The organism is Chitinophaga silvisoli (assembly GCF_003412465.1).
GTDB lineage: Bacteria > Bacteroidota > Bacteroidia > Chitinophagales > Chitinophagaceae > Chitinophaga > Chitinophaga silvisoli.
In genome coordinates this window covers 1,095,757-1,326,442 of record NZ_QTJV01000001.1, presented here as the reverse complement: position 1 = coordinate 1,326,442, position 230,686 = coordinate 1,095,757, and the positions used below count along the sequence as shown (strand labels likewise).

Here is a 230,686-nt window from a genome sequence, read left to right as displayed (position 1 = left end):
AATACCTCGTAACGGGATTGCAGGTTAGCGAATTTTAATTGTTCGTTTTCGATGTCCAGTTTCTTTTTGGTCCTGTTCAATAAGATCACCACAGAAATGATAAATATCATGGAATTGACCGCAATGATATTAACGATCCTGAATAAATAGAAAGCAGTACCGGGGAGTATAAAATGATTCATCCTGCCAAAGAAATAAGTAATAGTTGTCAGGAAGATCATTGTAAAGGTGGAGACAAAAAACCGGTTTTTATTAAGTGCAACCCGCCCGATCAGGAAGATATGGAACATCCATGCTATGAATATACCAACGGTAGCGAAGGGAAAACCGATCCAAATGTGCGTAGTACTCACATTCCGGACCAGGAATACGGGGGTAACCAGCAGCATCGCGATGAGCGGTGATGTGATGAGAGCCGCGCGAAATAAGGCCCAGCGTTCTTCTTTGGTAAGATTGGTGTTAATAATCCGGATTTTAGATGTGAAGATATAAGATTTTTCAGAATAGGTATTTGGTGAGTAAAATTTTAAACAGAGTGGATTACCTTGCTATCGCAGGCCTTTTAAAAAATAGAAACTATTTATGCACACATGTGTTTAACTTTCTGAAGGGCCTTTTCCCCAAACCAATACATTTGTAGCGTTATCACATCGCCAACTTCGCTGTTTATTCCTAGCCATACCCTTGTTAGGCATTATAAATCAAGACTTTTAGAGCATGCAGAACTTTCTATCAGAATTTAAGCTACAGACCGGCTATTTAAAGTACCGTCCTGAACTAAGCAGGAAGGAAACCTGGGAAGAAGCCATCCGGGAGCGGGTCATGAAAATGCACCGTGACAAATACGCACACCTGCTTGATAACAAGGTGTTGTCGGAATACATGGATTTTGCAGAAGATGCTTATGTTGATAAACTGGTATTAGGTTCACAGCGGGCGCTTCAATTTGGTGGACAACCCATCCTGCGCCATAACTCCAAGATGTACAACTGTCTGACCTCTTATTGCGACAGACCGGAGTTCTTCCGGGAATCTATGTGGTGGCTGCTGAGCGGGTGTGGAGTTGGTTTTTCAGTACAACATCATCACATTGCAAAACTGCCTGAATTACAGGTACGTGACAAAGGAACAAGAACCTTCATAATTGAAGACAGTATAGAAGGCTGGGCAGATGCGATCGGCGTACTGCTGGCTTCCTATTTCAGAGCTGACAATAAGTTCCAGACTTATTGGGGATATGAGGTAAGGCTTGATTATTCCCTGATCAGACCTAAAGGAGCTTACATCTCATCCGGCTTCAAGGCACCTGGCTCCGATCCACTGAAGATAGCGATTCAGAAGATCGAAGAAATCATCGAACAATGGCTGAAATCACAAGGTGGTACCATGAGAAGCATCCTGGCATACGATATCGTAATGCATGCTTCAAATGCAGTACTGGCTGGTGGTGTAAGAAGAAGCGCCACCATCTGTATTTTCAGCAAAGATGATGAGGAGATGCTGAATGCCAAGACCGGTAACTGGTATATTACACAACCCCAACGTGCACGCTCTAATAATTCTGTTGCCCTGCTGAAATCAGAAACTACTTACGAAGAGTTTCAATCAATCATGGAATCAGTAAAGGAATTTGGTGAACCCGGCTTCGTATGGCTGGATGATCTGGAAATTCTGTACAATCCATGTGTAGAAGTAGGGATGGTGCCTAAACTGAAAACGGAAGATGGATGGGTATCCGGCTGGCAGGGATGTAACCTGACGACTGGTAATGGTGCGATGTGCCGGGATAAAAAGACTTTCCTGCGCATGTGTAAGGCACTGGCCATCTTAGGTACGCTGCAGGCAGGCTATACAACCTTCGATTATGTAGGAGGTGTTACCGAAGAAATCTTTAAAAAAGAAGCATTATTAGGTTGTGCTATTTCAGGATGGTTAGATAATCCTGATGTACTGCTAAACAAAGAAATACTGGCAGAAGGTGTACAACTCATCAAAGATATTAACAAGGAACTGGCAGCAGTATTAGGTATCAATTATGCAGCCCGTACCACGCTGAGCAAACCTGATGGTAATGGTGCAATTATCCTGGGTTCTTCATCAGGTGTAAAACCTGTGGAAGGTAAACGCTGGATCCGTTATGTACAGGTCAATCCGGATGAATATGGCGTAGAGTTCTTCAAGTCACAGAATCCGGAACTGGTAGAGAAAAGTGTATGGGATTTCAATGGTCGCGACTATGCCATTGGCTTTGCCATGGAAGCGGAACCCAAGGCAATGAGCAAACACGATGTATATGGTGTGAAACACCTGGAAATTGTGAAGTTCATCATGGAGAACTGGGTGTATCCGGGTACCAATATTGAAAGATGCGTGATTCCATCGGTAAGACATAATGTATCCAACACGATCTCAGTGGATAACTGGGAAGATGTAACCGATTATATCTATGCTAACCGTAAATACTTTGCAGGTATTTCTCTGCTGGGTATGTCCGGTTCTCTGGAATACAACCAGGCTCCTTATTCAGAAGTATTCACCCCCGATGAACTGATTAAGATGTATGGAGACGGCGTAATCATGGCATCTGGTCTGATTGTGGATGGTCTGCATGCATTTGACCAGGACTTATGGAAAGCATGTATGTATGTGCTGGACAGAAATCTGTCCCTGGAAGGAAGTCGTGAAAAAATCTTCTATCAGAAAGACTGGATCAGGCGTGCGAAGAAGTTTGCCAGGAACTACTTTAAGAAAGATCTGAAGAAAATGACTTATGCATTGAAAGATGTGCATCGTTATTATCGCTACATGACGATCGTGAAGAATGCAAAGATGATCGACTGGAGCAAATACAAAGAGGAATTACCTGATTATGTGGATGTGAACACCCTGGGTGCTATCGCCTGTGCAGGCGGAGCGTGCGAGTTGCCACAGGCACAGTTGACAGTATAGAACAGCAGCCTGCATATAGGCTACAACAAAAAGGCCTGAGCATTGCTCAGGCCTTTTATCGGAAAAAGGGTGTATCAGTTTACCATAATGTTGATCCTTAAAGCTATGCGATGATTCCCATGATACAACCACCAGTTTGTGACTTGATCCACTCTATTGCGGCTTAGATTCAAATATATTACTTGATCCATTCGGCGTACGAATCACTGGTTTCATACAAAACCAGTTTAACTAACTCTACATCTTCCGGAAATCCACCCTGCAACTCCTGCTTGATATACAGGATGATATTCTCTGCGGATGGTTCCATGTCCCAGATTTCGAGATTTTCCAGCTCTCCCAGATTCGGGTTAGCAGCCAGGTAAGCTTTGGACAGAATAAGGCGGTGATCAAATTTATCAACCACTTTCTCATTTACCAGTTTCTTCAGGTCTTTAAAGTCCATCAAAATTCCTGTGCCCCCCAAATATCCTTCTTCGGGTGTTTTGCTGCTGACAGTTACATGCAGTTTATAGGAATGTCCATGTAAGTTCCTGCATTTGCCGGCGTATCCATGCAGGGCATGGGCCGTTTCAAAGTTGAATATTTTAGTGATTTGCAACACTGATCGTTCTCAAATTTTTGCAAAGCTACTGCAAATAACAATCGACATTCATGATTTATGTCATTTTAACAAACCGGTTGATTTAAATTCTCCTTTTCTGATGGTATATTCACAATTTTGAGTAATTGTAAAATTGATATCCAGAAAGGTCCAGACGGTCGCATTGATATTCTTATTCAGAAGCAGGGATGGCAGATTTTGTCCAAACCCATTTATGGTCAACAAAAAGAAAAATATGGTTCTCATATATGAGAGTGATCGTTTCAGCTAAAAGGTTGCATCCTGACCGCACTTTTATTTTCCCTTAGAGACACTTCTTCAGTCCGCCGTCAACATGCCCACACCCACAGTTCTACAAATCATTTATTTTATAATTTATATTTCATTTGCCCATGAAGCTACCGGCAGTCATTTTCCTCTTGCACATTCAGTTTCTTTCCTCACATTTGATCCAACAAGTAATGCGTAATAATTCCCTATCAGCCTAATGCTCAACTTTCATGCGTCAGATTATTAAAAAAATCCTGAAAAGGACAGCGCTACCGCTGTACCTGCAATTCCGCGGTCTTTACTATAGTGGAAACACTGTAAACTGCCCTTGCTGTAATCATTCTTTTACGCACTTTCTGCCCCTCGGCGTTGACAGACGACCGGGACAATGTCCGCGCTGCCGCTCCAACGAACGCGATCGCGCACTATGGCTCTACCTTCAGCGACATCCTGCATTTATCGCTCCCGGCAAGAAGCTGCTCCACATCGGCCCTGAAGCTATTTTCTACAATTATTTCAGGAAGATCAAAGGGCTGCAATACACGCCTGCAGATAAATTCGCACAGATGTTTGAAAGTACTTACCCTGCAGATACGATCTATCTTGACATCACAGACATGCCCGAAATTCCGGACAACACCTATGATGTGATCCTCTGCAGCCATGTGCTGGAATACATTCATGACGATGCACAGGCTATGCGCGAACTACGCAGAGTGCTCAAACCCGATGGTATTGCCCTGATCCAGGTGCCCATCAAACATGGCATGAAAAAGACGTATCAGGATTATTCCATTACCTCTCCGGCCCAGCGGGCTATTGCATTCGGAGATCCGGGACATGTTCGTTTTTATGGGGAAGATTATGCTGATAAACTGGCATCCCAGGGCTTGGCTCCTGATTTCATTCCCTTTACAACATTGTTTTCCGAAGAGGAAATCCGCCGCTACGGCCTGGTGAAGTATGATGATTTCCAGCTAACCAGCAAAGTCGAATTGTACCAGCAACTCGCCGGTATGCCCTTATTGCTGCTTTCAATGCTCGCCTGACTTTTATTCTAGCCGATCGCTGATGCCTGCGGCATCAGCGATCGAAGGCAGGAAAGGAAGGCCTGTGGCCGGCTGTAGAATCTAAATGAGTCAATCTTCATGTTACCTTCCCCCATCATCCGCAACTAGTCATATTTCACCTTCTATAACTGCGGATATACTTCCCCCTGGCTGCTATATTCGTCAGCTACTTAAACACCATGTACTTTATAATGAAACGTTTTGTTAAACAACTTGCCATTTTCCTCACCTTTTCCTGTGCAGCTCCTGTATTACACGCGCAGACCAACTGGGAGATCCAACCAGCCGCACTGCAAACCCGCTGGTCCCAGCTCGTTTCTCCTGCAAATGCACTACCCGAATATCCACGTCCGCAGATGATCCGTGACAACTGGGAAAACCTGAACGGGTTATGGGAATATGCCATTACTGATAAAGACGCTACAAAGCCTGTAATTTTCGCTGGCGAGATCCTGGTGCCTTATCCTATAGAATCGGCATTATCAGGCGTTAAAAAGGCTGTATTGCCCTCTCAACGCCTTTGGTATAAACGTCGCCTGCCAGCGGTGACCAGACCTGAAGGCAAACGGATCCTGCTCCATTTTGGCGCAGTTGACTGGCAAACCACCGTGTATGTGAATGGAAAACAGGCAGGCACTCATACCGGCGGCTATCAAAACTTTTCTTTTGACATCACCCGCCTGCTGAAAGAACGCGACAACGAAATACTGGTTAGCGTCTGGGATCCCTCCGACCAGGGCATCAATCCCCACGGCAAGCAGGTACTGGCTCCCAAAGGCATCCGCTACACCGCCACTACCGGCATCTGGCAAACTGTCTGGCTCGAAACCGTACCTGACACCTACATCTCCTCCCTCGTTATCACCCCGGATGTTGACGGCGGCTTCGTATCGCTCACTGTCAAAACCACTGGTATGACAGGTAATGTAAAAGTAGCTGCCTTTGCCGGCAGCAAGGGGCAGACCATCAGCCGCGTAAAAGGTAAAGCCAATGAAACCATCAAAATACCTGTGCCCAAAGCACACCTCTGGAGCCCGGAAGATCCTTTTCTCTATGACCTCTCCGTAAAACTCATTCAAAACGGAGATACCGCCGATGCCGTCAGTTCTTATTTCGGCATGCGGAAAATTGCCATCAAAAAAGATCCGAAAGGACAGGAAAGAATTTACCTGAACGACCAGTATACCTACAACCTGGGCGTACTGGACCAGGGTTTCTGGCCGGATGGCCTCTATACCGCCCCTACTGACGAAGCACTGAAGTTCGACATAGAAGCCATCAAAAGCATGGGCTTCAATACCATCCGTAAGCACATCAAAATAGAGCCTGCCCGCTGGTACTACTATGCAGATAAATTAGGCATGCTGGTATGGCAGGATATGGTGACCTGCGCCAGCCTGAAACCAGAGGCAAAAGAAGCTTTTGAAAAAGAAAGTGCCGCAAACGTGGCCCAATTGTATAACCATCCCTCCATCATCTCCTGGGTACTTTTCAATGAAGGCTGGTTTACCTACGACCAGCTCCGCCTTACAAAATGGCTGAAGAGCACAGATCCTACCCGCTTGGTGAATGGCCATACCGGCGAAAACTACGAGATGGACGGACAACAGGTTTCTGAAAAGTGGGCCAACGCCGACTTTGCAGATGTTCATGATTATCCCGGCCCCGGTATTGCCCCCGCTCTCCCCGGCAAAGCAAGAGTACTGGGTGAATGGGGTGGCATCGGCGTACCCGTAAAAGGCCATGAATGGGATGCTGCCGCCGGATGGGGATATGTAAAAATTACTCCTGCCGAATTCAGCACCCGCTATGCTTCTATGGTCAGAAAGCTCAAGGATTACGAAACACAAGGTCAATCAGGCTCTATCTATACAGAACCCTTCGATGTGGAGATTGAAGAAAATGGACTGATCACGTATGATCGCAGGATCATAAAAATACCGCTGGATACCCTGCGTAAAATTCACGCTGCCTTCATTCCACAAACATTCAAGGCGGATCTGGCCCTTCAGAATGCAGATACCACTTCCATTCCGGATCCATTCCGCCCGCAATTCCTCGCTATCCTGGAAATGGAAGCAGACGCAAAAAAGACGCATGACTGGCAGCCATTGACTGAAAGTGTTACTGACTACCTCGGCAAAGGCGGCACCAGCTTCTCCCCTACCAAAATCAGCAGCATGGCGCAAAAGGTCTTCAATGGCACCAACGATACCACCTTGCTGACCCAGGCATTGAAATGGATGGAAAGAGTAGTGGAAATTGAAAAGAATACTTTTACTATGGGGACTTATGCAAACCTCCTGTATAAACTGGGCGATAAGGAAAACGCCCTGAAATGGATGGTAAAATCAGTGGAACTGGCCCATGAAGAAGAGATCCCGGAATACCAGGCCATTTATGACAAAATGAAGAAAGGCGAAAAAACATGGTAATAAAAAAGACCCGGCTTGTAAAGCCGGGTCTTTTTTTATTTCTTTTTCTTCTTGGCACCTCTTGTTTTAGGCTTACCGTACTTCAGCTGCATCTTCTCTTTGTGGGAGATCTTTACATTCACTTTCTTATTCTTCGCCTTCTTCTCATGGAAAGCGGGTCCATAAGTTTCCAGCTTGGGTAATGCCACCAGGAAATTCTTCATCTTCACTTCGGGTTTCTCATCATCTGTCAGTACATCGGAAATTTCCAGGTCATCGGGTAAGGGTACCAGCGGAATCTCATAGTTCATTAATGCCTGGATCCTTTCCAATCCATCTTTTTCACGGCCTGTATAGAAGATGATGGACTTACCATGTTTATCTGCACGACCGGTACGACCTATTCTATGCAGGTAGCTCTCCGGTACTTCAGGCACGTCGAAGTTGAGTACATGGCTTACATCCTCAATATCGATACCTCTCGCGATGATATCAGTGGCAATAAGGAAGCGGTATTCGCCTGACTTAAATTTCTTTACTGTATTAAAACGATGGTTCTGCTCTTTGTTGGAATGAATCACTCCTACGCGCTCAGGGAACTTTGTCTCTACCTGCTCAAACAGCTGGTTCGCCAGTTCCTTTGTAGCTGCAAAGATCAGCACCTTGCTCATTTCCTCATGCGTCTTCAGCAACAGTTCCAGCAGGTTCACCTTCGTATTGAAGTTAGGTACTGCGTAGGCAGTCTGACTGATATTTTCACGGGGAGTACCCGCAGGTGCAGCTTCGATTGTGACCGGTGCATTGAAGTACACCTCCATCAGATCCTCTACTTCCGGGGTAATTGTTGCTGAGAAAAGGAGGTTTTGCCTTTTTGCCGGCAGTAAATCCAGGATATGTTTCAATTGTGGGCGGAATCCCAGGTTGAGCATTTCATCCACCTCATCTATCACCAGTCGTTTAATAGCTTTCAGTTTCAATGCACCACTCAGCACCAGGTCTACCAGGCGGCCCGGGGTAGCTACCACCACATCCAGTTTGCCATTGGCAGTCACCATCTGTGGGTTCATGTTCACCCCGCCAAAAAATCCGGCTACCTCCACATTCATGTAGGGAGTCAGCTTTTTTACTGCCTCTACGACCTGTGTTACCAGTTCGCGGGTAGGCACTACTACCAGAATCTGGGCATAGCGCTCTTTGGAAAACTTCCACTGCCGCAGGCAGGGCAACAGGTAAGCAAAGGTTTTACCAGTACCGGTCTGTGCTATGCCACATACGTCCTGACCGGACATGACCACAGAAAAGGCCTTCGCCTGAATGGTGGTGGGCGTTGTATAGCCCAGATCACTCAGGGCATTCAATAAAGGCTTGCTGAGGTTTAGTTCATCAAAAGTCATAATACGATTCAAAATGAACCGCAAAGGTACTGAATCTATTTCTTCTGATAAGAGCCGGCCAATTTCACCAGGGTTTCCGGGTCATCGGTAATGATTCCGTCTACCCCCCAGATCCATCATTTTCTGCATCTCCTGCGGGTCATTGACTGTCCATGGCAGTACCTGTACCTTCTTATTGTGGGTGGTATTAATTAATTCCTTCGTTACCAGGGAGGAGTAAGGACTATAATTGTCAGGAATAAGGTTTATAATTGTCATACACCTGCCTGAACACCGTTAATACTTCCTGTCGGTCGTATAGCGAACTATTTCTTCCAGTGCATCTTTTACAGCGGTATTTCCAAAGGTATCAAGAATGGCTAATGCCTCATCCCTGAAGGCATACATGCGTTCAGTTGCATACTCTAAGCCACCGCATTCCTTTACTACTGAAATAAGGTAAGCGATTCTTTCTTTGTTGGTATTCTGATGCCTGATAATGTATAATAATTCTTTACGTTGTGCCGGAGAACAATTGGCAATCGTATAAATCAATGGCAGGGTTACTTTCTTTTCCTGGATGTCATTGCCCACTGGTTTGCCGACATCCTCAGTGCCATAATCAAACAGGTCGTCTCTGATTTGAAAGGCCATTCCGACCTTTTCTCCAAACAATGCAATTTTTTCAATTACGCTTTCATCATTGGTGGTGGAAGCCGCTCCCGCCCTGCATGCTGCCTTTAACAGCGCTGCCGTCTTTTGACGGATGATGGTATAATAGACGTCTTCATTTAAGTTTAACTTTTTCGAGCGAGTGAGCTGTTCCAGCTCTCCGATGATCGTCTCTTCAATGGCATCCGAGAAAATCTTCAGGATCTTATGGTCGCCTATCGAGAGAGATTGAAGCATTCCGTTCGAAAACATCACGTCGCCCACTAACACAGCCGTTCGGCTTTTCCAGAGGGCGTTTACCGAGGCTTGTCCCCTTCGCTCCGCCGCGTCATCTACGATATCATCATGCACCAGCGAGGCATTGTGCAACAGCTCTACCAATACTGCGGCCCTGTAACTCTGTTCTGTGATCTCTCCCGCCAGGTGCGCACTCAGCAAGACGAATACAGGTCTTACCTGCTTGCCGGAATGCCGCAGAATATAATCAGTGATCTTATTAAAAAGCGCACTGTCTCCCTGCATCCATTCGCGCAAGTATTGGCCAAAACGTGTAAGGTCCCCTGTTAGTATCTTTTTCGCTAATTGCATAAAGTGCACCAAAGATAATAAATTCTGTCAGCCAGTAAGCCAATCCTGGTCAGCTTACCGGCTGACAGCCATACGTATTATTTGGCACCATCGATGGTACTCTGCCGGTAGCTTGTAACTACAGGCTTGAATTTTACATGTTCAATCTTCAGTACTACAGGGTTTGGCCACTTGCGGTCTGTGTAAAACCGTTGCCCGTTTACCGCACTGATGAAGAGCCCTACCGGGGTATTCTGGGAGTAAATTCCTGCATCAAAATTTTCCTTATACTCTACCAGCTGGCTGGCATAACCAAGAATGGAGACCTTCGTCCGGGCATTTCCTTCCAGGGTATGAAACACCATATCTTTTCTTTCTCCATATTTCCAATCTTTACCACCCTGTACAAAGGCGTAGACGGTGGTAGTATCTGCCCCGCGGGTAAACCATACATTGCCTTCTTTAGCAATATGCCAGGGACGTACCCCTGTCACCGCCTCATTATTGGCAAACTGCCACAGCGCCAGTTCTCTCAGCAAGGCCTCCTGTTCAATCTGGATCTCACCATCCGGTTTAGGGCCTACATTCAATAAGAGATTGCCACCCTTGGCCCTGGTTTCAATGAGCATATTGATCATTTCTGTACCCGATTTCTGAGGGTCATTGGTAGGCTTATACTGCCAGTCAGTGCCCATGGTGAAGCAGGCCTCCCAGGGTCCGGGTAATACAGAATCAGGCAATTCCTGCTCAGGAGTATTCATCTGCCCGCGGGTAACTACTATATTAGGTTGCAGTTCCCAGGCGTATTCTTTCAGACCTTCGGCAGGACCGTCAAAAAAGATGAAGTCTATCTTGCCATAGTTACTGAGAAGTTCTTTCAGCTGTGCCTTGTCCAGCGCCATCAGGCCCGGATTCTTCTCAGGAAAGTGCTGTGGCAGCTGCATTCTGCCAACAGGTACATGCTGCTGGTATAAAAAGTTAAAATCTTCAGGGGAGAAATAAATACCGATCGCAATACCCTGTTTGCGAAAGGCATCAAAGATGGCTTTGGTTGCATCTTTTTTGAACGGCGTATTCATGATGTTGAAAGGAGTCGTCTTCGTATCCCACATACAAAAACCGGAGTGGTGCTTAGTGGTGAATACCACGTATTTCATACCGGCCAACTTAGCGAGCACAGCCCAGTCGTCAGGATTGAATTTATGTGGGTTGAAGGTTTTGGGCAGTTCTTTGGTAAACCGCTCCAGGTATTCGTCGGAGGCTCCTGCCATGCTATGGCTGATGACGGCACCCAGTTGTGCATCTACACTCCAGTGAATAAACATACCGAGACCAAGGTCCATGAACCATTTCTCTTTTGCAGGGTCGTTACTGGTTTTTTGAGCGGAAACGCTAAAGGACATGACAATACAGGCTAAAGCCAGGCATAATTTTCTCTGCATAATAGATCCAGTTGATAAGCAATGGTTAATAATACAAAGAAAATCCCCTAAATGCAAGGGATTATATACCGCTGGCAAGGATTGTGATCGCCTCCGTCATTTCCTGTTCATTCAGCGAAGCAAAACCAATTCTACAGGCATTTCCGACCATGTAATTTGAGCCATCACTGATATACAATCCCTGTTTGGCAGCATGGGCTGACAAGGATTTTAACGGGATTTTGAATTGGGTCCAGATGGCCATTCCTCCCATAGGTATATTGTATTCAACAGCATGCTGCAAACGTGTATCCAGTAGCGTGGTCAGATGCTGTAACCTGGCATGATAGATCTTATTTGCCTTTTTCAGATGCCGGGACATGTCCCCGTTTTTGATCAATATAGCCAGCGCATCTTCCATGAGATGGTTGCCTTTCAGGTCCAGTAATTTGCGCAGGTATATGCCCTGCTGGATGAAGTCTTCAGCACCTACCAGGAAGCCAATGCGTACAGAAGCCGCCAGGGACTTGGAGAAGGAGCCAATATAGATGACCCTCCCATCATGATGGCCGCTGGCCAGCGGCAGGTAGGGAGAAGAATTATAGTGAAAGCCATAATCATAATCGTCTTCGATAATGGCAAAATTGTACTGGGCAGACAGTTCCAGCAGGTGCATTCTCCTGGCTGGGCTCAGGGTCACAGTAGTCGGATGATGATGATGCGGAATCACATAGAGCATGCTGATAGGATGCTTTTTGCAGATGGCTGCTACAGCATCGGTATCTATGCCCTGATCATCTACAGGCACGGTGATCAGGTTGGCACCCAGGTGTTCGAATACCTGGCTGGCAGTATAATAGCCCGGAGTACCGGCAATCACATTGGCTCCGGGTGTGATGGTAAGTCTGGCTGCTATATAAATGGCCATCTGGGCACCATGGGTGATGAGGAGATGGGGAACATCTGCCTTGATGCCTCTGGTTTCAGAGAGGTAGTCTACCATCACCTCGCGCAGGTGGAGGGCTCCGGCAGTGACGGTACCGGTTACGGGGTTCTTATATTTAAATTTCAGCAGACTTCTGTATTCACGCATAAGTAAGTCCAGGGGGGCTAAGCGGGTATCCGGCCAACCGTCGTCAATTGTAAGGCGAAAGGGGGTATTGGGAGGATAGATGCTTCCCTGACGGTCTTTTGTCAGGACATTGAATGGGGCAGACATTTGTTTGCCATAGCCGCTGGTAACTTCCTGTTTCCATTCCCGGGGTTTCAGTTCAGGGAGATTACCCGCTACAAAAAATCCCTTCCTGGGGGTAACCAGGATCCAGCCCTGGATCTGTAATTCACTATAGGCCGCAACGACCGTTTTGCGGTGTACATCCAGGATCCCGGCCATTTCACGGGTCCCGGGCAGGGCAGTTTCAGGCTTTAGAATTCCGTTCTTGATGTGCTGGGAAATGGCGTTGGCGATCTGCCTGTAGACAGGCAGGGCTAAGGTTTTATTCAGTGGAATGAGAGTTTGGAACGGCAGCATCTGGACTACTTTGTATTTTAGAACTGGGACACAAAGATAGTCCTGCCAAACAGTAGTTTTGACAGGTAAACCAGAAAAAATATGCACATCCATTACAAGAAAGACAGGGTTCCCGCTACACAGGATATTATTGAATTATATGACAATGCGGTGCTGAAAAGGCCGACAGAAGATCCGGGTAGGATTGCTAAGATGTATGAAAACTCAAATCTGGTAATTTCAGCCTGGGATGGTGATAAGCTGGTGGGGGTAGCCCGGTCTGTGACTGATTATTGTTATTGCTGTTATTTGTCTGATCTGGCGGTGAGCAAGGATTATCAAACGGCGGGAATCGGGAGGCAGCTGGTGGCATTGACACAGGAGGCAATTGGCCCCCAGACGATGTTGTTGTTACTGTCGGCACCATCAGCGATGGAGTATTATCCCAGGATTGGGATGACGAAGCTGGATAATGCCTTTTATTTTCCGAGAAAGGAATAGGCTTGGGCTAAGCGTGATTACTTAGTAAAGATTATCAGGAGGCTTAAAATGATTACATATTTAAAACTTAAAGGATCACTTCCCTGCTGCCGCAAGTCATTGCAAGCTGGCCCTGGCATGCTGACCATTCTACGTACCATCCAGTTTCCGTAGAACTACGTTCCTTTTTCCGTACTTCCCCTCTACCCACTCTCTTTCCACCATTCTATCTTTGCGTCAGTTTAGTTCTCATCAAGTTGATGCACCTGCTGACAGCACCAACAAAGACCGACGGCTAGTAACCGTCGGTCTCTTTTTTAGGTCAATATTGTCCACTGGCACCGCCACCACTAGCAGAACCACCACCAAAATCAAAGCGGTCTTTGGCGGGCGCACCAGTTTTAAATGTCTGGGAGATCACGATAGATTCAATCTGCAATGCTTCCAGTGTTCCTTTTTCATCATCTTCTTCAGAAGTAAATCCATGTTTAGGTTCTTTCAGGTACCTGATGATGCCGTAAGCCAATAAGATCATAATTAAACCGCCAATAGTCATGGCGACTTCCAGTGGGGCTACGCTATGGTAATACCTGATTGTAAAAACAATAGCCGCTACTAAAACCAGGCCTACACGAAGCAGGATCTGGTCTTTATTTTTAAGACCAAAAAATAAATAAGCAAGGGGTACTACAACTGTCAGCATCCAGAAGAGCCATCCCATAGGTAATCCTTTTACTTCTCCTTCAGGAGTATAATGCCAGGATTCATAAGTAACTCTCACTAAAAAATAGTTACCTCCTGCATAGAGAGCCAGCAAAGCAAGGGCCTGCATTCCTTTCATCACCCCTTTATAATGCCTGAATGCTTCCTGATTCACCAGGTTGCGCAACAACCAGTACATGCCAAATGAAACACCCATTATTACAAACGGCAGTATCAAAAGTAATGAGGTCAGATTAATCAGCAGTATATACAACAATGCCAACTGTGCAACCCAGCCCATAACCTGATCTGCAAAACGGAGAAAAAACCACATGCTGACGATGAGAACAATTATCCCCATCGCTGTTGGACTCATATGTATATCAAATAATACCAGGCCTCCAATAAACGAGCCTCCGCTCATCCACATCATCGCAGCATCTGCCCCGGACTTATAGTGTTTCTTCTCTTTCACCAGCAACTCCAATACAATGTAGGAACCTATTGCAAAGAAGATATTAATCCCACCAAACACATGTTCTGTAGCACCGCTCAACATGATTAAACAGAGGAACCCATAAGAAAAGATCCCAATGATCAGGCTCAGGATAAATAATCCTATGCGCAGGTACATATTAGGTGTATACAAATCCACCGGGTAGGCGGCTTTAATGCCATTCAGTTCTTCCTGGGTGATTAATTGCCTCCTGAAAGCCTTTTCTGCTTCAATGATGATTTCCCTGTTATCCAGCTGTTGTTTATTGTAGGCTATCATGTTTGATCTTTTTATTTGAGTTAACAAGGAATAAAATCAGTCCAATGGCAGAGGCAATGAAATACAGGATCCCTGCGTAGATGCCACCTTCGCTTTCAGTGAGGAGGAGCAGTCGTACGACTACGTAAGACAATCCAACGTATCCATATAAAGCGATCATCAACAGGAAGTAAAATGAATGATGCTTCAGTGCTTCCCTGTATAGATAGAAACTTGTGCCCGCCTGAATTGCGAACCATAAGAGATAGATGGCATCACCTTCCATCCGGTAACTTTCACTGGATATAAACATGGCAGTCACACAGGCCAGCAGCATAAGGTGCATACCGAAGTTGCGATAGGTGAAACCGAAATGAGGCTTTTTTCGCAGGTAATGTGTCAGAAAATCTACCAGCAATAGGGCAGCACCCAGCAACAATCCCGTTATAATCAGGTGCATGCTGATGAACATGGAGCCTGCGATAAAGGTCATGGGCGATACATTTACGCCCAGCCACGCAGCCAGGTTGGTAATTGCCAGACTTAGTACACCTAAATGATCGAAGTAATAAGCGCTGAAAAACAATACGATCAGCGGGATAAACGTAGCTGTCCCATAATGAAATTTAAATACACCATAGGCGGCCTGCAGGTAGGTGATGAATGTGATAAACAACAAACAGCCTAACAGTAGCACATAATCGAAAAACGGGTTGGGGGCGGGTACCTTTCCCCAGGAGAAAGGTAGTTTTTTCCGGAAGCTGTAGTAGAAACAACCGGCACAACCTAGTGCAATGGCTAGTAGAATGACCTGATGGCCAATGGTATCGATATTTTTGTAAACAAGAACACCTAGTCCCCCGCTTAATAACAGTACTCCTAAATAAAGAATGGTTTTCAATTCCCAATGGAGGCTAAACAATTTTTTTCCGGCGGCTGCATGGATGTTGGACATTGACCCGGGGGAGATCAAACCATCCTGCTCCAGTTTCCCGAACATGCGAATATTCATTTGGGAAAAATATAACATTAAGTTCACATAAAAAAAGATTACATCCTATTCGGAATCAAACGCTTTAAGATTAGATATGACTGATTCATTTCCAGGAAGCTATTTTGGATAAAAGAATTATTTAATACATCTGTGAATATGAATTAGCTTTGCAACCGCAAAATCAGCGACCACCCCGGATAAATCTCATTTCTCTGAGTAAATGCGCACTCAGATTAACCTCAAAAAACCAGATTATCTTGGAACCTGATAATTGTATTAAACTTCTGTCTGAACTGGTCTGTAATATCAGCATTAAAGATGCTCCGCTGGTTACGCAGGAAGAGTTTGAAGAACAGAAAGCTAAACTTAACGAGTATGAAAAAGAAATTCAAGTCGCCATTTTTAAACAGGCAGTATTATTATCGTCTCCTCAATATTACAATGACATCATATCGTCATATTCAAGAGTATTATCTCATCTTGAAAACTGCCTGATAGAGGCCCTTCCCCATGCAAGCGGCGAAGGTTCCTTCACCGTGTCTTTATTACAATACACATTATCAGCGGTCCAGAGATTAAAGCTCTTTATCGACAACCGCTTCTTCCATACTACAGGAACACCGGATCCCGATAAACCCCTTACCAGAGAAAAACTCAAATTGAATATTGCTGTATCAGTTATAGCTACGCTAATGGCTGCATTTGTGCGGTCGGGCGAGTATGTGTCTGTAAAACAGGAGACTGCCATCATGCGTTTTGTGATCCAGCTTTTTAGCTCAAAGCAGGCGGATGAAATAGCGTTCAAGAGTTTTCAGAATCATTATCGTACGCCTGAGCGGGCAGCGATTGCTAAGGCTACTGAGATTTTGAAAGGGATGACACAGTGGCTAAAGCAAATTTGAGGTAGTGATTATTTACAAAGCCGTTGAAGGTGGTTTGAGCCAGGAAATAAAAATCAAAAAGCCTCACTAAGTGAGGCTTTTTTAAATTCCATTAAAAATTTATTTTCAATCACTTACACGCAACTACACACCCCTCCGCAACTACTCTCCCCTCTCCCAACGCCTTTATTTTGTAAAAAACCCAATCAATATGAACAAACAAAAACTATTCACCCTCACCCTACAACACCAGGAAAACAACTGGTTCAAAACCCTACATGTCAGAATCGTCACCAAAGGCAGTAAACCATCCACCATCCGTTTCATCCTGTTACTCATGTTCCACTACCGCCATATCCCTAAATATTCCAACTTCAACATCACCATCAACTGCTCGAACTATAACAACTATCCTTTCCCCTCATTCGATAAATCGTCTTTAAACTAATTACACCTATTTATCTTTTAGCCACATATCCATTCAAAAATACAAGCCGGGTATTCTTACCTGGCTTCTTTTTTTAAAAGAACAATCCCCTGATTATCAAATCAATTACTGGGGTTGCACACCCACCCGCAACTATTCTTACAATCAACATTTCCATTTCTTTGCCATGAAGTTAACAAGCATTAAAGCAAATCCTTTCATCCAACCCATTTAATTTTCATTAGGGGTTATAAATTTAACAGACATGTTAGGTATTCCTGCCAGACATCCATGTTTTTTCACAAATCTATAATAGTTTAAGAATAAGCCCGGCACTCTTGCCGGGCTCAAAAACAATAATTGATTTGCAAAATGTATTTTTATTATTACTTTTAAATTACCAGCCTAAAACATTCCTTAACTATATTATGCATAGAGTTCCACATAGTGAAACCGATTTGTTGATTCTGATCGCCCAGGGAGACGAACATGCATACCAGCTTATATTTCAAAAATACTGGCACCCCATTTATAATACAGCACTGATCCTTACCCGCTCACCTGACCTGGCTGAAGACATTGCCCAGGATGTATTTACTATGCTCTGGGAAAAACGAAGCACTCTCACCGCTGTCGAAAAGCTGGAAGGTTTTCTCTTTATAGCCGCCCGGAACCTCATTTACACCCGTATGCGCAAGCTAGCCAGCGATAAAGCATACAGACAATATATCATGGATTGCTTCCAGGAACAGCAAGCCCCTAATGTTCATGAACAGGTTGAATACAGGGAACTGGAACAGACTATTCAGCGTACAATTCACAGCCTGTCTCCCCAACAGCAGAAAGCGTTCAGATTAAGCCGTTACCAGGGAATGCAGCATAAGGAAATTGCCCATAAAATGGGGGTCTCCCCTGTTACGATAAAAAGTTATATCGTGCAGGCGATTGCGATCTTACGCAGAGCTTTGAACAGTCAGCATGCACGGTCTGTTATTATTTTGTGGGGGCTATTATTCCTTCAGTAATTCTTATGGGTGCTGATACTTACCTTGCTCCACAGCGAAGTGTTTCGTATTTAATATCCCCACCCACGCCACTTTTCCCCATCTTCCCATGCCACTTTTCAGCCTTCCAATATTTTTTTTCAAATGACCACCTCCCTCTCTCCCGCTTGTGCGTCTTTACATTGTTATGGATCAGAAAACCTTTTCAATCCTTTTAGAAAAATACCTGGGTGGAAACATCTCCCAGGAGGAAGTCAACAACCTGTTAGACTCCCTGGAAGACGACAGCATGCGCCAGCAATGGGAAACAGCCATAGGCGGCATACTTGCCGACCAGGCACAACCACGCAGACAAAAACGGCCTTTAATGCCTTATGCTGCAGCTGCCGCCATCCTGACCCTCCTCGTGAGCGGCATCCTCTATTTTACCCAAAGGCATGAGCCAGCACCAAAGCCCTTAGCTACCCAACAAGCACACACAATAACTCCTGGTGGTAATAAAGCCATCCTCACGCTCGCTGATGGCAGCCAGATTACACTCGACAGCGCCACCAATGGCGCTATTGCCCACCAGGGAAACGTCCAGGTCATCAAACTCAACAATGGTCAACTCGCCTATAAAACAGACAAAAACAGCAGCAGTGAATCACATTATAATAGCCTGATTACTCCCAGGGGGGGACAATTCATGATCATCCTGCCAGACGGTTCCAAAGTCTGGCTCAACGCTGCTACCTCACTCCGGTATCCCACCACTTTCACCGGCAACACCCGGGAAGTGCAACTGGCCGGCGAAGCATATTTTGAAATAGCACAAAACGCTCAACAGCCTTTTGTTGTGAAAGTTAACAACCTGGAGGTTAAGGTTTTAGGTACCCATTTCAATATCATGGGTTACCCGGATGAAAAAAGCATCCAGACCACCCTGCTGCAAGGTGCCGTGCAGGTACAACACAATACCGCCGCCGTACGCCTCAGCCCGGGCCAACAAGCCCGCCTGCAGGATGGAAATATGACCATAAAGAAAGATGTCGATGTAGAAGAGATCATCGCCTGGAAAAATGGCTACTTCCATTTCAACCATGAAACACTGCAGGGCGTAATGCGACAGATAAGCCGCTGGTATGATGTGGAAGTCATTTATGAAGGTGCTGTACCGGAAAGGGAGTTTGGAGGCAAAATTGAGCGGAATAACAGCTTAAATGATGTATTGAAAATACTGGAACTGAGTAATGTGCATTATAAAATTAAAGAAAGGAAAATAATTATTACATCTTAACAGGCGAATGCTTTGTATTCGTTGTAAAATCCAAAAGGGGGGACAATTATTACACCTTATCAACAACACGCATTACAAATCAAAAAAGCAAAGCGCTGCCACGCGTAAAAAAAACAAACAACATCCTATTACTATCAAAATTCAATATCTACCGTTATGAAAAAATAAAAAGACAACCACGCGCCCGATAAAAAATAACCGGAGCTGATTGCACTCTGCTCCGGCCAAACGAAAGGGCAAACCTGATGAATTGCTTTCTCAAATTCCACAATCCTGGCTAATAACCAGGAGGGGACATTATTTACCCTAACAAACCAAATGTATGCATTTTAATTCTAACCGGCGACTGTACCTCAAAACATTCCTTGTTATGAAGTTATCCATTATCATTTTGCTCTCAGCCTGTATGCAGATCTACGCGAAAGGATATGCCCAATATGTATCGCTCTCTGAAAAGAACGTGCCATTGGAAAAGGTATTCCGCAATATCGAAAAGCAAACAGGCTTCGTATTTTTCTATGACCACAAACTCATCGATCATGCACCAAAAGTGTCAATTGATCTCAAAAATGCCCCGCTGGAAAAAGCCCTGGACCAATGCCTGAAAGACCAGTCATTGTCCTGGTCCATCGTCAACAAAAACATTGTCATCAAACAAAGGGAACCAGCGCCTGCTCAACAATTTAACCCTGGGCTCCCCCAGGATACCCTGCTGAATATAAAAGGCAGGGTCCTCACGGATAAAGGCCAACCACTGCCCGGGGCTACCATCATGGTCAAAGGCAGCAGCAATGGTGTAGTCACTGACCCGGACGGCAATTTCAAAATAAAAGTAAAACGTAATACCGTCATCGTGGTTTCCTATATCGGCTACAAAAGCCAGGAAATAGAGATCACAAATGACCAGCCACAAAACTTTACCCTCGCCGAATCAGCTACCCTCACTGACGAAATTGTAGTAGTGGGTTACGGCACCGTAAAGAAAAGTGACCTTACCGGCTCTCTCAGCCAGGTGAAATCCAAAGATATTACTGCTTATCCTTCTACTAATGTCATGCAGGCACTCACCGGCAGGGCTGCCGGCGTACGCGTCATGCAAAACAACGGCGCGCCCGGGGCCAGCGTAAGTCTGCGCATCAGGGGTACCAATTCCATCCTGGGTGGCAACGAGCCGCTTTATGTGATTGACGGATTTCCCTACAATGGCAATCCCACCTTCCTCCAGAACTCAGACATCTCCAGTATCGAAGTACTGAAAGATGCCTCCTCTACCGCCATCTATGGCTCCCGGGGTGCGAACGGGGTAGTTATGATCACCACCAAGGGCGGCAAGAAAACCGATGCCACCTCCGTTGAAGTGGATGCGGGCTATACCATCCAGAGCGTATCAAAAAAGATGCGCCTTATGAATGCACAGCAATATGCTTTATTGTACAATGAGCAGGCAGCCAACGATGGTTTATCCCCCTATTTCACCCAGGCAAAGATCGACAGCCTGGGACAAAATGCCGGTACAGACTGGCAGGATCTTGTACTCCGCAAAGCACCCCTCTACAACATCAGCGCCACTGTAAACGGAGGCACCAATAGAACACGGTTCTCCCTTTCCAGTTCGGCCTACCTCCAGGACGGCATCGTCAAAGGAAGTGATTATAAACGTTACAATGTACGTGGCAATATTGAGCATGATATCAGTAAGGTAGTCAGCGTATCCCTGAACACCATCCTGACCAGACTTAACAGCTCCCGTAAGAACTCATCTCTCGGCAACAGGGGAAGTGACCTGATTTCCGGGATGCTGATGGCACCTCCATCCCTCACGCCCTACCTGCCGGATGGATCGTACAGAAGACTGAATACTGCCTATTCCTTTATCTCAAACGTGATCGTCAATCCCCTCGTTCACATTTACGAGGAGTCAGACAATATCAAAGGGGACCGCATCTTATCAAACGCAGCTTTGACGATTAAACCCATCAAAGGACTCACCATCAAAATATCCGGTGGGATAGATAACCTGAATGACCGTGTAGACCAATATAACAACATTGAGCCCACTGTCAACTCAGTAGGCTATGCCAATATTGAAACCACGCAACAAACAGGTCTGCTGAATGAAAACGTCGTCACCTACCAGCATGAGATCAACAAACATTCTTTCAGCATCATGGGTGGCTTTACCTACCAGGATAATACCAATACGACCCTGAATGCCTCCGGTACCGGTTTTCTCAGTGATGTACCAGGCACCGGCGATATCGGTGGCGCTTCTACCCCGGGCATTCCTGCTAGCAGTTACTCCAAATGGGTACTGCTCTCTTATCTTGGCAGGATTAATTACAGCTATAATGATAAATATCTCTTTACTGCCAGCATTCGCCGGGATGGTTCTTCCCGTTATTCAAAGAATAACCAGTGGGCCAATTTTCCATCCGCAGCCTTTGCCTGGAAGGTAGCCAATGAAGATTTCCTGAAAGGTTCCAATGTCATCTCAGATATGAAAGTTAGAGCCAGTTATGGTCTCTCCGGCAACACTTCCATCAATCCATACCAAACACTCAACCAGCTTTCTGTAGGCAATACCATTTTTGGCGATGCAGCCTATGTAGCATACGCACCCGGTACTACACTTCCCGGAGACCTGAAATGGGAAATTACCCACCAGCTGGATGTTGGCGCAGATGTTGGTTTCCTGCACAATGACCTGTTCATCACCCTCGACTATTACAAAAAGAAAACAGTCAACCTGCTGAATACCGTTCGACTCCCGGCATCCATGGGTTATACTACCACCCTGCAAAATGTAGGAGAAATAGAAAACAAAGGTGTTGAACTGGGGATCGATGCTGCTATCCTGAAAGGTGCACTGGGCTGGAATGTAAATGCCAATATTGCCGTCAATCGCAACAAAGTTTTAAAGCTGTATAACGGGCAGGATATTTTCGGGGATGCAATATATACAGGTTCTCTGAATGACTATGTCAACATTCTCAGGCAAGGCCAGCCACTGGGTATTTTCTATGGTTACAAAGAAAATGGCTATACCTCTACCGGCAATATCCAATATGTAGATGTCAACAAGGATGGTGCCATCTCCGCTGCTGACAAGACTTACATCGGGGATCCCAATCCGGATTTCATATATGGTCTGAACTCTGTTTTAAGCTTTAAAGGTTTTGAGCTGACGGTCTTTATACAAGGCTCCCAGGGCAATAAGATCTTTAACCTGAACAAAGCAGTTTCTCTTGATCTGGGTATGGGGCTCAACCTGCCTGCAGAAGTCTACGAAAGCCACTGGACTGCTGAGAATCCGAATGCTAAATATCCTAAGATCAGCAGATCGATCTCCGCAAATATGTCTGACAGGTTTGTAGAAGACGGCTCTTACCTGCGTTTCAAAAACATTCAACTCGCTTATAGCGTACCTGCAAAAAAACTCGGCTGGAACTGGTTGAAATCAGCCCAGATCTATGCCAGTGGTCAAAACCTGATCACCTTTACTAAATATTCATGGTATGATCCTGAAGTAAATGCCTACGGGGGTACCAACTCCATCCGCCAGGGCATTGACTATTCTGTATACCCGACGTACAAGTCTGTAACATTCGGTATCAGGTGTGGCTTCTAAAAATCATTTAAAATATCAACCAATGAAACAATCCATACTTTTCCTATTCATTATATGCATGATGACTTCCTGCTCAAAAAAACTGGAAGAACATCCAAAATCCATTGCGGCAGAAGTATTTTATAACACGCCCAGCGAAGTTGAAGCCGGGCTGAATGCTATTTACATCCCGATCAGGCGGGTTAGCACTATAGGGGCACTGTACCTTTGCCAACAGGAAATTTATACTGAATACCTTTATGGCCGGGGTAGTCACGCGCCGCTGAATGACTATAACGGCCTGGACAACACGAATATCACTCGTATCAATAGTATGTGGACAGATTTCTATGAGTCCATCCGCGATGCGAATATCGTGATTGAAAAAGCGCCCCTTGGTAAATCCCTTACTGAAGATGATCTGAAAAAGTACCTGGGAGAAGCCCGTTTTATGCGAGGCCTTTGCTATTTCTACCTGGTGCGTAACTGGGGCGGCGTTCCATTACGCAATGAAAATAACATGGACTCAATTAACCTGCCGAGAGCCAATGCATCAGATGTGTATAACTTCATCCTGGCAGACCTGGAATGGGCAGAGCAAAACTTACCGGACAATCCCCGCCAGGTGGGAGCTCCCTCCAAATGGTCTGCTAAAACTGTGCTGACGGATGTATACATGACCCTTCATCAATATGACAAAGCCAGGGATAAGGCACTGGAAGTGATCAATTCAGCAAAGTACTCGCTGGTAAAAGTCGCTGTAGCAAATGATTTTGATAAGTTATTTGGTCCGGACATTGCCAGTTCCACAGAGGAAATCTTTTACCTGAAATTTGCCCGTACGCCATCCGGGCAGGGTTTCCCTTATCCTATCTATGCACATTATCCTAACTCAGGTTATTATCCTCCTGGTGGTTATTATACATTCTACAGCGATTCCGAACAAAACAGCTTTGTAAAGAACTGGGATAAGAATGATCTCCGCTATTCTTTTTGCTGGTATGCACAAACATTCGGTTTAGGCAACACGACCATCCTGTTGAAGAAATTCAGTGATAAAAGTGCGGTGACTGCAGGAGGCAATGATTATCCTATGTATCGCTATGCAGACCTCCTCTTGTTCTATGCAGAAGCAGTGGCACAGGCAGGAGGTAGTCCTACAGCAGATGCAATGGAGAAATTGAACATGGTGCATCGCAGGGCTTATGGTAAAGATCCCCTCATTGCGGATGCCAGTGTGGATTTTAAACTGTCTGATTACGCCAGCCAGCAGGCATTCATCGACAAGGTCGTACAGGAAAGAGGGTATGAGAATGTCGGAGAAGGAAAGCGATGGTTCGACCTGAAACGCCTCGGTATTGCGCAGCAGGTGATTGCTGCTGTAAAAGGAAAGACGATTGCAGAACGGCACATGCTATGGCCTATTCCAACTGTTGAATACAACTATAATACTGCCATTAACCCAACTACTGATCAAAATCCTGGTTACTGATGAGACAACTCACCTTATTTCTAGCCCTGTTCATAACAGGAAAACTCGCAGCACAAAACATACGGGAAGTAGACATCTGCATTTACGGCGGTACCTCTGCCGGCGTAATAGCAGGTTATACTGCGAAGAAAATGAACAAATCTGTATTGGTGATCGAACCCGGCAAAAGGTTGGGAGGACTCACTTCCGGTGGCCTGGGTTATACTGATATCGGGAATAAATATGCCATTACCGGCCTTTCCCGGGATTTCTACAGGCGTATCGGGAAGCATTATGGCCGGTTTGAGACATGGATCTTTGAACCAGGTGTAGCCGAGCGCACCTTCCAGCAATATATCAAAGAAGGTGGGGTGGAAGTATTATACCAACAACCTATCCTTGCTGCCAAAAAGGATGGTAAGCGGATCACTGAAATACAAACTGCTTCTGCCATCATCCGTGCAAAGATGTTTATTGACTGCTCTTACGAAGGGGATCTCATGGCAAAAGCAGGTATCTCCTACACCGTGGGCCGTGAAGACAATTCACAATATGGAGAAACCTACAATGGCGTACAACTGCGGGAGAAACACCAATTCCCGGATGGCATAGATCCTTACAAAGAACCCGGCAAACCAGCCAGTGGACTGGTCTGGGGAATCAGTCCGGATCAGTTGGAAAAGCCGGGAACGGGGAATAAAAAAATCCAGGCATACAATTTCAGGATCTGCCTCACCAATGAGCCGGGCAATAGGATTCCTATTACAGAACCGGCAGATTATGATCCGGCAAGATATGAACTCCTGCTCCGCGTAGTGCAAAAACTGCAGCCGAAGAACCTGAGCGGCATGTTGAAAATAGACCTTATGCCCAATCACAAAACAGATATTAACAATAATGGGCCTATCTCCACTGACATGATCGGTATGAACTATAACTACCCGGAAGCGGATTATGCAACCAGGGAAAAGATCACCAGGGACCACGAATTGTACAACAAAGGTCTGCTCTATTTCATTGGTCACGATCCCCGCATGCCGGAACATCTTCGCAAAGAAATGCTGCAATGGGGCTATCCGAAGGATGAATACCCGGAATCAGGCAACTGGTCACCGCAAATGTATGTAAGGGAGGCCAGGAGGATGGTAGGTGCTTATGTCATGACCCAGGCTAATTGCGAAAGCAAGGAGATTGTGAACGATGGGATAGGCATGGCGGCCTACACCATGGACTCTCACAATTGCCAGCGCATAGTGGTCAATGGCATGGTAAAAAATGAAGGGGATGTGCAGATCGGAGGTTTCGGTCCCTACCCGATTGCCTATCGTTCCATTATTCCTAAAGCAGATGATTGCAATAATGTATTTGTACCGGTTTGTATGTCAGCCTCTCACATAGCCTATGGTTCTATCAGGATGGAGCCGGTATTTATGGTACTGGCACAATCAGCAGCAGTAGCTGCGGCGATGGCGATAGACAATCACCAGTCTGTACAGGAGGTGAATGTTTCGAAATTACAGGCCTTCCTGCGTCAAAAACCGCTGGCTACTGATGCCAGGGCTGAAATCCTGGTAGACAACGATGATTCTGCTCATGTAAGTAAGAAAGGTGAGTGGCAAAGGGAAACGAAAGGAGCCTATGGGCCCTCCATGTTTATTTCTAAAAGTACAGGCAGCATTCGCTATACACCTGAAGTGACCCGCAGCGGGACCTACAGGATTTACACTTACGTACCCAAACGTAGCGACCTGCCTTCCAGTACCCAAATCCGGCTGTCGGCGGACGGCAGGAGTGCCAGACAGGTATCTTATACCCCGGCCTCTGTAAAGGTAGAAGGGCAGACTTCCGGGGAATGGGTAGACCTGGGCACTATCAACCTGACCAAAGGGAAAAAAGCATATGTAGAAATAAGCAGTGAGGGCAAGGATGGTGAGGTCGTGGCGGATGCGGTGCTTTTCTATCCGCAATAATACCCAAAACTGCCTTTTTGGCCATTAAAGTATCGTCAGAGATTCGTCGCTAATAGGTCACTATAAGGTCACCAAAAGGTCACTTGTATATCGGTTGGATATTGAGGTGCCCTTTTGGTGCCCTTATAGTGACCTTATAATGACCTTAAAATGTAGTATTGGCTACGAATCCGGGATATCGTTACACATGTGTCAACCTGGCATGTTTAAGGGAGTCTGGTAGAAATATTAGTCTCTTTTGCCATATGGATCTTTAGAAATCTTTTATCTTAAATTTCTTTATTTAAGAAAAGCCCGGCAGGAATACCAGGCTTTATTTTTTGTTGTGAATTCGTGACAAAAATGAATTCTCATGCAATTTTATTCAAGTAGTCCGGCAAGAATACCAGACTGTCGGATAACTGCGAAATCTAAATGATGTCTGATAGGAATACCAAACATTGGATTTGTTATCACATAACCCTCGTGAGATATTGTTCTTGTAAATAACAAAAATCAAATACACCAGAACAGTTGCAAAAGGAGGCACATCTAGATCTAATCAATTCATTATGAAACAGATAAATCTGTAAAAAATCAGGCAATGTATTAATTGGGGGTTCCTTATACAATAGCAGCCAAAGGCATCATTTCCGTATAAAGGGACGTATAGTATAATCCCCTAAAATGGCTAACTTGATGCCTCAAATTAAACAGCTGCATGCTTTTCCATTTTCGCCACAAATTCCCCCAGTTAAACGCCTATTGGGACAAGTACCTTCCCTTCCAGCAACGCCTCGAAATACCGCCTAAAACCATCCTTCTCGAAGAAGGTAAAAGGTCGCAGTACTACATCTATATCGAAAAGGGGCTTATCCGCACCTTTTTCAACAAAAACGGGGAAGATATCACCGTGCAGTTCTTTTTCGAAAACGAAGGACTTTCCTCCTTCGATAGCTTTATCAACAATGTACCCAGTCCGATAACCATAGAAACCATCGAACCTTCTGTCGTTTACCTGCTGGCAAAAGAACATGTGAACCAGCTCCTGGACGATCTCAGTCACGAGCCGGGCTTTGTGCACATGATTCTCCAGATGACCGTTCAGCGGCAAACGCATTATATCAATGAGTTTGTTTCCTTTATCAGGGATACCCCTGAACAGCGCTACCAAAACCTGGTCAATGAGCGCCCTCACATCATCCAGCGGGTGCCCCAGCATTATATCGCCTCTTACCTGGGCGTGAGCAAGGTGCACCTGAGCCGTATCAAAGCCAAACTGGCCAAAGGGAAATCTCACTTTTGACACTTGATAACATATGTTATCGTTCCGAGGCATGCGCCTGCCCTAATTTTGTGTTAACAAAAACGAAATAACATGAAAGCAGCAGTATTATATCAGGCAGGAGAATTACCTCAATATGTAGATTTCCCGGAACCCTACCCTCAGAACGAAAACGAAATTGCTGTAGCTGTCAAAGCAGTCGCGATAAAACATATCGATAAATCTGTCGCCTCCGGCAAGCACTATTCCAGTGATGCACCCAAAGAAAACGGTCATGTAATAGGAGGAGATGGGATCTGTATTTTACCTGACGGAAAAAGAGTTTATGCAATAGGTGCCAGCGGCATGCTGGCTGAAAAGGCCACCATTGAGAAAAATATGGTTGTGCCGGTACCGGATTCACTGGACGATGTCACCGCAGCCGCCCTGCCCAATGCAGTCATTGGAGCGGCCATGGCCCTTCGGTTTAAAGCAAATATTCAACAGGGAGATACAGTTCTTATTAACGGAGCTACCGGCTTCACCGGCCGGGTAGCCGTACAGATCGCTAAGCATTATGGTGCAAAAAGGGTGGTAGCTACAGGCAGGAACCTGGGTTCTTTACAGGAATTATTAACACTTGGCGCAGATGAAATCATTCCTCTCAGCGATGATTTCCACACTCAATTAAACGGGCCATTCGACATTGTCATCGATTACCTCTGGGGCCATACTGCCGAAAAGATCCTCTCTACGCTCAAAGGCAGGGGCAGGTTCACCCATCCCACCCGCTATGTATCTGTCGGCAGCATGGCAGGCGATACCATCACACTGTCAGCCGCCATTCTCCGCAGCGTAGACCTGCAACTCTCCGGCTCCGGATTGGGGTCATGGCCTAAACAACAGGTAGGCTTACTCTTCACAGAGATCCTTCCTGAAATGTTTCAGCTCGCGGCCAACGGCAAGTTAGTCGTGTCAACAAGTGCTGTAAAATTAAAAGACATCTCTACCCTCTGGGATAAAGAGGTTCCCAATGGGGAACGCCTGGTGGTAACCATATAATTATCCGGAAGGAGCCTGGAATTATTCCATTCTCAGGCTCCTTACCGGGTTCATTAAAGCAGCCTTCACACTCTGGAAACTTACCGTCAATCCGGCTACGACTACCGTCAGGATAATAGCGCCTGCGAACATCCAGGGACCTAATTCCACATGGAATTTGAAATCCTCCAGCCACTTATTCATCATCCACCAGGCCATTGGTGCTGCCAGGCAAAATGCCAGCAGGATTAACACGGCGAATTCCTTTCCAAAGATCCAAAGGATCTCCCCGACACTACTTCCCAGTACTTTCCTGATACCGATTTCTTTTGTCTTCTGCATCACCATAAAGGAGATCAATCCATACAGGCCCAGGCAACCGATAAAGATGGCGATGATTGAAAATATCCGTACCATCTGCAGACTAGCTTCTTCTCCTTCGTAAAAATCGGCTATCTGTTTATCAAAAAACTGGTAGGTATATAACTTGTCCGGAAACCTTGCTGTCCACAATTTTTCTATCGCAGGAATGGTGGTATTCATCTGACCCATATTTAACTTAATCGCAAGGTTCTGGTAGAATTTAGGAAAGGGCGTAATCAGGACGGGGCCAATATCATCATGCAGGGAGTGCATATGGAAGTTCTTTACCACACCTACAATAGTGGCCTGGTTTTCTCCATTAAATCTCACCTGCTTTCCTAAAAGCTCCTGCGGCGATTGCATGTTTAGCTTATGCATCATGATTTCATTCACAATACATTCTCTCCCCAGCGAATCCGGGAAGATATTGCGGCCTGCGATCAGCTGCAATCCGAAAGTCGGGATATACTGCTCATCTGCAGAACGGACATCTACAGTAAATGGCTCATCTTCCGCATCTCCCAGTAAACGGAAATTTGTATTCCAGTTACTATAAGAAGAGGGTGCTTCAAAGCAGAAAGACACACTCCTCACACCGGCCTGTCGCATCAACTCATTTTTCAGGCTCGTTACATTGGCATCTAAAGAGTCTGCACCCATAGGTACCATCAGAACGGCATCTTTATTAAAACCCAGGTCCTTCTGCCGGGTATATTGCATTTGCCTGGTGATGACGAACATCCCAATGATCAGGATGAATGTGATCATGAACTGGGTGACTATAAGGGAACGGCGGATATTGAAATTCCCTACCTGCTGCATGGATACTTTTCCTTTCAGTGCCATTACCGGGCGGAATCCTGACAGGATTAAACCGGGATAGCTACCTGCAAAAAACGTAACGATCAGGATCATTCCTATTGTAAAAGCCAGCAACTTCAGGTCAAAGGCATCTTTTAAATTTAGCTTCACACTGGCCAATGCATTTACATTGGGGAGTAGTAATGCACTGAGAGCAATGGCTATGAGGGTGGCCATTACTACAATGATACCTGTCTCAATGATGAATTGCCAGAAGAGTTGTACCCGGAAACTACCAAGGGCTTTCCTGATACCAACTTCTTTGGACCTTCTCAATGCCTGTGCGGTAGAGAGGTTGATAAAGTTCAGACAGGCGGCTACAATCAGGAACAGTCCGGTAAATGCCAGGATCCAGAGACTGGATTTTTCCATTACGCCGGTATATCTTTCATCAAAGTGTCTTTCTTTCAAAGGAAGCAGGTGGTACTCATGCACATTCTTACTGCCTTTTCTTTTCTCACGGTATTTAGGAAATTGCTTTTCCAGGTTCTCAGGTGATACTCCGGGTTGGAGACGTACGTATGTTTTCAGGACAGTCGTAATACCATTCCAGTTATCATCTTTACCCAGGAACATGTCGAAACCTTTTATACTTTTCCAGGATACAAAAATCCCTGCTGGCTGGTCGGTGTTAGCTGGGAGGTCTTTTAATATACCGGTCACCCTGGCATCCAGCTTATTTTCTATTTTGATTACTTTATTGATGGGGTCTTCATTGCCAAAATATTTCTTTGCCAGGGAGGTGGTGATCAGGGCGGTGTTGGGCTCTGCCAGCATATTTGTTCCGCTGAGCAAAGGGAAATTAAAAATATCGAAGTAAGCGGGTTCTGTGAATACAGTACCTTCTTCTTCGATAAATTTCTTTTGATCATAGGTGACAAGGACATCGGTGTAAGTGGCAGCCTGGGCAACCGTGCCACTTGCACCAAAGTCTTCTCTGAAGGCGTTGGCGAATCCGGGAGGAACACTGCTGGTATATGAGATATTTTCTCTGTGTTGTTCTGTGACGAACTGGTAGATGCGGTCAGGGTTATGGTGAAAGTTGTCGAAGCTGAGGTGGTACTTAATCAGGATAAAGATCAATAGGCCGCAGGTCATGCTGAGGGCAAGGCCGAGGATATTGAGGAGACCGTATACTTTATTCGTGAAGAGGGTTCGAAATGCGATACGGAGGTTGTTTTTGAACATCGGATGGGTTTTGCAGTGCTGCCTCAATAAGAGTGCCTTTTGTGAATGGATTGAAAATCAATAAACGAATATGCAGAAAACGTCCATTTTCAAAACTAATATTGTTCACAAACGGACAACATATAAATAAATAAAAATAAATAATTATATTACTATTAATAATTAACCCAAGCCTCAGGATAACCTATACGCTATGCTAATCAGATTAGTTATCTCAAATTTTTCGTCTTTTGATAAAGAAGTCGAATTCAACATGCTCACCGCCTCTCCACAAAATCTCAGGCACCATGTTTACCATGCAGATGAGGCAAAAGTATTAAAAGCGGCTGCCATCTACGGAGCCAATGGTGCAGGCAAGTCCAACCTTATAGATGCTTTCCGGCATCTTCAACAGTGGGTAACAGCAGGCGTTATCCAAAATTCGGTAGACAAGCTCAAATTCAGGTTGAACAGTAGTAATGCACAATTACCTATCTTTTTTGAAATTGAGTTCTTTGCAGCAGGTATGTTTTTTGTCTATGGCATACACCTGGATGATCAACATGTGATCAAGGAATACCTGTGTGAATCTGGAATGAAACAAACAGACAAACTGATTTTTAAGCGCTCTATCGATGAAATGCAAAAGATCAGCGTAGCTTTCCCTGATAAAAACGATACCTTAAAAGAGAAGTTGGAAAGTGGACTATTGAAAAACAATGAATTACTTCTTTGTCATTCTATCGTAGCAATTCCAAAAGTACAAGCGGCCAGGGACTGGCTGGTAAACGACCTGATCCTGATGAGGCCAACAACAGGACAAAAAGAATTATTACTAAAACTCTGTACTTCGGATAAGTTTTTACAATTCAGTAATCAACTCACCAAAACCCTGGATACAGGTCTATCCTATATTGCTGTTGATAAATTTGATTACAATCAATTACTATCCCAAAATGAAACCTTATTATTTCCTGTACATCAGATTGAAGAACATCGTATCGTTCCCACTGACCAGGGGAAATATTTTACTACAAAAGAAAACGGTAAAATTATATTTAACCGGATTCTTGCCTTTCATCACCGCATGGAAAATAACCCTATCGCCTTTGACCTGGCGGAAGAATCCGATGGTACACAACGCTTACTTGAATTCTTTCCCATTTTCGCTACTATGTTGGAACGCGATGTAACTATTATAATAGATGAAATTGACCAGAGCATTCATCCTGTTCTTTTAAAATCCCTGATTAAAAAAATCATGGCCCACAAGGAAACACTTGGTCAGTTGATTTTCACGACCCATGAATCTAATCTCCTGGATCTGAAAATTTTTCGTGAGGATGAAATCTGGTTTGCCGAAAAGGACAAGAAAACCGGTGCAACAGAATATTATCCACTTTCTGACTTTAACTATTCCGACGAACTGGATTTGAAAACCGGGTATTTAAATGGTCGCTTTGGTGCAATCCCTTTTCTTGCTAACCTGAAATATTTAAACTGGTGAATTATGGCAATCCGTGCATATAAAAAAGGTGCAAAACATAAAAGCTGTACGCTATTTTTCATATCAACAGAAGGTGGTAAACGTGAACCGGGTTACTTTAGCCCGTTTGATCTGGCATCTCCCAAAGTAAAAGTAGAAATTGTTGGGGACTATGTTTGGAACGCTGCTATGAAAAAGAAATTTGAAACGAAATCATCCCCGGAATGGGTATTGAGCAGGACTAAAAAATTCATAAAGGAAAATAATATCCTTTCTACTGATCATTTGCATTTCATTATAGATGTTGACCAATGGTCACCCAGACAAATAAAAACTATTGTCAACTTTTGCCGGAAAAACAGGAACTGGGACATTGCACTTAGTAATCCTTGTTTTGAAGTGTTTTTGATTTTGGGAATACTGAAAGAAATTCCCTTCCCTTTTGATGAAACAGATAGAAAAAGCAAAAAGCTAAAAAGCAAATTAGCTGAATTAGACCCCGGCGGATATTATCGTTACGACTATATCCGCCGGGTAAGGACCTGTATTGAAAATGCAAAAAGATTAGATCAGCATCACAAAGGGATTATTCCTGCACCACATACTACACAGGTGTATAAGACATTAGAAAAATTAATTTCCTTTATCGGTATTAATCACTTCACCCATTTCATTGACACTATTATACCTAAACTAATAGCAGATGATAAAAAAAGGGCGAGGGAAAAGTATAAAAAAGAGGGGATAAGCAGTTAAGCTTATCCCCCCAGGGCCGGGACATAATATGATAGCCAGCCAGTCTGAATGTCGTTGTATCCAAACGATAACATTCAGCTTTCCTGCCAACTGGCCTAAGCCAGTATGACGACTTTGCCGTTCACATGAATGAACAGCTCAACATGTTTAGTCATGTGAGTAATTTTAGGGGCCCGTCGTAGATTTACATAAGCTTGTGTGATAAAATTGTCTCGTCAAACTTATAATAGGCACAAAACTCCCTTAGGGTAATTGGTACCCGTGTAGGTTTGTCAAGACTCTCATGTAAAAAATCAATCCATCTTTGAGAAATACGAAGGGTTACATTGAACAATAAAGAAATAGTGATGGGGTCTATTTCCCTGTGGGCTACGGCCAGTGCAGGCCTCTTGGCCATCATTTTTACAGTTTTAAAAACATGATTTGATGAATGATTACGGCCTTATTTCAAATATAATATTTTCCTTTCAATTAACAAAAATTATCAATACCACACCTGATGATTTTTCTTTGAAAAAAGAGCGCACCCGGCTTCCAGCGCATTGTTATCGTCAGCGCTTAACCCAACAGCCATGGAAATGTATAAAATAAAAACAGGGGGCACGAAACCGTACCCCCTGCCTTATCAATATCTTTACTATTAATTTCCCCAGTTCACCTTAATATCATGCGCCGCTGCATACTTCTTACCCTCTGCAGTCAGCACATCGAACAAGGAATCAAAACGCTGGCCATACTTCTCATCTATCTCCTTTCCCAGGGATAACACATCTTCCTGTGTACCACCCTCATCACTCAACTTCGCCAGCGCCTTATATTCATTCTTATATACCGGCAGCACATACTCAAATAATGCCGCTGAAGTTTTCAGCATTGTCCGCGTCTCGTCCGTCTCCTTCAGATCCTTTACTTTTACCAGCGTTTTCTCTATATACTGCACCTTAGTATCTATCATTTTAGTTGCAGCATCCGGACCATTTGGCAATGTACCATTGTATTTCACATTCTGGGCAATCAGCATTTTCGTCAATGCATCACTCCCAAAATCATTGATCATATTTGTATTCAAAACAGCTGTATCAAAATAATTTTCCGGGGTTGGATTTGAACAAGCTGGCAACACCGCCATCGCGGCCAGTATTAAAAATTTTTTCATGTTGGTGATCACTTTATAAACTGAACGCCCTTTACATCAATTTTCATTCCATTTATCCATGCAACCATCTCTTTTAATACTTCCGGGGCAAAATCTTCCTTCAATTTAGCTGGTTCCTGCATTGTACAGGTAACACAATGCTGGAACAAATGGTTCAATCCAGGCATCTTTACTACAGTTACTTTCTTCACATACTTCCTGTAGTTCCCCAGGTTCTCGTCCGCATCTACCATAATATCCTTATCCCCATTGATAGCCAACACAGGCACTTTTACCCGCTTCAGCCAGGGTACCGGGTCAAAACGTACATTGTACCTGTACCAGGGGCCCGTAGCCAGCCTTACATATGATTCGAGGGGGAAAAAGAAATGGTCCCGGCTCTTCCGGTACACCGAATCCTGTTCTCCCTTTGCCAGGTCCTGCTCATTCCACACGGTAAAAGCATTGCGCAAATGCTGCGCCATATCCGGCGATGCTGCATAAGCATAGGCGGTATCAAACATAATATCGTTGACCTGGTTAAATCGCTGCTGCATCAGCACAGGAATACCCGCACTGGCCACAATTGCCCTGTTCTGGGTTTGCAATGCCTTCAGTCCCGTCGTAGCCAGGCCTGCCAGACTAATCATAAAACGTACATCTTTGCTATTTACAGCCGCCATATAGGCCGCGGCACCACCTTCGCTATGACCAACAAGCCCGACACCTTTTACGCCCGGATATGCCTTTAAAAACGCTACTGCCGTCACCGCATCTGCAGCAAAATCGGCTGTCGTTGCCTTTTCATAATCCCCCGTGGTCGTTCCGGTCCCCCTGTCATCAACCCTTAATACCGCTATTCCATTGGTACTCAGGTACTCCGCAATCACTTTGAACATCTTGTGCCCTGCCATGGTACCATCCCGGTCCTGTTTGCCCGTACCCGATACCAATACTACCGCCGGAAAGGATTGCAAACCTGCAGGCAAGGTCAGCGTTCCTCCAAAATGGATACTACTGTCCGCATTATAAAATTCCACATCTCTGGATACAATCTGGGCCATTCCCTGTACGCTGACCAATAGCAAAATCAATAATAGTCTCATCATACTTATTTTAAAAGGCAAAGCGCTTCCCCGGTAAGGAAGAAGCGCTCACACCTGGGTCATCACTCTTTGTTCATTTTATCAATCAATCAAATGCTCACTTATTTTGAGAGGGAAATCATTGTTTCAATTTCATCTGCAAGGCCGCTCGGACTTCCCATGTATCCAATCTGTGCAAAACGGATCTTTCCATTTCCATTTATTACGACTTTGAAAGGAATACCTGATGTCTGGATCAGCTTTGCATACTTTGAGTAAAATTCATCACCATTATCAAACAGCACTTTAAACGGATACTTCTTCTCTTTTATGAATTTCTTCACCTTCTCTTTATATTCAGGATCACGCTCCTGGGTATCTACAAAGTAAAATACCACATTGCTATCATTCTTAAAATGTTCCTGCGCCATCTGCATTCCCGGCATCGCTGCCTTACATGGTGCACACCAGGTAGCCCAGAAATCCAGCACTACAATCTTACCTTTCTGCGCTGCCAGGGATACCATTTTTCCATCCAGGTCTTTCATTTCGAATGGCACTGCTTCTCTTTCGATCATCGCTGATTTTACATGCTCACGCAGTAACTCCATGGTATGTGCATCCTTCATTGAATTCAGGTAAGCATCAAAACCTTCGGTATCCTTATGCGTCTTCAGGTAATCTTTCTTCAGCAGATCGATGATTTGTGCAGAAGCCTGGTTCATACGTACACTATTGTGCAGTACTTCTTCCAGTTTCTTTTTATCACCGGCCTTTTCCAGTAAAGAAGCTTCCAGCTGATTCAAAGAAGCATTGGAATAATTCCATTCTTCCTGCATTTTCAATACCTGTGTCAACGCTTCCTTTTCCCGCCCTATCTCTTTCAGGATAGTTGCATGTGTGATATAATTATACCTGAAGGACTTATCTATATACTCGATGAACTCAGAAGGGGTATAGTAATAAAACTCTTCCGGTTTGTGCGCTTTCAGGTAAGCCAGCCGGTCCATGATACGCTGAGAGAAAGAGTACGCGTCTTTTGCAGACATCGTTTTCCAGTCAGCATACGGTATCTCTACCATTTTATAATAAGCCAGTGCCAGCTCGGAAAAGGGACAGGTATTAATATACTTTGCCAGTACACTGGTATCATTTTTTGCAATATAAATAGCAAAGATATTCCTGTACACGCCCCTGTCATAGTCAATACCTGCCAGTGCATCCAGTTCTCTATCCGGTGGGTAATTTTTTACAAACTGCTCGGACAGTTTCAGTCTTTCATCAGGCGTTTTTGCTACCTGAATGGCTTTGTAATCAGCTTGTTTTTTAACTATACCACTGGTTACCTTATACAATGAATCAGCAGTTTCTTTTTTGTGCAGGTACTGATCAAAGATCAATGCCAGTGTATACAGGTCTTTCTGACTCAGGTTAGGTGCTTTCAGCATGTATGCTGCTGCCGAGTTGATGGTCTTTGATGAATCAGGGTTTAATCCCGCCTGGCGTTCACTGAGTGCTCTCGCTTTTACATAAGGCAAGATGAAGGTTCTGCCGGCTCTCCAGTAACCGATCTCCTGTCCCATCCAAAAGAACATGGCTGTATCGCTGATCTGGAAATCGGTATAATACTGAGGTATGCCTAATTCATATCTCTTTGCACGCAGGGTACCATAACCTGCATAAGCAGCTTTCCACTGTCTGCCAGGCACAGATCCCATGATAATATATCCCGTATCATGTGCATTATCCACTGCATCTCCTGCTCTGAACTTAAAAGCCCACAAACCTTTATCTGCAGTTAATGGTATGGTAAATGTATACCCGCTGTCCGTCGCCTTCATCTGCAGGTCTACGGCATTCCAATGATAGGTGGTATCATAAATGTAAACAGCCCCTTTTATTGGTTTGCCTGTAGCTAACAGTGCGGCATCAGGATGGTACAACAGGTTAACTGTATCGCCGATGTAAGGTCGTTCCGGTGTCATCTTCAAACGCTGACCCTGCGCCTGTGTGTTTACAAAAACACACAGCGCAGCAATCAGGACAAAACTAAATTTCATATTAATCACGGATTTTGTTCAATCTCAGGATTCAGACCCAGCACATAAGTGGCGATCGGGAATACATACCTGTTGCTGGATGGCTCCAGTGTATAGGTTTGTCCCTGCCAGGTACGTGTATAGGTTTTGGAGAACAAAGGATCATCTTTCAGACGGCGCTGGTCCATCCATGGCAACAGGCGGCACATGAATTCACGCCTGCGTTCTTCGATCACTTTTACCAGTGCATCGTTTTTATCAGTTGCTGTCAGTGCTACGTAATCAGCTGCCTTGAAACGTTTTTGTCTCAGCAGGTTTACTTCATCCATAGCGGCATCTGTACTTCCTGCACGCGCCAGCACTTCCGCTTTGATCAGCATCATTTCAGGTACGGAGGTACCATAATTCCTGCTCTCAAAGTTGATCTGCTCACGACAGAAATAACGACCGGTGTAGTTGCTGCCAAAATAGCTGGAGGTACTTTTTGTAAAGAGCTGGTAACGCATATCCTTCGTTCCCAGCAGGTTCAGGATATCATCACTCAGACGAAGGATGAATGGAGAATAAGTAAAACTGGAGCCGGCTATCTTTCCAAAAATGATTTCAGGATCATTCTTCCTGTACGGCATGGTCGTAATAGTCCCCAGGTCGTTCAATGCGCTCTGCAAAGTCAAAGCGCTGTCCGCATACAAACCTGCATTGGTATAATCACCTTTTAACAGGTAGAAACGTGCCAGCAGGGAGTAAGCCGCTGCCTTGTCAGGCAGGGTATTGTAAGCACTTGCTTTGGGTAAAGCAGGTATAGCTTCCTTCAGGTCCGCCTCAATCTTGTTATAGATGACTGCTACTGTAGTACGGTTCAGTTTCTGGTTCAGGTCCTGTGTCAGCACCAGTGGTACACCCAGGTCTGAAGATGCAGTAGCACTATTGTAAGGTTTTGCGTATTCATTCACCAGGTTCAGGTATGCGTCTGCCCTGTGTGTTAAAGCTTCTGCTATGAGCTCTGCTTTTGTAGAATCGGTTCCTCCTGTGCTTGTAGGCACTTCATTCACGACTATGTTACAATTAAAAATACGGCCATAATAATTATCCCAGTCAGGATCATGACTTGTGGTCACTTCAATGATCGGCGACTTCCATAAATATGAATTCCTGAGATAGAAATTGTCACTATTGCCTTCTATCGTTGCCTGCTGTGCACTATCCACAATAGCTACATCAGCAGCCGCCAGATCCGTCATCTTACCAGAATACTCGAAGGTGGAGGTATTGTTCAGGATGTAACGATAATTATCAATCGCACTTGGGATCAGGCTCCCCTGGGTTTTTATATCGGTATATTTACTACAGCTGCTGGCCAGTGCAAGACCACCTAACAACAGCATTGAGAGATATTTATTGTTCATTGTAATTTTAAATTTTGGTTAGAAGCCTACATTCAACATCAGGTTGTATTGCGGTGTAGCAGGCAGGTGCAATACCGTACTTGCCAGTGCCGGTACATAGTCAGGATCCAGTCCCAGCTTGTTCTTCTTCCAGATCAGGCCGAGGTTCCTTACTGCACCGCTAATCTTGATATTCCTGGCAAATACTTTTCCTGCCATTTCTGAAGGCAACTGGTAAGACAATGAGATCTCACGCAGGCGGATATAGTCACCAGGCTGAATATTCACGTCAGAATAAGCATAGCGCAATACGGATGTTGCAGCATAGGCACCTGCTATGCCTGGTACGATAGTCTTAGCTTCGTCACCTGCATTCTGCCACCTGTTAGCAATATCTCCGGAGGTGTTATAAAACAGCTTACGGGAGGTAGGATACTGTGTGGCAACAGGTGCACGGAACACTGAACCAAAACTATAGGTAGCCAATACGAACATAGACCAGTTTTTGTACCGGAAAGTATTCTGCAAGGAACCATATACAGGAGCAGTTCTGCGACCGGCGTATTTTACAGCACCCATATCTGTAACAGCCACATTGGAACGGATCTTGTTTCCATTCTGGTCGTAGATCTTGGTCCAGCCTAAGCTATCCAGGCCTGCATTCCTGTATGCAAATACCGCATCAGATGCATAACCTACAATCTGGCCGGAAAAGCTGGAATAGAAAGAAGTAGTAGGTTTCAGCAGACTGCTGGTTATCTTGTTGGTATTGTATGAGAAGTTTACCCCCATATTCCAGCCAAAGTTTTTGCCGTCCACGATCGCACCATTGATACCCAGATCGATACCTCTGTTGCTCATGGTAACACCATTGCGATTGATGGTATTGCCGGAACCCAGCAAAGTTGGGTTTACTTCCAGTAAGTAAATGATATCTGTTCCTTTCTTATTGTACAGATCAATTGTACCGCTCAGGCGACCATTCAATAAACCATAATCGATCCCCAAATTGGTCACATAAGTGTTCTCCCATTTCAGGGCAGGATTTGCAGGAGAAATCACAGTAGCTGTTGGTAAACCAGTCTGTCCATCAGAACTTCCCAGGGAGATGTTTGTAAATGGACGCAGATCCTGGTTAATGTTACCGTTTATACCGAATGTTCCTCTCACACGCAGTGAACTTACCCAGCTTACATCCTGCATAAAACTCTCTTTTGACACGTTCCAGCTCAGACCTGAAGACCAGAATGGTTTTGCACGGTACTTCTTCTCCAGACCAAAGTTGTTATAATCATCATAGCGCACACTTCCGGAGAGGGTATATTTATTCTTGTAGGTATATGCAGCGTTACCATAATAAGATAAATAACGCTTCATGTAGTCGGTCTGCGTAGGATACCCGCCCAGGTAGCCACCGGAGTAATCCATGGTAGCATAATAGGTACCGTATGCAGTGGTAACACCGATGCCTGTTGCAGGATTATAACCATAAATAGTATAGGAATTGGCAGAATTCAGCGTTTGTCTTACTTCCATACCTGCCAGTGCACTGATCTGGTGATCTTCTTTGATAGACCTGTTGTATGTAAACTGACCGCGTGCACTGTAGTTATTCATATTGTTGTTGGTTGCCCGCAGTATACTTCCGTCAGGGAAGTTATGTACCAGTGTGGTGCCGCTCATCACAGTCCCCTTGTTGTACAGGTCTCTTACATAAGCGCTGTTCTTATCAAGGGTGTTACGGATGGTGAAGAAGTCGCGCTCCTGCATATAAGAGGCATTAAAGCCTATACCTTTGTAGATAGGAATGTCCAGCGTGATCGTACCGGTGTAGTTATTATCACGGGTATAATTCCTGTTCATTTTCAGCTCATCCAGGTAGTTTGTAGACCAATTCCTGTAACCCAGGTTTTCCAGTGAATCGGCATAATGCTCCCCGATAGTATAATAGAAGTTATCGTGGATATCATCGTATGGCATAAAGGTATTCGCACCATTCGCCAAAATATTCAGGCCAATACCATTATTTGCATAGTTAAAGAAAGCTCCTTTCAGACTAACGCCCAGGGTGATCTTTTTCAGGATTTTAAATTCCTGGTTTGCTACGAGGTTGATACGCTCTCCAGAGTTCCCGACAGTGCTGGTGTTTTCTTTGGAGTAGGCACCGGACAGGTAGTAGGTGTGTACGTCTGTACCTCCACTTACTGACAGGTTGTAGTTTTGCGCAGTTGCTGGCTGCATCAGGTAATCACTCAGCTGGCTATAGTTATTTCTCTTGCTCAGTTCAGCCACCTGTGCATCGTATTGTGCCTGTGTAATACGACCGGAGTTCAGCTGGAATGCCAGGTCAACGCCTTTGTCAATATTATATTTAAGGCCAGAGGTATAGGGATTATAGGATGCAGAAGTAACGATACCTTTGTCCACCATTTCCTTGTCCAGTGCCAATACCTGTGCACTGTTCATTAGTTTGAGGTAGCCGATATCAGGACGGGCCTGTGTACTGTAACCAACGCCGAAGTTCACGGCTGGCTGGCGTAAGCGGCCTTTTTTCGTCTGAATCACAATCACACCGTTGGCAGCGCGTGCGCCCCAGATAGAGGCAGCTGCGGCATCACGGAGAAAAGTGATCTGTTCAATATCGTTAGGATTAAGGGTTTTCAAATCGAACTCAGTCGGGAAACCATCTACCACCACCAGTGGAGAAGTTTCACTTTTAAGCGTTGTTGTACCCCTGATATTGTAATTATAATTGTTCATGCCAATAGTGCGGGTATTACTGGCAGGCGCAGGGGTAACGTTGTCATACACAAAGGAGTTATCCCCGGCAGTGAGCTGCATTTGCAGACCCGGTACCATACCTTCCAGACGGTTGATCACGTTGGCTGTAGGGATTTTTTCCAGTTCTTTCGCAGTGACTACGCCGAAGGAACCGGTAGCGCGTTCTTTAGGCAGGTTTACATAACCGGTAGAAACTACTTCTACTGGCTTCAGGTAACCTGTTTTGTCTTTAAGGGCTATTTTATAATAAATAGCATTGTTTACAGGCAGCACCTGGCTTTCATACGCGATGCAGGATACCTGGATCTTTTGCGCATTCACCGGCACTTTCAGGGAGAAATCCCCGTTCTTGCCAGTCACCGTCATATACCTTGTACCCGGTACCATGATGGTTGCAGAGGAAACAGGTGCCATTGATTCATCGGTCACCACACCTACCAGGATACGTGTGTCCGTCCCTGTTGTATCAACAGACCTGTTGGTTTGCACCTGCGTCATTTGTACAGCAGGCTGCTGGGAAGCTGTCTGCTCAGAGACAGCTTCTTCAGGAGCCACATGGTTGGTTTTATCCTTCTCTTTGGCTTTATCAGAAGTACCATAAATAGCATACTGTGATCCGCCCAGTTTTCTGAACTTCAGGTTGTATGGCTTCAATACAGCAGAGAGGTAGTCTTCTACCTTCTTATAACTGTCGTCAGCCGGCGTATTTACACGCTTATTACTGACCAGCTCATCTTCATAGATAAAGGAAACATGAAATTGCCTTGAAGCTTTGTTCAACGCTTCTTTCAATGTGAGTGTTGGTTGATTTTGGCTGGCTACGGCAGCAAACATCTGCAAGCTGATGGCAAGCATCAGGCAACAGAAGGCCGCAACCTTTTTCAGATTGATCATGCCTGTAAGCAATTTAAATGACAAAAAATAGAACGGTAGCGTACCCTGTTTTGAAACTTCAGTTCAGCTGTCCCCTTGTTAAAATCAGTTGGGTGTTACAATGATGGTTGATCCCTGCTGTGTCACTTTTGCATCCAATATTACAGCAAGTGCGTTCATGAGAACTTCTTTGTCGGTCATCTCTATTTCTCCGCTGATAGTCTTGTTTAAGAGCGAAGAATCAGTTGCCTGAATCTGGTACCCCCAGTCGTCTTCCAGTACACCAAAAAAGTCGGCTACAGGGGTCTGGTCCAGTTGCAGCTTATGCTGCTGCCAGCCCGTTACTTTAGACACAGGTACTTTCTTTTGCACCAAATTATTGTGTTCACGGTCATAGCGGGCCATGTCACCCGGTTGGGACAGGATCAGTTTTTTCTCAGCAGAAGCAGCTACCATTAATTTTCCTGTATTTAATACAACAGCGGTAACGCCTCTGCGGTTGCGAATGTTGAAAGAAGTTCCCAATACATGTACGTCCACGCCATTGCTGTGTACGTCAAACTGCTGGTCTACATTCTTTTTGACATTGAAAAAAGCTTCACCTTCAATCCAAACCTCGCGGTTGGCCCATTCTTTCCTGTAACTGATAACAGAGTGCCCGTTCAGGGTCACTTCGGTGCTATCAGGCAAATAAACTGTTTTAATTTCTCCAAAGTTGGAGGTTATGTTCACCTCTTTGTTTCCCGGGCGGAAAATCAGCCAGGAAGCGGCGGCTATAACACCTACGGCGACAGCAGCACGGGCCATATATACCAGTGGGCTTTTGCGCGCATAGAGCTTGTTATTACCTATATTATTATAGATCTCATCCCACATTTCACGTTGCTGCAGTGGCGTTGGGCGCTCATGCACCACGTACAGGCTACGAACGATTGTCAGGGCGGCATCCACCTCAGCAGCCTTGTCAGGGTAGGCTGTCACAAAGGATTGCCAGAAGGCAGTATTTGCTGCGTCAGGGAACTTAACCCACTCCAGGAAATAAGGCGATGTAGCCAGCTGTTGGCTGGTATAATTACTATAATGATGTATGGAGTGGTTCATCCGTGCGTTCTGTTTTTAAGGCCCTTTGTATATGTAAAGACAAAAAAGGGGCAATTGTGCCCCACGATCTTTAACTTTTTTTTAAATTTTTTTTATCCCCTCAGGAAAGTGAGCAGCAGGATGGTTCCTGTGGCCCCACCCATCAGCTCTTTCAAAGCTGCCAATGCACGGGCAGTGAGCTTGTAGGTACCCCTGACCTGCATATTCATCAGATCCGCGATTTCCTCAAAGGAAAGTCCTTCAAAGAACCGGAGGTAGATAATTTCCCTTTGCTTGCTGGTAAGCTGAATCAGTGCTTCCTGTACTTTCTTTTTCAGGATGGTCTGTTCCTCACCGGCGATAAGGCGGGTGTCCATACCAATTTCAAAATGAAATTCCGGCTGTTCATCCGTATAGGTCGTATTAGCTCTGGATTTGAGTAAGCGGAACAGGTGATTCCTGAAAGACTTGAGCAGGTAGAAGCTATACCCGCTTTTTACCTGCAAGGACTGCCTGTATTTCCAAAGGGAGATAAAAGTCTCCTGCACAGCGTCTTCTACCAGGTGCATATCACTGGTAAATTTCCTGCCATAACCATAAAGCTCCTCGTTATATTGAAGGTATAATGCTTCAAGGCTGTTTACATGACTTTCCCGAATGCCATCCCATAATGATTGTTCTCCTGACAAACTGAGCAGATTTTATGATTGCTATTTTTTTCATCTCCTGACGAAAAAAATATAAAGATTTTTTTTCTTACTGCCGAAGGCCAATTACCAGCCCCTTCAAAATTAATATATTATACGTAGAAATACCTTTTTTTCCGCTTGCAATCAATTGCGTTCATAATTTATTTTGTTGATTTCCAACATAGTTATACCTTTAAATCGCATGCATGCAATACCATAATTGTCAAGTGAATGGCACTATTTTTAATCTACCCCAAACACAGATCTATTAGCTAAGGCATTATTCACATCCATATCTTATCGTCTTCTGACAGCGGTCCCGATCACTGCCGCGTAAGCTTGCTGTCCCATTTCATTTCACCCGTTTATTAAGACGCAAAATTTCGTTCACTCCCAAAAAACACCACAGGAAATGTCTAATATCAAGATTTCCGATCTGGTTGCTGATTTACAAAAATCAAGCACCCAATGGCAAGCGAGAGAAACTACCGTATCTCAGCTGCCTACTCCTCAGCAGAAAGCCCTACTCGGCGTAGTTGTAAATCAGGCAGAACTCGCCGCCATTATGAACAAACGCGACGCTTCCGCTCCTGTAGCAAATTTCGCACAACAGGTAGACTGGCGCAATAGAAACGGTAACCATATCACCCCTGTAAAAGATCAGGGTGGCTGCGGTTCCTGTGTATCTTTCTGTACAACTTCTGTTGTCGAAGCCATGGCTTCTATCGAAAAAGGACAACTCCTTAATCTCTCTGAGGCAGACCTTCACTTCTGTTCCTCCCACGGTGCTAACTGCGGCGGATGGTGGCCTACAGATGCTTTCAATCAGATCAAAACACGTGGTATCCCGGACGAAGCATGCTTCCCTTATGCAAGTGCATTCCCGGACAATAATATCTGGAAACAGCCTCCTCACTGTACAGTAGGCCCTAACCGCGATGCGAGGGCTGTAAAAATCACGAATTCTACTACCATCGCGAACATCACAGAGCGTAAAAACTATCTGACCAACAATGGCCCCTGCTCTGCGGTAATGCACGTATACGATGATTTCTTCGCATATGCTGATGGCGTATATAAACACGTAAGCGGAGTTGACAATGGTCTGCACTGCGTAACAGTAATCGGGTATTCCGAAACTGAAAAATGCTGGATCTGCAAAAACAGCTGGGGCTCCGGTTGGGGTAAAGGCGGTTTCTTCAAGATCGGTTATGGTGAGGCTGGTATCGATACCGAATTCCCATTCTGGACAGCCTCCGGCGTAAAACTGCCTGCTCCTGCACATGGCTGGTATGGTTATGAAAACCTGGGTGGCCTGCTTTCTTCCAGACCAAATGCTGTGTCATGGGCAGCTAACCGCATCGATGTGGTAGTAAGAGGTATGGATAGTGCCGTATATCACAAATGGTGGAACGGTACCTCCTGGAATGGTTATGAGAACCTGGGTGGTCAGATCCAGGGCGCTCCTGCTATCTGCTCCTGGGCCAATGGTCGCCTCGATATCTTTGCTGTTGGCCTCAACCATCACCTGTACCACAAGTGGTACCAGGGAGGCTGGAGCAACTGGGAAGACCTGGGTGGCATGCTCTCCTCAGAACCTGCCTGCGTAAGCTGGGGACCTAACCGCATCGACGTATTTGCACGTGGTATGAACTCCTCTATGTGGCACCTCTGGTGGGATGGCGCATGGCATGGATGGGAAGACCTGGGAGGTGTAATCACCTCTGCACCTGCCGTGTCTTCCTGGGCGAGTGGCAGACTGGATTGCTTTGCCCGCGGTCAGAACAACCACCTCTGGCATAAATGGTTTGACAAAGGCTGGAGCAACTGGGAAGACCTGCAGTCAAATATGTTCGGTAGCCCTGCCGCTGTATCATGGGGTCCAAACCGCATAGATGTATTCTATCCGGGTCAAACCTACAACATGATGCACAAATGGTGGGATGGTCATAACTGGAGTGGCGATGAAAACCTGGGTGGCACCCTCTCTTCAGATGTGGGCGTATCCTCCTGGGCCGCCGGCAGGTTGGATTGCTTTGTGGAAGGCACCGACTCACAGATGTATCATAAATGGTATGTATAAAATACCGCTGCATAAAATCGCTTCTGCCTGCTGGCGGAAGCGATTTTTCCCTAAATTATAACCCATGAACGCTGAAATAAAAGAACTTACCCTCGGTACCTCCCTTCCTGTTGTACTTCCCGGCCTGGGCACAGCCGGCTTTCAATGGTTCTTCACCGTCTCTAATCCCGACTGCGTAGAAGTGGTCCGCTATAACTATGCGATAGAAACTATGCGCATGGAAGCAGGCAATAGTCTCGACGTCGTATTCATGATACATTCCAAAGCTCCCGGGCAGACCACCATCTTATTCGAACAAAAAAGAATATGGGAAAAACACAACCCTCCCCTCAATACAAAACAACTAGATATAACCGTAGTTAATCATTAGAATAAAAAATATATTTATCCACTCCCACCCTTTTTAATACTCCCACAGTATTTATTTAAACGCACTATATCTATTTCCTGCTACGGCCTATACCGTCGCATATTTTCATTTATAGCTAACCTATAATGACCATTCATGAAGCACTTCTTTACCCTAATACTGTTAACCGTGTTAACAGGTTGGCAGCCCCTATTTGCCCAGACCTTTGTGCCCATCACTGTCTCCGGTTTTAACGCAGACATTGTAGCAGAAGCCGGCAACAGCGCACTGGCTGCTACGTCTACAGTCATTGATGGTAGCAATCATGTCATTCACACTACAGCTTTCGCGACAGCTAACGGGGTATCCGGAGGTATTACACCTACTGGCAATTTTGTAAGTGGTACCAAGACCTGGCAGATGGCCGCCTTCAATGCAAACAATGCTTTGTATATGGCCGTGCCTTCGAATGCTGTACCTAATACTGTTGGAACAGGAACACTGACACTAGCCACACCAGCCATTTACAGCAAATTAAGCCTGCTTGCATTCGCTACAGAAGGTACTGCCACTGTATCCGTACTGCTTACGTTCGCTGACGGTACTACTTCCAATGCAGGTACCATTACTATCAAAGACTGGTTCAATGGAACACCCGCTGTAGTACAGGGCTATGGCCGTATTACACGGACCAATGCCCCCATGACCGTAGATGGATTGACGAGCAATCCACGCTTTTATGGTTTTGATTTCAACATTCCCTGTGCAGTGCTGGGCAAGTCGCTGGCATCTGTTACATTTACACAGTTGGCCGCTACCGGTGGTACATCCAGGGCTCTCATCCTCGCACTGGCAGGTGTGCAATACACACCTATTACTTATAGCAGCGCACATACCAATGCTATCTGTGGTGGCGCCAATGGCACACTCACACTCACCGCTGCAAATGGTTCTACCCCTTATACTTACAGGTGGAATACAAGCCCTGCACAAACCACCGCTACGGCTACCAATGTGCCTGCCGGTGCATATGTAGGCACATTGACCGATGCCAACGGTTGTGTGTATACTGTGAATGATACCGTTGCATTAATCTCTTCTGCTACCATTGCAGCGACTGCCAGCGCCGCAGCCGTGTGTGCGGGAGATCCCGTTTCACTTTCTGCAGCTCCCACCAGTGGTACACTGACTGATTATTCCTGGGCACCGGGCGCTCTGACCGGACAAACGGTAACGGATCATCCAACTGATACGACTGCTTATATTGTCTCGGCCAAAGATGCTTTTGGTTGTATCATAAAAGATACGGTGAATGTAGCTGTGAAGTCTACCCCCACATCCACATTTACTGTGACACCCGGTATTGTTTGTTTGGGTAATACAGATACTGTTACCTTCACCGGCACCGCCTCTGCGGCTGCTACGTATAACTGGAATAATTTTGATGGTGCTGCCGTACAAAGTGGTGCAGATGCCGGCCCTTATATCATTAAGTTCCCGGGTGCCGGCAATTTCAATCTTTCATTGCAGGTGACCGATGATGGTTGTGCCTCGACTGTGTCTACTGCGCCTGTTACCGTATCAGCACCACCACAATTACATCTTGCAGTAAGCAAGACACCTGTTTGTGCAGGCGATACAGTAACCATTACCTATACGGGCACCGCTACATCCGATGCAGTGCCGGTGTGGGATTTCGGCAGTGGTACCGTGATCAATGGTACAGGGTTTGGACCTTACCAGGTGCAATACGGAACTTCCGGCGCTGTGGTACTGGGCGTTACTGATGGTGCCTGCAGTGCGATCTCAGATTCTCTTTTTGTAAATGCGATCAGGATGCCGCTTGCCGGGTTTACACCTGATATCACACAGGGATGTGCTCCTGCGCCAGTTACCTTTAACAATACTTCCAGCTTTGCTGACAGCTATCAATGGACTTTTGGCGATGGTGCGACCTCCGTGATGGAAGACCCTGCACATACTTATAATAATACCGGCGTATTCACTGTGTCACTCACCGCCACCGCACAGGGACAATGTGTGAGCACTATTACCAAAACTTCGCTTATTAACATTGTGCCCGCGCCTATAGCATTATTCAGTTCTGCACCGGGTCAGAACATTGCAGTTGAATTCAAAAATGCGGACTTCACCTTTAGCAACAATTCACAGAATGGAGTAAGTTATGAATGGGACTTTGGGGATGGCACCAGTTCTACTGCATTCTCACCTGAGCATAAATATGAAGTGACGGGCGACTTTCGTGTAACCCTCTATGTGACCAATGATATCGGCTGTACTGACAGCATCAGCCGTGCATACTACAAAGTGATCCCCGATCTCGTGTTAGAAATACCCAATGCCTTCAGTCCAAATGGCGACGGCATCAATGACCGCTGGGAAGTAGACGGGCTCAAAGCCCGTCCCAATGCAACAACCGAAATCTTCAACCGCTATGGCCAGGTTGTATTCAAAGGTATTGGCTTCGCCCCATGGGACGGTACCTGGAAAGGACAACTCCTGCCATTCGGCACCTATTACTATATCATAAAACCTGCTCCGGGAGAAAAGACTTATGCCGGATGGGTCAGCCTGCTTCGTTGATGTTAGTCCATAATTATAATAATATATTTCCATGACACGAATTTACTTCGCCTCTCTCCTCTTACTGATATGCCTATGCAAATCTTATGGGCAGACGTATACCCCCGTACCTATTACAGGGTATGCTGTTGATGCCTTTGCTGAAACGGGCACCGATGCTTCGGCAGTGACCACTGTTGGCCTGGACCTGCAATTAAAGGTTTTGTATTCAGCGACCTTTGCGACTACCAATAGTCTCGCAGCCGGTCTGCCGGATAACGGAACGATTGTAAACGGGCAGCGTACTTACCAGCTAAAAAATTATGATAGTCTGAATGCAATCTTCCTCTCTGCCAATGCAGTTGCTCCAGGTAGTGCTACCACGGGTACCTACACATTGCTCACACCCGCCGCCTACTCCAAAATCAGTATACTGGCATGGTCTACAGAGCAATCCAGTACCTTCAATGTAACCCTGCACTTTGTGAATGCACCGGACATCAATGCAGGTACCTTTACGGTTGCAGACTGGTTTGGCGGTAGCAATCCAATGATCAATGCCATTGGGCGTATCAAGAGAACCACTGCGCCGCCGTATACGGTAGAGGGTCTTACCAGCAATGATCCACGCATGTATGCAGTGGATATTCCTGTTCCCTGTGATAACCAGTCACAGTTATTATCGTCTGTAACATTTGATTATATTGTTGGTGGTGGGGCTGACTCACGCGCAGTAATAGCCGCAATTTCTGCCGTACCTTTTGTACCACTTACAGCTACTGCTACCACTGTTCCTGCTACCTGTGGTTACGCCAACGGTAGCATTACGGTGGCTGTCAGTGGTGGCACTGCACCACTGACGCTGGCATGGAATACCAATCCGGTACAGTTCACCAATACTGCCACAGATCTGGCTGCAGGATCATATACTGTAAGCATTATGGATGGCAATGGCTGCATCACTAATTTTGATACGACACTCTCACAGATCTCTCCTATTCAGATCGCTGCCAAGGCAAGACCTGCGGCAATTTGTGCTGGAGCATCCACTACCATTTATGCTGTGCCTACCGGCGGGCAGATTGTAAAATACACCTGGGAACCCGGCGCTATTACCGATTCCAGCACGACCATCACACCTCCTGCTTCTACACGGTACACGGTGACTGCCGAAGATGCTTTTGGTTGTATTATAAAGGATAGTGTTGAAATCACCGTGAATTCACAACCAGATGCTCCTGCGGCTACCGCCCCTGCAGTATGTCCGGATAGCACGGCTACCCTGCTCATTACGAATCCTGTTGACAGTCTGACTTACAACTGGTATCCCATGGTCGCAGGGGGTGAAAACCTGGGTTCCGGTGATAGCTATACCACACCTGCTATCACAGCACCTACCTCCTACTTTGTAGAGGCCGTGAACGGCTCCTGTGTGAGTGTGCGGACGCAGGTGACAGTTACGCCTTTCGAAAAAGTAGATGCACCAAAGATCAAAGCTGACAATACCAGTGGCAGTACTATTACCTTTAGCTGGGATCCGGTACCTGATGCAACTGGTTACCTGGTATCAGTCAATGGTGGTGTATATACAGACCCAAGTTCAGGATCGACAGGTACAACACATACAGTAAATGCACAAATGATCGACAGCGTGACACTGACCGTGGTAGCACTGGGCCCTTTGAGTTGTGAAAATAATAAGAATAGTATTACTGTTAAACTCAAAGCCGATCCGATCTACGTACCGAATGCCTTTACACCAAACGGCGATGGGCTGAATGATATTTTTAAAGCAGAAGGGAATACCATTGCGGCGCTGGATATGATGGTCTTTAACCAGTGGGGAGAACTGATATTCCATACCACGACTTTAGGCAGCGGCTGGGATGGTACTTACAATGGTAAGAAGCAACCTACTGGTGTATACATGTATACAATCAGAGTCATTCAAAATGATAAAACAATCATCACTAAAAAAGGTGCTATTAACTTATTACGTTAATAAACCCTTCTGATCCAGATCTCTTCCGTTTATGGCGGAAGAGATCTGGTTTTCTGCTCTTCGCTATCTTTTTTAATAGTCCTCCCCCTCTTTTTACTCCCAATTGAGCCCCTTACCTTCGCGTTTGTAGAGAAGCAACAACTATTTTCCTCACATTTATTAATTTCAAAGAAATGATTCCAGCTAAAGGATATGCTGCGTTTGACGCCCAGGCGCAGCTAGGACCTTTCAATTTTGAAAGAAGGGAACCGGGACCTCACGATGTACAATTTGACATTTTATATTGTGGTGTATGTCACTCCGATCTTCACCAGATCAAGAACGAGTGGGGAAATTCCATTTACCCAATGGTACCGGGTCATGAAATTGTAGGCCGTGTTACTGCCGTAGGCGCACATGTAAAGAAATTCAAAACCGGTGACCTGGTAGGTGTAGGTTGCCTGGTGGATTCCTGCCGCGAGTGTGAAAACTGCTCCCAGGGCCAGGAACAATATTGCCTGAATGGTTCTTCCGGTACATACAACAGCTATGAGCAGGATAAGGTAACGCCGACTTTTGGCGGTTATTCCAACAAGATCGTGGTAAGTGAAGACTTCGTATTGCTGGTATCTGAAAAACTGCACCTCCCTGCGGTAGCACCATTATTATGTGCAGGTATCACTACATGGTCTCCCCTGCGCCACTGGAAGGTGGGCAAAGGCCATAAAGTAGGCGTACTGGGTCTGGGCGGTCTCGGCCACATGGCAGTAAAATTTGCTGTGTCATTTGGCGCAGAAGTGACCATGCTGAGTACCTCTCCTAATAAGAAAGCAGACGCTGAGCGCCTGGGTGCTCATCACTTCCTGCTTACCAGTGACCAGGAGCAGGTGAATGCAGCAAGAGGTAGTTTCGATTTCATTATCGACACTGTTTCTGCTGAACATGATTATGGAATGTACCTTGGTCTGCTGAAGACAAATGGTATACATATTTGTGTGGGTGCACCTCCAACCCCGGCATCAGTGCATGCATTTGCAATGATTGCAGGGCGTAAGTCTATTGCGGGTTCTATGATCGGTGGGATCCAGGAAACACAGGAAATGCTGGACTATTGCGCCGAGCACAACATTGTTTCAGACATCGAACTGATTGAGATGCCTTATATCCAGAATGCGTATGACAGAATGCTGAAAGGAGATGTGCGTTATCGCTTTGTGATTGATATGGCTACCTTATAATATTATGCATGCTTCATCCTACAAAATGTAAGATGAAGCATGCATTTTCCGGATAAAAACTCCTTTTCCCTGCTGCCGCAAGCCGCAAGAAACACCCTACCATTCATCCCCTTATTCCACCACCTATATATTCATTTTTTACAACTTACACCCTCCTCAAATTTTAAGCGCTTTTTAAGGAAGCATCAAATCTGGCCCAATTGTCACAGGTTTTTAACAAAGTGACTTAACTATTTTTAAATTCTTTGAATTTTACAATTTTTTGTTTGAATAGCACAATAAAACTCGCCGGAAATCTTAGCACCTTTGCGTTATGATTGCAATTTTTAATAAAGTATAGGCAAAAAGGATCCACGTTTTATGAACTGGGTCCTTTTTGCTTATTAACCAACCTTCAAGATTGCTTCAAAATTGATAACAAATTTTGCAGCTGTATGAAAGTACTGCTCATTGAAGATAACATAGAACTGGCCGCAAGCATTACCAATTTCCTTGAAAAAGAAGGATACCTGTGTGAGGTAAGCTATACCAGAAATGACGCGCACGATAAACTTATCTCATTTCAATACGATGTCATTCTGCTCGATATCACTTTGCCTGATGGAAATGGTCTTGACTTATTGCAACTCATACATCATGAAAAGATTGAAAGCTGTGTAGTCATTATCTCTGCAAAGAACTCACTGGATGATAAGATTACCGGACTGGAAGGAGGTGCCGACGACTACCTGACAAAGCCGTTCCACCTACCTGAATTACACGCAAGGCTAAGAGCCGTATACAGAAGAAAGAAACTACAGGGCAGCAATATTGTCTCGTTTAATGAGATCCGGCTGAATACAGACACACTGGAAGCGTTGGTCAATAATACCCCGCTCGATGTTACGCCCAAGGAGTTCGACCTGTTATTATATTTCGTTGTGAATAAAAACAGGGTGCTCTCCAGGCAATCGATAGCTGCTCACTTGTGGGGCGATTATACCGACAACCTCTCCAATTTTGATTTTGTATATCAGCATGTGAAAAACTTACGTAAGAAGATTCACGCAGCGAATGGAGGTGATTATATCAACACGGTGTATGGATTAGGATATAAGTTCAATACAACTGCTTCATAACAAATGCCCGCAAAGAACTGGTCATGAAACTCGTCAACAAATTTACTTTATGGTATCTCTGTATCACGCTGGCGGCCATGCTGGCCGGTATCGGTATCGCCTATTATAAGGTAAAATCGGAGATCGATGAGGCTGAAATAAGCCGGCTCAAGGTCTACAATGACCTCATGGCCCAGACTATGCGCAATGGCGTAAGTCCGGATACCTACCTCCGTGGCAGGCCCGCTGAAATAAAAGTATTGAAGCAAAATGAAATACCTGTCAACAAGCATGAAGTGTACGAACATACCTTCTACAACACGATGCTCAAACACAGGGAATGTCGCCTCACGGTTACTTCCTATTATAATATAAATGGCACTTACTACAGTATCTGCTCCTATAATTATATTACGAAGGCAAACGAAATTCTTACAGGACTGGCCAGCTCCTTTATCTGGATCTTCTCCATCCTGTTCCTGCTCACAGCTTTGTCTGCAAGGTTCGTATCCCGTATCATCCTGGCACCATTCAACAGAACGCTGAAGAGAATACAGCGCTTCAACCTTAAACAGAAACAAAGACTTTCTCTTCCGGTACCCAATGCCAAAGAACTGAAAGCCCTCAATAGCTTTTTGAATAACATGACTGACAAGGCGCTGGATGACTATCGTGCACTGAAAGAGTTTACAGAAAACGCCTCCCATGAATTGCAGACACCACTGGCTATACTACGCAGCAAGCTGGAACTGCTCACAGAATCATACCTGCATGGAAAAGACGTAGACACTGTCATGTCACTCATCAGTGATATGCAGAATGCCATCGAGAAATTATCAAGGATTAATAGCTCCCTGACACTGCTGGCAAAGTTGGAGAATAATGAATATGATGATAAACGGACTATTTCATTCTCCGGCCTGCTGACAGAAACTTTAAACAGCTTTTCAGAATTACTGGACATGAAGTCCATCTCATTGTCCCGCAATATTTATAAAGGTATCGCACTACAGCTGCATCCTGCCCTGGCAGACATTCTCCTGGGTAACCTGCTGAGCAATGCCATCCGTCATAATACTACTAATGGAAACATTGAGGTCCACCTCACCAGGGAAAAACTCGTGATCAGCAATACAGGTCTCCCTCCTGAAGTACCTACCAGTGAGCTCTTCGGCCGCTTCAAGAAAGGCAACAAAAGAAGTGATTCCATCGGTATCGGTCTCGCAATCGTAAAACAGATCTGCGATCTCAACCACTTCACCATCCAATACGACTATGCCAATGGATGGCACACCATTCAAATTATTTTCGATGAATCAATAGGTGCTTTAAAGTCAGGGGTAAACGAAGACGTGCTCACACCACGCCGCGAGCTGCTGCATTAAGGTATCATGGTCTAATGTTCAATTATCATGCAAAGAAAAAAACTCGTCTGTCTCTTTCTCCTGCTCCTCTATGGACCAGCGAAGTTGGCACACGCACAGGTTTTGACACTCAAAGATGCGGTGCAGACTGCACTGGCCAACTACGGGACCATCAAGGCCAAAGCCAATTACTTAAAAGCGTCCCAGTCAACAGCGCAGTCCGTGAAGCGGGAATACCTGCCTAACCTGAACGTGGCCGGACAGCAGGATTATGGAACCATCAACGGGATCTTTGGCCCCTCCTACGGTTTGAATGGTCTTGCTGTAGCCTCATCAGGCCCTACCCTCGCGCAAAACAACTGGAACTCAGCTTTTGGTGGATTATACCTGGCCAATGTTAACTGGGATTTCTTCTCCTTTGGCCGTATTAAGGAAAAAATTAAAACTGCGCAGGCTACAGTCGAGAGAGACTCTGCTGACCTGGCACAGGAAAAATTTCAGCATGAAGTAAGAGTAGCTTCGGCTTACCTCAACCTTCTCGCTGCTCAGCGCCTCACACGCAGCTGGAAGAACAACCTTGACAGGGCTGATACCTTCCGAGCGGTCGTAGTGACCCGCGTAAACAATGGTCTGATCGCCGGCGTAGATTCATCTCTCGCCAATGCGGAAGTATCCAATGCACGTATTGCATATACTAATGCAAAGGACAACGAACAGACCCAGGCCAACAACCTGGCAGTACTGATGGGCGTACCGGTACAGGAATTTGTACTCGATACCGTGTTCATTAAGCAGATCCCTACCGCTGTGGCAGATTCTGCTGACATCGTGAACAACCCTACCCTGAAGTACTATGAAAACCAACTCAAGGTCAACCAGGAACAGGCGAAGTATTTACAAAGACTGTACTACCCTACCTTCTCCTTCTTTGGTACGATGCAAACGAGAGGTTCTGGCTTTGGTACTAACTACGCCGCAGATCAGTCAGATTATACACATGCTTACTGGGATGGTGTGAAGCCCAGCCGGAGCAACTATCTGCTGGGTATCGGTGTAACATGGAACCTAACTTCTATACTCAGGGTCAATAAACAGGTAGCAGCGCAGAAATTTACTGCATCAGGTATACAGGATCAATACGATCTAGTAAAGCAACAGCTCACCGCGCAGTTAAAACTGTCTGATACCAGAATGAAGAATGCACTGGACAACTACAGGGAAGCGCCCATCCAGGTGACAGCAGCATCCGATGCTTATAACCAGCGCACTGTATTGTACAAAAACGGGTTGAATACAATCGTGGATGTAACGCAGGTGTTGTATACACTGAACCGTGCAGAGACAGACCGTGACATCGCATACACGAACGTATGGCAGGCATTGCTGCTGAAAGCAGCCGCCAGTGGTAATTTTTCTCTTTTCATTAATGAATTTTAATTAGATGAACCTGATAAGATCGGCATTACGCAAACCCATTACCATCCTGGTGATCGTGGCCGCCCTGTTCTTTTTCGGTGTGGGCGCGGTCAGGACCATCAAGGTGGATATATTTCCAAAACTGGACCTTCCGGTAATGTATATATCGCACCCCTTCGGTGGCTACACCCCTTCCCAGATGGAGGCCTTCTTTGGTAAACAATATGTAAATATCCTCCTCTATGTAAATGGTATCAAAAGTATAGAGACGAAAAATATACAGGGTCTCTCACTCCTGAAAGTGAGCTTCTATCCGGGTACTAACATGGCACAGGCACAGGCGGAACTCGCCGCCTTTTGTAACCGTGCCCAGGCTATCTTCCCGCAAGGATCACAGCCTCCGTTCATCCTGCGTTTCGATGCCTCTACCCTGCCAGTTGGTAACCTGGTACTGAGCAGCGACAAGCGTAATAACAACGAACTGCTGGACCTCGCAAACACTTATGTGCGTTCGTCCTTCACACAGATCCCTGGTCTGTTGTCAGCCCCTCCTTTCGGTGGTAACATCCGTACTGTGGTGATCAAAGTAGATCCTACATTATTACGATCTCACAACCTGACTCCTGACCAGGTAGTGGAAGCGCTGCGTCTCAACAACCAGGTATCTCCTTCCGGTAACGTGCGTATCGGCGATAAGAACTATATCACACCGGTAAACACGACCATTCATACTATAAAAGATTTCGAAGATATTCCACTCTTTAAAGGTGGTGCGCAAACCCTCTTCCTTCGCGACGTAGCGACTGTAGAAGATGGTGCGGACATCACCGCAGGTTATGCACTGGTAAACGGGCGTCGTTCCATTTACCTGTCTGTAGCCAAGAATGGTGATGCCTCTACCTGGGATGTGGTACAGAAACTGAAAGCAGCTATTCCAAGATTCCAGGCACAGTTACCGGATGATGTGAAGCTGTCTTTTGAATTTGACCAGTCCGTATATGTGATCAACGCTGTAAAAAGTCTGATCAGTGAGGGTACAATTGGTGCGGTGCTCACAGGTCTGATGGTATTACTCTTCCTGGGTGACCCACGGGGTGCACTCATTGTAATCCTTACGATCCCGACTTCTATCATTGCGGCAGTGCTCTGTCTTAAGTTAGCCGGGCAAACGATCAACATTATGACACTGAGTGGCCTTGCACTGGCCATCGGGATATTGGTGGATGAGAGTACGGTGACGATAGAAAACATTCACCAGCACCTGGATATGGGAAAGCCGAAAGGCCTGGCGATCTGGGATGCGTGTAAGGAAATCGCCTTCCCGAAACTCCTCATCCTCTTCTGTATCCTCGCTGTATTTGCACCAGCATTTACCATGGGTGGTATTCCGGGTTCATTGTTCCTGCCTCTGGCACTCGCGATTGGTTTTGCAATGATCATCTCTTACTTCCTGGCGCAGACCTTTGTACCTGTAATGGCTAACTGGCTCATGAAAGAACATGGGCATGGCACTCCACAGGATTACAAACCTGATGGGCTGGAAGAAGATACCTGGGATGAAAAGAAAATGCTCGTTGAACATCCACACGGCGGCCATGATGCGCCACTGACTAAATTCGATAAGTTCCGTAACCGCTTTATGCGCTTCATAGAGCGTATCATGCCGGCACGTAAGCTCATCGTAACCATTTATATTATTGGTGGTATGGGGCTGGTAGTTTTGCTTCTGAACCACATTGGCCGTGACGTATTGCCACATAGCAACGGTGGTCAGTTCCAGCTTCGCCTGCGTGCACCGGATGGTACCCGTGCCGAAGTAACGGAAGCAAAAACACTGAAAGCAATTAATACGATCAGGGATCTGGTTGGACCGGAAAATGTATCTATCACTTCTGCTTATATCGGTCAGCACCCGGGTCTGTTCTCTACGGCCCCTATCTATCTCTGGATGGCAGGTCCGCAGGAAGCAGTTATTCAGGTAGCCCTGAAAGAAGAATATAAAACAAACATTGACGAGCTGAAAGATAAGATCAGGGCAAAACTGAAAGAAGTGGAACCCGATGTGAGGCCATCCTTTGAGCCAATTGAACTGACTGAAAAAATCCTGAGCCAGGGTTCACCTACGCCAATCGAGGTAAGGTTCTCCGGCAGAAACAGGAAACAGGCGGAGCAATATGCTAATAAAATGATCGCGAAACTGAAAGAGATTCCTTTCCTCCGCGACGTACAGCTGGGACAATCTACCAAGTATCCTTCGCTGAAAATCGAGATCGACCGTTTAAGGGCTGCCCAGCTGGGTATTGACCTGGCGACCATCTCCCGTACGATCACCGCTTCCACTTCATCGTCCCGCTATACTGAGAAAAATGTATGGGTGGATGAAAAGCAGAACCTGAGCTACAACGTACAGGTGGAGATCCCGGAAAATAAAATGACAGACATTCATTCAATCGAGGAATTACCTTTACTGCCAAACAGTGCGCGGCCGGTACTGGGTGATGTAGCGACCATCACACCTGACACCACGCTGGGTGAAGCAGATAACCTTGGTGCAATGCCAACCCTGTCAGTCACTGCCAACCTCAATAACATTGACCTTGGTACAGCTACGACAGCAGTAAACAAAGCTATCAAATCGCTTGGTGAAATGCCGCGTGGTCTGACTGTGGACCTGGTAGGTCTGACTTCTACACTGACAGATACACTGGATAGCTTACAGAGTGGTCTGGTAGTAGCGATCATCGTGATCTTCCTGATGCTGGCGGCCAACTTCCAGTCCTTCAAGGTATCGGCGGTAGTACTTGCTTCCGTACCTGCGGTATTGTTAGGTTCACTCACCCTCCTTATATTGACGGGTTCTACCCTGAACCTCCAGTCTTATATGGGTATCATCATGTCCGTGGGCGTATCGATCTCCAATGCGGTGCTGATGGTGACGAATGCAGAGCAGTTACGCCGTCATAACGGTGATGCGATCGTCTCTGCAAAAGAAGCTGTCGCATTGCGTCTCCGTCCGATCCTGATGACGAGTCTTGCGATGGTAGCTGGTATGATCCCAATGGCAAGTGGCCTGGGTGAAACCGGTGACCAGACATCTCCGTTGGGTCGTGCGGTAATCGGTGGTCTGATTGCCTCCACCTTTAGTACCCTCTTCTTACTGCCACTGGTATTCTCATGGGCACAGGGTAAAGCCAGCACCAAGTCCGTATCCCTGGATCCGGAAGATAAAGAAAGTAAAAACTATGTACCATCCTTGTATGAATAGTCATATGAAAAAGAATAGATTAATATCCAATACAATATTACTGTGCAGCGTACCCGCCATGCTGCTCCTGAACAGCTGCGGACACACAAAAGGTGAATCAGAAAAAGAAAGCGCTGCGACTGAAGTGCCGGCTACACCGGTTGTTGCTGCACAGAAAGGGAAGTTATCCTCTTCCCTGAAACTGCCTGGTGAACTGATCGCCTTCCAGCAGGTGGACATCTACGCCAAGGTAAGCAGCTTTGTAAAGAAGCTGAACGTGGACGTAGGATCTGAAGTAAACACCGGCGATCTGCTGGTGACCATGGAAGCACCGGAGCTGACCGCTCAGCTGAATGCGGCTGAATCCAGGCTCAAATCACAGGAAGCGATCTATGTAGCCAGCAAGGCAAACTACGATCGTTTATACACCACCAGTCTTACGCCCGGTACCGTTTCTAAAAACGACCTGGACCAGGCAAAGGCTAAGATGAATTCTGATTTGGCCAACCTGGAAGCAGCGAAATCTTCTTACAGGGAAGTAAGTGATACCAGGAACTACCTGGAGATCCGCGCTCCATTCAGTGGTATTATCACTGCACGTAATGTGAGTGCAGGTGCGTATGTAGGCCCGACCGGTAAAGGTTCTGAACTGCCTATCGTTACCCTGCAGGAACAACACAAACTGCGTCTGGTGATCTCTGTACCTGAATCCTACACCAGCTACCTGGCTAACAATAGTGAAGTAAACTTCACGGTAAAAGCATACCAGGGCAAACAGTTCACTGCTAAGGTTAACCGCCTGGCAGGTGCACTGGATGCACGGCTGCGTTCTCAGCGTATAGAAATGGATGTGACTAATAATGATAAGAAACTGCTGCCAGGTATGATTGCTGAAGTAAACATTCCGATGAATACTGCGGATAGTGCTTTCATTCTGCCTAAGACAGCAGTAGTGAATTCTACAACAGGGGTATTCGTAGTGAAAGTAGAAAATAACAAGGCAGTGCATGTACCTGTATCTACAGGTAGAGAAGTGGATGGCAGGACTGAAGTATTCGGAGATCTGAAAACGGGCGACCTGATTGTAGCGACTGCGACTGAAGAAAACAGGGATGGTCAGGATATAAAGAAAACTACATTACAGAAGGATAGTAAATAATTAGAAAGGATCCGATAGGTTAAGATAATTACAAAGGAAGTACTACTCAACAGGCAAAAAACCAATAAACGGAAACCATCGGGAACCACTGGTAAGGATTTAAGAAACAACAGACTGGACAAAGCGTCAAAAAAAGAAAGCATCTCCATTGAGATGCTTTCTTTTTTGTTTTCTACTGAATTACAATCTTCTTCGTGTAGCTCTTTCTGCCATTCGTCACCACTACCACATACACGCCGGCAGGTAAATCTCTTACCTCCAGGGCAATGCGTGCGGCATTGTCTTTCCTTTCTGCCACTACCTTCTTGTTCACATCTATCACAGATACATATACTGGTTCCTTACCATCGTATTTACCCACATTGACGGTCAGAGTACCGCCTTTCAATACAGGGTTAGGATACACAGTCAGATCTGCACTCTCTTTTTCAGCAGCTGCGGCAGTTACCGCTTCTACCTTTGCGGAGCTTACCTTGTCATTCCAGGTGCTTACATCCAGCAAGGATACATCGGAAGTGAGTACCAGGGAGGCACCGGAGAAATTGTCATTTGCATATAAAGTCACCTTGTAACCAGGAGTGACTTTTACAGAAGTAATGTCGTCATTGATAGCACCATATGCTTTCAGCGCAGTCAGGTTGTAGCTACCAACAGGCAATGAGATACCATAACCACCATAGTTGATATCCTGGTACATATATGCAGCGATAGTGACTGGTGCATAAGTGATCGGGAAATCAAGCTGTGCCTGGTTGAATTGACTTTCGTACGTGGAATTCCAGCCAAATGCGGTGGTAGCCTGTGATTTCAGACTTACCCCTGCTGCTGCGCTCCAGAAGTGAATGAACTCACCCATGTTCAGGGAACGGGCGTAGTCGCTGCCACTCCTGGGAAAATAAGAAGATAATAATACAAAATACCTGTTCAGTACTTTGCTACCGCCATACTGGCTGTAAATAGGATAGAACCAGTCGCGGAACCAATGTGTACCAGTAACCGGGAAATTGTCCGTAGTATTGGTAAAAGTGGTATACACCCGGGCGGCATCGCTGGTCATACCAAGTCCCTGGTAAACGTCGTAGATGTAGATTTCCGCCCACTTGCTGTCTCCCCAGATCCCGAAGGCAGGTGAGTTGTGTGCATTCTTGGAATCGCCTTCTACAATGTGACCTACTTCGTGGGTAAGCAGGTCATGATCGCCACCGCTGGCGCTTGTCCATGGACCAGGACCTACATCCGCCACATCGCGGTTGTCATGGCTGGCATCGAAATAGCCGGAAGGGTGCCCCCCACTGTACTTGTTGGTATGCATTACAACAAACAAGTGCGGATCAGCGCCAAACCAGCCATAGGTTTTTTTGGTGTACCGCCATACATCGCCCATGTACTGATAGGGCCAGGTAACGGAAGTACTTACGTCATTGTCGTAGTAGACAGCCACGTCGTTGTCATAGAATTTCCTAGTCAACAATTGATTGTGCTCAAACCAGTGTTCCTGCCAGGTAGCAGGTGGCGTCTGTGCATCTACCCGGTTGAAGGCTGAGCAGCCCATCAATAAAAGCGCATACAGTACTTTTCTTTTCATGGTTATTGTTTATAAGGGGGTGATAAAAAATCGTGGAAACACAGGACCGGTCATATGCGCAATGACCGGTCCTGTAAGGATACGTTTTACAGTATCAGGACCTGTTTAGTAAAAATCTGATTGCCATAGGTGATCACGACTACATACATCCCGGGGACCAGGTTACCAGTGGAAATACTAACGCGGGCAGTTCCCGCTTTCTTATAGAGTAAAGTTCGTTGATAGAGATCTTTAACTGTTACCTGCAAGGGGCTTTTTCCGTCATAGCCGGCAACATTTATCGTCAGTTCGCTTCCCTTGCTGACCGGGTTAGGATATACTACCAGGCCGGTTTCAGTTTTCAAACTTACCACACTATCCTGACTTGCAGCAATTCTCGCAGCAGATATCTCTGCCCAGGAGAACGTTTCCCAGCCCTGGGCCGTAGTGCGGTTGCAGGTCATAGCAGCAGCTCCATCTTCTGAGGAGACATACAAACCGTTATTTCCACGTAAAGAAACCGTACCATCCGCATTTTGAATCCAGTCAAATTTCTCCCAGTCGTCCGCCACGGTTCGGTTACAGTTCATGGCCTGCTCCCCGTTTTCAGAAGATACAAAATAGCCACCATTGCTTAATGTAATTTTTCCATTACCGCCATCGCCTACCAGGAACTGGTTCCAGCCGGCTACTGCAGTAGCGTTGCAATACATCGGGTTCACATTACCTTTTGAGCTCACATACTGACTATTATTTCCTTTGAGCCAGATGGTTTTGCCAATAGGGGCAGTGGTCGTATTGCCATTATTGACTACATCTTTGATAGCGGACAATAAAGAGTAGGTGCCAGTGGCATCCTGGGCAATCTCCCAGATCATGATACCGGCTGCCTGGCTGAGGGCTAAGGAAGTCTTGTTTTTGATGGTTGTAATGCCATTATAGCCAATATCTCCATAGCGGTCAGCATAAGGATCGGCTCCCATGCCCAGGAGCGTGGCAAAGCCGTAATCGCCACTCCAGTCGCGGCGGCCATAGAAGGGTACACCCAGTACTGCTTTTTCTTTTGGTAATCCACGACCTAACCAGTAATTCAGGCACTGAACGGCCAGGTTGTAGGTGGAGTGATCCGGAGGGTTATCATCATACGCCATGATGTTGAGCCAGTCTGCAACAGGGAATAAGGTACTTAGAAAACTATCATCACCATAATCACCTATTACAGCCGCTGTAGCCACACGGCCATTGGCATGCATAGCAGTGGCCAGCTGAGACATTAAAGTCACAAATGCGCTGGCCTGCGTGCCTGCATTAGGGTATTCCCAGTCCAGGTCTACCCCATCCAGGTTATAGGTGTTACAGAAGTTCACCATATTGTTTACAAAGGTGGTTCTGCCACTGGCGGTAAGTGAGAAAGTACGGAAACCCACATCTCCGCCGCCACCACCTACGGAGATGATGACTTTTACCCCTGCGGCATGAGCAGCTGTGACCAGGCTTCTGAGCCTGGCAGGATCGTCAGGTGCCTGCAGGCTACCATCTGAATTAGGGATCAGGAAAGCGTAATTGATATGTGTCAGTTTGCTGTATTGAATAGCGCTGACTGAACCTTCCCAGTTAGGGAAATAGCCAATCACTTTGAATTGTGAAATGGCGTGTAAGGTAAGGGTGAGGAGGATTGCCATGAGACAAAGACTCCTGCGGTATAATGATTGCATAGGATTATTGGATTAATACTTTTTGCGTATAGGTTTTGTTACCGTGGGTAATCTTCAACACATAAAAACCAGCTGCTACATTGCCCGTAGCGATGCTCACTTTACCGGCATTTTCTTTCCGGTAAACAATAACCTTTTGGTTGACATCGACCAGTGCTACCTGTAATGGAAACTTAGCATCATAATTTTTTAAATGAATAGCCAGGGTGCCTCCTTTGGCTACGGGATTGGGATATACCAGCACACCACTTTCCGAATGCACCGTCACATCATCCGTTACAGCCGCCTTACGTGCCGCCGTAGCCGGTACAATTCCAAACTTAAACTGCTCCCATCCCTGCGGATAGGTCCTGCTACAGGTCATCTCTGCCGCACCATTCTCTGAAGACACATACAGTGCATTGCTACTCCTCAACGATACAGTACCATTGTCATTTACAATCCAGTCAAATTTCTCCCAGTCCTGCGCGGTGGTCCGGTTGCAAGTCATAGACTGCGTACCATTTTCAGAGGAGACAAAGAAGCCACCATTACTCAAGGTGATTTTGCCATTTCCACCATCGCCGACCAGAAACTGATTCCAGCTTTGTACCGCTGTCGCATTACAATACATCGGATTTACATTGCCTTTTGAGCTCACATACTGACCGTTATTTCCCTGCAACCAGATGGTCTGACCTATGGGCGCTGTATTGGTCACTTCTCCCCAGGTGAAGGCTTCCCAGCCACTGGCGCTGGTTCTGTTGCAGGTCATGGCCTGTGTACCATTCTCAGAGGAAACGTATAAGCCATTGCTACTTTTTAGAAAGATGGTTCCATCTGGATTCACGATCCAGTCAAACTTCTCCCATCCCTGGTATACATTGCGGTTACACGTAATAGCCTGAGTACCGTTTTCGGAGGAGACAAACAGCGCGCTGTTCCTTAATGCTATTTTGCCATTCCCGGCATCTACTACGTAGAATTTATTGTAGGTTCCTACCGAGTTACTATCACACCACATTGCCCCGCTGCCTCCCCTGGAACTCACATATTTGCCATTAAAGCCTTTCAGCCAGATCGTTTTGCCTACAGGCCCGTTGGCGGCTTGTCCGGGTGCTACGGCGGCAATCGTGTTTGTGTTTTTGATATTATTAGCGAACTTGATGTTGTTCAGTACAGCACTCATATTGCCGGCACCATCCAATACGGAAGGGCCTGTGAGCCGCAGCAGTGCAGCGTTTTCTCCGGCTGTGAGTCGCTTGTAAGTCCAGTGACACCAGCCGACACCAATACTATTCATGGCGGCGATATTGGCAGAGAGCCAGTCATTGCTGTTTTCACCTGTTTCCCCTACCCATACCGGTACATTGTAGGTATTTCTCCAGGCAACAATATTGGCCAGGTCAGAGATCTGGTTAGGATCGCTGTTACCTACCGTTACATCTGTAGAATTCCAGTAGCGGTGGGAATTGTATACCAGGTTAGTAGGATTGGTAAAGGTATACGGCTGCATACTTCCGTAATTGTTACCATAGCCGTTTCCTTCTACCATCAGCAGGTGGGTATCACCTTCTGCACGGACGGCATTGATCAGTCTTTCAAAGATGTCATGCACAGTGGTATTACTGGGCACCTTGTGTGGTTCATTGATCAGGTCATAAAAAGCTACTCCGTCATTGTTGATATAATGACGGGAAAGCGCCTGCCATAAACGAACGGTCATATTACCGTAAATGGCCTGGTTGTACAGGTCATTGCCCACAAAACCATCGTTGATGTTGTGGTCCATACCCTGGGAACCGGGTGCGGCGTGGAGGTCTAAAATCACGTACATGTTGTTCGCCGCCGTCCATTTCAGCAGACTATCGGCCAGGCGGAAACCCTCGGTGTTGGTATCAGTGAACAGGGTATTATTGTTATACCATGTTGTGAGGGCACTGATGTAGGTGGAGACTGCACTTGCGCTGGCATTGGCATGAATCACTTTCAGCCTTTCCGCCCGCTGGGCAGTGGTGAGAAAGAGCTCATAGTGCATGGGCAGGCGCACACAGTTGAAACCGAGAGAGGCAATGTAGTCAATGTCGGCTTTGGTGATAAAATTGTTACGCCAGCTTTGGTAGAAGGCCTCTACCTGGGCATCAGACTGCCCCTGGTCGTAAAGGTATTTCTTGACGGACCACTGGGGGCCATCGCCGCCTTCTTTCATCATATATCCTTCCTGGATTAGCCAGGCACCAAGGCCTACTCCTTTCAGGATGACTTCCTGTCCGGAAGCATTGACGATACGTTTACCATCGGCGTGGAGACGTGAAAGTTGGGCGTTGGCGGGTGTCAGCTTCAGACATGCTAACAGACAGCCGATAATGAGAAAGGATTGCTGTACGCGGCGGATTAGCCCGTACAACCGGTTTTTGTAATGGATCATCATAGAGGGTTTGTTAAAATGGTTTTTTGAATAAAAAATGGTACAGCGCTTAGTAAAAAAGGGAAGTCGTTTGGGGCATAAAATAGTACCAGCCAGACATGAAAATTATTTAATATAAAAAAAGCCGGATCACTGGGTGACCCGGCTTATAACACTTTATTCTTCAATTAGTTTGATGCCTGTTTTCGTAAACTCAATCTTTCTCGCTTTGTACAAACTACCGGTTGTCATCTTAAAAGTCTTCTTACTCATACTGAAGAAGGCATAAATCTCCTCTGGATCTGATTTGTCATGATAAGGCAAATACCCGTCATTTTCCTTCAGTAACCTCATTATCTTCTCGCCCTCATTCTCCACTCTCTTATACCCCATTTCACCCGCGGACACATCCAGCTTATTCTCATCCTTCACCGCTTTCACAAATCCCTTCAGTTTATCCCCGATATCCACGGTCCCGAACACATCTCCATAGTGCAACAGGCCTGTATGTTTCTGATTCACAATACATACAAATCCCAGATCCGTTCTTCTATAGATAATCAGTTCTACAGGATCCTGCTCTTTCACAGTCAGCTCCTCATTACTCAGGTAGGGGTCCAGTTTCTCCGTAGCTGCTACCCTACCCGTTCTTTCATCCAGGTAGATCTTCACCAGGTAGTCCTGTCCCTTCACCATCCTGGTCAGCTGCTTACTTGCCGGCACAAACAAATCTTTCATCAATCCCCAGTCCAGGAAAGCTCCCTGCTCGGTCACCCCTGTACACTTCAGGTTCACAATATCACCCACTACACCATAAGGTTCCTGGTTAGTCGCCGTAAGACGATTTTCCGAATCATGATAAATAAACACCCTGAGCTCATCTCCCCGCTTTGCCCCTTCCGGTACAAAACGTTTTGGCATCAGTATTTCCTGCTCCACGCCGTCCAGGAACAGGCCGTACTCACTCTCCTTCTTGACTCTTAAAAGGTTAAATTCACCTACCTTATACATGTAATATAATATTTGGATAATCGCAAAGGTAAGTAGATTTGTGGTCAAACGCAGGTTTATGGCTTTACTCAAACATATCAATCCTTTCTCGAAAACAAATGAAGATACCGGGTTCAGCGCTACCATCAGTAGCTATGGAGAACGGTTTATCAATAAAGACGGCAGTTTCAATCTCCGCAAAGAAGGCAATCGCCTCTGGGACCGGTACTCCCTTTTTCACATTATGCTTAGCCTGCCTATCTGGGCTTTTGTGCTGGTGATAGTGGGGGCCTTTATCCTTGTCAATCTCATTTACACCAGTATTTACCTGCTGATCGGGGCCGGGGAATTGCAGGGAATCAGTTCCCATACGGCCTGGGGGATTTTTAAAGAAGTCTATTATTTCAGTACTGAGACCTTTACGACGGTGGGATATGGCCGTGTCAACCCGGTAGGTGACGGGGCAAATTTCCTGGCTTCTATTGAGGCCATGAGTGGTTTTCTCTCATTTGCAGTGATAACGGGGCTGATTTATGGCCGGTTTGCCCGTCCCAAGGCTTACCTGGCCTTTAGTGACAAGGCGCTCATTACCCCGTTCAGGGGCCGCAATGCCCTCATGTTCCGCTTTGCCTGCTACAAAGATGGCCACACGCTTACCGATGTCACCGTACAGGTGAATGCAGCTATGCAAATCCATGAAGACGGCAAACAAACCTATCGCTATTATGAACTGCCCCTGGAAAGGCATAAGATTCAAAGTCTGCCTATGAACTGGACGGTAGTACATGTAATAGATGAGCAAAGCCCCTTACTGGGTTTTACGGCGGAAGACATTAAGGTTGCGGACCTGGAATTGTATGTACTGATCAAAGGTTTTAATGATATTTATTCAAATGTGGTGCAGCAAAGGACTTCCTACACCTTTCATGAAATCATTTACAACCATAAATTCGTACCTATGTACAGGGAGACAGCCAAGGGCACTGTTTTGGAAATGCATAAACTGCATGACACCGTGGAGGTAGAAGCGAATGCTGAAATCCTGCCTGTGAGCGCAGTTAGCTGACATTCTTATTTGCCCTGATCATTTCGGGATAGCCCATCTTCCTGGCAAGTGCTGTTACGGCCATCGCAATTCGCTTTGTTTTGGTAGGGGCTGTTTTGGCGCTTTCAATCCATTTCATGAAATAATTCTGGTGTCCTTTGGGGAGGGTATTGAAAAAGCCTAATGCCTCCGGTTCATCCGCCAGGCATTCCATAAATTCCGGTGAGCTCACGGGATTAGGGTTATCATCTACCTGGATCTGTACCTGTAGTTCTGCGCCGGCACGCTTGCCAATACCTTTTCGGAGATCGGCATTCAATGACATGATAAAATGCCCTTCGCCCATAGGGGTCAGTGCAACACCTGCTATTTCAAATTTATCGAGCTTGCCTTTTACCCTGAAGGATTGTTTGAATCCGGGTTTCAATTGCTGTGAGAGTTCAAGAGGGATTTCGATATACGACCATCCCGTCTTCTCTCCCATTTTCTCGAATTTCTTAATAGTGGCTTTGAATTTTATCATAAGTTAAATTTAAATAAAAACGCTTTTGCCAATGGCAAAAGCGTTTTTAAAATCAGGAATTATTATTATCAGATAGGTCTGTCAGCCTGCTTCACACCAAAGGTTGCTGAAGGCTTGCTACCCATATAAATTTCCATTTTACCCCCTTTCATCACATCCTTGTACAGGAAATAAGATTTGTTGTACACAACCCCATTCAGCACCACTTTCTGAATATATTTATTCTCTTTGCTATTGTCTTTTACAACGATCCTGAATTGCTTATTACCGGCTAACCTGATCACTGCCTGGTCCATCAGTGGGGAACCAAATACAAAAGTACCGTTCATAGGGTTCATTGGATAGAAGCCCATTGCAGACAATACATACCATGCACTCATCTGACCTGCATCTTCATTTCCACACAAACCATCAGGCTTATTAGTATAGTACTTATCCATTGATTCTCTCACGATATCTGCGGTTTTCCATGGCTGACCGATCACAGCATACAGGTAAGCAACGTGATGACTAGGCTCATTACCCTGTGCATACTGGCCAATCATACCGGAGATGTCAGGAGAACTACCCTGGCCCAGTGAGGAAGACATATGGAAGAAAGAATCCAGTGAGGTCTGGAATTTCTTTTCGCCGAACAGGTTTACCAGTCCTTTAGCATCCTGCGGTACCAGCCAGGTGTATTGCCAGCCATTACCTTCGCAATAGTCATTGGAACGGTGCTTAGCTTCCAGGGGATCGAATTCTTTCCTGAAACTGCCATCTGCCAGCCGGCCTACGAAGTGACCTCTGGATGCATCCCAATATTGTTTATACAAAGCAGCTCTGCTGGTGAAGTAAGCGGCATCTTTGGTTTTACCAAGTTTCTTTGCCATCTGTGCCACGCCATAATCAGCGATGGCATATTCCAGTCCCCATGCCACAGACTCGATGGTCATGCTATCAGCAGGGATGTATTTTAAATCCTGTACAAACTGCAGACCACCTGTTTTCCTCATAGCAGTGCTTCTTACCGCTTCGTAAGCGAGGGCTACATCCGCAGGGTCCAGCAGTCCTTTCATATAAGCATCAGCAATCACCGGGATAGCCGGGTTACCAATCATACAATCGGTTTCACAACCTTCCAGCGGCCAAACCGGCAGGCGGCCCTGTTGTTTGTACACCATCAGCATAGAATGTACCATGTCCTTTACCAGGGTAGGATCGATCACGGACATCAGGGGATGCAGACCGCGGTAGGTATCCCAGAGGGACATCACGGTATAGTTGGTAAATTTCTGATTGGTATACACTTTCTTGTCAGTACCACGATAATCTCCATTGTGGTCATTGAACACTGCCGGGAAGAAATGACTATGATAGAGTGCTGTGTAGAAGGTTGTCTTCGTTGCATCGTCCGCAGTGAAATCGATCTTGTTCAGATCTTTATTCCATGCCAGATCAGCATCAGCTTTTACTTTTTCGAAATCCCATCCCGGTACCTCAGCGGCGATGTTGCCCAGTGCATTTTCTTCACTCACCGGAGAAATACCTACTTTCAGATAGAGGTCAGGATGGCTGGCGGCGTTAAAGTACATAGCGGCTTTAACACCTTTGCCTGTTGCCTTCGTACCTGCCACAGCGTCGTTGAGATTGAAGAGGTTCAGCTGTGTGATAGGTTGCGAAGTTTTGATCGCAAAGAAGAGGCGCTGATCATTTGCCCATCCTTTGGAGAAACGGTAACCTACAAAAGTCGTATCATTTATCTTTTTGATAGTCGTCTCTACCGGAGCATCCCAGCACATGCTGAATTCCAGGTCAATCAACAGGTGAGCGCTATCAGCATTGTCGAAATGGTAGTGATGGAAACCAACTCTGGTAGTGGCAGTCAGTTCTGCTTTTACCTTGTATTTGTCCAGGTAAGTAGCATAATAACCGGGTTTTACTACTTCGTTGGCTCTCCTGAAATTGGAACCGTAACCAGTGCTCATATCCAGGCGGTGAGCGGGCTGTAATTCCAGGTGGCCACTGGCAGGAACGATCATCAGGTCATTCAGATCCCCGATACCGGTACCACTCAGGTGTGTATGTGTAAAACCAAGAATATCTTCACTGATGTAATTATAACCGCTACACCAATCCCATCCATTGAACTGATCCCAGCTCTGCATCGTCTGACTGGGGCCGAGCTGCACTGCACCATAAGGTACATTCGCACCTACAAAGACGTGTCCATGGCCCTGCGAACCGATGTAGGGATTGACGTACCGGGTAAGAGATTTATCCTGAGCATGGCCTGCCTGTGAAAATAGGCTGGAGGCGAGGATAATAGTTGAAAATAACGTTGAAACTGTGCAATTCTTCTTCAATTCACATAATTTTAGACCTGTTTATAAAATAAGTTGGCAATTAGCTTTCAATACGTGACAATTGCCAAAAATAATGAAATAATTAGCAAAACCCAGCTCAACTATGTTAATCTGCGAAACTGAACGGCTGATTGTTCGCAAGTTTACCCTTGACGACGCTCCCTTTATTATGACCTTGCTCAATTCTCCAAATTGGATTGAGTTCCTTGGCGACAGGAATATCCACACTGTGGCCGATGCGCAGCTCTACCTGACCAATGGCCCGCTGGCGAGTTATGCACAGCGGGAATTCGGACTTTATCTCGTGGCATTGAAAGGCACCAATGTGCCTATTGGGATGAGTGGATTGATCAAAAGAGATGGCCTGGAGCATGTGGATGTAGGCTTCGCCCTGCTACCCGAATATACCGGGCAGGGATACGCCTACGAAGCTACGAAGGCAGTGTTGGATTATGGATACAATACCCTCCGGTTGCCGCATATCGTAGCCATTGCACGGGCCGACAATAAAAATTCTGTTGCTCTCCTGGAAAAACTGGGAATGAAATTTTCAGATAATATAATGCTCCTTGGCATAGAACATCCCTTATGTTTGTTTAAATAGTTTCCTCCTCCAATGGAAGTACTTCAGCTTTTTCTTCCGCAGCGGCAGCTGTTGGCATGACTGGTGGCAAAGGTCCGAAGATCAGGGCCTGATAGGGTGCCAGGTTCAGATTCCCTCCTTCCAGCTCAAAAGTCAGCATATTATTTACGAGCGGCTCTATATCCGCGTCCACCAGGAATGGCAGTTTGTATACTACGGTTTCCTTCGAAAAATTAAGTACGATCAGGAACATGGTCCCGTTCAGTGTGCGCGTATACGTGTAGACCTGTGGATGGGCCGCATCATATAATTGATACCTGCCATAAACCAATACAGGCTGGTGTTTACGCAGCAATACGACCTGTTTGAAGAACTGAAGAATAGAACGATCGTCTTTTTCCTGCGCAGCTTCGTTGATGAGGGTATAATTTTCATTCACTTTGATCCAGGGCTTACCTTCGGTGAAACCGGCATTGGTACTGGTATCCCATTGGAAAGGTGTGCGGCTGTTGTCTCTGGCCGCCATTTGCTGATCCAGGAGAAAACGGGCAGTGTCCTCCCCTTTGCTTTGCAGGTATTTGTACATATTGATGGTATCGATGTCTTTATAATCATCAATACTTTCAAAACGGATGTTCGTCATACCGATTTCATCGCCGTTGTAAAAGATGGGAGTTGCCCGCATGGTGAGGAGAAAAGTAATCAGCATCTTTGCAGATACTTCCCTGTAAGTTTCAATATCACTGCCCCAGCGGCTCACCATTCTGGGTTGGTCATGATTGGTGAGGTAAATGGTGCCCCAGCCACCGGTTTCATATATTTTATCCCAGCTTGTATACAGGCGTTTTAATTCTACAAGGTCAATGCCTTTGGGGTCGGGTCTTTTGTAGGCATCTTTGAGATAGCCAAGGTGCATGCCTTCAAAGTGGTAAAGCATGTGGAGTTCCTTCCTGTTTTCTTCCACGAAATGTAACGCTTCATTGATGGTGATGCCTGCTGCTTCGGCCAGCGTGGTGATATTCGTATTTTCCAGCACTTCCCTGTTCATCTCCTGCAGATAATCATGCAGATGTGGCCCATGTGCGTAATAGGCTCCCCAGTCATGTGTTTCAATTTCCGGCCAGCTGGTGTCTTTGCTGATATAACAAATAGCATCCAGTCTGAATCCATCCACACCCTTATTGATCCAAAAGCGCATGATATCGTATACTTCTTTTCGCACCTGTGGATTTTCCCAGTTCAGGTCAGGCATCTTTGCAGAGAAGTAATGCAGGTAATAGCTATCGGTTGCTTTATTGTAAGTCCATGCCTGGCCGGATGGATCGAAATGACTATAGCGGAAAGGTGGTTTACCTTTTTCAGCAGGCCACCAGTGATAATAGTTATAATAAGGGTTTTCCCTTGACTGGCGGGCACCCTGGAACCAGGGGTGTTCATCGCTGGTATGGTTCACAACCAGGTCCAGCAGCAGTTTAATATTGCGTTGATGCAATCCCTGAAGTAACATATCGAACTCTTTCATGGTGCCGTACTCGGTCATGATATCGTAGTAGTTGCTGATATCATACCCGTTGTCATCATTGGGAGAGCCGAAAATGGGGTTGAGCCAGACGGTGTCTATGCCCAGGCTTTCCAGGTAATCGAGTTTCGATATAATGCCAGCCAGATCGCCGATTCCATCGCCATTGCTATCTTTGAAGCTGCGGGGATATATTTGATAAATGATACTTTCCTTCCACCACATAATTTTTTTTTGTTTGTAACGTGCAATTTTTAAGCCGGTCATACTGTAGAAATAAAACACCGAAAATGGCTCTAAACCCGCTGGCATAATATTCTCGGTAAAAGGTTAAAACTGAATTAATTGAAAACAGAATATACATTTACCGGATCTACCATTCTTGATAATGGAACCGGACTATTTTGTGTTTGGGCTCCCTTCAGAGAATCCGTTTCATTGCTGGTAAAAGCACCGGAGCCCGCCATAATTCCCATGCAGAAGAATGAAGAAGGCTATTGGCATGTAACGGTGCCTGACGCTTCGCCGGGTATGACTTACAATTATTTGCTGGATGGTAAGCTGGAACGGCCTGATCCTGCATCACGATATCAGCCGGAAGGTGTGCATGGTCCATCTGCATTGGTAGGGGATAACTTCAAATGGTCCGATGAAACATGGAAAGGCCTTGATCTGCATGAAATGATCATTTACGAAATTCACACGGGTACATTTACAGCATTGCAGAATTTTAAAGGCATCTTATCTAAACTCAATTATCTCCGCGCACTGGGTATTAATGCCATCGAAATCATGCCCATTGCTCAGTTCCCCGGTCATCGGAACTGGGGTTATGACGGTGTATATCCTTTTGCAGTACATAATACTTATGGTACTCCCAATGAGCTGAAGGCACTTGTAAACGCAGCACACCAATATGGCATTGCTGTGATACTTGATGTAGTATATAATCACCTGGGACCAGAGGGCGCTTATTTTTCGGACTTTGGACCCTGGTATACAGATAAATATAAAACACCCTGGGGTGCGGCGATCAACTTTGACGATGCGCATTCTGATGCAGTGAGAGCTTACTACATACGGAATGCACTGATGTGGCTGGAGGAATATCACATCGACGGATTAAGGCTGGATGCAGTGCATGCCATCTGGGATAGTAGTGCGAAGCACTTTACCGAAGAACTGGCTGAGGCGGTGAATACACTTTCGCATGCCACAGGCAGGAAGAAAATTCTTATAGCAGAAATAGATTTCAACAATCCAAGGTATATCACGCAGCCTGACAAGGGTGGTTACGGTATGCATGGGCAATGGGTGGATGAGTTTCATCATGCATTGCATGTGGTGCTGACGAAAGAGAAGGACGGATATTATGAAGATTTTGATGGACTGCCTTCGCTGGCGAAGGCATGGAGAGACAGCTACGTGTATACAGGACAGTATTCGCAGCACAGGAAGCGGAAGTTCGGAGTGCCACCCCATAATCTTTCCTATGACAAGTTTATTGTGTTTACACAAAACCATGATCAGGTAGGCAATAGAATGCTGGGAGACCGGCTGGCGGCACAGTTGCCGATGGAGGCCAATAAACTGGCGGCAGCGATGTTGTTGTTATCTCCGCATACGCCGATGTTGTTTATGGGAGAAGAATATGGGGAGACACGACCATTTCTTTATTTCACGAGTCATGGAGACGAAGAGTTGTCTAAGGCAGTGAGTGAGGGACGAAAGAATGAATTTAAGGCATTTTCATGGGCGGGTGATGTCCCGGATCCGCAATCGGGCAAAACGTTTGACCAGTCAATACTCTCCTGGCCGACACCCGGGCCTCTGCTGGAATATTACCGGTACCTGATAGCCTTGCGCAAGACAAGAAGAGCTTTGTTGAATACAGAAAGAGATAATATCTGGGTGAACATGCCGCAGCCCGGAGATGTTATATTATCAGTCGAACGCGCGGGTAATGATGATCGTTTGCTGCTCCTGTTCAATTGCAGTGATCAGCAGGCGGTGTTTCTGCATAACCGTCCTCATTTGTTACATAAAAAGTTTGATTCATCAGTAGCTATCTGGCAGGGCCCCGGCCCGACTGCGCCGGATGAAGTTGCAGAGGGTACTGCTATTACTTTACAACCATACTCAGCCATTATATATGAAATCGTATAATCCGCCGACCGCTACATATCGCATACAGTTTCATGCGGGGTTTACATTTAAGCAACTGAAAGAGATTATCCCTTATTTACATACACTGGGCATCTCGACCATTTATGCATCGCCCATTTTTAAGGCAACGCCTGGTAGTCAGCATGGGTATGATGTTACTAACCCGCATATGATCAATCCCGAGATTGGAACGATCGATGAATTGCGGGAAATTCATCAGTTATTACAGCAGCGTGATATGACCTGGTTGCAGGATATTGTGCCGAATCACATGGCGTTTCATGCTGAGAATACGCGATTGTATGACGTGATGGAGCGGGGGCCTTTGTCACCTTATTACTATTATTTTGATATAGACTGGCATCATCCTGATTTTGCAGGAAAGTTGATGGCACCAGTGCTGGGCAAGCCATTAGCCTCGTGTATTGGCGATCATGAGATTAAATTAGGGATCACCCCTTCGGGGTTTACAATCAACTATTACCAGCAGGTCTTTCCGCTTTCGGTGACGGCGTATGAGTTGATCAGCGATCAATTGGTGGATAGTGATGCATTGCCGGTAACGAAGTTGTTTGCTTCTTTGTATCAGCGGGCTACGGCGGGAACATCATTGGATGACTGGACGAGTCAGAAACGGGAGCTGATGGCGGCAGTAAAAGATTTGGGGATCCTGCAGGCATTAGTGGATAAGGTCAATAACAATACTGAGTTATTGACGAAGGTATTAGCCAGACAGGATTACCAGCTAACCTGCTGGAGTGATGCAGATAAGGCGATCAATTACAGGCGGTTCTTTACAGTGAATGAGTTGATAACATTGAGGATGGAGACGCAGGAAGTGTTTAATGAGTATCATACCTTTTTGCATACCTTGTATAGAGAGGGCCTGGTGCAGGGATTGAGGATTGACCATATAGACGGTTTGCAGGATCCGGAGACTTATATAGAGCGGTTGCGGCAGTTGTTTGGGCGTAATTGTTATATCATAGCGGAGAAGATTTTGGAAGCGCAGGAAAGTTTGCCTTATAAATGGGCTTTGCAGGGAACGAGTGGGTATGAGTTTTTGTCTTTCGTGAATCATTTGATAACTTATCAGAAGGGCCTGTTGGAGTTGAAAGAGTTTTATGATTCCTTGCTGGCATCAGAAGGTGGTTCCAATTCATCATCGGGAATGGCTTCTTATGAGGACATTGTATTAGAGAAAAAGAGGCTGATTTTGGAGCGGCATATGGGTGGTGAATGGGAGAACCTGGTTCGCTTGTGTTATACGCTTAAATTGGCGGATGCGAGGGTTAACAGGGATTTATTGAAGGAGGCGATTGGCTTGTTTATGGTTTGTTTGCCGGTGTATCGTTTGTACCCGGGACCGGGGGACACAGCCGTAGATGAGTTGGTAGTGGCTACATTTGCGCGGATGCGGTCATTGAACAGGTCTGCGGAACCGGCTATATTGTTATTAGAGCAGTGGTGGGAGGAGAATAAATTGCCGTTTTTAATGCGGCTGATGCAGTTTACGGGGCCATTGACGGCGAAGGGTGTGGAAGATACTACGTTCTACGTGTATAATGCGTTGCTGTCGTTTAATGAGGTGGGGGATAGTCCGGCGACAGTTCCGGTCAATTTTCACCAGTTGATGATTGTCAGGCAGCAGCAGACTCCGCATTCGTTGAATACGACAGCTACACATGATACTAAGAGAGGAGAAGATGGGAGGATCAGGTTGAATATGTTATCATTATTTACGGAGGAGTGGAAGGAATTGATTGGGAAATGGCGGGAGATGAATCAGCCAGGGATAAAGTTGAATGATGAGTATTTTATTTATCAGAGTATAATCAGTGGGTATGCGGGAAGCGGGAATTCAGGTTCCGGTTATTCAGGTTCCAGTGAGATGTCACCTGAGTTCATTGAGCGGTTACAGCAATATATGACCAAGGCCTTGCGGGAAGGAAAGGTAAATTCGAGTTGGTCTTCGCCGGACGAAGAATATGAAAAAAAGGTGACAGATTTCATTTCGAGGATTTTGCAGTCAGGGCCGTTTTTAGAAACGCTCCTCCCCTTTATTGAAAAACTGGATAGTTATGCTTATGTGGGTTCATTAGTACAGACGTTGGTTAAACTCACTGCTCCAGGGATTCCGGATACTTACCAGGGGACTGAGCTGTGGGATTACAGCTTTGTAGACCCGGATAACAGAAGGGCGGTGGATTATAGTGTTCGCTCTCAGTTACTAAAAGATATATCTGGTATTTCCGGTCCGGCACTATTTGAATACCTGGAAGCTCATAAGAAGCAGGGGGCAGAGAAGCTTTACCTGACCTGGAAGGCATTGCATTGCCGGAAGCATTATCCGAATTTGTTTTTGGAAGGGGATTATCTGCCTTTACAGACGAGTGGTACGAATGTGTTGGCATATGCAAGGGTGTATAAGCAGGAATGGGCGGTAGTGGTGATTCCCTTACCTGATCAGCAGCCGGTAACGGCTTCGGTGTTATTGCCTACGGGGGCTCCGGTGCGTTGGAAAAATATTTTTACGGAGGAGGAGATTGAGGGGAAAGGCGCGATAGAAGCGGATTTGTTGTTTAAGAAGTTTCCAGTGGCGTTGCTGATTCCAGAAAATATTTAGGGAGAAATTTGGAGGTATTGAAAAAGTGCGTACATTTGCATCCCCTAACACGGTAATCAGTTGCCCAGATGGCGAAATTGGTAGACGCACTGTGTTCAGGTCGCAGCGCTCGCAAGGGTGTGCTGGTTCGAATCCAGTTCTGGGCACAAAATGGCTCTGTAATCAATTGATTTACAGGGCCATTTTTAATTTATGCTTGTCAATAATTCATAGGTTTTAACGCATTCTACCACTATATTGACAAGCAATTGACAAGCAGAAATTGTCCTAATACTCACACCTTTTCCTGGTGGAATTGGCAAAAACAAAATTCCTGGGATTCTTCTAATCGATCTATTGCCTACCCTTCCCTAAATGGCAGAATTAGAAAGGTAAAACTGGCAGCCCTGACAGCTGTTCAGGAAAAATTTCGAAAAATTCTTTTTCCACTATTATTTCCACTTATATCCGCATTCTTTAACGCCACCCTTAAAACGATAAATAGATCGCCTTATATCTATGGCACGGCATACCCATTGTTCACAGTATCCTATAACCCAAAAGCCGCAACGATATGAAAATAGGATCTTACCTAAACAGGACGAAAGATAAAGGATCTATTATTATGACTATGGCCGGCTTCCCGGACAGCGACCCGCTATAGGAGTATTTACTTATACCAAACCGAAGAACCAGACTGAAAAGAATCATAATAAGCAAGCCTTAGATAAGCATTTTCATTTTGATGTAAATGTATAATCCCAAAAATCATCCTCGAATTCCTTGAGGGTAAATTTCGCTGGCCCGTTTGTCTGAGCATCTTTAAGATTATCAATGAGGAGATACAGGAAGTTGATCTCCGTTATCTGACCAGTGTTGGTGGCGAGGTATCCCTCAATGGCTTTTACTGTCTTGTCATAATTTTCAGTAGACTGAATACCTATGTTGTAGATTCCATCAGTGGCCTGCTGAACCAGATATCTCTGCCGGTAGTCATTGGCTTGACATGTTCTACCCAATGTGATCAGCTTAAACAATTCCGGTAACGCATCACAGTTCGTAAGTTTTGGCAGTCCCTGAATATGTAAATTCGACTCCCCGGGGTTTGCAATGATATAGGCGGCGAGATATTGAACGCCTTCCACTGAATTCAGGGCGGTCAGATGACCTGCTATTGTCAGACGTTCCTCCTCTCCCCAGGTAGCATCCAATAACAATGGTTTCAGATATTCAATGAAAGCTGCAGGATCCGGGGTGTTCTTTCTGTAAGCGTCAATGGCTCCCAGACGCACTGTTACATCCTTGGCGTTCATCATAATATCACGAATTAATTCGAGATCCTTTGTCTCACTAGCAAAATAATTCAAGAACTCAAAGGAAAAATTTATTTTTTCTTCCGCGTTGATATACCGTGCCTTTATTGCCGGAAATACTTCCATAATATTCTGCTTGACTGCATATACCGCACTTGGGACCCAAAAGCTATGAGGCAGTTCTGTATTGTTTACATTGTCAATTATGCGGGCCTTCAGTTTACTGGCTCCCAATTTTTCCGCGATAAATTCAATAACACCATTCTGTACCTGGAATGTACCTGTTTCAGGATCTATTGTAAGTGCCAGCAATAACTCTTCCGGAAAAGATACCGGCAGGTGTTGTGCGAACCAGGCGATAGGCTTAAGCAAATCCCAATGTTGCAACAAATTCTCCTGGATATGCTCTTTAACGGCGACTGCTATACTGTACTCAGTTATTGTTTGGAGCTCTTCTGCACTGAACTTTCTGCTTTCAATGTGATAACCTTGAGAACATTCATAAATAAGCTTTAGAAACAGCTGCTTGAAAGCATTGCTGTTCTCAATCCAGTCTAGTGCCTGTTCTGCCGTAGGCAGTGGACCGGAATAAGTCAGGTGGTTGAATACCTTATATGTCAGCGGAGACAATCTTTCCATTCCCTGAATCCGGGTGCGCAGTTCATAACGTGATAATATTTTGCCATTTTCTAACCCAAAGATCGATTTGATTTCAGCCTTCAACGTAACAAAATCAAATAGCTGTTGAATCAGCTTTTGAAAATGTTGTTCCGGGGAGACAGTTGTGACTGCTTTCTCTACTACAAGACCGAGTGAACTATCTCCCGCAAACATCCTCTCCAAAGCCAGCTGTCCGTCGGTTTTTGCACGGCCCATAGTTTGGAATTTCAGCATCTCATAAAGCTCCTTGATTTCTGTACTGGAAACCCTGCCATTGTTATATTCACTTTGCAGCTCCAGCACAACAGCTTCAGTGATCATTAACTCAGCAAACTCTTTTTTCATATACGATGTCGCAGTCGGATCGCTCAGCATCATCAGGATAGCCTGTAATACCGTTCCTGTTTTTTCAAAGAATGTGAGATAATATCGGTCATCCCGAACATGCAGACCAAACTTTGACTGGCTGATCATATCCATTATGACATTGAAGAAAGTCGGATCTTTTGCGTAGAGCGAAGCCGCGGTTTCAGTTAATGCCGTAAGAACTCTGATTTTATCATCCTTGTACAAAATTCCGTTATGTGGTTTTTTGCTGTAATAGGCGAGAAACTCTTTAATGGCAGCCGGCGTTGATAACGCCGAAATCGCCCGTACCAGGTTGCTCCCTTCATCCATCAGGGTAGTACCACTGCGTTCATTTGGCCCGATAAGCCTTTCAAAATCAATGCCATCCAACAATACGGAAATATATTTATCAGAAGTATTACTTGCAATAATCAACTTGTACAGCCCTGCCCGGATATCTTCATTGTTTCTGTCCTTGTATAGGGATATACACTGATCAACAAATGGAAGATCAGAGGAACCGTACAGCCTCCCAATAACAGACATGATCTGGTGGACATATCCAGGATTTCCCTCGGCGTTCTTCAACATATCTAAAAGAATCCCTTTCAGCTCACTCAGAAAAGGTGAGATACCTTGAGGGCTAATATATTTGATCACCCTCAATACACTGCTGTATACACTCTCTGAGTCTTTCTGCGCAACTAAAATGTCCAGAAGGTATCTAGTGAAACCTCTGGTTTCTGAGAACCGGGCAAACTCTTTGTCATTATAGCGGCGGGACGACATCCAGACACCTCTTTTACGGAAAAATTCAAACAGACACACAGCGACGTCTGTACGTATTGATTCATCCACGCGATCCCGTTCAAAACGTATCATTGCAGCGGGATCATTATTCACCAGCCAATCCAGCAGTTGAGCCTTTTTTTCTTCTGATAGTATGGTTATAAGAAAAGAGAGCGTATTTATCCAGTATTGATCAACCGTAAGCACATGCTTTACAGCTATGATCTGTATTATTTTTAATACAGTAGAATCTGCCAGCACCTGCGCTGTCAATATCTCCTGAATGTTATTGTGATCGAACTTCCAGGTTCGGGTCTGGGAGTCAAATTGCAGGAAGGGTAAATAACGTAGCATTTCTTCATCATCAGCTGACTGTTGCAGGATTTGCACCACTTGTTCTTCAGAAAGGACTTTCGTGCCGAGTCTTGCCATTAACATGGCCAGCTTTTTCAACAACAGGTGTATTTTCGCCGGAACAAGCGTAAGTGGGGTGGTGTTTTTATACTTTTCCACGTTCTGCTCAATTGCATCCGTAATTGTGAGGTGAAGAAGCTCCGATCTGCCGACAGCCAGATGCTTATTCTTTTCGTAAAACGCAAGCAGCATCTTAAGAAAATATGCCTTCCCCGCGATGTCCTGAAACTCGCTGTCATTAAGTGCCTGCATGAACCGCCCGTTGTCGCCGGGTATTAGTTTGTTCACATAATCCTCTATTACCTGTTGATCAATATCATCCAGAAAATAAACCTTTGCATTAGTAATGGTACCGCCTACCCCATTAACAGGGAGTTTATAAAAGTTGGTTCTGCAGGTGACAACCACTTTCATAGTAGGGTTAGCTGCAATAAACGCATTGATCTTGTTTTCTGCTGTTTGAAGATGTTGACTACTGACGTCATCCAACCCTTCAAACATTACAACCAGTCTCTCAGCCGGGAAATTCTGCCAATAATCCGGAAGTATCTGATCTATGTCCTGACCAGTGTAGTTTACCAAGGAGACTTCCATTGGAAGGAAACGACCGTCCGCCCATAAATCCTTTTGAACATGATTTACTTCAAATGTTTTTCCGCTACCTGAGGTAGCCAGCAGAGTAACTACCTGGTTATCGATCACAACCTGGGTGAAGTTTACCCTTAGAGGGGAATCGAAAAACACTGCCAGAGGGTCAGTGTCTTTACCATATTCAATGACTGACCGTGTCAGATAAACATCACCCGGGCTTCCTTTTTTTGCCTGCAATTCAGCGGTGAGAACAGAAGGTTGCTGATTGGGATCTCTGTAAAACTCAAACAGTCCATCTTTATGTGACTTTACTGCTAGTGGCTTCAGCTGCGGCTGTTGTTTGTACCCGTTGCCTTTGAGTATGCTAGCAATATGATAGTGCAGTTCAATAACATCGATTTTGTCAGCGGATTTCAAGGTTTTCGCAAATGCCACAACGGTAGGGCTGCCTTGTCCCTTTTTTCCGTCTGTGACATTTTCTTCTCCACCGGAACTCAATATCCACCTGGAGTAAAGTCCGGGAGTGGCGTATGGATTAAAGCTTGCAACCGAGTTTAATCTCACATGAAGTGAACCGGAGAAGCAGCAGTCTGCAAAGAGAAGGATATTGGCGGCCCCCATGCCGTCAATATAGCTAGCCATTTCATCGCCGGTAATAAGTTGGTGAGGCCCGTCATTGTAATCATGCGTGATAAAGTCCATTTTCTGACTCACCATATTCAGTTCGCCATGGCCTGCAAAAAGTATGACAATATCATCCTCCATCTGGCTTTCTTTCTGCAATGTCTCCAGTGCCTGTAAAATACCTGCCCTAGTAGCCTCCCCATCCTTTAAAATCACCGGATTATCATAACCGAATGGTTTCAGGGCAGCTTGCAGGTTTACAATGTCAACATCCGTATTATATAGTTTGCCATATTTGCCCGAAGGATAATCATTGATCCCAATCATTAATAATCTCTTCTTCGACATTTCTTTTCTTTATTCAGCTTGTTATCACTTGGTTTCTATAATCAGAGCACATCAGCTGTACACTTAGTGACGGCCTTTCTTTCTGTACCTGTGTCTATTCTAAGTTAAAAAACTCCCGGCGATATTTTATCTTTTGTCAAGTAAAATGTGCATAACTAAAGGGCGGAGACACTTTGGAATTCACTGGGTATTGAGTTCCGTTTCCAGACAGGATAATTCCTTTTTGCTCAGTAGGAGGGGATATAACTTAGGTACTCCCCTTTTATTAGACAGCAATAGGTGGGTTATTATTTAATGAATCAATCTATTACTACTATTATAAAGTTTCTCTTTTTTTGTTAGTTTTTTTCTCTTTGTGAATAGCTGTGAATATGTGGATAACCTATCAGCAGCGGCATAAACATCAGCAAGAGTAACATATCCAAGGCCTTGATGTTTTCTTTCCCAATTATAGAATTCCACATAGCTGTGAATTCCTTTGTATAATTCCAGCGTACTGTCGTAAGCATTGAGATAGATGTTTTCGTATTTGATGCTACGCCAAAACCTCTCAATACAAATATTGTCCGTAGCTCTTCTGACACCATCCATGCTGATTGTCATCTCAATATTTAATACTGCTGAGGTGAATTCCTCACTGGTTAACTGGCTTCCCTGATCTGTATTTAAGATTTCAGGTGCGCCATACGTGGAAAGGGCCTTTTGAAAAGCTTCCAGGCAGAAATCAACAGTCATTGTATTACTTAGCGTCCAGGATAACAGATACCGGCTATGCCAGTCTATAATCGCACACAGGTACATAAAACCTTTTGCCAACGGAATGTAAGTGATATCCATGATCCAAACAAAGTTGTTTCTGTCCATATTAAGCCCCTTCAGCAAGTATGGATACTTCTTATGGTACCCTGTCAAGAATTCAGGATGTTATTCAAAGCAGGTCAAATAAGGCAAAGCAAAGTATGAGCCGTAAAGGGAATTGCTGAGATAACAGTGTATGTGAAAACTTGTTCAAGATTCTCAAGTCAGAAACAGGATTTAATATAATTTACGATTCATTTGAAGTCACCAGAAGAGAGATATTTGAGTTTATAGAAATTTGGTATAATTGCAGGAGAATACATTCCCGGCTGGAATATATGGCACCTGAGCAATTTGGAAATTCTTTCATCAAACAAGCTGCTTGACTAAATGTCTATTTTCTTGTTGCAAATCCAATTTAACTTTCATTGCCAAAATCTCCTTTTAGTGTAATTAAGAAATGAAAGGAAAGGCCATCTGTCCCGGCGCCTAGGCGTATGGCCCTTATTTTTCACTCATTGGATCTTTAAACGTTGTCAGGCTCCATTTCCTTTAAAAGGGCCTCAATAAATTCAACTCCCGCCTCTGACACCAAGACGGAGGGAAATGCTGTAATGAATAACCCTCTTTTGTTGTATTTAGGAGTAAACTGCATCTTGAAATACCCAGTGTCACAGTAGCATTGATAGGGCTCGTTATTTTTCATAATTATACCTTTCTCCCTTAGCAGTTTGTAAAGCTTGTTTCTACCCGTTTTTCCAATTTTTTTCGCGGTCTGAGCCATCGTAAACCATGCTCCTTCTTGGAGCTTCTCATTTCTTATCATATTTAGTCGTTTTATGCCATCAGACGATCCAGTACAATATGTACTGACCGGCTTCCGACTCCACTGCAATATGGTCAAAACATGAATCAACAAAAATAGCTTAACAACATAGCTTAACGGCCTAACCTAATACACTATATTAATTTTCAACAAACTACGCTTTAAAACAAAATAGCTTAACGCATCAAAAGTTAAGCTTTTGATTAAGGTTAAGCATCAGTTTTACCCGATTTCACCGCCAACATCGAAATAATCATTTTGTCGATGGCGATGCGATACTGGTCCTCCGTTTTTCGATGTTTCGTGGTCGTCGAGTAACTCACTGGCAGATTATTAAGTGGGCGATCATCCGCATCGACAAAAACAAAATGCAGTCGCTTCAGGAAATCAGACTGCAAATTCTGAGGGTCGATCAGTCCCTTGTCGCACAATTGTTTGAATAGATAAAAAAGCGGTTGCTTATTCACTGTCTTACTACGTGCTGTACAAGTCCATCTAATTCTCAGGGGTGTTTCGCAGCTCTTTCCGCTGAACGCACTGGCTAAGATCTCCAAGGAGGTTTCCTGAGAGATGCATATACCTTTCAAATGCGAGGAGAAGATTGCTACAAACCGTTCCAAGGGAATTCCTACTACTTGGAATACTTGTATATTAGGCAATGGTAGTGCTTGCACAAACGGAGTGTCGGCGGCCGGTAGAAGTGGGCTGTCTTTCAAAACGGCTTCAATAATTTCGTCAGGCTTACCACAAAAGACATTATATCTCTCCAACAGATATTTTATCATACTACGAGCGAATCTCTCCAGGAAGTCATACTTCTCATAGTCTTTATGCTGGGGTATTTTTTTTAGGAAATATTTTAGATGTTCCAGACACCTATTTACGTAAAATTCCGCCTCCGAATGGTTAAGGCATACACTTATACGATCATCAATCAACGATCGGCTTTGCTGATATTGGGAGTACATCACAGAAAAAAGTTTGTCACCAAACCTGGATTTATGTTGTGTCCAATCTCCAGTTTCGGAATCTTGCTCCCAATATATAGTCGTCTCGGTCTCTTTGTCCCAGGCAAGTTCGGTTACGTGGAAGTAGTCGTCTGCGGAAGGCATGAAGGCTTGCCTTAGCTTAGTAATCCCATTGCGAAAAAAAAGATAATCGAAGTATTCAAATGGCTTGTCCTGCGAAGATTCGTCAGGATCAGGTTTCATTGTGGGGGGCACTCTAAAGTCTGCCTGATTGGTCGATTCGATACCTTCCTTTAAGAGTAACAAGAATGCATACATTTTCACCAGATAATGATCCATCCAGTAGAAATGCTCCTGAAAATCCTGTTCTGTTTTGATTATTTTATTCAGCTCATCTCCTTCCGAAATGTTAGAAAATGAGAATTGCTTATGACAATAGAGTCCAGTCGATTGCGTGATTAGTTGTCGTTGGCAAGCTTCAATCTCCACTAAAAAATGCGCCAAGAATCTTAGTTTTTCCAGCTTCAAGTATACTTCGTCGACCATCCCTTCTAAGGACTGGATCGCTTTGTACATAGTATTCTGGAGGCGCTGTTTATATTTGGTAACGCTATCCTGGTAGTTAAACCGTATGACCTCCGAAGTCACATCCTCACCATCAACTTTTGCCACCAAGGCCTCCAGCGTGACCGAGGCTCTACCGACTAGTTCTAAAAAACTTACGAAATCGTCTCCAAACCTGAAGTCAAAAGTTCTAACTGATCCTTTTATCATATTCTCCTTAGTAGTTTACTGGATAATTTACTGCTGCAACAAATTAGCTCAATCTCATGTTTTCTCAAAATTGCATTAACTCGAAGTGAGTATTCCAAATAGATAAGACAATTTTAGATAGCTTTTGTTGACCATAAGATCTGCAACTTTTAAACATCGGACCAATCAGCAACGACAGAAGCGATGAAATGTGGATAGATAACTGTTTCGGCAGCAGATCGTATTTATTGAATCACTAATAGTAAACATTTCATATGGATCAGATGAGTATCGAGTGGCTACAGGTGATTCCATTGAACTCTGTAAGAACCCTAATTTCCCGGAACCGGCCCAGGAATTCCGGCCAGCAGATATACGAAGATGCCAGTGATTACTGCTGTAGAATCGGTCCTGCCCTGTACCCGATTTTGAAGGTCGGTTATGTCAGCATAAGTAGGCTCCATGGGCCAATAATTATTTTGATGCTATTAATGAGCTTAAATCCATGTATAACTGTATAGCCATTAGTTATTTTGAGCGAATACTCGTAACCCCGATGCTGCCATTTGCGACCTTTCCAACTGCCTTCTTCAATTTCTGACCTATTAAATAAACCCAGATCGTCAATATCTTCCAAACAATTGATTAATTTTTTGATGCAGTATTTGAATTTCTATATACAGGATACGACCGTTATTGGTAGGCTTACTACGGGATAACATTACAACTATATAACTTTTATCCGCCGCAACCATTATATTTATTTTATTAAAATAATCAAATATAAAATAGGGAAGGTAAAAGGTTTGATAAATTCTTCCTTCATCGACATTTTCTTCGTAGTAATCCGAAGTCAAGAGATAATGAAATAGAGGAAGATGTTTCTCCAAGCTATCAATCTGTAAGTATTGCTTGTGATATTCTACAAACGTCTCGGGTTTGAGGATAATCGTGTTGATTTTCAGTTTTTCATATACCTACTGAGACTTTTTATAAGCTTTATTATTGTTTTATAAGTTCCACCCCAGGGATAAATCAATTTCTTAAGATCTTTAAATGCCGTTTCTTTAATGGTCGGTTTTAAACTTTCAGGACAGTCCTTGTCTAGGAAGTGTATTGCTTGTTTTAAATTCTTTGGTATACACTCGTGCTGAGCTTATATGGGTATATTTATAAGTAATAAAAATGCCAAGTATACAAATATCTCATGCCTGATGTTAAATTTGTTTTTATATCTGTAAGTTCACCTATACTGAGGAATCTTTAGTGATTCCTCTACGCGTAAATAAAAGGTGGGTCTCGTCTTGTGATTTTGAGAATATACTTTCCTTTCCTGTTAAAGTTAACAGGACAAGGGCAGCAACAGCAAGAATAGTTACGTATCCGACTATAGAATAGAAGGAACCAAAACTTTCAACGCCAATAACTAAATAATTGGTTGCGGTATAATAGAGCAATGATAACCACATAATGATTACAAAGAAGTTAAGCACCTGATTAATTTTTGTTACACTATAAGGATAAGGTGATGTCAAGTTCGTAAATTTTTTGAATTTAAAATAATATCCCTGACTGACATTAGTTTTATATAGATGACCATATACTTTTCCTTCAAGTATTTCAGCGTGCTTTTCCCAGTTCATTTGCCAGTATTTACTACCACGGTTTACCAAGTACCAACTTGTCGAAAAAATGATCCCAAAGCAGTTTAAAAAGAAAACGACCTTCAAGCCCTGTTCATTCGAGCTATTCAAATTGGAAAAGGCTACAAAATATCCAGCAAATACAGCAACCAACATCGTCCAGTAGTAATTGGTTCTTTTCCAGTACATATCAATTTCGAAGCGTCTGGCATTGTAAACTTCCTTTAAGATATCCTCTAGTTTGCTTTCCTTGAAAAGATCAAAATATTCGGTCTCTGTTTTTATTTCTTTAATAGGCAACACCTGGTTATTATTAGTGTCTCTTTTTCTGAAAATGCCGGCAATCCAGAAAAAAATAAAAAGCGCAGGCAAAAGGAACAGCAGTAGGAATAGGCAATCTGGTTTCATTAGGTTTAGTTCGTTTGTGATCGAAAATATAATATTTCTGAGGCAAGCATGCCCTCTGCAAACAGTAAAACATCATGGGAAAGAAATTGTTTAACTTTATTTACCGAAGCATGTAGCTTTTATTTCATGTAAGATTAGTATCAGATACTCTTCAAGATTTTCAATGGCCTTATTCATACAGCTTATTAATAATCAACATCAATTGGTTCGAGAATTTACCGCTACTGGGCACTTGGAAAGGTTGATAATCAAAAGGTTATCAACCTTTCTCTTTTTACGCTTGTCATTTTCATGTCGCGGGTCAATCATAGGTATCAAGTTGAATCTCTGGGGGATTTGTTCGTTAAGCATAGATTTTAGATAACCTGAACAGAAAGAATTCTACGTCTCTTACCCCTCTCATCGCATTTCTAAACGCTTTGATCTTCGCATTAAACAGACTCAGCGGCTGCATTGGTAGCTCTGTTGTTTAAAAAGTTGAGAATGCCCAGATAATGATGCTGGATAGTTCTGGTAAGGGTTTTAAATGAAGGCAGGCCTGCCTCCTCCACATCGTTGTAGGCATGTTCTTTACTCGTAGAATGACGGAAAACTTCTCCTAAACGTAATGATATCTGATACCCATTATGAATGATGGTACATCTGGCAAACAACAGTTCTTCTCTTTATCTCTGTTCACATGTCTATGCTCCAGGGTACTTAAATAACAAGTAACGGTTTCGTACCAGGAGTTGTTTAGCACTATCTCCACTGTGCAAAATATCAGCTTGATAAGCACACCCTTGTCGTTTGGCCTGACCTATCGCAATATTTTCTTCCTCCCAAACCTGCCAGCGGTGATTGATACGGCAGGTAGCCCCCAAACCTTCAGATATGATCAGCCCTTATCCGGCAATGGATAATAATCCTATAAGGTATGCCGATACGAAATGAGATACTATTTTGCTGCGGATATCCTGAAGAGTAAGTTCTGGGGGGAAGCCGCCTATAAGATCTGGGCCGTTTCTATGCAAGGGCAGGCATTTAAGAAATTATCTGGAGCTGAAGAAAAGTTTGCAAGGATCAATGTAACTTTTACAGCATTAGATCTCAGGTATAGAAGTAGGAATACGAAAGCATACCTGGGTGATAAAACGACTGGAAAAAAGAAAGAGATGAAGGATGAGGTAACATATAATGGTGTTCAGCATCTGGCTCAGGGGCGAGTGGATCCTAAGTCAAGTCTCAGCTTTTTGAAGAATGAATGATAATGGAACAAATGTTGGATTTGAGAATGCAGAGGCAATATTATATGAGACGCAGCATGTAAGATTTGACCGGAGGCTCTTGCGGCAAAAGGGAAAATGGATAAGGCACCTTACCAGCATTTGGGTTTGATGAAAAATAAAGAAATTGGAATGGTGCAAGGAAGGTTTTGATTTCTAAAATGATCCCGCTCATACAAAGCACTGGCTGCCGGACCCCCAGGATCGAATTAAAAATTCCCTTCATAAAAATGAAACTATTCTACAATTTATTAATATAAAATTCAGGATTTCATAAATTAAAAGCATGAAGTTATTATTAATTCTCTTAATGGTTTCCTTAGCCGCTTGTATGGAAAGGACCAATGTAAAATCAGATCCAAAAATGAAGGTAGATTCTGTCTCATTTTTCTGGACATATAAAGATTCAGTGACAGTGTTGAAGTTCGGCCTTCACCGGGAAAATATGCTGTATAGCTGTACCAGTACCAGGGAGTCTTTTACGCTGTTATATGACTCAGTACAGCAAAAATGGCTATACAAAAACAGTTTTGATAGCGGCACCATGTATGTGGAAAAAGAGAATGCATATGAGGAAAATGGTACCTGGTATAAGGTGAGCAAGCTCATTATGAACAAAGGCTTAACAGATGGAGAGTCTACATACATTGTTGAAAAGAACGCTGGTCTGCTGGTTACAAAATCCAATACATGGCGCTATGCGATGTTCCGTAAAACGGAGGATCCTCATTTAGCGGCTGTCATTTACAGAGTTACTACTGATCGTGATTTTTATGATAATGATACAACGGGTATGAGCATATGGTAACTCAATCTTTTTATAATGGGAGGAGGTTGTTTCATAATAAATGAAGCACCCTCTTTTTTTGTATAAAAATCATTGTATTGTTAACCAACATTTTATCAACTCTTCCTATATTTAAATATGGCAATTTGTGCCAAACATAAATTTTAAATAACCTGAACAGAAAGAACTCTGCATTCCTCCCGCTGTCATTTTTAACACTTCGATCTTCGCATTAAAGGACTCTTCGGCTGTATTATTAGCGTTGTTGCCAAACAAGTTGAGAATGCCAGGCAATAATGCCGGATAGTGCTGCCACCGGCTTAAAACAACGGCAGGCCTGCTTCTTCGTCACCATTATACCATAATGCCAGCCTTTTGAAAGCCTCCTCCTTACTCGCACAATGGCGAAATACTTCTCATAAGCATAATGATAGTTGATACTTTTATGGATGGCAGAATATCCTGTAAACAATAGCACTACTCTTTGTCTCTATTCGCGCGATGCATAAATAACAGATAAAGGCTTCATACCAATTACAAATCCGACCGGACTACATTCCTCATAAGGATGCAAGATGTCCTCGCTAAATATCAATGAACTCCAACAAACTTATCCAATTATAACGATAGTTGCAATAATTCCATTCGTCGTCCTATCACAAGGGATGTTGTATTTTCTTAAATAATCCTAATTTGAACAGACCAGAATAATTTTGAAATTTATAGTTGAATGGCAAAATTGCCCATGTTTACATACAGCAAATGCTATTTCAAATAAGAAAGTTTTAGCCGTTAGTGTGTCAGGATAAATTTGCTCATGATTTCGCACCAACATAGCGAAATCAGCAATTGGTAAATTTAAAAACTTCTAAAATGAAAAAAGAAACATTCATCCGGTTATTTGGAATACTGCTTATTGCTTTCATGACTGCATGTGCCAAGCCATCTTATTTTGGGAACACTTATCCACCAACTTCAAATGTTGACGTATATCTCGACAAGGCTGACATCAGGAAGCAATATACCACCATGGGATCTACCACCCTAGATAAGGGATTTGGTTCAATAGAATCCACTCAGCAAAAAGTGATCGAGATGGGTAAATCCAAAGGAGCTGATGGCGTAATTATGACACTCACAGAAGATGTGGTCGTTACCCAACAAAATGGCACAGCCATTGCAAGTAAAACGAAGAAAGATAAGGTTATCGCCAATTCATCCTCTCAAACGAGGGATATTAAAGAAACAAAAATAATTGCAACCTTTATTAAGTACATTCAGTAAACCTATAAAGGATTGCGTAAGCTTACTTGCGCAATCCTCCTTTATAAATCCTTCACAGATGTTGACTACCTTTGTAAAAGTAAATTACAGGCGATTGCTTTTACTGGCATTATTTTCCTTATTCTTATATAGCACTTTCTTCTTCCTTTGGTATGTAGTTGATCCCGGTCGGACCACTAAAGAATTTACCAGTCCGTGGAATATATTGCTTTTTTTAGTAGAATCTGTTATTACTCATTACATATTGATATTTGAAGTGATCATTCCCGCCATGCATAAGGAGCGTAAGTACCGCTACTTACTAATGATCACAATGCTGCTTTTTCTCATCAAATTTATATTGAACTATGGTTACTTTTTAATTCAGCGGGACAATAATGTTGTTTCTACCAAAACATCCTTATCGCTGAACACAATGAGCTGGCTATTGCTGATAGTATATATATTTAACATTATAACAAGTTTTTCAATAGCGCTGTATGTGGAATGGATAAGAAAAGGCAAAGAACGAATCATGCTGGAAAAACAAAGAACAGAAGCAGAACTCAGTGCATTAAAACACCAGATCAATCCTCATTTTCTATTTAATTCGTTAAGTTTCATTTATGGAAAAGTTATTAAACTGGATAAGGAAACTGCCGATTCGATACTGATACTCGCGAATATTATGAGGTATGCATTAGGTAAAAGCGATGCAATGGACGGGCAGGTAAGTATTATGGATGAGTTAGAGCATGCGAAAAATGTTATTGAAATTAACCAGCGCCGCCATAACCGGCAGTTGTATATTCATTATGAAGAACAGATCGATGACCAGTCTATCAGGATAATTCCGCTGGTGCTGATTACCCTGGTGGAAAATGCTTTTAAACATGGCGATCTGCACAACGCCGCTCATCCTATGCAGATAAAAGTGTATACTCATGTAAACGAATTCTCATTTTACATCAGGAATAAAAAAGGAAAAGGTATTAAAGAGTTGTCTAATGGAGTGGGCCTTCAGAATATAAGCCAGCAACTCAGCCTCACATATGGACACCGTTGCAGTTTCATGTTGCAGGACGAGGAACAATTCTTTAGCGTATCGTTAAAAATAAACTGGAACATATGATAGATTGTATCATTATAGATGACGAGCAGCATGCCATTGATCTTCTTAAAGAACATATCGATCAGGTACATTTCCTACGTCTAGTCGGTACTACCACAGATCCGGTAAGAGGTCTGACAATGATTACAGATTTACGACCAAGACTTATTTTTCTGGATGTTCAGATGCCAAATCTGACCGGTATAGAAATACTAAAACTCATCGGTAAGGACACCTATATAATCATGACAACGGCCTACAAAGAATATGCACTGGAAGGCTTTGAACATGCCGTTGTGGACTATCTGTTAAAACCGATAGCTTTTATCCGGTTTCTGAAAGCTGTTAATCGTTTGTGGACATTTCACAATTCCACCCAATTAAAAAATGACCAGGATAATTACGTATTTGTAAAAACAGAACAAAAAGGTAAATTACTGAAGATCGATTCGCGCAGGATCACATATATTGAAGGGCTGGGTAATTATGTTGTCATCCAGATGGACGACCACCGGAAGATCACCGCCTACCTTAAATTGAAAGAACTTGCTGAACACCTTTCCAGGATGGGTTTCGTACGCATACATAAATCGTTTATTATATCACTCAGTCATCTTACTGCTATAGAAGGTAATATGGTCCGGATACTGAACGAAACCAAGCCAATTGTTATAGGAGAAGCATATAAAAAAGAATTTTTTGAACTGGTGAATGCGAGATTACTTTCATCCTAATCGGGAATAAATGCAATAATTGATTTCCGATCGTTATTTTTCATTTTACGTTTTGTGATGCTACTTTGCATTCACCTCAATCTGGCTTGATCAACAGTTAATAATAAAAACTGAAAAATTCAATTCTTCCATTTTGACATTTGCCCACAAGTGGTGAAATCTGAGATTTCCGGGCAAGCATCTCGGTTAAGCTTTTATAGGATCAATCGATCTTAATCTATTAATTACCAGTATAATTTGATTCGAAAACCTACCGCTACCGGGCAGGCAATGGCCCCATAATAAATTGGTTTACAAAGCATTTTGTATTTATCAATAAATCACAGGTTTTAACACGCTATACCACTATTATTGACAAACAGATATTGTCATGCTTTTCCAACATAACCTCCTTCCAAACCTCCATTCCCATTGATCCTTCTGATAGATCCATGACATGCAATTTGATTTACTGTAATAAAACCGCACACTTGTTGTATCAAAACCGAACACCCTACCAAACACAAAACCTATTAACACATTGATTATCAACCATTAAATTAATGGCATTCTCTTCGCGAGTTATTTTTACACCACATAGATTGAAATATGTTCAAAAATTATCTCAAAACCGCATGGCGTAGCCTTAAAAGAAACAAAGTCCATTCATTCATAAATATAATCGGGCTTGCAGTAGGTATTACTGTTGTTATGCTAATTGCTTTTTGGGTGTATGACGAAACATCATACAATACTTATTTCAAAAATTACAACAGCATTGCCAGGATTAAACAAAATCAAACCTTTGAAGGAAAAATATATACCCAGGATGCTATTCCTTTTCCATTGGGTAAAGCTTTACAAACAGAGTATAGCAGCGATTTTAAGCATGTAATTATGAGCTCCTGGCAGGGCGATCATATTCTAAATTTTGGTTTAAAAAGCCTGACACAATCGGGTATGTTTATGGACCAAGGTGCTGATGAGATGCTCTCCTTAAAAATGCTGTATGGCAAGTATGGCAGTCTGGGCCAGCCCAACGATATCCTGCTCTCTGCCTCAGCAGCCAAAGCTTTATTTGGCAATGAAAATCCGATGAACCGCCAGTTGAAAATTGACAACGAAATGGATGTAAACGTGGCTGGTGTGTTTGAAGATATACCACAAAATACAGAGTTTAAGAAATTGAACTTTATTGCCTCCTGGAATTTGTATGCTTCCAAAATATGGGTGAAAAAAATTCAAAACGACTGGACAGATAATTCCTTCCAAACTTTTATTCAGCTTGCGAATAACGTAAATATCAATAGCGTTAATAAGAAAATCGCTAATATTAAATACAATAAAACTGACGAAGAGGATAAAAAAAATCATTCCAAAATATTCCTCACACCCATGCGTAACTGGCATTTACATAACAATTGGGAAAATGGCGTTGCTTCAGGCGGCCAGATTGTATATGTATGGATGTTTGGAATTATCGGTATATTTGTGCTGCTGTTAGCCTGTATCAACTTTATGAACCTCGCAACAGCAAAAAGTGAAAAACGCGCAAAAGAAGTAGGCATTCGCAAAGCCGTGGGCTCCGCACGAAAAATGCTAATAGAGCAATTTTATCTGGAATCAATATTAGTAGTTACAATTGCATTTGGATTTGCCTTATTGTTTGCCGCCATTGCGCTACCCTGGTTTAACAAACTTGCCAACAAGCAAATGAATATTCCATGGACAAATGCTTACTTCTGGTTGACAGGTATTCTATTCATCTTTATTACAGGCATTATTTCAGGTAGCTATCCTGCGTTATACCTGTCATCTTTTAATCCCATAAAAATATTGAAAGGAAACTTTCGCGCAACACGTCATGCATCCATCCCAAGGAAAGCATTAATTGTAATGCAGTTTGCTATTTCACTAATTTTAATCATTGGAACTATTGTAGTGTATAAGCAAATAACATATGCACAAAACAGACCCATTGGTTATAGCAGAAATGCTTTGATTAGCATCCCGATGACCACTGAAGATTTTGGGAAAAACTATAATGCTATTAAAACTGAATTGATGGGTAAAGGCATTGCAGAAACTGTAGCCACTTCATCAAGCCCCCTCACACGTTCGTGGTTTACAACGGGAGGATATACCTGGCAGGGGAAAAACCCCGACCTAAATCAGGATTTTGTAAAGTATTTCGTATCACCCGATTTTGGTAAAACCATCAACTGGCAAATTGTACAGGGAAGAAATTTTTCATCAGCATTTCCTTCCGATTCCTCCGGACTTATTATTAACGAATCTGCTGTAAAATACATGGGTTTAAAAAATCCCGTAGGTGCTCTTATCACCAAAAATGACAGTACGCAGGCTACCTATCAAATTGTAGGTGTTGTAAAAGATATTGTTACGGAATCTGCTTATGAACCTGTGCAGCAAACGTTCTATTTTTTTGATAAAGGCGGCAAAGCCAACTTTATCTTTATTAAACTCAAGGCCAATAAAAGTGCACATGTAGCTATTGAACAAACCGGCGAAATTTTTAAAAAATATATTACCACTGCCCCCTTTGAATACACCTTTGTAAGCGATGATTTTGCAGAAAAATTTTCCAATGAAGAACGAATAGGAAAGCTGGCAGGCCTATTTTCGGCTTTGGCAGTTTTAATTAGCGCCCTTGGCTTATACGGCATGGCATCTTTTATGGCCGAACAGCGAACTAAAGAAATAGGCATACGTAAAGTGCTGGGCGCATCTGCCATTAATGTATGGGGATTATTGTCAAAAGAATTTATCGTACTAGTAATCGTTGCCATAATGATTGCTGTACCCGTCGCCTATTATTTAATGCACAACTGGCTGCAGAATTATAACTATAGAACCAATATCCCCTGGCAGATTTTCTTGCTATCAGGAATTGGAGCGTTGGCGATAACGTTAATGACCATAAGCTTTCAATCCATTAAAGCAGCAATTGCCAATCCGGTAAAAAGCCTGACGACGGAGTAAGAGTAGCATATAACATTAATAAAACCTCCCTGATCAAAACACGCTATCACCATTTAATTCCCTGTGTAAAAAAGAAACTCCCAGGTTTTTGTATTTATACCAGTGCAAAGGCAGGATACCAATAAAAGAGAATGACATTTTTGGTTCAAACCGAAACTAAATCTGTGAGGGATAAAATAAGGGACTGACACTTTTAAAGATAAAAATTCGTGGCCCTATAAACACTGGCACTTGATAAAAAGAACCCATAATTGTCCTATTTTCAAGCACATAATGTTAATCATTTATAGAGAAAAGCGATTTTGATTTAATTTTTCCTTAATTTAGAAACATCAAAGACACGAAGATATAAACGAAAAAAAAGAACGGATTATAATAAAAAAAAATTTCATTAAACCTTTGAAATGACTTAACTGGGTGCAACAAATAACCCAGGATTGGCCCCAAAACTTGCTGGTGAAGGAGTAATATTTCCTACTGCAGGGCAACCTTATCTATAATTACGTACAATTAAATATTAGTTCCATGAACATTTATTCCACCTTATCCTGATTGTCTATTATGCAGGCACAACGAATGTCCAGCTTAGTCTGGCAGGTAATTCCATGTTGATGAATTGCAAATACTGTTTTGTAAACGTTTAAAATCTACAGCATTAACTCCATTTAACCCCTTCCTCATGCTAAATAACAGGAATGGGAGGTTGAATTTTTATTCCATACACATTCTATTATTCACAAAAATTTAAAATTATGGATGGTTTTATCGGTGAAATCAGAGCTTTCTCCTTTGGTTACACGCCTGAAGGCTGGTTGTCCTGTGACGGCTCTACTTATTCAGTCTTTTCCCAGCAGGCCTTATATGCAGTGATAGGCAACTATTACGGAGGCACCCCGGGGCAGAATTTTAAAGTACCGGATCTACGTGGGATCACACTGCTTGGAAAGAACCCGGCAGTAAGCGGGTTTAATGTGGTAGGCGCTTCCGGAGGTGCTGACACGGTTACCCTTACTTCCAATAACATAGCTGCACATAATCACCAGCTGAAGGGAGTAACACGTACCGCTAACGGGCAAACGGGAGGCGCTCAGTCACAACCCGGCCCTACTGTTTATTTAACCAATGCTTATGCGCTTGGTACCAGTAAAGGTATTATAGCCTATTCAAACACTGTCGACCTGAATGTGCCGTTTGCGCCGCAAACGATTAGTTTTAACCCTCAGACAACATCCGTTACCCCACACTCGAATGTGTCTCCTTACCTAACACTTAACTATTGCATCTGTGTGAATGGTGCTTTCCCCATCAAAGTCAATTAAAAACCAAAGTTTTAATCTCAGCTCAAAAACACTACTATGGACAATTACCTTGGCGAAATCCGCAACTTCCCCTACTCCAGAATACCTTCGGGATGGCTGCCTTGTAACGGGCAGGAATTATCGGTAAACGGTCATCAGGCACTGGCTGCTTTACTGGGACAAACATATGGAGGAAATGGTTCCACTACATTCAAATTACCTAATCTCAATGGTCGTACGATTGTTGGTTATGGACCCAGTGCAAGAGGTCAAAACTTTCCTTTAGGACAATTCGGTGGTACAGAAACTGTAGCCCTTACTGATCCCAATACTATTCCTCCACATAATCATATGATGTATGGCAGCAATGTTTATAACATTGGAGGGCCAAACAATAATTACCTGGGAAATCCAAATGTACCCGCCAGCAGCACACAAACATCAAAAAACACAGCACAGGTCAACCTCTATGCGCCTGCAGCCACCCCTACTGTAGACTTCCCGGATGTAATAACCAGCACAGGAGCCGGAGCACCGCATGAAAACAGGATGCCTTACCTCGTCACGAATTATTGTATCGCATCTGAAGGACTCTGGCCTTCACGCAGTATATAGCTTTTATTAAACGTTTAAAACTGATAATATGGATTATTATATAGGAGAGATCCGCGCATTTGCAGGCAATTATGCACCTCAGGACTGGGCACTATGCAACGGAGCTACATTGCCAATTAGCGGGAATGAAGCATTGTACTCCCTGTTGGGGGTAACATATGGCGGAGACGGTGTTACCAACTTCAAGCTCCCCGATCTGCAAGTGAAATTGCCAATAGGTGCCGGTATCATCAGTTCGCAGGGAGGCACGGGTAATTATGTGCTGGCAGCCAGCGGTGGTGCTACCGCGGTAACACTCACTCCAACTGAACTTCCACCACATACACACACCCTAAAAGGTTTAAACACTCCTGCTACCAGCAGTTCACCAGCCAACAAAATGCTGGCGGCCTCAAACGGTAATAACAGCACAGTAACACCTCCTTATCCGGATGTAAACCTGTATACAACTTTGCCTTTACCGTCAGGAGGACCAACTACACCGAATGCCACGCTGGGAGCAAATGCTATCGGTAATACCGGCAATAGTCAGGCACATCAAAACATGATGCCTTACCTCGTTGTGAACTTCATTATTGCGACCAATGGCGTATATCCTCTGCCTGCTTAACATAAAAATGTGTATAGCTATTATCTCAAACAGTGACCAGTTCATAGCACTGATTTCCACACTTGCTGACCCTGTCTCGCAAATGTGAATTTTTATGGCTCCACCCGAGGATGCTTTCAATCACAGGAAAAAGTTCTCTGCCTTTTATTTTATCGACTAACGACGATTAGTCCGGATTAAAATCTATATTATCATCAATGTTTAGTTCGAAAATAAACCTCTTCCGGGCACAAAGGCGGAAAGGTCGGAGATATCTCCGACCTTTCCTTGCTTTATATCACCTATGTTTGCTTTAAACCCAGCTCTGTCATAACTACCTTCTACTCCACGGAATTTGCTAAGACTTATTCTCTTCCATTAGACTACTTTGCCCAAAGATGAAAAACTTTAGAAATAATCTTCCACTCACCATCTTTATACATTAATGAGAGATAGTCTGTAGAGTTTTCAGTAGGTGAAACACCTTCCAGTTCAACAAGCACCATTGCCGTATTAGCTGTTTTGTGTAATATACTCACATATGATGTAATACCTGAAGCCGGTCCATGTTGGGCGACAAAGTTATACAGGTTATCAACACTTCCTTCCAAAGTACCGGCGCTCATGAATCCGTACATAATTGCATCCTTATGAAATGCCTTTTTTAATTTCGCTACATCACCCAGACGCAGCCCTTCCACATAACCGTCTATGACTGCTGTGATGGCTTTATAGTCGGCAATCGCATTCGGATTTCTATTTGCTGTCACAAACTGTTTTGCATCCATTTTTCCGTTGCGGCTTTGTGCAAACGATGCTGTACCGGCAAGGCACATTACCATGATGAAAAGTTTTCTCATATTGTCTATTATTTAATTTAAATTTTTAAACGGTAGTATCTCTTTGCATACTTCCCATTACACGACTTAATTTCCGATACCTGAACAAAGCTGCCAGGGACACAATTCCTACTGTTACTATCGATATATATATCCAGGAAGGTATTGGCATCGGGTCCCCTTTTGCGTAGGAATGCAACCCCGATAGATAATAGTTTACACCAAAGTATGTCATGATCACTGTTGAAAATGATACCACAGACAGGAAACTGAACAGGAATTTACTTTGCATGCCGGGTATAAGTCGTACGTGAAGCACAAACGCATATACTATTACAGATATAAAGGCCCAGGTTTCCTTTGGGTCCCAACTCCAGTAACGCCCCCAACTTTCATTGGCCCACATACCGCCTAAAAACGTGCCGCATGTAAGCATAAATATCCCGATGATCATTGACAACTCATTGACAATTGTAAGTTCCCGCAATGGCTTTTCTATAAAGAACCTCCTTGCAGAATTATTGACAATATGCAGCAGCAATACAAACATACCCAGTAATGCACTCAGACCCAGGAATCCGTAGCTGGCAGTAATGATAGCCACATGGATCATCAACCAGTAAGATTTAAGAACAGGTACAAGTGGCGTTATCTGTGGATTCATTTGAGCGCCACCATGAGCAAATCCCATTAAAATAACTGCAATCAGCGCCCCGGCAGCCGGAATATAAGAATTACCATTCCGGTACAAAAGCAGTCCCGACACAAGGCCGATAAGACTGATAAACATGACGGCTTCATAACCATTGCTCCAGGGCGCATGACCCGAGATATACCATCGCACAACCAAACCAAATGCCTGCAATAGAGCGGACATCACTAATATTGATATCAGCCCCCGGATAAGGTACTTCAACACCTTGCTGCTGTTAAACATAGCAACAAACGATATACAAAACAGTATGGATCCGATTACTGCATATGAAAGCATAAGCCTGAAAAACAAGTTCCAGGAGTTAAACCTGACTTCCCAATTAAGCTTTGCCTGAGAGGGAATTACGGAGGCACCCTCTGACCGCTGCAATGATTTGAGCTGTGCTAACAACTGGTCAGCTTTACTCCAATTACCATTTCTGCGCGCATGTTGTATCGACTGAAAGTAGGCCATCACTAACTCCTCTCCCCTGTTCTGTGGCACCTGCATCAGACTTAATGATACCCAGGTGTTGTTACTGTCCCCACGTAAGGGCAAAATCCGCAGGTACATTCCACTTAATAACATTTGAACAACCTGCATTTTATCATTAAGCTCAATGACTTCCTTATCATAATTATCCTGCTCAGCTGCCCTTTTGGCAAACGCGCTATTATACTCCGGCTCCAGTAAAAAGTGTGCATCACCTGCTGTATCCAATGTCAACAGATTCATAATGGTCGTCAACCCTTCCGCATTGGCTTTAACACGGCTGAGAAGCGCCTTCCCACCCCGGTCATTCACTTTTATCAGGGGCACATTCAACCATTCTGCAGGATTAGTGCTTACAGCCAATAAGAATTGGTTTGCATCAAATGTATGATAGCTGTCATGACGGTAAAGCTTTCTAAGTATTTCCAGCGCCAGGGTGTTCGCAGGTTCGATCCGGCCATCAATATTCTGTACCGGCAGGTATCCAAAGGCGGCAGCGTGCGCCCTGTCCGGTACATTTTGCGGCACCTTCTGTGCGTACCCGGATGTACCACATAACAGGGCAATCACAAGTACCGTAAATCCTTTTTTCGAAGAGGCAGCCCCTAATTGTTGCCGTAAAATCTGAAACCGTGTCCCCCTCCAGAACAGGGTAAAGAACATACCCGCAAACAACATTACATAGCCGATATAGGTCAGTTTTGTACCCGTCACATCGTGATTGACAGATAATATAGTCCCCTTTTCATCGGCATCATAACTGCTCTGGAAAAAGCGGAATCCTCCATAATCAAGTGTATGATTCATGTAGATGTTATAAGGCATCACCCCGCCGGCATCGCTGACCGTAACCCGCGACGAAAAAGAAGAAGGCGCATTACTACCAGGGTACTTCCCAAGCTCAAATTGATCCAGGTGAATATAGAACGGCGTATTATAATACCTGGACCCATATCCCATGTCGATCTTTATATTCCCCAACATAACGCTTGATTGAAAACCGGTAAATCCTTTGCCACCATAAAATGAAACAGTGTCCCGACCTTCTGCTGTAGCAATTTCCATTACTACCAGGTCAGGATCAGACGCATTTTTTTTCAGGTCTCCTTCATAATAAACCAGCCTGCCTCTACGTGGCATTTCGGGCACAACCAATAGCAGTCCCGTACTAAAATTATACAAGGCACGTAGCTGAAAAGCGTCTTTTTCACCGGCCATGCCGATGGAATCAATCTGTCCCGTAGCCATCACACGATACTGTGCAGCCAGCGCCGACCTGATATATAAACTTCCTCTCTCAATATCAATTTCTACCCCATCAGGCACAGCTTTTCCAAACCCAATATCCACTCCCTGTAAAGACCTGGTCTCTCCAGCTGGTATATAAATATTCTTACGCATGCCGTCTTCGATCGTGACCAGGTGCAAAACCATTGCCGCACCGGTATCTGTCATCACAGAATCCTGTGCTCTCGGGATGAAATGCAGCATATTCACCTGAACTTTCTCACCGTAAAAGTCATAAGCCGCTTTAAAAGGTTGCCGAAACAGGCGGAAGAAACCCGGTATATTCGCAGGAAGAAATGTCGCTTTTTCAAGGGGATACTCCTGTGTCTGATTCTGCCTGGATATCTGCACCTTAAAAAAAGTTGCCTCTGAAATAATCCTATTTTCCATCTGACCTTCCCGGATATGCATAGTACCTTCAAAGCTCAGATACCGGGTGATAGCACCACCCAGAAAGATGAATAAAAAGGCGATATGAAAAACCAGCAATGGCCATTTAGCTTTTTTATAAAGCTTATATCTCACAATATTGCCCAGGAAGTTAGCCACCAACATGATCATCACCAGTTCGAACCACCAGGAGTTATACACAAGCTCTTTTGCTGCCGGCGTACCGAAATCATTTTCGATGAATGTCGCCCATGCCATTGCAAAGGCAAATACAATCAGCAACACCCCCATTGTCCTGGTCGAAAAAAAGATCTTCTTTAACATAATCAATTTCTAATACCTTATTTGTAAATACCTGTACACACATTTCAAACCGGCTATTATCTATTTTCCGGACAACTAACAATAATGCAGTCAGCCAGGTGTATTCATAGTTATTTTTCTAAAAGAAAACATATCTGCTGCAGATGATACAATACGGTCCTTTCTGTGCTTATTCAGGGCCAGGATTATTGTGGTGAAAGCAGTGGGTCTCTCACGAATTGCTGATCGTTGAGCGTATTTAAAAAAGCAACCAGTTTTCTTTTATCTTCCTGGGTCATTGTTATCCCTGGTCTGCCTTTTCGTATAAGCAGGGGATCGATCCCCCGTATTAGTTGTACTAAATCTGTATAGTGATTCAATACAGCTGTTATTGTCAGATACCTCCCATCATGCATATAAGGAGCCGTATAGGCAAGGTTACGCAGGCTGGGCACTCTGAACTTGTACCGATCTGAAGACTTCAGTGTAACGGCGTATCTGCCCGGATCTTTTACAGCAGTAACCCTCAAACCAATATTCCTGAATGACAAGTCGGTGAATAAAGGTTCTGCATGACATGCAGCACACTTCTGCTGATAAATAAAATATCCATCCTGCTCGTCAACATTGAATGTCACACCGCCCTCTTTACGCATAACACTGTCGTATTTCGAATGACTGCTTACACACATAAGCATAAACTGCGACAATGCTTTTAAGACACGTGTAGTTGTAATATCATCTGTTCTGTACGCCTTTTTGAATAACCCTGGATACTCCGGATCACTTCTAATTTTCCGGATGATATTCTCCATATTATCATCCATTTCTACATGGTTAGAGATAGGTGCCAGCGGCTGCAGGTCAAGATCAGAAATACCACCATCCCACATCAATGTAGCCGACCAGGCCAGATTCATAATAGGCGGTGAATTCCTGGTACCCAGGCGATCATCAATACCATGACTAACGTCATGTCCATGTTGGGTAAAAGCAGCAGACTGGATATGACAGCTGCCACAACTAATAGTGTTGTTCCTGGATAACCTTGGATCATAAAACAGTTTCCTGCCCAATGTAAAGCCTGCCTGTGTGATCTTATTATCCTTAAAGCGGTATGAGGGAGGAGGAAAATTTGCAGGTATCACGAAAGGATGAAACTGCCCCTCTTTATTACCAGCCCCACATCCCAACAACAATATCATTAAGAAAGCGATACATACACTACATACGTTGCACATCAGATCAATTTTCTGTGTGATCATGCCTGAACATAGTGGAATAGTTCTTAGCTATGCTGGCACTATAGTCACTGAACATCACCTGCGAATGATCCTTTAACCGCACCTGTGATGGTCCGTCAAAGACTTTCATAATATCGACCATCAGATGGATATTGCTATGCGCACCTTTTTTAACGAGAGCTGTCCCCCCTGCCGTAAGATCTATACTGATTGTTTTGATGTTGTTGATGGTAGGCGCAGAGATCCCGCCAAATCCACCAATGTGAAAACGAAATCGCTGTTTAGCATCAATAGTGGCTGGCACAGCAAAGGAAGTGCCTTCCATCCTGAAAAAGATATAACCACTATTCCATTCCCAGTACATGCCTTCCATGCCTCCTGCCGGGTCCAACACGCCTGTTCTCTTGCTGATATCCATGGTATTGCGCAGACTGTCAACGCCCACCATAAATGTCAACCTGCTGTACTCTCCTTCCGGAACCTTTACGTTCGCAAAACGTGTTTTTGGGTCCTCTTCCCTGATTAAAAAATAACTGCTATCCTGCGGAACAGTATATGTAAATCCATCTGTACGGGTCAGGCTGATGTTACTGATATAGTACTGAAGAAAATCTACCGAGTAAGTCTCTCCTTCGGCATTTCTGTAAACTCCTGTACCTAATTGCAGGTTTTGTTCCCCGGCTATATTATCAAACTCTATTGATAAAGGTACCAGCGTACCTTGCGCACCTTTATTACTACAACCCACCGCTGAAATGATCATTAGTACTGTTATAGCGATTATCAAAAAACACTTATTCATAGCTCGTCTATTACTTGAATATTTCGTTTGCTGGCGATCACAGCAAGCACCCAATGTCTGCTGTTCAAAAAAGAAGATAGCACCAGGCAGGGAAACCTGCCCGGTTTCGGGCTGAGTCAATCAACTTATCTATCATTCTTAGACCATGATTTAACCACGGTGTGACTTAACCATGCCATCTTTCTTCACACAAGCTTTATAGCAACAGAACTAACCAGATAATATACTGCCCAGGCACAGAAGCTGATGATCAGCACATATATCCAGAATGGAATACTTTGGGGAGTTTCACTCCCCGTGATGACAAAAGATCGCTGATCTCCTTTTCCATAAGCATTTATCATCAGAGGCACTATACCATCAACGACGGCATTTTCCTTAATTCCCTCTACAGCTACGGCGGGGCCGTTGCGTACTTCAAAGGGTATCACCCTTATTCCTTCTTTACCGGCAGGATCCTTACTCACAATTTTCAGGGTATGCATACCATCAGTTAGTTTATTCGTATCAAGTTTAAATTGGACGGGTGTCTGTAAATACGCTGCCGGCGTTTTGTCATCATCGATAAAGATGAAGACGGTACTATGATCTTTCATATGATCAATGATTTATTATACTCGTTTTAATATGGTTCTGCATTGACTCATTAGGTCGAATCAACCATTTTACAGACAAAAACAAGGTTATTATTACAAATACCACGGTAACTACAATAATCACATAATCCCATTGACTATCAGGTCCCGTGCCGTGGGTGATTCCCCGCAATAATTTAGGCTGTTGTTTTTCGCATGCCGGACATGCAGATGTCACGTAAGCGGAAAAGAGCCATAGTATCAAAAGGAAAATTCTTTTCATATTAGTATCATTACTTTTTTACCTTATCCATGATCGTTTTAACTTCCTCTTCCGTTACTTTCCGGCTATTATTTCCCCACGAACTTCTTTCGTGGTTCATAATCGCCGCTATTTCGCCGGCACTTAATTTATTCAGCGTACCCACAGCAGGCATTTCCCCAAATCCTTCCTGCACCCTGCCACTATAGCCATTCATAATAATATCTACCATTAACTCCGGATCATCATTTAAGACTATTTTGCTCCCTTTTAATGGCGGAAAAGCTCCCTTTAGTCCTTCACCGTTAGGTTGATGGCAACTCTGGCAATTGTTTGCATATAATTCCGCGCCGTTGAGTGTCGCCGGAGCACCACCATTGTTGTCAGCCGGCTTTTCACGTTTATAGAGAAACAGCGGGCTTTTTTCGTCCGGTAGTTTCACCTGCTTTAAGGATTGCAGATAGGCTACCAATTGCAAGGCTTCCCTGGAAGCAACTACTTTCTGATGTGGTGAGGCAAGAAATGCTTCCGGTACATTTACTACTACATCCCCCTCCTGCACTGAATCTTTGATGTCAAACAACCAGGTGTAAGCTGGCATGATCGATTGCTCAACGACCGTTCTGGGATTAAAAAGATGTACGAGTTGCCAGTCGCGCGAGGGCTGACGCTTACCCACATTAGTGAGATCTGGTCCTGTACGCTCTGTTCCCATTAATGTGGCCGTGTTACGAAGCAAATCCGTACGATGATCGTCTGCATAATCGGCGGCAATGCCAGGGCGCTCACCCCATATTTTGTCCATTTCTACATTACGTACCTGTTGCGTATGACATGCCACACATCCATTGGCTATAAACAAAGCCTTTCCTTTTACAGCGTCTTCGCTAAGCGCCGGTGCGTCTGGTAACGGAGCATTATTTTGTTCATTGGAGATAGCAGGTAATATGGCCACTCCCAGGGTGAGTATTAAAAATAATCCCAATGCAGTGCTGTATAGTGTCTTATGATTATCGAACAGTTCCATAGCGTTTATTGAATCGGAGATGAAACGGAGCCCTTTAAATACTGCTCACTTAATTTTTTTAAAGCCGCTTCTTTTATATCGGGGGCCGCAGTCGCCAGCGACATTTTATACATGTTATAGGCAAACACAATGTGGGATGCCCACATAAGACTACCACCTATTGCACGCCAAAGCCAGTACGGTGCCATAAATACCACACTATCTATAAACGGTTTACCGGATTGCCACATAATTCCCCTGTAAGTTGCCCCATACATCAATGGGATGGTATAAAATAACAGCCCCATCAGCGCTACCCAGAAGTGGATCCCCACAGTGATTTGCGGTGGTTCCTTACCTGTTAATACCGGTACAACTGTATAAATAGCCGCCCACAACAAAAACGTGATGATACCATACATAGTGATGTGTGAATGTGCGACTGTGAAGTCCGTAAAATGCCATATCAGATTGGTATAACGGAATGCCTCAGCAGTGCCCTGCATGGAACCGGTGAAATAAAATACCAATCCTACCAGGAAAAAAGGAAGCGTATAACTGCCGGCCAGTTTATGCCATCCGTTGCGGAAGGTCATAAAAAAGTTGGTAGTCCCTGATGTTACCGGGATTAGCATCCCCACACTACCGACAATGGCTACTGTCTGCAGCCACCAGGGTATGGAACTGAACACAAAGTGATGTGTACCGATTACCGTATAGAAAACTATCTGGGACCAGAAAGCCAGTATACCCAGGCTATAGGAATAGATGGGACGGTTGAGTTGTTGTGGCAGGAAGTAATAGGTAACCCCCAGCATAAAAAGCATAAACCACATTCCAACCCCCTGGTGCATATAATAACCCTGAACAATCGTCTCACCAAGACCATCCTGCCAGAAAGGTGAATATGCCACCAATACAATGACGATTGCAAATATGACAGCTGAAACAATATACCAGTTGGATATGTAAATTTCTTTAGATGTCCGTCTGGCAATAGTCTGGATAAAGTTGGCAAGCGTAATACACAGACCCGTGGCAAACAATGCCATCACCGGCCATATATATTCCCTGTATTCTCCGCCAGCGTTATTGATACCTGCCATTAGGCATATAGTCCCCAATACTACAGCTGCGTTTACAAGTATGAGCGTATACCAGCCCCTTTTCAGACTGGCGATTGAAGTATTACTTACCCGGGGAACAATATAGTGCCCTAAACCTAGCATGGCCAGGGATGCCCATCCCCAGAAAACAGCATTCGTATGCACCGGCCGTAACCGTCCAAAACTCAACCAGCTTAAATGATCTACGTCAGGGCTGACAAATTTTATTCCGACATACTCACCTACAGTAGTACCAAACAAAAGCCAGAAGGTCGCAGTCCCCAGGAACCAAAGTATGAGTTTCCCCAGTGCAGGATCAACAGGTGGACGTGACGAAGAAGCTTTTTTGCGTGTTATAAAATTGACATTATTCTCATTACTAATTTCATTTAACAAACCCTTGTTATCTTCCGCAGCCACAGTACCCGCCAGTTCATCGTGGTTAAGTGAATAATCGAGTGCGGCTTTACGTTGTAACAATTCATTTAGCATCTCCGCATCATTCATCTCATCAAGGTAAGTTGCCAGCAGGCCTGACTCCTCCTGATAAACTTTACGATGGTAATTACCAATTACTCTTCTTAACTTGAAAATCATCAGCGCAATGCCAACCAACACCGGAATCAATATCAATATGATCGTAATGAGAATGCCTGTCTGATTCATTAATCTCGTGGGTTTGGCATCCAGCGCTTTTGCAGACAAACTACATCCCAGTGCAACCCATATCAGCATTTTCACTTTGGTATGCTGTTTAATCCGCAATAATGCAGTCAGCTGATGGCTGTTTAATTGGCGAATATAAGCTGCAACGTTTTCAAGCTGTGGCTTTTGATGCCGTGCCCGTAAGGATCTGATCAGGTTTTTCAAACGATACTTCATACTCAAAGCTGATAGCAGTATTACCCCCATGAGTAGTAAACAGAATGTCCATAAGCCGGCAATTGAATTCATCGCAAAGAAAGCACTCCCCTTTGACTGCGCTTGTACATAATATATGCTGACCATTAATACAGCTGCCGTCAGCACTATTCGCTTTAACCAATGTGGTTTCATTTATTCATTTTTTGATATTGCTTCAACTTCTTTTCTTTGCAGGTGCCTGTCAACGTAGAATGAGTTTTCACATTTAACCAGCAGCCCGGTAAGATCTTTAGAATAATCTCAGCCATGGCCGTTGCGCAAGTGGAGAAAATGGCCATGGAATAGCAATTAACAGGATGACTAACGCTATAAGAAACCATGTTAACATCATCTTATACTTTTCCTGGTCCGCTGCAACTCTCTTTGCTCTTGCCGATCCGATTGTTATTAAAACAACGGCAAGAATCATAAGAGATATGTGAACGTATTTGAAATAAGTATACTCGTTAAAAGACTCCACCTGCATACCGGCCACCTTAACATTTACCAACGGGCTCTGAATATAAAGTGCCATTCCAATCACCAATTGAATATGGGTAAATGTCGTCGTCCAGTGACGGATAGCATTAGCTTTTTGGGTAAAAGGCAGCCTTTGGGTGACACCACGCAAAGCGGTGTAAATGGCATAGCAAAGACTTCCCAGCATTAGCCACCGTAGCAGCGAATGCAACACTAACAAAGCGAAATACATGTATCGGGATTTTATTTTAGAAACAAAACGGAAGGCAAATAATATCCTGTACCCACAGTTTACTGTGCATATCAATCACAAGCGGCGCTTGTCACTAATAAAGATAACTTAAGCTGGGTATGAAACAGGAAACAGCCCCTGATCTCCGGTGTCTTTAAGCGAAGTCCGGAAAGCGTTGCGGTAATCTGAAGGAGTAATCGCAAGTTGTCGCAGAAATATCCGTCGCATAGTTACCAGGTTGCCTAATCCACACTGCTCAGCAATCCTTTCCAATGACAAATCTGTATCTTCAAGATATACACGGGCTTTCTCCACCCTGAGCTTTTCTATAAATTTCGCCGGAGGCATCCCTGCATGCTTTTGCAATACCCGCGTCAGGTTACGGACACTCATGTTAAAGTGCTCCGCAATCTTACTGAGATCTACAGGTTCATGAAGCCGTTCATTAAGCCAAAGTTTTAGTTTGTGCCCAATGCTGGTGTTGTCATAAACAGGAAGCAGGTTTCCGAATTGTGCCTGTACGCCCGGCCTTCTCAGGTAAAATACTAATTGTCGCGCCACCCTTACAGCAATCTCCTTTCCATAATCTTCTTCAACAAGTGCCAATGAAAGATCTATCCCGGAAGACACACCTGCCGACGTATATATATAGCCATCCTGCATAAAGAATGCATTGCTGTGTACCTTTATCGACGGGTACTGTGCTTTCAGTTTTTCTGAAACTTCCCAATGTGTGGTCGCCTTGCGACCATTCAGCAGGCCTGCTTTTGCCAAGGCAAAAGCTCCGGCACAGACAGATCCTATGCGACGGGTGTTCTGTTCATTTATACCGGATAACCACGCGTAAAATGGCTCCAGCTCTGAAGCCATGATTTCCCAATAGTCATCACCCGCGATAATCAGGGTGTCAATTGGTGGCTTTATATCCATTGCACAATACTGACAATTGACTTCAACACCAGCAGATGTAGTCACTCTTTTATCATAGGTGGGCGCTACCACTTTTACCTCATAACCATTGTTGGTGCCCGTAGCCTGTAAAAATCTGTCAGCGTTGGTAAACACATCTGCAGGTCCGGTAAAATCCAGCAGCATATACCTGGTCATCGCCACAATTACTACCAGTTTCTTCTGGTCTGCTGCAATTCCCTTGTTTTTACTAACATCCATGACACAAAATTAGCAAGGGGATCTTTTGTCTCAAAGGACATTAATTATACATTTTGGGACATGGGGAGCTATTATAACTGGTTTAAGTGCGCAAAAGACTGCGCACTTGTATTAATTCTTTTATATTATTAATCATTCTGGAGTAAAAAAAAGTTTGGCCCTGGCAAGGTCATATGAATTCCAAAGAACCCCCACGAATTATTTTATGATGAATTTCTTTTGTTCTGCTGTCAGAACAAGCTGATCTGTCATCATCCTGCTAACCTCGTCATCTGATGCAGTTTTAAATAGATGTGAGAACCTTGAAAGATCGGCTTCACTTCCGGGTATAAATGAGCGGGCATTGTTCCTCGCATTTTCCTGGAATTTTTTAATGATCGGCTTCATTAGCCTATCATATTTAACCAATGCCGTTGAAATGTCATTGGCTGACTCCGAAAGAAAATGAGCTAATGCCTTCGCACCATATATCGACAGAGAGGCTCCCATACCCGACATTGCTGTAGGGCAATAACCAGCATCCCCCAATAAAACGATATTACCCCTGAAAAGATCTGGTGCATGTACCATTCCCATTTTGTCTACAAATGTTTGCCCACTCTCAGTGATCGCATCAATTAAATGCCGCACCTCAGCACTGTACGATTTAAAGTGGTCTCTCAGCATGGCTGTAATATTGGAATGTACCTTCGAAAGCTCCTCAGTTGTATGAATATAACATTGAATGGCAATCTCATTGCTGCTGATAGGATAAATAGAGAGCATTCTGTCAACATCTAAGTAGGTGCTGATTACACCTAAACTATAGGAATTTTTCCCCATAAGTCTGCCGCCCATGTATAACAAGTTAAAGTCTTCCAGTTGGCTTTCTGGAAAGTGCCTTGCCCTTGTTACGGAACGCAGTCCTTCTGATACTATGACCATATCAGCAATTGCTGTGGCACCACCGGAAAGTTTAATGTGCACCTTTCCTCCATCCTGCTGCATGTGCTCAATCGTAGTGTCAAATAAGATTTCAACCTTGCCGCTTATATCTTTATATAGTACATCATGCAATCCACCACGGGTAATTAAGACTGACTGGCTGGTATTCTTGTTGACCTCTTTATAGCTGATATTTCGGATCATGTCCCCATTTGAATCGAGCCAATGCATGTGTTCAGATGGTGTTGATTGCGCTATCAACTGGCTCTTGAGCCCAAGTTCATCCATAATTTCAACACCAAAGCTTTTAAGTGAGACCAGAAATCCAGATTTATTGAACTGCTTACTCTTTTCTATAATAATGATTTCATGCCCCATACTATGTAGCAACTTTGCCGCTGTGAGTCCTGCAATACCACCTCCTGAAATAATAATCCGTTTTTTCATTTTTCCTGGTTTGTTTTACACAAAAGTATTTATAGCTTCATGCATAAAATAGCCCGATAACGAGTAAAAATAGTCCACTAAAATGAAGCAGGAGAGTCCCAAAGAACTAATGTTTAGCCTTGCTTCCAGGATTGGCATGCCGCTTAACATGAGCACGGCTGCACTGGACAGGCTGGGTTTACGTAAAATTCAGGTAATAGATCTCTTACCGGATATGTTAATTATGATTCGCTCTGTATTAGCAAAAGAGGATTTTAGTTTTGAACGCAATCCCATTACAATTATTAAAAATGGATTATTGATTTCATTCCAGAACGTCTTTGATGACAGGGGAGCTGGCACCAATGATGGTCTTCAGCATGAACGGGCACATGTGCGTATTTCACCCTTACACCTGGCAAGTACCGTGAGCTTTTCGAAAGAAGTGCAGTTGAGACAGATCACCATTCTTATTGACATGAATTTTTTGAAACAATTTCTTGGTAAGGACGAAGCAAGGTTCCATTATCTTTTTGACCTCGAACGAACTTTCTGGATCGAAGAATTTATGTCGCCTGAAATTGCGACGCTGGTTGATGAAGTATTAAGCGTTAATGAATCGATTTTGTTGCCGGATTTCTTTTATAAACACAAATGCATGGGGATGATTTATTATCTATTTAGAAATCTATCCAGAAGAGCAGCTATTTCATATCAGCAAATGAATGTAATTGAGATCGATGGTATTTACAAAGTCAGGAATGCAATGGCCAACTCTTTGCAGCAATCAATACCCATCCCGCAACTGGTAAAGTTAAGTGGCATGAACGAGCAAAAACTTCGTAAACTATTTGTACAGGTATTTGGTAAAGGTCTTTTTGACTATCATCAACATATCCGCATATTAGAGGCGGCGAGATTGCTGAAAGATGAAAAGCTATCAGTTTCCGAAGTCGGTTACCGTCTTGGATTTAGTAATCTCAGTTATTTCGGGCGACTATTTGAAAAACACATGGGCATGAAGCCAAAGAAATGGAGTGGCAAATCTTAGCTTCCTTTTAAAAACGTGATGCCAGAACATTACTGTCCCTTACCTCAATACCACCTTTAAATCTAAAAAAAACATAAATGAAGTAAGGGTAAAAGGCCTTATAGGTGTTATAAGGTGCAGCCTATCCTGGTTAGAATATGGTTCAGATTAAAAAATATGACATACTTGATGAGCATCTGCAAAAAAAGATCATTAAATACCTTTTTAATTTTCATAATTGCTTATCTCCCATTATCAGCGCAAAACAACCTGATGAAAGGAGTTACTATAGAGGAGCAAAAGCAAGTGCCGGTCGCACACCTGCTGGAAAAGATCTCCGATAAACAGAACTTCTCCTTTGCTTATAATAATAAAATAATTCCTGCAGACAGCCTGGTATCTTTACCCGCTTACAGCGGCCCCCTGTTGGATTTACTGGAAAAAATACTGGGAGAGAATTATGAGTTTAAAGAAGTTCCGGGATATGTAGTACTCAGATTCGCGCCCCGTAAATTATTCATTATTGCCGAAGCTTACAAAAACGGGGCAAAAACCATCATAAAAGGGAATGTAAGTGATGTTGCCGATGCAAAAGCAATCATGCAGGCCAGTGTATACGAGAGAAATCAACTGTTATCAACATTTACTGACGACCAGGGATATTTTGAACTGAAATTAAAAAATCATATCGGACCTATATTAATTACGGTAAGTAAAGAAGATTATCGCGATACTTCAACATATATTCTGCCTGATATTATTGTCAATGAAAAAAGCGCCATCAAAAATTATAAATACTACCCGGACAATATCCCAGGCAACGATGTAGAACATAACCGGTTCGCACGCATTTTCATCAGCTCAAAACAACTACTGCAAGGATTAAACCTCGGCAACTTTTTTGCTTACAGCCCTTACCAGATTTCCCTTACCCCCGGCCTTAGCACCCACGGGTTGTATAACAGCCAGGTGATTGATCATTTGTCCTTAAACTTACTAGGCGGTTATACCGCCGGAATAGACGGCCTTGAACTGGCAGGTCTTTTTAATATCAATCGAAAAGATATGCGTTCTACGCAGATGGCAGGCGTTTTTAATTTTGTCGGCGGCAGTGCCAGAGGTGTACAATTTGCAGGTGTTTATAACCGCGTGTTAAACCATATCAGTGGGTTGCAGCTCGCAGGATTAGCAAATAAAACGTCTTATTTTGACAGCGGATTGCAAATGGCCAGCCTGGCTAATATAAGCCAAAGGGCAAATGGCGTACATATCGCCGGACTAATCAATACCACTGTCAGCAGTAAGGGACTTACAATGGCCGGACTCACCAATATTGCCAGGGATAGCAGCAAGATTCAAATCGCCGGATTGATAAATAAAAGTGGATATGTTTCTGCCTTACAGGCTGGCGGTCTTTTAAACATCGCCAAAAAAGTAAGAGGTTTCCAGGTTGGCCTTATCAACTTCGCGGATACCAGTGACTTTTCTCTTGGCATTATCAATATTATTAAAAATGGAGAAAAAAGCATAGGAATAAGTATTGATGAATCCTTTTTCACCCATGCCGATTTTCGTTCCGGCGGCAGGGTATTATATGGATTAATTGGTTTGGGCTATCAGTCTTCCCCTGAAAAAAAACAATACTTGCTCAATGTAGGAATCGGAGCTCACATTATCAACGACAATAGGTTTACCTTAAAAACTGAATATATTACAACGCTCAACCAAAATTATCACGCCAGTTCCATCAGGCTGCTTCCAGGTTATAAGTTAAATAAACATTGGGGCTTATTTGCCGGACCATATATCATTATGGCATCGGCTGATAAGAATGCCGGATTTATAACCAATGGCTGGATTTTGAAAAGATCTTTTACAAACGCACAGATCAATACGACATATGTTGGTATTACAGGCGGTATATTGTTTCGCTGGTTTTAAAGCGGTACTATTATTTTATAATATAAGTACCTCCTGACTTTTGCACCTGCATATGAGGTGTAGTCAGTCCGATCACGTTCAATATATTTTCCAGCGAATCCTGGAGCCTGATGTTAACCGTAATAGGTGTGTTACGCAAAGCTTCATTCTCAATTTTAATATCAGCGCCATAAGCTTCGTTCAATACATCTACCAATCGCCATAATGGCGTTTTGTTGGCGGAGAAGTTATTGCTCGTATAGTAATTATACAGTTCATTACTGTTCCTCTGCACCTTCAAACCTTTATCACCCATATTGATACTTACCATCTGCTGCGCACTTAGCTGTACTGTAGCTTCATTCTTAATTACTTTCACAATCCCGCTCCCCACAATCACCTCGATATGATGCCCCCTGTTCTTTATGTTAAAAGTAGTACCTATGTCCCGTACACTAACATCTTCCACCTGTACAGTAAATGGAACCGCATCATCATGTTTAACGTTAAAGAATGCCTCACCGGTAAGTTTGACCTCCCGTTTTGAAGTGAAATTACCAGGATAGGCAATTGTCGACTTTTTATTGATATGTACGATAGACCCATCAGGCAAAGTATCTACCCGTACCTGGTTGTCAGCCCTCAGGGTCACCCAATCAACAGATGAACCACTTTTACGGCTAAATAAATAAGTAAGCGTTCCTGCTCCTATTAATAGGAGTACGGCGGCAGCTATACTGAACCATTTTGAATATACCTGCTCCGGGAGAAGCTCGACTGGTTGATTGAGTACAGGCCCCCTTTTACTTTTAAATCTTACCCATGCTTCCCTTTCATCCACAGGACTAAACTGCGCCAGGCGTTTGCTCGTTTCAAGGATGCGGCTTATTTCATCTAGTTTTTTGGCATTAGCGCTATGGCTAGCTGCCCAGGCCTCAACTTCAAATATTTCGTCAGGACTTCCTTCGCCAAGCAAGTACCTGATCAATAGTTCTTCGCTCATATGCTGTTTCATGACCGGAAAATATTAAATAGCATTAGTGTAATAACTGGTAAAAATTCCTTTAATTCTCTTCTCAATATCTTTAATGCCTTGCTCATTTGTGTTTCAACCGTCTTTATAGAAATGTTCAATTGCTTAGCGATATCCTGGTATTTTAATTCCTCGAAACGACTCAGCTGAAATATGGCCCGGCATTTTTCTGGCAATTTGCTTAAAGCTCTATGTAAATGCAACTCCAACTCGCTCATATTTATTTTTTGAGCAGTATCATCGGTTTGCTTTTTTATGGAAATAACAGTTGTAGTTTGGTATTTAAGCTGAACCTTTTGCCCCCTTATATAATTGAGGCAACTATGGTAAACTGATTTATATAAATAAGATTTAATTGCAGGCCTGACCTGTACAGCCTCATCCCTTTCCCATAGCTTAAGAAACATGGCTTGCACAATTTCTTCCGCAACATCCCAATCCTTCAATAAAGAGAAAGCATAGGCATGCAACTCCCTGAAATACTTTTTGAACAGTTGCTCAAAAACGGCCTCGTTGTCGATGAACAAATCGTCCATTTCTTTATTATTAATTCATTAAACATGGTCAATGTAAGCAGATTCGCCGGAAAAAATATCTGAAACCATCATGCTACCGATCTTGCTAAAGACAACCGCATTATTCGCTACATAACTGCCGACCGTCTTTTGGAAGTGAACCGGATGCGCTGTCCGGTGCATGGTGGTTTTAAGTGCTGAAAGATATAAATAGCACTACCCCCTTTATTATCCCCGGGACACAGCTGTGTTGATACGATTTGATATTCATGCTGGGTATTTATTGTTTATACCAGTAAAAACACGCTATAAAAATTTTACCCCTACTCGTTTTAAAAAAAATTATTTTCCCCTTACTATGTCTTTAAAATATTTAAAAGAGAAGTATAATTGCCCTAAGCGGAGATGATACATATCCGGCATTGCCATAGAAGTTGATTCGAAGATTTTTCAAAATCATTGATGTATGGTACAAAAAGAAAAACAAAAGCGCTGGTTGCTTCAACAGAGACATCCACATATAAATATTAGTGAATAATTAATTTATTAGGTAGAGTAATGAATAAGCCATACCTTTATTGTGAATATAGTTTGAGTTTACGGCAAAAGTAACCTAGTTTCCTTTACAGCCTTCTTTTTTACCTCCGGCGTTACCTCATTCAATCTTTTACAAATAAATAATTATATACTATGGATATCTATGTGTCCAATCTGAGTCCTTTTGTCGTTAAAGAGGACCTTAACAACCATTTTTCCAAATATGGTATTGTAGGCTCAGCAAATGTCATTGTTGATAAATTCACCAATCGGAGCAGAGGCTTTGGCTTTGTTAACATGCCAGATGATACCGAAGCTGAAAGAGCCATCAAAGAAATGAACGGTTCATTAATTGATGGGAAAACAATTGCAGTCAGTCAAGCTAAACCCAGAGAGGAAAAGCCTGCCAGAACTGCTTACAATGACCGTTGGTAACTGGAATAAAATACTTACGGGAAAAGTTACCGTTTCCCTTTTCCCGTAAGTAAATTCCCTGATACTACTTCATGCAACAATTACGAAAGGTTATTTGGCAGTACTTATTATAAATGAGCTGAGCACACTAAATTCATCTCCTGAATCAATCTCTCACTATTTAAAGCCATGCTTTATTCCTATAGTATTATTTGTGCCTGATAGCGTATCTTATCATCACACATCCGGGCTAACTTTTACATGAGAATAAATTTCATCCTTAAATAAATGTTTGCATTATTTAAGATGCCGGGTGATGGTCTTACAAAAAAGGTATCAGAAGTCTGAACGAATCTCTCTTCTTTATCCTACTGCTCGTCAATATGACACGCTATAAAGTAGGAAGCCAAATTTAAACAGTATACGTTCCATTGTAACTGGCAATTCATTTTCCTTTTGAAAAGAATAAGTGCTGAAATGTTAATCCAATTATGAAAGTAAAGCATTTGGATGCCTGCTATTATAAATGCTATATTTTCTTTGTACCAAAAGGATGATGACCCTGGATACATAAATTAATAAATTATGGAACTTCAATAAAATCAGAAACTATGGGAGAAACTTCTTCGAAGAAAGAATTCAGAAGTAAGAAAGCTAAATTAAAAGAGGATAAGGCACAAAAAGCGAAAAATCGGAAGATCAATAATAATAAAGGTAAAGGTCTTGATGATATGTTAGCATATGTTGATGAAAATGGTAATCTCAGCTCAACACCACCTAAAGAATCCAGGAAGGTTGAAATTGATTCAAAGGATATTCGCATTGATACGACATCCAAACCTACAGAAGATCTAACCAGAAATGGGAAAATCACGTTTTTCAACCAGGCTAAAGGATTTGGATTTATTACTGATGACAAGTCCAATGATAGAATATTCTTCCATATAAACGATTTATTAGAATCGGTGAAAGAACATGAATCTGTTGTATATATCCTGGATAAAAATGCCAAGGGTTACTTTGCAACATCTGTTAAAAAAAGAAGGAGTTCTAATAATTAAGAACCAAAATCTGGAAATACAAACATTTCCAAATTCAAGCATCCGATAGAATGATATTTAAACTTAAATATTATTTTACCGGTTTTTTTATTTTTAAAATGGCAAATTTCCGCACGAACATATCATTTTTGCCCCAACCATTCCCCACTGCCTGAAAGATAAAATCTTTAATCAATAGAAATACAATCTATGCACCAGGAAAAACACTGAATTGCACCTGAATTATTCTGATGAAACAGGATTTTGTTTTGTGAACATGTTCTCAAACAAAATCCTGTTTTTCAATAAAGCTTACCTTAAGCTGGTACTTTCACTATCCTGACGATCTTCAAATATGCCAGTAAACGAATCGCATAATATATAGGATCAATTTCAAACCAGCGACAGCCAAAATTAACAGAAGCCGGACGCTTGTGGTGATTATTGTGGTAAGACTCTCCTAACATCAATACATCCACAAACAATAAATTCATGGAAGTATTCTTTAACTTAAAATTGATATACCCATACTTATGCGCAAACCAGTTAACAATCGCACCATGAAAAGCTCCCATTGAAATGACAATTGGCAGAAGCAAATATTGCCATGGGGTTGTCGCAAAAATTGCAAAGAACAGGATATATAATGCTACCCACATCAATCTTGAAAACCCGCTGTTTGCAAAACGATCAAACTTCTCCCAGGAAGGAAGATTCCTGGTATAACGATCCTCTATATCTATTTTTTGATGCAAAATATTCTGATACACCGTTCTTGTATGCCACATCATTGCAAAAATATTATCCGAATTTGATGGAGAATGAGGATCAAGGGGTGTATCTGTATGTGCATGATGCAACCTATGCATGATACCATAGGCCCTGGGACTCATATATGATGATCCCTGCGTAATATATGTAACAATAAAAAAGAACCGTTCCCATGCTTTGCTCATTGTAAAAGAACCATGCGCAGCATACCTATGCTGGAAAAAGGTTTGAGAAAACAATGACAGGTACCAGATTGAAATGAAAAAAATAAAAATAACCATATTTGAAGTTGCTTATAAGGCGCGGGAAATAAATCTCAAATATGTTGCTAGATAGATGGAAATATGAAACACATGCCAGTGAAGTAATATGGTGAAGGTAATCTTTTTAATGTTAAGGAAATGGTAATGATACAGAAGAACTGGTAATTTAATAATAACTAAATTCAAAATCCCAACTCCCTCTTCAAAAACCTTCTCAGTTCCCCATATATCCCCGACTCCGCCAAATGACTATCCCCAGGATAGACCCTGTACTCCTTCTCTGTCTTCATCTCATTATAAGCACCAAACCCCACCCTCGAAGGACAATCATCATCCATCAACCCGGTCGCATAAAACGTCTTCGCCCTGATCAACCCGGCAAAATTCTTCACATCAATTAAGTCCTGCACCTCCAACGCTTTCTCAAATGAACAAGGATGATTATAATACTTCAGATAAGCCTGCAACTCCTCCACACATATCTTCCTCACCCTGATCTGATCACGGATATCACAGGGAAAAGGATCAAAATAAGCACACGCCTTCAGCTTTTCAGGTAGCAAGCCCGCCGTAGCCAGCGTCAGTCCCCCACCCTGACTACCTCCCATCACCCCGATCCGGTTCGAATCTATCTCCGGCCGATGACACAAAAACTGTACAGCCCTCACACAATCCAGGTAAATGGAACGATACGCTATTTCCTCCTTATCATATAACTTATAGCCCCATATCCCAGGAATATCGAAACCCGGATTAAACACATCCGCACTTATTCCATGCCCCCGCACACATAACGCTAGTTCAGCCACATCCTCCTTACTATCCATAAACCCCTGCAGGTTTTCAAATCCATATCCATAACCCGGCAAGTGAAGAATAGCCGGATACCTGCCTGGTTTTGACGGCACAAAATAATATCCCCTGATGACCACATTCCCTACAGACCTAAAACTGATTATATAAGCATCCCGCTGCCCGCTACTCAGGCTATCATTCTTCACTATGCTAAAATCAGGGACAACACCGTTCAACTCCCCTAATGAATGCCGCCAATATTCTTTAAATCCTACCGGCTCCCTGGTAGCCGCCCTTATAGCCTCCGGTTTTACAGCAAACCATTGAACATCTCCACTGTAGCCACTCCCCTTTTGAATAAGCACACATTTATAAAATCCCGGTTTACTTACAGGAAGTTTAACAAGCTTCACTCCCTGCTCTAACAACAATTGCTTTTTATACAATGTATCGTGATAATCATTTATTACAAAAATGTCTACTTTCCCTTCACTCACACTGCGGATAGAAAGCGCAGGCAATTTATCCGTATAAACATGATCACTCTTATCAAGCATTATAACCAGCTCTTCCCTCAGTTCCCTATCACCTTTCGTTAGTATACAACGATTGTAACTCTTCCCCCCGGTATATGACAGCTTATCCGCTATTATCGTAATCCTGTTCCGCCGTCCAGGCAGCAACTCCCGCTTTGTAAGATTCACCTTATGTACTGCAAGCCTGTTAGTCCAAAACTGGTTAGCTAAATTACCGGCTACCCATATACCGTTTACGTACACACTTTTAACATCACACTGTAAGCCTATCTGCAAACAAAAAACACTATCCATCCACTCCACCGGCACCTCAAAATCAGTATATAACTTACAGGTCCCCTGTCTGCTAAAATACCCCTGCCGCTCCCACGATTCAAGTAGATTCACCTGCATCGCATGCAGGTTTACAGCTGTATCCGGTTTGCCAACAGTGGTATCTCTAAAACTAATCTTCCATAATAAAGGTAAAAGATTCTGCCCCTTAGCTGTTATACTGCCTAAGCAAAATAAAAAGCATATCAGTAATCTCATTTGGGTATGGGTTTTATAATTAAGCGATAGTTAAGCAGGGCTTAATATAAGTAGATTAAAGAAAACGCATCAGGGATTTATATCAGTGCGGGCAAGCATCATTCTCCACAATCTTATGGACAATTAATGATTCTCATCATTCATCACACTATTTTTGGAGCTGTCCAACACCCTTCTTTTTAGTATAAGGTTTTCCTTTATTAGTTCACTGCAAATTATTGATACCTGACTACCCCAATCTGATCACCAAATATATCCAGGTAGCCCTTATTATTTCCGAAGAAAATAACGTAATGATTCTCTTTTGTCTGAATAACTTCAGCCCTATAAGACCAAAAACTTTCATTAGCAACCAGGCCAATATTAACAAACTTATTCCCTTCAATTTTTGAAATATAGGTATTCTTAAAGTCCGTAGTAATATGGTATAATTCCCCTTCATATGGAAAACTTACCAATATTAATACTCCCATAGTATCCAGGACCTGCTTACGACCTTTAGTGGAGCCCGCCTCAATATTTCCCCCCTTCCCGATTGTTGGTTTACCTGGTTTTAAAACCTGCAAAGCTGCCGGATTATCAATCTGGATTACTTCCGAAAATCCACTCAGGTGTAAAAGGGTATTACTAACAATATATTTGCCATTCATTTTGTTCACGATAACAGGGCAGGTCGCACCGCAATAATATGCTATTCCCGTTTTTTTGTTCTTAAAAATAACAATCCCTCCAAATTCCCCCATGCACGTTTTCTGTACTACATAATCCTCATCTTCATAGAAATTTGGATTTGCGCTCTTAAACCGCCCACCATTGTTTTCTTTTATAACAGTTTGCTGCACTTTAAAAATATCCTTTGATTGCGCTAATACATGGAAATAAGCAATAAACAGAAATAGAATCAGGTATAGCCGTTTCATAAAATGTTATTTAAAATAAGAAATGTACTCCTCCCTCTGTAAAATACTTAAATTTGCCCCAATCAGAACGCTCCCCATAAATGGCCGCTTCAAAGAAAATAAAAAGCCTCCAATTCGACAACAAACTGCCCATCGGTATTGAAATCATACCGGTTAATAAACGCTACATTGAAGAAAGCCTCCACCTCACCACTCCTCACCGCGCCTCTTTTTATTGCGTATTATGGGTGATTGATGGCATGCCCACCCATTTGATCGATTTTGTACCCATAACCATCTCTCCCGATAGCTTTCTTTTTGTAGCAAAAGACCGTATACAATTCTTTGACCAGACCACCTCCTTCAAATCAAAAGTATTACTCTTTACGGATGCATCCCTCGGTGAAAATCCACAATTCCTATTCAGGACACCGCTATTTACCACCTTTGATAGCAGTAAACATTGCATTCTAAAAGCTTCTTCCCAATTAAAAGAGTATTGGCATATGATTGAACGGGAATGCACCACTCCTGGTGATAAACACCAGCCACTGCTCCTGAAAAATCACCTCTCCAATTTCTTGCTACAGGCCGAACGGGAATTACATGCAGGCCTGCCACCGGAAGATGGTACCAGCCCCCATCAGGAAATCTTTTATCAGTTCAGAACACTCCTGGAAACTCATTTCAGAAAACAAGCACCCGTTACCTTCTACGCAAACCAGCTTAATATATCCGGGAAAGTCCTCGCCCATGCGACAGAAAAACTTTCCGGGAAAACACCCAAACAATTAATAAACGAAAGAGTGCTGCTCGAAGCCAAACGCTTACTTATCTATGAAAAAGAAGCCGGGAAAAACATCGGATATACCCTGGGCTTCCTGGATCCGACTAACTTTGCAAAGTTCTTCCGTAAACACACCGGTGAAACACCTGCCAACTTCCGCAAACACCATTATCCGGGCAAAGGGCAATAATTTACCATCGAATGGGAATTTTATACCTTTCCTACCTATACCAGTATCAGGACCTTTGAGCTGTCAATAAAAAAACAGATCAATATGTATTACCAGGTCAACGATGTTAAATTATTTGTAAGACAGGATGGAGAAAGAAATCCCGCTATTATATTCTTACATTTTTGGGGAGGTTCTTCCAGGACATGGGAGCCAGTCACTCACCTGTTAAAAGCAGATTACCACTGTATCCGGATCGACCTCCGTGGATGGGGTGCCTCTGATAAGCCACAAACAGGCTACGATATTTCATCTATGGCAGAGGATGTCTTATTACTTATCCAGGAACTGCAACTGGACAATTACATCTTAGCAGGCCACTCCATGGGCGGGAAAATTGCCCAGGCCATTGCTGCCCAAAAACCGGAAGCATTAAAAAAGCTCATCCTGGTGGCGCCATCGCCAGCAGTGCCCACCCTATTGCCGGATGAAATGGTGAAAGGTATGCTGCAGGCATATACCAGTATTGATAACATTCAATTTACCATCGATCATGTATTCGAAGCCCCAGATCTGTCTCCTGATTTGAGGAGGGTGGTTGTTGAAGACATGCAACAGCACAATACAGCTTCCCTTACGGCGTGGCCAGGCAAAGCAATGAACGAAGATGTTTCCGCCGGATTATCTGGCATTAAGATACCAACATTGGTGATTGCCGGAGGCAATGATAAAGTAGATCCTCCCGCAAGACTGGCGGAAGATGTAGTAGCCAGAATAGCAAATGCCAGGATGGTAGTAATTCCTGGTGCAGGACACCTCTCTATGCTGCAGGCTCCCGAAAAGGTAGCTGCGCTGATCAAGGAATTCGTGCGTGAAGTCTAAGATGATGGGGTTGTATCAAAAGTAAATTTCCGGGAATGTAATCCGGATCAATGATGGAGAGGAGTGCCTTATTGAATGCCAAGCCATCCAATTACTTTTGATACAACCTCATTTATTTCCCTATCAGCTCCAACACAATTGCATACGCCGTCTTCCTCTCCCACTTCGCTATCAACCATCCAATAAAACTCAATGAAAAGATATCATGATCCACCATATCCCAAACCGCCTTTTGGTACCCAATTTCAAAAACCACATCAGGCTTTTGCAAATACTTTTCAAACAACTTCAGGTATAGTAATACCCGCTCCTCTGAAGTCTGCTGCAGATACTTCTTATAACGCCGTTTAAAACTACTTAACCTGGACAAAGCAAGCTCAATGTTAGAAAACTGCGCATGCACCAAAATCTCCATCAGGTTCTTTCGAATTGTCCACAACATCCCCATCTTCTTTTCATACCAGGCATCCGTACGTGTCAACAAAGCCAGCTGCTTTAAACATCGCTTATCATTACACAACGCTAAAAACATTGTCAGGCAGATCCGTAAATCCTCCACATCCTCCGGCTTTGCCGTTGGCTTCGCATTCCCCAGCGATTCCTGCACCATCGAAATCGCCTCATCCGCAAAACCCGTAAAGAACAAATTGAGTGCAGCAAGTAACTGGTGACGTAAATAAAACAGTGCATGATACCGGCTATCCGTCAGCATCAACTCCATCATTTCCTGAAGATATGCGGTACTCTTTGCAAAATCCTTCCGCCTCAGGTGAAAGTTAGCCAACAAATATAAAATGGAGATGTGGTAATACAGGTTAGCCTGTTTCTTATGCCCCTGCTCCTGTATAAACCGGTTCGTACGATTAATATAGCGCGTTATTAATCCGTAATTCTGCTGGATGGCCGCATATTCATTCGCCAGGAAAAGGATCTGGTAAATGGACTTGTAAGTCATGAGTTCATCAGCCGCAATCTTGTATTTCCGGATGGTCCTTATCATCAGGGAGCTCAGATTTACAATCTTCCCTTTCAGGTGGATCGCCTGCAGTTCCTGCCTCAAATAAGCATACGCCATATTCAGCTTGGCTTCACGCTGCATTTGCGCCTGGTTTAGCAGGAATCGGCCTGTCAATACTTCGAGATCCTCAGCCCCCGGCAGATGCGAATATTGTAACTTTAACAACAAAAGCTCATTCAACAAATTAAACTGCTCCGACTCTTCGGCCAGTCGCTCTGCCTTATCCAGGCATTTAAATGCCACCCTGACCACATCATTTTCTAACAAAAACCTGCTCACCACCAGCAGGCGTAGCGCATCGTAAGTGTCAGAATGCGTGCTTTCAAAGGTTTTCCGGGATAAGAACAGCAACAGACTATCCTGCAATCTTTTACGCAAAGCATGATAGGCATCCTTATTTACCTCGGATTCATAAAGCCTGTTTAGCCCTTTTATATCGTCAGTTTCAATTAAATCAAATAATACGATATTTTTCACATCGGACCGCTTGTTCTTCCGTTGTAAAAATTGCCTAAATTGTTGTTTTTCAATATTATTAAGCAGGTTAACCAGGTCCAGGAGCGCATCTTTCATACAAGTAAAATGTAACACAAAGGTACAAAACCGGTCAAATTATATCGTCAGTTAATTAGGCATTTTACCTTTTTTGAATCTCTTTTCCGGCCGACATTTGTTTCATATTAATCACACAAACAAAAGAATATGGAACCGCTACAAAACAGAACTGAAGAAAACTTATCTAACATAAAACGTGGTGAAAGCACCAGGCATCCCTTCAAACCTACCGGGGCATTTATAGGAGCTTCCTGGTTTGCCTTATTAATAGGCTGCGTAAGCTATTGCATTGGATTATGGAATGCCAGCATGCAGCTAAACGAAAAAGGTTACTATCTCACCATCCTCTTATTCGGCATGTTCTCTGTCGTCTCCGTGCAAAAAAGCGTCAGGGACAGGGCTGAAGGAATCGCTGTTACAGACCTTTATTACGGCATCAGTTGGTTTGCCACCATTGCTGCCATGTTACTGCTCACAATCGGTCTCTGGAATGCAAATATGGCCCTGAGTGAGAAAGGCTTTTATGCCATGGCATTCTGCCTGAGCATGTTTGCCGCCATTGCCGTTCAAAAGAATACCCGCGACGCAAAACTGGCCGAGACAAAAGAATTGTAACGTAGCGGTTACAGCCCCGCAGTCCCTTGCTTGCAAGCCTGCGGGGTTTTTAAGCCATTGACTGTACTCTTCCCAGCATCCCTGCAGGCCCGCCAGGAAGCGGTTGGAATGCAGAGATGAAATAAAAAGTGAAAGAGCATATAAAAAGAGAATTGAGTACTTTTAGCAGCAAATCCTGCTCAACCTGATCACATGGACACCTCCGAAATCATAGACCTGCTCAAAGAAGCTGCTGATCCTACCCATCATGCAGGCATGCGGCGTTTCGGAATTGACAATGAAAAAGCCCTGGGCGTTAAAATCCCCGAAGTCAGGAAACTCGCCAAACTCATTAAAAAAAACCATGAACTGGCCCTCCGCTTATGGGATACCCAAATACACGAGGCCAGGATCCTCGCATCCCTGATTGCCGATCCCAAACTGGTTACCCCTGAGTTAATCGATAGCTGGACAAAGGATTTTAGCAGCTGGGATGTATGCGACCAGACCTGCGGCAACCTGTTTGACCGCACTCCTTTCGCTATAGAGAAAGCCATGGAGTTCAGCAGGCATGAGGAAGAATTTGTAAAACGCGCCGGCTTTGTGCTCATGGCTACATTAGCTGTGCATGATAAAAAATCGGGAGATAAAACATTTACCCAATTCTTCCCGGTCATAGAACGGGAGGCATGGGATCATCGGAACTTTGTAAAGAAAGCTGTTAACTGGGCATTACGCCAGATAGGTAAGCGCAACCACACCCTGCATCCATTAGCCATACAATGTGCAGAACGTATTTTATTGCAGGAGAGTAAAGCTGCCAGGTGGATTGCAACGGATGCTTTGAGGGAATTGACATCCATCAGCCCAACGCATAAATTTAAGAACCGGTAGCTAACTGCTGTACGGTAGCCTTATATGCAGGTGTGGAAGAAATCAATGTATAACCATGCCAGGCCTCATTTTCATCCAGGGCAATCCAGGTCTTCCACCTGTTATATTCCGGTAGTTTTAATCCACACTTCTCCACTGCCTTCCTCGCAAATATATTATACCGCACCTTGTTCAGTGTATAATCAGTGCCATAACCCATATCGGCCCATATCAGGGTTTTCCCTGCATATCCTTTCTCTAAAATCTGTTCCAGCTCCCAAAGCAAGGAATCAGAACTATCCGGCCTGTAAATGATCAATACACTTTGCTCCATGTAATCCAATACTGCAGGCTTCCACTGGTCATCATCAAAATACCTGCGGTCAAACCCGATCTCAGGAATCTCCTCATGGGGTTTTCCTATGGTTACCAGATGCGCCTTCAAACGCAATAAAATATTGGCTAACTCCAATTCTACAGGCCAGAGATTTAAATGTTGAAATACATCCAGGCCCCCTGCCTGAATCCCCTTGCCATCAAATAAGAAAGACCTTAAATAGAGAATCTTTTTATATCCTTCCCTATCCGTATGAGTCGTGGGCAGCATCCCCCGATTACAACGCTTCCGCATCAGGGCTCCTACTACAATCAAGAGCGTAATACCCGAATAAAGCAGATAAAATCCCGGGCTCATTGTACCCTGGATTTTACAGATAACACCATCAATAAACTAAAAAAAGATATCAGCGTCGCAATTCCAAACAGGACGATCCGCCAGATTTGATTATTCGCCGACCGCCGCAATGCGACCTGCTCCTCTGGCTCAGTCACTGCATCTGCAATTTCCAGCAGCTTTTCTCTTTTCTTATAAAAAGAAATAGTGCTGAATAAATTAATGGCCAGGCAAATACAAATCGCTAGAAACATAGTAATTCGTTATGGGGTAAATAATCGTAAGTAAATGGGGGCTTCAAAAGAATCAGTGCCTACAAAGTTCCCGAATTTATATACCAATAGCAATACAAACTAGTTTGTATTTTTTATACTCCCCGGCTACTTATAAAACAACAAAGCGAAAGCCATGGCCTTCGCTTTATCCTTAATTTTTCTTCATCATTTCCTGCAGCTCCCGGATCATTTTCTGCTGCTCTATTATATACAAAGTCAGCTCCTCCACTTTCTGTAACAATTTCTGATTGATCGCTCCCACATCCACACCTTTCTCCGCCACCTCTGCCGCCGTTGGCATCCCCGGCAAATGTTTGTTCTCTTTCACAAAACGCTCCACCTCAGTCAGCGAAGCTAACTCATAATCCTTCTCAAATACAAAATCAGGCCAGCTACCAAAATTTTTGACCGTCATCTTCGTCGCTATCATACTACCGTTCACCGCAAGCTTATATCCTTTTGTATTGACAGTGCCTATCCCAACACTCCCATCCCCCTTTACTGCCATCAGGTTATTCCCATAACTATTTACCATGAAAATATTGTTGGTGCTAAGCCTGGAACTATTCTTAGACCTGCCATCCAATACAATCGCACCAGCCACCGTATCAGCAGCCGTTGGCGTAAGATCCTCAGCCTCCCCGATCATCATCAACCCATATGGTCTCGTCGTAGCATAGCTTTTCCCATGTATTGCCGGGATATAAGCGCCTCCAATCTGGGTACCATTTTCTATCTGCAAATATCCTAAACTCTCTGCCAAATTCGTTTGGGTGAATTTCGCAATTACTGTACCCTGTGGCGTGTTTACCTGGAATCTGGCAGATGGACTGCTCACACCCAAACCCAGCATCCCTGTGTGAGAAAGCCGCATTGCCTCAACGGTACCACTATCCGTCCGTACAAAGAATTTCATGGCACTCAGGCGGTTGCCTGACACCATTCTCTCTGATTCTATCCTGCCTACTTCCGTACCGGACACGTTAAATTTCAGGGCACCCACCGTACCCAGTACATCCCTTTTTTGTGAAAATTGAAGAATGGATGTTGAACTGGAAGAACTATCGGATATTTCCAGTTTAGCAGCGGGAGAAATTGTACCAATACCTGCATTTCCGCTGGCAGGGAAAGTATTGGTCTGAGCGTTTACGTAGACTGTCACCAATGCAAGGCTAACAATCAGGGTTGATGTCTTAAGTAACATTAAATTAATTTTTATTTCACGGGTATAAATTCAGCGGCAAATTACCCAATGAAATCTGTAACTGGAAGCATCTCCCAATAATTATCTAATGTTTATCTGCTAAAAGCCGGAGATTTTAATCCCCGGCCTTCAAAAAAAGATTACTGACAAACCGGTGTCACTACCAGCAATGTCAAAGGCACCTGCCTGTATTTCTTAAATGCATCAAAAGTCAATTCCGCAGGCAAATCCTGGAAGAACCTTTCATCCGCCTGAAGTGATACATTGTCCTTTTTAATTTTGAAGAAAATCTTGCTATACTCCTTTTTCACCAACACCTCTTCATTCTTCTCAAACAGGTCGCCAATTGTTGTACCAACTGCATACCCGCTCGTCGTAATTACTTTAGCTGAATTGGTTGATAAACGCATCACCTTACCAGAACTGAGATCGGATGTCTCCAACAGCAGGTAAGAACTATCCTTCAATACAGCCTTTACATAATACCACTTCCCTTTTTCATAATCCGTACTGCTGGTATCCACCCTGGCAGGTGTAAGTGCTTTTATCACTTCCCCGATATTACACAAGGAAGTAGTTCCTAATTGTTTGTCTGTGATGACAAGCCCGTCTTTCTTAACAGGTGTCTTGCTCTGGCTACTGTTACAGGCAGTAAAACATAACATGGAAATGGCCAGGTAATAGCATAATTTCATAGTTCTTTAATGTTAGTAAGTCACTAACCTAATGGTAAATATTAGTAATATCTATGTTTCTCGTCAGTCCAAAGGCAGACTTTCGTTTGCCCCTTGAATATTCCCCCGGATAAGACCAGCAAAATTATTCCCCTCCTGTTAGAAAAAAAGAAAAGACCACCCTATCTTGTACAGGGCTTCCTTTACGGCAAGACCATAATTATGCCCTTCCGAAGCAAAAAATATACGTTATGAGGCGGATTTTACTCTCATTTGCAGTCATTGCTGCATTTTTTCAATATACATCAGCACAGGCACCACGCTATTCCTCCGTGGACCCTTTCATTGGTGCAGGTGGTGATGGACATATCTTTGTAGGTCCATCTGCCCCCTTCGGAATGGTCAAACCAGGTCCGGATTGTAAAGGACATAGCAACAGCGGTTACAATGCTGATAAGAAAGTACCCCTCCTGGGATTCAGCCAGACACACGTCAGCGGTACCGGCGGCGGCCCCAAATATGGGAATATACAGGTCATGCCCTTCTCGGGCGACTTTGACTCCATCTACCAGGAATCCGCCAGGGGTGAAGAGATCGCGAAAGCAGGATACTACAGCATCATGCTGGAGAAATGGAAGATCAAAGCAGAACTGACTACGGCAGACAGAGCCTCCTTTTACCGCTTTGTATTCTCCCAAAAAGGTAACAAGGCAGTGAAAGTAGATGCCGGCTTCTTCCTGGGCGAACCGGTTAAACCCGACCCAGATGCCCGTGAAGCACAGCAGTTTGTCGGATCTGAAGTGACCGTAGTAAGCAATAATGAAATCAGGGGATACACCCGCATCCGGGGAGGCTGGAATAACGGTATGGCCTATACAGTATATTTCTGCGCAGTCTTTGACCATCCTTTTAATCACTTTTCTACCTGGAAGAACAAACAATTATTCCCTGGAAAAAATACCCAATTCGACTCAGGCGACAAAACGGGTGCCATCGCTTACTTTGATAATACTGCCGGAGATACCATCCAGCTAAAAATCGGCATTTCATTTATCAGCACAGAGAAAGCCCGGTATAATCTTGACCAGGAAATAGCTGATTTTCAGTTTAACAAAGTACTGCAATCGACGCAGCAGAAATGGGAGCAACTGTTAAACAGGATAGAAATTGATAACACCGCCACTCAGGAACAAAAGATTATGTTCTATACAGGCCTCTATCATACCATGCTGATGCCTGTTGACAGAAGCTGGGAGAATCCTTTATGGATCTCTGATGAGCCTTATTATGATGATTTCTATGCTATCTGGGATACCTTCCGCTCCTCCAATCCCTTACTTACACTCATCAGTCCCTCAAGAGAAGTGAGCATTGTCAATTCCCTGCTCAATATCTATCACCGGGATGGATATATGCCTGATGCCCGTAGTGGTAACTACAACGGCCGTACACAGGGAGGCTCCAATGCAGACGTGCTCATTGCAGATGCCTATGTAAAAGGATTACAGGGTATTGATTACAACCAGGGCTTACAGGCTATGCTAAAAAACGCCGACGTACCGCCCGGTGGCATTGAAGAAAAAGAAGGCCGGGGAGGATTGGCTGACTACAATACCCTGGGCTATGTGTCCACCCGCTTTCCCAGGGCCGGTACCCGTACCGTGGAATATGCGTATAATGATTATTGTATTGCTACCCTGGCAAAAGGTCTGCAGCTGGATCGCCTGTACGACAGGTTCATAAAGCAGTCTGATAACTGGCAGAACTTATGGAGACCCTATGACGATCATGGGGCCAATGGGTTTATACTTCCAAAAGATCCCAATGGCAGATGGGTAGATACCATTGATTGTATTGTGCTGAATGCCCCTGTCAAACAGATGCAATACAATCCCCTGGCTGTAGACTATCCAAACTGTGTATGCTGGTGGTGCGCCTTCTTCTATGAAGCCAGTTCATGGGAATACTCCCTGTATGTACCTCATGATGTAAAAACCCTGATTAGGAAAAGTGGCGGTGAGGACGCTTTCAGGAAAAGACTGGATACTTTCTTTATGAAGAAATACTATAACGTTTCCAATGAGCCTTCATTCCTCACACCTAACCTCTACCACTGGATAGGCAGACCAGATCTGAGTTCTACCAGGATCCATCAAATTATCGATAGCAGTTACAATACCTCTGCCGCCGGTTTACCCGGGAATGATGATTCCGGTGCCATGTCTTCCTGGCTGGATTTTCATATGATGGGATTATTTCCAAATGCAGGTCAGTCCTATTACCTGATCAATGCTCCCTATTTTAGTAAGACAGTGATTCACCAGGAAAACGGGAAGGACTTCGCTATTGTGGCACATCATCTTTCAAAAAAGAACAGCTACATTCAGTCAGCGAAGCTGAATGGTGTAAACTATGATAAATCCTGGCTGGAGCACCAGGACATTGTAAACGGAGGCGAACTGGTTTTGGAAATGGGGGATAAACCGGGTACCTGGGGTACACAGGTGAGACCACCTTCAAAATAATACAAAATAAGAGCTTGTACCAAAAGTAGTTTGATGACATTTATTCAAAATTCATTGAGACTGCCCATATTCCTGGAAGTAACCACTACATGAACTCCGCGGTCCAGGTTAGTTTTTCCGGTGTTACTTTATTTAAACTACCTTAGCAGCAATCTACCCCCTTTGAAATGAAAACTTTACATAAGTATCACCTACTGTTATTACTGTTTTTGGCTATCCTGGCATTCACCGAACTCCCTCAGCAATATCGCACTACCGAAGAGGTAAATGAATACTTTGAGCAGATAAGAAATAATCCTCCTATGCTGACTGCATTCTTTACAGCCATGCCCAAAGGAGGAGATCTGCATCATCATTACTCAGGTGCCATCTATGGGGAAACTTACTGGGCTATCTTAACAGAAAGCAATGGCTGGATCAACCCACATACATTAATGACGGATACAGCAGGTGCCCAACACAAAGCTCCCTGGAAACATCTCTCTGAGCTGGGTTCAGACTCGCTTAAACAGGCCTATTTACGTAAGATTTCTGTCAAGGATTACAATGAACTTTCCGGCCCGGGCGATCAGCATTTCTTTTCCACCTTTGCTGGTTTTTCTCCGGTAGCAAGCTACGACATCCCCCGGGGTTTGCAGGAATTCAAACAAAGAGCCATTGCAGAAAACGTATCTTATATTGAAACAATCATGGGAGCACCGGATACGGCTATCCGCCTATCCGCAGCTGCCATGTGGGAAAAGTCAATGACCGGGGCCCGCTTATCAGACAGTGCAGCTGTCAGCGATACCCTCGAAAAAGTATATGCGGCGCTGATTAAAAACGGCATCACCAATGCTGTTGCAAAATTCTGCCGTAGACAGGACCTGATTCACCAACAGGCTGCTGTTGACGACAGCGTATTCACACTACGTTACCAGTTGTCGGCCAACAGGAATGCTTCACCTATCAGCGTGTACAGGAAACTGCTCACTGCCTTTCAGGCAGCAAGTATGGATTCACTGATTGTAGGCGTGAACCTGGTTTCACCGGAAGACGGCGAAGTCTCTATGCGGGATTATACGCTGCATATGATGATGCTTGCTCACCTGCACCGGCACTATCCGCAGGTCAGGTATTCCCTGCATGCCGGCGAACTGGCTGCAGGTATGGTACGCCCTGAACTGCTTCGTTATCATATTAGTCAGGCAGTGATGATAGCAGGTGCCCAACGCATTGGCCACGGTGTGGATATCTCCCATGAGGCGCAATGCCTGCAGCTCCTGGATACGATGGCACAGCGTAAAGTCGCAGTAGAGATCAACTTAAGCAGCAATGAATTTATCTTACATGTGAAGAATGAAGCTCATCCCCTGCTCATGTATTATACACATCATGTACCGCTTGTAATCAGCACAGATGATCCGGCGGTGTTACGTACTGATTTAACAGAACAATATGTATTATTAGCCACCCGGTATCCATCGCTGCGGTATGTGGAGATCAAAGCCCTGGTCAGAAACAGTATTGTTTATAGCTTTTTACCACCAGCATTGAAAGAGCAGAAATTGCAGCAATTGGATAAAGCATTTTATGAGTTTGAAGCAGCGCTAATGAAAAGAATGAACGCTAAATAATTCTTTTCACAAGAGGGATTCTTACAATCAAAGCGCCCAGTAAAAAACTACCTGCCACTGTAAAGGGTGCGATCAGCAGGAATTTATAGGCAGGGTCAATGGCCAGGTTTCTAACAGCCATTGACAGTGATATCACTACCAGGGGATGGAAAATATAGACTGCAAAAGCGGAACGGGATAAGCCCCGGAGCCGGTTTGATTTTCCATTCCAGAACTTTCTGCCATGCACCAATAAGGCCGTCAGGATAGAAATCCCTATCCATTGTTCCCATACCGCATACAAGAGTGACTCCCAATGAAATCCCCCTGAAAACCACTCAGCGGGTACCTGTAGTTTATTCCTGATAAGTATAAATACCGGGAAGCACAGCAGGCAAATACAGGCTGACCACGTCAACTGTTTACCAGTACGATCAGATAACTGTTCAAACCAGTTATTCCGGAAAGCCACGATGCCCACGATAAACAAAGCGATATATTGGGGGAAATGCCCTAACTGGAAGCCCACTGGTTCCAGTTCCCAGCCCACCGGAAAAATAATCCGGGTCAGGAAACTGAATACCCCCAGCACCAACGCAAAGATCAAAATGACACCTGTACCAGGTACCTGTACATATGGCGTTTTAAAAAACCTGCTGCCTGCCACATATATCAATGTAAAGTCTAATAATGCAGCCACAAACCACATCACCCCAAAACTGACCCAGCTGTGATAGCCACCCAGGTATTGCAGGATGCTAATATGATGTTCCTGTGCAAAATAATATACGAGGTAGCTATATAATGGAGAGAGAACTATAGAATAAAACAATAGCGGAACACCTAAGCGAAGCAGCCGGTCCGCTATAAATTTGCGGGGACCTTTCCGTTCTAAAGAACCAACAGTGAAGTATGCTGCCAGCAGGAAAAAGAACCCCATAAAAAAGGACTGGTTAATACATACAAACAGCAGCATGGGCATAATGGCTGCTTTGATGGAACTGCTTTCTATATAATACCAGCCACCCGTACCACTGTAAGTAATGACCGTGTGATGCAGGATAACCAGGACGGTCAGCAATATCCTGATGTTATCAATGTAAAAAAGCTTTTTTTCCCCGGATAAAGACGGCATAATTAAATCAGTTGTCTTGTGTTAAAATAATCAATATCACAAAACTACAACTGCAAAACGCTTTACCATAGCGAATGTTACCGGTAACTAAGGATTGTGACGGGCAACAAGCTTTGTCCGTAATTCCTCACAGCGGCTGTTGAAATTTTGCAGCTGTGCCCTTGAAACCGGTACCGTGGATTCAGTGTTATTAAATGCCAGCAGGTATCCCTGGGAGTTGCCGGATACTTTTTCTATATGCAGGATGTTGACTAAACTGGTACGGTGACAACGGAAGAACTGTGGATAAGCTGATAACTGGGATTCAAAGCGGGTCAGGGAAATCCGTTTCAGTTCAGTATTAACCTGCTCATTATCAATGGTGGTCAGTTGAATGTAGTTCCCATCAGCCTTTGCAAAAAGTAAATGATTGATATCCAGGCTAAAATCGTCCTGTTTGACCTGTGTCCGGATAAAGATCCGGGATGCAGTACCCCCAGCTTTCAAAGGGGTAAACTGAAGAACGAAGGGATCTCCCTTTTTAGATTCATAATAAAATCCGGCTAGTCGCAAAATGAAATAAAAGAAGATGCCACTTACCAGGCAGTTCCGGATTTCCACCAAAAAATAATGGATGGACCAGTTGAGGGCATTCTGGTAAATGAGGTCCCGCATCAGGAAACTGGCGACACCTATTATCAGCAGCATAATCAGGATGTGCCGGTATTCTGTAAGTAATGTCCAGCTTTTGCCGGCGCTGAAATGGTAAAGGGTTTGAAAGTAAATATATACGATCAGCGCCGGCGACAGGGCGTGCAGCGCACATATGAAGAAGTAATTCATTTTATGCTCCGGTGTATACACACCAAATGGCTCAAACACCAATAGGAACAGCAGGAGCATCCCGAAAATGATAGCAGCAGTTCTGAAAAGGTGCCTGGGTTTATATCGGGCCGGATAGTCAATTTCTTTCAGTAAATGGTGCCGGTTAATGTAGACTTCCATGGAAATAAAAGGCCTTTATGCCCGGATAAAATTACAGGGAATTCTGGTAAAAAGTAGGCGGCTTTGTGTGACTGTAATTGTACCGGGATGATTCCTGGCTAACAACACCCCCATACCAGGGAAAGAAAACATCTTTTTGAAGCTTCCTGATCAACTTGCACAGGGTCAATGGCTTAGGAATTGCTGACCGAAAGCTGGTCTATCTTGAAAATATTAAAATCCCCACATCTTTTGGTGAGCCTATAACACATGAAAATAATCCACTATATTACAAGTCCCTATACAATGTATCAACATGACAAAACAAGAAGTAGAACTCATCCTCATCAAAGTTTCTTCAGGCGGGCAGGATGCCCTTTATATGAAAATCTATAAAAACGGCACTACCTGCAGGTATGGTGTTGGCGGATTGCCGCAGATCCGGACTTCAGGCATGAGCTTTTTTAATGATCCAAGGTTCTTTGATCCCTTGCTTGCAATGATCCCTGACCAGGTCCTGGAAGCACCTGTTATGTATGAAGAGGCGACACCTAACGGTGACCTGGAATATGTCATTGCCTTTTATGGGGTATCCAGGAATGGAGAGACAGGTGAAGGCGCGGATTGGGCTAAGTCAACAGGGCTAAGGTTGAAGGTAGACAGGCAGACAAAATTCAGCGATCCTGTTTTGCCGCTTATAGATACCCTTACGACGGCGGCCATAGAACTGACGAATGAGTGGTATTTTGATATCATGATCAATGCCGGGTATAAGATGTTGAGTTCTACCATGCCGAAGGAGACGATTGTGAGTCATCCCAGGACGCAGACGGAGATTAATCAGGATTTTCAGCATTATATTGACCAGATGAAGTCAGGTTCGAAAAACTGGAAAATGGCGGATTTTGATAAAGGTAAGGTGTATGAGCGGGACGGTAGGACCTTCAAGGGAGTGGTGAGGGAAACGGACGAGAGTTTTGCTATACATTTTTATCCGAATAAGATGGAGACAGAGGGTAATATTAATGAGGTGCCGGCTGAGGAGAAGCCGTGGTGGAAGGTATGGTAACGAGGTAGCGTCTCAGTGGGGAGACGCTGCTTATGTTTCACTCACGACCAGGGTTCTTCTTAAAAATGATCTTTATCTTTTTAAGCGCACGTGGTGTAGGCAATCCGCTATCAAAAAAGTTATTTAGCCATTGCTTATCCTGCGCTAACTGCGCAGTCGTTTTTTCAGGTAATACATCCATCTCCTCCAGCAGCAGCTGATCCCCACCCTGGCCATTACAATGGATCATCCCCGCCAACTGCCACTCCTTCACTAACCAATTCTCTATCTCCTTCTCCTTTCTCATAGACTCTCCCAATAGCATATACTCCTGAAAATCCGCCGCCGGAAAATCAGGATGCAACCAGGCAGCCGTATTCCCCGATGCCCCGGGCAACACACGTACCCTCCCATATTCATAAGGCACCCACCTCGATTTCCCGGCATCAATGGTCATACATGCAATCACATGGGTACAATTGATCAACGCCATTTCAATGATACATGCAATCAGCAACTGGTAAGATGTACTTTTGTTATTGATTGCCGGTAAACTGCCAAGCACTGGATCCAGTACATCCACCCAAAATGCAAATTTGTTTTTATTCGCCAATCGGGCTATTCTCAATGCATAATTTTTATCCGCCCGTTGATGCGAGATGAATAACCTGGGACATTTATTTACAGGAATAGTAGGATAGTTTGATTTCAGTCGCGCGAGGAGCAGCATGAGGATCAGTTCTTCCGTAGACCTTTCCGCATACCAGCCTTCAGGTTGTACAGCACCAACACCAGGGCTTAATTCAAAGAGTTCATCCAGGGTTAATTGTCTCAGTTCCTGCTCAATTCCTACATTCCTTTCTCCCAATGAAAATAATCGCAGGACCCTTGCAATCAACTCATCCCACTCTTTCGCACCATTCAGATCCGTATTTACGTTAAAACGCAAATTCAATAATCCCTCTTCATGGGCATATGATAAATAATTCGACATACCTGCAGCAGTTTTTTACCTGAAAGAAACGATTCTTTCAAAAATAACCTTCTGCCAGCTCCTGCCAGCTAACGCGTGGTTAATAAGAGAAATTTCACTCCACCCTCAGCTCCCTCAGCGTCCCATTCCCCGGCAAATCCACCACTTCTATGATCACCTTCCCCCCTGCCGGCCAATGCGCCGCCTTGTAATACCAATCCACCCCATTTCTGCCCAGTACTGCCTTTCCTCTCTCCACCTGGATTTCTGCCGCATCATACAGCCTTACCTCTACCTCCGCTACCCTGAACTCATTTTTCGCCGTCACCACCACCGTTGTCTCCTCAAACCGGATCCCCTGCACCTCGGGAGAATGATATGCATCCTTCACAGCCATGTTATAAGCATTCTGCCCCGGCCCCGCTTTCGACTTATAATACGCCTCCAGCTCCGGATCCTTCAGGATCTCAATGGCATAGGCTGCCGCCACCTTCATCTTATACCTTGCCTCCAGCTGCTTCTCCGTAGGCTTCTTATTAGACGGTCCGCGCTTTTTGGCTATTATTATCCGCCCATTGCGTTCGTAAATTGTGATTTCATCGCCCAGCGAACCGCGGACATGTTCAAGTAGGATATTACCTTTTACTAAAGCCATAACAAAACAATTTTGGGGTTATACCAGCAATTTAATCATTCCATCCAAAACATAGTGCTTCTTTAACACTAAATCATCACTAATTCGACACTATAAGGGCACTTCAATATCGATTGGATATTAAGGTGCCCTTATAGTGACCTTATAATGCCCTTATAGTATCGAAGAAGCATAGAGAAAAGAGCCTCTCTGATCCTTCTCCTCCCGCATCAAAAAAAATAACTTTTTGAATTTCACTGAATTAGGCTTGTATCAAGTGCGGTAACAAATTCTTATAAAAAGCAACATATTCCTGATTTACAATCAGGTATGCGGATGACCCTGGTCCCATGGTGGATTTCTTTTTAAAGCAGTTTAAAAAAACCGGATTATCTTTCGCACTCCTAACCGGTGAACCGTGAATGCATCGGAACCTTTGAAAAACAATCTAAATAATAGTTAATGTCATTTAATTACGATTCAGAAGCACAGAAAATAGCACCCATTTTTGACCTGATCATAGCTGCTATCGAAAAATTCCCACCTGACGGCTGGACCCCTCAAAACATCAGCCATACCATCAAATTTAACAAGGAGATGAAAGAAGATATCCTGAATCCGCCAGCCCAGTTCAGGACCGCAGCGAGCCTAAAAATCACCAAAAACAACATTCTTAACATGTTCCAGGAAAGCACAGGGAAACATGTTGACTATTTCTGGGAACAGGTGGAGCAAAACGGCCTTTCTGCCGAAGTAGTCCGCATCAACCCTATTGAGAAAATCCTTAAAAAAGGAAAAATCGCAAATGCTGCTGAACATGAACTCGCTACCACTGTTCGCAAAGAAGGGAAGTTGGACGACAAGCAACTCTCCCTGCTGAACGAATACATTGAAAAGTTTGAACAGAAAAAGAAGGGGCGAAAAGAATAATGCCCCGGTTTTCCCCTATCTTTAGCCTATTAAACGCACTTGTTGATAATATGCCATGGGGCTACTCCGCCCATTTTTGCTTACCATCCCGGTAGGCCGGTCATCTTTTATCAATATATCAACAAGTTTCATGAAACCATACACTACGATCGCCCTTCTCGGCGGCACCGGTAAATCCGGCCAATACCTCGTTCAACAACTCCTGCAACAACACTTTGCCATCCGGATGCTGATCCGCCAGGAATATCCCCCTGCCCCCACCATCACGGTTGTGCAGGGAGATGCCAGGGATCTCAATGCTGTCCGCCAGCTGGTAAAAGGAGCTGATGCCGTCATCAGTACTATTGGACAGCGGGGAAATGACCTGCCCATATTCAGCACAGCCACTGCCAATGTCATCCAGGCCATGCAGGAGGAAGGCATTCGTCGCTATATCCTCACTACCGGGCTAAGTGTGAATACTATGACAGATCAGAAAAGCCCCTGGGTCGCACAGGCCACGGATTGGATGTATACCCATTACCCGCAAACTACCAGCGATAAACAACATGAATATGAATTGCTGCGAAATTCTTCGTTGGACTGGACGCTGATCCGCCTGCCGCTTATTGAACTGACGCATGAAGCACCAGCAGTGATCAGCAGTCTTACAGATTGCCCTGGCAATAAAATCAGTGCGACCAGTCTGGGGAAATTCCTGACTATGCAATTGAATGATCAGCAATTCTACCACTCAGCGCCATTCATCGCCAATGCGGAATCTTTATCTACGCCCTGAAAATAGTACTGGCAAACAGGTTAACGCCAAGGTGCATACGCCAGTATCACTGCATCCAATGATCGATTAAATGCACCACAAAGGAACCGTACATGTAGAAAGTGAGATTGACCAGGGTATTGTGTTTACTGTTGTTTTGCCCGCTAACCAATCAGATAAAAAGGCCGGAGACTTTAAAGTTATCCGGCCTTATTTTTCCCTTTAAAAAAAACAGGCCGGAGATCGTCATTCTCCGGTTTGTTTTTCACTGGCTATAATATATCAAATACTTACTATATCTTTATCGCGACCCTAAACTAATAAAATGACAAAACCCGACACAGTACCTGCCGCTGCGCAGTGGAATACAGAAGACAATCAATGGGACCTTGGACAATATAATGCAACAGGTGTAAAAACCGGCATCTGGCAATCATGGCATTTAGACGGACACCTTTGCGGCACCGTCGATTATAAGGAAGGTAATCCCCCTTTTATCTTTAAACGTTTCCATCCGGATGGTACAATTGCACAGGAAGGCAACTGGTATGGCAATGATACCTGGCTGGGTACATATCGCTGGATCAGGAGTGAACAGGCAACAACAGAGCCATTTCCGGCAGGAGCCCCCAATGTATGGATCGTGGAATTTGATTATGAGAAAGAAAGAATCTATCATGCACAGCGTTTTTTTGACAAAGAACATCAGCCTGTAACCGCTACTGGTAAACCAATGCCGGAGCGACCTGCAGGTGTACCCGGGCGTGCGCATTATAGCGACAACTCAGGACGTTGGATCATGGGACAGGTAGATACCCGCATACGCAGGTATGTAGGGCAATATGATGAGTGGAATCCGAAAGGACTGCAGGCATCCCGCCTGGTATATGATCCTGCTACAGGTGAACAGGTGGAAGAATATAAATTCAGTAACGGAAAACTCTGGTTATCGAATAAAAAAGGACCGGATGGTCAGTTGCTGAAAAGCTTCTACTATAATGACCTGGAGCCTGCGGCTGTACAGGAAAACGTGCTGTATACGAATGGGCACCGTGATGAGACACATACCTTCTTTGACAAGGCAGGGAAACTACTGTATACGGTGCGTAATGAAGATATGGGAACGGGACTGCATAAAAAGAGATTCTATAACGATACCCTTGTTTTTGAAAGTATCCAGACAGCAGATCATTCCAAAGCGCCCCTGAGTGTACATTATTATTATCCTGATGGTACAGTGCTCATCGATTACCAGTCCAATGGAGATGGTACGGGTAACTGGCATTTGTATGAGCAGGATGGACAGCTTGCCCTGACATTTCCCGTGCCTGAAGAAGCGGATTATAATGAATTTATCGGCTGGCAGATCTTCCTGACTTTTGACCTGAATACAGAGACGACAGCACATGAATGGGAGCTGATAAAGGAGAAGTTCATCATCAGGTATACCGGTGAGGTGATTGATCAAAAGGTTGCCAACTTACCTGTACCTGACTATTTACAGCATGAGCTGGATAAAACTGACTGGACTGAAATTGATGCAGCAATGGGTGGTAGTAAACATCTGCCTAAATATATAAATGGCCTGCTGTCAGACGATAAGGAAATAGCGGATGCCTGCCTGGGAGATATCTGGATGCAGATTGAGCATCAGGATAGCGTGTATGCGTCTACTTATAAGGTTGGGGAGATTGTGGCAACAGTGCTGCCTCATTATGCAGGATCACCACTGATCCAAACCCGTTTGCTGCAGTTCCTGTATGAAGTGGTGTCTCTGCCCAGGATCCATGATTACGCGGACCTGTACACCCAACTTGCTAAAGCGCTTGCAGTGCATAAACAGTTATTGACTGACAGGGCAAACAATGATAATGATGATACAATAGCTACACAGTCATTGAACCTGCTGTTGCAAATAAGCACAGAGCAGACATCGAATTGAGGATGCCGGCGGGAGCCTAGAGATTGAGAAGCCGGGGATAAATGTTTCCGGCTTTTGGTTTTTAGGAGCTAAGAGCAAAGGGTCATTATTTTATATTTTTACCAATAATTGGTAAATTATAAAAATAACAAGTACCTTAGGGTGTAATAAGTGATGGTAATATGCTAATAGAATTCAAGTTCAAAAATGTCTTTTCATTTAAAGAAGAAGCCAGAATTTTAATGACTGCCGTAAAGTCATTTAAAGAACTTACTGATACAAATATAATCGCTACCGATCGTGGATTTGATCTGCTCAAAACTGCTGCAATATATGGTGCAAATGGTAGTGGCAAGAGTAATTTTATCGCTGCTTTTGGTTTGTTTCATCACATTATTTTCAACTCATTCAGGGATTCCTTAGCAAAGGAGAATGAGAGAAGACGACAATTTAATCAGTTCCGGCTGAACACTGCTTCAATGAAAGAAAATTCAATGTTTGAAATTTCTTTCATACATGATCAGTTTATTTATAGGTATGGATTTGAAATTTTCGGTTATATTATAAAAAAAGAATGGCTTTACCGGAAACAAGAGCGGGAGATACTTTTATTTAACAGGGACCTCCAGGAATTTGAGGTTAATAAAGAGTCATTTGCAGAGGCACAGAAGTATAAAGAGGAAGTTAATGAGAATGTGCTCCTTTTGTCGCATTTAGCACAATACAATCAACCCGTATCCAAACATGTCCTGGGTTGGCTTCAAAATGCAATCGGGATAAATGGTTTAAATGATCGTGTTGAACATACTGCCACACTTCTCAGCCGCGATCAGAATTTCAAATTATTGGCTGCTGCCATTCTTAGGTACCTGGAAATTTCGAATATCGAAGCCGGTGAAAAGGATGGGGAGGTGGTTACTTACCATAAAAGATATGATGAGAATAATCTCTTAGTGGATGCAATACCATTTGAAGCGGATATTGAATCGGTAGGTACAAGGAAGTTAATAGGATTACTCGGCCCTATATATTTCACTTTACACAATGGAGGGGTTTTATTTGTAGACGAGTTTGATTCAAAATTACATCCTAATCTTACCCGTAAATTGTTAACCTTATTTCAGGAAGTTAATTTAAAAAATGCTCAGATTATTTTCACAGCACAGGATGTGACACTATTAGACAAAAAACTTTTACGCAGGGATCAGATCTGGTTTGTTGAGAAAAACCAGTTTGGCGCTTCTGAATTGTACTCCATGTCAGAATTCAGTTCCGATGTTGTGCGTAATACTTCTGATTTTGCCGCCAAATATCTCAATAATGTTTTTGGAGGGGCGGATACGGTAGAACTCACAAAGAAGATAAAAGATCTTTTATATGGGAGCAAAGGGGAGTAAAAAAATACCTGCATATCAAAGAGAACAAGGTACCAGGTCAGCAAAAGAGAAAAAAGGACGTACTATAACTTTTAGTCTGAAAGAAGTACTTCCTCATGTTGAGCCAGGTCAAACTTCTAAAGAATGGGAAGAGGAAGGATTGCTTTCTCTGTTGTATGAGCGCATGAGATTTGTATCTCAATTCAGCTGCCAGGAAGCATTGCAAAATGGTTGTATCAAGAGGTATACTAAAGTTGGTTATCCCCCAAATTCTGAATTTAAACAGCCCAAACATATTAATGCTGATATATGGGCAGTCATGCACATCACCCAGAATAGCAAAGAAGTGGTAGCCGGATATATTGAAGACGATGTGTTTTTCATCATCTTCCTGGATAAGGAGCACAGGTTCTGGCCAATGTCTGCAAGGTAGCCTGGCTGACCAGTAATAATTTATTGTTTCCTACCCTTGGGCAAATAATACAACAACCCACAATTAATCAAAAAGATAAAAAACGACCCGACAAACGCCGGTATAGCAATCCCCGGGTTATGATCCAACGCATTATTCAACCCATTATACAACAACCAGATCTGAATCGTCACATTCAAAATCAGCAACATAATAATCGCCAGCATAAGGGTACTGGTCTTATTTGGATGGGCCTGACTTTGCGCCCTTCGAAATGTACTCATAGCATATTATTTTTAAGCCCCCGTTACAAAAATATCCTCTCCTTTCACCTCTACTTCCAGTTTAGGCAGTGGCCTTGGCGGAGGGCCCTGCACCACTTCTCCCGTCATCGCATCGAACCATCCATTGTGACAAGGGCATTCCAATTTTCCTGTACCAGGCTTATAAAATACCGCACAGGATAAATGTGTGCATTTCTGCTCATAAGCTTTGAACTCCCCATTCTCCAAATGAATCAGGATATAAGGTGTTGTACTGCCTTCCAGTACAAATGGCCGTGTGCCACCCACCGGCACATCATTTTTATTACATACCCGGTGTGAACCGCTTACTTTTTTCTCCGGGAATAAAGCTGATTTTGCGGCAACAAATGCGCTACCTGTTGCCAGGCCACCAGATACCAGGCAAAGGAATTTTGCAAACTGCCGGCGGGTCACGTCTGTTGTTTCTGCCTGACTGATTGGGAAGTCGTTTTTCCAATCCGGGATTTTCTCGTTCATAGTTTTTTAATTATAGATTGTTTGCCTTTAGCATGCAGGCAGCCTGGAATATTCACTCCGGCTAATCCACCTTTAGCATCGTAGCGCCCTTAGGCATCATAATATTCACCTTCGTCTTCACCTCCAGCTTACCAAACTGAAATGTATTTACCGGCACACTATTCGGCCGCATCCTCCGCATCTCCTCCCTCGTTCCATAATACAAAGCCTGACTTGGACACACTGTCGCACACATCGGCTTTTTACCCGCACTGGTCCGGTCATAACACATGTTGCATTTCATCATCATATCATAACTCTCCTCCTTAAACGGCACCCCAAACGGACAAGCCATCACACAATTCGAACACCCAATACACCTTGCCGTATTCGCTGTATGTACCACGCCAAATTCATCCTTACTGATAGCATCTGCCGGACACACATTGGCACATACGGGATCATCACAATGCATACATACCTGCACCGTGGTTTGTATCGTCACTGCCCGCTCCACATAATTCACATGGATCATAGACTGCTGTCCATTGGTCTCACATTCTGCACATGCCGCTTCACAAGCCTTGCATCCTATACACCGCTGCATATCCACAAAAAATTCCATTTCGGTTTTGTAATACGATGTCATGCGATCTTTTTTACGATTAAATACTATCATAAGCATGCGCGTCCTGTGGCAACGGGGCTTCCTTTCTCAGGGGCACCAGTTTGCACGCACACACTTTAAATTCAGGGATCTTAGAAATAGGATCCAGTGTTCCCGTGGTCAGTTGGTTAGCTGATTTACGACCCGGCCAGTGATAGGGCACAAAGACCGTATCCTTACGGATAGTTTCCACGATATTTGCAGGAAACTCTGCCTCCCCTCTCCTTGTGACCACACGTACCAGTTCACGCTGTGTAATGCCGTACCTGGCAGCTAACTCCGGATGTATTTCCAGCAGCGGTTCAGGGTACTGATTCACCAGTTTTCCAATTCGCCGTGTCTGGGTACCACTCAGGTATTGAGATACTACCCTGCCTGTTGTAAGCACAACCGGGTATTCTTCATCTACCACTTCACCCGGGTCTTTATACACCACCGGGTTGAAATGCGCCTTGCCGTCCGCTGTTGCAAACTTCCGATCTTCCCATAACCTGGGTGTACCGGGATGATCCAGCGAAGGACATGGCCAGAACACGCCCATATTTGCTTCTATCTTTTCGTAAGTGATACCATAGTAATCCGCTGTTCCTCCTTTGGAAGCCACTCTCAGTTCATTGAAGATATCTTCACTGCTGCTATAACTGAATTTATCACCTGCCCCCAACCGCGCAGCCAGTTCAAGGATGATAGAAGTATCTGTACGGGCTTGCCCCGGGGGGGTAACGGCCTGGCGTATACGCGTTACTCTGCCTTCGGCAGTAGTCACGGTTCCCTCCTCTTCTTCCTGTAGTGAACCGGGGAAGATAATGTCTGCATGGCGGGCTGTTTCATTCAGGAAAAAGTCTATGGTAGCATAGAATTCCAGTTTCTCCAATGCCTCGCGTACATAGTTATTATTAGGTAATGATACCAGTGGATTGAAGCAGAGTGAGATCAGTCCCTTTACCTCTCCCCTGTGAATAGCTTCTACGAGTTCGTAAGCAGTATAACCGGCTCCCGGCATGTCTTTCTCGTCAATGCCCCATACTTCCGAAATGTATTTACGATGTGCGGGGTTATTGATATCACGGTTGCCCGGCAACTGATCACATTTGTGGCCATGCTCCCTGCCCCCCTGTCCATTTCCCTGTCCTGTGATGGTGGCGTACCCACAATAAGGTTTACCTATTCTGCCTGTGGCCAGTACGAGGTTGATGCAGCCCAGTACGTTATCGACTCCTTTGGAGTGATGTTCAATCCCCCTGGCATGCAGGAGGAAACTGGTCGCTGCCTTGCCCCACCATTCGGCGGCTAATGCAATCTTTTCTTTGGCAATACCCGTTACCTGTTCCGCCCATTCCAGTGAATAGTCTTTTACAGCATCGATGGTTTGCTGGAAACCAGTAGTATGTTCATTGATGAAATCATGATCGAGCAGGTCTTTTTCAACCATATAATTCAGCATGGCACCATAGAGGGCAGAGTCCGTACCCGGCCGGATATCTAAATGCAGATCTGCAGTACGGGCCAGTGGTATCACTCTTGGATCTACTACGATCAGTTTGGCACCATTGTCTCTCGCCTGCCAGATCCAATAAGTGAGTGTAGGAAAGGTTTCGCTCACATTTGCGCCCGCCACTAAGATCACTTCTGCGTTGGCGAGGTCAGAATAATTATTGGAACCACGATCCAACCCGAACGCCTTTTTATTGCCGGCACCGGCGCTGACCATACAAAGGCGGCCATTGTAATCGAGGTTACGGGTTTTGAGTGCCACGCGGGCGAACTTGCCTACGAGATAACTCTTTTCGTTGGTAATAGATACGCCCGAAAGCATGGCAAATGCATCGTTGCCATATGTCTGCTGAATACGTTGGATCTCAGCAACGGTTTTATCCATTGAATCTTCCCAGCTGACAGGTTTAAAGCCCTCGCCTTCTACCCTTTGCAAGGGCTCCAGCAGGCGGTCAGGATGGTTGTTTTGCAGATATCGCTGTACTCCTTTAGGACATAGTCTTCCTTCGTTGAAAGGGAACTCCATCCAGGGATCAAAGCCTACTACCTTATTGTTTTTGACCAATAACTTAATGCCACATTGCATACCACAGAAGCAGCAATGTGTTTCTACTACTTTGTCGGGTTCATCTCTGCCAATGTAACCTTCCTGCGGAGCGAAGTTCAGGTGAGGGCCGAATTGCGCTATGATCTTTTCCGCATCGACTGGTAATTTCGCCATGGTATCTGTTTAATAGGTTTGTTTAAAAGAAATAGGTATATACCGGGAATTGCGCTCATTCATTGAATTCATCCAGTTGGAGGAATGGGTTCATTCAGGAAATTCATTCATCTAAAAATCAGATGCTTTTCGGGACTTCATTCACTTAAATAGCCTACTAAGTAACCAGTCTCCAAAAGTCTACCCAAAGAACTTTCCCGTAGCTTCCCTTGCTTTCAGGTGTGCCTTTGCAAGGGCGGCCCTTTTGCCTTCAGGACTCAGATCCAGGTGAGAAGTCCCGTCTTCCAGCGTGAAGTCAAAACCCAGTTCTTTTGTGACTATTTTAAGGTCATCCACATGCATTTGAGTAGCAAAGGCTTTATGGGTATGCGGGCATATAGCCATGCCCCTCTTTTCTCCTTCTTTCCTGTATAAATGAGCGCCGATCTGTGCAGGTCGTTGAATGATATGAAAGAACTTCCCAAATGGAATCCATATTAAAAAGAGGATTACTGTTACAGCATGCGTGACCGCCATAAACTCATACGTCTTTCCTTTCAGAAATTCATAATCGTAGGTCAGTCCCAAACCTGTCACTGAAATCGCCATTAGCAGGACTAAAGGGAGCCAGTCGCCCTCAAAGGTCTGGGAGGCAATGAGCCCCGCATGAGTCAGGCGGCGGCGCATAAACAACAGGCAACCGGCTATTACAAGCCAGGAGCACCAGTTCAGGATATGGAAGATGAAAAACGCCATCCAGGAACCCAGCTTAAACTCCATTACCTTAAAGCCAAACAGATGAGCTTCATATAAGCTTGTATCGGTAGGGTTCATTGTAAAATGGATCCAGCCAAGCGTTAAAGGAATGGTGACACAGAAAGCAAGCATACAGCCGGTAGCAAGCATAAAATGTCCCCACCAGCGGGTCTTGCCACGGGGATAGATAAATCGCTGGAAGGCAATATTGCGTACCAGTTTTTGCACCGATAAGCCTGCATATTCAACAAAGCTTTTTGAAAAGAGAAGTTGCCAGCCCCTTCTAAAGTACATCCAGGTAGGGGGTCGCTGTAGCCAGATACAGTAACGGTAGATGATGCCGAAGAGGGCAAAGACGGTACCGAACAGGTAGGCTATTAAAGCAGCATCAAAATTTTGCAGTTTCCTCGAACCATAAAATACTAACATCACAGTGACGATACAACAACATAATGCAATGAAAAATGCTTTCTTATTGAGTTGAAATCTCATGGTAATAAAGTTGGGTAAAAATCTCTACTTAAAAACATGATACAAATCATACGTTCTGTGCTATTTTATAGTAATTTAATGAATAATTTTATATTCCACATCACAAAACCTATCCCTCAATTTCAATGCTGGAAAAACTATTTGTTGTTAAACTTTAATTTATGAATAACACATCTTTATCCACTGCACATCGTATGTTATTCTTCAATACCCTGGGCTTCCTGGTTTCCTTTGCAGGCTGGATGCTGAATGGTGTCCTGGTGACCTATCTTGTCGATAACGGCATCTTTAACTGGAACCTTGTGGATGTTGGCTGGCTCTTAGGTATACCGGTGCTGACAGGTTCCGTGATGCGCTTGCCGGTTGGTATGCTTACCGATGTAGTTGGGGGCAAGTGGATGTTCACTATTTTATTGATCGGCTGTTCGATACCGATGTTTCTCTTATCCCAGGCCAATAGTTACAGTACTTTTCTGGTCCTGAGCTTTTTCTTTGGCCTGTTGGGAACCAGTTTTTCAATAGGCGTTGGGTTTACATCAGTCTGGTATCCGAAAAACTGGCAGGGAAGGGCATTGGGTTTATTTGGATTTGGGTTGACTGGATCTGCGCTCACCACCCTCTTAGCACCTTCATTATTGAAGAAACTGACCAGCAATGGGGCTAACCCGGAGGGCTGGCGGCACCTGCCTATTATTTATGCAGTAGTCCTGGCCGTAGTGGGTATCCTCTTTTTCTTATTCACTATTAATAAGAAGCCGGAGGCATCAGACAAGACCCTGCTTAAGTTATTGCAGCCTTTAAAAAATATCCGGGTGTGGCGCTTTGGCTTATATTACTTTTTGGTGTTTGGCTGTTTTGTGACTTTCTCACAGTGGTTGCTACCTTATTTTGTTAATGCATACAATGTTAACCTGATCACCGCTGGTTTCCTGGCATCCTGCTTTAGTCTACCCGTTGGCGTATTCAGGGCCGTAGGTGGATGGCTGTCTGATTTATATGGCGCACGCCGCATTATGTACTGGGTTTTATGCAGTTCTGTTGTGTTAAGTTTTTTGCTGATCATACCAAGAATGCAGATCTACTCCCCGGGTACAGGCATTATGGCTATACAGGCAGGTACGGTGACACAGGTGTCAGATTCCCTGATCCAGGTAGACAGTAAAGTCTATCCCATCGTAACGAAGAGTCATAAATTTGATCATGTAGACAGGAGGGTGATGATCCTGCCAGCTAAAGATGTGTGGCAGGAACCAATGGTGAAGGTGGGTGATAAGGTGACGAAAAAACAACTCCTGGCGCAAGGAACGACGATGATCTTTTTCAAGGCAAATATGTGGGTATTTGTAGTGATCATTATCTTAATAGGTGCCTGCTGGGGTATTGGTACTGCGGCGGTCTTTAAACATATACCGGAATATTTCCCTAAAGAGATTGGTGCTGTAGGGGGTATGGTTGGCATGATTGGTGGACTGGGAGGTTTCGTAGGGCCAATACTGTTTGGATACTTGCTGAACCTGACAGGATTGTGGACGAGTTCATGGATGTTTGTGTGCTTGCTGTCATGTGGATGCCTGATGTGGATGCACCAGGTAATTACAGTCATGATGAAGAAAGGAGCGCCGCAGCTGGCGGATAAGTTTGAGAAGATACCGGGATGATGATATCATATTTTGAAAAGAGGTTTTATCAAAAGTAATGTTCCGGTATTTTACCCGGGTACATGAAGGAGAGAATTTTTGTTGATGTAATTCTCAATGCCTTCCAATTACTTTTTGATACTACCTCTTTTTTTATGCGTATATTTATGCCCGTAAACGACGATGCCTATACTATATGCAGCTTGTTTTAACCTTGATTTATACCTTTTAAGCATGAAAACAAACCTAACCCTGTTTACAAAAATTGCCACACGTTCTGCTTTAGCATGGCTGAGTATCGTTATCCCCGGTATTATCATTTCCATTATCGGGTTGATTATTTCCATTTATCTTATCGGCCACCAGCCGGGACCTGGTTATGCCGGTGCCAGGGCTGGCGGTATCGGTGCCCTGCTGGCTATATTAGTATTGTTTACCGTTGCCTTCTGGTCAATGTGCCTGCTTGTACTTTCAATTGCGGGCTTTGCATTGTTTCCTGCTTTAGCTTCAGGCTATACATTGAAGAAATCAATCTTCCTTGTTTGGGACAATAAACTGGGGGATTTTTTTATTGAAAAGATCAGTGTATATGTGGATAAGGTAATCCAGCGGATAGCTGAGCGGAAAGGATCTTCAGCTGCAACACTCAGGAAGGAGTCGGTAAAGGAGTTGAAACTGGAAGTAAAGAAAGACGGTAGTACGACTAAGTTGCAAAAGCGTTTATTGAATTATTTACTGAAGCAGGTGAACCTGGATGATATTGACTGGAAAGCGGAGCCTGCGAAGATTAAAAGCCAGGTGCTGGCCAAGGTAAAAGATTATATCGGGGAGAAGTTGATGCCATCGAAATTGTGGGTAAGACTGGCAATGATATTGCCTGTTGTGCTGATGGTATTAGCCTTGATTTATGACAGGTAAAATTAGTAGTATAAAAATAAAAGCGCTCATATTCCTCAGTGGAGTGTGAGCGCTTTTATTTTGTGGAAAGTCATCCTGTTGGAATCAATCCTCAGGTAATTTCTTTCGTCGGTATCCACCACATAAAATAAATCACATTTTGCGGGAAGGGCTGAACTGAGAATAAATTGCGGTTTGGCAACATACTTCTTCTTACCCAATATAAGCAAAATGACAGGGTTCCCACTGTCAATCAGCATTTGCAATTTTTCCGTGTTGGTGATGGCTATTTCAATTGCGAATTTATCCTCTGATACTAAATGCAGGTCCTTGTCTCCAAGGATAATAGTAGCAGAAGACTTATGCTGATCCTGGGCAGGAGGAGTATGAGCAGTTAAGATAAGGGCCATTAACATTTTTAGCACTAACATAATCCGGGGTCTTTAATTGGCATATCATTTACCCTTTAAAAATAAAAAGAAGCCATCATAATTATTTACGAGACAGCTTCTTTTTACTTTTCATTTATTTATGTTTCGCTTACTTCACAGCCAATAGTTATTGTATACCCTGGTCCTCAACTCATTATAAATCTTTTCTATAAATCAATAAAATTTCTAAAAAAACCCACTTTCCTAGTATATTTACATAAAATCTCTCTACTTTCCAGAAAAATAGGAGAACAAAAGTATACTATCAACGTGAAAGGGACTTTACAACATAAGATAACAGCGGGAAAATCAGGTATTGTATTCTACAGCCTTACACCTCCAAAAATCACTACTGAAAGTGAAAAAGTTGCAGTCATTGCCAACAATCAGATCGAGCGTTTACAACACCTTGATATCGATGGCCTGATCCTCTACGATATTCAGGATGAAGCACTTAGAACTGAAAAGGAGCGCCCCTTCTCGTTTATTCCCACCATTTCACCTGAGGTATACAGCAAAGACCTGCTCACCAATCTGCGGGTACCTAAGATCATCTATAAGAGCATCGCCAACCATACCAAAGAGATGTTTGCCGACTGGCTGTCACAGAACACTGACCTGGAAGCCACCGTATTTATAGGTGCATCTTCCCAGCAACAGGTACAGGCCACCAACTTCTCCCTCTCCGATGCCTACCAGGTAAAAAAGGAAATGGGCCCGGACATCCTGCTTGGCGGGGTCACCATCCCCGAACGCCACACCAGGAAAGGCGATGAACACCTGAGAATGTTCAGCAAAATGCAGAACGGGTGTAATTTCTTTGTATCTCAGTGTATTTATAATATCAATGAGACCAAGAATGTAATGTCCGACTACCATTACCACGCCCTGAGCAATGATACCCAACCAGTGCCGGTGATCTTTACCCTCACACCATGCGGCTCCCTGAAAACACTGCAGTTCATGGAATGGCTGGGCATTGAAGTGCCGAAGTGGGTATACAATGACCTGAAATATTCAAAAGATATCCTGCAATCCTCCATTCATACAGCCACTAATATCGCCGGGGAAATCCTCAATTACGCGACTGCCAAAAACCTGCCTGTCGGGTTCAATATCGAAAGCGTATCTAATAAAAAGGATGAGATTCTGGCAGCTCATGAGATCCTGGAGAATGTGCTGCACATGGTGAAACCGCTGAAGAATGCCGTGGTGGAAGAAAAAAAGGCAGTATCGGCCTACTAGGAAAAGAGAGACCCTGGTGCTAACACCTCGCCTTATTATGCAACATAGTATCTTCAGCAAGACTTAACCAAATATTCATATATATTTTTTCTCTCTTCTACCTTTCGTATCTACCTTGCGTCCCTAAAGTGGACTGAAAGTAAACGAAACATAGAATATAGATGAAAAAAATCACCCTGCTTATGATGGGCACCGCCCTCTGGAGCGCCTGTAACAGTAACCATGAAAGTAAGCACCAGGCAGCTGCTGATAGCCTGAAAATAAAACCTGCTACCGCCAATGTTCATGTGATCCACTTGTCAGGCAGTACAACCATTGCTCCCCTGGCGCAAAAAGTAGCCGGATACTTCCGTAAACAAAATGACAGTTTCGATATTGAAATTACCGAAGGTGGCAGTAGTGTCGGAATTGCAGACCTGGAGAAAAGTATGACCGACATCGCCATGTCATCACGCGATATGAACGATGAGGAACGCCGGAAATTCCAGGAAAGTAACCACCCCATTACCGAAGTAAAGATTGCTGACGATGCCCTGGCTGTAGTCGTACATCCCGGTATTGGCGTTGACAAGATTACCAGGGACCAGCTCGAAAAAGTATTCTCCGGGGAAGTGAACAACTGGAAACAACTTGGTGGTAAGGATATAAAAATCATGATCATTTCAAGAGAGAGCAGTTCAGGTACCTATGGCTTCTTCAAAGAGGCGGTGATGAAAACGAAAGCATTCACTGCATTAGCCATGTACCAGCATACAAACGGATCTGTCATCAATAAAGTAAGTACGACTGAGGGTGCTATCGGTTATGTAGGCCTGGCCTTTATCAATGACAAAGTAAAAGCACTGCCTGTCAGCTTCGATGGCAAAACCTATGTAGCGCCTGATATCAAACATGTGAAAACAAAAACTTATCCGCTCGCACGTCCACTGTTCTTCATTTATCAGAATAGCAATGCAGCAAAGGTAAAGACGTTTGTAGATTACCTGCTTTCCGACGCAGGACAAAAAGAAGTAGAAGAAACAGGATATGTATCCTTAAAATAAAAAATCCAAAAAGGTCGGGAGTGATGCCGGCCTTTTTAATAATATACCACCTGTCTGTAAAAGGGAAGTCTTCTGGACCGGCAAAAACGTGTAAGGGTTAAAGATAGGCTATCACCTGCCCCAACCAATGTTCAGGCAGGTGTACAGCTAATGCTTTTATAAAGCCTCCTGATTCACAGAACCTTGATTTCTCTGTCTGGTAATCTTTTGCAGACTGATGTTCTCGCAAATAGCGTAAACAGCATAAAAGCCCATCAGTATAAAAATTGTAATTCTGCTTGTATGTGCTCTGTTGACAACGGCATAAATTGTAATACCGGCCAGGCAAAGCATCATTCTGCTGATCATTGCACCGTATACCCGAAGCATAAATACACTGTTGCTATCGGCTTGTACCCCTTTACGGCTCATGTTGTAGGTAAATGCTGAAAGGGCAGCTAAAGCAAGATTGCCAAATAGTAATACATTATGATGCACTCCATTGTCTAACAACCATGCTTTTAATCCTAATAAAGTGGCATTCAATAAAATAAAAAGGCCAATGACTCTAAAGTAGAACCTGTCACTCATTTCTCTGTTGGGATCTTTGATAATTATTCGAAAATTCGGCCGCGAAATTACGACGAAAGCTAAAAAAGACAAAACGAAATAGGATAAAAATCATGAAAACACATGATATCTGACATTTCTTTTACAAGAAATGAATGGTAGCGCCCGCCTGAACGATATTATATAATTTGAGTATATTGAGTCAAAATCAGCACTTATTCAATGCCGTATGAAGAGCCTACTATCCATTAGTTTCAAGATCACTCCGCTCGAGTATGCCAGGTTTCTGATTACGTCTTATTACAGGAAACCGATGACCATTATCCTTGCTACTGCCGGGCTTTACTCGCTCACCATGCCGGCATTGGTAGCTTACGGGATCATCGACTATTATAATAAAGGCCTTTATTTTTCACTCCCATATGCCGTGGTATTACTCTTTTATCCACTGATAATGACTGGCTTAATTATTTTAACGCGCATGAGGAATGCATTCCTGAAACAGGAACTGCTCTATGAGTTTGATGATGCAGGTGTACATATACAGGGAGAAGATTTTAAAAGCGACCTCGCATGGTCACATATCAGGGAGGTAAAGGAAATAGCCGGCTTCCTGGTACTAAAATCATCTACCCGTGAGGGTTATCTTGTTAAAAAAGATGTACTGGGCGCTGATGAGATCACTTACATTAAAAATAAAATAGCTGCTGCCAAGGGTGCAAAGCGTTGAAAAAAGGGATTTGTAAAGGTTGTTTCGAGGATTAATTCATCTGCATACGTATGGAGACCGTCCACTTTAGTACAGGCAGCCGGCAGGAACAGGCATAAAATTACAGGTGTTTGTATGTGGAACCGGATTAACTATGAATAATAAAGCGCTTGTATCAAAAAGTAATCTGAGGATCCTGAGCCTTACTTTTTGACACAAGCGCTCTGTGCTTAAATTGCTACTCCTGTGCCTTAATTGCATCTTCCAGGTTATCTATCGGGGGCTCATTCTTCTCATATCCTGAATAACCATAATTCTGATTCAGGCGGCCTTCTCTGTTTGCATCTATGTCTGACTGCGGTACCGGCCATAAGATGTGGTAAGGACTGGCTGTAAACACGGTGCCATAGGTCGTTTTCACGCCCTTGTTATAAAAGTTATTGTACCTAGTCAATCGCTCATACCAGTAGCTGCTCACGGAGAGATTCTCTTCTGTATAAGATTTCCCGAATTCATCTGACTGGTGAGTGCGGGCAAAGATGTAAGAGATGCGGCTTAACTCCACATGCCGCATCTCTTCGTAGTACAACTCGCGGGCCCTTTCATCAAGTATGACACCCATGTTCATATCTCCGGCACTGTACATCTGTGTGCAATGTGCACGACGACGAACCACATTCACATCTTCAGCTGCGGCAGCCAGGTTCCCTTTCCAGAAATAGGCCTCTGCACGCAGCAAATAAGTTTCTGCCAGGCGATAAATATACCAGTCACTGGCACCTCCGTTATAGTTATCAATCGTTTCATTCCTGGGCGTCTCTACCCAGAGTTTGTAATGCGGCCAGTCAAAATAGGTCCTTATAGTATCCGTCACCAACAGTTTGCCGGCATCGTTATAGAGCTGCACATGCTTGCCGTAATAGGGATCACCGCTGCTCAGCAAATTAGGATTGTTATACACCATATCCTCCATGTTCATCCAGTTGCCCGTACTCCTGCTATGACGCAGATCACTCGTATCTGTCCAGATAGTAAAACGGCTATACCAGGTAGGTCTTGTTTTAGCAATGCCCCTGCCGTAGGTTTTACGGAGATCTATTTTATCTTTTGTAGCTGAATAACTGGCACTCAGTCCCGGTTTACCGGAAGGGGTGCTGATCAGCTGATTGCCAGAACCTGAGTAAAAAGGCACTGCATTTCTCATGGTGACCATATCCTGCCGGCTGTTGATCAGGTCTTCCCTGCTGATGATGTTAAAAATGGTCTCCTTATTCGCAGCAATTGATTTATTTACGCCACGATGCAGGTCCCATATCACATTCCTGGTGATATTGTGCACAGCCGGCATCGGGTTTACAAAGGTGCCAAAAGGCGCTGTCATCAATGAATAACCTTCTGTATTAATCAGGTCATTCGCTACATTGATCGCCTTGTCAAATTCATTGCTTGCCAGATAACACTTGATCAGCAATTGCTGGCAGGCACCTTTAGTCACCATACCATAATCGCCCGCAGCAGGTACATGCTTTACGGCAAACTCCATGTCAGCCACCAGCTGCTGCAGGATCACGCTTCTTTTCGTAGAACGGAAATTGAACTTGGTACTCGTGATCTCCTTCGTCAGAAACGGGATGTCTCCAAAATCAAAGATCAGCCACATATACCGGAAGGTGCGATGGAAATAAGCCATGCCCATCATCTGGTCACGCAGGGTAGTATCCAAGCCTTTTACCCGGGGGAGGTTTGAAATAATAGTATTGGCATATTTCACCCCTTTATATCCCTCGAACCAAAACCAGTTGATCTTGTTCGTATTGATATCATTGTTGTTCGATGTAGGGGTAATCATGGCATTCAGATCCTGCGCAGGCCCTGATTTGTCTGTAGTACCATCGATTGCAACATCTGAAAAAAGCAAATCTGTCAGCAGGGGACAGCCCTCTCCTGTCCACACGTAGGTCAGGTTCCTGTTACAACTGGTGATCGCTGCCTGCAAACCTTCTTTGGTGGTGAAAGTCACAGCAGGTTCGTAGAACGAAAGCGGATCCGGATTGAGGAAATCTTTCTTACAGCTGGTAGGCACGAATGTCATCAATGCCAGCAGAATAATAGTTATATAGCTCTTCATATCAGTTCAGTTTGAAACATTAAAATGAGGCAGTCGCACCTATTGTATAATAACGGGGCATCAGTGAAGTGGTTTCAGGATCCCAGTATTCCCAGTTTTTAGCCCATACAGCGACGTTTCGTACCCCTGCATATACTTTCAGCTGCGCCATATCTATTCTCCTGATTAAACGGGCCGGGAGTGTGTAGGAAATGGATACGTTGTCCAGCCGGATATATGACTTATCAATCACGCGGGAAGGTGAAATGTTCTGCACATTTGTAGAATTCAGTCTTGCATATGTATTGGAAGGATTGTCCGGTGTCCAGTATTTCCTCACATAAGCATTCTGCCTGTCAGTTTGTGCACCTACGTTATTCAGGTAATCTGTGGAAAGTGCTTTATGCCCCCAGTTGGAATAGACGTTGAAGGAGAAGTCGATGTTCTTAAACAGGGTGAAATCATTGCGCAATGTAAACCGGAAGCGTGGCGTAGTCATACCCTGGAATTGCTTATCCTCATTGGTATACTTACCGTCCTGGTTTACATCTTCTACTTTCACATCCCCGGGGATCTCCCCGTATTTAGCGGCCTGGTCCCGCTCTTTTTCCTGCCAGATGCCCTGTACATTATAAGTCCAGATGGAAGCAATATCATGGCCGATGAACCAACCGTTTTTAAGATCATCGATTTCTTTAGAGCCCACGATATTGCCGTTTCCATCCAGCTGATCCTCATAGGTATAGTAGAGATGTTTTACCTGGTTCCTGTTCATAGAAACACCGAAGGTGGTATTCCATTCAAAGTTTTTGCGACTCATGGTCTGCGCAGTCAGTCCCAGTTCAAAACCTTTATTCACCACTTCACCCAGGTTGGTGGTGACGGTGCTGAAGCCGGTAAAGTCCGGCAGGGTCTGATCCATCAACAGGTCTGTGGTAGGCATATAGTAAGCTTCGATATTGCCGGTCAGCTTATTGTCAAAGAAGCCAAAATCCAGGCCTATGTTCCATGCAGATGTAGCTTCCCATTTCAGGTCATAGTTCGCCATGCGGTCTACATAGAGCTGAGATAATTCATACACGGTGCCATTACTTGTTACATAAGGATACCTGCCCGCACCTGTGGTCAGGTTAGACAATGCCTGGTAAATACCGATGGAGCGGTTGCCATTCATACCCCATGACAGGCGCAGTTTACCTGTGCTCATCGGTGTCCAGTGGAAAAAGCTTTCATTTGCAAAACTCCAGGCAACCGCCAGTGAAGGGAAAGTAGCTCTTGGATTGGAAGCACCAAATGCAGAATAACCATCTCTGCGTATGGAAGCGGTGAGCATATAGCGGTTATCGTAAGAATAGAATAAACGTGCCATCAATGCATCGCCGGTGCTGTGGGTATCGTTGCTGCTCACGGTCGTCTTCAGCGGATTCGCAGCACCCAGGTTATGAAAGCCCAATGCATCTGTAGGCGTGAAATCCGTTGCGGTGATCGCTTCATTCCAGGATCTGTGTTCTTCTGCATTCTGCAGGAGTGTCACCTTTACTGCATGCTTTTGTGCAAACCTGTAATCCCAGGTAATGATATTATCTATCTGCCAGTCGAAGTTCTTCGTGTTCTCCCTGATCACCTTTCCATTATCTGTCCACAATGGATTATTCTGTGATTCATGGTACCTGTTGTAAAACCACTGCATTCTGGGTGAGAAGTTCAGCTGATAGGTGATATTAAAAGGCAGTTTGATGGTCTGGTATAAGGTCGTATTCAGAACAGTAAATCCTTTTTCCAGTTCCTTGTAGGAGTTATCATACAGGGAGTTCTTACCCTGGTTCACACTGGCACCCATTGGCTGTCCATCCAGTCTGCCGAGCGTGTCATAAGGATTTGAAAAGGGAGAGTTCTGGATGATCTGGCCTTCCCAGTCCACGGCCAGGTTACCATCTGAGCGGTCCTGGAAATTGATGTTCAATCCTGTGTGCATCCATTTATTCACCTTTCCGTCTAACTTGATGTTAGCCCTGTACGCACGGTATTTATCGCCTACGATAATCCCTTCATTGTTCAGGTAGCCTAAAGAGAAATAATAGTTGAGCGCATCTTTGCTTCTGCCGGAAAAGCTCACATTATAATTCTGTTGTACACCATGCTGAAAGGAACCTTTGAACCAGTCGTAGGTACGGCCTTTTTTATAGTTGGCGAGTTCTTTGTCAAAGAGTCCCAGGCGCAGCAACCAGATCTCTTCCGGTGTGCCGGTGATGGCATCATATGCTTTCCAGTCATCCAGGCTGATACCGTATTTATCCAGGTTCTCCTGTGTAGGTTTCATGTACTTTGCAGGGGTCTCCCACCTGGTGGTACTATTAAACAAATCAGAACGGTATTGCAGGTAACCGGGGGCATCATATACATGCCTTGATTTACCTAAGGTGGCGATACCTGTGCTGGCATCAAAGCGGATGGTAGGTTTTTCAGAAGCACCTTTTTTAGTGGTGATGATAATGACACCATTGGCCGATTTGGCACCGTAAATTGCTGCTGCAGAAGCATCTTTCAATACATCAAAGTGCTCTACGTCCTGTGGATTGATTTCAGAAAGTTCACCGAAAAAGATTACACCATCCAATACGATGAGGGGATCATTACTGGCTTTTAAGGAACGTTGTCCTCTCACCTGGATATCGCCTCCTCCTTTTGCAGAGGCACTTTGCCCGATGATCAGGCCCGGCACTCCACTGCGCAGTAAGTCCTGTATGGAGCGGGGACTTTCCTTTTCCAGTTTTGCGGTTTTGAGTTGGCTGATGGACCCTGTCAGGTCTTTTTTCTGCATAGAGCCATAGCCTACTACCACTACTTCGTTTATTTTCTGTTCTGCGTAGTGAAGGTCTACTCTCAAAGAGAAGTCTGCACCTCCTTTCAGGTTATACCCGGAAAGTGTTTGCGGCTCGTACCCAATAAATGAAAAGGTGAAAGTATATCCCGGGCCTGCGGGTAGTCTGCTAAATGTAAAAAGGCCTGTGCTGTCTGTCTGTACGGAAGCAGTGAAATTGTTTGCTGCGTTTTTAACTGTTACGCTTACACCCCAGAGTGCTTCCCCTGTCTGCTCGCTTTTTACTATACCGGTAACATCCGAGCGTCCCTGATTTGGTTGGGCAATGAGTAATAATGGGACAAAGCTGTAAATGACCGCTATGCAGAGCACGGCGAACGTGGAATTTAGTTTTTTCATTTTTTATCTGCTGTAATTAGTTAGACAAATAAAGTCCCTTCGCTGATTGGATCAACGATTGTTGCTAGTTTTCATATTTATAGTTTGGCTAGTTTTTCTTACGAATAATGTAGTGTTGCTCCTCTTTTATAATCTTTAGGTGGTTCAATAATCCTATATCATTCAGAATAGTTTCTAAGGTGTCAGATTTACGCATCTTCCCGGAAAAATACTTGTCCTGTATATCGGAAGGATAATAATAAATATCTACCTGGTAATAGACGCTGAGCTGGTCGAATACATCTGAGAGTGGTGAGATATCAAATGTATAAATATCAGGCCTGCGAATGTTGCTGTTTTTAAGATCAACAGGTCCTGCCTTGACTAGTTTCTCTACCTGGATGTATCGTTTCACACTCGCCAGCATTGTCCCTTTATCATAGGTCAGTTCATCACCGGGTTTTAATATTTCTTTTTCATTCCATTTTTCATGAACGGTATTAATGGGTGCTACCTGAACTTTGCCATTATGTAACTTCACTTTTACAAAGCTGCTTTCATTGAATGCTTCTATCGTGAAGGCGGTTCCTAATACAGTAGTAACCAGCCTGTCGGCATGTACGAGAAACGGTCTGTTGTGATCTGTGCTTACCTCAAAAAAGGCTTTTCCTTCCAGGTAAATCACCCTGCTCTTTCCGCTGGCGAATGGCTCATGATAACGAATGCTGCTATGTGGAGAAAGCAGCACAAGGGAGCCATCATCCAGTATCAACCGCATGGTGGTATCCGATCCATTGGCTGTTTCGGCCAGCTTGCCGGCAGTGTATGCATCCAGTCCTGCTTTGGAAAAGCCTGTATGACTGACCACTAAATAACTCCAGACTGTTCCGATGAGCAATGCGGCTACAGCTGCCGCTGCCATCCAGTAGATCCTTCCTTTGCGGCGCTTTTTAAAAGTTTGTTCACTTACCTGTGCGTACAGCTGCTCAGTTAAACCGGGATCCAGTTCATCATTTGTTATAAAATTATCCCAGTCGGCTTCATTTACATACTTATTCCATTCCCCGGGATTATTCCATAAATATTCCTTTACCTGCTTCTTTTCTTCTTCAGAGCATTCATTTCTGAAATATTTGTCGATCAATTCCCTTTGCATCAGTTCCAGTTAAATAATGGCGCTTTGAAATAATATCGTTTGAAAAAGGGCCTACCCCTAATAGCCCGGGTTATTTTTTTTAGCAGAGGTAAAGTAAAAGGAGGAGGAAGAGCAGTAGTTCTCTTAAATAACTGAGTGCTAGCGACATATGATTTTCTACAGTTTTTACAGATAGCGAGAGTTGTGCTGCAATCTCTTTATAGGTTTTAAATTCGTACCTGCTTAATTCAAATACTTTTCTTCTCATGGGCGGCATTTCCTCCACGACTTGTCTGACTCTCGATAAAAGTTCTTTCGATGCAATGGTTTCCAGTGTGTTTGGGTCATCGGTTTTTGCAGGAGATTCCTGTTGAAGGAAACGTTCTTTTACAGCTTCCTTACGAAGCAAATCAATGAATGTAGCTTTGGCAATACGGAAGATTAATTTGTCCACCAGCTCGGATTCGTCCAGCTGTTCCCTGTAATTCCATAACTTAATAAAGGTGATCTGTGTGGTTTCTTCGGCGATGTAAGGGGAATGAGTTTTAGAGAGCACGTAAAAATAGACCTTCTTGTGAAACTCGTGGAAGATGTCACTGAAAACAGAAGGATCGCCTTCTTTCAATGCAGAAATGGAATTTAACGTGGACATAGCATAAATATAAAAACAAATTTCATTTCTTCCACTTCCCGGCAATTTTAACTGCTGTTTCTATCATATAGGGTTCCCATTGTTCGATTCTCCAATCCGAGTTGGCCAGTGAAGATTGCGCCAGCAAATGCATGGCCGAATCATACGAAGCTGCGGTTTCCAAAATAGCAGATAGTTCCAGTTGTTGCTGGTATAATGCAAGGTCTTCTACAGCAGGGCCAGTTGTAGTAGGGAGTAAGGGGAGGAAAGAATTGTCGCTGTATTTATTATTGCTTTGGGAAACTATTTCCTGCATGTGCAGGAAATCATTGTAAAAAGCAGCCTTGCTTTCCTGGGAAACAAGGCCATTACCCAGTTGTTCCAGCACCACATATTTCAGATGCGGGCATTTAGGCAGGGTCCATTCAAGCAGTTGAAAGACCTCCGGCGGCACGGCTTCATCGTGCGTATCTCTCCTGATACTACGATCGGGAGATGCGGCAGAATCGTCCCAGCTACCGCCGGAGATGTGGATCTCACGCACTTTATCCAGCGGGTACAGGCTGATCAGGTCGTCGAAGGCCAGATCAAAGTTCCTGAGCTGACAATAGAGGTTATGTAAATCCAAAATAATAAAACCATTGACGGGTGCAAGCAGCTGGTCCAGGAAGGCACCATGCCGTTTTACTTCGTCCAGCGAATAGGAAAAGGCCAGGTTTTCCAGGCCTACAGGCCGTCCACAGGCATTGTAGATTCTTTTGAGCCTGTCTCTGCCAATGCTGAGCGTGGCAGCGGAATAAGGGATATTTAAAGGTGCACCATGATGAAAATCCTTGCCCGTCATAAAGCCAAAGTGCTCCGTGATGTGATCAAAGGAGAACTCCGTCGATGTATGCTTTAGATGATCAAGCCATGCTTGCTGTTCAGGCAGCCATTTTCCTGAGAAGAGAGAAAAGAAAACCCCATGACCTATCAGGCGATTTTCATCGCTGAAAGCGGTCAAAAGTTCCCTGAACCAGTCAGGTACTTGCTTCACTTTATATAAGGCATCGAATGACCATTCTATGGCTTCTACCCGGGATTCTTCCATCAGGGGCAGGCAGGCAGCAAGGATATTTGCATCCAGGTTACAGGCTACAGCAGAAAGTATTTCAGGCACCGTTTAAATATCAGTTTACATTAATCAACCCATTCCACAAGCAGGGCAGTTGCCCAGGTTCTCGTCTGGTTTAGACTCATTTTGTTTGTTTGCCTGATCGGTTTTCTTTGGTTTCACCTGTTCGTCTTTCGAGCATGAAACGACGGTTGTCTGAACGGCGATGCCGATCATAATGGCGCTGAGGAGTGATTTGGAAAGCTTCATTCCATTAGAGTTTTAAGAGATAATGATTGTCCCGGCTACGGCTACAAGTCTGAATAGATCGTGGGTGTTGTCGAATGTTAAACGGTTCTGATGAAAAGAAGGTTACAGTTGGACAAGAAATTCCTGAGCTTCTGATTATTCATCAAATTGATTTTGATCGCATAATAAATTCTCTACCCCTCAGACACAAATAAATTATTTTTGCAATGTTAAAATTTTACTAATATTACGTTCAGTTTCATCCAGGACAGTTTGTGTATATTGAATTTACCTGTTGTACATTGTAGTTATTGATCGTCGTAACCTGAATAGCCCCGAATACCCTATACCTATTATATCAATACATTTATGGTAAAACCTTACCTCAAGAGAACCTATTGCTATTACTTTAGGCTGTTATTACTATTTATTGCCGGACAATCTACTACCCTCTTTGCGGCGGACAGCGATTACATCAGGACAAATTCCCTGAATGCCGGTATGCTGGAAACACGTAGTTTTCCTGAAATAGAGCAACGGCTCCTGGCACCGGAATCGGGACTATTCTCGGATGCTGGCCTGCAGCATATCTATGATACGGACAGCAATGCGCATGTGTACCGGGATATAGCCAAGGCCGAATTTGAGAAGATAGACAAGAATAACCGCTATACTTCCACCATCTCCCCGGACGATCTGAATGAGCTGCCCATAGGGCTTTATAAGACCGTTGGCAACACCACAGTGACCATCGCTGTCAGTAACGCCATGTTCTATCCTACCTATGCGGAACTCACAGTATATGCGAAAGTGCAGATTCCACAGGAGCCAAAGGAAATTTTCTTTGGACTGAAAGGATTGAAACTCTCCTATAAAGGCGGGATTATAGGCGATGCCAAACTGGTCCTGCTTGGAAACATCCCCATAAAACTAAGCGGTGGCACTGCTGCCCTGATCCTGAAAGGTGGCATGAATATGAGCACCGGTCAGGGCCTTGACCAAACCTATATCACCATTGATTGTAATGGTTTCAAAGAACTGGGCCTGAGTGCCGACCTCCTGTTTCCCCGCAGCATGCTCGTGCCCCTGAAGGCAAATGGAGAAAGGAATACAGACTCTACTGCACAGGTAAAAGCATCTTTCAATACCGTGGTGCGTGACTGGAATGATATTCTTGTAAGTGTTGAATTACCCGCGTTTGAAGTCACACCCCTGCATGGCGTAGGTTTTAAGATCGGGAAAGCAGTGTACGATGGCAGCGATATCCGTAACTCGCCGGACATTACCTATCCCTCGGATTACCAGCAGCGCTATATGTCCGCCGAAGATCCGAATATATGGAGAGGTGTATACGTCTCGGACCTGGAAATTACATTGCCAAAGCAGTTTGTATGGCGGAATCAAACAGACAAACGCGTTTCTTTTGGTGGCAAAAATATGATCATCGACAACAATGGCATCTCCGGCAACTTTTTCGGCAACAATATATTGCCGGATGGCAGCGCCGCCGGATGGCGTTTTTCAGTAGATCACTTTGATATAGACCTCGAAGCCAATCACCTGACAGGCGCAGCTTTCAACGGCATGCTGGGCCTGCCTATGACTGGTTCACCACTCGCCTATTCTGCCGTAATTACCGCCGACAATGAATATATACTTAAGCTGAGTAATATAGATACGCTTGACTTTATGGTATGGCGCGCCAAAGCACAGATCAATCCGAATTCATGGGTACAACTCAAATTGGCAGACGGTCACTTTGAACCCGAAGCCATGCTGAATGGTGCCCTGATCCTGGCATCTTCACTAAAACAGGATGATAATGGTAATCCCATCGCAAAGTTCAAAGGTATCACCTTCCAGGGATTGCATCTGCAAACCAAAGCACCTTATCTCACCGCAGATTACTTTGGTTACAACGATATGAATACCATTTCGAACTTCCCTGTGGCAATCAATGAAATTTCTCTTCAGACCAAAGATAGCAGCGCTAACCTCAATATTGGTGTACGCTTCAACCTGATGGAAGGAAAGTTTGGCGGCAACACCCACTTCTCACTGGTAGGAAAGTTCGACAATACCAAGGGACTCCAGACCTGGAAATTCCAAAAGGTAAAACTGGATTCAATTTCCCTGAATGCGGAATTGAGTGATGCCTTTAAAATATCCGGTTCACTGGTAGTGTATGATAATGATGCCGTGTATGGCGATGCGGTGAGCGGAGAAGTGAATGCCGATTTCATGAGTGGAAAAATCAAGGTAAAAACCCGTGCCATGTTTGGCTGTAAATCCTTCCGGTATTGGTATGTAGATGGGAAGGCTGAATTTAAACCAGGTATTGCAGTAGCACCACCACTTGAAATTTCCGGCTTTGGCGGCGGTGCTTATTACCGCATGAAAAAAGAAGGAATCGATACAATCGCTTCTCCTACCGGTGTACGATACGTACCTGATTCTGCGGCAGGATTGGGCATTAAAGCCGCTGTATTGTTCGATATGGTGAAGGATGAGGTGGTACATGGCGAGGTCTCATTTGAGGTCGCATTTAACCGCAATGGCGGTATCAACTTCATGGGACTCTATGGATATGCGAAAGTACTGGCCACTATACCAATGGGCAACATTACCCAACAGGTAAGTGCACAGTTTGCAAAAATACAGGAGCAGGAACAAAAAGCCATTGCCAGCCTGGGATCTACAGGTCAAAAACTCGAAGACCTGAAGGTCTCTGATCCTTCGGGGGCAGCCGCCGCATTATCCAGCGATAAGAATCTATCTGCCGAAGTAGGCATCACTGCTTATATAGGTATTCAATATGATTTTGTCACTTCCACACTGCATGGCAACTTCGACATGTTCATGAACGTAGCCAATGGAATGATGACAGGCAATGCCAGCGACAACCGAGCAGGATGGGCTGTATTGCATATCTCCCCCAGTGAATGGTACCTGCATATGGGTACACCTACCAATCGCTTAGGTACTAAACTGTCTATTGGCGGCCTTTCTATTAAATCGGGCAACTACCTGATGGTAGGTGATAAAATACCAGCATCTCCCCCACCACCGCAGGAGGTGGCAGACATTCTTGGTGTAGCGATGGAAGAACTCGATTACATGCGCGATGCAAATGCACTGGGCGAAGGGCGTGGCTTTGCATTTGGAGCCAGCCTCACAGTGGAAACAGGTGATATCAGTTTCCTCATCCTCTACGCCAACTTCAAAGCAGGTGTTGGCTTCGACATCATGCTGAAAGATTATGGGGATGCCCATTGCGTAGGCAGCACAGAGAAGATAGGCATCGATGGCTGGTATGCAAATGGACAGGCTTATGTATACCTGCAGGGTGAACTGGGCGTGAAAGTAAACCTTAAATTCATCAAGGCCAGGGTACCACTCATATCAGGTGCAGCAGCCATGCTCATGCAGGCCAAGCTGCCTAACCCCACCTGGTTAAGAGGTTATATGGCTGTAAAATTCAGTGTGCTGAACGGCCTTGTGAAAGGGAATATGCGTATGAAAGTCGTGATCGGTAGTGAATGTGAAATTGTAACCGGAGATAATAGCCCGGTAGATGTGAAGATCATTTCGGACATCAGGCCATCGGCCAATGCCAGTGGGGTAGATGTATTCTCCGCACCGCAGGCCGCCTTTAATATGCGCATAGGGCAGCCATTCGAAGTAGAAAATGATAAGGGTTCTAAAACTTACAGGGCACGACTTGCTTCCTTCACCGTTACTGACCATGGCCAGCCTATTGCCGGCAGACTGGAATGGAACAGCAATAATGACGGGGTATCCTTCTATTCCAAAGAGATCCTCCCTTCTCAAAAACCATTGACCGCAAGGGTGAAAGTGACCTTCGAAGAACTAATGGACGATGGCAACTGGCAAACCACCTATGTAGATGGCAAACCTGGTGAAGAAACAGATTCTGTTGACTTCACTACCGGCACTGCACCTGATTATATCCCACTCCAGAACATCGCATATGCATACCCGGTAGTGAACCAGCAATATTATTACAAAGATGAATCCGACAAAGGGATCATTAACCTGAGTATGGGTCAATCCTACCTCTTTGATGCAAAATGGAAATACTCGATCAGCTTCAAAGATGCAGCGGGTACTGTGACCAAAACAGATATGAGCTATGATTCTGTTGCACAGATTATTCATTTTTCACCAGCGGGATTACAGGCGAATACCAATTACACATTCGATATCATCGCCAGTCCCCCGGGTGCACAAAGCACAGATGAAGTACAGCCTTATCAGCAGGAACAGAGCGCAGGTGAAGATGGTAGCTACTCAGTAGCCAACAACCAGGCACAAACAGTTTCCAGGGGCGATGTGACCAAGTCCCTGCTGCACTATGGATTCCATAGCAGCCAGTTCAGCACCTTTGCTGCAAAGATGCAATCCCTGCATCTGAAAGAAGGTGTGGGCGAAACTGTATCTACAGATGTAATAAGACTGCTGGCTGATGTAGGAGAATACGAAGGTTTTGAAGTAGCAGAGATGACAGGTACAACTTATTCAGGATATAAACCCCTGGTCAATGTAGAGGCAGTACTGGACGATGCATATTATACAAGTGATATCAATCCACTGTTGTACGCCAACTATCCGATTGACAGCACACTCTTCATCACCGGCCGCAATACCGATGAATTAGGTATTCCACCAGGCAAAGCCCTGATCCTGACACCCACCTACCTTGCGGAAGCATCCACCGGCAAGGTGACCAGCTGGATCAAAACACGCTTACCTTATATCTACGATCTGCCACTGATCTACAAACAGGACTTTGTCGAATTACAATTCAAAGTAGTGAATAAGTTCCTGGGCAAACCTGATGCAGCAAAATACAGCTACCTCATAAACGGGCATTTCCCTTTTATGCGGTTCGGCACCTACAAAGTAAAATACCAGTATGTATTGCCTGACGGAACGAAAACCAGCAGTGCGGTCTTCGAATATCAAAATCCTTTTAAAACCTCGGTTCTCTAATGTATACTATACGCCTACTGCTGATATTAATATTATTAACGGCTGTCATACCACTTCAGGCACAACGTAAAGACAGCTCCCGGGTAGCGGTTACGGGGAGTGCGCGCCAACACAGCATCCTGATACGCTGGGGCATGAATACCTCCCGCGCATGGAAACTCGGCAATCAATACGGATTTGAACTTACCCGCTACACAGTTGTCAGGGATGGCAAAATATTACCCTCACCGGAAGCCAGGGTACTCAATAGCAGTCCGCTAAGGCCAAAACCATTAAACGAATGGGAGACGATTGTACAGCATGATCAATATGCTGCCATCATTGCACAGGCATTGTACGGCAAGGATTTCGAGGTAAGCGGTGGCAGTGGAAAAGGGGTAGCAGCCATCATGGCACAATCAGCAGAGCAGGAACAACGCTTCTCACTCTCCCTCTATGCGGCAGACAATAGTTTTGATGCCGCCGTGATGGCAGGCTGGGGCTGGGAAGATAAAGATGCCCGCCCGAACGAAAAATACCTGTACCGTGTTAAAGCCCTCGCACCACAAACAGGGATAGATTCTGGCGGTGTATTCATCGGCATCCAGGATTATGCGCCACTCCCCGTACCGGGTGATATTGGGGCGGTATTCGGCGATAAACAGGTCATGCTTAGCTGGGATTACAGTCTGCTGAAAAACTACTATACCTCCTGGATCGTGGAGCATTCCAAAGATGGTGGTAAGACCTTTACACCAGCCCGTTCCCTGCCGGTTACGAACCTGAATGAGAAAGAAGGGAAGGCATCCCCAAGAATGTATTTCATCGATTCGCTGGAAGACAATACCACAGTATACCAGTTCAGGGTAAGGGGTATTTCTGCCTTTGGTGAAAAGGGACCTCCATCCAAACCTGCTATTGGTAAGGGCAGAAATGTACTGATCTATGTACCCAACATCAGGACCAACCAGATCAATGCGCAGGGGAAAATGACACTGACCTGGGATTTTGAAACAGCTGGTAATGCATTCATCAAAGGCTTTGTGCTGAACCAGGCAGAACGTGAAAACGGACCTTATAAAACGGTAGTCAGCAATATTACACCTGAGCAGCGCAGTTTACAATATGACCAGTTATTTCCTTCCAATTATTTTACCATCACGGCGGTAGCGAAAGAAGGTGAATCAACGACATCATTCCCTGTATTGGTTCAACCTGTAGATTCAATACCGCCAGCGCCCCCTGTAGAACTGGCAGGGAATATTGACAGCAATGGTATCGTGACACTGAGCTGGAAAGCGAATACTGAAAAAGATATGCTGGGCTACAAAGTATTCCGCGCCGGCAGACCAAATGAAGAACTGTCTCCGCTGGTCGACGCTGTACACAAGCAGACTATTTTTAAAGATACAGTTCCTGTTAAATCGCTCAACAGCAAGATGTATTATGCTGTTGCGGCCCTTGATAAGAGATATAATCAATCCGCTTACTCAGCCATCCTTGAATTGAAGAAACCGGATGTAATCCCTCCTACCGCCCCGCTCTTCAGCGCTTATAAGGTAGAAGACGGGCAGGTGAAACTGTCCTGGGTGAACAGCAGAGATGCAGATGTAGCTGCACATTTACTATACAGGAAAGCCAGGGCTGATACCAGCCAGAAATGGGTATTGCTGCAGGCATTCCATGACGGTACACAATATTATGCTGATAAACTGGCTGATAGGGGACAAACCTACACTTATATACTACTGGCCAAAGATAGCAGCGGACTGGAATCACCTCCCACACAACCTATTACCGTCACAATACCTGCCGATCCCAATAGTCTTGGAATTAAAGCGCTGGATGTATATATGAACAGGGAGCAGCGTTACATTGAAGTATCCTGGAAAGCCAATAACGCAGAGATCAACGAATACCAGTTGTATAAAGGTGCCAGCGGACAACCACTGAGCCTGTGGATGGTGGTACCTGCAAATGTGAAAACAGTAGTGGATAAATCCCTGAAGATTAATACTGAATACGAATATGGCGTTCGGGCTGTAAACAAAAACGGTCTGAGCGGCCCCCTCAAAAAAATTAAAACAAGCTATTGACCTATGATAAAAAGAATGCTGTTGTTGTTATGCCTTCCCCTCCTTTTCCTTACAGGAAAAGTCCGTGCGCAAAACACTGCTTTATTCCAGATGACCCTCGATTACGCCATCATGGGCTTCGGTGATGAAGCTACCTGTGGTAGTCTATTTGAGCTGTATGCATTATTCCCAACTGGTTCAAGGGTAATGGCCTCCGGATCCCTGGATGGTATCAGGGACGGTGTGGTGTGGAATTATCCCACCAAGACCATTGTCTATTCAAAAGATAATCCTATTACAGGTATTGCCACATATGGGAAACGAAAACGATCCTGTAACAATACGGCGGAATCAAAAGAAACTGACTATTCCCTGCCGGGCACTCTTGACTGTTATGATATCAACGTTGGTAATTTGTTTGCAGGGTACAACCAGGAGTCCAATATTCATGTGACCATTAAGCCGGTCTCCAATGTGTATAATTTAGAAATCACTACCAATGAGGTCTATCCGAATAATTCGAATATGGATTATGACATCACTGCATATTATACAGATGGTAGTTCTGACCAGTTATATGCTTTTATATGGACTGCGCCGAATACCTCAGGCAACACTACCATCAATAAAACCTTCAATGCGATCAACAGCACAGGTAAAACGATTTCTACAATACATATCTCCAGTTATACGAGAATCAATGGTACAGGTGTACAGAAAGTGCTGGACCTTCCTGTCAATACAGTTCCTGATATGCCCGACCAGGTATATTCCGGGGTCTTCTCCTCACTCGGCAACAACAGCAATATCAAGGTATCTTATAAAAAGGTGATGAATCAACTGGTATATGGACCTGTAGCAGGTTCCAATATACTCCCCACCAATTCTGACATTACACTCACCGGGCCTTCGGGGATTGCTACCAGTCAATATGTATGGGCTTATAGTACAGATGACGGTGCTTCCTGGACAAACTATAAGGGTGGTGTGAATCCACTCGTCATTTCAGGCAACAGTCTTTTTGGAGCCAACTATTTACAATATCTCAATAAACTGATCAGGGTAAAGATGTTCCCGATCTGTGCGCCCGACCGTGAATCAGCCACCGTCACGCTGGATTACCGCTTATCTACCCCCCGTATTGTGAGTATGACACCTAAAAACATTTCCTGCACCGGTACGAATGATGGTGGTTTTAAGCTCACATTTGACAGGCAGTTATACCCCGGCGAAACATTGAATGTAGAAGTAAAAGACCTGGCAGTAGGCACAGGCGGTACGGTACATAATGATATCAATGCGGTGATTGCAGCAGATGGCACTTATACCTGGCCATACGGTACCCTGAGTGCCAGCAGGTACCAGATCACAGTAACGGGTGCATATAATGGCCGGGCTACGTCTATCGATGGTGTGAGTCCTACAACTTTTACCCTCACTGAGCCAACGCAGGTAACCTTTACAACACCTGTTCCGGTTGATGTAAAATGTTTTGGTGGTAGTGATGGTGCAATCAATCTCAGTGCCAATGGTGGTGCCGGTGGCTATATAGCCTTGTATAAAGCTGTTGCAGACAACACTTATCTGACAAAAGCATTTACTGCAAATACCGGTATTATCTCCGGCTTGCCTGTTGGCGACTACCTCGTACAGGTAAAAGACCAGAATGGATGTCCGGGCAAATTAAGCTCAGGTGATACAGAAACCGGTGTCAGTCTTAAACAACCGGATGCACCGCTGGGTATTGATGCCATATCCATCACCCACCCTACCGCATACGGGTATACTGATGGCAGTATCACTGCCTACCTGAAAGGAGGCACACCACCTTATAATATAGCATGGAAAAAGGCAGATGGTACCGTATTGACACCTACCAATGTTAACAATGGTACGACTATCAGTAATCAGCCGGATGGTGATTATATCCTGACAGTAACTGATGCCAATTACAATGCAGCTGATACACGCCAAGGCTGTGTGCTTAGCAATACCTTTACATTGAAACAACCACCATTGCTGGTGGCAGGCATCCAGATCAAAGATAGCGTCAGCTGTAACGGAAAGAGTGATGGTCAACTCACGGCTGTTGTGAATGGCGGGGTGCCTTATAAAAATCCCCCTTACTATACGTATGAATGGTACCAGGTCCTGAATGGTACCAATGTAGCTATCGGACAAACGGATGAAACAGCGGCAGGCTTACCTGCAGGAAAGTATCTGGTGAAGGCCAAAGATGCGAATATGATTACAGTACTTTCTGCAGGTATCGATCTGATTGATCCTCCCCCTTTGCAGGTACAATTTAACAATACGGCAGCTACCTGCTACGATGCCTCTAATGGGGTGCTGGAAGCCCTGGTAAGCGGCGGTACAATTCCTTATGTATACCAGTGGAGTAATGGTCCTCAAACTATTCTTAACAGTGGTTTACATGCAGGTCCTTATACTGTAGCGCTTACAGATTATCATGGCTGTACTTTATCCGGCACTGCAAGCATCGCACAGCCGGCGGCCCCACTGGCCATCGTTCAACCTGTAATGACACTGCCTTTGGCAAATGGTTATTCAGATGGTAGTATTAAGATCCTGCTGCAGGGCGGTACTGCCCATGCAGACGGCACCTACAATGTAAGCTGGCAGAAAGCCAACGGTACGCCACTCGGCAGTGGCACAGGCCAGGTAGTGACAGCCGGTTATGAGAATGTGCTTTCGGGTATACCTGCAGGAGATTATACCGTGACTATTACAGATGCCAACTATACAGGTCCTGCTATAAATATGAAGAGTTGTACGGTAACTGCCAGCTTTACACTGGCGGAACCTCCCCCCTTAGTCATCAGCATCAGTGAACAACACTTTGTATCCTGCAAGGGCGACGCTGATGGTGTATTGAGCAGCAGCTTTAGCGGCGGCGTACCTCCCTATACCTTTGCATGGTACAAAGAAGGTAATGCAATCGGCCAGACCACATCTACCGGCAGCGGATTAACCGCCGGTACTTATACGATCATCATTACTGATGCCAATAATATTCATAAATCATCTGCTCCATTCCCACTTGCTGAACCCGATCAACTGCAGGTACAACTAGCCACGAGTCCGGTGACCTGTGCCAGCGGACAGGATGGTGAAGTCAACACTACAGTAAGTGGTGGTACCGCTCCTTATACTTATGAATGGACAAACGGTGCCACTACCCCTGTAATCAGCAATTTAACGGAAGGATCTTACCTCGTATTTGTAAAGGATAGCCGCGGTTGCCAGGCACAAAACAATGCAGCGGTATTTATACCAAACGGTATCGTGATTGACGCTGGTATTATCCCGCCAATCTGTGCAGGCAGCTGTGATGGTGCCATCAATACTCAGGTAAGCGGTGGCATTCCTCCTTATACCTATGAATGGAGTAATGGCAGTACTGCCAGCAGGATAGATCAGCTCTGTGCCGGTCAATACAAACTGACTATCCAGGACAACAATAATTGTAAGCGGGTACAGACATTTAATCTCCCGGATCCAGCGCCATTAAAGGTGCAGCTGGGTGCAGACAAAACCCTTTGCAACAGCCAGCTATATACAATCAATGCCACGATTGCAGATCCTGTAGCCAGCTATACCTGGGGTGGCGATCCTGCCTTCCAGGCAAGCACTGCACAGGTGAAAGTGAGCAACAGTGGACTGTATTGGGTGGAAGTGACGGATGGCAAAGGTTGTACAGGCCGTGATACCGTTCGTATTCAACAGGTGCAGACTGATATAGCAGCATCATTTGTCGTCTCTACACAGGTATTCCGTAATGAGACTGTGTCCCTGATCAATATCAGTTCTCCGCTGCCCGAACGTACGGAATGGGAAATACCTGATGATCCGAATGTGACGGTGTTGCAGAATACGGCACTGCTCACTGAGCTTCGCTTTGCAGATACAGGCATCTACCACATCACACTCCATTCTTACACCGGTGAATGTGAAAGCGCCTATGCCAAGGATATTGCAGTACTGGATGCGGAGTCATTACCGGTTCCCGGTGGTGCACAGGAGCCTTTCATCGGCACATTCGAAGTAATGCCTAATCCAAACAGTGGTCAGTTCAATGTACACGTTACCTTGAATAAAGCAGCAGAGATCAGGTTACGCATGTTCAACATCATCAGCAATCAGCTGGTGAATGACAGGAAGGAAAGTGCGGCTTCGGAGTTCAACCTTCCGTATCAGCTCAATATCACTGCCGGTACATATGTACTGCTGCTCGAAACACCATTGGGCACTGCAATCAGGAAGATCATTATCACACAATAAAGAAGCTACCGTTGACAGCGAAACGAATTATTCAAATAACAGTTGGCATATTATTCAGCATAATATGCCAACCTTTAAGCGCGCAACAATACCCGGTAAGGGTGCAGGTGCAAACCCTGCAACCAGTATCACCCATGCTGGCGAACCTCTACACGGGTACATCGGCCAGGATGATCGTGACACTGCTGAATACCGACCTGCAACAGCCTACGCTTTCTGTTCGCCTCAGGCTGAGTATTAAAGGAACGACTGTCGCACTGCGCAACAGTGACTACGGTTCATATCCTGTTATTCAGCTGGATGCCGGGGTACCGGTACAATTGTCACTGAATGACCTCACATCTTATTTTAATGTGAACAACCTGGAAGTCTCCGGCATGACGCAATCCCAGCTGATGCAGAGCGGGAAATTGCCGGATGGCTTCTACTCCTTTTGTATAGACGTAATTGAAACAAGCAGTGGACGACAGATCAGCAATGACAAACAAAGTTGCTCACCGTCTGTATGGATCAGCAGCAGCGATCCCCCTTTGCTGAACCTGCCACGCAAGGGAGAAGCCATTGCATTCAGCGAACCGCTGAATATTGTGTTCAACTGGACACCGAGACATCTGGGAAGTCCAAATGCCGCTTTCTTCACAGAATATGAATTTACGATGGTAGAGCTGTGGGATACCACCATACTGCCCGAGGCGGCTTATGGTACAATGCCTCCCCTTTACCAGACCACCACTACTGCCACTACTTTATTATATGGACCGGCAGAGCCGCCCTTGTTACCGGGCAAGCGATATGGCTGGCGGATCCGCGCTATTGCCAAACAGGGACTGGATGTATTTGATGTGTTTACCAACAATGGTTATAGCGAGATCTATTACTTCAGCTTACAGCAGGATTGCCAGCCTCCCCAGCAGGTGGCAGCTACTGTAGCCAATGGAGAAGCCACCATCACCTGGGCACCACAACCAAAAATGTTTGAATACCAGGTACAATACAGGGAACAGGATAATAACAAAGCGGAATGGTTCAATATAAGAAGTACGGAAACGCAGGCCATCATCCGCGATGCGGTACCGGGGCATAAATACGAATACCGTGTAGGTGGTTCCTGTAGCCTGGGAAGTGTGACACTGGGAGAAGCCCAGGCTTTTGAGATGCCGGCAAAACCTATCGATAGTGGTTCCTGTGGTCTCCTGTCAAATATTAAGCTGGCCAATGATACGGTCCTAAAAACACTGAAGGCCGATGACCAGATCATGGCTGGCGATTTCCCCGTGCGCTTCACCTCTTTGAAGAGCAGTGGAAATTCCTACTCTGGTACAGGCTATATCACTATTCCATTCCTGGGTTATAACCGTGTGAAAGTGACCTTCGACAATATACAGGTAAATACCAGCAAGCAACTGATGAGTGGAATGCTGATGACCACATTTGATCCGAATGCACCGCAGGTAGTGAGTGTGGATACTGTAGCCCAGGCCCTTTCCAACCTGGCCAGTGTGATCAATGACCTGGCGCATCTTTCCCTGGATGCGGACTACCTGACCATTCAGGCTATGGCAGAGCAGATCAAAAAACTGGCGGAAGAAGAGCTGCCGGATGCATTGAAAACACGCATGGACCAGGCGGCGGATAAGCTGGTGGGAGCCAAACAGGAGTATGATGCAGCACAAAAAGAATTAAGTGAAGCAAAGACCCCGGAGGAGAAAGCAGCTGCACAGGAAAAGGTAGATGCTGCGAAACAAAAATTTGAGGAAGCGAAGAAAGAAGTAGCAGCAGTGAATGAAGAAAAGGATAAACTGGTGAAGTCGGTGGCCAACATATTTGTAAGTGCCATCAAAGCACTGAAAGATGATAGTAAGGACCTGGATAAATCTACCGATCTGCAATCGCAGACGACTGCCATGCAACAGGCCATCTATGATAAACAGGGACTGAAACAAACAGGAGCCGGCTCCGATAATTTTATAATAGGCACCATAGAACAGGTGACCTTGTCTGAGGGGGAAATCACAGATGAGATGAAACAGTTCAATGAAGTGACAGGAAAATACAGCATTGCTGCAGGTAGTGTAAAAGCATTTAAACTGGTGGCTGCTATACAGAAGTTCTATCAAACACCGGATGCCATTTCACAATACCTGGCTGAAGATAAGGCGCTGAATGGTACCAGCATGCTGAAGACCATTATGACGGATAAAATGAACGGCAAGACAGATGCAGAACTGATAGAAACGGTGAAGAAAACAATGATCGACCAGCTTACAATCATTCTTAATTCAGATCAACTTACGAAATAATGAAACAGGTCATTTTTAAAATAACAGTACTTTTTATTTTCCTTACGGGCTTAGCGCTTGGTGCAAGTGCTAAGCCCGGGGATGATAGTCTGGTAAATAAAAAGGCAGCAGCTATCAGGGAGCACCTGTTTGCACGGATCCAGGAGAATCAGCGACTGGCGAAGGAAGGCAGGGAGGCGGAGGAGAATTATGTGGTGACGGATGATGGTAAAGAACCTGATTATTTCTTTAAATATTTCAGAAGTAATAGTGCCAGGAAGTTTTGGATAGACAGGGGCTGGCCGGAAAACCTTTCCTATTTTCTGGATCGCACCCTGGATAAAGACGGAGTTAGAGAAGGATTCCTGATCAATGACTGGATTCGCCTGCTCAGGAAAACCTACCTGGAAAATACACCCTACAAGGATTACCAGATCTACTTCGTGATCTCAGGCATCTACAATTATAAAAACCTGGATGCAGAAGAAGGTGACTATGACTGGGCGAAAGTGAAAACAGAATCCTTTTCGAAAACGGTAAAAGAAGACAAAACATCCGATAGCTTTTCACCACGGGAAAATGGGGTAATCAATGCAATCCTGAAGCAGGTCGGAGAGCCCATAGAAAATATAGAATTCAGCAAGGCACAGAATAAGCCAAAGTTTATTGTTTTTTACCTCTTCAATTTTTACATCAATCAGCAACCGCTAACGATCGTTAGCCAGGGAACAACGGGAGTCGGCCCTAAGATCAGTATTGAGCATGGCCCTCCGTTCCCTACTGCCTTTGTATTAAGTGGATGTTCACACAGCACAGATATAGATGCCAGTGTCATTTCAGATTTTTTCACCTACAATACTGCGCACCAGGTCAATGACAATCCTGCTACCACCACAGGCAATATTGTAACCAGATCCGACTATTTCGTGCAGATGATCAGGAATGTGTTTACATTCTTTGCTGCAAAATCAGGGAGTGCAATACCGAATGCTGATTGTGTAAACGATAAAGATCTGATTGCACGACTGGAGGTATTATACAAGGAGCCACTTCCAAATTCTTCAACGTCTATTGCAGGAAGCCTGGTAGATCTGCCACTGAGCACACGTACCTGTTTGCTCCAGAAAATGAGCGAGAAGTTTTTCTGTGGAGATGGTAGCAGCCAATGGCTTAGCACCAATTTCTGCGAGAATCTCATTTTAGATATTGTTGCCAGTACACCCCAGGAACAACGCCTGGCATTACTGGAGTACCTAGGTTCCAATAATGGGGTATTATTCAAATTGCTTGCAGGATCAGATGATCTGAGTACAGCAGATGCGCTTCCATATGTGATGGACATCGTGGAGTGGACAACAAAAATGAAAATACCTATCCCTCCTGATTTATCCGGAAGGCCGAATTATACAGCACTGGTATACCTGCTCTGTCAATTTGCCTATGAGGAGTATTCAGATCGAATACTGTTATACCACGAACAAAACGATGACAAGCCCTGTGGCTGGATCCCTTATGATCCTACTGCGACTCAGCAATATTCAAAGAATATCAAGGGGTCTCACAAGGCCGACAATACCATTATTTTCGACTATAATGGTAGTAGTGACTTTGCGCTCTGCAGTAACATTCTCCCCGACAACCTCTTCGCGAGTATTCCTTTTAAAAAGGAGTTAATGCCATTTGACTTTATCGGCATTATTCCGGAGACCGATCTCCCCATCAAATTTATGATCAACGGGGAGGAAAGCGCTTTTAAAAACAGAAGAATAGTTATACCGGCGTTACTGCTATACTATAATATAGACAAGACCATTACACAAAGGAGGCTGGATAATGTTCAATTTATTTTCAAAGTAATATCCTTTGCCAGAGGGGAATACAACTTCAAATTCAACCCTAAAGGCAGTCTGGTCCAGAAAGCCAATGATATTTTAAAAATCGGGCAGGAGCTTAATACAATAGGAACAACGGTCACCAGTGCGCCGCAATTAAAACAGTGGTTGAACACATCTGATGGAGGGAAAAAATTCCTGAAAGTGTTTGAGCATGCCAGTGGAATTGATGCAACTATCTCGATTAAGGATATCGCGAAAGGAGAAGCATTAATGGAGCCATTCAAGAACCTGGTTGATGCCGTTGCTTACTGGTGTGGTGATGCTGCTCAGGATCCACTGGTATATACAGACGCAAACTTCCTGTATATCAACGAACCGCTTAGCAGCCTGGAAATAGGGCTACTAAACGATGGCCTGATGTCAAAATCTACCCGGAACAGCCGGAAGACAGACATTGATGGAATGTTCCTGGAGATCAAGGGCGAACAAGGCTTCCAGGGCTTCAGGTACTTCTACCTTAATAACCCGACAGCGACCGTTCAAACAATGGATGTAGCTGATAAGGAATGGGATACCAAGGTGGCAAACTGGAGAAAACGGGAGTCTGAAGGAGGGTATAATATTGGTGCTACAAGAAACCTGGCACGGGTGATCTATCCCTGGGATGAATTCCTGGTAGCGAGTGGGAAAGCATATAATAAGGCAATGGCTAAAACATTTATTCCTGAGTCTTTTTACACTTTAATGGATAATGATGCCAACAGGGTCTTCACTCCAAGAACTCAAACGAGAAAATGGGATACAGATATCATCGCCCTGGAATATTATGCCTACAAACAACATGCAGTAAAGGGCGGTAAATATCCAAACATAGTAGAGGACCTTACAATGTACACAGACCTCATCCCTTGTCCTTCCTGCTCCTATGTAATGGCGCAGTTTGTTCAGATGTTCCCGAACGTGAAGCTACATGTGATTACTACTAAAAAAATTAATTACTAAGCATGGCCTATTTAGATTTTATAAAAAACTATTTGCCTCGCTTAAGTAAAGCCAGGGGCTGTACAGAAGAGGAGATTATACAGCTGGAGCAAAAGCACCAGCTACGACTCCCTGCAGCCTATAAAGAGTACTTACGCCTGTTTGGGAAAAATACAGGGGGCCTGCTGGAAGGATTTTATACCACGATTGATGAAGTGGAACAAAATGCAGCAACGATCGAATTTGACATGGTCAACACCGAACATAGCCATCAATTCAAAATAGCACCAGGCATGTTCTTCTTTGGCCAATGGCAGGGTACCGTGCTTTATTTCATATGCGATGGAAACGAAAATCCACCTGTTTACATGGTTGAAAGTTTAGACGACATCGTCCAGTACACAAACACATTTACTGATTTTGTAAGAGCAGAAGGACTTTAAATATGATGACCAGATTTATCTCCTATATCCTAATTTTACTACTGCTGGCGGCCTGTTACAAGGAAATAAACAGGCCGCTTACTGTAGACTTCAGTTATTCACTGGCCGATACTTCCCACACAGTGCCGATCACTGTAAGTATCACGAATCGCTGTACAGGGGCTACAAATTTCAAATGGAGCTTTGAAGGTGGGGAACCTGCAACATCCGATTACGAGAACCCGGGCAGCATACGCTTTGCACAGGCAGGTGCCCATAAGATCACACTGGAAGCCTGGAATGCAGACACCCGTGACAGCAAGACGATTGTACTGGAACTGGATAGCGCCGTACAGGTCTCTTTTGATGCAGACATTCTGGTCAACGATTTTTCACCCGTACAGGTAAAGGTCACCAACCGTACAACTGGTGCCAGCAGCTATAACTGGACTTTCCAGGATGCTAACCCGGCCAGTGCCAATACTGAGCAGGCACCACTTGTTACCTTTACTACCCCAGGTCCTCACCTGATCACCCTGGAGGTAAGTAATGGCGGACAGAAATTCACTGCCAGCAAAACGATTACTGTAAAGCCACCATTACATACTGATTTTGCGGTAGCACCCGGCCCTTTCGATGACGACTATGAAGCCCCACTCACAGCAGTGCTGACAGGTAAAAGCGTCAGTTATCTATCCCAACAATGGGAGAGTGCAGGTGGCGTACTTGCCAGCGATACCACAAGTGCCAATACTGTTTTCTTTAAGGATCCCGGCACCTATACCATTACATTGACAAATAACAATGGCAAGGAAACACAAACGGTGAGCAAGACGATTACCGTCAGGCCCAATTCCGGTCTGCGTACGATCACCAACATAAAACTGGGTATCAGTACAGCACATGCAGACATTGGTTGCTTCTATTCAACCCGGTTGCGGAAAGTATACCGTAAAGGCGATGACCTGGCAAATGATGGCAAAGAGATAGACCTCGTCTTCTTCGGGCTGAACCGCACCTTTACCTACAACAAATTTATATCTCCCGATTCTGCTGCCAGCTATACTTTCCCTGCTATACCCGGGGCTACCGTGACCCGGTTTATCAATAAACAGGAGTCATGTAATTGTGGTATATCATTCAGTGAAAGTGATTTTGACAACATGCAGAACGATGCGCCTTTGCAGGCACTGCAAATACCCACAGCAGCCAGTGGGGGATGGCAGTTTGATCAGGCAGTATTACCCCGGATTATATTATTTCAAACGGCAGATGGCCGTAAAGGTGCCATTAAGATAAAGGATTATGTGCTGGAAGGTAGCACAGCCTATATAGTGGCAGATATTAAAGTACAGAAATATGAATAGAACCCGCATCCTATACCTGTGCACAATAACTATACTGTTACCTTTACTATCTGTAGGACAGCAGATAGATATGGAACATATCAGGGACCTGTTTGGTACCGGCAAACCCCTCAAAGTAAACGGCGGCGTGAGTGCCAGCTCAGTATTCAGCAGTGGTAGTGGTGCCGGCCGGCAACCGTTTAGTTGGTACCTGAATGGTAATGTGAATACAAATATTCTCGGCCGGATTAACCTCCCGTTTTCATTTAACCTCACCAATGCAGGAGCCGGATACTCCTACCCTACTATGCCTAACAGGCTGAGTCTGCACCCTGGTTATAAGGGCGTGACAGCGCATATTGGAGATGTAGCCATGACCTTCTCTCCTTATACACTGAACGGGCATCAGTTCACCGGTATAGGACTGGATATTGCCCCGGAACCAGGTTGGGCTATCAGTGTGATGTATGGAAGGCTGCTGCGCGCTGTTAATTATGACAGCACCAATAAAAGTATCTTACCAACTTACAAGCGCATGGCATATGGTGCCAAACTATCTTTGATTCAACGTGATTACACACTGTATGCCAGTTTCATTAAGGCCTGGGATTCCAAAGATCCCCTGCAATACCTGCCGGATACCCTTGGCATCTATCCGAAGGAAGACCTGGCTTTCAGCGTAGGCGCTATTGCCCGGCCTACGAAAGGAATGGAATTTACAGTGGAATACGCCAATAGTGCATTGAAACTGGATAAGCGTGACTATAATCGTACGCCCAAAGGCGGTGGTAGTTATAACCTGCTGGAAAGCGTATTTATGTACGATGCGAGAAATACACAATACTATAAGGCAATCAGATTAGGTATGAACTATGCCATACATAAGAGTGTACTGGGCTTTGGTTATGAGCGCATAGACCCCGGCTACCAGACACTGGGAGCTTACTATATGAATAATGACCTGGAAAACATTACGGTAAATTTATCACAGCCTATGCTGCATGATAAACTAACTTTATCCGGCAATGTGGGTTATCAGCGGGATGACCTGAACCATGTAAAAGCCGGGTCCACCTTCCGCATGGTAAGTGCTGTCAATGCCGCTTTCAGGCCGAATGACAGGTGGAATGCGAATTTCAACTACTCAAATTTCCAGACTTACACGCATATAAAACCACAATTTGAACAGATCAACCAGACCAATCCGTATGAATATATGGATACGCTGAACTTCAAACAGATCTCCCAGAGTGCAGCACTGACACTGTCTTATATGCTTAAAAACAATAAGAAAAAAGCACATAATATCAATGTGAACTTAAGTATTCAGGATGCGGCAGATATACAGAACGATGTGCTCTATAAAGGCAATGGATCACGCTTTTACAATTCCAGCACCGGCTATACACTGTTGCTGATACCAAAGCAGATCAGCTTTATGGCAGCATTCAACCTGAGTTATAATACCATTGGCAGAGACGATTTTCTCACACTTGGCCCTACGCTGGGCGTGAATGCAAGGCTGTTTAACAGGAAGGTGACGGCAGGCTTTACCAGCTCTTACAACCAAAGTGCAAATAACGGCCAGCAACAGGGACAGGTATTGAACCTGCGTATGAATGCAGGGTATATGTTGAAGAAAAAACATAACCTGAATATGAATGCAGTTCATCAGACCAAGTGGAGTAGCAAGGGTACGATGGGTAGCCTGACAGCCACCTTAGGGTATAATTATTCCTTTTGATAAGTCGGAACCAGGAGCCGGAATCCGGTCCTGTCGCGGAGCTTTGAGGTATCCATTATCCCTTCGAAAGGATACCTCAATGGCTCAGTGGCCGGGGTAGACAAACCCAGTTCTTTGAAACTAACAGGCGCATCATCTCCCAGGTTAAAGATCTCTCCATTGAGGCCATCCGTGTTTAAAAGCACTATGAGCGCCTGTGCTACATCCTTATGATGGATCATGTGCAATTTTGCATCGGGATGAAAAATGCCTTTCATTCTTGCCAGGTGATCATCCCCATCACCATATACAAAACCTAAACGTAAGATACGGGTATCTATCTCCAGGGAAAGCAGTGCCCGCTCCGTAGCAATTTTGCCGGCGAAGTAGGCATTGTCTTCATGTGTAGCCAGTCTGTCATCTTCCCTGGCAGGACGACCGTAATCAGGCCGGTACACCCTGGCTGTGCTCACGAAGATAAATCGCTGTACGCCTGCGGCAATAGCAGCATGGGCCAGAGACAGGCTTGCTGAGAAATTAGTATCATTTACAGGATCGTAAGCAGCGGCAATGTGAATAACAGCATCTACACCTGCTACAGCAGCAGGTAAAGTACCTGCATCATTTAAATCGCCGATCACAACTTCAGCTGCTGATGCAATGGCATGACGTACCAGGATACGTACATCATACCCCATTGCGAGCAGGCGGGGTACAAAACGACTGCCTACATTACCGGTGGCCCCGGTGACTAACACTTTTTTCATAGATGATTATTGAAAGGATGATAATAAGGCTGGCTATGATATATAGCGCCCCCGGACTATAGTAATAAACAGTGGCGGCACCTAATGGTACCAGCACCCTGGTGAAGGATTGAAGACTCTGGTTTACACCTTGTAATTTGCCCTGCTTACTTTCATCTACTGACTGGGAGAGCCGGCTATTGTAGACGGGATCAAAGAGACCTTCGCCCCCGAGGATGCATATTACAGCAAGCACAATTAATACCACTGAGGACATTAAAGCGCTGACTACTATCAATGCAAGACCGCCAGCCAGTGCCACCAATCCAATCATACCTGTCGTGCTTTCATGGAAACGCCTGAGCAGGTAGGGCAATAAGAGGGCACGTGACAGGATATCACAGGCACCTGCGAGTGTTAATAAGGCACCGATGTATGCAGGTCCCCATTTGAAAAGATCTTTCAGGAAAATGGTAAAATTAAACTGGAAGATTTCAAGTCCTGAGAAAAATAAAGCGCCTGATACAAAAAGTAAGCTTATGTCTTTAAAGCTTTTTAAATGAGCGATGATATTGAAGTCAGGCTGGCTACGCTTTACCTGTGGCAATGATTCGGGCAGCCAGAAATAAACAGCTATTACAGAAAGAAAGATAATACCTGCTGTCACAAAAAATGGCAATGACAATGATACAGCTCCCAGCAAACCACCCAATGCAGGTCCGGCCAGCAAACCTATGCCCATGACAGCGCCCATATATCCAAACCATTTTGTACGTTCTTCAGGCATGGTGGAATCTGAGACATAGGCAAATAAAGTGCTGATATTACCGGCAGTGAGGCCGTCGATAATACGACCCAGGAAAAGCACCCATAATGCCCCTCCTATGCCAAATAATATATAACCGGACACAGAGCCCAATAAACTAAGGATCAGGATCTTTCTTCTGCCATAACGGTCGCTCAATGCGCCCAGGATTGGCGATGCAATAAATGTACATACAGCAAACACTGACATAAGAGCGCTCATACCTACTACCACCTGCTGTGGCGGTAAATACTTCCCTACCAGGAAAGGGAGTAATGGTAATACGATGGACATACCCACTGCATTCATCCCGACGATCCCTAACAGGATCAATAACCTTATTCTCATTCAAAACGTTTTTTGAAAGAGAAAGCGGGGTCCTGCATAGCCAGTTCATTTTGCCGGGTCTCTGCCTGTGCTGCCCTGGCGTAGACGAACATCTGTTGTTCGTAGTCACTGATAGCAGCGGAGATGCTTGCAAACTTATTGCTGACCAGGTTTTCAGATAAGATAAGCGCATCCATCAATCCGGTATTCACACCCTGACCTGCAAATGGCGGCATCAGGTGAGCAGCATCTCCTATGAGTGTAATGGGCAGGGGGCGATGGGTCTTCCAGGGAATTTCCAGTGAAATCTTCCGGGTAGGCAGACCTGCGAAGAAAGAGCTGGCACGAAATAATTCGCTGTAGCATGGATGCCAGTGAGAGAATATGCTGGTCAGCCACTCAATCACGCTTTGTGTATTGTGAAAGTCTAATGCAGGGATGTCACTGCTAATAACATTGTATGTCAGGGCACCGTTATTACGGGGATTGGCGACTACCTGCCTGCCTTCGGCAGCGGTCATTAAAATAGCATGATTACACAGCTCATAAAATGCCTTGCATTTTACTTCAGGTTGGTATACTTCGCCCTGGATAATGTAGCTGCCGGTATTTTCAACAATGGCATCGGTGATGTATTGCCGGGCATTGGACATCCCACCATTTGCACCAATCACCAGGTCGGCAGTAGTTGTAGTACCATTATCGAAATGCAGGAGCCACTGTCCGTTTTGTGGTTCAAGACGGGTAAATTTTCTATCCCAGAGAACGGTATTTGCCTGCAGCCCCTCAAGCAGGATTTTCCTGAGATCATTCCTGTTTATTTCAGGTGCGTCGTAATGGGGTTTTACAGAAAAGATCACATTGGCCTGTTCATCAGTAAGGGTCCTGCCCATAGGATGGGCCATAGCAAAGTACCTGTCCAGTAAGCCGGCTTTGGCAAGGGCACGTTGCCCGGTGCTTTCATGAAGATCCAGGGTACCACCCCAGATTCTTGCCTGTGGATCTTTGTCTCTTTCGTAGACGCGCACGTCTATGCCGCTTTGCTGAAGCAGGACGGCCATTGTCAGGCCAACGGGGCCTGCACCGAGAATTGCTGTTTTCATAACACAAAGTTCCGGCATCCATTATAGACAAAATAGTTACATTTGACCTAAAAATAGTCATATCAGACATTCCGTATGGAGGTATTACATTTACTGGCCCAACAATTTGGCACTGTTGTAAAGAACAGGAAACTAGTCATTCCTCCACAGTTTGGCAAGGGGTATGTGACCAGGTATATCTTCAATGAACAGATCCGGATGATGATCATGAATTATGAACTGAAGGAAAACCTGGTCATCGATAATCCTGAAGTGAATACTCCCAAGAAAATGATTCTTTTTAAGTTTCAACATATCTTTGACCAGTCGGAGAAACAACCTGCGGTATTAATCACCACTACCAGTATGAATGTGGATCCTGTTATTCCTATTCATACCAACACGTCGACCATTAATATAGAAGTCGATTCAAACTATTTAAAAAGTTTGTTTGACCAGTCAGAGAAATCCCCGGTATTGCAAAGTTTATTGGAGAATACGCAGCCTTTATTCTTTGAGCAGATCATCTACCCGTCTTTGCAGGAAATAGTCAATGAGATCGTATCTGAATCTATACAGGAGACGTTTAAAATATTTTTCCTTCGGATAAAGGCGGAAGAACTGGTGTGCAGGTTATTGATGGAGCTGGAGAAGCGGGAGAAAACGCATTTGTATGCATTGAATAGCCGGGATCTTGAAACGATTTACAGGATCAAGGAAGAGATGCTGGACCACCTGGACACGCCGCCTCTTATTAATGATTTAGCCCTGGCAGCAAATATGAGTCCGACAAAATTGAAGTCATTATTTAAACAAATATTTGGAAAGAGTATCTTTAGTTATTACCAGGAATTCAGAATGAAAAAAGCGGCATTGTTGTTAAAAGAGGGAAGCCTGTCGGTATCGGATGTAGGATACCAGATGGGATTTACTAACCTGAGTCATTTTTCAAGAGTATTCCAGGAACATATAGGTATGAAGCCCAAGCAATATAGCCGATCCTAAAAAACAGAATAGTATGTACAACCCAAAATATCCGGCACCTGTAAAAGCTTATAGTATTAAAGAACTGTCGGAGATATTGAACTGGCCGGAAAGAATGTTTATTAGTTGGTTACAATTACATGTGGATAAGATAGGAGTTCCTTTGGAATCAGGGCATAAGTACCATAAAAAGCAGGTAAAGATAATATTTGATATGTTGTTGCCGGATTCCTGATACGCCTGCTTGCTCTACAATTTAAACCCAAAGGTTTCAACTAAATACTCCTCTAGCTCGTTGCTTTCCTGCAACCTGACACTCAGGTCATTATCCCTGTCTATTAAAATCAGCTGATACTCCCTGCCAATCAGTTGCAATACCTTTAACAGGTTATTGCAACTATTGGTAGATGGGAATATAACAGAAAAACCTAACCATAATTTTGTTACCACTGACTGCTTTGATTCAACAAATAATCCGAACATCTCAAAGCCATATGCAACTGTATCCTCTTTAATGGTAGTATGATCCGAAGTCCCGGTATTGACTACCGGGAAAAAAACAAGCGCATGTTTAGCTAACAAAGATTCTACTTCTTTGGTGGGTAATTTTAATGCTGCAATGTCCTTCCCAACATTATAAGCGCTTTGTTCGGGTACAAGCTCTATTTTACAATAACTATCTCTGTGAAAAAACACCGTATCACTCATTTCGTAAATTTGACCTTAATAAAAAAGACTTTCCCTGGTAGTGTTGTAGTTTGGATTAAATTCTAATTAACAATAAAACACCTTTTCCCTTTTAGGTTATATTTACAGGGTAACCATTGAAAAATACCAGCAATTTATTATGAAAAAACGGATTTTCTCAACAGTTTTACTCGCAATGGGCCTGTTTGGTGCAAAAGCGCAACAACAGGACACTTTAAGTGCTAACAGGGCAAAAATTAACCAGTTAGACAAAGAAATTGTTCACCTGCTGGGCGAAAGAATGGAGGCGGCCCGCGCAATTGGTATTTACAAGCAGGCACACCATATGGAAGTGCTGCAATCCAATCGCTTCAATGAGGTATTGCAAAAAGCCATAGAAGCTGGTAAAGCTGAAGGTCTTTCGGAAGAATTTATCAGATCTCTATACGAAGCAATTCATAAAGAAAGCATCAGGCAACAGGAAGCCCTGAAGAAGCAATAATACCTTCTTTATTTTTGCTATCTTGAATCCGTACCCACCCGTATTTTTGATCAGGGCTTGTCCTGAAATGAGGGTAAATAGCCGGAGATACAGGAAAAAGAGTTCAGGAAACAATAATTTATGTCAAACGAATTGATTTCGATTTTCAGAAAGGATGTAGTGATGCCGGATGATGAAGCCGCCTACATCCTTTCTTACTTCAAAGAACAACATTTCAAACGGAATGTGACCTTACTCCATGCCGGAGAAGTGGCCCATGAGTTATTTTTTGTAACGGAAGGCACCTTGCACCAGTTTTATATAGATGAAGCCGGCAATGAGCGGACCTGCAATTTTACCTTCGAGAATGAGTTCGTAACTGACCTGGAGAGCTTTTCTAAAAAAACAGTGTCTCCTTCCAGTATCAAGACGCTCACCCCCGCTACCACCCTTACCATCTCCTGCTCCGACCTGGTGCCATTAATGCGGGAATCCAGGGCCATGGCAGACTTCTTTTACATCCTGATAGAGCGTATTGCTGCCGCCAGCATCCGCCGTACCAAAGCCCTCCTATCTTCCACCCCGGAAAAGCAATTCCTGGACCTGCTGGAAGAAAAGCCTGAAATTATGCAGCGCGTTCCCCAGCGCTATATTGCTCAGTATCTGGGCATTGCACCGGAAAGCCTGAGCCGGATCAGAAAAAGGATGATTCCGGCTAAAAAACCTTAACCCGGATCATTATTTTTAAGCTCCCCCCGGGGATACATTTGCATAAAACAAATGGACATGCAAACAATCCTTGGATCTGGTGGTGCCATCGGTACCCCACTGGCAAAAGAACTGAAATCTTATACGGACAAAATCCGCCTCGTAGCCCGCAAACCTGTACAGGTAAATGGCGACGATGAATTATTCCCTGCCAATCTGACCCTGGCTGCAGATGTAGACCGCGCCGTAGCCGGTTCCGAAGTGGTATACCTCACTGTTGGCCTGGAATACAATATTAAAGTATGGAGGCGCGACTGGCCGGTAATCATGAAAAACGTGATCGATGCCTGCCTGAAACACAATGCAAAACTGGTATTCCTCGACAATGTATACATGTATGCTGAAAGCGAAATTCCTCACATGACCGAAAACTCCATTATCGCCCCTTCCAGCAAAAAAGGAAAGGTTAGGGCAGCATTACACAACATGATTCTCCAGGCGATACAACAGAAAGGCCTGAAAGCGCTGATCGCGAGAAGCGCGGATTTCTATGGTCCTGATGTGAAAAACGGGATGCTCTCCATCACGGTGCAAGGGGAGTTCAAAAAAGGGAAAAGCGCTTACTGGCAGCGCAATGCACACAAAATACACACCTTCACCTATACCCCGGATGCGGCCATCGGCACAGCCATCTTAGGCAATACTCCCGATGCCTACGGAGAAGTATGGCATCTGCCTACTTCCGATGAAAAGCTGACAGGTAAAGAATTTATTGAAAAAATAGCGGCCGAAATGCAGGTGAAACCGAAATATTATATTCTCTCAAAGTTTGTAATGGGACTGATGGGCATCTTTGTACCAATAGTGAAAGAAATCAGGGAAATGTCTTACCAATACGACCGCGATTATATCTTCGATAGCAGTAAGTTTAATAAACGCTTTAATTTCAAGCCAACCACTTACGCAAAGGGAATTCCCGCAAGCATAGCCAGCTGATATTAAGGCATCCCTGCTGTATAATTAATTCCCGCTCTAATAATCCCTAAATTGACAAATTAAATAAGGCCTTTGCTACCTTTGTCCTACAATTATAAATCATGGACGCTTACGATAGCAAAATCCTCCGGCTGCTCATACAAAACTCCCGGATTACGGGCGCGGACATCGCCAGAAAAATCTCTCTTTCCCTGCCGGCGGTGACAGAGAGATTGCGAAAACTCGACCGTTCCGGGATCATCGATCGCTATACCATCAAGGTAAACAGGGAGCAGTTGTCACTACGCCTGATGGCTTATATCAATGTGTGGATCGATCATACAAAGAACACAACAGTAAAAGATCAGCTGGTTGCGATGGAAGAAGTGATGGAATGCCATCATGTAGCGGGGGATTCCGACCTGCTGCTGAAAGTACTGGTGCAGGATACAGCAGCACTGGAACAGCTGCTGGTGGGCAAAATAAAGGCGATTAAGGGCATTTCCCGTACCAGTACGACCATCATCCTCAGTAGTTATAAAGAAGAAATAAACGCCAAAATATGACCCTGATTGAACAATTTGAGAACTGTACATTGCCGAAAGCGGAATGGACACATGAAAACCATTTTGTGATGGCGCTCTGGTATTGTGTCAAGTACCCCTTGCCGGAGGCGGTCAGCAAAATCAGGAATGGGATTAAAAGATATAATGAAAGTGTGGGAGGACAAAACACGGGTGAATCGGGCTATCATGAAACGATTACGCTCTTTTACACGAGTAGGATTGCGGATTATATTATTACCAATGGAATTACTACCTTTACCGAAGCAGTGCTTACAGATCTGCTGCAGCAACCTTTTTTGCAAAAGGAATACATCTCCGGGTTTTATAGTCATGAATACCTGATGAGTAAAGAAGCCAGGAAATGCTGGCAGGCACCGGATAAAAATTAACCACCCGCTCTCTCTATTTTCCCCATATCAGTTCACCATTTATCATATACCGCCATTCTCTTCCCTGATTTCCAAATCGTTTTGATCCGCGTCAATAATGCACTCAATCTGTAAGTAAAGAAAACGGCGCAGCACCCTATAAACTTGTTGTAGCGTGCTGTACCTGCGCAGTTGCGAAGTAACCAATGCTATACTTACTATACTCATCTAAATTTAAATCAAATGTCAACAAAAATTTACTGGATTACTAAAACTATCGGCATCATGCCAAGGCCCCGTGGCAATGAATGGTTGGAAGATGAAATCATTGCTTTCAAAAAACAGGGAGCCAGTGTAATCGTCTCCTTACTTGAACAACATGAAATAACAGAACTAGGTTTAAGACAGGAAAAACAACTCTGCGAAAAACATGCTATCCAGTTTATCCATTTCCCTATTCCTGACAGATCACTGCCCGCCCAAAGCCGGCAAACAGAGGAATTCATTCATACACTCTCACAACTAAAAACAAAGGTCCTTATTCACTGTCGCATGGGCATTGGCCGTTCCACTATAATCGCAGCAAGCCTTCTACTTTTCCATCAACAAAAAGCTATTGAAATCATCTCCCACATCAGCCACATTCGTGGTTTAAAAGTACCCGATACAGCAGAACAATTTCAATGGCTCAAAAACAGGGAAGAATTACTTCACAAACCTGTTCACCACTTTATTCAGCGTCAACCCCTGCACAATCACCGAGAAGACTACGATGATATAACTGGCGGATAAAATCAGTCGTTTATAAGGTGACTCCGGCAGCGAAAGCGCCAATGCCACAGAGATCCCTCCCCTCAATCCGGCCCATACCAGGATAGCCGTGTTATTGAAATTCGTCTTCAGCGATCTCCGCATGACCATGGAAGGCACTGCAATACTCACCCCTCTTGCTATCAGCACAAACAATACCGCTACCAGGCCAATAAACCAGTAGTGACCGATAAATGGCATCACCACAATCTGCAAACCAATCATTACAAACAGGATAATATTGAGCAATTCATCTATCAATTCCCAGAAGCGATGCAGGTAATCCTGCAACTCCTTATTACTCTTGGCACCAATAGAAGAACTCCCCAGGATCAAACCAGCTGCTACCGCTGCCAATGGTATAGACACATGCAACAAACCTCCCAATATTGAAATCATCATCACCATAGAAATAGATACCAGCACCGCTGTCTGGAATTCCTGGATCTTCCTGGTGAGATAACCTGTTACAATAGCAGTTGCCGCACCCAATGCCAGGCCCCCAAATACTTCTTTGGCAAACAATTCCAGCGCATGCGACACAGAGAAAGTAGCCTCCTGTGCAGCGACTTCACCAATAGTGACAAAGAGGATCAGACCCACCCCATCATTCAGTAATGACTCACCTGAAATGATCGTCTCCAGTGAATTGGGAATTCTCGACTTCTTCAATACAGACATCACCGCGACAGGGTCTGTGGGCGAAATCAATGCACCAAACAGAAAGCAATATACAAGTGGCAGATCTATGCCCAGCAAAGTTGTCGTAATATCCAGCAGCAATCCAAAAATGATTGTAGAACCGACCACTCCAATTGTACTCAACACCAGCACCGGCCGCTTCTGCTCCTGTAATTTCTTATATTCAAAATGAAATGCACTGGCAAATAAAAGGAAGGCCAACATGATATCCAGCAACGTCTTTGTAAAATCAATGCTGCGTGTCAGCTCACGTATAAAATTGAAAGCAGTAGGAAAAGCCTTACCTGTCACCAGTATAAAAATCGAGAGCAGGATAGAGACAAACATTACACCAATAGCACCAGGCAGTTTGATGAATCTGAGATTAAGGTATGAAATCAACGCACTGATAGTGATCAAGGCCGCAATGATTGTAAATGTATCCATTCAGTTGTTCATTTGGTAAGCGATGAATATACGAAAAATCCCTCATCTCTCCATGATCGGCAAGCCATCACAGCGCATTACTTCGGATTAACCAGGCTCACTGCAGGTTCAGCTTCTTTTTGAAAAAGGAAATTCAAATTAATAATACAACTGATCCACAATGACCAGTTAAATCAATCAGCCACCCTATCACATATACAAATTAATATATACATTTGTTCGGGACGCTCTTTTAAATAAACCTCTTAACCGACCCTACCTATCTATGGAACTAACAAACTACTTTTCTGACCGCCAAAGACTTACATTGAAAAGCCTTTGGATGCCGGGGATCATCATTGCCATTTTAGGCCTTATCTCCTGCTTTTTTGTATACCCGAATGAATCATTTTATGACTTTGTAAGACGAGATGCCTTCTCCATCCCTTTTATCATTCTCACACTTAAATGGTCCATTGCCTACAGCTGGGAACACATCATTCGCAAAGACTATAGAAAAGTCCTCTTTACCGTGCTGCCTTTCATTGTCCTAAACCTTAAAATAAAAGTATTTACCAATCAAATGTCTTCTTTCCTGCCACCATTCATCGACACTGTCATGATTAACATTATCTGGACATGTGTGCAGATAATAGGCTTATGCTATATCGCAGGAAAAAAGAATTACAGGCAGATCGGTTTGGTAGCCGGCCTTATGATCTATTATACAACGGATGCCCCTGCCAACCCGCTCAACTACTTCCGTTTCGAGACGTTCAGGATAACAGATATCATAGCGGACTTATTCCTGCCATTCCTGATCTATGGCTGGATCTACCTGGCTGAAAACTACTTCAATGAAAAGGATTATAAAAATATCCTCAATTCGAAAATTCAGGTGATCAGTGGCCAGGAATACCGGTTCTTATATGCGCTGGTAGCCTTTTCCTGCTGGGTGATCATATATGAGTCAGCCGCTTTTATGAAGGCTCTTACAAATCCCTATGACGGTTTCAGCTCCCATGTCATCCTCACCAGGGTGATTCACTTCGTCATGGAGGTCAGTATTTTCTATATCACAGCCAGCCTGACCAGGAATATTGTTATCAGCAGAATGAATACCATTGCCAACCACAATGGCTGGTTATACTTCTTACATTATATCCCGGTGCTGAATATCATTGTATGGATGATCTTTTCCCAAAAACCGCAGGTACACACTACAAAAAGTGAGAATGCTGCCTTCTACCTCGCTAAGCATGAAGGAGGGATCAACAATTTCATTATTATCTTAGGCGTACTGTTTGCCATCTGGAATTTATATGGTGCTTACCAGTATAATAACTACCGGCCCTCAGCCGCTACTGCTGTTTTACTACTCCTTATGTTTGCAAAACTGATCAATTATTTTTTCCTGGACAAAGGCAAATCCGCCATTATCAGCCTGGTCGTACTTGGCTGCCTGGGCGCATGCACACAGATTCTTGCACTGTCTGTATCCGAAAGGTCCGTATTTGTTTCAACCATGGCCGGCGTACTGTCTTACTTCTTCCTGGTGGAAATCTTCCATCCTGAATTAGACGAAACAGATCGGACTCAATTAGACGAAACAGGTATCGCCGGATCAGATGAAACAAATCCTCCGGAAATTCCTGAAGCAATAATCTTATAACTAAATAATTTATGGGGTTGTATCAAAAGTAACATACCAGGAATTAATCCCGGTACCTGATGAAGAGGATTTTTGTTGATGTAGTTCTCAATGCCTTCAGATTATTTTTGATACAACCTCATGTCATTTTTATTTGTCTGCCAATATCATTCTCAATCTATTCAAAGCCCCCATCAAAGCTATACTGGCTGTCAGCTCCACAATTTCTCTTTCTGAAAAATGCGCTGACAGCAATTGCACATCCCCCTTTAAGCCAACTACATCTTCCGCATATTGCAATACCAATCTTTGTTGAAGACTGAAATCCTTTGAATGCCGGAAACCCGGTATCTGATCTACTATTGCTGCCGGCATTCCCATCTCCCGCAGTTCCCCCGCGTGGAAATGACAACAATATGCACAACCATTGATCTGGGATACCCGCAATTCTACCAATGCAATCAGTAAAGGATCAATACCTGATGTACGTATGCTGCTATGCGCCTTGTATAAATGTCCTACCGTTTGCTGCGCAATCTGTTTGTAATCCATCTTTTTTTAAAAGCAAAACTACAGGCTCACGATTTCAGGGTTCAGTAAATAAACAGGATAAAGCAGTATCCAACCAGGATGCTTACATTTGTAATATGGAGCATATTAAAGACAACTTCTCCATTGAAATACTGGAGTGCACACAGTGGACGGAGAGGAACCGGAAAAACAATTTCTTCGAATTAGTGTACATCCTCAAGGGACATGGTCAGCATATCGCCAATCATCTGCCTACGCCTTATCAACCAGGACAAGTCTTCCTGCTGCCCGCGGCCAAATGTCATGCTTACGACATTGAGGAGAAAACTACATTTCTCTTCATCCGTTTCACTACACACTATTTTGCCCCGGGCATCATCGATTATACACAATGGATCAACCGGATCAACTTCATACTTGCCAATCATGATTACCTGCCTGGTGAACTCGTCACGGATCCGGATGATAAGGTCCAGCTAATAAGGTTCCTCGACATTATCCAGTACGAGTACAATAAGCATGAAAGCTGCGGTCCTTCTATCATCCGCAATACCCTCGTTTCCATCCTCGCCCTCATCAGCAGAAATATTCAAAAGAAAATACAAAGCACCCGGTCTTACAAAGACAGGCGCTTTACCCATCTCATTGAGTACATCAATTACAACCTGCTGGACCCTGATAAGATTACAGTCAAACACCTGGCCGCACAATTCCATATTCCCGCTACCTACTTCAGTGAATACTTTTCCAGGAATGCAGATGAGACGTTTCAGGAATACATTCTCCGTTCCAAAATCAGGATTGCCGCATCCAGGGCTAAATACACCACGGCACCCTTCCTGGAGATCGCACTCGACCTGGGATTTACCGATAGCAGCCACCTTAATAAGGTGATGAAAAAATACACCGGCAAGAATATGCGTAGCACCCGGCAGGAAATGCAGGAATGATGATGTACAGCATCACCCACCCTGCACGATCTCATGACCCGATAATCCGGTTTTGCCTGCAACGATAGCGATCCTGATTCCCCCGGCACTCATGTTTAAAATCCCTACCAGAAAAAAGGCCTGCAGGAAACCTGCAAGCCTTTTCAAATTTATTCACCTTCAGCCGTCACATGGAATGTGACATTAATATTGCCTCTCGTTGCATTAGAGTAGGGACAAACCTCATGCGCCCTTTCTACCAACTCTTTTGCCTGTTCTACCTCCACACCCGGGATATTCACACTCAATTCCACAAACAAAGCAAAACCTACACCTTCTTTTTTCAGACCTACTTTTGCAGTCACAGTAGAAGTACCGGTTTGTACTTTTGAATTCCTGATCATGAGGTTCAGCGCACTGTCAAAACACGCAGCATAACCAGCTGCAAAAAGTTGCTCAGGATTGGTAGCACCACCAGGACCGCCCATTTCTTTTGGGATCCTTACATCCAGTTCAAGTAATCCATCAGTAGATTTTACATGACCATTCCTGCCACCTGTTACTGTTACCTCGGTTGAATACAAAGCTTGTTCCATGATTTAATATTTTAAATGTGTCCTACTTTTTGTAATAATTTATGTAGTGTAGCCCGCAGCTGTTTCAGTTCCTTTTCATTCATATCCATTTCACATGCCAGCTGTGCCGGGATCTTTTCTGCACTCTTCTCCAGCTTCCTGCCTGCCGCACTGAGAGCAATGTTGACCACCCGTTCATCCTGTTCATCCCTTGTACGCTTCACCAACCCCTTTTCTTCCATTCGTTTCAGCAATGGGGTCAGTGTACCACTGTCCAGGTACAGCAATTCGCCCAGTTCCTTCACCGTCATCACGCTGTGCTCCCAGAGGACCATCATCACCAGGTACTGAGGATAAGTCAGGTCAAGCTCCTCCAGCAATGGCCGGTAGAGGGCAGTGATCTGCCTGGAGGCCGCGTACAGCGGAAAACAAACCTGATTTTCCAGTTTCAGCATATTCATTTCATCTCATTTGATTTATCAAAATTAAATTGTGCACAATTAATTTCCAAATAAAATTAATTGTGCACAATTTAATTCTCCTTATCTAAAAAGAAAAAGCGCTTTTACCAATGGCAAAAGCGCTTTAGATCTTAATAGTATTTTCTTTACTGTTCTGTCGTAATTCCTTTGTTGTCCGATGCCATCTTCATCTCTACAGGCGCTGCCGCCATGGCAGTATGCTCTATCAGCTTCTCACTGATCAACTTCCCTTTCTCATCATACTCCTTCACATATCCCTGGCTTTGTCCCATTTCATGCAGGGTACTCACCAGGCCATTCGGATAAAACTTCCTGGTGATCACAGAATCCTTTCCCTTTACATATTCTTCCTGCAACAAGCGGCCATTCGGATCGAATTCTCTTGTCACCATCACTTTCTGCATCAGGTCTACCTGCTTCCATTCCTGCAACTTTCCGTCGGGGAAGAAACTTCTCCGCAGGTTGGCACCATTGCCCAGTTCCTTGTAAGTATATTCCAGGGTCCCCTGCTCATATTCTCTCGTGCTATCCAGGCTCCCGTCCTGGGTATAGAAATTCTCCCTGATCAGCGATTTGTTCTTAAATACTTTTTCTTTCTGAATAAAGCCGTCTTTGAAGTCCGCTTCAGAAATCATGATCTTATTATCAAATACCTGGCGCTTTCCATTTAGTTTGCTATCGCGCAACTCCATGGTAATCATCAGGAATGACTGTTCGTTACTGAATATCTTCCTGGCAGTTCTGTCCAGATTGCCATTGCTATCCACATAGAAGTAAAAACGGCTCTGGTCTGGCCATTCAGTTACATAATATCCTTCCTTCAGGGCAGAACTATCCTTATTTAATACGGTGATTGTCTTTACACGACTTCTTTCTTTCTCCTTTCTAATTAGAGTAGACCCATCTAATGACTTATACTGTTGCGCATAACCATTTGATATTGAAGCACATAAAACCAGGCCACAAATAGTCAGCTTTAAATAGGTTAGGGAGTAATTCATTCGGTAAATATATAAATAATTAATAATAAGGCATATGTTAATTTTATTATTAACTTAATATTCAATTACGAATGGGCCTAAACTACCCTTGTTAACATGATTAGCAACTCCGAAACCAACCCGTAGAAAAATAAACCACCCATACTATAAACAACAATTGCAAAGGCACCCTGAAGTACAAATATTCATAACCCGGTCCTTCATGGTTCGCCATTTCCATATTCAGCTTCGTCATCGCTGCATAAATATTCGCAGGCAATAAAACGATGAACAGGATAAGCAACAGGTTGCCGGCAACATTCCTCAGCGAAGGCAGCAAAAGCATCAGCCCCAAAATTACTTCCACAATGCCACTCACATATACCACTGCCGTCTTAAACGGAATAATGGGTGGTATCATCATGACCATTCCCTCCGTAAATTTAAAATGTCCGATCGCCGTCAGCATCAGCATACAGCACATTGCAACATTACCTGCAAATACCAGTTGCCACTTGCCCAAAGATAAGCGGGCTATCGCCAGCGATAAGAGAAAACTAACTATTAATACTATCAAAGGTTTCATAATACAAATTTGAGCAATCCGCATTTGAACGAAAATGATGTATGTTAGTTTCCCATCAGCTGCTTCCTGATCCGGCTTAAACTTTCAGGCTGTATACCCAGGTAAGAAGATAAATGCTTGACAGAAATATTACTCACCAGTTTTGGTGCGCGTTGCAATAAACCGGCATATCGCTCTTCCGCAGTGCGCGACAAAAGGTCCATTTCCCGCCTCAGCCGTTTTACATACTGGTACTCAGCCATGAGGCGGCCTATCCGCTCTCCATGATGAGAGCGCGCATACAAAGACTGCAATTCCTGGTAATTAATCATTACAGCAGTCGTCTCCTCCAATATTTCCACAAATACGGTACTGGGCTCCCTCGTAATAAGAGAATAATAAGCGGTCACAAAATCCCCGGCAAACTGGAAATCAACCGTAAATTCCTTGCCATCCCTTATAAAGTAGTGCCGCGTAGCACCGGTGTTTAAAAAATAGATCTGATTTTCCACTTCCCCATCCCGGATCAGGAAGTCACCTTTTTTATACGATTTGAGGTGCAGGGTCTGCGAAAAGTCCGCCCATTCTGCATCGTCAAGTGGCTGAAAACTGAATACCGCAGCCTTTATCTGGTTAAAATCATTCATAATATAAAAATACCAAATCCAACCTGATGCGCCAGCCGCAGCGGCATATTATTTGTAATCTTCCTTAGTAAAACTTAATCGTTATGGAAAAGCGCGTACTGGGCGTTGTATTCACCATATTAGGCGCCCTTGGATTAGTAATGGCCGCGGTTAACTTCGTTAATGCCGGCGGTGGCACCAGAAGTGTAAAAATGATTGTCATCTACACGCTGCTGGGTATGGTATTTTTCTTCTCAGGTATGGGACTGATCAGAAACACAAAAGACCGCCCTTCCTGACTAGATGGAAATCGGCCTCATATATCCGCACCAGTTATATAAGCACTATTGCCACCTGCCCCCGCATGTTTATGTGGTAGAAGACGAACTGTACTTTAACCAGTACAACTTTCACCAGCAAAAGCTACTGCTGCACAGGGCATCTATGCAGTACTATGCCGGCCGGCTCAAAGCTGGCGGGCATACAGTACATTATATAGAGGCGCAGGATAAAAAGGCACAGACAAGGTACCTGTTTGAATACCTGGCTGCCCATCATGTCACTACCATTCATTATATCGATACTACCGACTACCTGCTGGAAAGAAGGATTAAACGGTATGCAGCGCAATTCAATATCACCCTCCGGCGCTGCGCTTCTCCTAACTTTATTGGCGACCTCTCTTACTTCGAAAAGAACCATAAATACTTCATGGCTTCCTATTATAAATCTGAAAGGAAGCGATTGCAATTGCTCATGGATGGGAATCGCCCTGCAGGTGGTAAATGGAGTTTTGATATGGAAAACAGGAAGAAGATGCCCGCAAACATAGCAGTGCCTCCCATGCCCATTTTCCACTATGATAATTTTGAAGCCGCCGCACATTATGTGCGAAAGCATTTTGGTAGTAACAGGGGAAATATTACCCGATTCAATTACCCGGTTACACACCGGCAGGCAGAACGGATGCTGATTTTTTTCCTCAGGGAAAAACTGGCGCATTTTGGAGAATACCAGGATGCGATTGTAAAGAAAGAACATTTCCTCTTTCACTCTATCTTATCCTCTTCTCTTAATATAGGATTACTCTCTCCCGAAACGATTATTAAAAAAGCTATCAGTTATGGCAGCCGGCATCGTATACCCATCAACGCCCTTGAAGGCTTTATCAGGCAGGTGATTGGCTGGCGTGAATTCATGCGGGCAGTATATACTAAAGAAGGTGTAAAACAACGCACCACTAATTTCTTTGGCTTTACCCGGAAAATTCCTGCCTGCTTTTATACAGGCGAAACGGGTATTCCACCGATCGACAACATCATCCGGAGCTTACAGGACACTGCCTATGTACATCATATTGAACGATTGATGGTGCTGGGGAATTTCATGTTGCTCTGTGAGTTTGATCCGGACGAAGTGTACCGGTGGTTCATGGAGCACTTCATTGATTCGTATGACTGGGTGATGGTACCAAATGTATATGGTATGAGCCAGTTTGCCGACGGAGGCCTGATGAGTACCAAGCCTTATATCTCCTCTTCCAATTACATCCTGAAAATGAGTGACTACAAGCGGGGCCCCTGGTGTGAGATCTGGGATGCCCTGTTCTGGCGGTTCATGCATGTACATCATGAGCTGATTAAAAATAATCCACGCCTGGCAATGCTGAAGATCACAGCTGCCAAACAAAAACATTATGTGAGAGTGGCAGAAGAATACCTGACCAGGATCTGTGAAGGGTTGCAGCCAACACCACACGGTACATTGTTTCCCGGTATTTGACAATCCTTCTCCCTGCTGCCGGAAACCCTCTGCTATTAAAAGTGAGATAAAATCTTTACTTTTACGTATATATGAGTCAGTCTCAACTCTCCCGTCACCTTACCTTACTGCAAGCAACAGCCATTAATATGACCGACATGGTCGGCATCGGTCCTTTTGTTGTACTGAGCGTAGTCGCAGAAATTATGCATGGTCCCTGGTTCCTCTACGCATGGATCGCCGGCGCACTCCTCTCCTTCATCGATGCAATGGTCTGGAGTGAACTCGGTACCACCTTCCCTGCTGCCGGTGGTAGCTACAATTTCCTGAAAGAAAGTTTCGGTCCCCGTACGGGCAAACTGATGAGTTTTCTCTTCGTATGGCAAACCATGATCCAGGCACCACTGGTCATAGCTTCCGCCGCCATTGGTTTTGCACAATACACAATGTTCCTCTATCCCCTGGGCTTTTGGGAAACCAAGGCCGTAAGCGGTGCTGTCATCATACTTATTGTATTCCTTCTTTACAGGAATATTGAAACCATTGGCAAGATCAGTGTCACCCTGTGGATAGGCGTACTGGTAACCATGGTCTGGATCATAAGTGGTGGCGTGGCACAGGGACATTTCTTAGAACCGATCAAACATATCAATGATGGTCTGGAGCTCAACATGGCATTTGCAGCAGCCCTGGGCGCAGCCAGTGTGAAGTCTGTATACAGTTACCTGGGCTATTACAACGTCTGTCATCTGGGTGGCGAAATCATTGCCCCACAAAGGAATATTCCCCGTAGTATGTTCATCTCTATTGCGGGTATTGCGGTATTGTACCTCTGTATGAATATCAGCGTGGCTTCAGTATTACCTTTAGAACAGATCGAGAAAAGCAATTTCGTAATCAGTGAATTCATTCAGCAACTGGCAGGTCCTACTGCGGCCATGATTGCCACTGTATTGATCCTTTGGATTGCTTTTGCATCTGTGTTTTCTGCCACCCTGGGGTATAGCCGTATTCCTTATGCAGCTGCAAAAGATGGGGCTTTCTTTAAAGTGTTTGCACAGCTACATCCTACCAAGAACTTTCCCTATATTTCCTTGCTGGTACTCGGTGCGGTAGCCTTTGTGTTCAGTATGTTCTTCAAACTGAAAGAAGTAATCAGCGCCATCCTGGCTATGCGTATCATGATCCAGTTTATCGGGCAGGCGGTTGGCTTACTGGCACTGAGTAAGCGCAAAGGCAGGAACTTTATGCAGTGGAGAATGCCTTTCTACCCGGTACCAGTCCTACTTGCGATCCTTATCTGGGTAGGCATCTTTATTTCTACCGGCGGTACTATGATGATGGCAGGTCTGGGCGTTACCCTGCTGGGGGTGATCATTTACTATCTGAAAAATCAACTTCAGGCGGAACGTTAAATATCTTCCATATTAAGGCTGGAATAACAAAATGTTCCCGCTTAGCGCTGGCCATTAGCCACTTTCTTTTTATCTCTTAATTCCTGCACCTGTGCAGAAGCGTGCTCATTGGCCCAGTTTTCCAGTGCTGCCAGTGCAGGACCAAGCGCCTTCCCCTTTTCAGAAATACGGTAATACACTTCAGGAGGAAAAACCTGTCTTTCCTCCCGCACAATCAATCCATCCGCCTCCATTTGCTTCAGGTGTTCCAGGAGGACCTTCTTGGCCACCTTCGGAATGTTGCGCCATAAATCCGTGAACCGGATCTCCTGCTGGTGAAATAAATGAAACAGGATAATCGGTTTCCATTTCCCCGACAGCACCTCCAGTGCCACATTCAGACCGCAATGTTTAAACTCCGTATAATTCATGGTTACAAAAAAGTATACTGGTTACCTTTCTGTCAACTTCATTCGTTTTTTACAAATTCCGCTGACCTTCGTCCTGTCAAAATTAAATTAATTACCATGAAGTTACAATTGCTGCGCAATGCAACGCAGGTGCTGACTGTAAATGACAAACAAATCCTGATTGATCCCATGCTGGGGCCCAAAGGTGCCTATGATACGATTATAATGACAGATAACGGGCTCCGTAATCCACTGGTAGACCTGCCCGTAGATCCGCAGGAATTGATCAAAGATATCGATGCCGTGTTACTGACACACCTTCATAATGACCACTGGGATCCTGTAGCGAGAGAATTGCTGCCAAAAGCGATCCCCCTTTTCTGCCAGGCAGGTGATGAAGATAAGATCCGGGAGGCAGGGTTTACGAACATTACGCCAATTGAAAATAATATTACCTGGCAGGGCATCAGTATCAGCAGAACCAGCGGCCAGCATGGCACAGGTGAAATAGGTGCCCTGATGGGCAAGGTATCCGGCTATGTGATCAATGACCTGTACATTGCCGGGGATACAATCTGGTGCAGTGATGTACAAAACGCGATTGATCAATACCAGCCCAAACATATCGTGCTCAATGGGGGCGCAGCACAATTTGTAAAAGGTGACCCCATCGTCATGAGCATTGACGACATCAGGAAGGTAAGCGCCTATGCACCAGCGGCGACACTTATCATCGTCCATCTCGAAGCTGTCAACCATTCCAGGCAAAGCCGGGAGCAAATAAAGGCTGCCTTCCCCAATCAAAAGGTATGGGTACCAGATGACGGCGATTTTTTTTATATTTAAAATATGAAAACATCCACCTCTTATGAACGTGCCGCTATGCCCGAGGGCACTGCATCCGTGCTTGATACACGCACAATAGAAAATGCCAACGCGAACCTCTTAGCTGTTTTAAAACCCGGACATTCCGTACTAGATGTAGGTTGTGGCAGTGGTACCATTACAAAAGGTATTGCAAAATATGCCGGGAAAGTAACTGGCTTAGACAGAAGCGAAGCACTCATTAGCCTGGCCAAAGTAAACCCGGGCGGCGTTACATTCATAGTTGGTGACATCATGGACTACAACCCAAATGAGAAATTCGACATTATTACGACCGCCCGCACCCTGCAATGGATTGCTCAGCCCCGGGATGTAATCAATAAGATGGTCTCCCTGCTCAAACCCGGAGGCCTGCTTTGCGTACTCGATTATAATCACGAAGCCATTCGCTGGGATCCGGCCCCGCCTCAATCTATGCTCGACTTCTATGCTGCTTTCCTGAAATGGCGGGCAGATGCAGGCATGGATAATGCGATTGCTGATCATGTAATAGACCTGGTACATGTGAAGGCCTTAAAGATGACCGTCGAACAACAGGATGAATATGCAGAGCGCGGCATGGAAGGGTTTGATACCCACATCAGTCTCTGGAAAAAAGTGGCAGAGACAAGAGGCAATCAACTGGTAGCCGATGGTTATATCACAGAAGCGGCCAGGCTACGGGCCATTGAGGAGTATGACGTATGGGCAAAAGAAGAAGCCAGGAGCATGCGCCTGTACCTGAAGGCGACGCATGCTACTTTTTAATGATTCAGCATATTCATACTGTGCGAATCGTAACGGTTGCCCACAGCCACCCCGAATGATTCCAGCTGTGTGATTTCTGCTGGTGATAATGTTACTTCCGCAGCAGCAGCATTTTGTTCAATATATTTAACACGTTTTGTACCCGGAATAGCGGTCACGCCTTTAGAGAATACCCATGCCATTGCCAGCTGTGAAGGAGTCAGGTCCTTTGCAGCGGCAAGGTCCCGGACAGCTTGTACCAACTCCAGATTCTTATAAAAATTCTCTCCCTGGAAACGGGGAATGTACCTCCTGAAATCATCAGCCGGGAAATCATCCGGACTTTTTAATTCACCGGTAATGAAGCCTCTGCCCAATGGTGAATAAGCCACAAAACCAATCCCTAATTCCCTGGTTGTATCCAGCACACCATTAGACTCCACTTCTCTCTCAAAAAGGGAATATTCGGTCTGTAATGCTGAAATAGGATGTACTGCGTGTGCTTTGCGAAGGGTTTCAGGAGATACTTCGGAGAGACCCAGGTATTTTACCTTTCCTTCTTTTACCAGGTCACTCATGGCACCTACGGTATCTTCGATAGGTACATTAGGATCTGCACGATGTAAATAATAGAGGTCTATATAGTCAGTGCCGAGGTTTTTGAGGGAGCGTTCGATGGCCTTGCGCACATATTCAGGGCGGCCGTTGATCACACTCCATTCCATTTGCTCATTGTCGTCAATGTAGAAACCGAATTTGGTAGCGAGGGTGTATTTTTCGCGGTTGCCTTTGATCGCCTTTGCGACTAATCGTTCATTTAATAATGGTCCATAAGCATCTGCGGTATCCAGCCAGTTAATACCGAGTTCCAGTGCACGGTGTATAGTAGCGATAGCTTCGGATTCGTCGGCCTTGCCATAGATGTCAGTACCACCAATAGCAGTCATGCCCATGCAACCCAGCCCTTCTACGGGTACTTCCAGTCCCTGGGTACCTAATTTTACTCTTTTGATTGCCATATATATTTGTTTTATGACAGCAAAAGTAGAACAGGTAGCCGGTAGGAAATTATACTTTTCAAAGGAATAATTTAAAGTTTCACCTTCCTGGAGAATTAAAAGGCCTTCTTTTAAATTTTTACTTCCTTGCGGGCGGCCAGCGGTGTAATGCCTGCATGTTTCCTGAAAAAGCTGTTGAAATAAGAGGCGTATTCAAATCCCAGGCTATAGGCTATATCCGCTACACTCATATCTGTGTGCTTCAGGAGCGACTTTGCTTCTGCCAGGATCCGCTCGTTAATATGCGTGGTGGTAGACTTACCGGTTATTTCCTGTACGGCGGCATTCAGGTGATTGACATGTACAGCCAGCTGGTCGGCATATTCCCCGGCCTTCTTAAATTGTAAGGTAAACTGAGGTGGATCAACCGGGAATTGTCTTTCCAGCAGGGTCAGGAATAACTGGGTGATCCTGCTGGCCGCATTTTTAGGCGCGGCATAGGCCACTGCCGGCTCCATCTTAATTGCCTCATGGATAATGAGTTGAACCTGGTTCCGGATCAGTTCATGTTTATAAATGTATTCGCTGTCTGCTTCCTCCCGCATGCGCATAAAAATACCTTTCAGGTATTCAGTTTGTGCAGGGTTTAATAAATAGAGGGGATCTCCGCCCGGTTTGAACAAACTGGAATCCTTGAGGCTTTCCATCCTTCCGCCTTCCAGCAGGAAAGACTCTGTAAATACGCAGAAATAGCCGGTTACATTTATTTCCGGGTTATCCGCCCAGCTATAAGGCACCATGGGGTTCGTGAAGATGAGGGCTGGCTGGTCAAATTTAATGTTCCTGTTGGCGTAGAACAGCTCTCCTCCCCCCGACAGGATGAGGGAAATCTTATAGAAATCACGCCTGTTGTAAGAAGACAGGCTGCAATTGTTCTCTCCTGTAGCAGCAACGCGGAAGGAGCCCCCGATCTGCTCGAATCTCAGTAACTCGTAATTTGACTGTGCCATGCCCAAAATTACACATTTCAAAGGGAATAGCACTAAAATTTGGATAGGAAATTAATTCAAAGGGAAATGGCACCAGCACTTAGACAGGAAATTATTTCTAAGGGAAATAGCACTGGAACTTAAAAAGGAAAATAACTTCAGGCTACAACACTACCTTCGATAGCAGTTCAAACTGGGTAAAAGAAACCCTTCTCCTGGTTTTAAATCCCAGTTTCTCATACACCTTCACTGCCCGCTCATTAGTAGCCGTTACATGCAGGAAAGGTATAATCCCGGCATCCAGGTTCTTTGCCACCACATGTGCGACCAGTTGCTGTGCATATCCTCTGCCTGTAAATTCCGGATGAGTAGCCACCGCACTTACCTCTGTATACCCCTGCAATCGCATCCTTTCTCCGGCCATCGCCACTAAGCGGCCTTCCTGGAAAATACCGAAATAATCTCCCAGCAATGGTGTCTGTTCATGAAAAAAACCAGGTAAAGAAATGTTGATCAGTGTCAACATGTCAGCCAGGTTCTTATCTTCCAATTTAACTACGTCAGTATTGGGCACATCTGCTTTTTGCCCGCATATCATCTGCAAACAATCCACCTGCATGATGTATCTCCAGTTATCAGGCAATACCGGTACATCTCCGACGGTGAACATCTTCTCTCCTACAGTAAGCCAGTCAAGCAATTCATTGTAAGGTGCGGTCTCCGGATGTTCGGCCCCCATCACCTGCAATACACCTGCTTTGTATCGTTGTACGCTTGCTGTTCCCTGTGCTAATGTGCGGTGTACTGTCTGCAATGCATGCCAGACAGGATTATCTAAAGTAGTCATAGTAAGGCTGCCGTAAATACTATGCCATAAATAAAAAGAGGATGTATCAAAAATAAAAAGAGAGTGTACCAAAAAGTAAAAAGAGGGTTGTACCAAAATAAATGAGGTTGTACCAAAAAGTAAAATGATCCGGATGAATTCCTTCAACATACTTTTGATACAACCTCGTATAATTATTTAATCAGCTTAGTACTTCCACAGCTCAGAACGCGGCGGCAGTTTCACCACTTTCTGATTCTTATCGTCAAACAATGTACGGAACATGAAAGAAGATAAGTTCATAGGTCTTACATAACTATCTTTTGGATTGATGGCTTTACACCTGTCCAGCAGGTACAATGCACGGGATACCTGGTCAGACAGCAATGCAGCTGTCACAGAATTCCTCGCACACAGGTCCTTTACATTCTGGCTGATGCCGGGGCGTTGTAAGATTTCCTGGTATTTATCTACCATTCTTGCCAGTACAGCTTTGTTGGCGAGTGACTGTTCCTGGCTCTCCAGGTGCTCGATGGCATAGTCAGTACTATCTACCAGTGCTTTGATTTCCTGGAAACCATTTTCAGGATTTTTTACATCATACAGGTAGTAGAAACTATTGGGTACTTTATAATAACCATACGCATCATTCAGCCAGCTCGCCATTGCAGTCGTCATGCTGCTGAAACGCTCATTGTACAGGCGGTTGATCACATTACTCCTGAATTTGTCCAGCGCTTCGTAATACAGTGTATCGTTGCGGAATGGAATCACGCCATCGTAATTTGGATTAGGACGAACATAATTCTCATGAAATTCCTGGTGGAATTCCTGTGTTTCATCAATTACGATGAGCGTCTTTTCGATTTCACCGGCTTTATTAACCACTTCGATTTTAATAGGGCAATAGTAGGTGATAGTGGAGAGGTAACCATATCTGTCATTACCCAGCGGCACTTTGCGCATCCTGCCAAAATCAACGCCTGTAAGGCCCGGGGAAACGATTCTGAAAGTGATGTCAGGCGTTTCACCTTTTTTAGCACGCATGTATTTACCAAAGATGTAAATGCTGTTGTGCAGGTCAGGCCTGTCATTAGGCACGGTCATGATAGAGAATTTCTCTGTTTCAGGCATTTCCCTGATCAGACCATCCTGCCATACCTTGCTGGAAGCATACTTTGATTTCAGCTGCAGGTCGTCTTTCTGGCCTTCAGGAGATACCAGCAGGGTGTTAGGTCTTTCGTACAACGCGAGTGTTTGTGCATACAGGTCGCCAGTACGTGTTTTGTAGTTGTCAATCAATGTTTTGATAGCCACTCTTGACTCTTCGTTGTTACCATCCTGCAGGGCGTAATAGTAAGGCAGCAGTTCAGCGGCGGCAGTCTTCAGCAGACTATCTGCATAGTGACGGCTGGAGGCCGGGCCTTTCTTTTCAACATCAGCAGCTACAGCAAATTCAGAGAAGCGGACGTAGATTTTAAAGTTGGCTCTTACCACCATGTCCTTGATGAGTACATACTGAATAGCTTTGTGGATGTCAATCCATCTGTCTTCCAGTTTTTCGCCTTTGTCAGGTTTAGAGGGATTGCGATAATCAGGCGTGTTGAGCGTGTTAAAAACCTCGTCATTCAACAGGATTTTATCAGTCATCTTTATCGCTTCCTTAATTTTGTCCTTCTCATTACTCAGGAAGAAGGCCATGTTAGGTTCCACCAGTTGCTTGAATTCCAGGTACTGAGACTTAGCGGTATTCGCAAGATAGGTACGGCTTTCCGGGTCGGAGTAGGCAAAGATCATTCTGAATCTTGCATCATAGTCAAGCATTTTGAAGACGATGTCGGATTTGGTTTGTTCTCCGTCCTGAGCGATTGTCCATGTAGCAACAGTTAACAACAAAATGAGGGGCAGCCAGAATTTGGCTGTTCGAAAATTGATCATAGGTAAGGTTTATATTGAATTATTGTCCTCGGGTATAAGCAGATTGGGATTAATCCGGCCGCAAATATAGTATTATTATTTTATATATCTGATAAAAAAAAGAAGCTGTTTGTATCAAATTGAATATAATTAGTCTGGCCGCAGGCAATTGCGGAGGATGGGAGTGCTTATTGAAAGCGCAATGAAAATTGATACGCCACCAAAGGAATGAGCTACCTTTGTGGGCTATGTTGTTTCCGTCATTATTTAATACGATTATTATACTGACAGCGCTGATTATCATAGCGGTGCTGTGTGTCATTATAAAGAAACTGACCCCGGCAGCCGGGGTAGCGGCGATTGTGGTAGGCTGGTTTATTTTTGCGGGTGCGGGGTATGTAGGTGAGTTGCAGTTGTTTACATTCTTCGTGTTGTCTGTATTAGCAACACGGCATGGCAGGGCATTGAAAGGGAAAGCACATGGCGAGCAGCGGGATGCTTTCCAGGTATTTGCTAATGGCGGGGTGGCGACGATTATCGCGGTGATTGCCATGATCGATTATAATCATACGTCTTTGTATACCTTGATGATAGCGGGTTCACTGGCGGCGGCGATAGCAGATACCTTGTCTTCTGAGCTGGGAATGGTATATGGGAAGCGAACGTTTAATATTTTGACATTCAGGAAAGAGCCTAAAGGGCTGGATGGGGTAATTAGTATTGAAGGAACGTTGATAGGAGCAACAGGAGCGTTTATTATTGCTGCGATTTATATGTGGGACAGGAGTTTGTGGATCATTACTTTAGCGGGCGTGGGTGGAAATGTGATTGATTCCCTATTGGGAGCTACGCTGGAAAGGAGGGGTATAATTGGGAATAATGTTGTGAACTTTTTAAATACTTTGACGGGAGCCTTGATTGCGTATTTGTTATTTTGAAAAGAAGAGCAGCTATAAAGCTGGCACACGTTTATTCCCTTTCTTCTAAGGCACACGTTTATGTCCCTTTCTTCCAAGGCACACGTTTATTTCCCTTTCTTCCAAGGCACACGTTTATTTCCCTTTCTTCCAAGGCACACGTTTATTTCCTTTTCTTCTCCGGCTTCGGAAACACGCTATGCGTTCCGGCCCATTCTCTCCACAATCCCTCCAACTCCTTCACTTTCACAGGTTCCTGTGCCGCCAGGTCATGCACCTCACTCTTATCCACTGCCAGGTTAAACAAGTGCCAGGTACTATCATTGCTTTCTGACACCAGCTTCCAGTTGCCTACTCTTGCGTACCTCGCTCCAAAATGTTCATTGAACAATTCCTCATGTCCTGTCACCACCTTGCCTTTAAATGAAGGTACCAGGCTCACCCCACTACTTGCCTGAATGGCGTGTCCATTATAACTGGAAGGATACTTCGCACCCGCCAGTTCAATGAAAGTATTCATAAAGTCCATCACATGCCCTACCTGCTTGCTATACCCACCTTTCTTGGCAGTAATCCCTTTAGGCCAGAAAGCAATCATCGGTGTATGGATGCCCCCTTCAAATGATTCCGCTTTCCAATAACGGTAAGGGGTATTCGCAACATTTGCCCAACGTGGACCAATACTATAATACGTGGTCTCCGGACCCGGCATCGCCTTCTTATCCGCATACTCAATCTTCCTGCCATCACGCGTTTCATTTGGTCTGTCAAACCCCGGACCATAGTGATTACAGATCTCCGCACTTGCACCATTATCACTCAGGAACACAATCAAAGTATTATCCAGCTGGTTTGTCTCCTTCAGGGCTTTAATAATTCTGCCAATACCCTGATCCATCCTGTCAATCATGGCCGCATGGGTTGCCATTGCTGCCGCATCCCATTCCTTATCAGGATTAGCCTCCCAGCTCTGCTCATCTTTAAACCGTGGAGATAGTCTGGTCGTTGATGAATCGATCAGGCCCAGTTGTACCATCTTCTTATAGCGGGCTTCACGTATCGCCTCCCATCCTCCTTTATAAGTATCCTTATACCTGGCAATATCCTCCGGCAATGCATGCAATGGCCAGTGAGGTGCATTTTCTGCTACATACAGGAAGAAAGGTTTGTCATCATTTGCATACCCTTTGATGTATGCCACGGCAGTATCTGCAATCGCGTCAGTATGATAGTAGTTTTTAGGAACTTCTTTGATTGGTGTCGTACCACTCACCAGGCTAAAGGGATCATAGAAATCCACTACCCCCCAGATGGTCCCAAAAAACTTCTCAAAGCCTCTGCTGGTAGGATACTGCTCAATCGGTGAAAAAGTTGGATAGGTAGTATGGTGATTCAGCCAGTTCAGTTGCTCCTTTGGATCAGGCTGACCATTGGTATTGGATACATGCCATTTACCAGACATCGCGGTATGATAACCTGCTGATTTCAGTACTTCAGCGAGTGTGACTGCATTCTCAGTAATGTGTCCCAGGTAGCCAGGCTCGTCTTCCGCATCCGTCATCTTACCAATGCCTGCCTGATGATTGTATAAACCTGTAAGCAGCGAAGCCCTGGTAGGACAACAACGCGATGTGTTATAAAACTGTGTATACCTGATACCATTTTCCGCTAGGTAGTTGATATTCGGTGTATTGATTTCACCACCATAACAACCCAGATCCGAGAAACCCATATCATCGGCAAGGATCACTACGATATTCGGTCTTGTCTTTTTGCCGGGAGGGGTGGCCTTTTTAAAGCTGCCAAGTGTAAACAACAGAATAGCGCTGGCATAAACAGTCGCTGTACTAAAGATTAACTTTTTTCTATGCATATTCACATTTTAAAAGTACCAGTTGAGATTATTTGTCAGATCAGAATTATCTGTTAGATCAGAATTATATGTTAGATCAGAATTATATGTTGGACCAGGACCCAGGATAAAATCCTGTTGTGGAATTTGCCCATAAATAATCACGTATCAGGTTAAACGCTCGCACAAAGTTTTTATTCACTAGCATGGTTATACACCGTCATTCACATAGGTCATTTCCTTAATTGGACCAGGTATCATGCTCGTGGCAGTTTTCCATATTCTGATGTCAAACAAATGTAATCGTTCAAAAGCTAATTTCACAATTCTTTCATGACGAGCGGCTGCATGCAGTTAATTAATTGATTAATTGAGCGGCAGGGATTTGGGGGTTAGATAAGGAGTTGGGCGATTAGGGAAAAGGAAAGGACTTGGTTTTGAGGTGGGGATGCGGCAGATTTTTGGAAATGGCAATCCTGTTGTTTTTGAGGTTACGATGCGACGGATTTTTGGAAATAGCAGACCTGTTGTTTTGAGTAGCGATACGGCAGATTTTGGGAAATGGCAATCCTGTTGTTTTTAAGGTGGCGATGCGACGGATTTTTGGAAAAGGCAGCCCGGTTGTTTTTGAGGTGGCGATGCGGCGGATTTTGGAAATGGCAATCCTGTTGTTTTTGAGGTTACGATGCGGCGGATTTTTGGAAGAGGCAGGCTTGTTGTTTTTGAGATGGCGATACGGCGGATTTTGGAAATGGCAATCCTGTTGTTTTTGAGGTTACGATGCGACGGATTTTTGGAAATAGCAGGCCGGTTGTTTTTGAGGTGGCGATGCGGCGGATTTTTGGAAGAGGCTGGCCGGTTGTTTTTGAGGTGGCGATGCGACGGATTTGGGGAAGAGGCAGGCCGGTTGTTTTTGAGGTAGCGACGCGGCGGATTTTTGCAGGTGGAACGTAATCCGGTATCTGCTTCGGGTAAAATTGTTTATCACTAAAATTAAAACCTGCCAGTTTCAGGAAACTTTGTCCCGCCTGAATTATTCCCTAATGATCATTCAAAGGCAGTCCCCGCCGCTGAAACTCTTTCCAGTTCAGGTATTCATCGCCCTGGCGCTGCTCTTTCATCGTAATACAATTATCCACCGGACATACCAACTTACACAGGTTACACCCCACACATTCATCCTCCTTAATCGCATACGTATTATACGGCTTGCCATAAGATAAGCTAATTGCCTGATGCGAACCATCTTCACAACTGATGTAGCACAATCCGCAATGAATACACTTATCCTGGTTGATATTCGCGACTATATGATAATTAATATCCAGCTCTTCCCAATGCGTCAATGTAGGTACCGACTTGCCAATGAAATCATAAATCGTCGCAAATCCTTTCTCATCCATCCAGTTATTCAGTCCTTCACAGAAGTCTTCGATAATCCTAAACCCATACCGCATAGCGGCGGTACATACCTGCAAACTGCTTGCGCCTAATAACATGAATTCAACTGCATCCCGCCAGGTACTGATCCCACCAATACCAGACACCGGCACCTGAGAAGTAATTGGATCCTGGCTGATGGTCGTTAAAAACTTCAATGCTATTGGCTTCACCGCCGGGCCACAATAACCACCGAAAGTAGATTTGCCGCCTACATTGGGGTTGGGTACAAAGGTGTCTAAGTCTACCCCTGTTACTGACTGAATGGTATTGATCAGTGACAATGCATTTGTACCGCCTGCTACAGCAGCTTTTCCTGTGGGAACTACAGAATGAACATTGGGGGTGAGTTTGGTGATCACAGGTATGCGGGCTGCTTCCATTACCCACTCTACTACCATTTTTGCTATATCGGGGTCCTGTCCCACTGCTGCTCCCATACCTCGTTCGGTCATTCCATGAGGACAGCCGAAATTCAGTTCTAATCCATGGGCACCGGTGTCTTCTACTTTTTTGATGAGTTCATGCCAGCTTTCCCGGTTATTATCAGCCATCAGGGATACGATCATGGCCCTGTCGGGGAAGAGGCGGACACATTCTTTAATTTCTTTTAGATTGATGTCTAAGGGGCGATCGCTGATTAGTTCAATATTGTTGAGGCCCATTACACGGTAACCGTTATAGTCTATAGAAGAGTATCTGGAAGAGACATTTTTGACCTGGCTGCCCAGGGTTTTCCAGACTACGCCACCCCAGCCGGCTTCGAATGCCCGGAGAACGTTGACTTGTTTATCGGTAGGTGGCGCGCTGGCCAACCAGAAGGGGTTGGGGGATTTGATGCCTAAGAAATTGGTGGAAAGGTCTGCCATAAATTATATTTGAAAATGGGTGGAAGAATAGTTTGTGTTTTAAAAGCAGTAATTCTTTAAACGGTTAAACCAAAATTCATTTCTCAGTTGTTATTATTTCTTAAACAATTTATCTCTCAGGTGCTATCGTTTCTTAAGCAATTATCTTATCACTTGTTATTATTCATTGAACAATTTATCTTCTCAGTTACTATCTTTTCCTAAGCAATTCATCTCTCACTCGCTATCATTTCTTAAACAATTCATCTCTCACTAACTATCATTTCTTAAGCAATTATCTTATCACTTATTATTATTTCTTGAACAATTTATCTTCTCAGTTACTATCTTTTCTTAAGCAATTATCTTATCACTTGTTATTATTCCTTGAACAATTATCTTCTCAGTTACTATCTTTTCTTAAGCAATTCGTCTCTCACTCGCTATCATTTCTTAAACAATTCATCTCTCAGTTACTATCTTTTCTTAAGAAATTATCTTATCACTTGTCATTATTCATTGAACAATTTATCTTCTCAGTTACTATCTTTTCTTAAGCAATTCATCTCTCACTCGTTATCATTTCTTAAACAATTCATCTCTCAGTTACTATCTTTTCTTAAACAATTATCTTATCACTTGTCATTATTCATTGAACAATTTATCTTCTCAGTTACTATCTTTTCTTAAGCAATTCATCTCTCACTCGTTATCATTTCTTAAACAATTCATCTCTCAGTTACTATCTTTTCTTAAACAATTATCTTATCACTTGTCATTATTCATTGAACAATTTATCTTCTCAGTTACTATCTTTTCTTAAGCAATTCATCTCTCACTCGTTATCATTTCTTAAACAATTCATCTCTCAGTTACTATCTTTTCTTAAACAATTCATCTTTCACCCGCTATCATTTCTTAAACAATTCATCTCTCACCAGCTGTCATTTAATTAACAATTCATCTCTCTCTCATTATCATTCCTAATCGGATGAAACAGTATCCATTCTAACAATATCCATTATTCCCTGAACAAAAATTCCAATATCGCCTTTGCCCCATCCTTGCCGGCCTGCACCGCATCTACCACTTCCTTCCCCCCATTCACACAATCCCCACCTGCAAACACACCAGGCAAACTAGTCGCTGAATGATCATTGATCAACACCCTTCCATGATCATTATCTATTTTCGGCGAAGCCATTGTATACGGCAACTGTCCTGTCGCCTTGATTACCATATCCACATTCAGTGTTATCAACTCTCCCGTTCCAACTGGCGACTTTTTCTCATCTAACCTCATCACCTCACACACCAACTTCTTCACCTGCCCGCCCTCCCCTGTTATCTCCTTTGGGGCAGCCAGCCAGATAATATTACATCCATCCAGTTTGGCAATATCCAGTTCAGCTGTTGTACAAGGCATTTCCGCTTCCGTTCTCCTGTATACCAGCGTCACCTCTTTTGCACCTAATCGCTTTGCCTGCGTAGCGGCATCAATAGCGGTCATTCCCATACCAATCACTGCCACAGATTCTCCCACGGGGACTTCAGGATAGCCTTTTGTCCGGATTTCATAGATGAAGCGAATTGCATCTACCACGCCCTCCAACTGCTCTCCGGAGATTGATAACTGCCTGGCCAGGCCAACGCCATATGCCAGGTATACAGCATCGTATTCCTGTTGCAATGTTTCCAATACTACATCCTTACCCAGCTGCATATTGTACAATACATTTATTCCTCCTAATGAAGTAATGTAATCCACTTCTTCCTGGCAAAACTGCGGTGTCACTTTATAAGCCGCAATGCCGTATGTCATTAATCCACCACCTTTGTTTTCTTTTTCATAAATGGTGACATCTACTCCTTCTCTTGATAATGCATGTGCGCAACTTAATCCTGCTGGTCCGGCACCAATCACCGCAACTTTCTTCCCATTGGAAGGTTTTCTTGTGAATAATGGCCACTTTTCATGAATGGCACGTTCGGTGGCATATCGTTGTAATTTAGCAATAGGGATAGGCGCTTCTTCCATGAGATTGTATACGCAGGCACCTTCGCATAGTTTTTCTACGGGGCATACTTTGGAACAGCCTCCACCCATGATGTTGGCAGAGAAGATGGTGTAGGCGGCTCCTTTCAGGTTTTCGGTCGTAATCTGTTTAATGAATTTTGGTACATTGATGCTGGTTGGGCAGCTTTTGGTGCAAGGCGCATCATAGCAAAACAGGCAACGATTCGCTTCGACCAGTGCTGCGTTGTGTGTTTCGAATGGAGGATGGATGTCGCTGAAGTGCTTATCGTATTCCTCGCTTGTCAACCTGTTATTACGAAGGGCCATAATAATAATTTATGTTTTCTATAAAAGGAGGCTTGCTTTGGTTGCTATTTTTAAAAAGATAATAAAGCAACTGATAGTGCTGAAAGCATCCTTATGTCTCAGATCAATTGGTAAAGCCGTATTATCCTACAACGCTGTTAGCTTCCTTATGTCTCAGATCAAATGTTAAAGCCGTATATCCTACAACGCTCTTAGCTTCCTTATGTCTCAGATCAATTGGTAAGCCGTATTATCCTACAAAGCTCTTAGCTTCCTTAATGTCTCAGATCAAATGTTAAAGCCGTATATCCTACAAAGCTCTTAGCTTCCCTATGTCTCAGATCAAATGTTAAAGCCGTATATCCTACAAAGCTCTTAGCTTCCCTATGTCTCAGATCAAATCGCAATAACCGCAATTTTACCACAACGCTGTCCTATTCCCTATGTCTCAGATCAATTGGTAAAGCCGTAATATCCTACAAAGCTCTTTGCTTCCTTATGTCTCAGATCAAATCGCAAGCCCTAATTATTCTACAACTCTGTTAGCTTCCCATAAGTCTCCGGTCTCCTATCCCTGAAAAACTGCCATACGCTCCGCACTTCATCTATCATACCCAAATCAAACTCCGCCACCAGCAACTCATCTTTATCCTCGGAAGCCTGCGCAAAAATCTGTCCCCTCGGATCTACGAAATAAGAAGAACCATAAAACTTTCCTAAATTCCAGGGCTTCTCTTCCCCAACTCTATTTATACATCCCATGAAATACCCATTGGCAGCCGCATGAGCGGGTTGCTCCAGTTTCCAGAGATACTGGGAAAGTCCGGCTACTGTTGCAGAAGGATTATACACAATCTCTGCTCCATTCAATCCCAATACCCGCGCGCCGTCCGGAAAATGCCGGTCATAACAGATGTAAATGCCCACCTTTGCATAACGGGTCTGAAACACAGGGTATCCCAGGTTACCAGGCTTAAAGAAAAACTTCTCCCAGAAACCGGAAGTATGGGGTATATGGTTCTTTCTATATTTTCCCAGGTATTTCCCATCTGCATCAATAATAGCTGCGGTATTGTATAAAACACCTGCCTGTTCTTTTTCATACACAGGTACAATGATTACCATATTATATTTAGCCGCGTATACTGCTATACGTTCTGTAGTGGGGCCAGGTACGGGTTCTGCTGATTGATACCAGTCAGCGTTCTGACCAGGGCAGAAATAAGGGGTGTTGAAAATTTCCTGCAGACAAAGGATCTGTACTCCCTGTTCACCTGCTGTCTCAATCAATGGCACATGTTTTTGAAACATGGCTTCTTTGATTTCTTCAATTGTTCCTTCACCTTCTGTTTTTGGTAGACTCATCTGGATTAACCCTGATTTAATAATGCGTGACATGGGATTGTATGATTTTGGTTTAAAAAATGGTAATGCTTTTGAATTGTTGGGGTTGGACAAATTGATTATTAATTTGATCTTAATTAATAAGAGGGTAAAGTTTTATTGCAGGAAATTATTTGCTTTTTGAATTTTGCTTAATTGGGATTGTATAATGCGTATAAACTACCTGTTGCTTTTGCTCTTCCTTAAATAATCCCTTCCATTTTATTCCTGCGTATAAACCGACTATTGCTTTTTGCTACTCCTTAAATAATCCCCTTCACTTTATTCCTGCGTATAAACTAACTATTGCTTTCGCTCTTCCTTAATTAATCCCTTCACCTTATTCCTGCCTATAAACTGACTATTGCTTTTTGCTACTCCTTAAATAATCCCCTTCACTTTATTCCTGCGTATAAACTGTCCTGCTCCTTTCTGCAACAAACACTCCCCATTCTCTATCGCCACCTGCCCCCGCAACAGCACCATCTTCACCTTACCTGTTACCGGCCACCCTTCATAAGCAGAATAATCCACATTCATATGATGGCTACTCACCGACAACACATGTTCTTCATTTGGATCAAAAATCACAAGGTCCGCATCACTTCCTATTCCAATGGTTCCTTTGCGGGGAAACATTCCAAAGATCTTAGCCGGGTTTGTACAAGCTACTTCTACAAATTTATTGAGCGTAATCTTCTTTTCATGCACCCCTTCACTATATAGTAATTCCATCCTGTTCTCTATAGCCGGATGCCCATTCGGAATTTTCGAAAAATCATCCTTCCCCATTAACTTCTGCTCCCACATAAACGGACAATGATCTGTTGCCACTACATTGACCAATCCCTGATTGATCCCGGCCCAAAGCGTATCCTGATCCTTCGGTTCTCTCAAGGGCGGACTCATTACCCATTTCGCACTTTCAAATCCCCTTTCATAATAAGACCTGTCCAGGAGCAAATACTGAATACAGGTTTCTACGAATACATGCTGGTTGCGCCGGGTCGCATTGCGCACTGCATTTAATGCACCTTCACAGGTAAGATGAACTATATAGCCAGGACAACCTGTATAATTGGAGATATCTGCAAAGCGGCCAGAGGCCTCTGCTTCTGTAACTTCAGGTTGGGAGATGTAATGGTACCGTGGAGATAAATTACCACTGGCTTTGTTCTGGGCGACGAGGTAATCTATCATATCTCCATTCGTGGCGTGTACAGTCACCATACCTCCATGCTTTTTCACTTCCTGCATAAGTGCCACCATCTGCCTGTCGTCTATCATCAATGCACCTTTGTAAGCCATGAATGTTTTGAAGGAGGTAATGCCTTCTTCCTCTATCATGGTTTTTATTTCAGCTTTTGTGTTTTCATTAAAATCAGTGACTGCCATATGAAAACTGTAGTCCCCTACAGCGGTGCCGCGCGCACGGCTATTCCAGTCGTCTAGGGCTTCTTTCAGGGAATGACCTTGCGTTTGCAATACAAAATCTATCACAGTAGTGGTGCCGCCGAATAAAGCGGCACGGGTACCTGTTTCATGGGTATCGCTGGAAAAAGTACCCATGAATGGCATCGCAAGGTGGACGTGGGGGTCAATACCGCCTGGGAAGATTAGTTTGCCGCTGGCATCTATTTCCCGGGTGGCGGTGATTGGTAGGTTTTTGCCAATGGCGGTAATGGATTCTCCTTCTATAAAAATATCAGCTACGTAATCATCCGCAGCTGTAATGATTCTTCCGTTTTTAATCAGCAGTGACATATTCGATAGATTTTATTGATCTTATCAGCGAGTGTACAATGCTCAAACCGAGCGCCGGACTTAATGCCTTCCTCACTAATCAGCCGTCAAATACTCAATAGACTTATTTGATCTTATCAACGTGTGCTCAATACCCAACCAAGCGTAGGACCTAATACTTTTCTCTTTAATCAGCCATAAAATACTCAATAGACTTATTTGATCCTATCAACGTGTGTACAATGCTCAAACCAAGCGCCGGACCTAATACCTTCCTCTTTAATCAGCCGTCAAATACCCGATAGACTTATTTGATCGTAATAATATGCGTTTAAGGCACAAACCAAGCGCCAGACTTAATGCCTTTTCCCCTTAATCAGCCGTCGCATACTCTACCGATTTTACTGATCGCATCAGCAGTGTATACCCAATCCCCGAAACAAAAAACCCTACAAACCATGCATAACTATACATCCCCATTATCCACCCAGGCAATGCATCAGCAGCTATCACATGGATCGTTGCCAGGAAACCAGGAATATTCGGCGCAATACCCAATAGCAATGCCAGTACAGCATACCTGTTATACCCATTCGTATAACTATACCTGCCATCATGCTGATACAATTCATCCAACTCCAGCTGCTGCCTGCGTAAAATGTAATAATCAGCGATCATTATACCTCCTACCGGGCCTAATAAACTTGAATACCCCACCAACCAGGTAAAGATATACCCACTGGGATCAGCCACCAGTTTCCATGGGAAAATAAGTATGCCTATTACCCCTGTTATAAAACCTCCCGTCCGGAAACTGATCTTTGCAGGATTCAGGTGTGCAAAGTCATTGGCAGGACTCACAATATTCGCTGCAATGTTTGTAGCCAGTGTGGAAATCGCTACGGCTATCATAGCAATGCTCACCAGTATTTTATTATCAAACTTTCCAGCCAGTACCACCGGATCCCAGATCGTGGTACCATATACAATGGTTGTAGCAGATGTAACCACCACACCAATGAAGGAAAACAATGTCATGGATGTCGGTAAGCCCAAAGCCTGTCCCTTTACCTGTGCCTGCTGACTATGCGCATATCTTGTAAAATCAGGGATGTTCAAGGACAGTGTAGCCCAGAATCCTACCATCCCCGTCAACCCGGGAATAAAGAAAGCCCAGAATGCGGCGGCACTTGTAAACTTCGATGGCTGTGTGAGGATAGGTCCCAGTCCGCCACTCACGGCATGGATGGCCCAGTATAATAGTGCCAATGCTGCGACCGGTAAAAAAATCGCTTTGAACACTAACAGCTTTTTTATGCTGTCGATGCCTAAGTACACGACATACATATTCAGGCACCAGAAAAGAATAAAGCAGATCGCCGGACCTGTCGCCAATCCCCACGATGCAGGGAATACGGCAGGTAATTGTTCCAGGGCAGGGATCCAGAGGCGTAACATCTGGTAGATAGCAAATCCGCCTATCCATGTTTGAATGCCGAACCAGCCGCAGGCTACAATTGCTCTTAATAACGCAGGAACATTGGCTCCTTTGGTACCAAAGCTGGCGCGGGCAAATACAGGAAATGGAATACCATATTTGGTACCTGCATGACCATTTAGGATCATAGGGATCAATACGACTGTATTGCCCGCGAAGATGGTCAGGATGGCCTGCCACCAGTTCATACCACCTTCTATCAGCGAACTGGCAAGCATGTAGGTTGGAATGCACAGGCTCATACTAATCCAGAGTGCTGCGTAATTCCAGGTATTCCAGGTCCTGCTGCCGGCAGGTACGGGTGCCAGGTCTTCACTGTACAAATTGGTAGGCATATTATTAAAAGTTAGTGTCAATTCACATACTCGTCCGCTATCCCCAACGCATCGTCAATAATCGCCAGGCCCTCATCCATTTGCTCCCTCGTGATGCTCAATGGCGGCGCTATAAACACATAGTTCCATCTCACAAACGCATACATGCCCAACTGCTTTATCCGTGCCGCCACCTTATTCATCACCACCATCTCCTCCGGTTTCGCATTAAAAGGTGCCATCGGCTCCTTCGTCTCCCTATTTTTCACCAGCTCTATACATCCCAACAATCCCGTCGTTCTGAAGTCTCCGATACAAGGATGCAGGGCCTTCATCTCCTCCACACGCACTGTCACATATTCCCCCATCCTCGCCGAATTCTCAATCAACTGCTCATCCTCATAGATCTTCAACACTTCCACTCCCGCTGCACAACATACCGGATGTGCTGAATAGGTCAAACCCAGCCACAATGTTCTTTCATCAAAATGCGCCGCTATCTTATCACTCACGATCAGGGCTCCCAGGGGTAAATAACCCGCCGTTATCCCTTTCGCTGTCGCAATCATATCAGGTACGACACCATGCACATCACAGGCAAACCATTTCCCCGTTCTGCCAAATCCACTCATCACTTCGTCGGCAATCAACAAAATTCCATGTTTATCACAAAGCGCCCTGATCTTCTGCAAATAATCAGGCGGATATTTTATACAACCAGAACTCCCACTCTCCCCTTCCATCAATATGGCTGCTACATTCTCCGGCCCCTCAAATTCTATTACCCGTTCTACATGGCTCACACACTCCCGTGAACAGCTCCTTATTTCCTTACCCCATGGACACCTATAACAATAAGGATCTTCCACATGTACAAAATTCGGTGCCTGTTGTGCATCTACTGCCAGTTTCCTTGGGTCTCCACCAGCACTCATAGCCACATAGGAGGCTCCATGAAATGCACGGTAACGTGTTATTATCTTATGCCTGCCCGTATAGAGCCTTGCCAGTTTCACTGCATTTTCAATCGCACTCGCTCCACAAACTGTAAACAATGTTTTCGTTAAATTGCCCGGGGAGATAGCCGCCAGTTTCTTCCCCAACTCTCCCCTCGCCTCCGTCACACAACCAGGTGTCACATAACTCACTGCCTGCATCTGCCGCATCACCGCTTCCGTGACCCGCTGATTGCCATGTCCGATATTTACATTCATCAATCCGGAAGAGAAATCCAGATATCTTTTGTCATCATAATCATACAAATAGATGCCCTCCGCGTGCTTTATGGCTATGGGCTGCAGGCCCTTTTGCCTGCTCCACGAAAATAGGGTGTAGTCGAGGTTATCCTGGATAATCTCCTGGGCAGTTGACAGGTCAACAATTGCTGACATACAATTATTTTTATCAGATTTGAAATACTCCTGGCTGATGCTTTTAATTCCTGCTTCCGGTTTTTATTTGGTCGTATTGATGAATACTATTTATTATTTCCTGCTTCCGGTTTTTATTTGGTCGTACTGATGATTACTATTTATTAATCCCTGCTTCCGGTTTTTATTTGGTCATACTGATGAATACTTATTTAACGCATCCAATTCACCACTTCCTTCGGCTTCAATGCTTAATTTTGGTTGTGCTTCCTGCCTGATAATACCTAATCGGAAGCTTATTCATTTACCATACCTATATAGTTATTCTAACGCATCCAATTCACTACTTCCTTCACCTTCAATGTTAATTTTGGTTGTGCTTCCTGCCAAATAAAGGCTTATATAACTCATGTATCCTAACCTATTCAATCCTCCTAACTCATCCAATTCACCCCTTCCTCCGGATTCCATTTAGTCGTACTCTTCTTCAACTTAGTCCAGAATTCAATCGCACTCTTCCCCGTTATATCCCCCACTCCAAACTTACTCTCATTCCACCCGCCAAATGAAAACGGCTCCCGTGGCACAGGCACCCCTACATTCACCCCAATCATCCCTGCACTCGCCCTCTCCGCCACATAACGGGCCATACTCCCGTTCTGCGTAAACACAGACGCGGCATTGCCATAAGGGCTTGCATTTTCTATATCAAGTGCTTCATCTACGGTGGAAGTGCGAAGTATACTAATCACAGGTCCAAATATTTCTTCCTTCGCTACAGACATGTCCGGGGTAACATAATCAATTATCGTGGGTCCTACGTAAGTACCGTTTTCCTTGCCCGGTACTGCTGCACCTCTGCCATCAACTAAGATGCGGGCACCATTCTTCTCTGCTTCTGTAATATACTGTTCTATTCTTATTTTTGCATCTTTATTGATCACTGCTCCCAAATTTTTCCCGGGAACAATTTTCTTTGCCTCCTCACAAAGCCGCGCTACAATGTGGTCCACATCTCCTACCCCCACCATGGCCGATGCCGCCATACATCGTTGTCCCGCACAGCCACTCATAGACGCAGCTATATTTTGTGCCGTCATATCCGGCTTTGCATCCGGCAATACCAGCAGGTGATTCTTGGCCCCACCCAGTGCCAGGCAGCGCTTCAGATTTTGCGTAGCCCGCCGGTACACCACCTTTGCCACTTTAGTAGAACCGACAAAAGAAACCGCTTCTATGTCAGGATGATCACAGATCGCATTCACGATCTCACTGTCACCGTTTACGATGTTAAATACACCATCCGGCAGTCCGGCTTCTTTCAATAATGTGGCAAGCAGGCCGACACTTAAAGGCACCTTTTCAGATGGTTTCATGATCATACAATTGCCCAGCGTAAGGGCATTGGGAATCGTCCAGTTAGGCACCATCGCGGGAAAATTGAATGGAACTACCGATGCCACTACCCCAATAGGTACATGAGCTGTACGACACTCCACCCCACTGGATACTTCCAGTACCTCGCCTGTAATAAGCTGTGGCAGCGAGGTGGCAAACTCCGTTAGTTCTATACATTTTTCTACCTCCTGTACCGCTTCGGCATAGGTCTTCCCGTTTTCTGCACTGATCATACCGGCCAGTGTTTCCAGGTTTTGCTCCAACAGGAATTTGTACCTGAAAAAAACCTGTACCCTTTCCTTAACAGGTGTACGGCTCCAGGCAGGAAAAGCCTTTTTTGCCGCCTGTACGGCAAGGTCCAGATCTGCAGCTGTGGAACAAGGCATTTCTGTCAACAATGTGCCGTCAACGGGAGAGATGACGGGAATAGTACGATCGGAAGCGATTTTGGTAAAACTTCCGCCTACAAAATTCTGCAATTGGTCGTATTTCATGTCTGGGGTATTTGGGTGATGATTTGTGAGTGGATCTTTTGCCACTGACAATTTTAATACGATACTATCAATTTACTAAAAAAAATGTACATTTATTACATACTTTCTGAAATTTCTGCATTTTTGTCTTTCAACCCTCTATATGGCGAAGCATAAACTACCAGAAAACGTTCCTGCCCAACTCGACGATCTTGATTTTTCCATCTTATCGCATTTACAACAGGATGGCAGGGTGTCATTTACCGTAATTGCGGAAAAGCTCAATGTCTCCATCGGCACTGTCAGGACCCGGTTTAACCGCCTCATTGAAGATGGTACCATCAGCATCATCGGCAGGGTAGATCCTGATAAGGTAGGGTTCAGATCTTATGCGCATATCGCCGTCTATATCCGGCCGGCCACCTTCAAAGAACAGGTGGCGAAACAGATTGCCAGGCTTCCGGAAGTAAGTTTCCTGGCCATGACCTCAGGAGCCTATGACCTGGAGGTAAATGTCATGTGCAGGGATAATGACCATTTAGTACAGTTTGTGAATCAATTGTCAGAAATCGAGGGTGTATACCAAACCAACACCACCATCTACTTCAAAGTGTATAAATACGCACAGCCTGATTTAAGTCTGCTGAAAGCATAAATCCCATTTTATACCCGGCCGGTACTGCAATCCTTTCCCATTGATGCCGGTCAGGGCAAACATGGTAAACTTCAAACAGGATTAATTAACCATAGTGTAAACCTACCTTAGGACCAGACCATACGTCAACTGTAAGGTTTTTCTGTACTAAGACCTACGGAGAGGCGCTTAATGCCGTTAGCAAGGCCATTGATTATTATAACCGTGTCAGACCGCACATGAGTTGTAACTACCTGACACCCAATGAGGCACATACCAAAAAGGGCGCTTTGTCCTCAAAATGGAAGAAAAGAAACAAAGTAATGAGTAATTTACACCTGTAAAGCGCTCGCTGAACCAAGCTCCAACCTGTAAAGCTAATTCTGCATACAATACGTCAACTGTAAGGTTTTTCTGTACTAAGACACCCTGCCTTCTAAGGGAGATATTCCGCAGATAACCCGCAGATAACCCGCAGATATTCCGCCAATAACCCGCATTCTAAAAGAGGCGGGATATCTACGGCTTATCTACGAATCATTCTCGAAACACCCCAGTTTTTTGACTGTTGTTTAACATTAGCTCCAGGCTATTCTTTTTAATTTTGCATCCTGACGAAAAAGATTAACCAATGATTGTATTAGACTCATTTTACAACCGCAAACAGGAGATCATACACGGCATCATTCACGCCGTAGGCATCCTCTTTGGGCTGAGCGCCCTCCCCGTTCTTACCGGTATTGCCGCCACCCATGGAAATACCCCCGGTATTGTAGGTGCCGGCATTTACAGCTTCTGCTTCATTCTCCTATTCACCTGCTCTACCGTATACCACCTGGCCCAAGACCAACAGGTCAAAAAACTATTCGTAGTACTCGATCACATTAGCATCTATTTCCTTATTGCTGGTACCTACACCCCCTTCCTGCTGGTGTTTATGAACAATGCCTTCGGCATCTCACTACTCTGCATTTTGTGGGGACTCACCGCTGTAGGTGTCGTGTTTAAATCCTTCTTTACCGGCCGCTTCAATGTACTGAGTACGATCATCTATCTTATTATGGGATGGATCATGATCGTCGGCGGCAAAACATTTTTCTCCTACCTGCCCCTGCCGGTGATCATCATGATCGCGATAGGCGGCGTACTATATTCTATCGGTGTATATTTTTACATGAAGGAAAAAGCTGCCTATACCCACGCCATATGGCATACCTTTGTGCTCGCAGCCGCCATCTGTCATTATGTTGCGGTACTGCTATCCGTGTAGAATTTTTATTTTGGAGCTATAAAATCGAATGTTATGAAGAAAGCCATGCTTCTCCTGCTGATCAGCATAACCATTTTACAGGTCAGCCAGGCGCAGGACAAACCCCCTTTCTGGGATGATGTACAGACTATTAAGCACTATGATCAAATGTACGCCCCTCCTGCAAACCCCATTCTCTTTGTAGGTAGTTCTTCTATCCGTAAATGGGAAGATATGGAAAGGACCTTTGCATCCTACGATGTTATGAACAGGGGAATTGGCGGTGCAAAGGTGAATGATATTATTTTTTACCTCAACGATATCGTGTTTCCCTACCATCCCAGAGAGATCGTATTGTATGTAGGTGAAAACGATATTCCGGATGGGGCGACTCCAGATACCGTACTCGAGCGTACGAAAAAATTGATCACCGGCATCAGGGAACGTCTGCCCGAAACACCGATTACTTATATCTCCATCAAGCCAAGTCCCTCCCGCGATAAATACAGACAAACCGTGCAGGATGCAAACAGCCTGATTAAAGAATACCTGGAAACACAGCATAAGATCACCTGGGTCGACGTATTTACACCCATGCTGACAAAAGACGGAAATTCAAGACCGGAGATTTTTCAGAGCGATATGCTGCACCTGAATAAGGATGGGTATAAGATCTGGAAGGAATTAATCCAGCCAACTTTAATAAAGAAATAAAAAAATCCCCGCTTGATGCAAGCGGGGATTTTTATTATCAACCAGATTGTCTTTCTAATGGTATTTTCAAGCCTCCTGTTATCATGTATGCTTTTACCGCTTTCCCTGTTCCATCTGTTATAAACTCTACCTGCCTGTCTGTACCATCGCTATAATAGAATTTCTTTTCAGATTCCGGAATCAGTTCTATATCATCAATCCCATTTCCTTTGCGGTATAACTTACCTTCTTTCCTGATCAGTTCTAAACACGTCTTTCCACAATAAGCACCCACATAATTGTCAATCACTGCATTATTAATGGAAGCCCGCTGGTGAATATAAGGATTTACGACAGGCATATTCAGCATAATACCAGCCAGTGCTGCCCCTGCATACTGTGCATTCGATTCGTTGTTAGACAATACGATCACATAGAAATCGCCATCCTTATACCAGCTGATCACCGAACGAAAACCCGGAATACCTCCGGTATGCCAGATCCTGGGATGTGTATCCAGACTATCTACAAACAAGGCATAACCATAATTACCCATATAGGCTGTAGTCATCTTCTTTGTAGATGCTTCAGACAGTACTTTATTACCCAGCAATGCCTTGTCCCATGCCAGCAGATCTTCTGCCGTAGAATACATTCCACCGGCAGCATAAGGACCGGACATTGTATAGAACGGTATATTATAGCCCTCAGCATAACCATGCGTGCGATAAGGCAGGATCGTATCCGGACGATCCATACCGGTGTTCTTCAAACCCGCTTTGTCGGTAATTACTTTCAGGTAGTCAGCAAAGGGCTGTCCTGTTATCTTTTCTATGATATACCCCAACAGGAAGTAGTTGGAATTACTATATGCCCACTGTGTACCAGGTGCAAATAAATAAGGCTGATTCTGGAAACTCCTGATAAAATCAGCGGGTGCCACATCCAGTACCTCCGAGTGAAGGTCTGTCTCAGGCAGGGCTGTATAGTCAGGGATACCTGTCGTCTGATTGAGCAGCATATGAATTGTGACCTTATCACCCTGTGGATAATCAGGAATATATTTACTCAGCTTGTCATCAAGGCTCAACTTGCCCTGCTCTTCCAGGTGAAGGATACAGGCAGCTGTGAACTGCTTGGTGATAGAACCAATCCTGTACTTGCCAGACAAGGTGTTTTTCACATGCCATTCTCTATCAGCTTCGCCAAAGGCATTGCTATAAACGATTTTGCCTTTCTGTCCGACTAAAACAGTCCCGCTGAAATGAGCAATTTTGGACAGGGCACGCATATAAGCGTCTATTTTCAATGCACTGGTATTTTGCGCATGCACGGCAAAGGGTAACAGGAGAAATACAAATATCTTTTTCATAGGATGAAGATACAATTTTCACAAAAAACAACCGCGCCGCTGCCGCGGTATGGTTTGCTTTTTAATTTTCGTTTTAGATGATGTTTACATCAATCACCCCTTCTGCATGCGTGAGCTTTGCTATACAATCATCGCTCAGATGGCGGAGCTGTAATTTCTTCCCCGATTGCTTATATCTTTCTGTCAGTTTATCCAATGCCTGGATAGCACTCATATCGGTGACACGGCTATTTTTAAAATCAATGATCACCTCTTCAGGATCGGTTTCTATATCAAAGCTGGTATTGAAGTCAGCAATGGCACCAAAAAATAAAGGCCCATTTACTTCATAGTGCTTAATACCCTGCGCATCTGTATAATTCTTTACCTGCAATTTGTGTGCACTCTCCCATGCGAATACGAGGGCAGAAATCACTACACCGGCAAGTACTGCCAGGGCCAGGTTGTGCAGCCATACAGTGATAGCTGCTACGAGAATACCAATAACGACATCGTGACGGGGCATTTTATTGATAATGCGAAGACTGATCCACTCAAAGGTGCCAATAGCCACCATCATCATTACTCCTACTAAGGCAGCCATAGGTACTCTTTCAATAAGCGGCGCACCGAATAAGATGACCATTAAAATGGTAATAGCTGCTATGATACCTGACAGACG

182 protein-coding genes, 1 tRNA gene and 1 pseudogene (2 of these 184 running past the window's edge) are annotated in these 230,686 nt (G+C 44.2%); 90 read left to right on the top strand and 94 right to left on the bottom strand.

Features of this window, described 5'->3' with window-relative positions; genetic code table 11:
- On the bottom strand, positions 1-389 hold the 5' portion of the coding sequence (locus tag DXN04_RS05355; RefSeq protein ID WP_116852246.1) for a sensor histidine kinase. 535 nt of this gene lie to the left of the window's left edge; only the first 389 of its 924 coding nucleotides appear in the window; its start codon is at positions 387-389; its stop codon lies off the left edge, out of view.
- Positions 390-717: 328 nt separating this feature from the next.
- On the opposite strand from DXN04_RS05355, the gene DXN04_RS05350 reads away from it, so the two are divergent.
- Positions 718-2,949, top strand: coding sequence for a glycyl radical enzyme family protein (locus tag DXN04_RS05350; protein WP_116852245.1), 2,232 nt, complete (start codon positions 718-720; stop codon positions 2,947-2,949).
- A 178-nt stretch (positions 2,950-3,127) separates the two neighbouring features.
- Here DXN04_RS05350 and DXN04_RS05345 read toward each other — a convergent pair whose 3' ends face one another.
- Positions 3,128-3,553, bottom strand: coding sequence for a 6-pyruvoyl trahydropterin synthase family protein (locus DXN04_RS05345; RefSeq protein WP_116852244.1), 426 nt, complete (start codon positions 3,551-3,553; stop codon positions 3,128-3,130).
- Positions 3,554-4,053: 500 nt separating this feature from the next.
- Here DXN04_RS05345 and DXN04_RS05335 point away from each other — a divergent pair, with 500 nt between their 5' ends.
- Positions 4,054-4,872 carry a class I SAM-dependent methyltransferase gene (locus tag DXN04_RS05335; protein ID WP_116852242.1) on the top strand — a complete coding sequence of 273 codons (819 nt, stop codon included), beginning with the start codon at positions 4,054-4,056 and terminating at the stop codon, positions 4,870-4,872.
- A gap of 212 nt (positions 4,873-5,084) precedes the next feature.
- Positions 5,085-7,328 carry a glycoside hydrolase family 2 protein gene (locus tag DXN04_RS05330; protein ID WP_116852241.1) on the top strand — a complete coding sequence of 748 codons (2,244 nt, stop codon included), beginning with the start codon at positions 5,085-5,087 and terminating at the stop codon, positions 7,326-7,328.
- 35 nt (positions 7,329-7,363) lie between these two features.
- On the opposite strand, the gene DXN04_RS05325 is transcribed toward DXN04_RS05330, so the two are convergent.
- The 5 genes from DXN04_RS05325 to DXN04_RS05310 form a co-directional block, all read right to left on the bottom strand.
- A complete protein-coding gene (locus tag DXN04_RS05325) occupies positions 7,364-8,701 on the bottom strand; it encodes a DEAD/DEAH box helicase (protein WP_116852240.1) in 1,338 nt (445 codons plus the stop codon).
- Positions 8,702-8,782: 81 nt separating this feature from the next.
- Complete coding sequence (locus DXN04_RS34725; RefSeq protein WP_158568852.1) at positions 8,783-8,959, bottom strand: glycerophosphodiester phosphodiesterase family protein; 177 nt, start codon at positions 8,957-8,959, stop codon at positions 8,783-8,785.
- Positions 8,960-8,977: 18 nt separating this feature from the next.
- Positions 8,978-9,940, bottom strand: coding sequence for a polyprenyl synthetase family protein (locus tag DXN04_RS05320; RefSeq protein WP_116852239.1), 963 nt, complete (start codon positions 9,938-9,940; stop codon positions 8,978-8,980).
- Positions 9,941-10,017: 77 nt separating this feature from the next.
- A complete protein-coding gene (locus tag DXN04_RS05315) occupies positions 10,018-11,361 on the bottom strand; it encodes an alpha-L-fucosidase (protein WP_116852238.1) in 1,344 nt (447 codons plus the stop codon).
- A 61-nt stretch (positions 11,362-11,422) separates the two neighbouring features.
- Positions 11,423-12,871, bottom strand: coding sequence for an aminotransferase-like domain-containing protein (locus tag DXN04_RS05310; RefSeq protein ID WP_116852237.1), 1,449 nt, complete (start codon positions 12,869-12,871; stop codon positions 11,423-11,425).
- A gap of 81 nt (positions 12,872-12,952) precedes the next feature.
- On the opposite strand from DXN04_RS05310, the gene DXN04_RS05305 reads away from it, so the two are divergent.
- Positions 12,953-13,351, top strand: a complete 399-nt coding sequence (locus DXN04_RS05305; RefSeq protein WP_116852236.1) for a GNAT family N-acetyltransferase — start codon at positions 12,953-12,955, stop codon at positions 13,349-13,351.
- 301 nt (positions 13,352-13,652) lie between these two features.
- Here DXN04_RS05305 and DXN04_RS05300 read toward each other — a convergent pair whose 3' ends face one another.
- Together DXN04_RS05300 and DXN04_RS05295 are read right to left on the bottom strand one after the other, a co-directional pair.
- Entirely contained in the window at positions 13,653-14,807 is a 1,155-nt protein-coding gene (locus tag DXN04_RS05300) for a hypothetical protein (protein ID WP_116852235.1), read from the bottom strand.
- The gene (locus DXN04_RS05295) at positions 14,791-15,798 is read right to left on the bottom strand and encodes a DUF2157 domain-containing protein (protein WP_116852234.1); all 1,008 of its coding nucleotides are present in this window, start codon (positions 15,796-15,798) and stop codon (positions 14,791-14,793) included. Before DXN04_RS05295 ends, DXN04_RS05300 begins: the two co-directional genes overlap by 17 nt.
- 239 nt (positions 15,799-16,037) lie before the next feature.
- Here DXN04_RS05295 and DXN04_RS05290 point away from each other — a divergent pair, with 239 nt between their 5' ends.
- From DXN04_RS05290 to DXN04_RS05250, 9 genes are all read left to right on the top strand, one after another.
- Positions 16,038-16,682, top strand: a complete 645-nt coding sequence (locus DXN04_RS05290) for a hypothetical protein (protein ID WP_147319840.1) — start codon at positions 16,038-16,040, stop codon at positions 16,680-16,682.
- 190 nt (positions 16,683-16,872) lie between these two features.
- Positions 16,873-17,109, top strand: coding sequence for a hypothetical protein (locus tag DXN04_RS05285; protein ID WP_116852232.1), 237 nt, complete (start codon positions 16,873-16,875; stop codon positions 17,107-17,109).
- Positions 17,110-17,516: 407 nt separating this feature from the next.
- Positions 17,517-18,113, top strand: a complete 597-nt coding sequence (locus DXN04_RS05280; protein ID WP_116852231.1) for an RNA polymerase sigma factor — start codon at positions 17,517-17,519, stop codon at positions 18,111-18,113.
- 166 nt (positions 18,114-18,279) lie between these two features.
- Positions 18,280-19,371: a FecR family protein gene (locus DXN04_RS05275; protein WP_116852230.1), complete on the top strand. Its 1,092-nt coding sequence runs from the start codon at positions 18,280-18,282 to the stop codon at positions 19,369-19,371.
- Between the two features lie 370 nt (positions 19,372-19,741).
- Complete coding sequence (locus DXN04_RS05270; protein ID WP_116852440.1) at positions 19,742-22,999, top strand: TonB-dependent receptor; 3,258 nt, start codon at positions 19,742-19,744, stop codon at positions 22,997-22,999.
- A 22-nt stretch (positions 23,000-23,021) separates the two neighbouring features.
- On the top strand, positions 23,022-24,470 hold the full coding sequence (locus DXN04_RS05265; protein WP_116852229.1) for a RagB/SusD family nutrient uptake outer membrane protein: 1,449 nt from the start codon (positions 23,022-23,024) through the stop codon (positions 24,468-24,470).
- Entirely contained in the window at positions 24,470-26,419 is a 1,950-nt protein-coding gene (locus tag DXN04_RS05260) for an FAD-dependent oxidoreductase (RefSeq protein ID WP_116852228.1), read from the top strand. The genes DXN04_RS05265 and DXN04_RS05260 overlap by 1 nt, the downstream gene beginning before the upstream one ends.
- 700 nt (positions 26,420-27,119) lie before the next feature.
- On the top strand, positions 27,120-27,704 hold the full coding sequence (locus tag DXN04_RS05255; protein WP_116852227.1) for a Crp/Fnr family transcriptional regulator: 585 nt from the start codon (positions 27,120-27,122) through the stop codon (positions 27,702-27,704).
- Positions 27,705-27,776: 72 nt separating this feature from the next.
- Positions 27,777-28,724, top strand: coding sequence for a quinone oxidoreductase family protein (locus tag DXN04_RS05250; RefSeq protein WP_116852226.1), 948 nt, complete (start codon positions 27,777-27,779; stop codon positions 28,722-28,724).
- A gap of 21 nt (positions 28,725-28,745) precedes the next feature.
- On the opposite strand, the gene DXN04_RS05245 is transcribed toward DXN04_RS05250, so the two are convergent.
- The gene (locus DXN04_RS05245; protein WP_116852225.1) at positions 28,746-31,115 is read right to left on the bottom strand and encodes an ABC transporter permease; all 2,370 of its coding nucleotides are present in this window, start codon (positions 31,113-31,115) and stop codon (positions 28,746-28,748) included.
- A gap of 193 nt (positions 31,116-31,308) precedes the next feature.
- On the opposite strand from DXN04_RS05245, the gene DXN04_RS05240 reads away from it, so the two are divergent.
- The gene (locus DXN04_RS05240) at positions 31,309-32,601 is read left to right on the top strand and encodes an AAA family ATPase (protein WP_116852224.1); all 1,293 of its coding nucleotides are present in this window, start codon (positions 31,309-31,311) and stop codon (positions 32,599-32,601) included.
- A gap of 3 nt (positions 32,602-32,604) precedes the next feature.
- Positions 32,605-33,336 carry an RloB family protein gene (locus DXN04_RS05235; RefSeq protein ID WP_116852223.1) on the top strand — a complete coding sequence of 244 codons (732 nt, stop codon included), beginning with the start codon at positions 32,605-32,607 and terminating at the stop codon, positions 33,334-33,336.
- Between the two features lie 640 nt (positions 33,337-33,976).
- Here the strand turns inward: DXN04_RS05235 and DXN04_RS05230 are convergent.
- The 7 genes from DXN04_RS05230 to DXN04_RS05200 all read right to left on the bottom strand — a co-directional run bounded on the left by DXN04_RS05230 (position 33,977) and on the right by DXN04_RS05200 (position 44,403).
- Positions 33,977-34,492, bottom strand: a complete 516-nt coding sequence (locus DXN04_RS05230) for a hypothetical protein (RefSeq protein ID WP_147319839.1) — start codon at positions 34,490-34,492, stop codon at positions 33,977-33,979.
- A gap of 8 nt (positions 34,493-34,500) precedes the next feature.
- Positions 34,501-35,580 (bottom strand): alpha/beta hydrolase family protein, encoded by a 1,080-nt coding sequence (locus DXN04_RS05225; protein WP_116852221.1) that lies wholly within the window; start codon positions 35,578-35,580, stop codon positions 34,501-34,503.
- A 98-nt stretch (positions 35,581-35,678) separates the two neighbouring features.
- Positions 35,679-37,616: a TlpA family protein disulfide reductase gene (locus DXN04_RS05220; protein ID WP_116852220.1), complete on the bottom strand. Its 1,938-nt coding sequence runs from the start codon at positions 37,614-37,616 to the stop codon at positions 35,679-35,681.
- 5 nt (positions 37,617-37,621) lie between these two features.
- Positions 37,622-39,001: a RagB/SusD family nutrient uptake outer membrane protein gene (locus DXN04_RS05215; RefSeq protein WP_116852219.1), complete on the bottom strand. Its 1,380-nt coding sequence runs from the start codon at positions 38,999-39,001 to the stop codon at positions 37,622-37,624.
- An 18-nt stretch (positions 39,002-39,019) separates the two neighbouring features.
- Positions 39,020-42,655, bottom strand: a complete 3,636-nt coding sequence (locus DXN04_RS05210; RefSeq protein ID WP_116852218.1) for a SusC/RagA family TonB-linked outer membrane protein — start codon at positions 42,653-42,655, stop codon at positions 39,020-39,022.
- Between the two features lie 84 nt (positions 42,656-42,739).
- Positions 42,740-43,735, bottom strand: coding sequence for a FecR family protein (locus DXN04_RS05205; RefSeq protein ID WP_116852217.1), 996 nt, complete (start codon positions 43,733-43,735; stop codon positions 42,740-42,742).
- 92 nt (positions 43,736-43,827) lie between these two features.
- Positions 43,828-44,403 carry an RNA polymerase sigma factor gene (locus DXN04_RS05200; protein WP_158568850.1) on the bottom strand — a complete coding sequence of 192 codons (576 nt, stop codon included), beginning with the start codon at positions 44,401-44,403 and terminating at the stop codon, positions 43,828-43,830.
- A 412-nt stretch (positions 44,404-44,815) separates the two neighbouring features.
- Between DXN04_RS05200 and DXN04_RS05195 the strand changes: the two genes are divergently transcribed.
- From DXN04_RS05195 to DXN04_RS05150, 10 genes are all read left to right on the top strand, one after another.
- On the top strand, positions 44,816-46,486 hold the full coding sequence (locus tag DXN04_RS05195) for a C1 family peptidase (RefSeq protein ID WP_116852215.1): 1,671 nt from the start codon (positions 44,816-44,818) through the stop codon (positions 46,484-46,486).
- A gap of 64 nt (positions 46,487-46,550) precedes the next feature.
- Positions 46,551-46,856, top strand: coding sequence for a protease inhibitor I42 family protein (locus DXN04_RS05190; protein WP_116852214.1), 306 nt, complete (start codon positions 46,551-46,553; stop codon positions 46,854-46,856).
- A 135-nt stretch (positions 46,857-46,991) separates the two neighbouring features.
- The gene (locus DXN04_RS05185) at positions 46,992-49,439 is read left to right on the top strand and encodes a PKD domain-containing protein (protein WP_116852213.1); all 2,448 of its coding nucleotides are present in this window, start codon (positions 46,992-46,994) and stop codon (positions 49,437-49,439) included.
- Between the two features lie 31 nt (positions 49,440-49,470).
- A complete protein-coding gene (locus DXN04_RS05180) occupies positions 49,471-51,420 on the top strand; it encodes a gliding motility-associated C-terminal domain-containing protein (protein ID WP_116852212.1) in 1,950 nt (649 codons plus the stop codon).
- A 173-nt stretch (positions 51,421-51,593) separates the two neighbouring features.
- Positions 51,594-52,637, top strand: coding sequence for an NAD(P)-dependent alcohol dehydrogenase (locus DXN04_RS05175; RefSeq protein ID WP_116852211.1), 1,044 nt, complete (start codon positions 51,594-51,596; stop codon positions 52,635-52,637).
- A 434-nt stretch (positions 52,638-53,071) separates the two neighbouring features.
- Positions 53,072-53,755, top strand: coding sequence for a response regulator transcription factor (locus tag DXN04_RS05170; RefSeq protein WP_116852210.1), 684 nt, complete (start codon positions 53,072-53,074; stop codon positions 53,753-53,755).
- Positions 53,756-53,778: 23 nt separating this feature from the next.
- Entirely contained in the window at positions 53,779-55,119 is a 1,341-nt protein-coding gene (locus tag DXN04_RS05165) for a sensor histidine kinase (protein ID WP_116852209.1), read from the top strand.
- A gap of 27 nt (positions 55,120-55,146) precedes the next feature.
- On the top strand, positions 55,147-56,535 hold the full coding sequence (locus DXN04_RS05160; RefSeq protein ID WP_116852208.1) for a TolC family protein: 1,389 nt from the start codon (positions 55,147-55,149) through the stop codon (positions 56,533-56,535).
- A gap of 4 nt (positions 56,536-56,539) precedes the next feature.
- Complete coding sequence (locus DXN04_RS05155; protein ID WP_116852207.1) at positions 56,540-59,779, top strand: efflux RND transporter permease subunit; 3,240 nt, start codon at positions 56,540-56,542, stop codon at positions 59,777-59,779.
- A gap of 4 nt (positions 59,780-59,783) precedes the next feature.
- Positions 59,784-60,917, top strand: coding sequence for an efflux RND transporter periplasmic adaptor subunit (locus tag DXN04_RS05150; protein WP_233525518.1), 1,134 nt, complete (start codon positions 59,784-59,786; stop codon positions 60,915-60,917).
- 172 nt (positions 60,918-61,089) lie between these two features.
- Here the strand turns inward: DXN04_RS05150 and DXN04_RS05145 are convergent, their stop codons facing one another.
- From DXN04_RS05145 to DXN04_RS05130, 4 genes are all read right to left on the bottom strand, one after another.
- Complete coding sequence (locus DXN04_RS05145) at positions 61,090-62,502, bottom strand: T9SS type A sorting domain-containing protein (RefSeq protein WP_116852205.1); 1,413 nt, start codon at positions 62,500-62,502, stop codon at positions 61,090-61,092.
- Between the two features lie 86 nt (positions 62,503-62,588).
- Entirely contained in the window at positions 62,589-64,196 is a 1,608-nt protein-coding gene (locus DXN04_RS05140) for a glycosyl hydrolase family 18 protein (protein WP_116852204.1), read from the bottom strand.
- Between the two features lie 4 nt (positions 64,197-64,200).
- Positions 64,201-66,606 (bottom strand): cellulase family glycosylhydrolase, encoded by a 2,406-nt coding sequence (locus DXN04_RS34720; protein WP_158568848.1) that lies wholly within the window; start codon positions 66,604-66,606, stop codon positions 64,201-64,203.
- A gap of 153 nt (positions 66,607-66,759) precedes the next feature.
- Positions 66,760-67,593: a CvfB family protein gene (locus DXN04_RS05130; protein WP_116852203.1), complete on the bottom strand. Its 834-nt coding sequence runs from the start codon at positions 67,591-67,593 to the stop codon at positions 66,760-66,762.
- 58 nt (positions 67,594-67,651) lie between these two features.
- Between DXN04_RS05130 and DXN04_RS05125 the strand changes: the two genes are divergently transcribed.
- Positions 67,652-68,638: an ion channel gene (locus DXN04_RS05125; protein WP_116852202.1), complete on the top strand. Its 987-nt coding sequence runs from the start codon at positions 67,652-67,654 to the stop codon at positions 68,636-68,638.
- On the opposite strand, the gene DXN04_RS05120 is transcribed toward DXN04_RS05125, so the two are convergent.
- Positions 68,631-69,140, bottom strand: a complete 510-nt coding sequence (locus tag DXN04_RS05120; RefSeq protein ID WP_116852201.1) for a YdeI/OmpD-associated family protein — start codon at positions 69,138-69,140, stop codon at positions 68,631-68,633. The genes DXN04_RS05125 and DXN04_RS05120 overlap by 8 nt on opposite strands.
- A gap of 68 nt (positions 69,141-69,208) precedes the next feature.
- Positions 69,209-71,485: a GH92 family glycosyl hydrolase gene (locus DXN04_RS05115; protein WP_199414985.1), complete on the bottom strand. Its 2,277-nt coding sequence runs from the start codon at positions 71,483-71,485 to the stop codon at positions 69,209-69,211.
- Between the two features lie 103 nt (positions 71,486-71,588).
- Here DXN04_RS05115 and DXN04_RS05110 point away from each other — a divergent pair, with 103 nt between their 5' ends.
- The gene (locus DXN04_RS05110; protein ID WP_116852200.1) at positions 71,589-72,089 is read left to right on the top strand and encodes a GNAT family N-acetyltransferase; all 501 of its coding nucleotides are present in this window, start codon (positions 71,589-71,591) and stop codon (positions 72,087-72,089) included.
- On the opposite strand, the gene DXN04_RS05105 is transcribed toward DXN04_RS05110, so the two are convergent.
- Positions 72,082-73,812 carry a glycoside hydrolase family 13 protein gene (locus tag DXN04_RS05105; protein ID WP_116852438.1) on the bottom strand — a complete coding sequence of 577 codons (1,731 nt, stop codon included), beginning with the start codon at positions 73,810-73,812 and terminating at the stop codon, positions 72,082-72,084. The genes DXN04_RS05110 and DXN04_RS05105 overlap by 8 nt on opposite strands.
- A 120-nt stretch (positions 73,813-73,932) precedes the next feature.
- Between DXN04_RS05105 and treZ the strand changes: the two genes are divergently transcribed.
- From treZ to DXN04_RS05090, 3 genes are all read left to right on the top strand, one after another.
- Positions 73,933-75,753: a malto-oligosyltrehalose trehalohydrolase gene (gene treZ / locus DXN04_RS05100; protein WP_116852199.1), complete on the top strand. Its 1,821-nt coding sequence runs from the start codon at positions 73,933-73,935 to the stop codon at positions 75,751-75,753.
- Complete coding sequence (treY, locus tag DXN04_RS05095) at positions 75,740-78,379, top strand: malto-oligosyltrehalose synthase (protein WP_158568846.1); 2,640 nt, start codon at positions 75,740-75,742, stop codon at positions 78,377-78,379. Before treZ ends, treY begins: the two co-directional genes overlap by 14 nt.
- Before the next feature lie 62 nt (positions 78,380-78,441).
- Positions 78,442-78,525, top strand: a tRNA-Leu gene (locus DXN04_RS05090).
- Between the two features lie 570 nt (positions 78,526-79,095).
- On the opposite strand, the gene DXN04_RS05085 is transcribed toward DXN04_RS05090, so the two are convergent.
- Positions 79,096-83,445 (bottom strand): caspase family protein, encoded by a 4,350-nt coding sequence (locus DXN04_RS05085; RefSeq protein WP_116852197.1) that lies wholly within the window; start codon positions 83,443-83,445, stop codon positions 79,096-79,098.
- Positions 83,446-83,736: 291 nt separating this feature from the next.
- Positions 83,737-84,357 carry an IS3 family transposase gene (locus tag DXN04_RS05080; RefSeq protein ID WP_116852196.1) on the bottom strand — a complete coding sequence of 207 codons (621 nt, stop codon included), beginning with the start codon at positions 84,355-84,357 and terminating at the stop codon, positions 83,737-83,739.
- 92 nt (positions 84,358-84,449) lie between these two features.
- Between DXN04_RS05080 and DXN04_RS35735 the strand changes: the two genes are divergently transcribed.
- Entirely contained in the window at positions 84,450-84,629 is a 180-nt protein-coding gene (locus DXN04_RS35735; protein ID WP_116852195.1) for an IS3 family transposase, read from the top strand.
- Between the two features lie 140 nt (positions 84,630-84,769).
- On the opposite strand, the gene DXN04_RS05070 is transcribed toward DXN04_RS35735, so the two are convergent.
- The 4 genes from DXN04_RS05070 to DXN04_RS05050 form a co-directional block, all read right to left on the bottom strand.
- On the bottom strand, positions 84,770-85,069 hold the full coding sequence (locus DXN04_RS05070) for a phage antirepressor KilAC domain-containing protein (protein WP_116852194.1): 300 nt from the start codon (positions 85,067-85,069) through the stop codon (positions 84,770-84,772).
- Between the two features lie 209 nt (positions 85,070-85,278).
- Positions 85,279-86,811 carry a hypothetical protein gene (locus tag DXN04_RS05065; protein ID WP_116852193.1) on the bottom strand — a complete coding sequence of 511 codons (1,533 nt, stop codon included), beginning with the start codon at positions 86,809-86,811 and terminating at the stop codon, positions 85,279-85,281.
- Positions 86,812-88,037: 1,226 nt separating this feature from the next.
- Entirely contained in the window at positions 88,038-88,841 is an 804-nt protein-coding gene (locus tag DXN04_RS05055) for a RipA family octameric membrane protein (RefSeq protein ID WP_116852191.1), read from the bottom strand.
- A 431-nt stretch (positions 88,842-89,272) separates the two neighbouring features.
- Positions 89,273-89,494, bottom strand: a complete 222-nt coding sequence (locus DXN04_RS05050) for a transposase (protein ID WP_199414984.1) — start codon at positions 89,492-89,494, stop codon at positions 89,273-89,275.
- Positions 89,495-89,608: 114 nt separating this feature from the next.
- Between DXN04_RS05050 and DXN04_RS35575 the strand changes: the two genes are divergently transcribed.
- The 10 genes from DXN04_RS35575 (at position 89,609) to DXN04_RS05005 (ending at position 99,506) form a co-directional block, all read left to right on the top strand.
- On the top strand, positions 89,609-89,743 hold the full coding sequence (locus DXN04_RS35575; protein WP_262512440.1) for a hypothetical protein: 135 nt from the start codon (positions 89,609-89,611) through the stop codon (positions 89,741-89,743).
- 27 nt (positions 89,744-89,770) lie between these two features.
- A complete protein-coding gene (locus DXN04_RS05045; protein ID WP_116852190.1) occupies positions 89,771-90,088 on the top strand; it encodes a hypothetical protein in 318 nt (105 codons plus the stop codon).
- A 304-nt stretch (positions 90,089-90,392) separates the two neighbouring features.
- Complete coding sequence (locus DXN04_RS05040; protein WP_147319837.1) at positions 90,393-90,914, top strand: hypothetical protein; 522 nt, start codon at positions 90,393-90,395, stop codon at positions 90,912-90,914.
- 852 nt (positions 90,915-91,766) lie between these two features.
- Positions 91,767-92,177, top strand: coding sequence for a hypothetical protein (locus DXN04_RS05035; protein WP_116852188.1), 411 nt, complete (start codon positions 91,767-91,769; stop codon positions 92,175-92,177).
- A gap of 58 nt (positions 92,178-92,235) precedes the next feature.
- A complete protein-coding gene (locus DXN04_RS05030) occupies positions 92,236-93,288 on the top strand; it encodes a sensor histidine kinase (protein WP_116852187.1) in 1,053 nt (350 codons plus the stop codon).
- Positions 93,285-94,001 carry a LytR/AlgR family response regulator transcription factor gene (locus DXN04_RS05025; RefSeq protein WP_116852186.1) on the top strand — a complete coding sequence of 239 codons (717 nt, stop codon included), beginning with the start codon at positions 93,285-93,287 and terminating at the stop codon, positions 93,999-94,001. Before DXN04_RS05030 ends, DXN04_RS05025 begins: the two co-directional genes overlap by 4 nt.
- Positions 94,002-94,589: 588 nt before the next feature.
- Entirely contained in the window at positions 94,590-96,983 is a 2,394-nt protein-coding gene (locus DXN04_RS05020; protein WP_116852185.1) for an ABC transporter permease, read from the top strand.
- 752 nt (positions 96,984-97,735) lie between these two features.
- Positions 97,736-98,302 (top strand): phage tail protein, encoded by a 567-nt coding sequence (locus DXN04_RS05015; RefSeq protein ID WP_116852184.1) that lies wholly within the window; start codon positions 97,736-97,738, stop codon positions 98,300-98,302.
- Positions 98,303-98,338: 36 nt separating this feature from the next.
- Positions 98,339-98,896 (top strand): phage tail protein, encoded by a 558-nt coding sequence (locus DXN04_RS05010; RefSeq protein WP_116852183.1) that lies wholly within the window; start codon positions 98,339-98,341, stop codon positions 98,894-98,896.
- 28 nt (positions 98,897-98,924) lie between these two features.
- Positions 98,925-99,506 carry a phage tail protein gene (locus tag DXN04_RS05005; RefSeq protein ID WP_116852182.1) on the top strand — a complete coding sequence of 194 codons (582 nt, stop codon included), beginning with the start codon at positions 98,925-98,927 and terminating at the stop codon, positions 99,504-99,506.
- Positions 99,507-99,868: 362 nt separating this feature from the next.
- Here the strand turns inward: DXN04_RS05005 and DXN04_RS05000 are convergent, their stop codons facing one another.
- From DXN04_RS05000 to DXN04_RS04950, 10 genes are all read right to left on the bottom strand, one after another.
- Positions 99,869-100,345 carry a nuclear transport factor 2 family protein gene (locus DXN04_RS05000; RefSeq protein ID WP_116852181.1) on the bottom strand — a complete coding sequence of 159 codons (477 nt, stop codon included), beginning with the start codon at positions 100,343-100,345 and terminating at the stop codon, positions 99,869-99,871.
- A 25-nt stretch (positions 100,346-100,370) separates the two neighbouring features.
- On the bottom strand, positions 100,371-103,511 hold the full coding sequence (gene ccsA, locus DXN04_RS04995) for a cytochrome c biogenesis protein CcsA (RefSeq protein WP_116852180.1): 3,141 nt from the start codon (positions 103,509-103,511) through the stop codon (positions 100,371-100,373).
- A 185-nt stretch (positions 103,512-103,696) separates the two neighbouring features.
- A complete protein-coding gene (locus DXN04_RS04990; protein WP_233525517.1) occupies positions 103,697-104,755 on the bottom strand; it encodes a cytochrome-c peroxidase in 1,059 nt (352 codons plus the stop codon).
- A complete protein-coding gene (locus DXN04_RS04985) occupies positions 104,736-105,497 on the bottom strand; it encodes an MbnP family protein (protein WP_199414983.1) in 762 nt (253 codons plus the stop codon). Before DXN04_RS04985 ends, DXN04_RS04990 begins: the two co-directional genes overlap by 20 nt.
- A 224-nt stretch (positions 105,498-105,721) precedes the next feature.
- On the bottom strand, positions 105,722-106,132 hold the full coding sequence (locus DXN04_RS04980; RefSeq protein WP_116852178.1) for a cytochrome C: 411 nt from the start codon (positions 106,130-106,132) through the stop codon (positions 105,722-105,724).
- Between the two features lie 272 nt (positions 106,133-106,404).
- Positions 106,405-107,400, bottom strand: coding sequence for a cytochrome c (locus DXN04_RS36005; RefSeq protein WP_116852176.1), 996 nt, complete (start codon positions 107,398-107,400; stop codon positions 106,405-106,407).
- A 5-nt stretch (positions 107,401-107,405) separates the two neighbouring features.
- Positions 107,406-109,541 (bottom strand): cbb3-type cytochrome c oxidase subunit I, encoded by a 2,136-nt coding sequence (locus DXN04_RS04965; RefSeq protein ID WP_116852175.1) that lies wholly within the window; start codon positions 109,539-109,541, stop codon positions 107,406-107,408.
- 97 nt (positions 109,542-109,638) lie between these two features.
- A complete protein-coding gene (locus tag DXN04_RS04960) occupies positions 109,639-110,100 on the bottom strand; it encodes a hypothetical protein (RefSeq protein ID WP_116852174.1) in 462 nt (153 codons plus the stop codon).
- 108 nt (positions 110,101-110,208) lie between these two features.
- On the bottom strand, positions 110,209-111,270 hold the full coding sequence (locus DXN04_RS04955) for a GlxA family transcriptional regulator (protein WP_116852173.1): 1,062 nt from the start codon (positions 111,268-111,270) through the stop codon (positions 110,209-110,211).
- Positions 111,271-111,468: 198 nt separating this feature from the next.
- Positions 111,469-112,641: an FAD-dependent monooxygenase gene (locus tag DXN04_RS04950; protein WP_116852172.1), complete on the bottom strand. Its 1,173-nt coding sequence runs from the start codon at positions 112,639-112,641 to the stop codon at positions 111,469-111,471.
- A gap of 82 nt (positions 112,642-112,723) precedes the next feature.
- On the opposite strand from DXN04_RS04950, the gene DXN04_RS04945 reads away from it, so the two are divergent.
- Positions 112,724-113,671 carry a helix-turn-helix domain-containing protein gene (locus DXN04_RS04945; RefSeq protein ID WP_116852171.1) on the top strand — a complete coding sequence of 316 codons (948 nt, stop codon included), beginning with the start codon at positions 112,724-112,726 and terminating at the stop codon, positions 113,669-113,671.
- Positions 113,672-113,923: 252 nt separating this feature from the next.
- Positions 113,924-115,591 (top strand): peptidase associated/transthyretin-like domain-containing protein, encoded by a 1,668-nt coding sequence (locus DXN04_RS04940; RefSeq protein ID WP_116852170.1) that lies wholly within the window; start codon positions 113,924-113,926, stop codon positions 115,589-115,591.
- 10 nt (positions 115,592-115,601) lie between these two features.
- On the opposite strand, the gene DXN04_RS04935 is transcribed toward DXN04_RS04940, so the two are convergent.
- Both DXN04_RS04935 and DXN04_RS04930 read right to left on the bottom strand, forming a co-directional pair.
- Complete coding sequence (locus DXN04_RS04935) at positions 115,602-116,585, bottom strand: FecR domain-containing protein (RefSeq protein WP_116852169.1); 984 nt, start codon at positions 116,583-116,585, stop codon at positions 115,602-115,604.
- Complete coding sequence (locus DXN04_RS04930; RefSeq protein WP_116852168.1) at positions 116,582-117,139, bottom strand: RNA polymerase sigma-70 factor; 558 nt, start codon at positions 117,137-117,139, stop codon at positions 116,582-116,584. Before DXN04_RS04930 ends, DXN04_RS04935 begins: the two co-directional genes overlap by 4 nt.
- 669 nt (positions 117,140-117,808) lie before the next feature.
- Here DXN04_RS04930 and DXN04_RS04925 point away from each other — a divergent pair.
- Both DXN04_RS04925 and DXN04_RS04920 read left to right on the top strand, forming a co-directional pair.
- Entirely contained in the window at positions 117,809-118,090 is a 282-nt protein-coding gene (locus tag DXN04_RS04925) for an RNA recognition motif domain-containing protein (protein WP_116852167.1), read from the top strand.
- A gap of 590 nt (positions 118,091-118,680) precedes the next feature.
- On the top strand, positions 118,681-119,130 hold the full coding sequence (locus DXN04_RS04920; protein ID WP_116852166.1) for a cold shock domain-containing protein: 450 nt from the start codon (positions 118,681-118,683) through the stop codon (positions 119,128-119,130).
- 296 nt (positions 119,131-119,426) lie between these two features.
- Here the strand turns inward: DXN04_RS04920 and DXN04_RS04915 are convergent, their stop codons facing one another.
- The 3 genes from DXN04_RS04915 to DXN04_RS04905 all read right to left on the bottom strand — a co-directional run bounded on the left by DXN04_RS04915 (position 119,427) and on the right by DXN04_RS04905 (position 122,925).
- Positions 119,427-120,161: an acyl-CoA desaturase gene (locus DXN04_RS04915; RefSeq protein ID WP_116852165.1), complete on the bottom strand. Its 735-nt coding sequence runs from the start codon at positions 120,159-120,161 to the stop codon at positions 119,427-119,429.
- Positions 120,162-120,325: 164 nt separating this feature from the next.
- Positions 120,326-122,005 (bottom strand): acetylxylan esterase, encoded by a 1,680-nt coding sequence (locus tag DXN04_RS04910; protein WP_116852164.1) that lies wholly within the window; start codon positions 122,003-122,005, stop codon positions 120,326-120,328.
- Positions 122,006-122,220: 215 nt separating this feature from the next.
- The gene (locus tag DXN04_RS04905; RefSeq protein WP_116852163.1) at positions 122,221-122,925 is read right to left on the bottom strand and encodes a hypothetical protein; all 705 of its coding nucleotides are present in this window, start codon (positions 122,923-122,925) and stop codon (positions 122,221-122,223) included.
- A gap of 80 nt (positions 122,926-123,005) precedes the next feature.
- Between DXN04_RS04905 and DXN04_RS04900 the strand changes: the two genes are divergently transcribed.
- A complete protein-coding gene (locus DXN04_RS04900; RefSeq protein WP_116852162.1) occupies positions 123,006-123,881 on the top strand; it encodes a helix-turn-helix domain-containing protein in 876 nt (291 codons plus the stop codon).
- Positions 123,882-123,965: 84 nt separating this feature from the next.
- Positions 123,966-124,742 (top strand): alpha/beta fold hydrolase, encoded by a 777-nt coding sequence (locus DXN04_RS04895; protein WP_116852161.1) that lies wholly within the window; start codon positions 123,966-123,968, stop codon positions 124,740-124,742.
- A gap of 112 nt (positions 124,743-124,854) precedes the next feature.
- On the opposite strand, the gene DXN04_RS04890 is transcribed toward DXN04_RS04895, so the two are convergent.
- On the bottom strand, positions 124,855-126,333 hold the full coding sequence (locus DXN04_RS04890; protein WP_116852160.1) for a hypothetical protein: 1,479 nt from the start codon (positions 126,331-126,333) through the stop codon (positions 124,855-124,857).
- Positions 126,334-126,462: 129 nt separating this feature from the next.
- On the opposite strand from DXN04_RS04890, the gene yiaA reads away from it, so the two are divergent.
- Together yiaA and DXN04_RS04880 are read left to right on the top strand one after the other, a co-directional pair.
- On the top strand, positions 126,463-126,930 hold the full coding sequence (gene yiaA, locus DXN04_RS04885) for an inner membrane protein YiaA (protein ID WP_116852159.1): 468 nt from the start codon (positions 126,463-126,465) through the stop codon (positions 126,928-126,930).
- A gap of 192 nt (positions 126,931-127,122) precedes the next feature.
- On the top strand, positions 127,123-127,803 hold the full coding sequence (locus DXN04_RS04880; protein ID WP_116852158.1) for a DNA alkylation repair protein: 681 nt from the start codon (positions 127,123-127,125) through the stop codon (positions 127,801-127,803).
- On the opposite strand, the gene DXN04_RS04875 is transcribed toward DXN04_RS04880, so the two are convergent.
- From DXN04_RS04875 to DXN04_RS04860, 4 genes are all read right to left on the bottom strand, one after another.
- Positions 127,790-128,476, bottom strand: coding sequence for a hypothetical protein (locus tag DXN04_RS04875; protein ID WP_116852157.1), 687 nt, complete (start codon positions 128,474-128,476; stop codon positions 127,790-127,792). The genes DXN04_RS04880 and DXN04_RS04875 overlap by 14 nt on opposite strands.
- Positions 128,473-128,709, bottom strand: coding sequence for a hypothetical protein (locus tag DXN04_RS04870; protein ID WP_116852156.1), 237 nt, complete (start codon positions 128,707-128,709; stop codon positions 128,473-128,475). Before DXN04_RS04870 ends, DXN04_RS04875 begins: the two co-directional genes overlap by 4 nt.
- A 172-nt stretch (positions 128,710-128,881) precedes the next feature.
- Entirely contained in the window at positions 128,882-129,934 is a 1,053-nt protein-coding gene (locus DXN04_RS04865; protein WP_116852155.1) for a hypothetical protein, read from the bottom strand.
- 140 nt (positions 129,935-130,074) lie between these two features.
- Positions 130,075-130,629 carry a hypothetical protein gene (locus tag DXN04_RS04860; RefSeq protein WP_116852154.1) on the bottom strand — a complete coding sequence of 185 codons (555 nt, stop codon included), beginning with the start codon at positions 130,627-130,629 and terminating at the stop codon, positions 130,075-130,077.
- 230 nt (positions 130,630-130,859) lie between these two features.
- Between DXN04_RS04860 and DXN04_RS04855 the strand changes: the two genes are divergently transcribed.
- On the top strand, positions 130,860-133,133 hold the full coding sequence (locus tag DXN04_RS04855) for a GH92 family glycosyl hydrolase (protein WP_116852153.1): 2,274 nt from the start codon (positions 130,860-130,862) through the stop codon (positions 133,131-133,133).
- A gap of 167 nt (positions 133,134-133,300) precedes the next feature.
- On the top strand, positions 133,301-134,749 hold the full coding sequence (locus DXN04_RS04850) for an amidohydrolase family protein (protein WP_116852152.1): 1,449 nt from the start codon (positions 133,301-133,303) through the stop codon (positions 134,747-134,749).
- Here the strand turns inward: DXN04_RS04850 and DXN04_RS04845 are convergent.
- Positions 134,742-135,863, bottom strand: coding sequence for an acyltransferase family protein (locus DXN04_RS04845; protein WP_116852151.1), 1,122 nt, complete (start codon positions 135,861-135,863; stop codon positions 134,742-134,744). The two genes, DXN04_RS04850 and DXN04_RS04845, sit on opposite strands and share 8 nt — an antisense overlap.
- An 87-nt stretch (positions 135,864-135,950) precedes the next feature.
- Entirely contained in the window at positions 135,951-136,847 is an 897-nt protein-coding gene (locus DXN04_RS04840) for a LytR/AlgR family response regulator transcription factor (protein WP_116852150.1), read from the bottom strand.
- A gap of 295 nt (positions 136,848-137,142) precedes the next feature.
- Between DXN04_RS04840 and DXN04_RS04835 the strand changes: the two genes are divergently transcribed.
- On the top strand, positions 137,143-137,895 hold the full coding sequence (locus DXN04_RS04835) for a hypothetical protein (RefSeq protein WP_116852149.1): 753 nt from the start codon (positions 137,143-137,145) through the stop codon (positions 137,893-137,895).
- Positions 137,896-137,932: 37 nt separating this feature from the next.
- Here the strand turns inward: DXN04_RS04835 and DXN04_RS04830 are convergent, their stop codons facing one another.
- Positions 137,933-138,868 carry a toll/interleukin-1 receptor domain-containing protein gene (locus DXN04_RS04830; RefSeq protein ID WP_116852148.1) on the bottom strand — a complete coding sequence of 312 codons (936 nt, stop codon included), beginning with the start codon at positions 138,866-138,868 and terminating at the stop codon, positions 137,933-137,935.
- Positions 138,869-138,962: 94 nt separating this feature from the next.
- Entirely contained in the window at positions 138,963-139,502 is a 540-nt protein-coding gene (locus DXN04_RS04825; protein ID WP_116852147.1) for a hypothetical protein, read from the bottom strand.
- Between the two features lie 441 nt (positions 139,503-139,943).
- Here DXN04_RS04825 and DXN04_RS04820 point away from each other — a divergent pair, with 441 nt between their 5' ends.
- The 5 genes from DXN04_RS04820 to DXN04_RS04800 all read left to right on the top strand — a co-directional run bounded on the left by DXN04_RS04820 (position 139,944) and on the right by DXN04_RS04800 (position 144,898).
- A complete protein-coding gene (locus tag DXN04_RS04820) occupies positions 139,944-140,411 on the top strand; it encodes a hypothetical protein (RefSeq protein ID WP_116852146.1) in 468 nt (155 codons plus the stop codon).
- Positions 140,412-140,541: 130 nt separating this feature from the next.
- The gene (locus DXN04_RS04815; protein ID WP_116852145.1) at positions 140,542-141,189 is read left to right on the top strand and encodes an NAD(P)-dependent oxidoreductase; all 648 of its coding nucleotides are present in this window, start codon (positions 140,542-140,544) and stop codon (positions 141,187-141,189) included.
- A gap of 304 nt (positions 141,190-141,493) precedes the next feature.
- Positions 141,494-143,110 (top strand): toxin-antitoxin system YwqK family antitoxin, encoded by a 1,617-nt coding sequence (locus DXN04_RS04810; protein ID WP_116852144.1) that lies wholly within the window; start codon positions 141,494-141,496, stop codon positions 143,108-143,110.
- A gap of 161 nt (positions 143,111-143,271) precedes the next feature.
- Positions 143,272-144,486 (top strand): AAA family ATPase, encoded by a 1,215-nt coding sequence (locus DXN04_RS04805; RefSeq protein ID WP_116852143.1) that lies wholly within the window; start codon positions 143,272-143,274, stop codon positions 144,484-144,486.
- Positions 144,467-144,898 (top strand): hypothetical protein, encoded by a 432-nt coding sequence (locus tag DXN04_RS04800; RefSeq protein WP_116852142.1) that lies wholly within the window; start codon positions 144,467-144,469, stop codon positions 144,896-144,898. Before DXN04_RS04805 ends, DXN04_RS04800 begins: the two co-directional genes overlap by 20 nt.
- Before the next feature lie 20 nt (positions 144,899-144,918).
- On the opposite strand, the gene DXN04_RS04795 is transcribed toward DXN04_RS04800, so the two are convergent.
- From DXN04_RS04795 to DXN04_RS04775, 5 genes are all read right to left on the bottom strand, one after another.
- Positions 144,919-145,161, bottom strand: a complete 243-nt coding sequence (locus tag DXN04_RS04795; RefSeq protein WP_116852141.1) for a DUF6755 family protein — start codon at positions 145,159-145,161, stop codon at positions 144,919-144,921.
- 12 nt (positions 145,162-145,173) lie between these two features.
- Positions 145,174-145,659: a Rieske (2Fe-2S) protein gene (locus DXN04_RS04790; RefSeq protein WP_116852140.1), complete on the bottom strand. Its 486-nt coding sequence runs from the start codon at positions 145,657-145,659 to the stop codon at positions 145,174-145,176.
- A 61-nt stretch (positions 145,660-145,720) separates the two neighbouring features.
- A complete protein-coding gene (locus DXN04_RS04785) occupies positions 145,721-146,287 on the bottom strand; it encodes a 4Fe-4S dicluster domain-containing protein (protein WP_116852436.1) in 567 nt (188 codons plus the stop codon).
- 16 nt (positions 146,288-146,303) lie between these two features.
- On the bottom strand, positions 146,304-148,520 hold the full coding sequence (locus DXN04_RS04780) for a molybdopterin oxidoreductase family protein (RefSeq protein ID WP_116852139.1): 2,217 nt from the start codon (positions 148,518-148,520) through the stop codon (positions 146,304-146,306).
- 180 nt (positions 148,521-148,700) lie between these two features.
- The gene (locus DXN04_RS04775) at positions 148,701-149,747 is read right to left on the bottom strand and encodes an MFS transporter (protein WP_116852138.1); all 1,047 of its coding nucleotides are present in this window, start codon (positions 149,745-149,747) and stop codon (positions 148,701-148,703) included.
- A gap of 161 nt (positions 149,748-149,908) precedes the next feature.
- On the opposite strand from DXN04_RS04775, the gene DXN04_RS04770 reads away from it, so the two are divergent.
- Positions 149,909-151,405 (top strand): MFS transporter, encoded by a 1,497-nt coding sequence (locus tag DXN04_RS04770; protein ID WP_116852137.1) that lies wholly within the window; start codon positions 149,909-149,911, stop codon positions 151,403-151,405.
- 213 nt (positions 151,406-151,618) lie between these two features.
- On the top strand, positions 151,619-152,302 hold the full coding sequence (locus DXN04_RS04765) for a hypothetical protein (protein WP_116852136.1): 684 nt from the start codon (positions 151,619-151,621) through the stop codon (positions 152,300-152,302).
- Positions 152,303-152,337: 35 nt separating this feature from the next.
- Here DXN04_RS04765 and DXN04_RS04760 read toward each other — a convergent pair whose 3' ends face one another.
- On the bottom strand, positions 152,338-152,691 hold the full coding sequence (locus DXN04_RS04760; RefSeq protein ID WP_116852135.1) for a hypothetical protein: 354 nt from the start codon (positions 152,689-152,691) through the stop codon (positions 152,338-152,340).
- A gap of 291 nt (positions 152,692-152,982) precedes the next feature.
- Here DXN04_RS04760 and DXN04_RS04755 point away from each other — a divergent pair, with 291 nt between their 5' ends.
- Together DXN04_RS04755 and DXN04_RS04750 are read left to right on the top strand one after the other, a co-directional pair.
- Positions 152,983-153,957 carry a methylenetetrahydrofolate reductase gene (locus tag DXN04_RS04755; protein WP_116852134.1) on the top strand — a complete coding sequence of 325 codons (975 nt, stop codon included), beginning with the start codon at positions 152,983-152,985 and terminating at the stop codon, positions 153,955-153,957.
- A 161-nt stretch (positions 153,958-154,118) separates the two neighbouring features.
- Positions 154,119-155,000: a phosphate ABC transporter substrate-binding protein gene (locus DXN04_RS04750; protein ID WP_116852133.1), complete on the top strand. Its 882-nt coding sequence runs from the start codon at positions 154,119-154,121 to the stop codon at positions 154,998-155,000.
- 156 nt (positions 155,001-155,156) lie between these two features.
- On the opposite strand, the gene DXN04_RS04745 is transcribed toward DXN04_RS04750, so the two are convergent.
- Entirely contained in the window at positions 155,157-155,570 is a 414-nt protein-coding gene (locus tag DXN04_RS04745) for a hypothetical protein (RefSeq protein WP_116852132.1), read from the bottom strand.
- 208 nt (positions 155,571-155,778) lie between these two features.
- Here DXN04_RS04745 and DXN04_RS04740 point away from each other — a divergent pair, with 208 nt between their 5' ends.
- Positions 155,779-156,279, top strand: a complete 501-nt coding sequence (locus tag DXN04_RS04740; protein ID WP_116852131.1) for a YcxB family protein — start codon at positions 155,779-155,781, stop codon at positions 156,277-156,279.
- Between the two features lie 217 nt (positions 156,280-156,496).
- Here the strand turns inward: DXN04_RS04740 and DXN04_RS04735 are convergent, their stop codons facing one another.
- From DXN04_RS04735 to DXN04_RS04710, 6 genes are all read right to left on the bottom strand, one after another.
- Positions 156,497-158,386, bottom strand: a complete 1,890-nt coding sequence (locus DXN04_RS04735) for a RagB/SusD family nutrient uptake outer membrane protein (RefSeq protein ID WP_116852130.1) — start codon at positions 158,384-158,386, stop codon at positions 156,497-156,499.
- Between the two features lie 19 nt (positions 158,387-158,405).
- Entirely contained in the window at positions 158,406-161,585 is a 3,180-nt protein-coding gene (locus DXN04_RS04730) for a SusC/RagA family TonB-linked outer membrane protein (protein ID WP_116852129.1), read from the bottom strand.
- A gap of 88 nt (positions 161,586-161,673) precedes the next feature.
- Positions 161,674-162,720, bottom strand: coding sequence for a FecR family protein (locus tag DXN04_RS04725; protein ID WP_116852128.1), 1,047 nt, complete (start codon positions 162,718-162,720; stop codon positions 161,674-161,676).
- Positions 162,721-162,799: 79 nt separating this feature from the next.
- A complete protein-coding gene (locus DXN04_RS04720) occupies positions 162,800-163,351 on the bottom strand; it encodes an RNA polymerase sigma-70 factor (protein WP_116852127.1) in 552 nt (183 codons plus the stop codon).
- A 22-nt stretch (positions 163,352-163,373) separates the two neighbouring features.
- Positions 163,374-164,489 (bottom strand): multinuclear nonheme iron-dependent oxidase, encoded by a 1,116-nt coding sequence (locus DXN04_RS04715; RefSeq protein WP_233525516.1) that lies wholly within the window; start codon positions 164,487-164,489, stop codon positions 163,374-163,376.
- Positions 164,490-164,513: 24 nt separating this feature from the next.
- Entirely contained in the window at positions 164,514-164,693 is a 180-nt protein-coding gene (locus DXN04_RS04710) for a chryseobasin-related MNIO class RiPP peptide (RefSeq protein ID WP_116852126.1), read from the bottom strand.
- Positions 164,694-165,041: 348 nt separating this feature from the next.
- On the opposite strand from DXN04_RS04710, the gene DXN04_RS04705 reads away from it, so the two are divergent.
- The 8 genes from DXN04_RS04705 (at position 165,042) to DXN04_RS04670 (ending at position 184,648) form a co-directional block, all read left to right on the top strand.
- Entirely contained in the window at positions 165,042-169,685 is a 4,644-nt protein-coding gene (locus DXN04_RS04705; RefSeq protein WP_116852125.1) for a hypothetical protein, read from the top strand.
- Positions 169,685-171,760: a fibronectin type III domain-containing protein gene (locus DXN04_RS04700; RefSeq protein WP_116852124.1), complete on the top strand. Its 2,076-nt coding sequence runs from the start codon at positions 169,685-169,687 to the stop codon at positions 171,758-171,760. The genes DXN04_RS04705 and DXN04_RS04700 overlap by 1 nt, the downstream gene beginning before the upstream one ends.
- A 3-nt stretch (positions 171,761-171,763) precedes the next feature.
- The gene (locus tag DXN04_RS04695) at positions 171,764-176,041 is read left to right on the top strand and encodes a hypothetical protein (RefSeq protein ID WP_116852123.1); all 4,278 of its coding nucleotides are present in this window, start codon (positions 171,764-171,766) and stop codon (positions 176,039-176,041) included.
- Between the two features lie 101 nt (positions 176,042-176,142).
- The gene (locus DXN04_RS04690) at positions 176,143-178,341 is read left to right on the top strand and encodes a fibronectin type III domain-containing protein (protein WP_116852122.1); all 2,199 of its coding nucleotides are present in this window, start codon (positions 176,143-176,145) and stop codon (positions 178,339-178,341) included.
- Positions 178,341-181,157 (top strand): deaminase domain-containing protein, encoded by a 2,817-nt coding sequence (locus tag DXN04_RS04685; protein WP_116852121.1) that lies wholly within the window; start codon positions 178,341-178,343, stop codon positions 181,155-181,157. The genes DXN04_RS04690 and DXN04_RS04685 overlap by 1 nt, the downstream gene beginning before the upstream one ends.
- A 2-nt stretch (positions 181,158-181,159) precedes the next feature.
- Positions 181,160-181,579, top strand: a complete 420-nt coding sequence (locus DXN04_RS04680) for an SMI1/KNR4 family protein (RefSeq protein WP_116852120.1) — start codon at positions 181,160-181,162, stop codon at positions 181,577-181,579.
- 2 nt (positions 181,580-181,581) lie between these two features.
- Positions 181,582-182,925 carry a PKD domain-containing protein gene (locus tag DXN04_RS04675; RefSeq protein WP_116852119.1) on the top strand — a complete coding sequence of 448 codons (1,344 nt, stop codon included), beginning with the start codon at positions 181,582-181,584 and terminating at the stop codon, positions 182,923-182,925.
- A complete protein-coding gene (locus DXN04_RS04670; RefSeq protein WP_147319836.1) occupies positions 182,918-184,648 on the top strand; it encodes a hypothetical protein in 1,731 nt (576 codons plus the stop codon). The genes DXN04_RS04675 and DXN04_RS04670 overlap by 8 nt, the downstream gene beginning before the upstream one ends.
- On the opposite strand, the gene DXN04_RS04665 is transcribed toward DXN04_RS04670, so the two are convergent.
- Genes DXN04_RS04665 through DXN04_RS04655 form a run of 3 tightly spaced genes read right to left on the bottom strand, consistent with a single transcriptional unit; the run spans position 184,636 to position 187,608 of the window.
- Complete coding sequence (locus tag DXN04_RS04665; protein WP_116852117.1) at positions 184,636-185,394, bottom strand: NAD-dependent epimerase/dehydratase family protein; 759 nt, start codon at positions 185,392-185,394, stop codon at positions 184,636-184,638. The two genes, DXN04_RS04670 and DXN04_RS04665, sit on opposite strands and share 13 nt — an antisense overlap.
- A complete protein-coding gene (locus DXN04_RS04660; RefSeq protein ID WP_116852116.1) occupies positions 185,360-186,526 on the bottom strand; it encodes an MFS transporter in 1,167 nt (388 codons plus the stop codon). Before DXN04_RS04660 ends, DXN04_RS04665 begins: the two co-directional genes overlap by 35 nt.
- Positions 186,523-187,608 carry an FAD-dependent oxidoreductase gene (locus DXN04_RS04655; RefSeq protein WP_233525515.1) on the bottom strand — a complete coding sequence of 362 codons (1,086 nt, stop codon included), beginning with the start codon at positions 187,606-187,608 and terminating at the stop codon, positions 186,523-186,525. Before DXN04_RS04655 ends, DXN04_RS04660 begins: the two co-directional genes overlap by 4 nt.
- A gap of 75 nt (positions 187,609-187,683) precedes the next feature.
- On the opposite strand from DXN04_RS04655, the gene DXN04_RS04650 reads away from it, so the two are divergent.
- On the top strand, positions 187,684-188,592 hold the full coding sequence (locus tag DXN04_RS04650; RefSeq protein ID WP_116852114.1) for a helix-turn-helix transcriptional regulator: 909 nt from the start codon (positions 187,684-187,686) through the stop codon (positions 188,590-188,592).
- A gap of 13 nt (positions 188,593-188,605) precedes the next feature.
- On the top strand, positions 188,606-188,806 hold the full coding sequence (locus DXN04_RS34510) for a hypothetical protein (RefSeq protein ID WP_147319835.1): 201 nt from the start codon (positions 188,606-188,608) through the stop codon (positions 188,804-188,806).
- Between the two features lie 14 nt (positions 188,807-188,820).
- Here DXN04_RS34510 and DXN04_RS04645 read toward each other — a convergent pair whose 3' ends face one another.
- Entirely contained in the window at positions 188,821-189,279 is a 459-nt protein-coding gene (locus tag DXN04_RS04645) for a hypothetical protein (protein ID WP_116852113.1), read from the bottom strand.
- Between the two features lie 139 nt (positions 189,280-189,418).
- On the opposite strand from DXN04_RS04645, the gene DXN04_RS04640 reads away from it, so the two are divergent.
- The 6 genes from DXN04_RS04640 to DXN04_RS04615 all read left to right on the top strand — a co-directional run bounded on the left by DXN04_RS04640 (position 189,419) and on the right by DXN04_RS04615 (position 193,148).
- Positions 189,419-189,760, top strand: coding sequence for a chorismate mutase (locus DXN04_RS04640; RefSeq protein ID WP_116852112.1), 342 nt, complete (start codon positions 189,419-189,421; stop codon positions 189,758-189,760).
- 120 nt (positions 189,761-189,880) lie between these two features.
- Positions 189,881-190,468 carry a Crp/Fnr family transcriptional regulator gene (locus tag DXN04_RS04635; protein ID WP_116852111.1) on the top strand — a complete coding sequence of 196 codons (588 nt, stop codon included), beginning with the start codon at positions 189,881-189,883 and terminating at the stop codon, positions 190,466-190,468.
- A gap of 57 nt (positions 190,469-190,525) precedes the next feature.
- Positions 190,526-191,443 carry an NAD-dependent epimerase/dehydratase family protein gene (locus DXN04_RS04630; protein ID WP_116852434.1) on the top strand — a complete coding sequence of 306 codons (918 nt, stop codon included), beginning with the start codon at positions 190,526-190,528 and terminating at the stop codon, positions 191,441-191,443.
- A gap of 101 nt (positions 191,444-191,544) precedes the next feature.
- Positions 191,545-191,988 (top strand): Lrp/AsnC family transcriptional regulator, encoded by a 444-nt coding sequence (locus DXN04_RS04625; protein WP_116852110.1) that lies wholly within the window; start codon positions 191,545-191,547, stop codon positions 191,986-191,988.
- The gene (locus DXN04_RS04620) at positions 191,985-192,377 is read left to right on the top strand and encodes a hypothetical protein (RefSeq protein WP_116852109.1); all 393 of its coding nucleotides are present in this window, start codon (positions 191,985-191,987) and stop codon (positions 192,375-192,377) included. Before DXN04_RS04625 ends, DXN04_RS04620 begins: the two co-directional genes overlap by 4 nt.
- 222 nt (positions 192,378-192,599) lie before the next feature.
- Complete coding sequence (locus tag DXN04_RS04615) at positions 192,600-193,148, top strand: phosphatase domain-containing putative toxin (RefSeq protein ID WP_116852108.1); 549 nt, start codon at positions 192,600-192,602, stop codon at positions 193,146-193,148.
- Here the strand turns inward: DXN04_RS04615 and DXN04_RS04610 are convergent.
- Complete coding sequence (locus DXN04_RS04610) at positions 193,062-194,294, bottom strand: cation:proton antiporter (protein ID WP_116852107.1); 1,233 nt, start codon at positions 194,292-194,294, stop codon at positions 193,062-193,064. The two genes, DXN04_RS04615 and DXN04_RS04610, sit on opposite strands and share 87 nt — an antisense overlap.
- Positions 194,295-194,559: 265 nt before the next feature.
- Between DXN04_RS04610 and DXN04_RS04605 the strand changes: the two genes are divergently transcribed.
- Positions 194,560-195,945 (top strand): hypothetical protein, encoded by a 1,386-nt coding sequence (locus tag DXN04_RS04605; protein WP_147319834.1) that lies wholly within the window; start codon positions 194,560-194,562, stop codon positions 195,943-195,945.
- A gap of 129 nt (positions 195,946-196,074) precedes the next feature.
- Here DXN04_RS04605 and DXN04_RS04600 read toward each other — a convergent pair whose 3' ends face one another.
- Positions 196,075-196,476: a carboxymuconolactone decarboxylase family protein gene (locus tag DXN04_RS04600; RefSeq protein ID WP_116852433.1), complete on the bottom strand. Its 402-nt coding sequence runs from the start codon at positions 196,474-196,476 to the stop codon at positions 196,075-196,077.
- A 95-nt stretch (positions 196,477-196,571) separates the two neighbouring features.
- Here DXN04_RS04600 and DXN04_RS04595 point away from each other — a divergent pair, with 95 nt between their 5' ends.
- Positions 196,572-197,405: a helix-turn-helix domain-containing protein gene (locus DXN04_RS04595; protein WP_158568845.1), complete on the top strand. Its 834-nt coding sequence runs from the start codon at positions 196,572-196,574 to the stop codon at positions 197,403-197,405.
- A 12-nt stretch (positions 197,406-197,417) separates the two neighbouring features.
- On the opposite strand, the gene DXN04_RS35570 is transcribed toward DXN04_RS04595, so the two are convergent.
- The 6 genes from DXN04_RS35570 to DXN04_RS04570 all read right to left on the bottom strand — a co-directional run bounded on the left by DXN04_RS35570 (position 197,418) and on the right by DXN04_RS04570 (position 200,633).
- A complete protein-coding gene (locus DXN04_RS35570) occupies positions 197,418-197,552 on the bottom strand; it encodes a hypothetical protein (RefSeq protein ID WP_262512436.1) in 135 nt (44 codons plus the stop codon).
- Positions 197,553-197,554: 2 nt separating this feature from the next.
- Positions 197,555-197,980, bottom strand: coding sequence for an organic hydroperoxide resistance protein (locus DXN04_RS04590; RefSeq protein WP_116852104.1), 426 nt, complete (start codon positions 197,978-197,980; stop codon positions 197,555-197,557).
- Positions 197,981-197,991: 11 nt separating this feature from the next.
- The gene (locus DXN04_RS04585) at positions 197,992-198,420 is read right to left on the bottom strand and encodes a MarR family winged helix-turn-helix transcriptional regulator (RefSeq protein ID WP_116852103.1); all 429 of its coding nucleotides are present in this window, start codon (positions 198,418-198,420) and stop codon (positions 197,992-197,994) included.
- 146 nt (positions 198,421-198,566) lie between these two features.
- A complete protein-coding gene (locus DXN04_RS04580; protein WP_116852102.1) occupies positions 198,567-199,442 on the bottom strand; it encodes a toxin-antitoxin system YwqK family antitoxin in 876 nt (291 codons plus the stop codon).
- 100 nt (positions 199,443-199,542) lie between these two features.
- Entirely contained in the window at positions 199,543-200,007 is a 465-nt protein-coding gene (locus DXN04_RS04575) for a DoxX family protein (RefSeq protein WP_116852101.1), read from the bottom strand.
- A 44-nt stretch (positions 200,008-200,051) separates the two neighbouring features.
- Positions 200,052-200,633, bottom strand: a complete 582-nt coding sequence (locus tag DXN04_RS04570) for a Crp/Fnr family transcriptional regulator (RefSeq protein WP_116852100.1) — start codon at positions 200,631-200,633, stop codon at positions 200,052-200,054.
- An 83-nt stretch (positions 200,634-200,716) separates the two neighbouring features.
- Here DXN04_RS04570 and DXN04_RS04565 point away from each other — a divergent pair, with 83 nt between their 5' ends.
- The 3 genes from DXN04_RS04565 to DXN04_RS04555 all read left to right on the top strand — a co-directional run bounded on the left by DXN04_RS04565 (position 200,717) and on the right by DXN04_RS04555 (position 203,788).
- The gene (locus DXN04_RS04565; protein ID WP_116852099.1) at positions 200,717-200,911 is read left to right on the top strand and encodes a hypothetical protein; all 195 of its coding nucleotides are present in this window, start codon (positions 200,717-200,719) and stop codon (positions 200,909-200,911) included.
- A 4-nt stretch (positions 200,912-200,915) separates the two neighbouring features.
- Complete coding sequence (locus DXN04_RS04560; protein WP_116852098.1) at positions 200,916-202,394, top strand: cryptochrome/photolyase family protein; 1,479 nt, start codon at positions 200,916-200,918, stop codon at positions 202,392-202,394.
- 71 nt (positions 202,395-202,465) lie between these two features.
- Positions 202,466-203,788 carry an APC family permease gene (locus tag DXN04_RS04555; RefSeq protein WP_116852097.1) on the top strand — a complete coding sequence of 441 codons (1,323 nt, stop codon included), beginning with the start codon at positions 202,466-202,468 and terminating at the stop codon, positions 203,786-203,788.
- A 41-nt stretch (positions 203,789-203,829) separates the two neighbouring features.
- Here DXN04_RS04555 and DXN04_RS04550 read toward each other — a convergent pair whose 3' ends face one another.
- The gene (locus DXN04_RS04550) at positions 203,830-204,198 is read right to left on the bottom strand and encodes a winged helix-turn-helix transcriptional regulator (protein WP_116852096.1); all 369 of its coding nucleotides are present in this window, start codon (positions 204,196-204,198) and stop codon (positions 203,830-203,832) included.
- A 96-nt stretch (positions 204,199-204,294) separates the two neighbouring features.
- Here DXN04_RS04550 and DXN04_RS04545 point away from each other — a divergent pair, with 96 nt between their 5' ends.
- Positions 204,295-205,023, top strand: a complete 729-nt coding sequence (locus DXN04_RS04545; protein WP_116852095.1) for an MBL fold metallo-hydrolase — start codon at positions 204,295-204,297, stop codon at positions 205,021-205,023.
- 3 nt (positions 205,024-205,026) lie between these two features.
- A complete protein-coding gene (locus DXN04_RS04540) occupies positions 205,027-205,809 on the top strand; it encodes a class I SAM-dependent methyltransferase (protein ID WP_116852094.1) in 783 nt (260 codons plus the stop codon).
- Here the strand turns inward: DXN04_RS04540 and DXN04_RS04535 are convergent.
- From DXN04_RS04535 to DXN04_RS04520, 4 genes are all read right to left on the bottom strand, one after another.
- Positions 205,806-206,807, bottom strand: a complete 1,002-nt coding sequence (locus tag DXN04_RS04535) for an aldo/keto reductase (RefSeq protein ID WP_116852093.1) — start codon at positions 206,805-206,807, stop codon at positions 205,806-205,808. The two genes, DXN04_RS04540 and DXN04_RS04535, sit on opposite strands and share 4 nt — an antisense overlap.
- A 110-nt stretch (positions 206,808-206,917) precedes the next feature.
- Positions 206,918-207,796 (bottom strand): helix-turn-helix domain-containing protein, encoded by an 879-nt coding sequence (locus DXN04_RS04530; protein WP_116852092.1) that lies wholly within the window; start codon positions 207,794-207,796, stop codon positions 206,918-206,920.
- A 142-nt stretch (positions 207,797-207,938) separates the two neighbouring features.
- A complete protein-coding gene (locus DXN04_RS04525) occupies positions 207,939-208,622 on the bottom strand; it encodes a GNAT family N-acetyltransferase (protein WP_158568844.1) in 684 nt (227 codons plus the stop codon).
- A 186-nt stretch (positions 208,623-208,808) separates the two neighbouring features.
- Positions 208,809-210,539, bottom strand: a complete 1,731-nt coding sequence (locus tag DXN04_RS04520; RefSeq protein WP_116852090.1) for a hypothetical protein — start codon at positions 210,537-210,539, stop codon at positions 208,809-208,811.
- Between the two features lie 227 nt (positions 210,540-210,766).
- Here DXN04_RS04520 and DXN04_RS04515 point away from each other — a divergent pair, with 227 nt between their 5' ends.
- The gene (locus DXN04_RS04515; protein ID WP_116852089.1) at positions 210,767-211,456 is read left to right on the top strand and encodes a DUF92 domain-containing protein; all 690 of its coding nucleotides are present in this window, start codon (positions 210,767-210,769) and stop codon (positions 211,454-211,456) included.
- A gap of 142 nt (positions 211,457-211,598) precedes the next feature.
- Here the strand turns inward: DXN04_RS04515 and DXN04_RS04510 are convergent, their stop codons facing one another.
- The 8 genes from DXN04_RS04510 to DXN04_RS04475 all read right to left on the bottom strand — a co-directional run bounded on the left by DXN04_RS04510 (position 211,599) and on the right by DXN04_RS04475 (position 226,098).
- On the bottom strand, positions 211,599-213,308 hold the full coding sequence (locus tag DXN04_RS04510; protein ID WP_116852088.1) for an arylsulfatase: 1,710 nt from the start codon (positions 213,306-213,308) through the stop codon (positions 211,599-211,601).
- Positions 213,309-214,327: 1,019 nt separating this feature from the next.
- Positions 214,328-215,596 (bottom strand): NAD-dependent dihydropyrimidine dehydrogenase subunit PreA, encoded by a 1,269-nt coding sequence (gene preA, locus DXN04_RS04505; RefSeq protein ID WP_116852087.1) that lies wholly within the window; start codon positions 215,594-215,596, stop codon positions 214,328-214,330.
- Between the two features lie 1,000 nt (positions 215,597-216,596).
- Positions 216,597-217,919, bottom strand: a complete 1,323-nt coding sequence (locus tag DXN04_RS04500; protein ID WP_116852086.1) for an NAD(P)-dependent oxidoreductase — start codon at positions 217,917-217,919, stop codon at positions 216,597-216,599.
- Positions 217,920-218,429: 510 nt separating this feature from the next.
- Positions 218,430-219,263, bottom strand: coding sequence for a nitrilase-related carbon-nitrogen hydrolase (locus DXN04_RS04495; protein WP_116852432.1), 834 nt, complete (start codon positions 219,261-219,263; stop codon positions 218,430-218,432).
- Positions 219,264-219,662: 399 nt separating this feature from the next.
- Positions 219,663-221,045: a dihydropyrimidinase gene (gene hydA / locus DXN04_RS04490; RefSeq protein WP_116852085.1), complete on the bottom strand. Its 1,383-nt coding sequence runs from the start codon at positions 221,043-221,045 to the stop codon at positions 219,663-219,665.
- Positions 221,046-221,396: 351 nt separating this feature from the next.
- On the bottom strand, positions 221,397-222,857 hold the full coding sequence (locus DXN04_RS04485) for an NCS1 family nucleobase:cation symporter-1 (RefSeq protein ID WP_116852084.1): 1,461 nt from the start codon (positions 222,855-222,857) through the stop codon (positions 221,397-221,399).
- 17 nt (positions 222,858-222,874) lie between these two features.
- Positions 222,875-224,227, bottom strand: coding sequence for an aminotransferase class III-fold pyridoxal phosphate-dependent enzyme (locus DXN04_RS04480; RefSeq protein ID WP_116852083.1), 1,353 nt, complete (start codon positions 224,225-224,227; stop codon positions 222,875-222,877).
- A 413-nt stretch (positions 224,228-224,640) separates the two neighbouring features.
- Positions 224,641-226,098 carry a CoA-acylating methylmalonate-semialdehyde dehydrogenase gene (locus tag DXN04_RS04475; RefSeq protein ID WP_116852431.1) on the bottom strand — a complete coding sequence of 486 codons (1,458 nt, stop codon included), beginning with the start codon at positions 226,096-226,098 and terminating at the stop codon, positions 224,641-224,643.
- A gap of 142 nt (positions 226,099-226,240) precedes the next feature.
- Between DXN04_RS04475 and DXN04_RS04470 the strand changes: the two genes are divergently transcribed.
- The 4 genes and pseudogenes from DXN04_RS04470 to DXN04_RS04455 all read left to right on the top strand — a co-directional run bounded on the left by DXN04_RS04470 (position 226,241) and on the right by DXN04_RS04455 (position 228,674).
- The gene (locus tag DXN04_RS04470) at positions 226,241-226,732 is read left to right on the top strand and encodes an Lrp/AsnC family transcriptional regulator (protein WP_116852082.1); all 492 of its coding nucleotides are present in this window, start codon (positions 226,241-226,243) and stop codon (positions 226,730-226,732) included.
- A gap of 170 nt (positions 226,733-226,902) precedes the next feature.
- A pseudogene (locus DXN04_RS35720) lies at positions 226,903-227,055 on the top strand (integrase core domain-containing protein); the annotation flags it as partial.
- Positions 227,056-227,342: 287 nt separating this feature from the next.
- Complete coding sequence (gene trhA, locus DXN04_RS04460) at positions 227,343-227,981, top strand: PAQR family membrane homeostasis protein TrhA (RefSeq protein ID WP_116852080.1); 639 nt, start codon at positions 227,343-227,345, stop codon at positions 227,979-227,981.
- A 33-nt stretch (positions 227,982-228,014) separates the two neighbouring features.
- Positions 228,015-228,674, top strand: a complete 660-nt coding sequence (locus DXN04_RS04455) for a GDSL-type esterase/lipase family protein (RefSeq protein WP_116852079.1) — start codon at positions 228,015-228,017, stop codon at positions 228,672-228,674.
- 37 nt (positions 228,675-228,711) lie between these two features.
- Here DXN04_RS04455 and DXN04_RS04450 read toward each other — a convergent pair whose 3' ends face one another.
- Positions 228,712-230,025, bottom strand: a complete 1,314-nt coding sequence (locus DXN04_RS04450) for a serine hydrolase domain-containing protein (protein WP_116852078.1) — start codon at positions 230,023-230,025, stop codon at positions 228,712-228,714.
- A 73-nt stretch (positions 230,026-230,098) separates the two neighbouring features.
- Positions 230,099-230,686, bottom strand: the 3' portion of a protein-coding gene (locus DXN04_RS04445) for a SulP family inorganic anion transporter (protein WP_116852077.1). It continues 903 nt past the right edge of the window; 588 of the gene's 1,491 nt are visible here — the last part of the coding sequence; its start codon lies beyond the right edge, outside the window — the gene reads right to left on this strand; its stop codon occupies positions 230,099-230,101.

Coding starts and splice junctions, on each gene's coding strand:
- DXN04_RS05350 (WP_116852245.1), top strand. CDS start 718: ATGCAGAACTTTCTATCAGAATTTAAGCTACAGACCGGCTATTTAAAG.
- DXN04_RS05335 (WP_116852242.1), top strand. CDS start 4,054: ATGCGTCAGATTATTAAAAAAATCCTGAAAAGGACAGCGCTACCGCTG.
- DXN04_RS05330 (WP_116852241.1), top strand. CDS start 5,085: ATGAAACGTTTTGTTAAACAACTTGCCATTTTCCTCACCTTTTCCTGT.
- DXN04_RS05325 (WP_116852240.1), bottom strand. CDS start 8,701: ATGACTTTTGATGAACTAAACCTCAGCAAGCCTTTATTGAATGCCCTG.
- DXN04_RS34725 (WP_158568852.1), bottom strand. CDS start 8,959: ATGACAATTATAAACCTTATTCCTGACAATTATAGTCCTTACTCCTCC.
- DXN04_RS05320 (WP_116852239.1), bottom strand. CDS start 9,940: ATGCAATTAGCGAAAAAGATACTAACAGGGGACCTTACACGTTTTGGC.
- DXN04_RS05315 (WP_116852238.1), bottom strand. CDS start 11,361: ATGCAGAGAAAATTATGCCTGGCTTTAGCCTGTATTGTCATGTCCTTT.
- DXN04_RS05310 (WP_116852237.1), bottom strand. CDS start 12,871: ATGCTGCCGTTCCAAACTCTCATTCCACTGAATAAAACCTTAGCCCTG.
- DXN04_RS05305 (WP_116852236.1), top strand. CDS start 12,953: ATGCACATCCATTACAAGAAAGACAGGGTTCCCGCTACACAGGATATT.
- DXN04_RS05300 (WP_116852235.1), bottom strand. CDS start 14,807: ATGATAGCCTACAATAAACAACAGCTGGATAACAGGGAAATCATCATT.
- DXN04_RS05295 (WP_116852234.1), bottom strand. CDS start 15,798: ATGAATATTCGCATGTTCGGGAAACTGGAGCAGGATGGTTTGATCTCC.
- DXN04_RS05285 (WP_116852232.1), top strand. CDS start 16,873: ATGAACAAACAAAAACTATTCACCCTCACCCTACAACACCAGGAAAAC.
- DXN04_RS05280 (WP_116852231.1), top strand. CDS start 17,517: ATGCATAGAGTTCCACATAGTGAAACCGATTTGTTGATTCTGATCGCC.
- DXN04_RS05275 (WP_116852230.1), top strand. CDS start 18,280: ATGGATCAGAAAACCTTTTCAATCCTTTTAGAAAAATACCTGGGTGGA.
- DXN04_RS05270 (WP_116852440.1), top strand. CDS start 19,742: ATGAAGTTATCCATTATCATTTTGCTCTCAGCCTGTATGCAGATCTAC.
- DXN04_RS05265 (WP_116852229.1), top strand. CDS start 23,022: ATGAAACAATCCATACTTTTCCTATTCATTATATGCATGATGACTTCC.
- DXN04_RS05260 (WP_116852228.1), top strand. CDS start 24,470: ATGAGACAACTCACCTTATTTCTAGCCCTGTTCATAACAGGAAAACTC.
- DXN04_RS05255 (WP_116852227.1), top strand. CDS start 27,120: ATGCTTTTCCATTTTCGCCACAAATTCCCCCAGTTAAACGCCTATTGG.
- DXN04_RS05250 (WP_116852226.1), top strand. CDS start 27,777: ATGAAAGCAGCAGTATTATATCAGGCAGGAGAATTACCTCAATATGTA.
- DXN04_RS05245 (WP_116852225.1), bottom strand. CDS start 31,115: ATGTTCAAAAACAACCTCCGTATCGCATTTCGAACCCTCTTCACGAAT.
- DXN04_RS05240 (WP_116852224.1), top strand. CDS start 31,309: ATGCTAATCAGATTAGTTATCTCAAATTTTTCGTCTTTTGATAAAGAA.
- DXN04_RS05235 (WP_116852223.1), top strand. CDS start 32,605: ATGGCAATCCGTGCATATAAAAAAGGTGCAAAACATAAAAGCTGTACG.
- DXN04_RS05230 (WP_147319839.1), bottom strand. CDS start 34,492: ATGAAAAAATTTTTAATACTGGCCGCGATGGCGGTGTTGCCAGCTTGT.
- DXN04_RS05225 (WP_116852221.1), bottom strand. CDS start 35,580: ATGATGAGACTATTATTGATTTTGCTATTGGTCAGCGTACAGGGAATG.
- DXN04_RS05220 (WP_116852220.1), bottom strand. CDS start 37,616: ATGAAATTTAGTTTTGTCCTGATTGCTGCGCTGTGTGTTTTTGTAAAC.
- DXN04_RS05215 (WP_116852219.1), bottom strand. CDS start 39,001: ATGAACAATAAATATCTCTCAATGCTGTTGTTAGGTGGTCTTGCACTG.
- DXN04_RS05210 (WP_116852218.1), bottom strand. CDS start 42,655: ATGATCAATCTGAAAAAGGTTGCGGCCTTCTGTTGCCTGATGCTTGCC.
- DXN04_RS05205 (WP_116852217.1), bottom strand. CDS start 43,735: ATGAACCACTCCATACATCATTATAGTAATTATACCAGCCAACAGCTG.
- DXN04_RS05195 (WP_116852215.1), top strand. CDS start 44,816: ATGTCTAATATCAAGATTTCCGATCTGGTTGCTGATTTACAAAAATCA.
- DXN04_RS05190 (WP_116852214.1), top strand. CDS start 46,551: ATGAACGCTGAAATAAAAGAACTTACCCTCGGTACCTCCCTTCCTGTT.
- DXN04_RS05185 (WP_116852213.1), top strand. CDS start 46,992: ATGAAGCACTTCTTTACCCTAATACTGTTAACCGTGTTAACAGGTTGG.
- DXN04_RS05180 (WP_116852212.1), top strand. CDS start 49,471: ATGACACGAATTTACTTCGCCTCTCTCCTCTTACTGATATGCCTATGC.
- DXN04_RS05175 (WP_116852211.1), top strand. CDS start 51,594: ATGATTCCAGCTAAAGGATATGCTGCGTTTGACGCCCAGGCGCAGCTA.
- DXN04_RS05170 (WP_116852210.1), top strand. CDS start 53,072: ATGAAAGTACTGCTCATTGAAGATAACATAGAACTGGCCGCAAGCATT.
- DXN04_RS05165 (WP_116852209.1), top strand. CDS start 53,779: ATGAAACTCGTCAACAAATTTACTTTATGGTATCTCTGTATCACGCTG.
- DXN04_RS05160 (WP_116852208.1), top strand. CDS start 55,147: ATGCAAAGAAAAAAACTCGTCTGTCTCTTTCTCCTGCTCCTCTATGGA.
- DXN04_RS05155 (WP_116852207.1), top strand. CDS start 56,540: ATGAACCTGATAAGATCGGCATTACGCAAACCCATTACCATCCTGGTG.
- DXN04_RS05150 (WP_233525518.1), top strand. CDS start 59,784: ATGAAAAAGAATAGATTAATATCCAATACAATATTACTGTGCAGCGTA.
- DXN04_RS05145 (WP_116852205.1), bottom strand. CDS start 62,502: ATGAAAAGAAAAGTACTGTATGCGCTTTTATTGATGGGCTGCTCAGCC.
- DXN04_RS05140 (WP_116852204.1), bottom strand. CDS start 64,196: ATGCAATCATTATACCGCAGGAGTCTTTGTCTCATGGCAATCCTCCTC.
- DXN04_RS34720 (WP_158568848.1), bottom strand. CDS start 66,606: ATGATGATCCATTACAAAAACCGGTTGTACGGGCTAATCCGCCGCGTA.
- DXN04_RS05130 (WP_116852203.1), bottom strand. CDS start 67,593: ATGTATAAGGTAGGTGAATTTAACCTTTTAAGAGTCAAGAAGGAGAGT.
- DXN04_RS05125 (WP_116852202.1), top strand. CDS start 67,652: ATGGCTTTACTCAAACATATCAATCCTTTCTCGAAAACAAATGAAGAT.
- DXN04_RS05120 (WP_116852201.1), bottom strand. CDS start 69,140: ATGATAAAATTCAAAGCCACTATTAAGAAATTCGAGAAAATGGGAGAG.
- DXN04_RS05110 (WP_116852200.1), top strand. CDS start 71,589: ATGTTAATCTGCGAAACTGAACGGCTGATTGTTCGCAAGTTTACCCTT.
- DXN04_RS05105 (WP_116852438.1), bottom strand. CDS start 73,812: ATGTGGTGGAAGGAAAGTATCATTTATCAAATATATCCCCGCAGCTTC.
- treY (WP_158568846.1), top strand. CDS start 75,740: ATGAAATCGTATAATCCGCCGACCGCTACATATCGCATACAGTTTCAT.
- DXN04_RS05085 (WP_116852197.1), bottom strand. CDS start 83,445: ATGTCGAAGAAGAGATTATTAATGATTGGGATCAATGATTATCCTTCG.
- DXN04_RS05070 (WP_116852194.1), bottom strand. CDS start 85,069: ATGATAAGAAATGAGAAGCTCCAAGAAGGAGCATGGTTTACGATGGCT.
- DXN04_RS05065 (WP_116852193.1), bottom strand. CDS start 86,811: ATGATAAAAGGATCAGTTAGAACTTTTGACTTCAGGTTTGGAGACGAT.
- DXN04_RS05055 (WP_116852191.1), bottom strand. CDS start 88,841: ATGAAACCAGATTGCCTATTCCTACTGCTGTTCCTTTTGCCTGCGCTT.
- DXN04_RS05045 (WP_116852190.1), top strand. CDS start 89,771: ATGAGATACTATTTTGCTGCGGATATCCTGAAGAGTAAGTTCTGGGGG.
- DXN04_RS05040 (WP_147319837.1), top strand. CDS start 90,393: ATGAAGTTATTATTAATTCTCTTAATGGTTTCCTTAGCCGCTTGTATG.
- DXN04_RS05035 (WP_116852188.1), top strand. CDS start 91,767: ATGAAAAAAGAAACATTCATCCGGTTATTTGGAATACTGCTTATTGCT.
- DXN04_RS05030 (WP_116852187.1), top strand. CDS start 92,236: ATGTTGACTACCTTTGTAAAAGTAAATTACAGGCGATTGCTTTTACTG.
- DXN04_RS05025 (WP_116852186.1), top strand. CDS start 93,285: ATGATAGATTGTATCATTATAGATGACGAGCAGCATGCCATTGATCTT.
- DXN04_RS05020 (WP_116852185.1), top strand. CDS start 94,590: ATGTTCAAAAATTATCTCAAAACCGCATGGCGTAGCCTTAAAAGAAAC.
- DXN04_RS05015 (WP_116852184.1), top strand. CDS start 97,736: ATGGATGGTTTTATCGGTGAAATCAGAGCTTTCTCCTTTGGTTACACG.
- DXN04_RS05010 (WP_116852183.1), top strand. CDS start 98,339: ATGGACAATTACCTTGGCGAAATCCGCAACTTCCCCTACTCCAGAATA.
- DXN04_RS05005 (WP_116852182.1), top strand. CDS start 98,925: ATGGATTATTATATAGGAGAGATCCGCGCATTTGCAGGCAATTATGCA.
- DXN04_RS05000 (WP_116852181.1), bottom strand. CDS start 100,345: ATGAGAAAACTTTTCATCATGGTAATGTGCCTTGCCGGTACAGCATCG.
- ccsA (WP_116852180.1), bottom strand. CDS start 103,511: ATGTTAAAGAAGATCTTTTTTTCGACCAGGACAATGGGGGTGTTGCTG.
- DXN04_RS04990 (WP_233525517.1), bottom strand. CDS start 104,755: ATGATCACACAGAAAATTGATCTGATGTGCAACGTATGTAGTGTATGT.
- DXN04_RS04985 (WP_199414983.1), bottom strand. CDS start 105,497: ATGATCATTTCAGCGGTGGGTTGTAGTAATAAAGGTGCGCAAGGTACG.
- DXN04_RS04980 (WP_116852178.1), bottom strand. CDS start 106,132: ATGAAAGATCATAGTACCGTCTTCATCTTTATCGATGATGACAAAACG.
- DXN04_RS36005 (WP_116852176.1), bottom strand. CDS start 107,400: ATGGAACTGTTCGATAATCATAAGACACTATACAGCACTGCATTGGGA.
- DXN04_RS04965 (WP_116852175.1), bottom strand. CDS start 109,541: ATGAAACCACATTGGTTAAAGCGAATAGTGCTGACGGCAGCTGTATTA.
- DXN04_RS04960 (WP_116852174.1), bottom strand. CDS start 110,100: ATGTATTTCGCTTTGTTAGTGTTGCATTCGCTGCTACGGTGGCTAATG.
- DXN04_RS04955 (WP_116852173.1), bottom strand. CDS start 111,270: ATGGATGTTAGTAAAAACAAGGGAATTGCAGCAGACCAGAAGAAACTG.
- DXN04_RS04950 (WP_116852172.1), bottom strand. CDS start 112,641: ATGAAAAAACGGATTATTATTTCAGGAGGTGGTATTGCAGGACTCACA.
- DXN04_RS04945 (WP_116852171.1), top strand. CDS start 112,724: ATGAAGCAGGAGAGTCCCAAAGAACTAATGTTTAGCCTTGCTTCCAGG.
- DXN04_RS04940 (WP_116852170.1), top strand. CDS start 113,924: ATGAAAGGAGTTACTATAGAGGAGCAAAAGCAAGTGCCGGTCGCACAC.
- DXN04_RS04935 (WP_116852169.1), bottom strand. CDS start 116,585: ATGAAACAGCATATGAGCGAAGAACTATTGATCAGGTACTTGCTTGGC.
- DXN04_RS04930 (WP_116852168.1), bottom strand. CDS start 117,139: ATGGACGATTTGTTCATCGACAACGAGGCCGTTTTTGAGCAACTGTTC.
- DXN04_RS04925 (WP_116852167.1), top strand. CDS start 117,809: ATGGATATCTATGTGTCCAATCTGAGTCCTTTTGTCGTTAAAGAGGAC.
- DXN04_RS04920 (WP_116852166.1), top strand. CDS start 118,681: ATGGGAGAAACTTCTTCGAAGAAAGAATTCAGAAGTAAGAAAGCTAAA.
- DXN04_RS04915 (WP_116852165.1), bottom strand. CDS start 120,161: ATGGTTATTTTTATTTTTTTCATTTCAATCTGGTACCTGTCATTGTTT.
- DXN04_RS04910 (WP_116852164.1), bottom strand. CDS start 122,005: ATGAGATTACTGATATGCTTTTTATTTTGCTTAGGCAGTATAACAGCT.
- DXN04_RS04905 (WP_116852163.1), bottom strand. CDS start 122,925: ATGAAACGGCTATACCTGATTCTATTTCTGTTTATTGCTTATTTCCAT.
- DXN04_RS04900 (WP_116852162.1), top strand. CDS start 123,006: ATGGCCGCTTCAAAGAAAATAAAAAGCCTCCAATTCGACAACAAACTG.
- DXN04_RS04895 (WP_116852161.1), top strand. CDS start 123,966: ATGTATTACCAGGTCAACGATGTTAAATTATTTGTAAGACAGGATGGA.
- DXN04_RS04890 (WP_116852160.1), bottom strand. CDS start 126,333: ATGAAAGATGCGCTCCTGGACCTGGTTAACCTGCTTAATAATATTGAA.
- yiaA (WP_116852159.1), top strand. CDS start 126,463: ATGGAACCGCTACAAAACAGAACTGAAGAAAACTTATCTAACATAAAA.
- DXN04_RS04880 (WP_116852158.1), top strand. CDS start 127,123: ATGGACACCTCCGAAATCATAGACCTGCTCAAAGAAGCTGCTGATCCT.
- DXN04_RS04875 (WP_116852157.1), bottom strand. CDS start 128,476: ATGAGCCCGGGATTTTATCTGCTTTATTCGGGTATTACGCTCTTGATT.
- DXN04_RS04870 (WP_116852156.1), bottom strand. CDS start 128,709: ATGTTTCTAGCGATTTGTATTTGCCTGGCCATTAATTTATTCAGCACT.
- DXN04_RS04865 (WP_116852155.1), bottom strand. CDS start 129,934: ATGTTACTTAAGACATCAACCCTGATTGTTAGCCTTGCATTGGTGACA.
- DXN04_RS04860 (WP_116852154.1), bottom strand. CDS start 130,629: ATGAAATTATGCTATTACCTGGCCATTTCCATGTTATGTTTTACTGCC.
- DXN04_RS04855 (WP_116852153.1), top strand. CDS start 130,860: ATGAGGCGGATTTTACTCTCATTTGCAGTCATTGCTGCATTTTTTCAA.
- DXN04_RS04850 (WP_116852152.1), top strand. CDS start 133,301: ATGAAAACTTTACATAAGTATCACCTACTGTTATTACTGTTTTTGGCT.
- DXN04_RS04845 (WP_116852151.1), bottom strand. CDS start 135,863: ATGCCGTCTTTATCCGGGGAAAAAAAGCTTTTTTACATTGATAACATC.
- DXN04_RS04840 (WP_116852150.1), bottom strand. CDS start 136,847: ATGGAAGTCTACATTAACCGGCACCATTTACTGAAAGAAATTGACTAT.
- DXN04_RS04835 (WP_116852149.1), top strand. CDS start 137,143: ATGACAAAACAAGAAGTAGAACTCATCCTCATCAAAGTTTCTTCAGGC.
- DXN04_RS04830 (WP_116852148.1), bottom strand. CDS start 138,868: ATGTCGAATTATTTATCATATGCCCATGAAGAGGGATTATTGAATTTG.
- DXN04_RS04825 (WP_116852147.1), bottom strand. CDS start 139,502: ATGGCTTTAGTAAAAGGTAATATCCTACTTGAACATGTCCGCGGTTCG.
- DXN04_RS04820 (WP_116852146.1), top strand. CDS start 139,944: ATGTCATTTAATTACGATTCAGAAGCACAGAAAATAGCACCCATTTTT.
- DXN04_RS04815 (WP_116852145.1), top strand. CDS start 140,542: ATGAAACCATACACTACGATCGCCCTTCTCGGCGGCACCGGTAAATCC.
- DXN04_RS04810 (WP_116852144.1), top strand. CDS start 141,494: ATGACAAAACCCGACACAGTACCTGCCGCTGCGCAGTGGAATACAGAA.
- DXN04_RS04805 (WP_116852143.1), top strand. CDS start 143,272: ATGCTAATAGAATTCAAGTTCAAAAATGTCTTTTCATTTAAAGAAGAA.
- DXN04_RS04800 (WP_116852142.1), top strand. CDS start 144,467: ATGGGAGCAAAGGGGAGTAAAAAAATACCTGCATATCAAAGAGAACAA.
- DXN04_RS04795 (WP_116852141.1), bottom strand. CDS start 145,161: ATGAGTACATTTCGAAGGGCGCAAAGTCAGGCCCATCCAAATAAGACC.
- DXN04_RS04790 (WP_116852140.1), bottom strand. CDS start 145,659: ATGAACGAGAAAATCCCGGATTGGAAAAACGACTTCCCAATCAGTCAG.
- DXN04_RS04785 (WP_116852436.1), bottom strand. CDS start 146,287: ATGACATCGTATTACAAAACCGAAATGGAATTTTTTGTGGATATGCAG.
- DXN04_RS04780 (WP_116852139.1), bottom strand. CDS start 148,520: ATGGCGAAATTACCAGTCGATGCGGAAAAGATCATAGCGCAATTCGGC.
- DXN04_RS04775 (WP_116852138.1), bottom strand. CDS start 149,747: ATGAGATTTCAACTCAATAAGAAAGCATTTTTCATTGCATTATGTTGT.
- DXN04_RS04770 (WP_116852137.1), top strand. CDS start 149,909: ATGAATAACACATCTTTATCCACTGCACATCGTATGTTATTCTTCAAT.
- DXN04_RS04765 (WP_116852136.1), top strand. CDS start 151,619: ATGAAAACAAACCTAACCCTGTTTACAAAAATTGCCACACGTTCTGCT.
- DXN04_RS04760 (WP_116852135.1), bottom strand. CDS start 152,691: ATGGCCCTTATCTTAACTGCTCATACTCCTCCTGCCCAGGATCAGCAT.
- DXN04_RS04750 (WP_116852133.1), top strand. CDS start 154,119: ATGAAAAAAATCACCCTGCTTATGATGGGCACCGCCCTCTGGAGCGCC.
- DXN04_RS04745 (WP_116852132.1), bottom strand. CDS start 155,570: ATGAGTGACAGGTTCTACTTTAGAGTCATTGGCCTTTTTATTTTATTG.
- DXN04_RS04740 (WP_116852131.1), top strand. CDS start 155,779: ATGAAGAGCCTACTATCCATTAGTTTCAAGATCACTCCGCTCGAGTAT.
- DXN04_RS04735 (WP_116852130.1), bottom strand. CDS start 158,386: ATGAAGAGCTATATAACTATTATTCTGCTGGCATTGATGACATTCGTG.
- DXN04_RS04730 (WP_116852129.1), bottom strand. CDS start 161,585: ATGAAAAAACTAAATTCCACGTTCGCCGTGCTCTGCATAGCGGTCATT.
- DXN04_RS04725 (WP_116852128.1), bottom strand. CDS start 162,720: ATGCAAAGGGAATTGATCGACAAATATTTCAGAAATGAATGCTCTGAA.
- DXN04_RS04720 (WP_116852127.1), bottom strand. CDS start 163,351: ATGTCCACGTTAAATTCCATTTCTGCATTGAAAGAAGGCGATCCTTCT.
- DXN04_RS04710 (WP_116852126.1), bottom strand. CDS start 164,693: ATGAAGCTTTCCAAATCACTCCTCAGCGCCATTATGATCGGCATCGCC.
- DXN04_RS04705 (WP_116852125.1), top strand. CDS start 165,042: ATGGTAAAACCTTACCTCAAGAGAACCTATTGCTATTACTTTAGGCTG.
- DXN04_RS04700 (WP_116852124.1), top strand. CDS start 169,685: ATGTATACTATACGCCTACTGCTGATATTAATATTATTAACGGCTGTC.
- DXN04_RS04695 (WP_116852123.1), top strand. CDS start 171,764: ATGATAAAAAGAATGCTGTTGTTGTTATGCCTTCCCCTCCTTTTCCTT.
- DXN04_RS04685 (WP_116852121.1), top strand. CDS start 178,341: ATGAAACAGGTCATTTTTAAAATAACAGTACTTTTTATTTTCCTTACG.
- DXN04_RS04680 (WP_116852120.1), top strand. CDS start 181,160: ATGGCCTATTTAGATTTTATAAAAAACTATTTGCCTCGCTTAAGTAAA.
- DXN04_RS04675 (WP_116852119.1), top strand. CDS start 181,582: ATGATGACCAGATTTATCTCCTATATCCTAATTTTACTACTGCTGGCG.
- DXN04_RS04670 (WP_147319836.1), top strand. CDS start 182,918: ATGAATAGAACCCGCATCCTATACCTGTGCACAATAACTATACTGTTA.
- DXN04_RS04665 (WP_116852117.1), bottom strand. CDS start 185,394: ATGAAAAAAGTGTTAGTCACCGGGGCCACCGGTAATGTAGGCAGTCGT.
- DXN04_RS04660 (WP_116852116.1), bottom strand. CDS start 186,526: ATGAGAATAAGGTTATTGATCCTGTTAGGGATCGTCGGGATGAATGCA.
- DXN04_RS04655 (WP_233525515.1), bottom strand. CDS start 187,608: ATGAAAACAGCAATTCTCGGTGCAGGCCCCGTTGGCCTGACAATGGCC.
- DXN04_RS04650 (WP_116852114.1), top strand. CDS start 187,684: ATGGAGGTATTACATTTACTGGCCCAACAATTTGGCACTGTTGTAAAG.
- DXN04_RS34510 (WP_147319835.1), top strand. CDS start 188,606: ATGTACAACCCAAAATATCCGGCACCTGTAAAAGCTTATAGTATTAAA.
- DXN04_RS04645 (WP_116852113.1), bottom strand. CDS start 189,279: ATGAGTGATACGGTGTTTTTTCACAGAGATAGTTATTGTAAAATAGAG.
- DXN04_RS04640 (WP_116852112.1), top strand. CDS start 189,419: ATGAAAAAACGGATTTTCTCAACAGTTTTACTCGCAATGGGCCTGTTT.
- DXN04_RS04635 (WP_116852111.1), top strand. CDS start 189,881: ATGTCAAACGAATTGATTTCGATTTTCAGAAAGGATGTAGTGATGCCG.
- DXN04_RS04630 (WP_116852434.1), top strand. CDS start 190,526: ATGCAAACAATCCTTGGATCTGGTGGTGCCATCGGTACCCCACTGGCA.
- DXN04_RS04625 (WP_116852110.1), top strand. CDS start 191,545: ATGGACGCTTACGATAGCAAAATCCTCCGGCTGCTCATACAAAACTCC.
- DXN04_RS04620 (WP_116852109.1), top strand. CDS start 191,985: ATGACCCTGATTGAACAATTTGAGAACTGTACATTGCCGAAAGCGGAA.
- DXN04_RS04615 (WP_116852108.1), top strand. CDS start 192,600: ATGTCAACAAAAATTTACTGGATTACTAAAACTATCGGCATCATGCCA.
- DXN04_RS04610 (WP_116852107.1), bottom strand. CDS start 194,294: ATGGATACATTTACAATCATTGCGGCCTTGATCACTATCAGTGCGTTG.
- DXN04_RS04605 (WP_147319834.1), top strand. CDS start 194,560: ATGGAACTAACAAACTACTTTTCTGACCGCCAAAGACTTACATTGAAA.
- DXN04_RS04600 (WP_116852433.1), bottom strand. CDS start 196,476: ATGGATTACAAACAGATTGCGCAGCAAACGGTAGGACATTTATACAAG.
- DXN04_RS04595 (WP_158568845.1), top strand. CDS start 196,572: ATGGAGCATATTAAAGACAACTTCTCCATTGAAATACTGGAGTGCACA.
- DXN04_RS04590 (WP_116852104.1), bottom strand. CDS start 197,980: ATGGAACAAGCTTTGTATTCAACCGAGGTAACAGTAACAGGTGGCAGG.
- DXN04_RS04585 (WP_116852103.1), bottom strand. CDS start 198,420: ATGAATATGCTGAAACTGGAAAATCAGGTTTGTTTTCCGCTGTACGCG.
- DXN04_RS04580 (WP_116852102.1), bottom strand. CDS start 199,442: ATGAATTACTCCCTAACCTATTTAAAGCTGACTATTTGTGGCCTGGTT.
- DXN04_RS04575 (WP_116852101.1), bottom strand. CDS start 200,007: ATGAAACCTTTGATAGTATTAATAGTTAGTTTTCTCTTATCGCTGGCG.
- DXN04_RS04570 (WP_116852100.1), bottom strand. CDS start 200,633: ATGAATGATTTTAACCAGATAAAGGCTGCGGTATTCAGTTTTCAGCCA.
- DXN04_RS04565 (WP_116852099.1), top strand. CDS start 200,717: ATGGAAAAGCGCGTACTGGGCGTTGTATTCACCATATTAGGCGCCCTT.
- DXN04_RS04560 (WP_116852098.1), top strand. CDS start 200,916: ATGGAAATCGGCCTCATATATCCGCACCAGTTATATAAGCACTATTGC.
- DXN04_RS04555 (WP_116852097.1), top strand. CDS start 202,466: ATGAGTCAGTCTCAACTCTCCCGTCACCTTACCTTACTGCAAGCAACA.
- DXN04_RS04550 (WP_116852096.1), bottom strand. CDS start 204,198: ATGAATTATACGGAGTTTAAACATTGCGGTCTGAATGTGGCACTGGAG.
- DXN04_RS04545 (WP_116852095.1), top strand. CDS start 204,295: ATGAAGTTACAATTGCTGCGCAATGCAACGCAGGTGCTGACTGTAAAT.
- DXN04_RS04540 (WP_116852094.1), top strand. CDS start 205,027: ATGAAAACATCCACCTCTTATGAACGTGCCGCTATGCCCGAGGGCACT.
- DXN04_RS04535 (WP_116852093.1), bottom strand. CDS start 206,807: ATGGCAATCAAAAGAGTAAAATTAGGTACCCAGGGACTGGAAGTACCC.
- DXN04_RS04530 (WP_116852092.1), bottom strand. CDS start 207,796: ATGGCACAGTCAAATTACGAGTTACTGAGATTCGAGCAGATCGGGGGC.
- DXN04_RS04525 (WP_158568844.1), bottom strand. CDS start 208,622: ATGACTACTTTAGATAATCCTGTCTGGCATGCATTGCAGACAGTACAC.
- DXN04_RS04520 (WP_116852090.1), bottom strand. CDS start 210,539: ATGATCAATTTTCGAACAGCCAAATTCTGGCTGCCCCTCATTTTGTTG.
- DXN04_RS04515 (WP_116852089.1), top strand. CDS start 210,767: ATGTTGTTTCCGTCATTATTTAATACGATTATTATACTGACAGCGCTG.
- DXN04_RS04510 (WP_116852088.1), bottom strand. CDS start 213,308: ATGCATAGAAAAAAGTTAATCTTTAGTACAGCGACTGTTTATGCCAGC.
- preA (WP_116852087.1), bottom strand. CDS start 215,596: ATGGCAGACCTTTCCACCAATTTCTTAGGCATCAAATCCCCCAACCCC.
- DXN04_RS04500 (WP_116852086.1), bottom strand. CDS start 217,919: ATGGCCCTTCGTAATAACAGGTTGACAAGCGAGGAATACGATAAGCAC.
- DXN04_RS04495 (WP_116852432.1), bottom strand. CDS start 219,263: ATGAGTCTACCAAAAACAGAAGGTGAAGGAACAATTGAAGAAATCAAA.
- hydA (WP_116852085.1), bottom strand. CDS start 221,045: ATGTCACTGCTGATTAAAAACGGAAGAATCATTACAGCTGCGGATGAT.
- DXN04_RS04485 (WP_116852084.1), bottom strand. CDS start 222,857: ATGCCTACCAATTTGTACAGTGAAGACCTGGCACCCGTACCTGCCGGC.
- DXN04_RS04480 (WP_116852083.1), bottom strand. CDS start 224,227: ATGTCAGCAATTGTTGACCTGTCAACTGCCCAGGAGATTATCCAGGAT.
- DXN04_RS04475 (WP_116852431.1), bottom strand. CDS start 226,098: ATGAAATACGACCAATTGCAGAATTTTGTAGGCGGAAGTTTTACCAAA.
- DXN04_RS04470 (WP_116852082.1), top strand. CDS start 226,241: ATGGCGAAGCATAAACTACCAGAAAACGTTCCTGCCCAACTCGACGAT.
- trhA (WP_116852080.1), top strand. CDS start 227,343: ATGATTGTATTAGACTCATTTTACAACCGCAAACAGGAGATCATACAC.
- DXN04_RS04455 (WP_116852079.1), top strand. CDS start 228,015: ATGAAGAAAGCCATGCTTCTCCTGCTGATCAGCATAACCATTTTACAG.
- DXN04_RS04450 (WP_116852078.1), bottom strand. CDS start 230,025: ATGAAAAAGATATTTGTATTTCTCCTGTTACCCTTTGCCGTGCATGCG.